The sequence below is a fragment of the Acinetobacter sp. C26M genome (genome assembly GCF_023702675.1).
In the GTDB taxonomy this organism is placed as follows: domain Bacteria; phylum Pseudomonadota; class Gammaproteobacteria; order Pseudomonadales; family Moraxellaceae; genus Acinetobacter.
Map to the genome: position 1 here is coordinate 57,672 of NZ_CP098478.1, position 230,686 is coordinate 288,357.

Here is a 230,686-nt window from a genome sequence, read left to right on the forward strand (position 1 = left end):
ATCGAGAACATTTGGATCAGCTAAGACCTAAACTGATGCAGCAAGTTGAACAGTATCGGGCTTATATTCTTGACGTGTTTCAGGGGGTTCCGATTGGATTAAGCCAGTCACAAGGTGGCTATGCTTTATGGATGCAACTGCCAAATAGTATTACGGGTTTGGAATTGTATTATTTGGCACAAGCTAAAGGGATCAATATCGTACCAGGGGAAGTCTTCGGTGAAGACCGCCGTTATCAGCACTTTTTGCGTTTAAATGCAGGTCATGCTTTAACAGCAGAAATCCGCCAAGCGATTCAACAGTTGGCGGATTGGGTACGACAGAGTATGAATTAGTCGAAGTCTGCTTTCAGTACGATGCGATAACGCGCTTGACCTGAATGCAGTCGTTCAATCGCCTCATTTAGTTGCGACATTGGAAATAACTCAACCTGTGGTGCGATATTTTTGCGTGCAGCAAATTGTAAAAGTTGGCGTAGTGCTAACGGTGAGCCCGTTGGTGATGAAGTGACAGATTTGGCACCCCCCATGATTGCACCGACAGAAACAGGGATTGGTTCTAAAGTCACACCTAGGAAATGTAGGCTACCTTTTGGCGCCAACGTATTTAAATAGGCTTGCCAGTTCAGGGTGACATTGACCGTACTGAGTAATAAATCAAACTTGCCACGTTGTGCTTTGATGGCTTGGGCATCACGGCTATTGACCACATGATCGGCACCCATGGCTTTGAGTTCTTCAGTTTTATCTGGGTTAGAGCTGAAAGCCGTAATTTCACAACCCCATGCTTTGAGTAACTTAATCGCGATATGACCTAAACCACCAATACCAATCACACCAACATGATGTGTGGCTTGGATTTTGTGTTTTAGTAAGGGATCAAATACCGTGATACCACCACACAGTAGTGGGCCAGCACTTTCAGGGTCTAAATCGTCCGGAAGGGGAATGACCCATTGCCAACCTGCACGGACTTTATCGGCAAAACCGCCTGCATGGCCAATGATGGTTGCTGTTTTATCACCCGTACATAGGACCTGATTACCGCCAATACAAGGATCACAGGCCTGACAGGTTTCAGCAGTCCAGCCAATGCCAACACGTTGACCGACGCGTAGTCCTTTGGCTTCTGATCCCAGTGCAATGATAGTACCAATGATTTCATGTCCTGCAACCGCAGGGTAAACCGATGATTGCCACTCGTTATTAATCACAGATAGATCGGAGTGGCACAGACCGCAATATTCAACTTTGACTTCAACTTGATGGGCTTGTAATTCTCCCGCATCAAATTGGTACGGCACCACTCGCTCACCCGCTTGCATTGCAGCATAAGCACGAATTTGATTATTGCTCATTGGAACTCCCATTCAAGGAAAATCGATGATGATTGGTTATTTAAATTGGCAATGATTTTCGTGGTCATTGACCATACCCACTGCTTGCATAAAAGCGTAGCAGGTGGTTGGCCCCACAAATTTAAAGCCACGTTTTTTTAAGGTTTTGGATAGTTTTTGGCTAAGTTCAGTTTGTGCAGGTGCTTCGCGGTAATTCGCCACATCATTATTTTCGGTTTGATGATCGACAAAACTCCATAACCAAGTGGGAACATCTTCGACTTCATCCTTAAGCTTGAGCCAAGCAATGGCATTGTCACGGATGGCTTTGAGCTTACCGATATGACGAATTAAACCTGCATCACTGAGTTTGAGTTCGAGTTGATCATCGGTGAGTGCTGCGACGTCTGTAATGGCATGTTGAAAGAAATGTGAGCGGTAGTGCTCACGTTTTTTCAGTACCGTGATCCAAGAAAGTCCTGCTTGCTGTCCTTCTAGACAGAGCATTTCAAACAGGTGAGTTTCATCATGTTGAGGCTTGCCCCATTCCTGATCATGGTAGGCAATATAGAGGGGATCATCGGAGCACCAGCCACAGCGTTGAGTTGACATATTTGATGCTCCTTGTTGTTATTTGAACAGTATAGTTTAAAGTTGGAATGCCACCCATTCGTTTGGGCGAGTATCCCAATAATACAGTTCTGCGCTATTTAAATCAGTAAACTTAAGCCAAAAGTCTTTACCTGATTTATCGGCAAAGCCTGTACTAATCAACAAAGCATCTTCGGTAATTTCCATGATCCAACCTTGATAGCTGGTACCACCCATGACGATTTTCTGCTGATTTCCAGATTCTGCAAATTCAACCAGACGTTCAATCAATGCTTCTGACATTGTAGATTCCTAACGTAAATATGGGTATGGATTAACTGCACCACGCCCTTTGCCATTTAAATAAATTCCGTAGTGTAAATGCGGAGCGGTATAACGAGCATTGCCAGTATTTCCCACATAACCGATCAGATCACCCTTACGCACATAGTCGCCAACATTGAGGCCGCGTTTATGACCATCCAGATGCGCATAATAGTGCCAAGAGCCTGATGGTCCAATAATCCAGATCACCTTTCCGCCTAAATTATTATTACGTAAATCAGCAACTAAGCCTTCGGTCGCACTATACACCTTCGTACCACGCTCTGCCATGATGTCGATGCCTTCATGGCTACGACCTTGACTACGTGCCGCCCCCCAAGTATCGCGTAATTCGTTTCGACTGACACCTTTAACAGGGACTGGCAGGCGACTGTCTAAGCGCATCATTTTAAGTTTATTGACCTGAGCATTGGGCAAGGGCGATGGTTTTTTTGGGGCAGTTGTACACGCTGAAAGTAGAACCATCAACACGCCAACAACGGTATAGGAAATCGAATGACGCACATAAACTCCTTGCGTTTGATCTACAGCATTTTAGGCGTTAAGCCTTTTGTTTGGCTGTAATCAGTTTTTTCATGGCTGTTGGAATGCCTTTGGCAATCGCATTTTCTGGACTTAGCCATATGCCATTTAATTCGATACTCAACTGTTCTTTTTGATCGTGTTCCACGTGGAACAGTTTTTCATGCAGTAACCAAGTGAAGTGAGTAAAGCTATGGCTAATCTGCAATGATGATACTTGAGCTTGTAGTTTGAAGTGTTGCTCAATCTGTTGTAATTCGGTTGCTTGTTCAATGATTGGAAGACAATATAATCCACCCCAGAGGCCATGTGCTTCACGTTGTTGCCACAGCCATTCATCTCCAGATTGGATCAGTAATACATTGGCTGTTTTGACTGGAACGGGTTTCTTGGCTTTTTTGAAAGGAAGTTCCTGTTCCATACCTTGTTGATAGGCTTGGCAATGCTGCTGCATTGGGCAATATAAGCACAGCGGTTTTTTCGGGGTACAAACGGTTGCCCCTAAATCCATGATCGCTTGGGTATAATCATGATTGCGCTCTTTTGGGCAGAGATTTTCCGCAATTTGCCAGAGTGCTCGTTCATGTTGTGGCTTGGATAGATCATCTTCGATGGCGAGGAAACGTGCCAGTACACGTTTTACGTTACCATCCATAATCACGCCATACTGACGTAAGCCAAGTGACATGAGCGCACCAGCAGTGGAGCGGCCAATGCCTGGCAGCTCAATCCATTGTTCTAGTGTTTCTGGAAATTTCCCTTGCTGACTGACAATGCCTGCCGCTTTATGCAGATTACGTGCGCGAGCATAGTAGCCGAGACCTGCCCAATAAGGTGCGACATCATCCCAACTGGCTCTTCCTAGGGTTTCTACAGTCGGGAACCGTTCAATAAAACGGTCGAAATATTGCAGTACAGTTTTGACTTGCGTCTGTTGCAACATGATTTCTGAGACCCAAACTTTGTAGGGATCATCAGCCACTTGCCATGGTAGATCGTGACGACCGTGTTGGTCGAACCATGTAAGTAGTGCATCAGAAAATGAGAAATCAGACATGAATCAGAACAGTAAAAAGCAGAGGCGTAGTATAGCGGAAATAGGTTTTTTAGGCGTTAAAATTCTATTGGAACATAAACGAGGCGTAAGTCGTCAAAGACATAGTTTGAAATTTGATGAGAACTTGGCAAGACTCCGTTAAGTTTGCACTATCCTTTTTGAAATTTTATATATTTACGTGCAGGCGATGCCTTACTTTTGATGGGGCAAAAGTAACAAAACCCCTTTATTCGGCTGACGCCACATCCTGAGCAATTTCAAAACAACTCTTTGCACGCAGCGCAAGGCAGCTAAACAGGCGACATCCATGTCACCTTTGCTCCAGTAAACGCTTACGAGCGTCTAAATTTTGGATTTGCCCCAGTATGTGTGATCAAGAACTTAATGGATTTAATTATTTGATTTAGAGGTTAGCTTGGATGTTCTTTGATAACCTTTCAAATCACTTTAAATGTTTATCTAACAGCTCATACATCGCTTCAAGACTTTGACGTTCTGCTTCAGCGTTATAGCCTAAGTCAACATTGTTGGCCTTAGCACGCTCATCCGCAAGCGGGTTACTAAAACCATGCTTGGCATCTTCAAAAATAATTACATCGTGATCAACGGCTGCATCGTGCATTTCCTGACGGAAGCTTGCCACATTATCCAATGTCACCATGCTATCGAGTTCACCATGCAGGACTAGAATCTCGGCCTTAACTTTGCCTTTCTCAGCAGGGGCTTTCGGACTTAATATCGCATGGAAAGTCGCAACGGCTTTGATATCTGCACCTGAACGCGCCAAATCTAGCACCACTTTACCGCCATAACAGAAACCAACCGCTGCCAATTTGTCGGCATTCACTTCTGCTTGAGCCGCTAAAGCATTTAAGCCTGCTTGAGCACGGTCAACAATGGTATCAGCATGCTCAAAAGTTTGATTCATCCATTCAGAGGCTTGTGGCACATTGGTTGTAACTTTCTTATCACCATACATATCAATTGCTAAAGCGGCAAAACCATGTTCTGCAAGCTCACGTGCACGCTGTTCTGTGTATGCATTGCGGCCCCACCATTCAGGTGCAACGATCACACCTGCAACAGGCATATCAATTGCAGGCGCTGCAAAATAACCAATCAAACGTTGACCATCTGGCGCGGTATATTCGATTTCACGAGTATTGATAGGCAAACTCATTCTATAATCCTGATCTGTATTTTTAAATTGCATTGATTAAAGCATAAAAAGCAAAATGAGTGACATTACAAAAATAGAAATGCAGTTGTACAAATATGCTAGAAATAAAAAAGAAGAATACGAGGACTCTTCTTTTTTATGTTTGTATACTGTTAATAATGAACTAGACTTTGCCTCTAGATAAGAAACCAACGATCGCCAAAATCGCGGCAACAACAAGTAAAATCACAGCAAAGTCTTTAGATAGACCTGCAACACCGCCAAAACCTAATAAACTGGCGATTAATGCAATCACTGCAAAAATAATTGCCCAACGGAACATATCAAGTTCTCCTATTTTTTCATTATTTTTTCACTATAACGCGGGTTTTTTGCTCGCAATGTGGTGTTTATGTGGTTTAAATGTTTAATACTTAAAGAAGTGTTAAATGAATAAAAAGAGATTAGACCAAGTCACACACGGATGAATGCTATAATACAAAGCTCCTTTGAAATTGAAACAATTGGTATGTCCGTCGAACTGCGCCCCAACTTTTGGAAACACTATCCGCTTGATCAGCTCAGCAATGCGGAGTGGGAGGCATTGTGTGATGGTTGTGGTTTATGTTGCTTGGTTAAACTAGAAGACGAAGAAACCGCAGAGGTCGCTTACACCAAAGTGTCATGTAAATTACTTGATTGTAAAACCGCGCGTTGTTCCGATTATCCTAACCGTCAGCAGCAAGTGCCTGATTGTATCCAGCTTACTCCTGAGCGGCTCAGCACGATTTCTTGGTTGCCACCGAGCTGTGCCTACCGTCGTTTAAGTGAAGGTAAAAATTTACCGTCGTGGCATTACCTTAATACGGGTTCACGCCAAAGTGTGATTAAAGCGAAAAAATCAGCGGCGGGGCGTTGTATTTCAGAAAGCGATATCGATGAAGAACAAATTGAAGATTATATTGTTCGCTGGATACGTTAACAGTTGTCTAGCGAATCAATAAGCTATGCTGATCATAAAAACAACATTTTTGCAGTATTGTTATTGACGATGTTCCCTAAGCTGAAGAATAAAAGAGGGAGATAAGCCATGCATAAACTGTTGATGACACCTTTGCTCTACAGTGGCATTTTATTTTTGGCCGCTTGCGGTACCAACGAAAGTAACTCTAAAACACCAGAACAGAATACAGCACAGCAGGCTTCAAGCCAGCGCATTGCACAAAAGTATCGGATTGAGAGCGTCGCTGAATTTGATGAGCCATGGGCGATTGTCAGTTTGCCTGATCAGCGCCTACTGATTACAGAAAGAAAAGGGCAATTAAAACTCTTTGATCCTCAAACCAAGAGCAGTATCAATGTCGCTGGCGTTCCAACCGTCAGTTATGGTGGGCAAGGTGGTTTAGGTGATGTCATTTTGCATCCTGATTTTCAGCAGAATCATGAACTATATTTGAGCTATGCCAGTAAAGGTCAAGGTGGCTATGGTGCAGAGATTGCACATGCAAAACTGGATTTATCCGATTCTATGCAACCCAAGCTCATAGATTTAAAAACCATCTGGCGGCAAGTGCCAAAAGTGTCAGGGCAAGGTCATTATGGTCATCGCATGCAGTTTGGTCCCGATGGCAAACTTTGGGTCAGCTCGGGTGAACGCCAAAAGTTTGAACCAGCTCAGGATTTAAACAGTAATCTCGGTAAAATTCTGCGTTTAAATGCAGATGGAACTGCTGCGGAAGGCAATCCGTTTTATCAGCAAGGTGGTGTAACTGCGGAGATTTGGTCATTGGGTCATCGTAATCCACTGGGAATGGCCTTCGATCAGCAAGGGCAACTATGGGTGGTTGAAATGGGTCCTAAAGGCGGTGATGAATTAAACCGGATTGTGAAAGGGGAAAACTATGGCTATCCAACGGTTTCGAATGGCGACCATTATTCAGGTTTGCCTATTCCAGACCATCATACCCGTCCAGAATTTAAAGCCCCTGAAATCGATTGGACCCCTGTGATTTCACCTTCTAGCTTGATTATTTATTCAGGTCAGCAGTTTCCTTTGTGGCAACACAAAGCGTTGATTGGTGGTTTATCTTCTGAAGCCATTGTGGTGGTAGATTTAGCTGCTAAGCCTGTCCAAGAAGTTCAACGACTTGAGATGAAACAACGCATTCGTGGCCTACATCAAGCCCAAGATGGTTCAATCTGGGTGATCGAAGATGGATCACGTGCCAAACTACTTAAACTTCATGCCAATTAAATTTTAACTTCAAGTGAATACACAATGAATCAGCCGAACTACTTTTCTATGACTTTAAAAAAACTATTTTTACTTACAGGACTGTTGTCCTGTAGCTCGGTTCTTTGGGCTGGGACTTTGACTGAGCAACAAGTTCAAACGATTGTAGACCAGCAGTTTAAGCCTTTATTAGCACAATATAAGATTCCAGGTATGGCCGTTGCTGTGACCCTGAATGGTAAACATTATTTTGTGAATTATGGGCTTGCCTCTAAGCAAAACCAACAAGCGGTAAGTAACAGTACTTTATTTGAACTTGGTTCGGTCAGTAAGACCTTTAATGCGACATTAGCGGCTTATGCACAGGCACAAGGACAGCTGTCTTTGTCGGATCATCCTGCCAAATATTTCCCTGAACTTAAGAATACTATGGTCAATCGTGCCACCTTATTGAATCTCGGAACTTATACTGCAGGTGGTTTTCCGCTGCAATTCCCTGATGACGTGGTGCAGCAACAAGATATGCTGAAATATTTTCAGACTTGGCAAGCAAAGACCAAAGTTGGCGCTGCGCGTCAATATTCCAACCCGAGTATTGGTTTGATGGGCTATGTCACAGCCTTGGCCATGAAAAAGCCGTATAGCGAACTGATTGAAAAAACGCTGCTGCCGCAATTAGGAATGACACAAAGTTTTATTCGAGTCCCTGAGCAGCACATGTCGCAATATGCATGGGGGTACAAAGCCGATCAAGCCATACGTGTTTCGCCAGGTATGTTTGATGCAGAAGCTTATGGTCTGAAAAGTAGTAGTGCGGATATGCTGAAATTCCTCGATGCGCAAATTCATCCTCAGCAGTTCAAACAACCACTTCGCCAAGCGATTGAAAATACCCATGTGGGCTATTTTAAAGTGGGTGCAATGACCCAAGGTTTGGGCTGGGAACAGTATGCCTATCCAGTAGCACTTGAAACACTTTTACAGGGGAACTCGAGCAAAATGGCGTTAGAAAGTCATACCGTTACACCAATCAAGCAGCCAAAACTTGCCTCAGCAGCGACTTATTTTAATAAAACAGGCTCAAGTAATGGTTTTGGTGCTTATGCCGCTTTTATCCCACAACAAAAAATTGGAATTGTCATGTTAGCCAATACCAATTTTCCCAATGAAGAACGGATCAAAGCCAGTTATCGCGTGATGCAACAGTTGGTTCAGAACAACAACGCGCAATAGAATGTCGCGTGAGTGTAGATTCAAATTGTAGATTTGAGTCAGACACAATAGACTAGGGTAAAAGATCATAAAGCCAGTGATGATGTCAGATACGCATATTCCTTTACCTGAACGTTTACGTCCTCGTGACTTGTCCGAAATTATTGGACAAGATCATTTGCTGGGTGAAAATGCCCCTTTACGTCAGATGATTGATCAAGGGCACCTGCCTTCGATTATCTTCTGGGGGCCACCAGGGGTCGGGAAAACCACGATTGCATTGTTATTGGCTCAAGCCGTGGATCGTCCTTTTATTAGCCTATCTGCACTCAATACAGGTGTGAAAGAGCTTCGTGAGGTGATTGCCGAAAGTGGTGACTTGTTGACCCCTGTGGTGTTTATTGACGAGATTCATCGCTTCAATAAATCGCAGCAAGATGCCTTACTCAATGCGGTCGAGAAAGGCAAAATTACCTTGATTGGGGCAACTACAGAGAATCCTTCTTTTGAAGTGAATAGTGCCTTACTGTCTCGCTGTCAGGTTTATACCCTGAACAATCTGAGTGCTGAAGCAATTCAAACCCTGTTGAATAAAGCGATTCAAACGGATAAGTTTTTAAAAGAACGTTTTATCCAGATTGAAGAATATGATGCGCTGATTCAGTTTGCGGCAGGTGATGCACGTAAGGCGCTTAATCTGATTGATTTGATTGCCAGTACCTTTGAGCCTGATATTGAGAATCTCGTAACCAATGCCATCGTCGTTAAAGTCGCGCAGCAAAATATTGCGCGTTACGACAAATCAGGTGAGCAGCATTATGATCTGGTTTCGGCATTTATCAAATCGATTCGCGGTAGTGATCCAGATGCGACGTTGTACTGGATGGCACGCATGCTAAAAGGTGGCGAAGATCCAGTCTTTATTGCACGTCGTATGCTGATTGCTGCATCGGAAGATATCGGCAATTCCAATCCAAATGCCTTGTTGCTGGCGGGAGAGTGTTTCCGTTCAGTCCAAGCGGTGGGGATGCCTGAAGCGCGTATTATCCTAGGGCAATGTGCCGTGTATCTGGCCACTAGCCCGAAAAGTAATAGCACCTATCTTGCGATTAACAAAGCCTTAGAGCTGGCAGAAAAAACTGCAAACCTGCCTGTGCCTTTGCACTTACGCAATGCACCAACCAAGTTGATGAAGCAGCAAGGTTATGGGGTGGATTATCTGTATCCGCACAACTATCCTGAACACTTCGTATTACAGGACTATTTGCCTCCAGAATTACGCGGTACCAAACTGTACGAACGAGCCTTAAATAAACGTGAGGTCGAAGGCGAACGTTTGCAGCAACGCCGTTGGCAACAGGAACAACAGCAGCAGTAATCAAAGCTCGGTGAATTCACCGATCATTTTAAAACTGTCCAAAGCAAAATTCCGAATCGCATCGATAAATTCTGCTTTGACCTTAATATTCTATTTGTATAAAAATGAACGCAAAAAAAGCAACATTGATTGGATTGGTCGCGATCTTGCTTTGGAGTTTGATCGTTGCCTTGATTAAGGATGTCAGTAGTCATTTTGGCGCAGTGGGTGGTGCAGCGCTAATTTATACACTGGCCTCCATTTTCCTGCTGTTCTCGGTCGGCTGGACCAGCCTCAAAAGTTTTCCCAAAACCTATTTGATCTGGGGCAGTATTCTATTTGTTGCCTATGAAATTTGTTTATCGCTTTCGATTGGTTATAGCAGTAATAATCGACAGGCGATTGAGGTGGGGATGGTCAATTATTTATGGCCAACCTTTACCATGGTGGCTGCCATTATTTTTAATCAGCAAAAAGCCAATTTTCTGATTATTCCTGGCTTTATCATTTCAATATTGGGGATCTGTTGGGTACTCGGTGGCGAGCAGGGCTTAGATTTGGCAGGGATGTTACAAAACATTCAGCACAATCCATTCAGTTATGGGCTTGCCTTTATTGGAACATTACTGTGGGCTGCCTACTGTACGCTCACAGCAAGAATTGCGCAGGGCAGCAATGGCATCACCCTATTTTTTATTCTCGTCTCGGCGGTGCTTTGGATTAAATATGCATTGATGGGGGGCGGCACATTTGATTTTGATTGGTCTTCTTCAATTTCATTGTTTTTTGCGGCAGCAGCGATGGGCTTTGGTTATGCCGCTTGGAATGTTGGGATTTTGCATGGCAATGTAACGCTATTGGCAGGTGCATCCTATTTTATTCCAGTTTTATCCGCCTTTTTTTCGGCAATTCTACTCAGTACGCCATTAGGCCTTTCTTTCTGGTATGGTGCATTTATGGTGTGTTTGGGTTCAATTCTATGTTGGGTAGCAACACAGAAAAAACGCTAAAATATTCTCTGGTTTAGCTTGGTGTTGCTGCTGCGCTGAACAGTCACTGTATTTTTGTAAGCGACCTCTAGACACTACAGATAAAAGGTCGCATCATCCCGCTTATCAAGGATGATCAAGCTCCACCATGACCACAAACAAAATTAATGCTGCGGAAAGTATCCGAGGCTTGGCATGTCTCGCTGTTGTGTTGTCACATTTATCACTGACCTTTTTTCCACAACTGCATAATTTTGATGTAAGTGCTGTACCACAATATAATTTTTTTGCGCAGTTACATCACTCGCCGTTGGCCTTCTTTTATTCAGGTACAGGCGCGGTTTTTGTGTTCTTTGTTTTAAGTGGTTTTGTACTGACATTATCCAGTTTTAAAAAGCACAATACCGCAATACAATTGAAAAATTCCTTGATCAAACGTTACCCACGTTTGGCAATTCCAGCCTTCGTCTCTTGTATCATCGCTTATCTGGTGTGTTTTGTGCCTGTCGATGTGTCGCATGTTTCCGAATGGGGAGCAGCACTTGCCAACCCACATCCGCAACTGGGTACGGCCTTATATGAAGGCAGTATTGGTGCATTTTTATTTGGTGATTCCAGCTATAACTGGGTGCTGTGGACCATGCAAATTGAGTTGCTTGGGTCACTGGTGATTTATCTGGCCTGTTATTTCTATGGCAAGTTGCCAATTCTATGTGGTCTATTTCTCATCATTAGCATTTTGACCGCGTATATGATCTCGCAAACCGTGTTGCTGGGTCTTCTCAGTTTCGTTTTGGGGATGGGACTGTTTCTCTATGCTGCAGAACTGAGTACAGCAGTTTCAGTACTGCTATTTTTGTTGGGATTGTATTTTTGTGGCGCACACAACAGCAGCAACAGTTATCAGTTTTTTACTCAATTTTGGGGTGAGCAGAGCTATGACTATCTCAACTTTATCGGTGGCTTTTGCATTGTTTATGCAGTACTCAAAGGTAAGTGGTTAGCACAGTTTTTTGATCGGACTGTTTTGGTGTTTTTAGGCAAAATCTCATTTTCAATTTATTTAATTCATCTTGCTGTAGTTTACGCTTTGGGGATTCCATTATTTAATCTATTGCATGTGCAGTGGGGTTTTTCCTATTTAAATGCAGGATTATTGGCGAGCTTATTGAGTGTGTTATTGAGCATTGTGTTGGCACAACCTTATAGCCATTATGTCGATGATCTTGCGATTAAAGTCTCCAATAAGCTAGCAAAAATGTTTTAAACCTTGTGCTATGTCGTGTGCATAGCCTATGTAGAGCTGTTCGGAACTTGACCAAACATTACAAAAATAATCAGTGAATGCTTTCTATTACAAACAGAATCCGCTTTAATCAAAAAAGACATAATAAAAATATGGGTTTTAATTAATGAACCGTACTTATCTCAAACACTGCGTTTTATTCACGTCTATTTCACTGGCTGTTGCGGGCTGTGCAACGACGGCAGTACCTGTCACTGCAACAGAACAACTGTTTTATGGTGGCCCGATTCTGACGATGTCAGGTAATAGTCCTGAATATGCTGAAGCCCTGTTGGTAAAGGATGGAAAAATTGTTTTTGTGGGCTCAAAGCAGCAGGCTGAACGCTTGGCGGATAAAAAAGTTCAATCGATTGATCTAAAAAATAAAACCTTATTGCCAAGTTTTATTGATGCGCATAGTCATGTGAATATGGTTGGTTTCCATCAAATGGTCGCCAATCTCTACCCCATGCCTGATGGTCAGGTCTCAGATATCAATTCTTTGGTGAATGTGCTGAATAGTTGGAAAGCCCAAAATCCATCCGTGATTAAAACCATGGGCGGCTGGATTTTGGGTAATGGCTATGATGATGCACAACTGAATGAGCAGCGTCATCCTACGGCAACCGATCTCGATCGGGTGTCTCAAGAGCAACCTGTAATGATCTTGCATCAATCTGGGCATTTAGCATCCGTCAATCATAAAGCACTTGAATTATTGAAGATCAATCAAAACACTCCGAATCCAGCAGGGGGTGTGATTCGCCGTGAAGCCAACTCAAATGTCCCAAATGGCGTGTTAGAAGAGTCCGCTTTATTTACCGCAATTGGCTCAATTTTTAAAGACGTGCCGCCTGCGGTAATGTTCCAGATCGCAGAAAAAGGGATTGATGTCTATGTAAAAAATGGTTTTACCACGGTACAAGAAGGGCGGGCTGATCAGGGGACTACTGAAATGTGGCATGTCTTAGCTAAGCAGAATCGACTGCCAATTGATGTGGTTTCTTATCCCGATATCACCACCAGCCAAGACTATATGCTCAAGCAAGGCAGTCAGCGACAGTATGATCATCATTTTCGTATTGGTGGAGTGAAAATCAGTTTAGATGGTTCGCCTCAAGGTAAAACCGCTTGGCTGACACAACCCTATTTGGTACCACCTGAAGGTAAAGATAAGACTTATAAGGGCTATCCTGCCATAAGTAATGATCAGCAGGTCAAGGACTATATCAATTTAGCCTTTAAGCAAGGGTGGCAAGTACTGGCGCATGCCAATGGCGATGCTGCGATTGATCAATTTATTGAGGTAGTGAAGGATGCTACAGCAAAACAAGGACTAGCAGATCGTCGTAGCGTATTGATCCATTCGCAAACCATTCGTGATGATCAACTGGATCAGCTCAAAGCCTTAGATATTATTCCATCTTTCTTTTCACTACATACCTTTTACTGGGGCGATTGGCATCGCCAGCAAACCTTAGGCGAAACTCGCGCTGCACATATTTCGCCAACCGCAACCGCTTTAAAAAAGCATCTGATCTTTACCGAGCATCATGATGCACCTGTGGTACCACCGAGCAGTATGATGATGCTGGATGCGACCGTGAACCGAGTGACGCGGAGCAATTATGTGTTGGGTGCTGATGAGCGCATTAGCCCTTATCTGGCATTAAAGTCGATGACAGATTGGGCCGCGTATCAGTACTTTGAGGATCAGACCAAGGGTACTTTAAGCCAAGGTAAATTAGCTGACTTGGTCATTCTGAATCAGAACCCGTTGACTGTACCCAGTCGTGAGATTAAAAACATTAAGGTATTGGCCACTTATAAAGAAGGCAAACTTATTTATCAGAACGTGCAGAATTAAACTGAAAACCGAGCCATCTGGCTCGGTTTTTGACTATTACCAACGATAATTGATCTTGCCGTAATAGAACGCGCCATTAAAGCCAAAAGGCGAGAACTGGCTATAAGGCAAGCTACCGCCTGTGGATTGGTTGATGTCATAAACATCTTTATCAGGATAAACATCGGTAATATTGTCACCGCCAATGGTAAAGTTCCAGTTTTGATATTGGTAAGAAAGTGCTAAATCGAGTAACCATTTGGCTGAGAATTTTTGGTCTTTGGCTTCGCCTGAATTACTAAAGGTTTTAAAGCTACCATAACGTGTGACATTGGTATTCACAGTGAAGTTTCCAAGCTTATAGTCATTGGCTAAACTGAACTTATGCTCAGGCGTACTGCCAGCCAATAAACCGTATTGCTCTCGACGATCAAGACGCGTGAGGTTAATGCCCAGAGCATCTAAGATGGCAGGATTACCATCCACGTGGGTCACTTTATTTTTATTGTAGTTGTAGGCCAATGATGTATTGAGTTCGCCATAAGGCAATGCAGTCCATTTATAGGTTGCAACTAAGTCAACACCACGCGTGCGGGTATCGCTGGCATTGTTGAAATAACGAATCGTGTTGAAGTTGGTGTCGGTGATCCCTTTTGAATTCAGGTATTGGCGGACGGTCGCACTGCTGGCATTGATATTGGAGGACAGACTAATTCGATTATCAATGTCGATTTGATAAGCATCCAAAGTCACATACAGTTGATCAGTTGGGGTAAGCACTAAACCTACACTATAGTTCTTGGATTTCTCTGGTTTGAGTTGTTCTGCACCAAGTAGTTGAGCAACGTATGACGTGGTGGGGAAGGTTCCTGCTTCAGCAAATTGACCATTGACCAGTTGTGAGGAGGTTTGCGCAAAATATTGTTGAGCAAGACTTGGCGCCCGGAAACCGGTAGATGCACTTCCACGTATCGCAACAGCTGGATGAATCGCATAGCGCAAAGATAATGATGCATTATCGGTATGTCCAAAATCATTATAATATTCGTGGCGATATGCTGTAGATGCAGATAATTTTTCAGTCAAACTGGCTTCTAGATCCAAATAAGCTGCATAACTGTCGCGTGACCATTCACCTGCATCGGCAGAGCGAAAGCCTGCTAAACCAGAAGAGCCACTTTTATAATAGGAGGCTGGATCACCCGCTTGGATTTGATATTTCTGATTTAAATATTGCGTACCAAAGGCAACATTCAGCGGGCTTGCAAGGGCTGCAAGATTAAACTCTCGAGAAAGATCAAAATTCACCACTGTTTGTGCATTTTTCAGCGTACCATTCTGAAAGCCGAAAGGTGTGGTGGCTGTATCTTTATAGAGATCAACATTAATGGTCTTGGTATCGACATCATAACGATTTAAACCATAATTCACCGAGGCATCATAATGCCAGTCTGACCAATCACCTTTGATCCCTGCAACTGCGCCAAAATCATCGAGTTGGCCCTGAATGATGGGTAGATAACCATTTGGAAAAAGAGCAGGAATATTATTGGAGGCATTGTTTAAACGATAGAATCCAGCAGTTTCTGCATTACGATGGCTATAGGTCGCAAAAGAATATAGCTCTGCATGATCACTGAGGTCATAACCTAAATTCAAGGCTGCTTTTACCTCATCGGAATCTGGATCCCCAAAACGGAAAGTGCGCTGTCCATAGGTGCTTGATTTTGGATCACGCAGGTCAGCACCTGCACGGTTGGTGGCTTGGCTATCCTGCCATTCCCCTGAAAAAATCGCATAACCATAATTATTCAGTTTAGTTCCACCAGAAACAAAGGATTGTTTTTGTTCACCATCTCCTTTGTTATAAATCCCGTATTTAATCCCAGCTTCACCATGCGTCGGGTTGGATTTCAAAATAATATTAATCACGCCTGCAATCGCATCGGAACCATAGCGGGCCGATGCACCTTCACGGAGTACTTCGACACGGCTAATCGCTGAGATCGGAATCGCATTCAAATCGGTTGGGGCAGAGCCACGACCAATGGTTCCGCCAAGGTTAATAAAGGCACCTGTGTGGCGACGCTTACCATTAACCAAAACCAGTACTTGATCAGGTGCAAGTCCTTTCAGTTGAGCAGGTCGAACCAGTTCAGTTCCATCCACCACGGTTGGACGTGGAAAATTAATTGAAGGAATAATTCGAGATAGTGCAGTCCCGAGTTCATTAGAGCCGGTGCGCTCAGTCAGTTCTTTGGCACTAATCACATCAATCGGCTGTAAGGACTCTGTTTGTGAGCGATTGTTGGCACGGGTTCCTGTGACCACAATGGTCGCGAGTGTTTTGACTTGTTCGGGTTCTATTGGATTGTTCTCAGCCGCATGAACATTGCTATATAGGGCAAGCAGAATCAGACTACTACTTAGACTTAAAGGAAAAGTCTTTAAAATGGGAGCATTCATTTTGATCTTCTAACTCAAGTTTTGTAAACATTTGTGAACATGGTAGGAGGATCAAAATACTTTCAAAAACAATATAAAAACATAAGGTTAGAAAAAAATTCGCAAAGCTGATTTTATGAATTTTAAGTTTATGATTTATATGATATTGATATTTAAAATGAAGTCGATTATTTTTGAATAGACAATAAAAAACCAGCCTGAATAGACTGGTTTTTTATTTAGAAGTAACAGCTTAGCTAGGCTTAGATATCATCTAAGTTAATACCTAAACGAGAAGCAACTTCTTCATAAGCTTCAACCACACCACCTAAACCTTGGCGGAAACGGTCTTTATCTAATTTTTTCTTGGTATCTTTATCCCATAAACGGCAACCGTCTGGAGAGAACTCATCACCCAAAACGATACGGTCATGGAACACACCGAATTCAAGTTTGAAATCAACCAGAATCATATTACCTGCGTCGAATAATGCTTTAAGCACATCATTTACTTGGTAAGTGAGTTCTTTCATTTTTTCAAGTTGTTCCGCAGTTGCCCAACCTAAAGCAATCGCTTGAGATTCGTTCACCATTGGATCGCCAAGCGCATCATCTTTGAAGAACAATTCAAATGTTGGCGGAGTTAATTCCTTACCTTCTTCAACACCTAAACGACGGCAAAGAGAACCAGCGGCATAGTTACGAATCACACATTCAACTGGAATCATCTGAAGTTTTTTAACCAGCACTTCAGTTGGAGAAAGCAATTTTTCAAAATGCGTTTCAATACCTGCAGCAGCTAATTTGTCCATGATGAAGGCGTTAAAACGGTTGTTGACCTTGCCCTTACGGTCCAATTGCTCAATTTTTTCACCGTTGAATGCCGAGGCATCATCACGGAATACTAAGATCAGGTGATCAGCATTGTCTGTCTCATATACAGATTTAGCTTTACCAGTATAGAGCAAGGTTTGTTTTAACATGGGGGAACCTTTTGAAAAAAATGCCTAGTAAACGACTAGGCTGGCCAATTTTGGTAAATCTGAGCTAACACTTCAGTTGCAACCGCTGGGTCTGCAAAAGTGGTGTCAAGTTTGAAGAGGGCAATGGTGTTATTTGAGCCAACAGCAGTAAGCTTCAATAGGTAGTTCTGATCACCAACCTTAATAGTCGCTTCATAGCCATGATCTGCTTGAGAAATGACTTTGTAGTTGAGGCTGTTGACGGTCGCAAAAGTATATTGCCATGCAGTTGCTGTTGGGCCTTCCACTTTCAGTAATGGGTTTTTATTCCCATCCATCACCAATTGTGGACGACCTAAAGTCGTTGCTGCCGCTTCAGTGGTATTGCTTGCAGTTTTCATTGACTCTGGACGAGGCAATGCATAACGGTTGCCAGTTGCGTTCTCAAATGTTGGCGCATGTTGAATCGCAAGTGGATCAACCGTTGGGGCTGGATACAATGGCGTGAATGGTCTTACCGTTGCATTCTCAGGGAATTTGAGTGGTTCAAGCGCTTGCGCTTTTTTATAATCTAAAGAATGATTATTGAGGGCAAAACGACCACAACCAGCCAAACTTAAAGCTGAAATGACAAGGACAACACCAAGACGTAATTGCATCATAAATTGCTCGTATTAAATAATGCCCGCAGTTTTGAGATCTGTGCGGAGCGGTTCACGATATTGTTCTGCGAGAGCGGTTAAAGGCAGGCGTAGACCTGTACTAATATATCCCATCTCATGCAACGCCCATTTCACAGGAATTGGGTTTGATTCGCAAAACAAAATATTGTGTAGATTTGCAATTTGTTGATTCAAACTTTGTGCTTTTGCTTTATCACCTGCCAAGGCAGCTTCACAAACTTCGCTCATTTGTTTTGGTGCAACGTTGGCAGTAACTGAGATATTGCCTTTGGCACCCAATAAAATCAGTTCCCAAGCAGTTTCGTCATCGCCTGAGTAAACTGCGATTTTACCATTTAGACCTTCGATGAGGGCTTGACCACGTGGTACATCGCCTGTTGCATCTTTAATCCCAACAATGTTTTTAACATCAGCTAAACGAATCACGGTTTCATTTTGCATGTCAACACCAGTACGACCTGGAACATTATAAAGAATTTGTGGAATATCAACTGCTTCAGCAATTGCTTTATAGTGTTGATATAAGCCTTCTTGTGTTGGTTTATTATAATATGGCGTAACGAGCAATGCTGCATCAGCACCGAGTTGTTTGGCTGCTTTGGTTAGTTCAATTGCTTCGTGAGTTGAGTTTGCACCTGTACCCGCGATAATTGGAATGCGTTTATTGGCTACACGAATCACTTCTTTGATGACTTGTGTGTGTTCTTCCATACTTAATGTAGAGGCTTCGCCCGTTGTGCCAACAGCAACAATACTATGTGTACCTTGTTGGATGTGCCACTCAACGAGCTTCTCAAGACTCTTCCAATCTACGCGACCATCTTCAAACATAGGGGTGACGAGTGCGACAATTGAGCCTTGAATATTCTGTGCTAGCTGAGTCATTTTAAAAAACTATCCTATTTTCCCATCCGAGATTGAATTAGTTGAAACGAAATATTGGATGGTTGCAGTATTTTGATTCGTCGTTCAATAATGAATTCGATTGAATGACAATTATGCAAATTATGACTGATCAGCGGCATAAGAACAATATGCTTTAGTCAAACAGCCGAAAACTTTCATTCATCTTTAACTTGAATAATTTTCATCTTATGAAAAGTTTGTGCCTGTTTGGCTAGTCAGAAACAATGAGGCAGCGTATTGTACAAGGAGCAATCTAGGTTGAATAATGAGATGCAAAGCGATTCAAAACATAGCGCATTAATTGTTGTTGATGTGCAAAATGGATTTACACCGGGTGGAAACTTGGCAGTCACTGACGCTGATCAAATTATCCCAGTGATTAATCAACTAGCGCGTCAGTTTGAAACCGTCGTGCTGACCCAAGACTGGCATCCCGATCAGCATATTTCTTTTGCTGATAATCACGAAAATCAAGTTCCATTTGAAACCATTGAGTTGCCATATGGAACCCAAGTGTTATGGCCAAGACATTGTGTACAAGGCACACACGATGCTGAATTCCACCCCGATCTTGATATTCCAACCGCGCAACTGATTATCCGCAAAGGCTTTCACGTCAATATTGATAGTTATTCAGCCTTTATGGAAGCAGATCGTAAAACACCGACAGGTCTAAAGGGCTATTTAACAGAACACCAAATTGATACGGTCTATATTGTGGGGATTGCCACCGATTTTTGTGTGGCGTGGACGGCACTGGATGCTGCACAGATGGGTTTTAAAACCTATGTGATTGAAGATGCCTGTAAAGCGATTGATTTAAATGGTTCATTACAAAGCGCATGGCATAACATGTTAGAACAAGGCGTTCAACGCATTCAGGCTGCTGCAATTTTGGTATAGGCTTGTGACGATTGATCCAAAGGCGTTAAACTTCTAAAACTGATGAATCAGCATCAGTTAAAACATGACTTAAGGCAGAATTGAGCGTTTTATGACAGTCGAGCTTGATGATTTTGATCAGAAAATTATCCATCATTTACAAATGAATGGACGGTTGGCCAATCAGGAACTTGCTGAATTGGTGGGTTTGTCGACCTCGCAATGTTCTCGTCGTCGTGTTCAGCTTGAACAGAAGAAAATTATTACCGGGTATTATGCTCAAATTGCGTTGAGTGCAGATCCGGCACCGATCATGGGTATTATTGAAGTGAAATTGCAAAACTATAGTGATGCAACCCATGATCGTTTTGTTGAGTTTCTGCTACATGAGCCTGCCGTGAAAGATATTCATAAATTAACAGGTAGTTATGACTTTGCACTTAAAGTAGCGGTTAAAAATTTAGATGAGATGGTTAAACTCATCGGGATTTTGTCTTCTAAGAATTTTGGCGTCAGTAATCTCAATACCTCAATTGTGCTAGAAAAACTAAAAGAAAACGGGATTGCGATTAAGTAAAAGGGATCTCGTTGTCATTTCATTTAATGCAAAATAAAAAAGCAGGCTTATTGAAAGATATAGACTATTCGAAATGAAGTATTTTGAATATAAATTGCATTTATGGCGAAAATATAAGAATAAATTGCGAAATTTAAATAAAAATGATCAAATATGCCATGTCTTTCTTTGAAAGATCTCTCTCCCTTTAGCTGTTCTCCTATTGAGTTGTACCGTTATGAATACCGAGCAAAATGTATCTCTGGTAAGTCCAGTCATGCCTGTGATTGAACAGCACTCTAAAATTGAAGATGCGTTGGCGATGTTGATCGGAACATTCATTCTTTCTTTTGCTATGACTTTACTACAGCAAGCAGGAATTATGACAGGTGGGACGGCAGGTCTATCTTTGTTAATTCATTACATTACTGACCTGAAGTTTGGTGTCTTATTTTTCTTAATTAATATCCCATTCTATTATTTTGCCTACAAAAAGATGGGCATCGCACTGGTGGTGAAAACCTTTATTGCTGTTGCATTACTGGCTGGATTTACTGAAATTATTCCACAATTTTTCCATCTTTCTGATGTCAATCCGATTTACGCCACGATTTTTGCCAATGTATTGATGGGTGTAAGTTTTTTGATTCTATTTAGACATCGTTCGAGCTTAGGTGGGATCAATTTATTGGCTTTGTATTTACAGGAACGTTTTAAAATCCCGGCTGGAAAAGTGCAAATGGGTATTGATGTGGTGATTTTATTAACGTCGTTGTTGTTTGTGGACTGGAAACTGATTTTGGTCTCAATTTTCGGCGTGATTATTTTGAATTCAATCATTTTGTTGAATCATAAAACCACACGTTATGTGGCTTAAACTTAAAATTTTTATTCTCATTAACTAAAAAATATAAAGAAAACTCGAGGGAGGGCGAACCCTCCTTCGAGCTAAGAATTATTCTACTGTCACACTCTTCGCAAGGTTACGTGGTTGATCGACATCTGTACCACGTAACACTGCGACGTGGTAAGACAAGAGTTGTACAGGTACGCTGTAAACAATTGGTGCTAACCATTCATTTACTGCTGGAATATGTACAACATGTTGGCGATCTTTACCATGGATACCACTGTTTTCATCTGCGAATACAAATAACTCACCGCCACGGGCTTGTACTTCTTCCATATTCGATTTGAGTTTATCCAGCATTTCATCATGTGGTGCTAAGATGACGACAGGCATTTCATTGTCAACTAATGCCAATGGCCCGTGCTTTAATTCACCTGCGGCATAACCTTCGGCATGAATATATGAAATTTCTTTCAGTTTCAATGCGCCTTCTAGCGCGATCGGGAAATGTGTACCACGACCTAAGAATAAGCAGTGATTTTTCTCAACAAACAATGCCGATAAACGCAGGATTTCAGTATTGCCTTGTAAAGTATCTAAAATAACTTTAGGGCAATGCCATAAGGCTTCCGTGATCTCAGCAAATTGAGCAGCAGACAAACGCTGTTTGACTTGACCAATTTTTAAGATCAATAGCATCAATGCCGCAAGTTGCGTGGTAAATGCTTTGGTCGAAGCAACACCGATTTCAGGGCCTGCCAATGTCAGTAAATGGTGATCTGTTTCGCGTACCATAGATGAGGTCGCAACGTTACAAATCGTCATGGTGCTGATGTCAATATTGTTGGCTTTGGCACGTTTTTGTGTTTCACGTAACGCTGCTAGTGTATCTGCAGTTTCACCTGATTGTGAAATACAGACATATAGGGTATTTGCTACGATTACTGGATTGCGATAGCGGAATTCACTTGCAATCTCAACTTGGCAAGGTACACCAATCAGTTGTTCAAACCAGTATTTGGCAATCATGCCTGCATGGTAACTGGTACCACAAGCAATGATCTGAATTTGCTGGATTTTGGCAAAATCAGCATTGGCATGGCTGAGGAAATCTTCACGTAAGTTATTGCCATTGAGCGCTTGAGAAATGGTTTGCTGAATTGCTTCAGGTTGCTCATAAATCTCTTTCAGCATGAAGTGCTTGTATTCACCTTTAGATGCATTGCTTACCGTTGCATCTAACTCTTTCATTGGACGTTCTACAAGCTCACCATTTGCAAAAACTTCAATGCTGGTACGGGTTAAGCGAGCGATATCGCCTTCTTCTAAATAGACGAAGCGGTTGGTAACTGGTAATAAAGCCAATTGGTCAGAACTGATAAAGTTCTCGCCTATACCTACACCAATGACCAGCGGTGAACCTTCACGAACTGTGATGAGTTCATCAGGATGTGCAGTGTGTACAATGCCTAGTGCATAAGCACCTTTCAGTCGAGGAGTTATTTTTTGTACTGCTTCCAGCAAGCTATCTGTCTGTTTTAATGCATCGTTAACGAGATGTGCAACAACTTCGGTATCGGTTTGTGAGGTAAACACATAGCCAAGCGCTTGTAATTCATCTTTAAGCTCTTGGTAATTTTCAATGATGCCGTTATGAACCACAGCAACATTACCCGAAACGTGCGGATGCGCATTATTTTCAGTTGGTTTGCCATGTGTTGCCCAACGTGTGTGTGCAATACCCACATTTCCTGTTAAATGCTGTTCTGATACGGCTTCAGCCAAGTTGGCAACTTTACCAACACGACGTTCACGTAAGATTTTTTGATTATTGAGTAATGCTAAACCAGCAGAGTCATAACCGCGATATTCAAGACGTTTAAGTCCTTCAATTAAAATATCAGTTACACAACGTTCAGCAACGCCACCAACAATACCACACATAATTTTATCCTCTTATTTTTTCAACTTTTGGGGACGTTGATAATTTGCTTTCTCAAACTGTTTTGCGCGTTCGACAGCTAAACTATGCTCAGCCACATCTCGGGTGAGGGTTGATCCTGCACCAGTTGTTGCGCCTTGACCAATTCTGATTGGTGCAACCAATGAGTTATTGGTACCAATGAATACATTGTCTTCAATGACAGTGCGGTGTTTGTTTGCACCATCGTAATTACAAGTAATCGTTCCTGCACCGATATTACAGCTTGCACCAATATCTGCATCACCTAAGTAGGTGAAATGATTGGCTTTGGAGCCTAGTCCGATATTTGAGTTTTTCACTTCAACGAAGTTGCCGATATGTACGTCATTAGCAAGATTGGCGCCTGGACGTAAACGTGCGAAAGGCCCAATTTGGGTATTTTCACCAACGATGGCATTTTCAAAAATGCTATAGGCTTGAACTTTTGTACCAGCAGCAATACGGGTATTTTTCAGAATACAGCCTGCACCGAGTTGTACATTATCACCCAGTTCACAGTCACCTTCGATGATGACGTTGGCATCAATTTGTACGTCTTGTCCACATTTTAAACTGCCACGTAAATCAAAACGATTTGGGTCAATAAGGTGAACACCTTGTAGCATCAATTCTTTGGCTTGCTGCTGTTGGAACTGACGCTCCAACGTAGCAAGTTGTAAGCGGTTATTCACACCTTCAACCTCGAACGCAAGCTCTGGTTCAACTGAGGCAACTTCTAAGCCATCTGCGATTGCCATCGCGACAATATCGGTGAGGTAATATTCACCTTGCGCATTTTCATTGGAAAGTTGAGGCAACCATTCGTGAAGTTTTGCATTGTTTACACAATAAATGCCTGTATTAAATTCTTTAATTTGGCGTTGTTCTTCGTTGGCATCTTTATGTTCAACAATGGCCTGGATTTTGCCATCTTGACGAACAATACGACCATAACCTGTTGCATCATCTACAGTGAGCGTCACTAAGCCAATGCCTGTTTGCGTTGATGCATCCAATAATTTTTGTAGCGTATCTGCCTGAATACAGGGTACATCGCCTGATAGAATCAGTGAAACACCTTCTTGAGGTAGAACAGGCAAAGTCATTTGCACGGCATGACCTGTTCCGAGTTGTTCTGCTTGTTCAACCCATTCGATTTGTTCAGCAGCAAAGTTTTGTTTAACCAGTTCACCGCCATGCCCATAAATGGTAATAATATTTTGGGCATGGAGTTTTTTTGCCGTTTGAATCACATGTCCAAGCAGTGGACGACCTGCAAGTGGTTGTAATACTTTTGGTAGTTGTGAACGCATTCGCGTTCCTTTCCCTGCTGCAAGAATAATAACAGTTGTTGACATAACTAACTCTAATTCAATGGCTTAAGTCAAAATATAAAATGAAGAATAAAAATACAGAGTGCTGCCCAAATTCCGGCAATAATGTCATCCAGCATAATTCCAAAGCCGCCAGACACTTTTTGGTCGGCCCAACTAATTGGAAAAGGTTTCCAGACATCAAATATACGGAATAATACGAATCCAACAATGACCCATAGCCAATTCATTTGCTGTAAATACAGCAAAGGTAAAAGGGTGATCGATTGACCTGCGAACTCATCCCAAACAATACGCCCATCATCATGAACATTGATGACTTTTGCGGTATGCCCACAGATATAAATGCCAATTAAGGACATCAATATGATCGCAATGAGACTTGCTGGCAAACCCAGATATAACCACAGTGGTACAAATAACAATGCAAAGGCAGAACCAAAAGTTCCAGGCGCTTTAGGTGCTAAACCAGAGCCAAAACCGACTCCGCAGAATACGATGAAGCGGTCAAACCAAGTCATTTGGTTAAAGTGAATGGGAGGCTTATGCAAAGTGTTGGTATCCATGAACATGTAATGGGTGTGCTTGACCCATATACTCAAATAACAATCCAGTTTGTTGGGTAATTTCACCGATTATTGTAAGCGGAACATCTAATTGTTGTCGCGACAGTTTTTTGAAGTTTTGCGGTGATATTGTAAAGCATAATTCGTAATCATCACCGCCTGCAAGTGCATAATGACAAGCTTGTTGCAATTCAAGTTGTTTGAGTGATAGATCTAGCGGAAGCTGCTCAAGCTGTAATTTTGCACCGACATTGGATGCTTTTAAAATATGACCTAAGTCTTGAGCCAATCCATCTGAGATATCAATCATACTTGATGCCAACCCTTTGAGCTGCTGACCCAAATGACAACGTGGGGTTGGATAATCTAAGCGTTGTTGTAGTGCGTGTCCGAGATGCTGTAATCCAAACGCAGCATCGCCAATTTGCCCACTGACACAAATATAGTCGCCGATTTGAGCGCCTGCGCGAGTAATGGCCTGACCATGTTCAATCCAACCTAAGGCGGTCACACTAATCGTGAGTTGAGCACTTTGGGTGGTATCACCGCCAATCAGGCTGACACCAAACTGATCGCAGCAATCGAACAAGCCCTGACTAAAGCCAGCCAGCCAGTCATGATCAACAGTCGGGAGACTAAGTGCGAGTAAAATACTATGGGGTTTTGCTCCCATTGCCGCCAAGTCTGATAAATTGACAGCGACACTTTTCCAGCCGATGGCGTGAGCAGCAGTATCTAAGGGGAAATGACGACCAGCAACCAGTGTATCTGCACAGATCACCAGTTGTTGTGAAGGAGGGGGGGTAACGATGGCTGAGTCATCCCCGATACCTAAACTGACATCAGATTTTGATGCACGTTTAAAGTAACGTTCAATAATGGAAAACTCAGCCATACAACATCAAGCCTATTATTTTGCTTGTTGTTTTTCAGCTTCACGAAGCTTTGATGAAAGACGGTCTAATACACCATTGATATATTTATGACTATCTGCACCACCAAAGTGTTTAGCTAGCTCAATTGCTTCATCAAGTACAACACGGTATGGAACTTCGAGATGATCTCGTAATTCATAAGCACCAAGTCGTAGAGTAGCAAGCTCGACACCATCCAATGCACTTAACTCACGGTCAAGTACAGGAATGAGCAACTCATCTAAAGCTTCATGTTGAGCAATCACTTGAGTGAGTAATTCATGGTAATAGTTAAGGTCAACTTTATGCATGGCATTTTCTACACGCGTGCGTGCTTCAATTTCATGTACTGGGTTCTGACTCATTTGCCATTCATAAATCCCTTGTACAGCAAAACGACGTGCTTTGCGTTTCGCTGCATAAGCGGCCTGAAGTGTTTGCGACATGCTTTAAATTGCCTTTAATAAGTTAACCATTTCGATTGCAGTCAATGCAGCTTCGCTACCTTTATTTCCTGCTTTCGTACCAGAACGTTCGATTGCTTGTTCAATGCTGTCTGTAGTCAATACACCATTGATTACTGGCATTGTGCTTTCAAGAGCAACCACGCCTAAGCCTTTTGCACATTCACCTGCAACAAAGTCAAAGTGAGGTGTGCTGCCACGAATCACTGCACCTAATGCAATGATGGCATCAAATTTATTTGAAGCTGCTAATTTTTTCGCAACAATCGGCAGTTCCCATGCACCTGGTGCATGAATAACGGTAATCGCTTCTTCTGCAACGCCATGACGTTTTAGAGTGTCGATTGCGCCTTCAAGTAAATGTTCAACAACGAAGCTGTTGAAACGACCGACTAAGATCGCATAACGACCTTCGCTTGCGAGATGTAATAAACCTTCAATTCGGCGAATTGCCATAGCAACCTCGATTATTTTGCTGTGATTTGATCGGCAGTGATGTATTCCACTACCTCTAAATTAAAACCGGATAAAGCATTGAAACGAAGTGGAGAACTCAACAACTTCATTTTCTCAACGCCTAAATCACGTAAAATCTGTGCACCGACACCAATGGTTTGGTATTGATGAGACAATGCAGCATTGGATTTGAGTGGTTTTGGCTGGTTTAAGTTGTTCAGTGCAGGACCAAGGTCTTCTAGATGATCCTGACCAATCCACACCAATACACCACGATCACTTGCAGCAATGGTTTTCATTGCGAGATCTAAATTCCAGGCAGATGAACCATCAGCTTTATGTAATTTTAATAAGTCACGAATCGGGCTGAAGCCATGTACACGGACAGTGGTCACGCCTTGTTTCGGATCACCTTTGACTAAGGCAACGTGAATATCTGGGTTGCCGATTTCACGGTACTTATATAGTTCAAATGCACCGTATTCGGTTTCAATGCTTTCTTGAGACAAACGTTCAACGGTTTGTTCATTGGTCATGCGGTAATGAATGAGATCTGCAATGGTTCCGATTTTTAAACCGTGTTTTTCTGCAAATACTTCTAAATCAGGACGACGCGCCATTGTACCGTCATCATTGATAATTTCACAAATCACTGAGGCAGGTTCTAAACCAGCTAAACGGGTGAGGTCACAGCCTGCTTCGGTATGACCAGCACGATGTAGCACACCACCTGGCTGCGCCATTAATGGAAAGATATGACCTGGTTGAACGATATCGCTCGGTTTTGCGTGTGCTGCCACCGCAGTACGAATAGTGTGCGCACGTTCAGCTGCAGAAATACCTGTACTGATGCCTTCTGCTGCTTCGATTGAAAGCGTGAAGTTGGTTGCATGTTGCGCACCGTTTTGATCAACCATTAACGGGAGGTTGAGTTGTTTACAACGATCACGACTGAGTGTTAAGCAAACCAAACCACGTGCATGGGTAATCATGAAGTTAATATCTTCAGGGCGAACATGCGTTGCGGCGATGACTAAGTCACCTTCATTTTCACGATCTTCATCATCCATAAGGATGACCATTTTGCCTGCACGAATATCTGCGACAAGTTCTTCAATACGACTCAGCGGCATTCGCTTTCACCTTTGATGCTGCCTTTTTAGGCACTAGTATTCGATAAATCTGGCATAGTTTACCGCATTTTAAAAAATTTCGCCTGTGCTTCTTTACCAATAAAAAGTCAGACTAAACAAATTATCTGGCAACACTTTATCCTGCCCAAATTTGCCACTTTACAAGACGGTGTGATGCGATTGTAAGGTTTATATGTATGGGCTAAACAAAAAAACACAAGGCTTTGTATGAGACAAAGCCTTGTGTTTGCGATGACTTATTTACCGTAAGTGGAGGGTAACTTATTCAAGCTCTGTCGAGGTCTTGACTTTTTTACCCATTAAAATTTCGGTACGCAGCGTTTGAGCAAGTGTTGCACACTCTTCATTCATACCATTAATCATAAAGGCATGGCGTGTCATGATATTGCTTGGATTTGGCATTGCCACCAATTCATAGTTGTTTTGAATCGTTTTGAGCTGTTCGTGATTTAAATGCAAAGCCGCTTCTTTAGCGTGTAAATGTTGTGCCAAACGTTTCGCAGCTTCAAGCGCATCTAACTGCATGGCATCAACAGCACTTGCAACCGCACCGCGTGTTTGTAGTGCAAAACGTTTATCTTCACGGTAACGCTTGTAAAGCACGTCTGCCAATAATTGGAAAACAGCCCCAACCATCATCAAACATTCAAGTGCATGGGGTTGTTCTGAGCTGGTTGCTAAAGTTGCACCATCGGCATTAAATTCTTGCGCGACGCGAATCTGTGAAGCATCGATTTGATAATGTTTAGCACAGAGATCAATACTTTTATCCAAAAATAATTGGCATAGTTTGAAATACGGAACGGAAACAGACTGATTGACACTGCTCAGTAATTGTTTCGGATCATAAAATTGGATGTTCAGAGCTAAAGCTTGATCATTGATTTGGGATGATTCAACTAGGTTCTTTTCAACACGTGGCTTATCTTGTGTTTTTGCTTGTTGCTGTGCTTGAGCAACCAAAGTCACGGTATTTTGTTTTTCCAAAGCCAATGCTTGGGTTAAACGCTGAATCTCATGCTTGAGATGATTTTCTTGATTGATGCGTGCCAAGTATTCGCTACGGGTTGGACGCGCAATAGCACGATAAGCCAACCAAATTAACCCATGAATAAATAAAGAAACTAAAATAGCCAACCATTGAGTTCGCAAAATCTCACCGATACTCGGTTGGATTAAGGTAATTTCAACGGTACCGACTTTCTTTTCATTTTGTAATGCATCACGAACAAATACTTCGCCTTGGCGGGTTTTAGCCATACCACTGGTTGCAAGCACTTGTTTATTGGCATCTAAAATTCGAATGGATGCAACACTTGGATTGGTTGCATAACGATTCGCAACCAATGCCAGTGAAACTGTATTAGCAGGTTCTAACTCTGAAAGACTATCTGCCACTAACTGACTGGTCATCAGCTGTCCTTGGCTGGCGCGATTTTCATTGAGTTGATGTGTCGTTGCAATCACCAATAAAAAGGTATGCAATGCAAAACTTACGATCAGTAGGCTAGCAAATAGCCCTTGGCGAGGCGCATTCAAGTTAAACTTCCAAGGCAAATAGATTCATGGGTTATGTTATGATTCTTACAATAGTTGTCGCTCAACCACGAGTCAATTCATGCGAGAAATCATTCTTATATCCTTTCTAGGACCAGATCAACCGAATCAGTTTACTCGATTAATGCAGGTACTATCCGTACATTCTTTGCAAATACTCGATGTCGGTCAGGCAGTTATCCATAATCAACTGACCCTTGGGATCGTTGTTGCATCGGATAATGAGACTGCAACGGCATTAGCAATGAAAGAGATTCTGATTTTAGCACATGATATTGGCTTAACTGTGCGATTTAAACCAATCTCCAACGCAGAATATGATCAATGGGTGAGTGAAGGTGGCCGAACACGTTATATCGTCACTGCGCTTGCACCTGAACTCACCGCTGCACATTTGCAAGCGGTCACAAAAATTGTGTCGAGTCAGGGCTTTAACATTGAAACGATCACCCGTTTATCTGGCCGTTTAGAACTTGGGACAGAAAGTCATTTTCCACGTCGTGCTTGTGTCCAGTTTGGTCTCAGTGGGCAGATGTTGGATGCACAGGCCATGCGCGCTGCATGTTTAAGTTTATCTGGTGAGTTAAATATTGATGTTGCGGTACAAGAAGATAATGCTTATCGCCGTAATCGTCGTTTAGTTTGCTTTGATATGGACTCTACCCTGATTGAACAAGAAGTCATTGATGAACTGGCATTAGAAGCAGGCGTTGGCGCTCAAGTTGCTGAAATTACTGAGCGTGCCATGTTGGGTGAACTTGATTTTCAACAAAGTTTTCGTGCCCGAGTTGCTTTATTAAAAGGTTTGGATGCTTCAGTATTACCGAAAATTGCGGAACGTTTGACTGTGACCGAAGGAGCAGAGCGTTTGATCTCTACCTTGAAAGCCTTAGGTTATAAGACGGCAATTTTATCAGGTGGTTTCCAGTACTTTGCTGAGTACTTACAAGCAAAACTTGGGATTGATGAAGTACATGCCAATATTCTTGATGTAGAAGATGGTTTTGTGACAGGCGAAGTCAAAGGCGCAATTGTGGATGGTGCCCGTAAAGCTGAACTGTTACGTCAATTGGCGGAAAAAATGGGAATTTCGCTAGAGCAAGCAATGGCAGTGGGGGATGGTGCCAATGATTTGCCGATGCTTTCAATCGCTGGTTTAGGTGTTGCATTCCGTGCAAAACCTTTAGTTCGTCAAAATGCCAATCAGGCCATATCGAGTGTTGGTTTGGATGGTGTATTGTACTTGTTGGGTATGCATGATAAAGATTTAAATCGAGCTTAACCTCCCCAATAATATGCTTCAAAATAAGGCCGCTATCTCAGCGGCCTTATGCATTTTTAGTGCGTCACTTATTCGTCATAATTATGTCTAAATGTATAGAAAAACAACGATAAAAAAATTCCGAAAAAAGTTTTTTTGCAGCCAAAAACACACATAGTTTTTTGTAATGACACGCGGCAATTGATGCTATATGGAGATTCAGGACTTTTCTCTGTTTTAAAAATGTAATGACAAAAGCATATTGCGACAGCTTGTGTCGTAAGGTTAATTTCAGGCTCTTTTTTTCTAAAAAAAACGCTCCATAATGCATAAAGACGTTAATGCAACACGAAGTACTGTTAGAGATTACAGAACAATATAGAGGTCTGAACACACTACAGACCACCCTTTTAAAGACGGAGGTTTCTATGGAAGCAGCGAATTTCACCATGTTGGTTGGATTTGGCTTAATCGCTGTCGCAGTTATTGCTGTTTTCTTTTCTCCTTATCGTCGTTGGTTAGGTTTTATGTTGGCGGGTATGCTGTGCTGGGGACTGTTAGAAGTGGTACGCTTTGGTGCGCAAACCATATTCGAGATGTCCGTCGCCTATAGTTATTTGACCGCGTTGAGCCTTGCGATGATAACGGTTACATTTATTCTTTTACGTGAAGACAAACAAGCACAAAAACAGTTGGCTAATCGTCAGTATATTGAACATACCCCTGTGTATAAGGACGACCAGCAGCAATGTTCTAGCAGATAAATGATAATAATTTTAACAACATCAAAGGCATGCTCAGCATGCCTTTTTTGCACTAATTTTTTGCAACAAAGCTTTTACAGACAGCTCTACAACTGTGCTAGGATACGGTTGTCTTAATTTTCATCATAATACTGTAGGCATAATTGTCATGAAGCTTTCTTCTTTACCTGTGGTTAAGTTACCTATCGTTGATGTAAGCACTGATCCACTGGATTTATTAGTGGCAGGTTTGGCGTTACGTATGAAGCAATTGGCACGTACGAGCCCAAAGTTTATTGAATTGGTACATGACCGTGAATTTCGTATTCAGATTGGTACAGATTTAGGTTTGGCGCGTCAGATTCTTGTGAATCATGGCAAGATTGATACGGTTGCAGGTAGCCCAGAAAAAGCAGATTTTATTTTACAATTTGCATCGAGTGAGCAAGGTGTAAAAACGTTGCTAAAAGGCGACCCAACAGCATTCATGACAGGTATGCAAGATGGCAGCATCAAAATGGAAGGTGACTTCAGTCTATTGGTTTGGTTTAACCAAGCAGCTAAATTGATTCCACCAAAAGTACCAAAACCTGTAAAAGAAAAAATCCGTCAAGCACGTGCCTTTATTAAAGAAAAAACTGGCAAATAAGCTGATATAAAAAACTCCCCAATTGGGGAGTTTTTTATTGCCTAGCATTATTCAATTTCTAAATTGAAGGTGACGGGCCCATCATTGATTAAATGAACTTTCATATCTGCTGCAAAAATACCTGTTTGCACATGCTCGAATTGTTGTTGTGCATATTCAACCAATTGCTCATACAGGACTTTGGCTTCTGCAGGCGGCATGGCTGGTCCAAAGTCAGGACGTAAGCCTTTTTGGGTTTGTGCCATCAAGGTAAATTGTGAAACCAATAGAATTCCACCATTAGCTTGGCTGACATTCCAGCCCATTTTGCCTTGCTCATCATCAAAAATACGATACTTCAAAATCTTATCAATCAGGTTTTTGCCTTTTTCTAAAGTGTCTGCTTTGCCTAGACCTAAAAATACCAATAAGCCGTGTTGAATTTCGCCAGTGGTTTGCCCTTCAACCACAACTTTGGCTTCGAGGACACGTTGAATTAATGCGCGCATAAAAATGAAGATCGGTATTGAATCAGCGCAACAGTCTAACAGATTTGGTTGTTCTACACCGACCCCAGCAAGATGCTTGGCTGGTCTCAATCTTATTTTTCGATTTATTTTATTAAAATTATCTTTTTTATCTATTGTTGAAATCTTTGTATAGTCCCAGTGCAGGAAAGGTATTTTGATTTTGGATTTAATAGCATGTTTAAGCGAACTTTTTTATTTACAATTATTGCAGCAACGCTCGGCACCGCGTATGCAGCACCTTTAACAAAAGACAACGGTGCACCTGTAGGTGACAATCAAAATTCTATGACAGCAGGCGCGAATGGCGCAACGCTACTCCAAGATGTACAGCTGATTCAAAAATTACAACGTTTTGGCCGTGAACGTATTCCTGAGCGTGTAGTACATGCACGTGGTACAGGTGTATACGGTGATTTCGTCGCAACAAAAGATTTGTCTGATTTAACTGTCGCGTCCATGTTTAAAGCAGGTACTACAACCCCTGTTTTTGTTCGCTTTTCAACGGTGATTCATCCTAAAGGTTCTCCAGAAACCGCACGTGATCCACATGGTTTCGCAGTGAAATTCTATACCCAACAAGGTAACTGGGATTTGGTCGGCAATAACCTACCTGTGTTCTTTATTCGTGATGCAATCAAGTTTCCAGATTTTGTTCATGCGATGAAGCCTGATCCAGTGACTAATGTCCAAGATCCGAACCGTATTTTTGATTTCTTAAAAAGCCAGCCTTGGTCAATCAATATGTTGACCTATGTCTATTCCAATTTAGGTACACCAGAAAGCTACCGCACGCTAGATGGTTTTGGCGTGCATGCCTTTAAACTCTATAACGACAAAGGCGAATATAAGTACGTTAAGTTCAACTGGCGTTCTAAACAAGGTGTGAAAGGGCTGAATCTGGATCAGGTGCGTGAAGTTCAAGGTCGTGACTGGAATCATTTGACCAATGATATGTACAAAAATGTCTATGCTGGAAACTATCCAAAATGGGATTTGTATATTCAGGTGCTTGATCCAAAAGATTTGGGCAAATTTGATTTCAATCCATTAGATGCAACCAAAATCTGGCCAAATGATCTGGTCCCTGAAGTGAAAGTAGGGACGTTGACGCTGAATCGTATGCCGAAAAACTTCTTCCAGGAGACAGAACAATCGGCATTTGCTCCAGGTAACTTAATTCCTGGGATTGAGCCATCGGAAGACCGTTTACTGCAAGGACGTATCTTCTCTTATTCGGATACACAGTTATACCGTTTAGGTGCGAACCATCAGCAGATTCCAGTGAATCGTCCTCGGGTTACGGTGAATAACAACAACCAAGAAGGTTTTATGAACATGGGGCAGACTGAATCCCATGTGAATTATGAGCCAAGTACGGTTGAGCCTAAACCATCTACTGAGATTGCCAGAGCTGTACAAACGCCTTTGCAAGGTACGGTATTGCAGCAGGCAATTCAGAAACAGCAGCCCTTTAAACAAGCGGGTGAGTTATACCGTAGTTATTCAGTCGTTGAAAAAAATGACTTGATTCGTAACCTTGCTGCGGATTTAGGTGCAGTAAAAGATATCGAAACCAAGACCATTATGCTGTCTTACTTCTACAAGGCCGATGCCGATTATGGAGCGCGTCTTGCCAAAGCGCTAAATGTAAATCTAAAAAATGTACAGACCAAAGCGTCGCAGCTAAAAGACGAATAAACGTTTTCAAGATGTGGTAACAGGTGCCTGAATGTTACCCCCAGAAAGTCCTGTAACCTCAATAGCCTTTCCTGCACCTAGGGCGAGTGTTACAGGCATTCCTTTTTAGACTATTAATTGGGTGTGAATAATGGTTCATTTTCGGTCTTTATGATTTGCGATCAGCTTAGTTTGTGGCAGTTTCTCGATTTCTGGCTATGTAGGCACGCCATCTGTCACAGTCAAAGGATCAGAGGAAGTGGTTGAGCTATTTTTCTCTGCAGCCAAAGTCGGCAATATCGAGGTCTTGCAAGAGTTTTTAAAGCATGGTTTCCCAGTTGATATTCAAGATCATTCTGGTTATAGCGCATTGATGATGGCGAGTTATTATGGACAGAAAGATGCAGTAAAAACATTGTTGCAATACAATGCTAATCGTTGCCTACGAGACAAACGTGGACATACGGCTTTAATGGGGGCGATTGTCAAAGCTGAATGGAGCATTGCCAAACAATTGCGTCAGGTCGATTGTGATGCGAATGCAGAGAAAACAGGACAGCTCACTGCTGAACAATTCGCGATTCAATTTGGACAACAGCAACGTTTAAAGCAGATTCAACCTTCAGTATCGAACTAAGTTTGCTTTTCGCTTTAAATATTTGAATTTAAAAATACTTTGTTGGGTATGGTTTTTGAAAAAATATCCATCGTCGTAGACAGTCTCATTTTCGGATAAAAGTATGCTTTAATGCTTGAAATAGAATAGATCCTAAGTCAGTCATGTCTACACCAATTATTCAATCTTTACTGGATACCGACTTATATAAATTCACCATGTTACAGGTGGTGTTACATCAGTTTCCGCAAACACATAGTGTTTATTTATTTCGTTGCCGCAATTTAGAAGATACGGTTTATCCCCTAGTTGATATTTTGGATGATTTGAATCAGCAGCTAGATCTACTCTGTGAACTGCGTTTTGCAGAAGATGAATTGCAATATCTGCGTTCATTGCGTTTTATTAAAAGTGATTTTGTTGATTATCTCGAATTATTCCAACTGAAACGTCGCTTTATTCAAGCCAGTATTGATGATACGGGGCGTTTAGATATTCGTATTGAAGGCCCTATGGTTCAGGCGATGATGTTTGAGATTTTTGTCTTGGCCATCGTAAATGAACTGTATTTCCGACGTATTCGGAGTGATGACGTGCTGGCGGAAGGTGAACGACGCTTACAACAGAAATTGCTGCAATTACAGCACTATGCCCAAGAACAACAAGATAAAGAACCACCATTTTTAGTGTCTGATTTTGGTACGCGTCGTCGTTATAGTTTTGAATGGCAAAAACATGTGGTGCAAGCTTTTCAGACCGCAGCACCCAAAGTATTCCGAGGCACCAGCAATGTACTGTTGGCAAAGCAATTGGGGATTAGCCCGATTGGTACCATGGCGCATGAATTTTTACAGGCTTTTCAGGCACTTGATGTGCGGTTACGTAATTTTCAAAAAGCAGCTTTGGAAGCATGGGTACAAGAGTATCGTGGTGATCTAGGCATTGCCTTGACTGATGTGGTAGGAATGGATGCTTTCCTGCGTGACTTTGATTTGTATTTTGCCAAGTTGTTTGATGGTTTACGTCACGACAGTGGTGATCCGTATGAGTGGGGTGATAAGGCTTATGCGCATTATCGGAAACTCAAGATTGATACCAAAACCAAGATGCTAACCTTTAGCGATGGCCTGAATTTAGAGAAAGCATGGTTATTGCATCAGTATTTTAAAGACCGTTTCCAAGTAAGTTTTGGGATTGGCACCAATTTGACCAATGATATGGGGCAGAAACCATTGAATATTGTGTTGAAATTGGTGGAGTGTAATCGTCAGTCAGTAGCGAAGATTTCGGATAGCCCAGGTAAGACCATGACGGATAATGATACGTTCTTGGCGTATTTACGTCAGGTGTTTGAGATTGAAGAGAACGAAGTTAGCGTTTAAGCAAACAAGTTTAGAGGATGGTGATGGCGGTATCTTACTGGGCATTTTTTAAATATTAAGTTCAACCTTCGGTTCGACCTACTTTTCTTTCGGGAAAAGTAGGCAAAACCATTGTCATCCACAAAACCTGTTCATTTCCTTCTTCTATTTTATATTTCGCAGAAACAATACCTTGTAGATATTTCGCAGGTTGTGGATGACGTTTTCGAGTATCTAATTTCATGTGATAGCTTATATTAAATCTCAAAAGCATTATGGATATTCGTCAGACGGTATATCTACTTTTCTGCTAAATCAATGCAAAAAATCAGACAAAGATAAAAAGTCGGCTATGTTAATATCATCCCCAATGCGGATGATAAAACAGCATAACCATGACTGACGTAGATTTTAAACTGGGTTTACTGATTGAGCCTGAACAACTGGTGTCTTATTTGGGCAGCGAGTTGATTCGTATTGTCGATTTAAGCCGAGCTTCGGTGTATGAGCAACTGCATATTCCTCATGCCATACATTTACAACCTAAATACTTGGTTGCACAACAAGAACAGGCCAACGGGGTGTTGCCAGATTTAGCAGGCTTACAAGCCTTAATCGAAAAATTAAATATTTCACCTCAGCATCATGTCGTAGTCTATGACGATGAAGGTGGGGCTTGGGCAGGGCGTTTGATCTGGAATTTACATTGCCTTGGTTTTAACCGTACCAGTTTGATTAATGGTGGTATTCATGGCTGGTTGGGAGCTGGTTTGCCGACTACTGCTGAAGTCGATCCCGTAAAATCCGTTGCTGATCTGTTTCAGATCGATTTAGACACGGTACAGCAGCATCGAATCGAATATCACGAATTGTTACAACAGGTTGAACAAGATAATATTCAGCTCTGGGATTGCCGTACCAACGAGGAATATACAGGCTTACGCCTCGCTGCGCGACGCGGTGGTCACATCCCAAATGCACTGCATTTTGAATGGAGTACTGCCCTAAACCGTGAAAATCATCTAAAATTACACCCGCTTGAACGCACACAACAACGTTTAGAACAATTAGGCTTTAATTTACAACAACCTGTGGTGGTGTACTGTCAGTCTCATCACCGTTCTGGCTTGGCGTATATTTTGGCAAGATTGCTCAACTGGCAAGTTAGGGCCTACGATGGTGCGTGGAGTGAATGGGGCAATCGCCTCGATAGTCCTATTATTTCAGGGGAGTCACCATCTTGAGTTTTGCAGCAGATTTAAAAAAACAATTATTTATCAAAGCACAGAATCTGGTGCCGCAACATCAACTCAGCCGTGTTGTGGGTAAGGTAGCCGCAAGTGAAAATCTTTTGGTAAAAACTGCTGTTATTCAAGCGTTCAAAGCAAAATACGGAATTGATATGAGCATTGCTGAACAAAGCAATGCGCAACAGTATAAATCTTTCAATGAATTTTTTACCCGTGCGTTAAAAGATGGTGTCCGTGGTATCGATGAGCAAGCGGATAGTATTGTTTGTCCAGCGGATGGTGCGATTTCGCAACTGGGTAAAATCGAAGCAGGTGATATTTTCCAAGCCAAAGGTCAAAGTTTTTCAGTTGAGAAATTAATTGGCGATCCGCAATTGGCTAAACCTTTCCAAGATGGTCAATTTGCAACCGTTTATTTATCACCGAAAGATTATCATCGCGTCCATATGCCTTTGGCGGGGACATTAACCGAAACCTTATATATTCCGGGTGAGTTGTTCTCAGTCAATCAAACCACGGCTGAAAACGTACCGGGCTTGTTTGCACGTAATGAGCGTATGGTGTGCTTATTTGATACCGAGCTGGGGCGTATGGCGGTGGTTTTGGTTGGTGCCATGATTGTGGCTGGTATTGAAACGGTTGCAACGGGCAAAGTAAAACCTTCTGGCAAAGTTGAATTGCAGCATCACCAAATGCAATTGGATAAAGGTGCAGAGTTAGGTCGTTTCTACCTAGGCTCAACTGCTGTGGTTTTATTTGAAAAAGATAAAATGGTCTGGGAAGAGCAGTTTAAAGCCAATTCGACAGTGGTGATGGGTGAGCGCTTAGGTCATTCGGTTTAATTGATAAAATTATAAAAAACCCTTTAAATTTTAAAGGGTTTTTTATAATTTCGCATAAGCTGTATTATGTTAATTTTAGATTCTCTAATTATTTAACCTAGTTTACTCTTGCTGGGACTAGGCATCTCCAAACCATCTTTTAAATGTTTAATAAACTTATTGATACAAGGATAAGAAGAGGAGCCACACGCTTGTCTAAAGTTTTCCAGTAAAAAATGATTATCTTGTGTTGAAACTAAATACTTAAATTGTTCTGTTATCATCTGTTGATCACAAACATGATGAGACCATGCAGATAATACTGTTTCTAAGTTATTTAAATAACTAATTATTTCCCATCTTAGTAATCCTGAAAATTCCTGTTTTAGAGTAAAAAATTGCTGATTGTCTATTTCAATTCCTTCGTGTCCTTGTTTTTCAATATTTGGAAAAATCGTTAAAAAATTGTTTTTATACTTTATGTCAATATTCATGATAGCTTCTTGATTTAATAGCTGTTTGGATTGCTCAAACGTGAAATTTTCAACTAACTTTCTAGCAAGTGTTGAAGACCTCTCTAGTGTTTCATCCCAAAACATTAATAAATCTATAGCTTTCTCCTTCCTTGCTCTCTCATGTTCTTGTTTAAATACCTTTCTACTTAGACAAAACTGACAAATAATTATGCCTGAGAGAATTAGGTTCAAAATAACCACCACCACCATTACCCAATCTGTAACTTTTGGCTCTGCGATTTGTTGTAATGTCGAAATAAGTTGCTGAGAAATAGGAATATCTTTCATAATTAGAAGTACAGAAAAAATTAGTCATACTCTAAAAGAAAATAGTAAAAAATATAAGTATATTCAGCATTTATTAATTCAATTTCCACCTATTTAACATAATAGGCGTTATGCGAAACCGTACTTAAAAAGTTATTTTAAATCAATTTATTACAAATTTTACATAACCCCCAAAAACACCCAAAAGCCGACTTAGAAACAAGTCGGCTGCTTTTTAAGCAAATTTGTCACTTTTAGCCAATAAAATTGGTCAAAAAGCACTCAAAAATTCAAATTTTCCTGATTTCTTAAGGCTTCAATGACCTACTTTTATCCCCATTTCCTGCGGACAAATATCGGGATAATTTGAGGATATGTCCATGTACGTTCTGGCGTACAACAATTCAGGAAAATTGCCAATAGGCACATTTAGCTCAATTTCCTATTATGGATTCATCGAGAACAGGATGTTCCATATAACAACAATAAGATCAGCGACAGGACGCGAGGGATGACAGGAGTTGACCCTAGTACCAAATACGAAAAACCCCGACAGGATGTCGGGGGTTTTTTATTGTCATTCTCAAATATTAACCTTTAAACTGCATTTTTTGAGCTCCACTGCCACTAGCATAAGTCCAATTCAAACCAGTTCCAAATCCTGGTTTTCTAACTTTAGATCCCTCAGCAATCCGATCACTTATATAATCATCAATATTTGTTATTGTTACATCTACATACTCACGATCAATCACTTTAAATCGAATCAATAAGTCTGGATGTAAAATATTTCCTTCGCTTTTTTCAGCACTTAACGTAACACACCAACGAATAAACTGCTCTCTGTATGGTTCCAATAGTTCTGTTAAACGCTGCTTTTGAACATTAGTAAATAACTTAGCACTTTGATCATTTTGATGTTTACGCATTAATTCTTTCAACTCACCATCAGGAATACCAACACCGCGACATATTGTTTCCACATCATATTCTGCAATAGATACTTTAGGTTTACTTGAATGTTTAATATTCAATGGTACTAATCTTTTTGTGCCATCATATAAGTGAATAGTGATACAAGCATCTGTCTTTGGTAATCCACCAGCAATGGTTCGCCCCAGACTACTATCACTACTACTTACATCTGAAATATCTTCAAGATAAATATTTAAGGCTTCTAAAATCCTATTAACTATCGTAGATTCTTGAGGATATACAATAGGGTCACTATAGAAAATCATAGTTTTGAAATCACTAAAAATTTCTAATATGTATCGTTCATATAGTTTACCTAGCCTATCAGAAGTCCTTCCATGCTGTTCTAACGGTAGATTATCTATTCCAAATTCTTCATATAGTTCTGCTAGTAGTTCAGTTCTCATACTCTTACCTAAACCAATGTTTTATATAATTTTGATCTAGTTAAGATAATCATTAATTGACTTATATTGGCGCTGTACGGATAATATGAAAAAATATATCCATCGACCGTAATGAAACCTAAGACACTTAAAGCACTCCGTAACCGTTTACAAATGACACAAAAGCAAATGGCCGATTTGCTAAATGTTTGTTCCAAAACATGGCAAGCTTGGGAAAATGGTACTAATCCTATGCATATTGCTTTTGCTAAATTATTAGAACAAAAAGTGAAAAATGAATTATCTTTACCTAATGCTAAAACTACAGATAAGCTTCTAAAAAATAAGATAATCTTTTCTGAATACAATCAGACTCAAATTACAAAAAGTGCTGAAGATTTAGCAATTATTACGCACAGAGATGTATTTAAAGGTGTTCTTTCTGAAGGATTCACCTTCATTGACCTATTTGCTGGAATAGGTGGAATTCGACAATCATTTGAAAATCATGGAGGAAAATGTATCTTTTCCTCTGAAATTGATCCTTTTGCTAAATTTACCTACTACACAAACTTTGGTGAAGTTCCTTTTGGAGATATTACTAAAATTTCAGTGGATTCTATTCCTAAGCACGATATTTTATGTGCGGGATTCCCATGTCAACCTTTTAGTCATATCGGTAAAAGAGAGGGGTTTGAACATCCAACTCAAGGGACTATGTTTTATGAAATTGTGCGTATCATAAAAGATAAAAAAACACCTGTCCTTTTTCTAGAAAATGTTCCCGGACTAATTAATCATGATGATGGGAATACATTACAGATAATTATTGAAACCCTCCAAACTATGGGATACAAAGTACAACATACTGTTCTTGATGCAAGTCATTTTGGTGTTCCCCAAAAGCGTAAAAGATTTTATTTGGTAGCCTTCTTAGATCAAAAAATTCAATTTGAATTTCCTAAACCTCCAATGATTTCTAAAGATATTGGTGAGGTTTTGGAACAAGATATAACTGGATATAGTATTTCTGAGCATCTCCAAAAAACATACTTATTTAAAGTAGATGACGGAAGACCAACATTAGTTGATAAAAACTCAACTGGGGCCATAAAAACGCTAGTTTCGACTTACCATAAGATTCAGCGTTTAACGGGTACCTTTGTAAAAGATGGTGAAACAGGCATCAGACTATTAACTACAAATGAATGTAAAGCAATTATGGGTTTCCCTGAAAATTTTGTTATCCCTGTATCTAGAACCCAAATGTACCGCCAAATGGGAAATTCTGTTGTAGTTCCTGTTGTTACAAAAATTGCGGAACAAATCTCTTTAGCTTTAAAAAATGCCAAACAAAAATCACCGATAGAAAATTTTGAGTTAGAACTAAGTTAACAATAAAAGTCCCTAAATAAGGGGCTTATTTAACATACAATCTCTTATACGAACTCAAAAATGGAAGCTTATAGCTTCCATTTTTTGTCTATTAGACATTGAATCCTATGTGTTTTCCCGTTGGAAGCTCTACATCAATACGAAGTTTTCCGCCCATTGCTTCACATACTTTTTCATCGTTGAAATTTTCAGATCATTTCTACGATTTTCGATAAATTCCCTTAATGGTTTACCAATAGTCAAAACAATATTTATTCAAGTGCTACTAAGACAGATATTTATACTGTAAAAAACCTGATAAAAACTAAAAAGCCTATCTTAAAAATTGGCTTTATTTTTATTAGATTCTATCAATAAAGTTTTTTGCCTGAGTATTGCCTTGATCGGAAGACTTTTTTAACCACTCAAGAGCCTTATTATGATCTTTTGGTACACCTACACCATAATAATAAAGTATACCTAATCTATATTGTGCTATAGCATTGCCTTGCTCAGCCGACTTTCTATACCATGACCCAGCTTCTAAAAAGTTCTGAGCAACACCATCTCCCATAACGTACATCGAACCAACTTTCAATTGCACCTTAGCATCACCTTTCTGAGCTAAATCCAATGTTTCTTTAAAACTAGCAACATTTTCAGCAAAAGCCGTATTCAAAAACACACATGCAACACCCGCAAGCAACAATTTTTTTATCATTCTGAATCCTGAAAATTTAAATATAAAATAGCAAATTACATTGATAATAATTTTACTTAAAAATGACTGAATTGACAGATTTTAAAGATCATTTTTCATTTCAACTCCGCATAACGCCTATTATGTTAATTTTAGGAAATCTTAAACTTAGACTACAGCTAAAAGGATTAGATTCAGTTCAGAATCTTTCTTCTGACTAGGTCTTTATTTTCATTTGATAAACCTAAGTAGACTTTATAAATCAGATCAACTAAGTCCTTTTCTAAAATACCTTTATCATCTTCTTGCTTAAGAACATTGATCCTAAACAATGAGTTAAGACTTTTACTGTAATCCCAACAATAATCAGATAATTTTACTTTCAACTCTTCATAGCTCTCATCATTCTCATCTAAGGTCTGATACCAATTAGCTAGAACTATCTCAGTTTTTCTCCCATCCAAATAAGAGCGGTTTAATTCAGCATATTGCTTTGCATTCATATTCTGATAACCGATATATTTTGATGGAGCAAATAAATATTTATTTTCCACTTCATCCCAATACGCATACCAAGCTCTGTAATGAGAGATATTTTCTACTAGCAATGTAATTGATTTATCACAATCACCATCTACATAAAGATCCAACTCATGATTAAAATGTTTAATATTTTTAATTACTTCTTCGTTGTTAGTAACTAAACGTGGTTGCTCAGTCATGACTATATTCCCCTTGTTTGTTTAGTTCATTTAGTCCTTGAACTCATTGATTACAATTTAATATAGCACTAATGTTCTGTCAATTGTTTTTCATTCCTCACGTAACATAATGGGCGTTATGAGAAATCAAATTTAAAAATTTAATTTAAATCAAATGCTTAAATTGATTTAACACCCTAAAAAAACAACAAAAAGCCGACTTAGACACAAGTCGGCTTTTTTTGGAGCAGTTTTGATATGTTTTGCCAAGCTCTAACCTTACCTGTACGTTTTTGCTTACACCAATTCAGGGCAATGTCCCATTTTCAGTCAAGGCTGAATTGCCTAATATGAACTCATCAGGAACAGGAAGTTCCAAAACATAAAACAAGAATGATAAGTTTGTGCATCAGGATGTGAGATATGACAGGAGTTGTATCTAGTGAAAGGAATACGAAAAAGCCCGACAGGATGTCGGGCTTTTTTCATTTAAGCTGAAACTCAGTCAGTTGTTTCTCTCATCTATTTGGCACTGTAATAGGCATGAATCGATGCTGCACAACGTTCAACGATTAGATCTTCATCCTTTTTCCAGATGAGTTTCACTTCACTGAGGGTGTTCTCATCCTGAATCGGAATCAGTCTGACATTACTTGGTAAAATCACTTTAAACTCTTCGGGCACAATACACACGCCAAAACCATTGGCGACCAGTTCCAGTTGAGACCTTTTTCGTGAATAGATTCTGGTTCTTTTTGGACTAAAACCATTCACCAAACATAAATTGGCTGCCAAATAACTTAAGCCACCACGGGCTTTATGCGGTACAGAAACAAAATTTAATGGCTCCAATTCACGGATCGATATACTTTCTTTTTCACTTAATAATGGGTCTGCAATATGGGCAGCAACATATAAAGGGGCAGTGTATAAACTGATCGAATTGACATCATTTAAATTGTGATAAATCGGGGGGCGAATAAAACCCAGATCAATTGTCCCATTCAATAAATATTCGAGCTGTAATTCAGAGGATAGCGTATTCATTTCGATATCAATGTTATAGATATCACAGAGCTGCTCAAAGATTTCCAGCTTATTTTGATCCAACACAATACTACTGGAATGGGCAATTTTAATGATTCGACCTTCACCACGGCTGATGCTTTGGGCACTGACAATGGAACTTTTTAAATGATCGATATTGGTTTTTAGACTTTTATACAGGGCTTCCCCAGCAGGTGTGAGTCTAATTTTCTTTTCAGATCGATCAAAAATTTCAAAACCGATTTCTTCTTCTAAATTTTTAATTTGTCTGCTTAGGGCGGATTGAGCAATAAACAGCTTCTCCGAAGCGGCAATAAACCCCCCAGTTTCAACAATCGTGATTAGATAATTAAATTGTTTTAATGTCCACATATCTCAAAATTAGATCAGTGCTTGTTTTTTCTATATTAGATTAGATGAAAGAAATCTTATACCTTTTTTATAGATCCTTGATTCAGGTGGCTGAACATGACAATGAGAAATAAGATTTTGACCTTGATTGCTGCTGTCGTGATTTGTTTACTGGCGCAAAGCTACGATCACTATATGGGGGTGATGACAACAGAGCAGACTATTGATTTATTGGGAGATTGATAGATTCATCCTACTCAGTTTCATATGATTACTGACTTTTTAAGGGTGAGAAAGCTCAGCGATGTACGCTTTTTCTTACACCGATCAGCGGTAATATCCCATTTTCAGCCAAGGCTGAATTGCCTAATATGAACTCATCAGGAACAGGAAGTTCCAGAACATAAAACAAGAATGATAAGTTTGCGCATCAGGACGTGAGATATGACAGGAGTTGTATCTAGTGAAAGGAATACGAAAAAGCCCGACTTGGATGTCGGGCTTTTTTATTTAATATTGATTTGTTTTTCCCATAGCTCAATCAAGAGCTGCATGGATTTGCTCAGTGGTTTATAAGCTGGCCAAATCGCATGAATCGGCATATCCAGTCCATTGGTGGTATCCAGAAAGGCTAAGCGCACCAGACTGTGTTTGGCAAAATGTGTTTGCACTACAGAAAGGGGGAAATTACCCCAACCGAGTCCTTGTTCCACCATATCAATCGCCATGGATAAATTATCGCTGTACCAATATGAATCGGAGACCAATACCCGACTATCAGGTAATGGATAATGCTTGCTTGCAACAATAATCTGTCTGAGTTCAGATAACATAGTGAGTTCATTTTTATTATGCGCTTTGAGCTGTTGCGCATCTTTAGGTGAAACGGCAGCAACAAATTGTTCCATGCCCAGCAAGCGAAAGCGTTCATTATTATCGAGTTGTGATGAGCTATAGGCGATATAGAGATCGATCTCGTTCTGGTGTAGCCGTGTTTTGAGCTCTTGTTGTGGTGCGCTGACTATTTCAATATTTAACAATGGAAAACGTTGAATCAGTTGCTCAATACTTGCTAATAAAAATTTTTGATTCACATCTGCGGCAATGCCAATGCAGAGGCTGGTCTCCAATCCTGTTGAAAGCTCGGTTAGATGCAGGTCGAGTTGACGTAATTTGGTCACAATCAATCGGGCATGCGGTTCAATTGAAAGGGCGACTTCGGTAGGGGCGAGATGATTTTTGCTACGCTCAAACAGTTTTAAGTTTAGCTCTGCTTCAAGATTGGCAATCGCCATGCTGACTGCTGAAGGGACCCGATTTAAGGCGCGCGCTGCCGCAGAAAAATTACCTCGATCAATAATTTCAAGAATCAGTTCAAGCTGTTCACGACTGAGCTTCATAGTCATTCTCTTGTCAGTAAATCTGATGACGATTGACTTTTTTTATCAAATTTAAGGCGTAAAATCCACTCATTATTGATTTTAAGGTGTGGTCATGCAAGGAACCAAGAGAAGAGTCACTTACGTATTTTTCTATGAAGTTTTGAGCTTTTTTATCTGTGCGATGGTGTTGGCGGTGCTTTCAGGCACGACCATTAGCCATACAGGACCTTTGTCGATCTTGATTGCTGTGATCGCAGTGACGGTCAATTTCTTTTATAACTATGTATTTGAGATATGGGAAAAGAAACAGACATCAAAAAAACGTACAGTGCTCAGACGTGTTGTACATGCCATTGGCTTTCAAATTGTCTTGGTGATGATTTTGATTCCGTTAATTGCATGGTGGATGCAGATCAGTCTAGTTAAAGCTTTCTTACTCGATTTTAGTTTGATGGTACTGATTCCATGTTATACCTTTGTTTATAATTACTTTTTTGATCATATTTTTGGTTTACCCAGCCATTTGGTTGAGCCAGCAGCGTTGAGCGCAAAAACCAGCTCCTAATTGACCATTTTATCGTTAAATTCATAAAAAAGAGCGCATAAATTGCACTCTTTTTTATGTGAAAGATAAATTATTTCTGCGACTGAATTTAAATCATTAAAGTCGAATCCAAGTCATATTACGGAAACTGTTATTGCTTGGATTTTTCGCATTAATACTTAGCATTTTGCCAGTTTTGCTTAAACGAGCATTCAGGTTATATTTTTGACCATCATAGGGATTGAGCCAAACACCTTGTCCAAATTCCTCATTTTGATTCAACATCTTTAGACCTGTTAACACTTCCATACCGATAATCTGTTGGTTTTTTAAAGCGCCAGAACATGCTGTACATAAGGTTGGTGCCGATTCCTTGGCAGAAGGATACATTTTGACAATTACCGCACTGTATTGTTCGGTCGCAGAATGTCTGCGAATCACAATATCAGACAAGTAAGAGCCCGTACGCTCATCCACGACTTTCCAAGTGCCAATTAGAGGGTCTGTTGGTGCAGCTTGAATCACCAAAGGGGTGCTGAGTCCAAGTAATAGGACACAAGCGCGAAGAAAAGAAGTATTTAGCATGATAATGGCATCAAAAATATAAATAATGAAATGAAACAAAAGGTTATTATATTATTTTAGTGGAATGATCACAGCATATTTAAGGGAACTTGGCAGTTCCCTTTACGCCTAAATCATGCGGTATAAGCGTTCTTTCGGGAACACAGCGGTAAAGGTCGAGCCTTCATTTTCTTTGGATGTAATTTCTAAATGCGCACCGTGTTGCATTAACACGTGTTTCACAATTGCGAGTCCTAATCCTGTTCCACCTGTTTGACGGCTACGTGCGCTATCAACACGATAGAAACGTTCTGTTAAACGCGGTAAATGTTTTGGGTTAATCCCAATCCCATTATCCTGTACGGTAAAGTAAGCATGATCACCATCTTCATGCCAGCCAATGGTGATGATGCCGCCTGCAGGAGTGTATTTAATCGCATTGGTAATTAAATTGCTGAATGCACTGGCAATTTCGATATCAGAACCAATCAGGTCGCAATGACTATCAATATCCAGATTCAAGGTATGCCCATAATCGAGATTATAGGCACGAGCATCATCAAAGATTTGATTCATCAGATTTGCCATATCAATAATCTGATTTTTCGCGACTTTTTTATTATTTTCTAAATTAGATAACAGTAATAAATCATTAACTAAAGCATTCATACGCTTAGTTTGTGACTGCATTTGTGTGAAAGCGCGTTTCCAGCGTGGCGTAATATCATCTTGATCGATAAAGGTTTCGATATAACCACTGAGTACGGTAAGCGGTGTACGTAATTCATGTGAAATATTATCGACAAAGTCTTTACGCATTTGCTCAAGGTTATGTACTCGCGTGGTGTCATAAGCAACCAATAGACGGCTTTCGCCACCGAAGCGGGTCAGTTTGACTTGTACGTAACGTTCTTCATCCATCTGTGCTTGCAGACGGATACCATCAGGAGATTGCTCACTGTGGTTAAAATATTCAATAAAACTGGGTTGACGCAAAATGGACAATAAATTGCGACCACGATCCAAGGGACTAATCCCTAACAGTTTTTCAGCAGCAGGATTCCACCATTCGATTTGATGTTGATCATCAATTAAGACCACGGCTTCGGCCAATGCCACCAAAGAAGATTGCGCACGATCAATCAAACCCACCATTTCAGCTTGAACAATACGTTCTTGACGCTGCGCACGATAGACATTGAACAGTAATGCGCCCCAGATCCCGTTCAGATTTGGAGGGACGTCATAAGGGCGATTGGAAATCCATTCATTGACCAGATAAAGCGAGCGGAGCTGTAGCATGAAAAACAGCACAAAGGCGACAAAAATACAGCTCCAGAAGTATCCCACCCCGAATCCGACTAAGCTCGCAATCAATAAGAAAAAAAGTAACAGTCTTAAATCTTGTTTTGCAAAGGTCCATAAACTGCTGTAGCGAAAACGTTGGTGTTCACGTGCCAGTTCAGGGACGGGATAAGGTTCATACATAAAGGATTTTTAACCTACTGCTAAATCTGCTCGTGTCGAGAAGCGATAACCTGTGCCACGAACGGTTTGGACAAAACGGTCGACACCAAAAGGCTCTAACACTTTGCGTAAACGACGAATATGCACATCAATGGTACGGTCTTCGATATAGACATTACCACCCCAGACTTGATCTAGGAGTTGAGCACGCGTATAGGCACGCTCTGGGTGCGTCATAAAGAAGGCCAATAAACGATATTCGGTTGGACCCATCTCTAAAATACTGTTGCCAAAACTCACGCGCTGACTGACAGGATCAAGTAATAAGCCATTGGCATCAATCACTTTCTCACCGCTCAATGCATTGGCACGACGTAACACTGCTTTGATACGAGAGACCAGTTCACGGGTTGAAAATGGCTTGGTCATGTAATCATCTGCACCGGCATCCAGACCTTGAACTTTATGGTCTTCTTCGCCACGTGCAGTCAGCATGATCACAGGAATCTCTGCCAAGTTCTCATCACGTTTGAGGCGGCGGCATAAATCTACGCCACTTACACCACCTGGTAGCATCCAATCCAGCAAAATAAGCGCAGGACGCTGATCAACGATAATCTGATGCGCTTGTTTGGCATCCTCTGCTTGTAAACATTGGAAGCCTGCCATATCTAAAGAGGTATGGATCATTTCGCGGATCGGTAGCTCATCATCGACAATTAAAATATAGTCATCTTTCACAGCGCAATACCCTTAAAATCTGTAACGGTTTAACCGTTTTGTTGTTATGACAGGCTTATTACAAAGATTAATTATGACAATATCATTGCAAAAGAATTAATAAAGTCGAATTTAGCAATAAATTGTGACAAGCATGGGGCAGAGTCGTGACGGATTGATGACAATTTGCTTAGCAATAAAGCAAATAAATTCATTTGTTTAACTAAAGTGTAGTTTAACAGCTTTGTTTGTCACAAAACTGTAAAACGATTTTAATTTTTTTGCGAGGTTGTTTCGATAAAAGACAAAAAGACAGCACAGCAGGCTGACAAAACATCTTCCAACGGCTGTTTGAAGCCTTCTGAGACCCAGCGAATAATAATATGGGTGACATAACCATTTAAGCCCGTTGCCATGAGCGAAACTTCTTCAGCACTTTGTGGTGCATTTGGCATGGTGATCATCACAAATCCTTGAATAATACGATCGAACTGGGTCAAAGTCTCTTGAATGGTGGCTTGATTATGTAGATCTTGAACCAGCATTGCATCAATATAAATAATTCGTGCCATACGAGGATCATCTTTAATGGCATTCAGTAATGCAGAGAGGCCAGCGTTCACCATATTCTTCGGTTCTGGCGCAGCCATCAGAACAGCTTGGGTTAAACAGGTTTGCATTTTTTCAATCATTTTTAAGAACACGGTTTGAAACAGTTCTTCGCTTTTCTTAAAAGATTCATAAAAATAGCGTTCAGTCAGCTTGGCTTCATTACAGACATCTTTGACCGTGACCGAGAAAAAGCCTTGTGTGCCGTAGGTTGCAATACCTGCTTCAATTAATTTTTCACGACGTGCTTCTTTGCGCTCGGTTAAAGACAGACCTTTAAATTGTCGTTCTTTCGCTTCTGTATTTTTTTTCTTTCTTGTCGCTTGATCTTGAGTTGCCATTGAGAAAACCGTTCCCTAAAAAGTCTTTAAATCGTGTGTCTAATATTTGCATTTCAACTATGTTGTGCTGACTAGCATAACCAAATTTTGAAAATATGCCTTGTCTCTTTTAAACATCATCAGTCATGAAATGTAAATAGGCCTATTATGACATGTAGGATGTTGGTTGTTGCCATTTGTCTTAAAGCTAGAGTGTACTATATTGACAACACGTATTGTCAAAATTATATTGGTTACAGGTTAAACAGCACATGGTCTGAGCGAATATGTGCGTATCATTCGCAGTACAAAGGATAGGCAATGAAAAATTTTAAAAATAAAGTCGCAGCGATCACCGGTGCAGGTTCTGGGATTGGACAACAATTGGCAGTTTTATTGGCGAAACAAGGTTGCCATTTGTCATTGAGTGATATCAATGACAAAGGCCTGACGCAAACTGTTGAATTGGTGAAACAGTATCCTGTAACAGTGACCACCAAAGTACTTGATGTTTCAAACCGTGATGCGGTGAAACAGTGGGCGCAAGAGACTGTACAGGATCATGGCTCAGTCAATTTGATCTTCAATAACGCAGGTGTAGCACTTGGCTCGACAGTGGAAGGCGCAAGTTATGAAGATTTAGAATGGATCGTTGGGATTAATTTCTGGGGTGTGGTCTATGGCACCAAAGAATTCCTGCCATTCATCAAACAGACCAAAGATGGTCATATCATCAATATCTCCAGTATTTTTGGTTTAACCTCGCAACCAACCCAATCGGCATATAACGCAACCAAATTTGCGGTGCGTGGTTTCACTGAATCATTACGTCAGGAATTGGATATTGAGAAGGGCGGTGTCAGTTCACTTTGCGTACATCCGGGCGGGATTCGTACCAATATCGCCAAAGCAGCAAAAATGAATGACAGCTTGAAGAGCTTGGGTATGGACCCAAACAAATCAATCAAGCAATTTGACAAGTTCCTACGTACTCCACCAGAAGAAGCAGCTCGTCAGATTTTAAATGCAGTATTAAAAGATAAACGCCGTTTATTGATTGGTACGGATGCACGTATTGTGGATTCGTTCCAACGTTTATTCCCGACGGGTTATCAACGTATTGCAGCGCTTGCAACCAAGATGATGTAAGTTGTCAGTATGAAAAAAGCCATTCTCTGTGAATGGCTTTTTTATATCCGTCATAAGGTGGTTTTAGATCAGTACCTTAATCTTGGTCTTTTTCCAAAAGAATTGATAATAAAAGGCTTGGAATAGACATAGACAGACAAAGGACAGTGCATAGGCAATCCAAATGCCTGTTAAGCCCCACAATGAGCTAAACCAATACGCGCATGGCACTTCGATCAGAACAATTGTGAAGATATTGATGAGCATTGGGATATTAACTGCACCGCTGGCACGCATGATCGATGCAAAAATAGCACTGGCACCAAAGAACAGAATCGACCACAACACAATAAATAATAATTGTTGCCCCAGCTCAATTACACTGTGATCGGTAATAAACAGTGCCATCAGATATTTTGAGAACAAATAAGCCAAGGCAATCAAACTACCAGTAAATAAGAAATTCATGCCTAAAGCGGTACGGGTGACTTTGGCCAATAAATCAGGCTTACCTGCGCCAATCGCTTGTGCAGCAAAAATCGAAGCGGCAATCGAAATCGACAAGGCTGGAAATTGAATGTAGTTCAGTACCTGATTGACTGCACCGTAGGCAGCAGTGGCATGTGCACCATAATGGTTAATCAAGCCAATAATCACCAAACCAGCTAAGGAGGTGGTGACCATTTGAATCCCTGTTGGAATACCGAGCTTTAAAATTAATTTACTCAGCTCAGCATCATGGCGAATATGTTGCAGCAATAGACCATCAATTTTCAGTGGATGATTTTTATAGTTTAGATAAATTGCTAAGAAAATTAGTACAGCGGCATAACCGATAATGGTTGCAATTGCAGGGGCGACAATACCCAAAGCCGGAAAACCAAAATAACCTTTCAGTAAAACGGGGGTTACGCCCAAACCAATCAAGCTAGTGAGACTGAGTGCAATCAATGGCGTCACACTATCACCGACACCCCGCAAAATCGAGGTATAAATAATATAGACGAACAGTAAAGGGCTACCGACCAACATCCATTGCACATAAGGCAAGGACAGGTGCATCACTTTAGGGTCGGTACCCAGCAACTCCAAAATATGTTTGGCGAAGATCAGACCCAAGACCGCAATAATGCTGCCGCCGATCAAGGTCATAAAGACGGTTGAGCCAATCACGGAACGGACTTTTTCTAGATTCTGCGCACCCCATGCTTGCCCAATCAGTACCGTGGAGCCTGCGGAAATCCCAATCACAAAAGCCAGTAAAAAGAACAGGATGGGGAAGAATACCGATACAGCGGCAATTGCATTTACCCCCATCATTTGACCGACAAAGATGGTATTAATGGTTCCCGACAGGTTTTGTAAAATATTGGTGGCAATCAGCGGCACCAGAAACACAAAAAAGGTTTTCCAGAGATTCGGTTGCATGACCAAGGGTTGGCGTGGTGTCATTCAGTTTCCTTCACGCTTCATCCTGAAACGATTGTATTTTTTTCAACATAACACTATCAGTTGTGTTGAAGATGAGGGTTCAGTTTCTATTTGTTGATCAACATTGTACGAGGATTTCACCTGCGCGTTGTAGTGTTTGATCGCTTTTCGCGAAGCAGAAGCGGATTAAGCGTAATGATTCAGGTGCTTGCTGATAGAACACTGAAATTGGAATTGCCACAATTTTATGTTGCTCCGCAAGAAATTGGCACATCTCGATATCATTAAGATCAGGGCGAATATTGCTGTAATTCAGATTTTGGAAATAGGTGCCTTGAGATGGGATGAAGTCGAAACGTGAATTTTGAATTTGGGTGTTGAACAGATCACGTTTCGCCTGATAAAAACTTGGCAATTCTTGAATATGCTCAGGGTGTTGTTGCATATAGTTGGCAAGTGCAATCTGGCATGGAGTGGTGCCACAGAAATTGGCAAATTGATAGATCTGGCGGAACAGGTGCATGAGTTGTGGCGCAGCAACACAATAGCCGGTTTTCCAACCTGTGACATGGTAGCTTTTGCCGAAAGAACCAATCACGAAACTGCGTTCACGTAATTCTGGAAATTGCAGTGCGCTATGGTGTTTTTGCCCATCAAAAATCAGATGTTCATAGACTTCATCGGAGAGCACCACGATATTTTTATCTTGAATCAGCTCAATTAACTGTCGCCAATCCTGTTCTGACCAAATTGCACCTGTTGGATTGTGTGGGGTGTTGACAATAATCATGCGAGTATTGGCATTGATACTGTCTTTGACCTTTTGCCAATTCACCTGAAAGCTTGGAGCATCTAAATGGATATGCACTGATTTTCCACCTGCTAACTGAACCGCAGGGGCATAGCTGTCATAGCTTGGATCGAAAATAATCACTTCATCGCCAGCATGGATGCAGGCTTGAATTGCGCAGAAAATCGCAATGGTTGCACCAGGGGTAATGGTGATTTCAGTGACTGGATCGAGTTGCAATTGATCGCGTGCTAAGAATTGTATCGCCAGTTGTTGTCTTAATGCGAGTACGCCATCGCCAGCAGGATATTGGTTATAGCCTGAAAGTGTTGCTTGGCTTAGTGCTTCGAGCAGGGCTGGTGGCGCAGGAAAATCGGGGAAGCCTTGGGACAGGTTCAGGGCATTGAGGCGGTGTGCGAGTTCAGTCATGACACTAAAAATGGTAACGCCTTGGCTTGGGAGTTTTGACTGAAGTTGCAACATCGGATGTCCTTTTTAATATCTAATTTCTTTTTTACGATGACTCTGCACAGCCTCGTATGCTGTGAGAAATTATATGTAATTTGCATAGGCATGTTTTACTTTTCAAGGATGAAAAGTAACAAAAATCCTTTGTAGTGCTGACGGCTCATCCCTGAGGTCGCAGCACTACGGGCGGCATCCATGCCGCCGTCACGATAGCTAATCCCAACTTAAATTGAGCTAGAGGATTTTAGGATTTGATTTATTTACAAAACATTTTCAACAATGGCACGAATTACACCAAGTGCTAAACCAATAAACGCACCGACGATCACACCATTGACGCGGATCATATGCAAATCACCGCCAACTTCACTTTCGATTTTGGCAATCATTTCACGCGAATCCCATTCGTGGATACGCTCACTGATGTAACGAATGATTTTGTCGCTGTATTGCTCACTGAAATTGGTGGCCAAACCGACCATTTTTTCATTCAGCACCTGACGCACTTTTTCATTTTGAATCAGACTTTCACCGAGTTGTTGTATCGCAGCCTGTAAATTGGTGGCAATGCCTGAATCTTCCCGCATTAAATCGGTTTTAATCGCATCACATAAAATCGCTACAGCACCACTGATAAAGTTCAGTACTTGTGGGCTATCGAGCAAGGCATCTTTGCCACGATTTAAGCGTTGGCTGGCGTCACTGTCTGTTTCTGCCAATTCCAGCATCAAGTTATGCGTGGTGGCTTCAATATCCTGACGCCAAGGGTGGTCAGGATTAGCTAGCATCGATTCAACTTTTTCAATGAGTGAATCAATGGTGCGTTGCTGTACATCAATGCCGATCCAGCTTGCGCCTTTAGCCAGTTTCCAAACACCTAATTCTTGGAATAATTTACGTGATAAATCACGTGCTTCTTCAGGGTGGGACACCATCCATTCATGTGCCAGATCTAGTCCACGTTGTAATACATCCTGATGGAAATCATTTTCCAGTACCGCACGCAGCATTTCACTGGCCAGTTTGTTGACCTTGGTACTTCTGACCCATTGCACACTGTTATTTTGGACAAAGTGGGCAATCTGATCTTGGCTGACAAATTCAAAGATTCTCGGTACGGTGTGCTGAATCATTTGCACCACATGCTGATTGTTTTTAGGATTAGCCAACCACTGACCTACCGCCAAACTGATATCGGCATTTTGTAAGCTACGTTCCACAATTTGTGGCGATAAGAAATTTTCCTGTACAAAGCGTCCCATTGATTCGGCAATACGCGCTTTATTCCGTGGAATAATTTCAGTGTGATCACGCAACAGTTTGGGCAGCGGCATTCTGCCGAAAGGGTTGCGGAATAATACTGTGACCGCATACCAATCGGCTAAGCCACCGACCACGCCAGCTTCTGCACCGAGCATAAAAATATGGATAAGCCATTTATATTCAGGGAGAAAATGTGCCGCGACCATTAAAGCGACCCATGACACCACTGCAATAATCAGTGCCATGGTGGCGAAGTATTTACTTCGTTGTAAGCTTGGGACGTGGATTTCTTCGACTGAACTCATTGAGCCATCCTTTTAATTTACTTTTTGTTTTGAGGTGGTGCAGGTGGTTGCAACACGTCTCCTGTTGGACTCAGACCATATTTTGGACCTAAGGACTGTAAAATCAGTTGCGCATCAAAAGCATCAGGTGATTGCTGCTGAGTCTTAAAGCACTCGATAGTATACGATACTTGAATTGGATCAATATTGACCACTTGTGGGGTATCGTAGAATGGATCAGGCCAAAAGGCAGGATGACGACGATAATAACCATAAGGATAATAAGATGGTGTCGGATAAATTACAGCCTGACGAGGTGCTTTATGACGGGCATTACTTGGATCATCCACCACACTAAAATAACGGAACCCATTTTTGACCGTGGTTTGTGCTGCTTTAAGTAGAGTGATTTCCTCAGCCGTACCATAACTCAAATTGTTATCTGCTTGGAAACCAACGCGGTAAGTTTTGTTATTTAACGGATAAGCGGTGAACTGACCGAGTTGGTCAAAGGTTCTAGGTTTGGAGGGAACCGTTGCACATCCTGCAAATGTCAATGCGACAAGGAGCGGGGTGCATATTAATAAAGCTTTCATATGCCATTCCTGTGTACAGTGTCGAGGGAGATCGACTTAAAAACTACTGTTCGGTTGAGTTAAAAATTCCAGTTCTTCAGCGCTTGAGTTGCGGCCTAAAATGGCATTGCGATGTGGATAACGACCAAAACGATCAATGATCACTTTATGCTTTTTCTCAAAGTTTAAATTAATTTCATTGCCTAAACGTTGAAATAATTTTAGGGCAAATTCATGTATGAGTTTGGATTCACTATGCATAAACGGCATATATAAAAATGAACGCTGATCTGGGCTGAGTTGTGCATCCAGTTGTAAGCTAATCGCTTCTTGTGACAGGGTTAATGCCAAGCTGTCGTAAGCAAAGGCCTGTGCTTGATCTCGATATAAGTTTCGTGAGAACTGATCGAGGACAATAATTTCAGCCAAACGACCTTCAGGCGTTTGACGCCACGACCATAGTTCGGCTTGAGCAGCTTGCTGATGAATCTCTGCAAAGGACGCACGAATTTTTGCATCGAAATCATCACTTTTGGCAAACCAAAGTGAACGATGATCAGGGTCAAACCAAAAATTAAGAATGTCTTGCGCTTGCATGGGCGAGTATCCATTGGAAGATTTATTTTTCAATAAAATCACAATTTTTGCGTGTCTTATGTAACAAGATTGTGATAAAAATTGCCAAACTAAATCAGATGACTAGATTGTAATTGTCGTTATAATTGGCTGAGTCGAAGGGATTGGCATTTTTCATTATGTCTGTAGAGTCGACGACGTCGCTACCATGCATGTGGTCGACTGATCTTGAATAAGCGAGCATAGAATATGAATCAACCCAGCCTTACTTCCTCTGTGATACCAACTTGGGTAGATGCCTCGCTATTAAAGGGGATGTTACGTGGGATTGAGCGTGAAAGCCTACGCATGCAAAGCAATGGATTTTTATCACAACAAAATCACCCCATCGCTTTAGGTTCGGCACTCACACATCCGCATATCACCACTGATTATTCAGAAGCGTTGATGGAGTTTATTACCACGCCACAAAGTACCATTGCTGCAGCTTTAAACGAATTGAGTGACATTCATAGCGTGGTGCATCAGCAGCTAGAAGAAGGTGAAAAACTCTGGCCTTTGTCAATGCCATGCATGTTGGATGATAACGAAGAAAATATTAAGCTCGCACAATATGGCCGTTCTAATATTGGCCGCTTTAAAACCTTATACCGTCGTGGTTTAGGCGTGCGTTACGGACGCCGTATGCAAACCATTTCAGGGGTTCATTATAATTTATCTTTTCCAGAACAATTATTTGCTGTTTTGCAGCAGCATGAAAGCAATCCAGAATTAAAACAGCTCAGTCCGCAAGATTATCGTAGTCACCGTTATTTTGGCTTGATCCGTAATTTTATTCGTCTGATTCCTTTAGTGATGTATATGTTGGGCGCAAGTCCATCGGTGTGTCGTTGCTTCCTGACTGGTCGTCAGCATCACTTACAGCCTTTAGTGAAAGGCACACTCTATTTACCTGAAGCGACTGCATTACGGATGGGGCGTTTGGGCTATCAAAACTCAGCACAAAAAGAGCTCGGTATTCATTATAACGACCTGCATGATTATCTCGATGGCTTACAAAAAGCCGTGCATACCCCATATCCAGAATTTACCCAGCTCGGTTTAAATGATGAACAGGGCGAGCCAATTCAAATCAATGATCACGTATTACAGATTGAAAATGAATACTACAGTCTGGTGCGTCCTAAACAGGTGCCACAAGCGGGTGAAACACCTTCGCAAGCGTTAAAAAATCGTGGTGTCGGCTATGTCGAATTACGTGCAGTCGATGTGAATCCGTATAGCGCGATTGGGATTGATGAAATCTCAGCAGCCTTTCTCGAAAGTTTAGCCTTGTATTGTCTATTAAAAGATAGTCCAGATCTCTTTGCAGAAGAACAAGAGCAAATTGATCGTAACCAAACTGAAGTGGTGAATCGCGGTCGTGCGGCAGACGCTAAGATCGAAGAGGGCGGTCACTCCATTCCATTGAAAGACTGGGCACAAACTCATTTAAATGCGATTCAAGCCTGTGCCAATATACTAGATCAAATGGATGATACTCAGTTGTATCGAGATGCGATTCAGGTGATGCAACAACGCTTAGATCATGTTGAAAACACGCCTTCAGCCCATGTAATTGCAGATACTTTACAACATGGTGGCACATGGAATTTTGGTAGTGTCATGGCGCAGCAACATGTTGACCATTATGATCAACATCCACTCAGTGAAGAACGCAAACACTATTTTGAACAATTGGCGCAAACTTCGTTGCAAAAACAGGCGCAACTTGAACAAGATAACGACATGAGTTTTGAACAATATCTTGCACAATACCGTTAAAATTTTAGAGGACTTCCCATGCGATGGAATTACCGCTTAGTTAGTGCATTACTGGTACTGACCAGCATTATTGGTATCTCATTTGCGTTGTATTTAGAACATGTGCAAGGTTTGGATCCTTGTCCACTCTGTATTTTCCAACGCCTTGGCTTAATTGGAATGGGTTTAATCGCACTGGTAGCATTTATCCATAATCCAGTTTCAAATGGCTTCAAACGCTTTTATGCATTCTTGGCAACTTTATCAATTGGCTGGTCTGTTGGTGTTGCTGCACGCCATGTTTGGTTGCAGAGCTTACCACCTGATAAAGTGCCAAGCTGTGGACCTGGTTTAGATTATTTGGTTGATGCGTTACCGATGAAAACGGTACTGCAAGAAGTACTTTCGGGTTCAGGTGAGTGTGCCGCGGTCGATTGGACTTTTCTCGGACAGTCATTGCCAGTATGGTCTCTGGTTTATTTTAGTTTGATTTTATTAATTTGCTTATGGCAGTTATTTAGAAACTATCGCGTTACACAAAAATAAGCGGATCGTTGTTCTAAGTAATTTTAAACCCGAAATATGGATGCATGTTTCGGGTTTATTTTGTCACTTAGTCAAAAAAAGTGTAACTTTTTACTAAAAATGGTCGTTTTTTTGTAGACAGTCAGGTCTGTTTTTTATAAAGTTCAGCCGATTCCCCGTACGATCTGATTATAAAAAATGCTTTTTAATATATTTAATGTATTAGAAAAAATAGGGCTAAATGCACAGAAACGTGCCATCCACGTACAATTTTCTAATAATCTACTGAATAATCAAGTTTTTTTACAACGCATACAAGGCCAGCATCAACTCAATGTGGGTTTGGAAGCAGAGCTGATTTGTCTTTCGACCAATGCCCAGATTCCTCTCAAACAATTTATTGGGACTCAGGTTGCAGTTGATCAGGTCACTGATTCAGGGCAACTATTTCGCACCACGGGGATTGTGACCGAGGCCAGTTATGGACAGAGTGATGGTGCATTAACGCTGTATAAGCTGACTGTACACGATGCAACCCATTTATGGCATAAGCGCCGTAATAGCCGTGTTTTTATGAATAAAACGATTGTGGAAATCACCGAAGTTTTGTTCAAAGAATGGCAGCAAAGAAGTCCACTATTTGCGGCAAGTTTGAGTCTGGATCTGAATGGCTTAAGCCAGAATTATGATATACGCCCATTTGTAATGGGTCATAATGAATCCGACTATTCTTTTCTTACACGCCTATGGCGCAGTGAAGGCATAAACTGGCTGATTGATGAAGCTGAGCTTTTTGTGCCACATTCAAGTACACCTGCCAAAGCGCAGAAGCTGAGATTGATTGATGATAATAGTCAATATCAGGCTTTAGCTCGACGGAGTATTCGCTATCACCGCAGCAGTGCTACTGAATTCCAAGACAGCATGACCAGTTTCGTGGCGGTGCGTAGTTTGCAGCCGACTGCGGTGCATCTGCAACGTTGGCAGCCTGATGCCTTGGCACAAGAAGAAGGTGCAGGTTCAGTGGTCACTAGTCATAACCATTCGGAAAGTTTTGATTCTGCCAGTTTAAGCCTTGAGCAGGCATGGCATATCAGCCCAGCTTGGATGCAGGACTTAAAGGGTGAAGACCAAGCCACAGCTTCAGGCGGTAGTCAGTTAGAAAAACTGAATCAACAATTCAATGACATGTATGCCAGCCAAGCCAAATATTTTAAGGCTTATAGTACTGTGCGCGATAGCCAAGTTGGTTATTGGTTTAATCTCAGGGAACATCCTGAAATTGATCAGCATGCAGGGGCCGATCAGGAGTTCCTGATTATTGCCAAGAATTTCTATAATCAAAATAATTTACCGAAAGATTTACAGCAACAGGTCAGTCAACTGCTCAGCCAAAGCCGCTGGGATCAACGAGGCTATGACGACATCGAGCGCCAAGGCAATGAGCTGACCTTGATTCGCCGTCAGATCAAAATCACCCCTGAATATGATCCAGAATTGCATCGTCCGATCGCCTATCCGCAACGCGCCAAAGTAGTGGGGCCTGAAGGGGAAACCATCTATGTGGATGAGTGGGGACGGATTAAGGTACGTTTTCTGTTTACCCGTAGTGATGATCATGGACATGATGGCGGTGCGGGCAGCAATGACAATGACACCGACTCCGCATGGGTGGATGTCCTGACCCCTTGGGCGGGGGAAGGCTATGGAGCACGCTTCTTGCCGCGTATTGGTGAGGTGGTGGTCATCGACTTCTTTGATGGCAATATCGATCGTCCTTTTGTGACAGGGCGAATCCATGAAGCACAGCGTTCTCCGACCAAATTTGATGTCAAAGGGCAGCTTCCCGACACTAAAAAACTCAGCGGTATCCGCAGTCAGGAAGTGAATGGCAATGGTTTTAACCAGTTACGTTTTGATGATACGACAGGGCAAATTAGTACCCAGTTGCAAAGTAGTCATGCGGCAACACAGTTGAACTTAGGTAATTTGAGTCACCCTAAAGTACAGGAAACCAGTAACGGTCGTGGCGAGGGCTTTGAGCTCAGAACGGATGCTTGGGGCGCTGTACGGGCAGGTAAGGGTATGCTGATTAGTACCTATGCCCAAGAACAGGCCATTGCTGATCATCTGGAAGCTGCGCAAGCGCAATCTTTGCTGTCACAGGGCTATGACAGTATGAAAATGCTCAGTGAGGTGGCTGCGAAGCAACAGACTGATGCGCTAAATGTGATTAACCGTCTACCGAAGTTTATTCAATCATTGGAGCTTAAAACTACCGGTCAAGCACTGGATAGTACTTTAAATTTATTTAAAGAAGGGATGAGTAATGATCCGATCCATGCGCTGAAAGATTGTGGTGGTTTTATTGAGGATATCGGAGCGCTTGGTGGCGACGCCAAAGGTGCGGTAGAAGAGTTTAATGCATTCTTTAGTGATGCCAAAGATGCGGTTGAAAATCTAAAAGAGTTCATTGAAAACATAGAACAGCATGGCGCTGATATTGTCAAAGGCAAACTTGCCAGTATTAAAGATCGGATTCAGCAAAACCCGTTTGAAAGTATTAAAGAAGTCGGCAATGTTTTGGCCAATGTCGATATTAAAGATTTTGAGCTGATGAGTACTTGCGGCACCTTTAGTAAAGGCAGCAAGTTAGAAGTGACCCCGTCCAAAGCATTGAGTTCGTTACAGGGCTTTATGGAGGGCTATACCCAAGGTTTGGAAAGCAGTTCGAATGCCAAACAGCAAGAGCAAGGCAAGATTTTCAGACAGGCGTTGATGTTGTTGGCATCGCCGAATGGGATTGCATTAACCACGCCTGAAAATATTATCTTACAGGCCTCTCAGGATATTGCCGAGAGTGCCAGTGGCTCAATTAACTTGAGCGCACAGAAGAATATTATTGGGCATGCACAGGACAAGATCAGCTTGTTTGCTGCACAAAAGGGCTTTAGGGCTTATGCAGCGAAAGGGAAATTGGAGTTGCAGGCGCAGGATGATCTAATTGAAGTGATTGCTAGGAAGGTCATTAGATTAATTTCGACAGAGGAAAAAATTGAGCTTACGAGTGCGAAAGAAATTGATATTAAAGCTGGAGGTAGTCAACTAATTGTAAATGGAGGTGGAGTGTTTATAAAAACAGGTGGCAAGTTTGAGGTGAAGAGTGGGCAGCATATTTTTTTAAGTGGTGAAAATATTTCTATACCAAAATATGATTTACCTAAAATAGAAAAGAATAAATTTAGCTTGAGATTTGCCCCATTTGGTAATGATATGAACTTTGATCTAATGGGTTTTGTTAACCAACCTTATAAAATTATTAATAAAGAAAGTGGGGAAATACTTTCAAGTGGTGTGATCACTGAAACAAAATTACCACGAATTTTCAGTGATACTGAAGATGAGGTAGAGTTATCGATTGGTAAGGAGTTATGGAAAATTGATGTTCAAGAATTATCTCCTAGTGGCGAAAATGAATCAGGAAATGAAGTCGAAATTCCAGAAAATTTATATTGTGAGTTTGAAGATGAAAATATTGAGCATGATTTTCTTGATTCAGACCTAATAAATTCAATAATAAATAAATAGGAATATAATTATGCCGAAATTTATTAAAGCATCTCATGACAGACCAACATTGACTGTTCAATATCTTGCAGATGATGGGAAAATATTATTAAGAACAGGAGGGACAATTGCTTGGAGATTTAATAACCCTGGAAATATGAGACCAAAAGATAAAGGAATGTATCCAGGACAAATTGGTACTGGAAATACGAAAAGTGGAAACTTTGCTATTTTCGAAAGCTATGAAATAGGAAGGCGAGAAAAAAAGGCCTTACTCAGACGTAAATATAACAATTACTCATTAAAAGATGCCCTATATATTTATGCGCCACCTAATGAGAATGATACTGAAGCATATATTGCTTATTTAATAAAACATACAGGTTTTAATCGCTCAACTGTATTGTCATCGTTAGATGATAAAGGAATTGAGAAATTAATGGATGCTATGGAGCGTAAGGAAGGGTATTATAATACAAATACACAACCTCCGCGTTCTGATAAATGGATTAGTACTACAACTGTAAATGTTAATAATGGTTCTAATCCATTAGCTGATCAAAAAATTATAATTAATCATAATGATAAGAAAAAAGAGTATGTCACGAATAAAAATGGTAATTTGCCACCCATTCCTCATGTAAAACAAGGAGAGAAGATATCTTTTAGTACTATGGTGGATGGCTGTGAAACATTAATTGGAGAAGTGGTCACTTCTGTTGAGTCTCAAGTGGTTAGTTTAGTTAATAATGCAGCCCGTTTTACCAGTAAGTTAATGCCTCAGAACGGGTCTTTTAGTGGAAAAAAAGATGATATACCAAGAATTGACTATGTTGTTGTCAATGGGGATGTACTCTCAAAAATAGCAAAGCGCTTTCGAGTAACTGCTCAACAAATTCAACAGTGGAATAATATAAAAAATGCAAATGAAATTTATGCAGGTCAAATACTTTCGATAGGATATTTTGCAAAAAAAAATAATGAGCAACAAAAAGGTAAAAGTAGAAATAGTTCTACAAATATTTATAGAGTTAAATCTGGAGATACAATTTATAAAATTTGTAAATTAAAAGGTATCTCAATTGATAGTTTTATGAAAGCGAATCCGCAGATTAAAGAAAGAGATACGATTTTAGTTGGTCAAATAGTTACAATACCTTCTTCTGTTTCTAGTCCTCATACTAAACAAAAAAGTGAAACAAAAAAGCAAGAATCAAATGGAGTTGGGACAGCAGCCCTGACTTCAATAACTAAGGCTGTCTCTAGTTTAGGGAATAATATTCAAGAGGTTACAAGAACTAAATCAGGAACAGGTGAGGGATTAGCGATTTTACCTGTGAATAATCGAGAGGCGCCATGGATGCCAATTGTGATTCGGGAGCTAAAACAATGGTATGGCAAAAGAGAGGGTGTCATTACAAAACAAGATAACTACCATATGTTAACGGGTAGTAAAATCAATACCTTGGTTGGTTCAACTCAAGCATGGTGTGCATCATTTGCAAATTATTGCTTACAAGAAGCTAAATATGCAAAATCAGCTGAGCCAGCAAGCGCATTAAGCTTTCGTCGTGATACAAAAAATTTTGTTAAAATAACAAAGCCTATTTTTGGTGCATTGGCAACTATCCCCACATCCTCGGGAGCTAGTCCAGAAGCTAAATCAGGCTTTGGTCATGTTGGTTTTGTTTATTGTTTAGATAAGACCAGTGGTCGATTTCTTATAATAGGTGGGAATCAGGATGATCAAATCACAATTGCAAGTAAATCAATATCAGCTTATAGATTTTATATACCAAAAGCTTATCATGAGTTTTCGAAATCTCAAGTTCTGGAAAAGAAAATGTCGGTTGATGATTTATATGGAGCTTTAGGGCTAAAAACAGTTCGTACAAGCAATGCAACACGGTAGAATCAGGATATATTTATGAAATTTAGTACCATCTGTTTTTTTACTTCCCTATTTTTTTTAAGTGCTTGTTCACAATCAGAAACTCAAAATCAGCACTTAAATGAGAAAACTGAACAAAAACTTGAAACTCATGATCAAAGTACTGATTCGGTTATCTTGTACATGAAGAATGCAGAATCATCTGGTCAAGAAGCGACGACAAAAGAACAGGCAGAATTTTATCGAGTTTTATTAAAGAAGTTAGATGGGCAAAAAATTTTAGTTCAGGATTTCTATATTTCGGGTAAGAAACAAACGGATCCGTATATCTTAACAGATGGTAAATTGGATTATGTTTATAATGAACAAGCTGATACATCATATTATCCGAGAGAAGGCTCTAGAGTTGTATGGTATGAGTCTGGTAGTAAAGCAGCGGAGACAGAATATAATGATCATAAAGAAAATGGTCTATGGCGTGTTTGGTATGAAAATGGAAATTTAAAGGAAGAAACAAATTATAAAGCAGGTAAAATAAATGGTATTAGTAAAAATTGGAATGAAGATGGAAAATTAACAGGTGAGTGCAATTATAAAGATGGTCTAGAAGATGGTAGATGTTATGAAAAATATACAATGAACCCTCAAGTTTTTATCTATGATGGTACATATAAAAAGGGAATGAAAGTGGGTGAATGGAAAGAGTGGGATGAGGAAGGTAAATTAGTAAAAGTAGAGAACCATGATGATTAATCTAAAAGTAAATACTTTGTTTTTTGCTATAGTAGCGAACACCATATTTTTATCGCAAACATATGCGAGTGATAATTTTACAGTCTTGACAGGTCATATATTAAATAAAAAAAGTATAGATGAGCAAAATAAAGCACATCCGTATGATGTTATTTTGTTGCCAACTGCTAGAGATTTTTATTTAAAAGAAGAAGGTGAGGAGTATAAAAAAATAAAAGAAATTCAGTTGAACTATTTAGATGTGAAATATAAGGTTGAGTATAGTAAACCTGCAAAAATAACGTGTAAAGGTTTGTATTCAGCTGATTCTATGTTTCATTATACCAATTTAATTTGTGTGGTTGATAAGATAAGCTATATAAAATGAATTGTAAGTTTTAAATAATACCATTTATGTTTTGTTGAAAACTGATTGAATTTTAAGTCTTTATATTGTCAGTGAGAAGATTATTCTATTGATGATAAATATTATGAAATTAATTTTTCTTCAAAACATAATTTAATGAATGATATGGGGAGTTGTATCACTATTTTAATCCTGACTCAACTATTACCTATACTTTCCACTCTAAAAAGCTAGTTGAAATTTTAATTAAATATGAAAATAAAAGTGTGCATTCATCAAAGGGTGTTAGTAATGGAATGATTGTTGAAAATATAAATAATAATTTTATAGGAATACCCGTTATACACTCTGATAGTGAAGATAAGAGTGAACAAACAGACCTACTTATAGGGATCAGGTAACATATGATGCTAAGAAAGGACAGTATACGTATCTTGCAAATGTTAAAACTTATCAAGATGGAAAAATTTCCCCATTCAAGGTTGTTTTGAATAGTAGCTTAAAATGTATCTCTTCAACCTTAGGTTGTGAAACTACAGGTGTTTTAGCAGCTGAAAAAGATATTAAGTAATTCAATTTAGATTTTGGTTAGGTATTTTATTCTAAAGGGGTTTATTATGCATTCTTCTTGTAAAAAATATATATGTATCCTCGGTTTAGTCAGCCTCAGCATCATAACTGCTTCCTGTAGCACTGCCTCAGAAAAGAAAAATGAGATTTCTCATCAAAACCAAACACAAAAAGCTTCATCACATCCTGCAAAGTTAAAAAATGATGATGGTTTCCTGATCACTTCACTTCCTTATAACTCAAATGCACATCTGAATTGTATTTTATCTGCCCAAAGAATGAATTGTGGTTCAATTAACTTAATTGATAGTGTTGGCTTGATCAAAGTTTATAAATTTATTAACCCAAGCTATGGCGATTCGGTCGTTTTCCCAGAAACAAGAGCGGGTGTTTTATTGATCGCGTCCCCCTCAACAAGTGAATGGGAAACCCCAGAAATAAATCTGACAACGGTAAACCAGTTTGGCTTGGTTAAAAGCATTACCTTAGATGCATCTCAAAATATTGTCATTAATCAGAAGTATGAAGTTTTATATAAAGAAAATGGGAAAGATTTAAAACTGAAGTTAAATGAACAGGGTGACTTTGTTAAATAAAAATATGTATAGCTTATTTGAGCTTGTTGCAGCCTTTGACTAAAAAAAGCTCAGCTAGAACCTAACTGAGCTTTTATCTTTTAGGTCTCAACAATGCCTTCTAAATCATCAAAGGTATAGTTATGGGGTACATTGATCATATGGGTTTGTACACCGGCTTCAACCTTCTCTTTAGCATCTGGATATAACCAGCGGGTAATCTGCTCAGCCACACTGGAATGATACTGAATTTCAAAGTGGTTTAGCCCATAGAAAACCGCTTTATGGGTGTCAGGTAATTTCAGTTGGAAACGCGGGTTTGGATGTTCACCTAAAGCACTTTTCACACTGACCAGATAATCCCCAATCACAGACAGCGCTTTATTACGTAACTTCTCAAATTCTAAAGTCCCTGCAATCAAGAAGGTATTGATATGGGACGGTAGCGGTGCAGGTTTACGATTGTCGTCAGCAAAACCAATGCGGGCATCATTATGTTCCCAGTCATCATCACGGACACTGCCATAACGTAGATCGAGTATGCCGTTACTACGCACATTCACCAACTGACCAAGCAAGTTGATAAACGGGAATCCACCAAGTTTGTCCTGCAAGACGAAACCAAAGCGTTCAAGTACTGCACCATGATGTGGCGAACCGATACAAACCAGATTCTCGACCATATGCACCCATTGATACAGATTCTGTTTGCCATAAAACAGGGCACTACGCGAAACCAAGCCGCCCATACTGTGCCCGATCAGATCGATACTGGTGATGCGTGGATTACGCTGTACCAAATCCTCTAAGGTATTGGCAAAACTACGGCCATTGGCGGAAATTCGGCGTCCAGTGTTGTAATTCAAATACAACATGGTGTTGTTATCACGTTGCGCGAGCAAACGCTCACCAATCCCACCATAGCGATGATTCGACCAAGTCAAATGGTTCATACATAAACCATGGGCCAGAATCACCACACGGCCTGTTAGCTCGCCCTGCTGTAAAGAACCATAGTGATCATAAAGCACCATCGGCAAAGCCATTGGATTATGCTGCTTTAAAAAGAAATCACCAAAAATCCCATTCAACGCACCCACCAAAAAATGTAGAGTTGGGGTTAAGGGCTTGTCATGCAAGACTGGAAATTTTTCAATAATACGACGTAAATTGGGCGCCAGAAAATGACTACCATATTTTTGTAGGGCAACATAAGAAAACTGATAAAACTTTTGCAGTTGCGGGTGCTTTTGTAATTGTTTGGCTTTTTGTGCACTTAAACCGAGCGTTGTCCTTAATACCTCAGTTTGTACGACTTGGATCAGTTCATGTACACCACTGAGGCTAGTACTGACCAGCTGTGCCAAACCCTCCAAAACATCTGCCTGACTCGGGGGCGTACGATCCCACTTACAATAGGTTTCATGCAGAGGTGTTAAACTTGGCATATTGATTTCCCCATCCTTGATATATACCGAAGGTTTGAAGTGATTTTTCTGAATATTGTTTAGATAAACTACAACAAACGCTTACATCTTATGTCTTTCATACGTAATTTTTTTAGAATACTGATGAACGGAGTACAGTATCGTTTTTTGTGTCAGACAATATCCAGCTTAAATGTAATTTATATTGTTATTTGTTTAACTATTAATCAAAATAATGTGATTTATTTCACTTTATGTCAAGTCATTGCCTATTTTGGTGCGTATGCAAATTATCTATCTACATGGTTTTCGAAGCAGTCCGATGTCGATAAAAGGGCAGCAGTTGCAACAATATTGTGCACAGCATGATGCGATACAGGTGCATTTACCTGATTTAAACCAATCCCCAAATCAAGTGCTGCAACAACTCTCTCAGCTTATCGAAAATTTATCGCAGGATAAAGTAGTTTTGGTTGGCAGCAGCCTTGGTGGTTTTTATGCGACATATCTTGTCGCAAAATATGGCTGTGCTGCTGTATTGATTAATCCTGCTATGCGACCATGGCAATTATTCGAAGATTTATTTGGGATTGAACAAATCCCACTCAAAGTCACTGCATCATGGACACTTGATGCCGATCAACTGCAGCAATTACAATCGATTGCTGACACGCAGCTCGTTCATGCTGATAAAATTCTGGTGCTTTTGCAACAAGGCGACGAAGTTTTGGATTATCGTGAAGCTCAACGCTATTATAGTGCAGTTCATCCATCCTCATTGATTTTAACCGACGCAGATGGTAATCATGCAATGGATGATTTTGAAGAAAAATTACCTTTAGTTCTCGAATTTTTATCGGCAGCCATCCAATAAGGAAGTCAGACCAAGTGACACAATACACGGCACAATCCCTTGAAGTTCTTTCTGGTTTAGATCCAGTTCGTCGTCGACCGGGCATGTATACCGATACCTCACGTCCAAACCATTTGGCGCAAGAGGTGATTGATAATGCAGTCGATGAAGCACTTGCAGGTCATGCCAACCAGATTTGTGTCACAGTCTATGAAGATGGCTCATTGTCAGTTGAAGATAATGGCCGCGGAATGCCAGTCGATATTCACCCTGAATATGGACAAAGCGGTATCGAAATCATTTTGACCAAGCTGCATGCAGGCGGTAAATTCAGTACCGATAACTATCAGTTTTCTGGTGGTTTGCATGGCGTCGGAATTTCTGTTGTCAATGCCTTATCGACTCGTGTTGAAGTTGCTGTACAGCGTCAAGGCAATCTGTACCAAATGGCTTTTGAACAAGGTGAACCTGTTGCGCCTTTGTCAGTCTTAGAAGGTAAGGTTGCAAAGCGTGCGACAGGAACCACAGTACGTTTTTGGCCTGAAACTAAATATTTTGATAGCCCTAAATTTGCGCTTAAAGCACTGAAACATAATTTAAAAGCCAAAGCTGTTTTAGCTGCGGGCTTAAAGATTATTTATGACGATAAAATTAATAATGAAAAGATCGAGTGGCAGTTTGAAAATGGTCTAGTCGACTATTTGATGGATGAACTGCAAGATCGTGACATCTTGCCAGATCCTGCTTTTGTTAGCAGCGGCCAAGCAGACCGCGCAGCGTGTGAATTTGCGATTTGTTGGAATGTGGAAGGTGGCGAGCAGATTCAAGAAAGCTACGTCAACTTGATTCCGACTGCGCAAGGCGGAACTCATGTCAATGGTCTACGTTCAGGTGTGACCGAAGCCTTACGTGAATTCTGTGAATTACGTAATTTGTTGCCGCGTAATATGAAACTCTCTGCGGAAGATGTTTGGGATGGAGTGAACTTCATTTTATCGCTGAAATTCCAAGAGCCACAATTTTCTGGTCAAACCAAAGAGCGTTTATCCAGTCGTGAAGCATCAAATATTGTACTGAACATTGCCAAAGATGCGTTTGCCTTATGGCTGAATCAACATGCAGAGATTGCGACACAACTGGCTGAAATGGCGATCGCCAAAGCAGGACGTCGTTTAAAAGCAGCGAAAAAAGTTGAACGTAAGAAGATTGTTGCAGGTCCAGCACTGCCTGGAAAACTGGCAGACTGCGTCGGCTTAACCCGTGAAGACAGTGAGTTGTTTATTGTCGAAGGGGATTCTGCGGGCGGTAGTGCCAAACAGGCACGCGACAAGAATTTTCAAGCCATTATGCCGATTCGCGGAAAAATCCTGAATACTTGGGAAGTCTCATCGGATGAGGTTTTGGCTTCTCAAGAAGTACATGATATTGCCATCGCGATCGGGGTCGATCCGGGCAGTGATGATCTGTCTGAATTGCGTTATGGCAAGATCTGTATCCTTGCCGATGCGGACTCGGATGGTCTGCATATCGCAACCTTATTATGCGCTTTATTCGTAAAACATTTCCCGACCTTGGTTGAAGAAGGTCATCTGTTCGTCGCTATGCCACCGCTCTATCGTATTGATATTGGTAAAGAGGTGTACTATGCCTTGGATGATGATGAACTTGAAAGCATCCTGAAAAAAGTCAAAGGCAATAAGAATCCACAGATCACCCGATTTAAAGGTTTGGGCGAGATGAACGCCAGCCAATTACGTGAAACGACTATGGACCCGAATACGCGTCGTTTGGTGCAGTTGGATTTAGATGATGCACATTTAACCGCAGGTTTATTGGATAAATTACTTGCGAAAAAGCGTTCAGCCGACCGTAAGCACTGGTTAGAACAAAAGGGTAATTTAGCGGATATTACTGTTTAGGTTCTTTGTCTATTGTTAGATTAAAGCCAAGCATTCGCTTGGCTTTTTCTTTTGCTGAACTTTGAATGCCCAAGCTGAACAAGGTTGCATCATTTTAGGTCAGTAGGTGTTTTTTGTATGCAATGTTGTATACAAGATGAAAGAATTAAGACTTAGCTTTTATTTAAATTAAATAAAAACAATAACTTGATGTGTTGGCACAGAAATTGAATAACTCCACCCAGTAAAAATCACAATTATTGATGGGTGGAGAAACAAGATGCAAAACAAATTGATGTCGATGTCAGTGCTCATGGCAGCCATGATGGGGATCGGTCTAGTTGGCTGTTCAAAACCAGCAGAAAAAACAGAACAGACCAAAACAGAAGCCAAAACTGCACCCGCAGCGAGTGGCGATACGATTAAGGTGGGGATTCTACATTCGCTTTCAGGCACCATGGCGATTTCTGAAACTTCACTGAAAGACACCGCTTTGATGACCATTAATGAGATCAATGCCAATGGTGGGGTACTGGGTAAAAAATTAGAACCAGTGATTGTTGACCCTGCATCGGATTGGCCATTATTTGCAGAAAAAGCCCGTCAGTTGATTACCCAAGATAAGGTCGCAGTAATTTTTGGTTGCTGGACTTCGGTTTCACGTAAATCAGTGTTGCCTGTAGTGGAAGAGCTAAATGGTTTATTGTTCTATCCAGTGCAATATGAAGGTCAGGAACAATCTAAAAACATCTTCTATACCGGCGCTGCACCGAATCAACAAGCGATTCCTGCGGTTGAATACTTGATGGGGGATGAAGGCGGTAAAGCCGAACGCTTTGTGTTACTCGGCACAGATTATGTCTATCCACGCACCACCAATAAGATCTTACGTGCTTTCTTGAAGTCGAAAGGTGTCGCTGATGCCGACATCATGGAAGAGTACACACCATTTGGTCACAGCAATTATCAAACCATTGTTTCCAATATTAAGAAGTTCTCTGCGGGTAAAAAGGCTGCAGTGATCTCGACCATCAATGGTGACTCCAATGTGCCGTTCTATCGTGAACTGGGCAACCAAGGCATTAAAGCATCTGATATTCCCGTCATGGCTTTCTCGGTCGGTGAGGAAGAATTACGTGGTATCGATACCAAACCATTGGTAGGTCATTTAGCGGCATGGAACTATTTCATGTCAGTGAAAAATCCTAAAAACACAGAGTTTGTGAATAAATTCAAACAATATGCGGTGGAATACAAACTTCCAAATGCAGACAAAGTGGTGACCAACGATCCAATGGAAGCGACTTATGTGGGTATCAATATGTGGAAGCAAGCAGTTGAAAAAGCGGGTTCTACTGAGGTCGATAAAGTGCGTGATGCGATGGCAGGTCAGACCTTTGCTGCGCCATCAGGCTATACCTTAAAAATGGATGAAACTAATCACCATCTGCATAAACCGGTGATGATTGGACAAATCCGTGGTGACGGTCAATTCGATGTAGTTTATAAAACAGCACAAACGATCAAGGCAGAGCCTTGGAGTCCGTACATCCCTAAATAATTTTTTTCAAGCCTGTTGTCTCCGCAGCAGGCTTTTCTATTCTGATTTTTTTGATCTATTTAAAACCGTAAAATAAGGGGAGTTCTATGGCGAAACACTATGTTTTGGCAATGCTCTGTATCATGGCACAGATGATTTTTAGTCCAGCATGGGCAGAAGCCACATCCGCAACAACCGTGACGTCTACAGCTTCTCAAGATGCCATTCAGACCTTTGTGAAGTCAGATTTTGCGACACGTCGAGCTATGCTCAATCAATGGCCAGCCAGTATTGAACAACTGGATCAACTGGTGGCATATATTGATCAAAATGAGCTGTATACCGATAGCGCTGGCAATACTTATTTGCTGAAAAATGATGACAAACTGTTTAGTTATCCTGAACAGCAAGCCTTGGAACAATGGCCTGCGGATTTATCCCAAGTGACTTTGGTCAATACTTTACGCAAGGCTCTGAATTTTGGTCAAGCCAAAGCCAAACTCAATTCAACTGATGCATCGCAACGCTTAGCTGCGGTTGATATTTTAGAAAATAATTTGGCTGAACTTGATTTGGCGACGGTTAAACAACTTTATCTGAATGAAAAGAATGATCAGGTCAAAGCACGTTTAGCGCAGCTCAAAGCACGTTTGGATTTTAATAGTAGCGATGAGTTCACTAAACTTGAAGCAGTGAAAGTCTTGGCAGATTCAAATCGTCCTGACGTATTCGCCTTAATCAGCCAAACTTTAGAACAACCACAAACCAATCCTGCATTGAAAGCAGCTTTACTGGATGCACAAAATAAAATTAAAACCCGTCTGCAAATCAGTGAGTGGTCAGGGCATGTATTTTCAGGCTTAAGTACGGCCAGCATTTTGCTGCTCGCAGCGCTCGGCTTAGCGATTACTTATGGTCTGCTTGGAGTCATTAACATGGCACATGGTGAGCTCATCATGATTGGTGCCTATACCACCTATGTGATCCAGAGTTTTTTTAAAACCCATTTTGCTGGGCTAGTGGATTGGTATCTATTGGCTGCGATTCCTGCGGCATTTCTAGTGAGTGCCTTGATGGGTATGTTGATTGAACGCACCGTGATTCGCCCGCTGTATGGTCGTCAATTGGAGACTTTACTTGCGACTTTTGGGGTGAGCCTGATCCTGATGCAATTGGTGCGTATGGTGTTTGGTGCGCAAAATGTCGAAGTCTCCAATGTCAGCTGGTTGAGTGGTGGGATCGCAGTTACACCGAGCCTGATGTTGCCTTATAACCGAATTGCCATTATTGGCTTCACCATTGCTGTCCTATTGTTATTGGTATTCCTGCTCAATAAAACCCGCTTTGGTTTATTTGTGCGTGCAGTGACGCAAAACCGTCAAATGGCACGTGCAGTGGGCATCCGTTCTGCGCGAATTGACATGATGGCCTTTGGTCTAGGTTCAGGCTTGGCGGGTTTGGCTGGTTGTGCTTTGGCACAAGTGGGTAATGTCGGGCCTGATCTTGGTCAAAATTATATTATTGATGCCTTCCTTGTCGTCGTGGTTGGTGGTGTGGGTCAAGTGTGGGGTGCAGTGTTGGCAGCACTCGGATTGGGTATCAGTGGAACGGTGCTGGAAATTGGTTTAGGTGCGGTTCTGGCAAAAATTATTCTCTTGGTTCTTGTGATTTTGTTTATCCAAAAGCGTCCACAAGGTTTGTTCGCCATCAAAGGCCGTTTTGTGGAGTAAGCCAATGAAAATCACTTCTTTATTTGCTGATAAACCCTATAGCGCTGCGGCAATTGCAATCTGTTTTGCGGTGCTGTTATTACTCCCTTGGCTGCACCTATTGTCTCCTGACTCGGCATTTTATTTGTCGGCTTATTGGATCACCTTGATTGGCAAGATCATGTGTTTGGCCTTGGTGGCTTTGGCACTGGATTTGGTCTGGGGCTATGCAGGGATTTTGAGTCTAGGGCATGGTTTGTATTTTGCCTTGGGGGGTTATGCCTTTGGCATGTATCTCATGCGCCAATCGGCAGGTGATGGTCTGCCTGATTTTATGCGCTTCTTGAGCTGGACTGAGTTGCCATGGTATTGGGTCGGGACTGAGCATTTCGCTTGGGCATTGGCACTTGTTGTGCTTGTACCTGGTTTGATCGCGTTTATTTTTGGATTCTTTGCCTTTCGTTCCAAGATCAAAGGCGTGTATTTCTCGATCATTACTCAAGCCATGACCTTTGCTGCAGCGCTACTGTTCTTCCGTAATGAAACGGGCTTTGGCGGCAACAATGGTTTCACTGGCTTTAAAACTATTCTCGGCTTTGACATTACCTCTGCACCGATGCGAGCCACGTTGTGCTTTGTGACTGCATTGGTACTCATGCTGTGCTTCCTCGGCTTACGTCAATTGATGAACCGTCCTTATGGACGGGTTTTGGGCGCAATTCGAGACAGTGAAAATCGCTTGCAATATCTCGGCTATCGTACGCTTTGGTACAAGCTATCTGCATGGGTGCTGTCGGCTGTAATTGCAGGGATTGCAGGGGCACTGTATGTACCACAAGCAGGGATTATCAACCCAAGTGAAATGAATCCAGTTAACTCAATTGAAATGGCGGTCTGGGTGGCTGCGGGTGGACGTGGCACCTTGATTGGTCCAATTTTGGGTGCAGGCTTGATTAATGCAGTGAAGACCTATTTCACTGTTGCTGCACCAGAAGCATGGTTATTGATCTTAGGCGCGTTATTCATTGTTGTGACCTTATTCTTGCCTAAGGGTGTGATTGGCGTATTTGACCGTTTTAAAAAGGAGCGTGATTAAATGAGTGATGTATTAATAGACTCTGCTCAACATGGCGGTCAACTTGGCGAGGGCTATGGTCGTGCCAAGCCGCAAGGAGCTGATTTTAGTCACGGGATTGCCTTATATCTGGAAAAAGTCAGTGTCTGGTTTGACTCATTTCGGGCTTTGAATGATTTGTCGCTGTACATTGCCGAGGGTGAGTTACGCTGCATCATCGGGCCGAATGGGGCGGGTAAAACTACCCTGATGGATGTGATTACTGGCAAAACTCGCCCGACCACAGGCACCGCATTTTTTGGGCAAAACTATGATCTTGCCAAAATGAGCACCGAGCAAATTGCTGAAGCGGGGATTGGACGTAAATTCCAAAAACCAACAGTGTTTGAAAATTTTACCGTGATGGAAAATCTACTGCTGGCAGCACCACGAGATAAACGGGTGAAGAAAAGCTTATTTTCGCGTTTAGATCCAGAAGCGCAGTTGGCTTTGGATGAAAGCTTGGAACAAATCCGTTTAAAGGAATTTGTGCAAAAGCCAGCAGGTTTGCTGTCACATGGACAAAAGCAGTGGTTGGAAATTGGCATGCTCTTGATGCAACGACCTAAGTTGATTTTATTGGATGAGCCTGTTGCAGGTATGACCGATGCTGAAACAGAACGAACCGCTGAACTGTGTCTGGAACTGAAAAAAAATCACACCCTTGTGGTGGTCGAACATGACATGAGTTTTATTGACACCATTAGTGAAAAAGTCACGGTATTGGCGCAAGGGGCGATCTTGGCCGAAGGCACATTGGCAGAAGTTCAGGCCAATGAAGATGTGATTGAAAAGTATTTAGGACGTTAGGAGACGCGCATGTTAGAAGTGAAACAAATTAATCAGTTCTATGGTGGTAGTCATATTCTGCGTGACGTGTCTTTTAACGCGCCTGTCGGTGAGTGCAGTGTAGTACTGGGTCGTAATGGCGTGGGTAAAACCACTTTACTGAAATGCTTGATGGGGATTCTGCCGATTAAGTCAGGGCAAATCCTATTAGATGGCAAAGACATTGCCAAGATGTCCCCTGAGCAACGGGTGCGTGCTGGTTTGGCTTATGTGCCGCAAGGTCGCGATATCTTTTCAACTTTAACGGTAGAAGAAAATATTTTAATTGGAATGGCTAAATTTTCAGGTGCCAAGACCCGTAAGGTGCCAAGCCATTTATATGAAATTTTCCCTGTGCTAGACGAAATGAAACATCGCCGTGGCGGCGATTTATCTGGAGGTCAGCAACAGCAGCTTGCGATTGCTCGAGCGTTGGCTTCAGAACCAAGCGTATTAATTCTGGATGAACCAACCGAAGGGATTCAGCCCTCGATTATTAAAGATATTGGACGAGTGATTCGCAAGTTGGCTGATCAAGGTGAGATGGCGATTATTTTGGTCGAGCAGTTTTATGATTTTGCTGAAGAGTTGGCGGATGCGTATACCGTGATGGCGCGTGGGCAGGTGATTGCACAAGGGCGGGGGGAGGATATGCCTGAGAAGGGGATTCGGGAGTTGGTGGCGATATAGTATTTCTTGGCTAATTGTTGCTTTATCAGTGTTTTTAGTAATCTATCTTTATTATGTACCCTACTTTTGAAGGATCAAAAGTAGGCAAAAATCCTTTGTTCGACTAACGGTACGTCCTTGTGACCGTAGCCGAACATGGCGACATCCATGTCGCCTATCACGATAGTGAATGTTGGGAAAATGCAATTTAGAACATTAAATGGTTAGCACTAGATTTATTTGTCTTCAACCTTATAAAACGTTCCACCTGCATAGACATTGTGTCCAAAGCCACATGAGGACTCGCCATTGTGCTGTTCAACCTCAATTTTTTGTCCAAGATTTGCATCATTGGCAAATTGTAGTTTGATCTGACAGTCCTCATAGCGATAGCTGGTTTGTTTTGACTTGATTGGCATGCTGGTTTCAAACTGTCCCATATTGGGTCCATAGATCAAACCGCGTAGGCCAAAGTAATAGCCATCAAATGCAATCGCATATTTATTCTGCTTTTTACTGACCTTGATGTAATCCCATTGCCCAAAACCATTGGCGCGGACATAAGTCCCTTGTAGATCCGAAGATAGTTTTGGTTTAGGGAGCTGCTTTAAATTGTATTGACTGGTTTTTGAGTCTTTATCTCGAAGAAACCAGACTCTAGCCCATTGCGGCTTACCGAGTTTTGCATAACTTAACCCGACATTATTGTTAGCGATTTCGATGTCTCGGTCACTGACCTGAATGCCACTTTCATCTGTATTAAGCTGACAGAAATGTGCCCATGCGGCTTGATCTTCAAATTGTTTGGCAGCTTTGAGATATTGCTTTTGATCGTAAAACTTTTTACCTGCTTGTGCATATTGTTTTACTTTGGCACAGCCCTGTTGCAATTCTTGCTCAAAAGAAAATTCAGCAAAGCTGGTGCTTGAAACGATTGCGACGGAAATACACAGACCGAGTTGAGATGTTTTAATCATTTTGGCTATTTTTGAAATCAAGTATTGCTTTCATTCTAAGCCACAATTCAGTTGTAAGACAGTAGGGTAAAAGTGAGCTTTTTATTGAGATTCTGTGAGTTGCAGTTGCATCCAGACCAAATCCCGCCATGTCCCAAACTTTTGCCCCACTTGTGGCATATAGCCTGTTTGCACGAAGCCCAATTGTTCATGTAGCACAATCGAGCCTTTATTTTCACTATCAATCGCGGCAACCATGATGTGCATGTTTTGCTGTTTGGCAAGATGAATCAGTTGCTGCATCAGGGCTTTGCCTAGCCCTTGGCGAGCATAGCTTGGATCTACAAAAACAGAATGTTCAATGCTTTGGCGATAACCGCTGATGCTTCGAAATGCAGTGTAATAGGCATAACCTGCGACTTGATGGCTATTCAAGTCTTCAACCACGATCATGGGGAAGTGCTGTTGCTGCATGCCGTGAAAACGTTGCTGATAATCTGCTAAGGAAACCGTCTGATCATTCCAGTTGGCTGTGCCATTTAAAATCTCGTGATTATAGATTGCGAGGATGTGTTCTAGGTCTTCTGCTGTGGCAAAGCGAATGTGGAAATGTGTGGCTAAATTAGAAGGGGCAAGTGCAATATTTTCAGACATGGGCAAAGGTCATCGAATCAGACAAAACACAAGATAAGGCATTGGGAAAGCGGCAAATCGTTTCAGGTTTATATTCAGCGATACCAACAAAAACAGCAAGGAATTCCTTGCTGTTTTTTTCACATTCTAAAAGCTTAGAAGTGGTATTTGATCAAAGCACTGACGTTGTTTTCGTCACGGTTTTTTATACCAAATTTGTTATTCCAAACAGAATGCTCAACACCTAAATAGAGGCGAGTGTCTGGTGAAATGTGTTTACCTAAGTTCCACTTGTATTGTGTGGTCCAGTTCAATTCACTAGCGTGATCTTTTTCGCCTGTCGACCAGTCAAGGAAACCATCCACCAAGAAATCTTCGTTTGATACTTTAAATGGCAAAGCATAAGCAATGGTCATTTGATAGTCATCAGCTGTATTTTCATTGTTGGCGCGGTAGAAGTTCACATTCGCATATTGGAAATATGGAATCGCAAGATCGAAACCAACACCATATAAAAAGTTGTCAAAATTATTACCATTAGCGCTGTTACTTTCCCAAGTGGTTGAGATCAACACATCTTTAACTGGACCAAGCGCAAGTTTTTGACCTGAAATTTCACCTAAGCTTAAACGCGGAGAAAGTTCGAAATAAGTACTTTTATTGTCATCGCTGCCACGCATACGGTCCATAAAGAAGAATACATCGGCATATTTTACTTTTGCCGCATATTCAACCGTTACAGTTGTTTGCTTTTCATCAACAACTTCGTAGTTTTCACCATACAAACCGGTCAAGCTGAAATCTTGCCAAATCGGTTTCGCTTGAACGAAAGCTGCTGTAGATACCAATAAACATGTTGCTGCAAGTTGCTTCAATTGCATTTAAAAAATCTCCCCCCAAAAGGCGTGTAAAGGATACAAGGTATTAAGCAAAAATAAAGCCAAATTTGACCAAATGAACAAAAGAATTGTATATGCAGGGACGCGTACAAAAGACGCTACAGTTAGTCATCTTTTTGTTGAAGATTTCATCAAAATGTCAAAAATCAGCTTGCATATTTTGGAGGAAAGTCAGATATTGGAATCATAGAAGATCTTCTTACATACTGAAAAACAACAGATGCAAAGCGAGGAGACAACACGCATTTACACAATCAGAATATACAACTGCACTGAATGACTGCATGCTCAAAGTGTGCAAAGAAAAAAGTTTTGTAGCACCGTCTCACAGAAAAGAGAGGAAGATATTTATGAATATTGAAATCCGTACAGATAAAAACATTCAAGGTAGTGAACGCTTAAACAGTTATGTTCGTGCAGAACTTACACAAGAATTCCAACGTTATAGCGAGCGTATTACACATTTTTCGGTTCATATTAGTGATGAAAATGGGGACAAAACGGGCGATCATGACAAACGATGTATGATTGAAGCTCGCCCAGCAGGAATGAAACCTGTCGCAGTAACGCATAAAGCAGCAAATATTGATAACTCGATTCATGGTGCGATTGATAAATTGAAACGTAGTTTGGAGCATCTTTATGAGAAAAAAGAGCACCATCGTGGTGGTTTACCTGAATATGTCGATGTAGATGACGATGTAAAAGTGGATGATGAAGCATAGCCACAAACGTAAAGAAAAAGCCCAGTTATTGGGCTTTTTTTATGCCTGTATCAAATTTCTACATGATTTTTTAGATGGTTTTATAAAATCCTGTCAGGATATTCGGCATAATAGACGCATTAAAAAATATTGTGAGAACTGGTCATGTTAAATAAGCAGCAGCAGGCCTTGGTGCAAGCCATACAACAACTCGATTTGGACCAAGTGCAATCTTTACTTGCTGAAGGACTCGACCCGAATTTTATTGATCCTGAACAAGGGCCACCTGTGTCTATGATTTGCGATGGTTTGTTCGCATGGTGGGAACGAATTTGTGAAGCTTATGAAGCTGGTAAGCCTTTCACTGAAGAAGAAAAGCAACAACAGCTCAAAGTTTATTTAGATATTTTAGATGCATTGATCCAAGCCAAAGCAAATTTACATTTGTGGGATGCAGAAGAGTTCTATGGTCCGCTGTGGGATGCGGCGAGTTCTGCTTGCGTGCCTGTAGTGCAACGCTTACTGGATGAAAAAGTAGATCCAAATACCCGTGATGAAGAAGGTTTAACGGTTTTATCATCAATCAGCCAATTGTTCTTTGATTGCGAATTTGATGAAATTGATTGGTCGGAGTCATTACCAGAAGAGCGTGCAACACTGGAATTGCTACGTGAACATGGTGCAAAAATGTCAAAAGAGCTCAGCGCATAAGCCAAGCCATTAGAAATAGAATGAGGAATAGAATGAAAACATTGCAAACATTCAGCTTAATTGCTGCATCAATGATAACCACAAGTGCTTTCGCGGCTGATTTTTCCTTTGACCGCCCAGGTGCGGGTATGGGTACAGGGATCACTCCTGTTGGACGGTTGGCATGGGAGCAAAGTTTACCGAGCGTGAGCTATCAAGAAGGCAAGGTTGATGGTGTCAAAGACAAGACTTTAACGCTGAATGGTGACATGTTATTGCGTACTGGTTTGGCAGATGGCTTGGAACTGCAATTAGGTTGGCAAGGTCCAGTGTGGCAGCAATACAAACGTGCAGGCAGCAAAAAAGAGACCAATGGTCTGGGCGATGTCAGCATTGGTTTGAAAAAAGCCATTGATCTAAAAGATGACCGCTTATCAATGGCTTTGTTAGCAGAAGCCATTATTGCAACGGGTAATGATGAATTCACCAATCATGATGATATCTATAGCCTCACTTCAGCTGTTGCATATGAATTTAGCGATCTGATTGGTACATCGATCACCATGCGTTATGAAGCACAGAACAGTGACTGGGCTGTGACCGCAATTCCAACGATTGACTATAAAATTGCAGGTAAATTATCTGGTTATTCAGAATTCGTTTACCGTAAAGCCGAGAGCCAAGACTACGAATATGGTCTCGGTACAGGTCTGATTTATGCCTTGAATAATCGCACGCAATTAGATGCAAGCATTGGCGTTGATCTCAATGGCGATCAGAAAAGTTATAACGGTGGCTTCGGCGTATCGGTTTTATTCTAACAATAATGAATGCTCCTGATTTCTCTTAAATTCACTTCTACATAAGTGGGAGGGAGGTTCAGGAGAGTGATAGTGAGATAATCATGCAAATGTCTGTTCAGGCTGGGAAACCTTTCCCGCTGATGAGTTACTTTCTTGGGACTTTATTGTTGTTATGTGGGTCTTTGACTTACGCTCAAGAGAATTCATCCGCACCATTGCTTAGCCCCGAACAGGCTTTTGCATTTACGGTTGAGTCGACTACACAGAATCAAGCACGATTGCATTGGTCGATTCAGCCGAATTACTACTTATATCAACATAAGTTTGAAGTACAACAGGGTAATCAACCTGTTAGCTTGAGTTTGCCTAAAGCGGTCGAGCAGTACGATGAAAACTATGGTCACAGCCAAGTTTATTATCAACAAGCTGAATTTAGTATTCCCACCCAAGCTTCGCAGCATTATCGTGTCACTTGGCAGGGCTGTGCCAAAGACCGAATTTGTTATCCTCCACAAAATATTGAATTTCAGACCGATGCAGATGGCCTGGTCAGTGTTCAGAATGTCAGTGCAAATTCACAAAAAAGTTTTCTAGATGTGGCGCGCTCATCCAATGCCTTAAATACTCAAACGGTAACAAGTGATGAGGTACAAACTGAGCCTACAGCAAAAACTTCAAATTCAAATAATTCAGATGTGATGGCGCAAGACCAAAAATGGTCAAGTGCGCTAGAACAGCATTCATTGGCTTATAGCATCTTACTCTTCTTAGGTTTAGGGATTTTATTGGCGTTCACGCCGTGTTCCTTACCGATGTTACCCATTCTGACCTCATTGATTGTGCGTGATAATAAAGGCGTCAAGGCATGGTCGATTGCACTGACTTTTGTCGTGAGTATGGCTTTGGTCTATGCGGTGTTAGGTCTAATTGCTTCAGCGGCAGGACTGAATTTTCAACGCTGGTTACAACAGCCTGCCACCTTGATTGCATTTAGCTTATTGTTTGTCGTGTTTGCACTTAATCTATTTGGTTTATTTGAGTTAAAACTGCCACAGAATTGGGTCAATCGACTAGATCAGATGCAATCCAGTCAAAAAGGCGGCACTTTGGTCGGGGCTAGTGTCATGGGCATGATCTCTGCACTGTTGGTTGGACCATGCATGACCGCGCCTTTGGCTGGAGTATTGCTATTCATTTCGCAAACACAGAGTCAGTGGCAAGGTGCACTGCTGCTGTTTACACTCGGTTTTGGAATGGGCATTCCGTTGCTGTTGGCCAGCGTTTTGGGGGCAAAAGCCTTACCCAAAGCAGGCGACTGGATGAACCAAATCAAGGTGATCTTTGCCTTTTTAATGCTGGCATTGAGCATTTACTTTATCCGTCCTTTGCTGCCAGAGTTAGCGATTCAAATTCTCAGCCTGATTCTTGGTTTGGCCTTTATTATTTATGCAGCGTATCGCTTGTTTTGGCAGAAAAGTAAGCTGCAATGGCTCTATGCACTGTTACTGATTTTAGCGATTCCAGCATTGGCCTTTAATCAATATCAGCATTTTCAAAGTCTCAGTTCGGTTCAGGCAGATAAGCTGGCCGAATGGCATGTGGCAAAAACAGCAGATGAATTCCAACAAATCCTCGCCAATGCACCTAAAGACCACGGCATTGTGATTGATGTCTATGCGGATTGGTGTGTGGCTTGTCAGCCGATTGAGCATCGTATTTTAAAAGATGCAGAAGTGCAGCAGGCTTTATCGGGGTATTATTTAATTAAAATGGATTTAAGCCATTATGATGCGTCACACCAAGCATTGTTAGCACAGTGGGATATTTTAGGACCACCGACTTATTTATTCTTAGATCAGCAACAACAAGAAATTCGTTCGCTACGCTTAACAGGTGCTTTTCAAAAAGCTGAGCTATTACAACAACTCGCTTTATTTAAAGGGAAACAATAACAATGTATCAACTCTTTATCGGCAATAAAAATTACTCCACGTGGTCGATGCGTCCGTGGATTTTATTAAAACAAGCAGGTATTCCATTTCAGGAACATTGGATTCAGTTTGATAGCTTTGAGCCTGAAAGTGAATTTAAAAAAGAAATTTTAAAACTCAATCCAACGGGTAAAGTTCCCGCGCTTGTGAATGGTGATCTAGTGGTCTGGGATAGCTTAGCGATTTGTGAGTATATCGCTGAGCAGCATCCTGAACTTGATTTGTGGCCACAAGAGAAAACATTGCGTGCTAGAGCACGTTGTATTAGTGCAGAAATGCACAGCGGCTTTCAAAGCCTACGCAATCTATGCCCGATGAATGTGGAAGCGGATCTCACTCATATTGGCAAACAGCTCTGGGCAGAACATGCACAGCTACGTGCCGATGTTGCCCGAATTGATCAGATTTGGTCAGAACGTCCAAGCGAAGACAGTTTCTTATGTGGTGAGTTTAGTATTGCCGATGCATTCTATGCACCTGTGGTGATGCGTTTTGAATGTTTTAAGCTACCGCTATCAGCATCAGGCCAAGCCTATGCGCAAAAGATCTTGTCTTTGGCATCGGTACAGCAATGGATTACCGAAGCCAAACAAGAGCAGATGTTTGTACCTTTTGATGAGCCTTATCGTCAGCATCGTGAAGAGTTTTTGAGAGACTAATCAACCTTGCAATGAAGGTCTATTAGACCTTCATTCTCTTAGCCAGTTGCCAGATCAGTAAATATTTTAACTTGATTACGTCCTGCGGCTTTGACTGCATACAGGGCTTGATCGGCCTGACTGATGATCAGATGTGGTTCATCAGCACTGAGTGAACTGCTAATCCCAAAGCTGGCACTGACACTAAATTCCTGCTTATATTCTGTAATAAAGCGCAGTTGAGATACCGCATGACGACAGCGCTCAGCCACGTTCTGTGCTTGCATTGTCGGCGTATTGGGTAGTAATAAAATAAACTCCTCTCCACCAAAACGGCCAATGATGTCTTGGTCACGTAGATTACTTGCCAAGCATCGTGCGACTTGGATCAGCACTTGATCGCCCATACTATGTCCATATTGATCATTAATTGTTTTAAAATGGTCGAGATCGAGCAGAATAATGGAATAGAGTGGATGAGGGTGTTGATGCAACTTATTTAAATAACTACTGATACTACGTCGATTGAGTACATTGGTCAGTGGATCGAGGCGACTGAGAATCTGAATGGTCATTTCACGAGTTCGCCATTGTGTCAGTAAAATCTCAAATAAAAATAAACACGCCAATAAAATCGGTAATAAGAAGAACACCATACTGCCGACCCAGAATGGGTGCATCGGTACTTCATTTAAGCGCTGCATATTAAACAGTGGCGCATAAGTCAGCACCCCAATCATGCTCAGGTAGTTGCATAGTAGTAAGGCCAGTGTTGCTGGAATCAAAGCGCAATACACCATCCTGCGATCAAACAGTACTAAACCCACACCGACTACACTGACATAACCGACCATAGTGGCTGGGCTAAAACTGCCTGCTAAATAGCCTTTATGGCATAGCATGGCGGTAAAGATCTGCACACTGAGAATAGGTAAAATATTTTGTGCCCAAGCTTGATCCTTAAACACATGGCAAGGAATAATCAGCAGCAACATTACGGTCAGCGTAATCAGACTGGTGATTAAGTGTGAGCGTATAATTCCAAGATTGACCCATTCAGCATACTGTGGATGTATCAGGACAAAAATATCCCAACTGATCCAGAACAGGCTCATAAATGCTGCAAGTATCAGCAATAAAATACTTTTTTTAAGTATGGTCCAATTGACTACAATATGATGTTCCCAAGAAAGCTTAAAGCCCCATCTATTTGTGTCAGTTGACCGATTAAAACGAATCTTCACCATTGGCATGCATCCTTTTATGCAATGAGATTCCTAGCAACTGTAGATCTGTCGTCAAAATACCGAAGAACGATTATTAAAATAACAATAACATCTTTAGAATGAGAAAAAAGTCTAGCTCTGGGCTTTTTAATGCAAATCAGGACGGGAAAAATTCTTTGATAAATCAGCTCTTATCAGAATATCCAATCAATTTTATTTTATGATGACAAAAGGGAATTAAGAGTGACAATGGTCAGACATAGCTGACCATTTTTTACACGATTTTATTTTAATTAGTCACGATCGAGCGCATGTGCAAATTCTGCGATATCTGCCAAGGCTTGTTTTGCTTCGGGGAACCAAGCATTAAACATCTGGAAGTTATGCCACATGCCCGTGTATAGCTTGAACTGGACTTTGACATCAGCTTGTTCCGCTTTTTCTCTAAAGCGTTTCGAGTCATCCAGTAAAATTTCTTTCGAACCCACCTGCACCAAGGTGGGTGGTAGTCCCTTTAAATCATCAAACAATGGTGAAACACGTGGGTCATCTGCTTGGATATTATCGGTAAGATAATGATTGATACCTGCTTGTAGGGCTTCAATAGACAATAAAGCATCATGTTTTTGGTTAAAGCGTAGCGATTCACTGGTTAAAGTGAGGTCGAGATAAGGTGACATTAGAATTAAGCCACTTGGCATCAGTTCAGGTTGCTGTTTGAGACGTAAACATAGCGCCAAGGCAAGGTTGGCACCACAAGAATCACCTGAGATAATAATATCTTTGGGTTTAATCCCTTGTACTAATAGTGCTTGATAAACATCGAAAATTGCATCAATCGCTTCAGGGTACGGATTTTCAGGTGCAAGTGGATAATCGACATGAATCACTTGCATTTGGGTACGTGCGGCAATATCCGTCATTAAGGCACGATGGGTATTTAAGCTGCCTAGGAAAAATGCACCACCATGAATATGAAAAATGAGTTGTGTGGCAGCAGCTTGAGCCTTAATTTCTTCACCACGGACGCCAGCCAGACGTATTGGGCGAACTTGTACTGTTGAATCTTGTGGAAATAGACGACACAGTTGATCGAGCAAAGGACGTAATGCATTTGGAGCTAAGTTAAACTGACTTGGCGTTCGAATCGTCGCTTTAAGTAAGGATTCAGTAAAATAATATTTCCAAACAGTAGCAAATTTCATAATTTTTCCATATTGTTAGATCAGTATACCAATAAGAAAGTTCTTGAAAATAAGCTATGTCTAAGCACGACGATAAAATCTGAAAAAACTGTGCACTGTGACACTCTTACTCAGGTTATACCAAATAGTCATAATCAAGAATTGCAATATTGATTGAAGTTCTCAATACTTTCAGTTTGAAAGACCCCTTAAGGATATTACAAAAATGAAGAAAATTGCTTTAGCATTTGGATTGCTCGGTTTGACAACTTTTGCCAATGCAGCGGATGCGCTGAATGGCACTGTTTGGCAGACCATTGATGATGAAACAAAACAGCCAAAGGCGATCGTGAAGTTCACGGAGCAAAAGGATGGAACGTTAACCGCATCTATTCAAAAATATTTAGTGGCTGGCCAGGAAAATGCCTGTTCTAAATGTGAAGGAACTTACCATAACAAACCACTTAAAGGCGTGACCATTGTGAATGGCCTGAAAAATGTCGGTGGTGTGAATTACGATGGTGGTTCAATTATCGACCCTAAAAATGGTAAAACCTATAAATTGAAAGCTGAAATTATCGAAGGCGGTAAAAAGCTGAAATTACGTGGTTATATTGGTGTTGCTGCTTTAGGTCGTAACCAAACTTGGATTCGTACTAACTAAGCCAGATTTAAATAACAAAAACCGAGTCCTCAGACTCGGTTTTTTATTGCTGCTGATTTCTAGAATTTAAGCTGATAAATCTTGATAAGTAGCTTCATCAAAGCCGATCACAAAACCTTGAGTCGTTTGCAGTACAGGACGCTTAATCAGGCTTGGCTGCGCAATTAGGGCTTCAATCAGGTTCTGTTCATTGCTGATCGCATGTGCTTGCTCATCCGCGCTTAATTTGCGCCATGTGGTGCCTTTTTTATTCAGGACTTTGTCTGCACCAATCTCTTTTAACCAAATTGCTAAAGTATCTGCATCAATGCCTTGTTTTTTATAATCATGAAATTCGTAATTGATGCCCTTGGCTTGTAAGGCATCAAAGGCTTTTTTCATCGAATTACAATTTTTAATGCCGTAAATTTTAAACATACCGAAAACCATAAAAAGAATAAAAGATATGAGCCAAAGCCTAACGCAAAAGAAGGGTGGTGTACCAGTTGAAATTTTTTATTAAGTTGATCGGTAGAATATGTGAAGTAGCAATTAAATGGCGGAAATGATCATGCAATTTGAGCAAAAGGGCTAAAGACAAAGCTAATAAAGAAAATCTAAGATTTAGAAAAGAGAAAACCCGCATATAATCTTCCTGATTATGCGGGTCTCATTTCAACGTCCAATGTCTCATCCATGCAAATAAACTTAATCTAAGTTTATTTTATCTTCCTACGGCGTCCTATCCCTTTTTGGTCATCCTGACCGCTTCCCTGTGCCGTGAAGCTATAATGCCGATCTAGATGCGAAATAAAAATACACAAAAGCGACAAGTTATGTAAGCTAAAGAAGCGGGCAAAGTGAACAAGTGTTCACTTATTCGTGTATTTTATAGTCGATAATGACGGGTGCATGGTCACTAAACCATTGTTCTTTATAGACCCATGCATTTGTTGTACGTGCTTTCCAGTCTGGAGAGCATGAATGGTAGTCAATACGCCACCCAACATTTTTCGCACGCGCTTGACCGCGATTTGACCACCATGAATACAATTCTGCTTCAGGGCGAACTTCGCGGAAGGTATCCACATAACCTAACTCATCATACATATGATCGAGCCAAGCACGTTCATGTGGTAGTACACCAGAAGACTTCTGGTTACCTGACCAGTTTTTAATATCGATGCGTTTATGCACGATATTGTAATCCCCACAGACAATGATTGATTTATTTTCATCTCGCCACTGTTTTAGTATTTTGGCGTATTCTTGTAAAAACACGTCTTTGCGTGCTTGCGCTTCGTCACCGCTTGATCCTGATGGCAAGTATAACGAGGCAATATGAACAGTTTGTGACAAGCCTAGATCGAATTCAGCCGCGATAAAACGGCCTTGTGAATCAGCCAATTCAAAGCCTAAACCATCTTTTACCGAAACAAATGGCAGACGACTATAAATCGCCGTACCGGCATAGCCTGCACGTTCAGCAGGGAACAGGTGGGTATACCAGCCTTCAGGTTTAAATTTATCGGTCCATTGTTCATGGGTGATGCGGCTTTCCTGCATACACACCACATCTGCGCCCGACTGCTCTAGCCATTCGAGCAGGCCTTTGGTGACTGATGAACGCAAGCCATTTACGTTAATTGAAACGACTCGAAGAATTTTTACATCACTTGGATAGCTATCCTTTGGTATCATACGTCTGTTTAACCTCAATTGAAGAATTTGGAGCACTTTATATGACAACGCCTGTGTCATTTCATCCGCAAGCTTTTATCGAACTCGCATTATCACGTGGAGTGCTTAAATTTGGTGAGTTTACCTTAAAATCAGGCCGTGTCAGTCCTTATTTCTTTAACGCAGGCTTGTTAAACGATGGTGAAGCACTGTCTTTGTTAGCGCAAGGTTATGCCGACAAACTGGTTCAGTGCGATAATGTTGGTGTGATTTTTGGTCCAGCTTACAAAGGTATTCCTTTTGTAGCAGCAACAGCGGTGGCGTTGTCTCAAGTTCATGGTAAAAGTGTACCATGGGGCTTTAACCGTAAAGAAGCCAAAGATCACGGTGAAGGTGGCGTCTTGGTTGGAGCATCGGTTGCAGGGAAAAAAGTCTGGATCATTGATGATGTGATCACTGCGGGGACGGCAATCCGTGAAGTTGTGACCATCTTAAAAAATGCGGGTGCTGAAATTGCAGGTGTATTGGTTGCGTTAGACCGTCAAGAACGTGGTCAAGGTCAGCTTTCTGCGATTCAGGAAGTGCAAAAAGAATTAGAAATCCCTGTGCATGCATTGATTACCATGAAAGATCTGATGGATTATTTGGATGCGAAAGGTGAAAAAGATGCTTTAGCCAATATGCAGGCTTATCGAGAAAAATATGGCATCTAAGTTTTAGATGTAAAAGAAAAGGAAGCGAAGGCTTCCTTTTTTATTCCTTGGTTTTGAGCGGGAAAATACGATTACTTTATTTTGTTTAAAGAGACTGTATTTTGTAGTTGAGCATTATTTTCATGATGTTCAATCGCTAACTCTATTAAACGGGTAATGAGGTCAGAGTAATTTAACCCACTCGCTTCCCATAGTTTTGGAAACATACTTACATTAGTAAAACCCGGTAAAGTATTTATTTCATTAATAAAAACTTCCCCATTTTTTGTTAAAAAAACATCAACCCTTGCGAGTCCAGTGCATTCCAAAACTTCATAAGCTTTAATCGAGATCTCTCTAATTCTTTGGCTGATTTCATCAGATATATTTGCAGGTATCGTTACTGTTGCACCCTTATCATTAATATATTTAGTATCATAAGAATAGAAGCTCTCTTCGAGTTCAATTTCTCCACAAACACTTGCTAAAGGTTCACTGTTGCCGATAACGGCACATTCAATTTCTCTGCCATCAATCCCTTGTTCAATCAATATTTTATTGTCGTAAATGAAAGCTGTGTCTAAAGCTGTTTCAAATTCATCTTGAGTGGTGACTTTACTCACACCTACTGATGAACCCTGATTAGCGGGTTTAACGAATAATGGGCGGCCTAATTGTGAACTAGCAATTTCGAAGCTTATATCTTTTCTATTTTTCTTAGTGAGCTTTATGAACGGTGTAATATTTAAGCCAGCATCTCTTAATAATCTTTTTGTTATATCTTTATCCATACACATGGCAGAACTGAGTACTTGAGAACCAACAAATGGAAGGTTCACCATTCTTAACAATCCTTGCAATGAGCCATCTTCTCCAAGTGTTCCGTGAACGATCGGAAAGATCACATCCAATTGCGATAGCGTTTTGTTTTGAAACTCTATGATTTGTTTTTCATTTTTCCCTGGAATGAACGCAATATTTCGTCCTGATTGATGCAATGAAATGAGAGATGGATTGTCTGAATTTAATAAAAAATGAGTGCTTTCATTCAGATGCCATATTCCATTTTTATCTATACCGATTAATGTCACATCAAATTTTTCTCGATCTATCGCATCAACAATATTTCTTGCGGACTGAAGGGATACTTCATGCTCAGTAGATTTTCCTCCAAATATAATGCCAATATTTTTCTTCTGCATTCCTATATTTCCTTAAATGTTTACTAAATTTTCGACTAAAAAACTAAATCTTAATGTACCTCTGAATGATGTAACATCATGATTAATATTTGTGACACTTAGCTAAACTTATTTGAATGCCCAGGGCGAAGGAAAGTCACTACAGAATGATTGAAGACTATTAGTTACGATTTATTCTTTCCCCGTTTCCAGGTTAGCTAAAGTTCAATAATATTTTGATAAAGAATTAAAATATTTAGCTTGTTGTTGAGATTCAACTTAGCTTGGATATCAAAGATATTTTCATTTTATTCAAATTGATCGTAACCACAGTTAGAGAAAAGAAGAGTGAAAAACAAGATTGAGCAGGCAAATTCTGATTTGAAAATTATAAGAGGATCTTTTACATCCCAAAGTGAGCGCCAACTCATTTCTCAGTGGCTTGATGCTCGATTTTATCATTCTCTTGGGATCACCGTATTTCTTGATCGGACACAAGTGATTGATGCACAGTGGCAATTGTTAAGATTAAATGATTCAAATGAGGCAAAAGCCCTGTTGAGTATTGCTGTGGTCTTGGCTGGCCGCGCTTGCTTTTGGTTGCCAGAGGAGAGCTCCTCGGCTGGATTACTTTGTTCAGAGATGCTTAAACTTCAGCCCTGTCGTGTTGTTACCACCCCCTTTGGAAGGGATATCTTGCGCTCTATGATGGGACATTCAATGAGCTTATTGCGGGAGTATGATCAATGGGTCATGGTCTGTACACGTCTTTTCCCACAGGCGAGTGGTCGTTTAGCCATTACATCAGACATTCCTCGCCTTATTGAATATCAGCATCTATATAATCACGAACGCTCGGTTGATGAGATAGCTGATTGGGAGGTACTCATTCAGCAAGCTAAGATTGCTGTTCATGAAGTTGATGGTCAAATTGTCTCGATCGTTCGATTCGGGCTTGAAACTCATCGTCTGGTCAGTATAGGTGGAACTTACACTTTTCCTGCATACCGTCGGCAAGGTTATGCTGAGCGTGTATTAGGGTTTGCAGTCAATCTAATCGTTGAGAGGGGGCGTACTGCATACCTCGTTGTCGATACAGATAACATCCCTGCAATAGAACTCTATCGCCAAATGGGCTTTGAATGTGTTTGCTCATCTTATGTTGGCTATTTGGCATATTCATAAAGAACTAAACATTTTGATCCAACATTGCAGGCATCAAGATTTCTTTGACGCAGCTTGCCTTACTGGTTGAAATAATAAAATGGATCGCTTGAATCACATCAGCTAGAGGGATGAGCGAATACTTGGTTTGTTCTAAAACGTCTTGAGTCGGTTTATCAATCCCATATTCACTGGCCAGATAGCCCAAGTTCAGTACACTTACCCCAATCAAGTGTTCACGTAAGATTTCTCGTAGTGATTGCACAATGCCCCTTAGAGCAAATTTAGTTGCGGAGAAAACAAGCTCTTTGCCGTTATGATTATCAACACCCCAAGTGGAACCGATCAGAATGATTTTGGCATTATCGGAGAGTTTTAGATTTTCAATTAAAGATTGAATCGACAGGATACAGGTGCTGATATTGGTATTGATGATTTGGTTGATTTCAGCAGCAGAAACGTCTTCAAAATTATAGTTACCGCTAAATGCCTGTTGTTCCCAAATACCCACATTGTAAATCAGCACATCAATTCTTTGCTGTCCAATTACTGTTTTTACTTCGTTTACAGCCTGCTCTGGTTTGGAAAGATCAGCACAAATCCAGTTTACGTTGGGAGTTTTTTGTGGTGAGGTGCGAGATACACCATAGATGGTATCTGTTGGCCTTGGTACAGCTTGAACAATGGCTTTGCCTAGACCTTTACTGACGCCATATATGAGAAATGTTTTATTCAAGTTATTCATCTATCTACCTGTATCTTTTAGATCAAAAGGTAACTATAGAAGCTCAACTGCGCTTGAGGTCAAGAATTAAGTTAGCTATAAGGAAAAAGAAAAATATGTAAAAGTTTGCTTTTAGGTTTATCTAATTTATTATTGGAAATGATGATTAAAAAATAAACGCGACATAGGGAAATTGTCTAAAAGCCATTCCAGGACATTGAATTCTGGAACGGCTTACTATCAGACATTAAATCTCGAGTGTTACTCCAGCTTAAGTGCCCCCAATGAAATTTCTGCTGGTAAATTTCCTTTACTCTTTAGTTCATTCAATATTTTCAAAGCTTCCTTTTTATTTTTAACAAACCCATTGTTACCATGTAAATAATTAATAGCTAACATGAATTTAGCCAAGTCATTTTCATGGGAAGATGCCTGTATTAATAAATTATTCGCCTTCTTAATATTTTTTTCTATACAAATGCCATCTCTATACAAAAGAGATAAGTTATATAGGGCATGCTTATTTTGACCTTGGGCAGCCATTTTAAACATTTCTAATGCAGAGCAATAATTTATAGATGTATGTATTCCATAAAAATAGAAGAAGCCTAAAGTATTTTGGGCATCCGTACTTCCTTTTTTAGCCGCTTTAATATAGTCATTAATAACAGCATTATTCAACTTCGATTGTTTGATATTTTCTTGATTTAAAAAGTAAAGTTGTGTAATTGAATTAACATCATCAATACTCAATCTAATATTAGACAAAGGGATTGGATCATTTAATTTAATAAGTAAAGCTTGGTCCCATTTTTCTCTTTTTTCCCAAGGGAAATTTACTTCATAGAAGTTGATGAAGGTATTTCCAATTCCTAAAGGGCCAAGTAATAATGAAACAAATGCGTAAGAATATATCAGTTTTTTAAAACTCATGAAATTTGATGAAATTAAATTTCTGTCAATATTGTTCATTATTGCTAATGACATAAATATTATAGATAAGTTGAATAAAAATAGTGCAATCCATCTAATATAATCAAAAGCTATTAATGTTAGAACCAGAGGAGATGCTGAAAAAAATAAAATGAGAAGAAAGGTTTTTTTATCTGTACTTTTCTTAATAAACAAAAGAATAGGAGAGCAAAACAGAAATGTAAAAAATATTTTTAAATATGCTTTGGTTTCAAAGAAGGTTTGATAGTTTGTTACGAAATTTTCTTTTAAAGTCAGTAAAGATGTGCTGACAGCATAAGATTGAAAATGCTCGTAATACATAAAGGTTTTAATAATAGAGTTAACTTGAAAAGAAGACATCTTGCCATAGATAACGACTGCTACCAAGAGTAGAGTAGACTCTATCCCAATTAGGAAAATGTGACTTATTTTTCTATATTTTTGATAATATATAAATGCTAAAGTTGGAACGAAAAATATTAGCATTGCTTCATGCGTCAATGCCATTACTGGCAATGATAATAATATAAATGCCAGAACGATAGAGTTTCTGGCGTTTTTTAGTATGAGTAAAATAGAAGTTAGTAGTATAATTTGACCAACATGATCAAAACGAGATAATTCTCTTACCCATTGAGAGGCTAAAAAAGATAAACTAAAAATACATACTGAAAAAATTATAATATCTTTATTATCTAGTTTTAAATTTTTGAGGAAAATATATGTGATTCTAGCAAAAAGGTAAAATAATGAAATTAACAAAAGAATTGATACTAGACGAACATGTCTATAGTTTGGATCAATTCCTAGAATACTGAATATCTCGCCTGGTAGAGCTCTTCTTACAAAACCATAGTCATAGCTAAATACCCATTGTGAGTATAAATAGTCATGCAATCTTATTGTAAAGTCAAAAGAATATATATTGCTATGAATAAATATAATGACAATAAGGGTTAATAAAGAATATAAAATAAATTTAATATGTTCTTTATTACTTTTAATGAACATGTTCATAAATGTGCTACTAAAAATTAATTGTTAAATAACTATTAGTTAACTAATACGGGGTGAAAACTAGACTGGTAACTAAATTAACATTTATAAGCTATATAGCCCCGAGTTAATATTTGGTTTATAGCATGCTAGCTAAATATGCAACCAGACAACCGACCAGTACACCCGCTAAGATCTCAATCTTGGTATGTCCCATGCGTTCTCTTAATTGCTGGTACTCAGGCGTATTTTTAGCTAGTTGATTAATCGCTACAGCATGTTTACCTACAGCACGTCTTAAACTATTTGCATCTAATAGCACAATAAATGAGAGGGTAATCGCAACGCCAAAAGCAGGCGTATCAATCCCTTCCTTAAAGGCAATAAGTGCAGCCATACTGCTTACAATGGCACTATGATTACTTGGTAATCCACCATAGCCAATTAATCCAAAAGCCAATTTCTTGGCTTTAATTGAATTAATAAGAAACTTTAGACAGCCAGCAACTAACCAAGCTAAAAATGGAGTAATAAGGTAAATATAATACGTCACAAAACAATCCAAAATAAAATTAAGCTGGCAATAATGTCCAGATACAACATGAGACCCATAACACAACGGTTAATAATATTTGCCAGTCCTGAGCAATCACATCAGTTGGAGATTCCCCACCTTTTAATGTTTCAACAATAAACCAGTAACGGAATAAGCCGAACATAACAAATGGGATGGTGATAATCAGTTGTGGCTGTACTTCCATCGTATACAAGCTATAAAAAACAATGGCTGTAACAGCGGAAATTCCGGCAAAGCGGTCAATCAGGCTTACTGAATAGTGTTCAAGTACGCCACGTCCTTGAGAGCCACTTTGTATTAGTTCCTGACGACGTTTAATTGAAGCGAGATAGAGTGAAATGCTTAATGTTGTAATAAACATCCAATGAGAAACTGGCACTGCGAGAGCTACAGCGCCTGCATATACTCGTAATACAAAACCAAAGGCGACAATGAAAATTTCAATCACTGGTTCATGCTTTAGCTTAAAGGTATACGCCCAATTCAGCAGTAAATATACCACGATCACGTAGATTACCTTGGGTGCAACTAACCAAGCAAACCCTAAGGCAATATAAATCACCGTTAATAAAATAATTGCACTTTGGGGGCTCACTTGACCCGAAGCTAAAGGTCGTTTCAATGACTTTTCAGGATGTGCCCGATCTTTTTCTATATCTTTTAAGTCATTAACAATATAGACCGCTGAGGCAGCTAGGCAAAATAAAAATGCCGCAAATAATACGGAATAAATAGAGCCTAAATTTAGGAATTCGCCTGCGAAGATCAGAGGTGCGAAAACAAAGCTATTCTTAAGCCATTGCTTGGGTCTTATTAGTTTAATCAGTCCTGAGATTTCTGCTAGAAAAGACCGATTTTCTGCTATATCATACATTTTTTTTTCAGCGCTATTAAATATAAATGATGGACTCGATTAAGCTCGCGCTGCTTTATACAGCATTTGCTATGGTTGCTACGTTTTGCAATATTATAGCACAAGATATTTCCAGTTATATTTATGTTGGAAATTTTTATATTTTTATTTCAATTTTTGTTGGCACAGGTGTCGGTTTAATTGTTAAGTATATCTTAGATAAAAAGTATATTTTTAAATATAAAACACAGAATACCAAACATGATGGAAAGGTTTTTCTGCTGTATACCATTATGGGTATTTTTACTACGATTATTTTCTGGGGTTTTGAGTTTGGCTTTCATGCAGCCTTTGGAACCAAAGAGATGCGTTACGTGGGTGGAATAATCGGTCTAATGATTGGCTATATTTGCAAATATTATTTAGATAAACATTTCGTGTTTCGTAAAGTTGAGGCATAAATGAAAACAATACAGGCCTGGGGTAGGCTTTCTGACGCTGAACATCACGTTATTCCTTTAATAACACCTTCACAAGCATCCAAACAATTAAAAAATGGTACGTTTCCAGGTATCGCTCATGGTATGGGGCGTAGTTATGGTGATGTAGCATTAAACGGTAATGGTCTTTTATGGCTGACCACCGCCATGAATCATTTGATTTCTTTTGATTTAAATACTGGAATTTTGCACTGCGAAGCAGGTGCTACCTTACAAGATATTCACAGAACACTTATCCCACAAGGCTGGATGTTACCTGTAACCCCAGGCACGCAGATGATTACTGTTGGTGGGGCTATTGCAAATGATGTGCATGGCAAAAACCACCATGCTTTTGGCTCTTTTGGTGACCACCTTCTACAGATTAAGCTGATGCGGACTGATGGTGAAATTATTGAGTGTTCAAAGACTGAAAGGGCTGATTGGTTCTATGCAACTGTAGGTGGAATTGGCCTAACAGGTATAATTTTAGAAGCAAAAATACAATTACGTCCGGTTCAAAGTTCGTGGATTGATTCAGAAACTATTCCTTATCACAATCTAGATGAGTTTTTTGCACTATCTGATTCATCTGAGCCTGATTGGGAATATACGGTATCCTGGATTGACTGTATGAATGGTGCTAATGCTAAGGGACTTTTTTCACGGGGTAATCTCGCTGGTCAATCGGCTCAAGTAGAACCTAAAATAAAAGATAAAACATTTCCGATTACTCCGCCGATTTCATTGGTCAATAAACTCAGTTTACCTGTCTTTAATTTTGCCTACTTTCACGGGAACTCACTAAAAAGCCAAGCTCAAAAAGTACATTACGAGCCATTCTTTTATCCATTAGATGCCATGCATGAATGGAACAAAATGTATGGACCGAAAGGTTTTTATCAATATCAAAGTGTGGTGCCGAAAGAGATTGGCAAAGAAGTCACTCAAGACATGTTAAACACTATTAAAAAATCAGGTGAAGGCTCATTTTTAGCAGTATTAAAAACATTTGGCGATCGTGAGTCAGGTGGATTACTGAGTTTTCCAAAATCGGGTGTTACGTTGGCGTTGGATTTCCCAAATCGTGGTGGAAAAACGTTAAAACTGTTAAATGAGTTGGATCATATTGTGCAACAAGCACAAGGTCGTCTTTATTTAGCCAAAGATGCTCGTATGCCAAGATCACTATTTGAAGCGGGCTATCCACGCTTTACTGAATTTTTAAAATATCGGGACCCAGGCATCAGCTCGGAAATGTCTCGTCGTCTATTAGGGGGCTAAATGTCAAATCAACCAAAAATCTTAATTGTAGGTGGAACCTCAGCTATTGCTGAACACTGCGCTAGACTCTGGCTTAAGCAGCAGCCTTGTGAAGTTATTCTGTTAGGTCGAGATCAAGACAAATTACAGCGTGTTGCGAATGATCTTAAAGTCCGCACCCCGCAGGCCAATATCCAACTACAGACTGTTGATTTTTTAAATGCTGCGGCAATTCAAGATTGTATTGATACAATCAATCAACAGGGAAAAATTGATATTGCCCTGATTGCGCATGGCAATTTACCTGACCAAGATCAATGTCAAAATGATCTAGTTGAGTGTCAGCAGGCAATTGAAGTAAATGCGCTGTCACCTGTGTTATTTACTGAAGCTATTGCTAAACATATGATTGAACACAATCATGGAAAATTGGCAGTGATTGGTTCAGTAGCGGGTGACCGTGGTCGTAAATCGAATTATGTATACGGTGCATCAAAAGCGTTGCTTGATAAATATCTACAAGGATTACAACATCGCTTAGCGTTAACAGGTTCACAAGTCACAGCGACTTTAATCAAGCCTGGTCCGACAGCGACCCCTATGACGGCTGGAATGTCTGGTAAAGGCAAGCTTGCATCACCAGAACAAGTTGCGAATGATATTGTGCAAGGAATTGATAAAGGCAAATTAACCATTTACACACCAGGTAAATGGGCAATCATTATGATGATTATTCGAAATTTACCGTTCTTTTTATTTAAGAAAATGGATATATAAGTAATATTTATCAACCAAAAAGCCCAGTCGTATACTGGGCTTTTTGGTTGAAATTTACCTAAAATCTTTATAGGGCTTCAATTTTTTGCTGTCCAATTACATTTTTATATTGCTTATAGCCTACTTTGGTTTGGATGGATCAGCACAAATCTAGTTTAAGTTCTAAATTTGTTGTGGTTGGGTGCGAGATACCCCATAGATGGTATCTGTTGGCTTTATTTGATACAGATTGAACAAGGGTTTTCTCTAGACCTTTACTGGCGCCATATATGAGAAATGTTTTATTCAAGTTATTCATCTATAAATCCGTGTTCTTATATAAAATACAACTGTAAAAGCTCCAGTTGGCTTGAGGTCAAGAGTTATTGGAATATTAGGATGGTGCTATTGATAGTATGAGAAATTTGGTGGATTATCAGAAGGTAATTTGAAAAAGATATAATCAACTAGGTTCTTATGACTGAAGATGAATTATTAGAAAGAGCATTGAATTATAGTGCGACGATTCATCAGCCCCATGCGATAAAATCTTATCAGGCTGCGAAAAATATTTTTACTGTTTTGGGGGATAGCGCTATCTGGGCGCAAACTGATAAATTAATTTTTCAAAGTGAAATATATAATTTGCGCTCGTTTACTCAAGATAGCCATGATACAGAATTTTCATTACCTCGTATCCAAAGCATATTGAATAGAAGTATTTATCCTGTTGCGTATTCAGCGTTATTTCAATGGTATCGCAATTATGGATTTACAAATATTTTTGATCATTATATAAAATCAGCTGCTTCAAATAATGAATATTTATCTCATAATGTAACAATATTGTTATCTTTTAAGGCTTTGCTGCCTAAATTGAGTGCAAAACAGATATATCCTTTTTTAGATCGTTTTACAGAGTTTTTAACCTCCACTTTTGGTAATACAGGCAAACAATTCCTATCTGAATCCTTTGATCAAAATATAACTTTTCAAAGTTTACTTAACGAATGTATACATCAGCCTAGTTTCTTCGGACATAATTTAATTACGCTCACTTGGTTGATGCGGTGTGAAAATCAGATTCCATCTGAATTAATGCAAAAGTTTAAATTTAATCTACACATACAGGCTACTATACCATTAGAAGATCCAAAGGATGAATTGGATGCAGATATTTATAGCCAAAGCTTGGAGGGCGATACAACACAGTTTATGTTGACTTTAGATAATTTAATATTTGGGACCTGTAAAAATTTACATCAGGTGACACTGGCAGATGCTTTACTTTATTTACAGCAGCAATTTCCTATATACACCCCAAAGTTGAACCGTATTGCGGATTATCAAATAAGGTTATTAAAACGATCATATTGAGTATTTTCTTCCCCACACTTCTTACACTCCAACATCATCCCTAATTTTTCATTCCGCCCTTGTTTGGTTAACACCCAAGGGCGATTTTGCCACGGCGGATTATGACGCACATGTTGCTCATGACCACAGGCGAGATCGGCAACGTAATGTCCTTCCTCATCGAGATGAAAACCGACAATCGCTTGCTGCATTTAATTTTCCAGACTCTCGAGTTTAGATTGTTCCAAACCCTTTAAAAAACGATGACATAAGTTATGAATCGCCACGAGATCATTCGGGTCCATTCCCAGCGAACAGGCAAGCTTAAACGGAATCAGGGTAATTTCATCTTTTGCAGTCAGTGCTTTTTCTAGCAAGATTACTTTTTTCATCCGCTCATCTTCTTTGACTGCAACACGCTTTAAAAACTGCTTTTCTTCGAGTTTTTTAATAATCGGTGTCAGCGTTCCAGAATCAAAAAAAGTCTTTTGTCCAATCTCAGACAACATCACATTGTCCTGCTCATACAAAGCCAACAACACAATAAATTGCGGATAGGTCAGATCATATTCCTGCAGCAAAGGGCGATATTGGCGAATCATCGCATTGGTCGCGGAATACATGGCAAAACACACTTGGTTATCCAAAAATGAAACTTCAGCCATGATGGTTTTTCCTCGACGCAGTTGTTGAATATTCAGTATAAATTGGATTACTCAAAAAGTATATTGTGCATAATAAACTTGTGTGCAAGATAATTGTGTGCAATATTAAATAAAGAGCTGCATGATTCAGCAAACTATTTTGATTACATCCACCAATGGATATAAGAGAGAACACCTATGAGCAAGATTTATGATTTTCAGGCTGAACTGTTAGAAGGCGAACAAAAGAACCTCGCTGATTACCAAGGAAAAGTGTTATTGGTGGTGAATACTGCCAGTCAGTGTGGTCTAACACCACAATTTGAAGGTTTGGAAAAGTTATATCAGGACTATCAGCAGCAAGGGTTGGTGATTCTTGGTTTTCCATGCAATCAATTTGCCAACCAAGATCCATCGAGCAATGAAGAAATCGGCAGCTTCTGTCAGCGTAATTATGGCGTATCGTTCCCGATGTTTGCCAAGGTTGATGTAAATGGGCCAACCGCACATCCTTTATATCAATATCTCACTTCTGAAGCCAAAGGCCTGTTAGGCAGCAGCATTAAATGGAACTTCACTAAATTCCTGATCAATCAAAAAGGGGAAGTGGTCAAACGTTATGCTCCAATCACCAAACCTGAAAAAATTGCCAAAGATATTCAAAAGCTTTTGGGATAAATGGGTTGGAAAATGAGGAGGATGGAAGTGACTGGTCTGCCACGTATGCACTGGTGATTTCCTCATCCGAAACAAATTAAATCATAAAGCTGAATATTTTTAATATGTTGTAATTAATTGAACAAAATAGATTTTTTAATCTTTAAGATTTATACAACTTGTTTCACGATTGACCGCAAACTTCGTTATACTTTTTGCCAAGATTAAAAATACGAGCGTCAGATTATGCGTGTACTGGTAGTGATGGACCCGATTGAAACTGTGAATCTTAAAAAAGATTCAACCATGGCGATGTTATGGGCGGCCAGCCGTCGCGGACATGAATTGGGTTATGCATTACAACACGATTTATATATCGACCAAGGTAAAGCCTTTGGCCTGATCTCGCCACTGAAAGTATTTGAAGATTATAACCATTATTATGAGTTGGGCGAAAAACGCAAAGAATCGTTGGCGGATTACGATGTAATTTTGATGCGTAAAGACCCACCATTTGATATGAATTTTGTCTATACCACTTATATTTTGGAACAGGCCGAGCGTGAAGGGGCGTGGATTATCAATAAACCACAATCGCTACGTGACTGTAATGAAAAACTGTTCGCGACTCAATTCCCAGAGCTACAAGTGCCAACTTTGGTGACGTCACAACAAAGCTTGATCCGTGAATTTATCAAAGAACATGGTGATGTGATTGTAAAGCCATTAGATGGTATGGGTGGCATGGGTATTTTCCGTTTATATCAAGATGGCGTGAACATTGGTTCGACTTTGGAAATGCTCACGGAAATGGGTACGCGTCCAATCATGGCACAACGTTATATTCCTGAAATTGTGGAAGGTGACAAACGCATCTTGCTGGTTAATGGTGAACCGATTCCATATTGCTTAGCGCGTATTCCACAAAATGGTGAAGTACGTGGTAACTTGGCAGCAGGTGGTCTAGGTCAAGCCCGTCCACTGACTGAAAATGATAAATTGATTGCGGCAAAAGTGGGTCCATTCCTGCGTGAAAAAGGTCTGGTCTTTGTCGGTTTGGATGTGATTGGTAATTATGTGACCGAAATTAACGTCACCAGTCCAACCTGCATCCGTGAGATTGATGCGCAATTTGGTACCACGATTGCCGATGATCTTTTCAATGTTTTGGAAGCGGGTCGTAAAAACTAAGAAGTTTTATTTTTGACCGAATTGCCCGTTTGTATTGAATGAAAATTTGCATGCAAATGGGCTTTTGTATATGGGCAGAACCTTGTTTTTAACAAAGAATCGAAAAAAGCACAGCTTTCTGTTGTAAACAGGTGAAATTCGCTTTTCGTGAATGAAACTTTAGGATTAAAATAACGCTCGAAAACAATAGACGATAACCTTCTTTTTTGAGTTGAAGAATTAGACCGTGACCAATTCCCCGCAGAACAAACCCAAACATGTCATGATGATGGCCGCAGGTACTGGTGGGCATGTGTTTCCCGCGCTTGCTGTTGCCAAGCAGCTGCAACAGGAAGGCTGCCAAGTTTCTTGGTTAGCGACGCCTACGGGAATGGAAAATCGGTTATTGAAAGATCAAAATATCCCGATTTATCAAATTGATATTCAAGGTGTGCGTGGTAATGGTTTAGTCCGTAAACTCAGTGCACCGTTTAAAATTTTAAAAGCAACTTTAAGTGCAATGCGCTATATGAAACAGCTCAAGATTGATGCTGTAGCAGGTTTTGGCGGCTATGTTGCAGGCCCAGGTGGCTTGGCTGCACGTTTGCTGGGGATTCCTGTGTTGATTCATGAGCAAAATGCGATTGCAGGTTTTACCAACACTCAATTGGCACGTATTGCCAAGACCGTGTGTCAGGCTTTTCCAAATACATTTGCAAACAGTGATAAAGTCGTGACCACAGGTAATCCTGTGCGTGCAGAAATCACTGCGATTTTAAATCCGTCTTGGCGCTATCAAACTCGTGAACAGGAACATTTGCCAATCAGTCTTCTGATCGTCGGTGGTTCACTTGGTGCACAGGCATTGAATGAACGTTTGCCTGAAGCTTTGAAAAAGGTCACTGTGCCGTTGAAAGTGTTCCATCAGTGTGGTCAAAACAAGCAAGATGCCACGCGTGCGCTGTATCAAGGTGCACCTGCGAGTTTGGACATTCAAGTGGAACCCTTTATTCACGATATGGCAAAAGCCTACAGTGAAGCTGATTTGATTATTTGCCGCGCTGGCGCACTCACAGTAACCGAAGTGGCTACCGCAGGTTTGGCGGCGATTTTTGTGCCTTTACCGATTGCGGTGGATGATCACCAAACGGCAAATGCGAAATTCTTGGCCAATGCTGGCGCAGCCAAGATTTGCCAGCAAGCAGACATGACACCTGCTGTTTTAGATGAGTTATTAGCGACCTTATTAAATCGTCAGCTACTGTCTGAAATGGCTGTAAAAGCACGTCAACAAGCACAACCGAATGCAACTCAGCATGTGGTTGATCTGATTAAAAAATTGTAATTCGAGTTTATTTATGTCTCCTACAAATCCAAACCAAGCCAAAAAGCTGATTAAAGTGCCAGAAATGCGCCGTATTAAAAATATCCACTTTGTTGGTATTGGTGGTGCGGGGATGTGTGGTATTGCCGAAGTATTGAGTAACCAAGGTTATAAAATTTCAGGTTCAGACATTAAAGCGTCGAAAACCACGGCTCAACTCGAAGCGAATGGTATTAAAGTATTTATTGGCCATTCGGCTGACAATATTAAAAACGCCAATGTATTGGTGGTATCGACTGCAATTGATCCTGAAAACCCAGAAATTAAAGCAGCCATCGAACAACGTACGCCAATCGTGCGTCGTGCGGAAATGCTCGGTGAGTTGATGCGCTACCGTCATGGTATCGCGGTTGCGGGAACGCATGGTAAAACTACCACCACCAGTTTGTTGACCACCATGTTGGCAGAAGAAAATCTCGACCCGACCTATGTGATTGGTGGTTTGCTGAATAGCACTGGTGTGAATGCAGCATTGGGTGAAAGCCGTTTTATCGTGGCAGAAGCGGATGAATCTGATGCTTCTTTCTTATATTTACAGCCGATGGCTGCGATCGTGACTAATATCGATGCGGATCACATGGATACTTATGAAGGTAGCTTTGATAAGTTAAAAGATACTTTTATTCAGTTCTTACATAACTTGCCATTCTATGGTTTGGCTGTGGTCTGTGGCGATGACGCCAATATCCGTGAGATTCTGCCACGCGTCGGTCGTCCAGTGTTGACCTATGGTTTTGATGAAGATAATGACATCCGTGCGGTAGACGTAGTACAAGAAGGTATGCAGTCACATTTTACCGTATTGCGTAAAGATCGTGAGCCATTACGTGTCACCATCAATCAACCAGGTTTGCATAATGTCTTGAATGCACTTGCTGCGATTGGCGTGGCAACTGATGAAGGTGTTTCTGATGGTGCGATTTGCCGTGCTTTAGAAGGCTTTAGTGGTGTGGGTCGTCGTTTCCAAGTTCAAGGTGAGTACGAAGTTGGTGAAGGCTTGGTGAAATTGGTGGATGACTATGGTCACCATCCGAAAGAAGTTGAAGCCACCATTAAAGCGGCACGTGCCAGCCATCCAGACCGTCGTTTAGTGATGTTGTTCCAGCCGCACCGTTTTAGCCGTACCCGTGATTGTTTTGATGACTTTGTCGATGTGTTGTCGCAAGTAGATCAGTTGTTATTACTGGAAGTTTATCCAGCAGGTGAAAAGCCGATTGTAGGTGCTGATAGTCGTGCTTTAGCGCGTAGTATTCGCCTGCGTGGTGAGGTTGAACCGATTTTGGTTGATCCTGTGGACGGCAATTTACCGAACGTTTTACAAAAAGTGTTACAAGCAAATGACCTGTTATTAACACAAGGCGCGGGTAACGTTGGTGCAATTTCGGTAGAATTGGCTCAGCATCACTTGTATGCCAAATCCCCCTAACTCCCTTTGTTAAAGGGGGAACCCCTCCCTTTGAAAAGGGAGGTGGGGAGGGATTTAATAGAATATATGAAGTTTTTTAAGGATATAAACGTGTCAAATGCTGCAAAATTCGGCAAAGTTGCTGTGTTGTTTGGTGGGAAGTCGGCTGAACGTGCTGTGTCATTGGACAGCGGTCAGGCTGTTTTAGAGGCGTTATTGCGTTCGGGCGTACAGGCAGAAGCATTTGACCCACAAGATCGTAGTGTGACTGAACTGGTTGGCTATGATCGTGCTTTTATTGTATTACACGGTCGTGGCGGTGAAGACGGTCAGATCCAAGGTGTATTGGAGTGGTTAAATCTTCCTTATACCGGTACGGGTGTACAAGGTTCTGCAATTGGTATGGATAAAGTTAAAACCAAGCAAATTTGGCAGGGTAGTGATTTACCAACCGCACCTTACCGTATTATTAGCAAAGACACAGACCTTGACTCAGTGATTGCTGAATTGGGCTTGCCAGTGATTATCAAACCTGTGCATGAAGGCTCAAGTGTCGGCATGAGCAAGGTTGAAAAAGCAGAAGATTTTGCTGCAGCAATTGAAAAAGCCACTCAGCATGATGCGGTAGTAATGGCAGAAAAATGGATCACAGGTCGTGAATTCACGATTTCATTCTTAAATGGTCAACCGTTACCCGTGATTCGTTTGCAGCCACCAGCAGACGTTGCCTTCTATGACTATGAAGCAAAATATCAACGTAATGATGTGGAATATGGTATTCCTTGTGGTCTAAGTGAATCGGAAGAGAAAAGCTTGCAAGCACTGTGTTTACGCGCATTTCAGGCTGTGGGTGCAGAAGGCTGGGGTCGTATTGATGCGATGCAAGATGAGCAAGGGACTTTCTGGTTACTGGAAGTGAATACTGTTCCTGGAATGACTAGCCACTCTTTGGTGCCAAAAGCAGCACAAGCTGTTGGCTATAGTTTTGATCAGCTTTGTGTTGCTATTTTAGAGCAAACCTTAGCAAAGTCGGCTTAACGATCTATGGCTCAGCTTCCTGCCTCGATGCGCCGTAAAACGCGGCCAGCCATTAGCTCGATTCACGAGAAACCGCCTTCACCTAAGCAAAAAATGGTGAATGCGGGTGGTTGGGTCTTGCTGGTGATTGCGTTTGTTGTATTGGCCTTGGGTTTGTTTGGCTTATATAAAGTCATGACTGATGCTCGAGCGGCACAGTTGCAGGTGGTTGGGACCAATTCTGAGGTTGAAAATCAACAGTTAGTTCAATATCTTAGTCCGATGATTAAAGATAACTATTTCACTTCAGATTTAGAACAAATTCGAGATCAAGCATTAAAAGTATCATGGGTTGATCGTGTGGTGGTGTCACGAGCTTGGCCAAATGCAATTCGGGTGCGAGTAATGCCGCGTCATGCAATTGCACGTTGGGGAACAGGGCGTTTGCTTAGTGACAATGGCGATGTATTTAGTGAGGCAGTGCCAACAACACATCCAAACTTGCCGCTTTTACATGGGCCCGCCAGCCAATCCAAAATGATGATGCGTCGCTATAATGAAATTAATCAATTGTTTCATCCAGCGAATTTGAGATTAAAAGAATTGTATTTAACCGAGCGTATGACGTGGTTTATGCAGTTTGATTCGGGCTTACGGATTATTGTAGACCAAGATCAAACCATGAATAAGTTGCAACGCTTAAGCCATTTGGCACAAACGGATTTAAAACCTGTATGGTCAAAAATCACGGCAATTGATTTGCGTTATCGGAATGGCCTTGCTATTCAGTGGAAAAATGCAACTCCGCCAAAGATTGTCAACGGTCAGTTAGTTGTAACGATTGATGACACAAGCCTTGCAGGGGCAATTCAGGCAAAGCCATAATACGTGGCTTAAAATAAAGGGCAATCGTCCTAAACAACATTAAAGATATGGTATTGAAGTAATGAGTGAAGCTGTTCCCTCAGTTGTTGCGATTGATATTGGGACTCATAAAGTCTCAGTTTTGATTGGTAAGATCCATGCACCAGATAAGATCCAAGTCATTGGCATGGCAACTGCTCGCAACCGAGGTATGGTTAAAGGCAAGATTGTTAGCTTAGACAAGGTGATTGCGGCAATCAAGAATGCGGTATCCGAAGCTGAGGATATGGCTGAGTGTCGTATTCATAGTGCATGGGTGTCGATTCCAAGTACTGAATTACAAAGTTTTTATGCGTCAGGCCGTACTCCTGTTGCCAACCACGATCATATTATTACGACAAATGAAGTGGTGCGCGCGTTAGAGTTGGCCAAAGCCAGTCACGTATCGCCAGATTATTATCTTGCCAGTGCTGTGCCATTGGGCTTTGAGTTAGGTGATTCAGCGGAATGGGTACAAAACCCAGTCAATATGTCTGCACATAGTATGACGGGTCATTATCAGTTGATGATGATGCCAATCAGCACCATGCAAAACCTTGATCGTGCCATGAAAGGGGCGAATATCGGGGTGGAAAAAATGGTGGTGTCTTGTTTGGCAACCGCTGAAGCAAGTTTGCTAAAAGACGAAAAAGAATATGGTGTCTGCTTGGTTGATATTGGTGCAGGTATTACCAATATTGCTGTGTATCTCGATGGTCGTTTGGCTTTAGCGCGAACCCTGCCACGTGGTGGTGAGAATGTTACGCGTGATATTGCTGCTGTTTTACAGACCACCACGGAAGAAGCAGAACGCATCAAGATTTTACATGGCTGTGTTGACCTGAGTGTGGTGAAACCTGATCACATGATCCAAGTACAAGGCATTGATGGCACACAAACCATCAGTCGTATAGAGCTTGCAGAAATCATCATTGCGCGTTATGAAGAAATCTTCACATTAATTCGTGAAGAATTGGAGCATAGCGGTGCGATTCATGGTCTCTACCATGGCGTGGTACTCACAGGTGATTCTTGTCAAATTGAAGGTATGGTCAATTTGGCACGTCGTATGTTGGGTGTGTCTGCTCATTTGGGTAATCCGCCATTGCAAGTCTATGCGGATGATCAACATTTAGCTGCATTGCGTCGTTCAATGTATGCAACTGCATCTGGCTTATTGATGTTTAGTCAAAGTGATTTGCAAGATACGGTTGAAGAGCCAGAAGAAGCAAGTGATCGTAGTTTTGTAGATCGTGTTGCCAATGGTTGGAATGCATTAAATAGCAAATTAAAGGCCATCTTTTAAGTTGTAGTTATTTTTGGGAAAATTTGTTAGGAAGTTGTTCTAAATCAGCCACTGTACTTGACAAGCTAGCGATTATTGAACAGCATCCTACACATCAGTTGTTTAAAAATCAGGGCAGTAACGGGCTGAAGTAACTGCCATTAATATTAGGAAATCTAAAGGTCATGGCCTCATTTGAATTTATAGAAGATGAACTAGACAATGGCAACGGTCAAGCCCGTTTCACAGTATTTGGCGTTGGTGGTGGTGGCGGTAATGCTGTGCAGCACATGGCGCAATCTGATATCCAAGGTGTAAAGTTTGTTTGTGCAAATACAGATAAACAAGCATTGGATAGCATGAACGCCCCATTCAAAATTCAATTGGGTGAACAAAGTACACGTGGTTTAGGTGCAGGCGCGAATCCAGAAGTGGGTCAGATCGCAGCGGAAGAAAGCCGTGAAGTGATTCGTCAACATCTTGAAGGCACCGACATGGTGTTTGTCACTGCCGGTATGGGTGGTGGTACAGGTACTGGCGCTGCGCCAGTGGTTGCCGAAGTTGCCAAAGAGATGGGGATCTTGACTGTGGGTGTAGTGACTACACCATTCAACTTTGAAGGTCGTCGTCGTCAAAAGTCTGCTGAAAAGGGTATTGATGCCTTGGAAGCGCATGTTGATTCATTGATCATTATTCCAAACCAGCGCTTACTCAGCGTTTATGGCGATATCTCAATGAAAGATGCCTATAAAAAGGCAGATGATGTGTTGCTGAATGCAGTGCGCAGTATCTTTGATCTTGTGGTAAACCGTGGTCATATTAACCTTGACTTTGCTGACTTGAAAACAGCCATGAGTACACGTGGTTATGCCATGATGGGTGCTGGTTTAGGTCGTGGTGAAGATCGTGCTCGCCAAGCAGCAGAGCAGGCGATTCGTAGCCCATTGCTTGATAATGTAAATATTATCAACGCAAAAGGCGTATTGATTAACATCACGGGTGGTGATGACATTACCCTGCGTGAAACTGAAATCATTACTGATGTGGTTAACCAAATCGTTGACTTGGATGAAGGTGAAATCTTCTACGGTACGGTATTTGATCCAGATGCACGTGATGAATTACGTGTCACTGTTATTGCAACAGGTTTAACCCGTAATGCGAGTGAAGTTGATCAAAAGCGTCGTGCGGTGACTTCACATGCGCCAGTTTCTCAAACTGCGCAACAATCGGTTGACGAAGATGATGTTCCAGCGATCAGCAAACGTACAAATACGGATGCTCCAGTGGGTGCAACCGCAAGTTCTACGCCACGTTCATCGCCAATGAGCATTCAAGACTATCTGAAAAATCAACAGCGTAAATAATAAAATCATATATTTAGAGAAAGGGGGTAAGTAATTACCCCCTTTTTTATTTTTTTAAAATGGCAAAATATGCTAAGTTATATCGGTTTTTGCAAATGAAGTTGGTATGGCATGTTGAAACAACGTACTCTCAAACGTGTGGTGAAAGCGAGCGGTATTGGTCTGCACAGTGGTCAAAAGGTGCTGATTAATTTTGTTCCACATCATATTGATGGAGGTATTGTCTTTCGCCGTATCGACTTAAATCCCCCGATTGATCTTCCCGCTAATGCTTTATTGATTCAAGAAGCCTTTATGTGCTCGAATTTGGTTCGTGAAGATATCAAAGTTGGCACCATTGAGCATGTCATGAGTGCGATTGCAGGACTGGGGATTGATAATCTGATTGTTGAAGTCTCTGCATCCGAAGTTCCGATTATGGATGGTAGTGCAGGACCTTTTATCTATTTACTCATGCAAGGTGAATTGGCGGAGCAAGATGCGCCAAAGAAGTTCATTCGCATTTTAAAGCCTGTGGAGGCTTTAATCGACGACAAGAAAGCGATTTTTTCACCACATTCAGGCTTTCAGCTCAACTTTACCATCGATTTTGATCATCCTGCATTTGCGAAAGAATACCAATCAGCCACGATCGATTTTTCAACTGAAACTTTTGTTTATGAGGTCAGTGAGGCACGCACTTTCGGCTTTATGAAGGACTTAGATTACTTAAAAGCCAATAATTTGGCCTTAGGCGCAAGCTTGGAAAATGCCATAGGTGTGGATGATACAGGTGTAGTTAATGAGGAAGGTTTACGCTTTGCCGATGAGTTTGTGCGGCATAAAATTTTAGATGCTGTCGGTGATTTGTATTTACTAGGTCATCAAGTTATTGCCAAGTTTGATGGCTATAAATCAGGACATGCGTTAAATAATCAGCTATTACGCAATGTTCAAAATGATCCAAGCAGCTATGAAATTGTAACATTTAATAACGAGAGTGATTGTCCAATTCCTTATGTGAGTGTGACATAAGTCATTGTCTTTTATTGTCTATGTTATATTATAACAATTGAATCTGAGATTTTCATCACACAAAACTAGTGTGTATTCCAACACTTAATATATGAAGTTTACTTTTTATTGCTTGCCAAACGTAGCAAAGCTTGGCTAAGCTTAGGGTCGCTCACATATTCAGCGGCGCTGCGCAATTGCTCTTGGGTCTCTGATGTAAGTGCTTTTGTTGGGGGAGAGGGTTCACGAGAGGCAACTGTTTTGTTTCTTAAGCGAACTTGGATTTTTCGTAATTCCTTGAGTCCTTCGAGCTGAGCTAACTGCGCAACATAGTGGCTTTGTAAATAGCTGAGTTGACTAATCATTGCTTGATTTTCACCGGTTATGATCAAAACCCCATGTTGATAACAAACAACCTGCCATTGCTCTGGTTGGGGCAGTAAAGGTTGAATAATTTTCGTAAGTTGTTTCCATTGTGTGACTTGCGTCGTCAGAAACGTTAAGTTTCCAGTTTTTATGTGTTGTCCTTTCTGTTGGAAAACGTTGCTAGGGTCAGACATATAACTTCCTCGGAGGTAATGTGTCCATCTTAAGCGTTTGCTTCAGCTGTTATCAAGGAAGAGATGATAAAGGAACGTTTGAAGGACGGTTTCAAGAGGTTTTTTATGCATCATACGCGTCGTATTTTACTCGCATTTTCGTTGGCTGCTTCAGCTGCTTCGGTTGCTTTCGCAGATTATCAGAATATTGGTCAAGCTACAGGTGACGACCGCTTAGAGCAATTATCAAAAACCTTAGCTCAAGGTTCTTATACTCATTCTGCTGATATGGATCTGCCAGCTGTATCGAATGTATCCGTTAAATTACGTGAAAAAACCATTGAATTGAACAATGCAACGATCGAGAAGAAATATGGTCGTTCAGCGATTTCATCTCAAGACAACGCACCTTCATTCTCTGCAAATACAGGTTATTCTTGGTTGGTCAGCCATCCATTGCAAGAAGGGCGTGTCAGTTCTTCTTGGGGGAACCGTACCTTATTAGGTTCAACACGTCATCATTCTGGTGTTGATCTTGCTGCACCCTCTGGTACGCCAATCTATTCCACTGGCCCTGGTGTCGTGACCAAGTCAGGTTGGGGTACAGGCTATGGTCAGTATGTTGAAATTGATCATGGCAATGGTTATATCACTCGTTATGCACATGCATCACGTTTAATCGTGAATGCAGGTGATCGCGTGAGTGCTGGTGAGCATATTGCCAATGTTGGTTGTACGGGTCGTTGTACTGGACCACATTTACACTTTGAAGTTGTGAAAGATGGTCAACGGAAAAATCCATCAACTTATTTAGCAATGTTGCCTTAATGTAATTTGTTAACAGTTGTATATAAATATCTCAAAAAATCGCCTTTATTGGCGATTTTTTATGTTTTTTGTTTCATTTCGGTCAATGACTATTTTGTCAGAAAATAATAAGGCATTTTGCATTCATTTAGGGCAATACCTCTATCACCGCAAAACATGATAAAAATAGAGTTGACAAATAACTTAAGGGAAAAGGTGAATTGTATGGCGTTTTATGGCGACTCTGACGCGCAAGAAACCCAGGAATGGCAAGAAGCATTTGATTCAGTATTACAACATATGGGCACGGAGCGTGCTGCCTTCTTACTAGAAAAACTTTATCAACGGGCTATTGCAAAACATGTTCCAATCCAACGCCTAAATACGCCTTATCTCAATACCATTTCAGTTGAAGAACAACCAGCCATGCCTGGTGATCAGGATATGGAACGTCGTATCCGTGCTTTGATTCGCTGGAATGCATTGGCAATGGTGTTGCGTGCCAATAAAACGGGTGACGACCTCGGTGGTCACCTTGCAAGTTTTGCATCGTCTGCAACGCTTTATGATGTTGGTTTTAACCATTTCTTCCGCGCTGCTTCAGATAACTTTGGCGGTGACATGATCTATTATCAAGGTCACTGTGCACCTGGTATTTATGCGCGATCATTCCTTGAAGGTCGCTTAACTGAAGATCAATTGAATAATTTCCGCCGTGAAGTAGGTGGTAATGGTCTTCCAAGTTACCCACATCCGTATTTGATGCCGGATTATTGGCAGTTCCCGACCGTATCGATGGGTTTAGGCCCGATTATGTCGATTTACCAAGCACACATTCAAAAGTACTTGATGAATCGTGGCTTGATCAAAGAAGAAGATCGTAAAGTCTGGGCATATCTAGGCGATGGTGAGATGGATGAGCCTGAAAGTACGGGTGCAATCTCACTGGCTGGTCGTGAAAAATTAGATAACTTGGTTTGGGTAGTGAACTGTAACTTACAGCGTCTGGATGGCCCAGTACGTGGTAATGGTAAGATCATCCAAGAGCTTGAATCATTATTCCGTGGTGCCGGCTGGCGTGTGATTAAAGTGGTTTGGGGCCGTCATTGGGATCCACTACTTGCGCAAGATAGTTCAGGTGCTTTAAAAGCGGTCATGGAAGAAACAGTTGATGGTGAGTATCAGCGCTATCAAGTGAAAGGCGGTGCATATACCCGTGAGAAATTCTTTGGCAAGTACCCAGAAGCTGCGGAACTGGTAAAAGATTTAAGTGATGAAGACATTGATAATCTTAACCGTGGTGGTCATGACCCGTACAAAGTTTTTGCTGCCTATGCAGAAGCAATGAAAGCCAAAGGTCAACCAACTGTTATTCTTGCGAAAACGGTCAAAGGTTATGGTTTGTCTGAAGAAATTGAAGCGGTGAACAAAACTCACCAAATCAAAAAAATGCAGATCGACTCTTTGAAATATGTACGTGACCGTTTTAACCTGCCATTTACAGATGATAAGTTAGAAGAGCTTCCATTCTATCGCCCAAGTGAAAACTCTCCTGAAATGAAGTATATGAAGGCGCGTCGAGAGGCATTAGGTGGCTACCTACCTGCACGTCGTCGTGAGAGTGAAACTTTAGCGATTCCTGAATTATCAGTATTTGATGCTGTATTAAATGGTTCTGGTGGTAAAGAGCAATCGACCACGATGCTAATGGTGCGTTTAATTGCTGCTTTACTGAAAGAAAAAGCAATTAAAGATCGTGTAGTGCCAATCGTTCCAGACGAAGCACGTACTTTTGGTTTAGAAGGGATGTTCCGTCAGCTCGGTATTTATGCCGCTCACGGTCAAAAATATACCCCAGAAGACCAAGAGCAGTTAATGCATTACCGTGAAGCAAGTGACGGTCACATGCTACAAGAAGGTATTAACGAAGCGGGTGCGATGAGTGCATGGGCTGCGTTGGCAACCAGTTATTCAACCAATAACTTGCCGATGATTCCAATGTACATGTACTACTCAATGTTCGGTTTCCAACGTATTGGTGACATTGCATGGGCTGCTGGTGATGCACAGGCACAAGGTTTCTTGTTAGGTGCCACTGCGGGTCGTACTACATTGAACGGTGAAGGTTTACAGCACCAAGATGGTCATTCACATATCTTGGCGAACACGATTCCAAACTGCGTATCTTATGATCCATGTTTTGGTTATGAATTGGCGGTGATCGTACACGATGGTTTACAACGTATGTATGTGAACCAAGAGCGTGTGTTCTACTACTTAACTGTAATGAACGAAAACTACGAGCATCCTGCAATGCCAGAAGGCGCCGAGGAAGGCATTAAACGTGGTATGTACTTGTTCGAAAAAGATGAACAAGCAACGGTTCAATTATTGGGTTCAGGTGTAATCCTTCGTGAAGTGATTAAAGCTGCGAAAATCTTACGTGATGAATATCAAATCCGTTCAAACGTTTGGAGTGTAACAAGCTTCAATGAGTTGTCACGTGATGGTATGGCATGTGAAGAATACAACCGCTTACACCCCCTTACTGAAGAAGTGAAAGAATCTTGGGTATCTAAGCAGTTACGTGGTACAGAAGGTATCGTGGTTTCTGCTACAGACCATATGCGTGCGTATAGCGAACAAATCCGTGCATATCTTCCAGATGGTCGTCCATTTGTTGCATTAGGTACCGATGGTTACGGCCGTTCAGATACACGTGCGAACTTACGTAGTTTCTTTGGTGTTGATGCTGCACATATTGTTGTTGCTACTTTGAAAAAATTAGCGGACGAAGGTGAAGTAGATGCACGTTTAGTGAAAGATGCAATTTCTAACTTTGAGTTAGATACTGATCGTCCAGTGGCATGGGCGCCACAAGCGCATCCAGAAGTTCAGGCAGTTGCTGAATACCATGAAACGCAAACAGGTGAGGGGAAATAATCATGCAAATCCAAGCACCTGATATTGGCGTAGATAAAGCACTGGTTGCAGAAATCTTGGTCAAAGTGGGCGACCATGTTGCAGTTGATGATAGCCTTCTGGTTTTAGAATCAGATAAAGCAACGGTAGAAGTACCAAGCACTGCAGCAGGTATCGTGAAAAGTATTCTGGTTCAACAAGGCGATGAAGTGACTGAAGGCGTCGCATTGATTGAATTAGAGTCGGAGGCTGCTGCTGAAACACCTGCGAATGAAGCACCGAAAGCAGAAGCGCCAAAAGCAGAAGCAAAACCAGTGGAAGCTGAAACAAAAGCGCAACCTGCTGCTCCAGCAGCGACTGCAAGCCAGATTGTGGATGTAAAAGTTCCAGATATTGGTGTAGAAAAAGCCCTGGTTGCAGAAGTGTTGGTCAAAGTCGGTGATCAGATTGAACCTGAACAAAGTATTGTTGTGGTTGAATCGGACAAGGCGACGGTAGAAGTACCAAGCTCGGTTGCGGGGATTGTGGAAGCGATCCAGATCAAAGAAGGTGACAGTATTAAGGAAGGCGTGGTCTTGATTCAGGTCAAGACGACGAGTGCCGGCACGTCATCTGAACCGCAAGCAGCGCCAGTTCAAACAGAAGCGCCAGTGGCAACAACAGAAGCACCAACTACAACTCATACCTCAACAGGTAATGTTGAAATTGAAGTACCTGATCTGGGTGTAGAAAAAGCCTTGGTTTCAGAAATTCTGGTCAATGTTGGTGATCGTGTTGAAGCACAACAAAGCTTATGCGTGGTTGAGTCAGATAAGGCATCGGTTGAAGTGCCAAGCTCGGTAGCAGGCATTGTAAAAGCACTTCATGTGTCTTCGAATCAGGAAGTGCGTCAAGGCGTGGCTTTGGCAACGATTGAGGTCAGTGGTCAGGCCGCTGCACCAGCAGCAGCGCCAAAAGCACAAGTTCCTTCGGCACCAGTAGCAAACACAGCGCCAGAAAAACCACAAGCTCCTGCAACGACAGCAGCAACTGCGCCAGCGCAAGCTGAGAAGTTGACTAAACAGCAAGAAGCAGACAATGCCAAAGTCTACGCAGGTCCAGCCGTGCGTAAACTGGCACGTGAGTTAGGTGTGGTTCTTGGGCAGGTCAAAGCATCAGGCGAGCATGGTCGTGTGATGAAAGACGATGTGTTTGCCTATGTGAAAACACGTCTGACCGCACCACAACCCGCTGCTGCAACGCAAGCCACTCCAGTGGCTTCAGGCTTGCCGAAGTTGCCAGACTTTAGTGCATTTGGTGGCGGTGAAGTGAAAACAATGACGCGTTTACAGCAAGTGTCTGTGCCACAGCTGTCATTGAATAACTTTATTCCGCAAGTGACGCAGTTTGACTTGGCGGATATTACCGAGCTGGAAGCATGGCGTGGTGAACTGAAAGATGGCTTTAAAAAGCAAGGTCTTAGCCTGACGATCTTGGCATTCATTGCCAAAGCGGTTGCACACTTGCTCAAAGAAGAACCTTATTTTGCTGGACATTTGGCTGATGATCAGAAGTCAGTGTTGTTGCGTAACGAAATTCATATGGGTATTGCAGTTGCGACTCCAGATGGCTTAACCGTACCGGTATTGCGTAATCCTGACCAGAAGTCAATTAAGCAAATCGCGACAGAACTGGCTGAACTGAGCCAGAAAGCACGTGACCGCAAATTGTCACCGAAAGATTTACAAGGTGCTAACTTTACCATTACCAGCTTAGGCAGTATTGGTGGTACAGCGTTTACTCCATTGGTGAACTGGCCTCAAGTTGCGATTTTGGGTATTTCACCTGCAACCATGCAACCAGTATGGAATGGCAAAGATTTTGATCCACGTTTGATGTTGCCGTTGTCATTATCGTATGACCATCGTGTGATTAATGGTGCTGACGCCGCACGTTTTACCAATAAGCTGACCAAGCTGTTAAAAGATATTCGTAGCCTATTGCTCTAATTGCTTTTTGAGTTTAGAGAACCTCGCTTTGGCGGGGTTTTCTGTTTTTAGGCTGGAAAAAACATGGCTTTATTTATGCTATGTTGGACATAAAATAAATTCTCATTGTTTGAGGGAGCAGGGATGTTAGGGATCTATCGGGTAATGCTACCTTTATTACTCATTGTTTTTGTGGCGATGGGATTATGGGTTAGTTTTTTACATTTTCCATGGGAGTGGATGATGTATGTGGTAATGGGTTTTGAGGTCCTACTTGCGACGGTCGTCATGGCAATGGAATACCAAGCTCAAAACGTAGGTGGAGCAAGTGGTTGGGGCAGTTTGGGTTTTCTCGGTCTAAGTGTGTATTTTGCTGTTTTTCTCGGTTTATTACGTGTGCTCATTTGGAGTTACCAAAAATTTTGGCTTTAGAGATTTAAAACAATTTTATTGTTTGGTAGAATGAATTCACTTCATTGGGGAGTAGCCGCTATTTACGCAAAGTAAATAGGTGATGATCAACATAATTGCTCAACTGAGCATGGTCATCATAGCAAAGAACCAAGAACAGCTTTTTGGCTGTGCTTTTGTTGGCAAGACCTTTGATTTACCACTCTGCATCAATCTATTTGATTTTGGCTAGCAGGAGGGGTAGGTCATTGGTATATTTTGCTAGCCAGAGCATTCAACAATGTATGAATTCCTCATCTCGACGTCAATCGTTGCCCTTGCTGAAATGGGTGATAAAACACAATTGCTCGCACTCTTGCTCGCAGCACGTTTCCGTAAACCGATTCCGATTTTAATTGCCATTCTATTAGCCACCACCATCAATCATGGTATTTCTGCTGTCTTGGGACAATGGATTACCACCGTACTCAGTCCTGAGATTTTACTGTGGATTCTTGCCCTCGGTTTCATCGGGATGGCGATTTGGATGTTGATTCCAGATGAACTGGGTGATGAAACTGAAAATATCAATAAATGGCAGAAATTTGGGGTTTTCGGTGCCACCTTCATTCTATTTTTCTTGGCTGAAATTGGTGATAAAACCCAAATCGCGACAGTCGCTTTAGCCGCACGTTTTGACAGTGTTTTTTGGGTAATGATTGGAACCACATTCGGGATGATGATCGCGAATGCCCCTGCGGTGTTTATTGGCAATAAATTGGCGGATAAATTACCGATTTCCTTGATCCATAAAATCGGTGCCGCGATCTTCTTGATTGTAGGTGTTTCGAGCTTGGTGCAACACTATTTCTTCTAATCTAATCGAATGTTAAATCAGTACAGACCCATCCAAAAGTGATGGGTTTTTTCTTATAAATTATGATAAAAGTCCAATATCTGATTGAAACATGAGCTAAATCCCATTATTTTATTATGGAATTAAAATATTTCATATTTAAAGAATTTTTCTGGGGTGGTTATGAGTTTTGAGCGAACAACGTCGCAAATACTGTTTGATAATGGCACACATAAATGCATTAGTTTTACCAGTTTGGTTAAAGGGGAAGGTATTCAGGCCAATCAATTTTTAATTATTGATCATGATCGGGCGGCTGTTTTAGATCCGGGTGGCGACCTTACTTATGTGCCTTTAACCATGGAGCTTAATCGCTATACCAAACTGAAAAATTTGGATTATGTGATGGCTTCGCATCAAGACCCTGACATTATTACCTCAATGCCACGCTGGTTGGTCTATACCGATGCCAAAGTTGTGGCATCAAAACTATGGGCACGCTTTTTACCACATCTCAACTCAGCTTTTATGAGTGAGCGAATGAAGGGGAATTGGGAAGAGCGTTTGATCGAACTGTCAGATACAGGACAAATTATTCCTTTGGGTGAGTCCTCAATTGTTGCAGTGCCTGCACATTTCCTGCATTCCGTGGGTAACTTCCAGTTTTATGATCCGACAGCGAAAATTCTATTTTCAGGCGATATGGGTGCTTCAATCGTTGATGATGCGAGTCTACCGATTACGGATTTTGAAACGCATATCAAAAAGATGAAAGGCTTTCATCAACGCTATATGTGCTCCAATAAAGTAATTCGGTTGTGGGTCAATATGGTGCGTCAGATGGATATCGACATGATTGTGCCGCAACATGGCACCGCTTTTGTGGGTAAGGAGATGATCAATCAATTTTTGGATTGGATTGAGCAGCTAGAATGCGGTGTTGATTTGATGAATGAATATGTTTTTAGTTTGCCTACGGAAATGAGTTAAGTCATGGTAAGTGAAATGTAACGTTTTATGCGTGGTAGGGCAGCGACGTCGCTGTTCTATCTGTTAATTTGATATTTTATTTATATATTATTGAAATTTATATAAATAATTGATGCTTTCTTGAACTGAATTTTCAGGATTGAGAGCGAAAAGTTATGGTGTCGAAAATCACCAATAGGATCAATTAAAATTATTTTCATCATAGAAAATGAAATCACATTGAAATTTGTTTATAATAGCTCACGGAAATTACCAGTGAGATTGTTATGCTGACCATCGTTCAAGAAGCGCTAACCTTCGATGATGTCTTATTACTTCCTGCCTACTCAACTGTTCTCCCAAAAGATGTCTCCTTAAAGACACGTTTAACACGCGGAATTCAACTTAATATCCCTCTCGTTTCTGCTGCAATGGATACAGTGACTGAATCACGTATGGCAATTGCGATGGCGCAAAATGGCGGTATTGGTATTTTGCACAAAAACATGGATATTGCAGCGCAAGCCGCTGAAGTCCGCCGTGTGAAAAAATTTGAAGCAGGTATGGTGAAAGACCCAATCATCGTTAGCCCTGAAACGACAGTGCGTGAGCTGATTGCGATTACCCAAGCGAATAACATTAGTGGTGTGCCTGTTGTAAAAGATGGCAAAGTGGTGGGTATCGTCACAGGTCGTGATACACGCTTTGAAACCAATCTTGAACAGCCTGTAAGTAACATCATGACAGGTCAAGATCGTCTCGTGACTGTTCGTGAAGGCGAATCGAAAGAAAATATCCAAGCATTATTGCAAAAACACCGTATTGAAAAAGTATTGGTTGTTGGTGAGAACAATGAGCTTAAAGGCTTAATTACGGTCACTGACTTCCGTAAAGCTGAAAGCTATCCAAACAGTTGTAAAGATGATTTGGGTCGTTTACGTGTTGGTGCTGCGGTCGGTACAGGTGCAGAAACACCAAGCCGTGTCGAAGCCTTGGTTGATGCAGGCGTAGATGCGATTGTGGTGGATACAGCACATGGTCATTCTGCGGGTGTAATTGAACGTGTTCGTTGGGTAAAAGCCAACTACCCACAAGTTCAAGTGATTGGTGGAAATATTGCAACAGGTGATGCAGCCTTGGCATTGCTTGATGCTGGTGCTGATGCCGTAAAAGTAGGTATCGGTCCTGGTTCAATCTGTACCACACGTATCGTTGCTGGTATTGGTATGCCACAGATTTCTGCAATTGACAGTGTTGCAAATGCACTGAAAGATCAAATTCCTTTGATTGCGGATGGTGGTATTCGTTTCTCTGGTGATATGGCGAAAGCGATTGGTGCAGGTGCGAGCACGATTATGGTCGGTTCACTCCTCGCTGGAACAGAAGAAGCACCAGGTGAAGTTGAATTCTTCCAAGGCCGTTATTACAAAGCATACCGTGGCATGGGTTCATTAGGTGCAATGGCGGGCGTATCTGGTTCTGCTGACCGTTATTTCCAAGACGCTAAAGCAGGTGCTGAGAAGTTAGTGCCAGAAGGCATCGAAGGTCGAGTTCCATACAAAGGACCAATGGGTAACATCGTACATCAAATGATGGGTGGTTTGCGTTCATCGATGGGTTATACGGGTTCATCTGTTATTGAAGATCTTCGTCAAAATGCAAAATTTGTGAAGATTACGTCAGCAGGTATGTCTGAATCACATGTTCATGACGTTACGATTACCAAGGAAGCACCAAACTATCGAGTTGGTTGATTTTTGGTAATTTTGTTGACAGAAAAACCGTCAGTCCACTGACGGTTTTTTCGTTTTGGTGTAAAGTGAATAAGATGAAGAAAGATATGGTTCCACACCATATAAAAGATAAGAAAGTGAGTAAAAGATGAGTTATTTTGGTACTGATGGAATTCGCGGAAAATTTGGACAAATGCCTATTACCCCAGAGTTCGCATTAAAACTTGGCTTTGCTGCAGGGAAAGTATTAAAAAGAAATAGTCCTAAAAATAAACCGATTGTAGTGTTGGGGAAAGATACACGTTTGTCGGGTTATATTTTAGAAGCAGCATTGCAAGCAGGTTTGAATGCTGCGGGTGTTTATGTCCATTTATTGGGTCCACTCCCAACACCTGCAATTGCGCATTTAACTCGCGCACTACACGCACACGCTGGGATCGTGATTTCAGCATCACATAACCCTTATTTTGATAACGGTATTAAATTCTTCTCGAGTGAAGGCAAAAAACTTCCAGATGCATTACAAGACCAGATCAATCAGGAACTGGAAAAAGAGTTGCTGATTGATGACACCGCAAATCTAGGTAAGAGTGTGCGTGTTAAAGATGCCAATGGTCGTTATATCGAATTTTGTAAATCGACGTTCCCGTATCATTTTGACTTACGTAATTTAAAAATCGTAGTGGATTGTGCGAATGGTGCAGCCTATAGCGTAGGTCCATCGGTATTCCGTGAGCTTGGTGCTAAAGTCATCCCATTATTTAATGAGCCTGATGGTTTAAACATCAATGAGAACTGTGGTTCAACCCACCCAGAACAATTACAGAAGGCGGTGTTGGAACATCAAGCTGATGTGGGGATTGCCTTCGACGGTGATGCTGACCGTGTGGTGATGGTGGATAGAAATGGTCAATTGATTGATGGTGACCATATCTTGTATATCCTTGCAACTCAGGCAAAACATAAGCCAGAGGGCGTGGTGGGCACAGTCATGAGTAATATGGCACTTGAGTTGGCTTTACAAAAAGCTGAGGTTGGCTTTGTTCGTGCCAAAGTCGGTGACCGTTATGTATTACAAGCCCTAGAAGAAAAGAATTGGGTCACAGGTGGTGAGCCGTCAGGTCATATTCTGACTTTGGATAAGAGTACAACGGGTGATGCAATTATCGCAGCGTTACAAGTGCTTACGGTGATGGTTGAACAAGGCAAAGCCTTACATGAGTTGGTGGACGGCTTTGTATTATTTCCTCAAGTGTTGGTCAATGTTCGTCTACAACACATGATTGACCCTTATTCGATTCCTGCCTTGGTTGCAGAATTTGAAAAAGCGGAACAGCAACTGAAAGGCCGAGGTCGTTTATTGATTCGTAAATCAGGCACAGAACCTGTGATTCGTGTCATGGTGGAAGGTGATCAGCAGCAAGAAGTTGAGGCTTTGGCCAATCATTTGGCGGATGCAGTACGCGCTCAAGCCCAAGCTGCTTAAGGGGGGAGCCATCATGAGTGATGTGATTAAAGATCTCAGTGAGCTGCGTTTGAGCTATGAGCAGGGTGAATTACATGAAGCCCAAATCAGTGCTGAGCCGCATATACAGTTTCTGAATTGGTTTAATCATGCATTAGCTGCCAATTTACATGAACCCTATGCGATGTCATTAGCGACAGCAAATGCTCAAGGACGTCCGCACGTACGTACAGTGTTATTACGTGGTGCGACAGAAGCTGGCTATGATTTCTATACCAATTATGACAGCCAAAAAGGCTTGGACTTAGCAGAAAACCCTTATGCTGAGCTGCTGTTTTACTGGCCAAGTTTAGAGCGTCAGGTGCGTATTGGTGGTAAGGTCATCAAGATTTCTGAACAAGAATCGACAGATTACTACCATAAACGTCCGCGTGATAGTCAGATTGCTGCACATATCAGTACCCCGCAAAGTGGCGCCATAGAAAGCCGTGAGTTATTGCAACAACGCTTTCAAGCACTACAAAGCCAAGCTCGAGCAGAACTGGATAAGCCTGAATTTTGGGGCGGTTATCGCTTAGAAGCTGATTATTATGAGTTCTGGCAGGGGCGACCAAATCGCTTACATGACCGTTTAAGTTATGAAAAGCAAAATGGTCTTTGGACTATCCAACGTTTGATGCCATAAATGATCCAAATTCAAAAAAGACCATTGCTGACACGCCCTGAACAGTTTCAGGGCGTGCCTGCTTTTATTGCTGAAATTCTAGCAAGGCGTGGTGTACAGTCTGAACAAGAGCTGGAGTTAAAACTCAAGCACTTGCTATCTCCAGAACTTAAGGGATTGGAGCAGGCAGTTGCCTTGATTGATCAAGCAATTGATCAGCAAAAACAGATTGTGATTGTCGGTGATTATGATGCCGATGGTGCGACCAGTACCGCTTTAATGGTTCTTGTTCTGCAAGATATGGGAGCCAGAGTTGAATATCTGGTGCCTGATCGTTTTAAGTATGGTTATGGGCTTACTCCTGCTATTGCTGAATTGGCAAAACAAAGTTATCAGCCAGATCTTTTAATCACTGTGGATAATGGTATATCGAGCCATGCAGGTGTGGATACTGCCCAAGCTTTAGGTATGCAGGTGATCATTACCGATCATCATTTAACCACCAAGCCGACACCTAGTGCGGAGGCGGTAGTCAATCCGAATCAACTCGGCTGTGAGTTCTCAAGTAAAGCTTTGGCTGGGGTTGGGGTGGCTTTTTATGTATTGGCGAAATTGGCCAGTTCACGCAGCCAGCAAGGCAAAAGCAGCAGTAAAGTGACCCAGTATCTCGACTTGGTCGCATTGGGCACTTATGCCGATGTCGCCAGTTTGGATTATAACAACCGTATCTTGATTGATGCTGGATTAAAGCGGATTCAGCAACATCAATGTCGTGCGGGTATTTTAGCCTTGTTGGATATTGCAGGACGTGATGCAGCCAGTTTGCGTGCACAAGATTTAGGCTTTGTCGTTGGTCCTCGAATCAATGCGGCTGGTCGAATGGAAAGTATGCGGATCGGAATTGAGTGTTTACTCGCTGCCGATATGCAAACAGCCTATCCAATTGCACAGCAGTTGAATCAGCTAAATACCGAACGTCGTCAAGTTGAAACTGAAATGAAGCAGCAAGCGTTAAGTGCTTTGCAACATATTCAGCTTGAAAAAGAGCATTTACCTGCAGCGCTGGTGATGTTTGACGAACAATGGCATCAAGGTGTGATTGGTATTGTGGCTGGACGTTTAAAGGAGCAATTTCATCGTCCAAGTTTAGTTTTTGCTCCTGATGAAGATGGGATTCATATTAAAGGTTCAGCAAGGTCGATTGATGGAATTCATATCCGAGATACTATTGAGCAGGTTGCAGAGCAGTATCCACATTTGGTCAGTCATTTTGGTGGGCATGCCGCTGCAGCTGGTCTAACCCTGAAAAAAGAAAATTTTGATGCATTCAAAAGCGCTTTCACTCAAGCTATTGCCGAAATGGATGATGATTTATTCACAGCAACTTTATGGACTGATGGCGAGCTCAGCGATGCGGATTTACATTTAGGGACGCTGGATTGGATTGAGCAACTTGGGCCTTGGGGACAGAAGTTTCCACTGCCTCAATTTGAGGGACGATTCAAAGTGATCGATTATCGTTGGCTTAAAGAGCAACATCTAAAACTTAAATTGGCGGTCGGGTCACATTCCATAGATGCGATTGCATTTAATGCGATGGGCCGTTTTGAATTTAATCCAATGCTGGGTTATGTGGATTTAGTCTATACCTTGGAGCGGAATGTGTTTAATGGCAACACCAGTCTACAATTGCAAATCGCTTATTTAAAGCAATAAAAAATCCGCTCTGATGAGCGGATTTTTTTATCTCTGATAAGAGTTGATTAGAAACGAACAGTACCATTAAGGCCAAAAGCATCAGCACCATCTGTTTTGGTGTAACCTACACCTAAAGCAAACTGTGAGGTGAAGAATTTCTGAGCGTGGATATTGAATACACTATCTGAATCATCAGCAGTAGAGTCAGCGAATGAGATACCCACACTGAGGGTTGGGTCGAGATAAAGATCAGCGGCTAAACGATATGTTGTTTCGTCACCAATATAGCTGAGCGCTTCGAAATTGGTATAGTAGCCGCCAATTTGCGAAACATATTTCGCGCGTAAAGAAACGGCGGTATCGTCATTTTCGCCAGACACGATTGCAGCATTTGAAAGGTTATTGATAAAGCCGTACTGTGCAACCTGTATTGGATTTAAACTGTCCGATAAATCTGCCACGCCAACGGCCAGCAATAAGCCATTAACCGGGAGGAAACCTGCTTCTAGGCTATAGCCATCGCCATTTTCAGAATTAGAACCTAAACCATTAATTGTTGCTTTGACATTGGTACGATGTAAGGCACCAGAAAGATAGAATTGTGAGTTAGGGACGTAAAATTCACCTTGCAAACCTAGGATATTGAATTGTAAATCACCGAGATCTTCGTCATCTTCCAGTTTGCTATAGGCATAGCCGCCACCGATATTCGATGCTTTATCTAAGAAAGCGGCTTCTGCCAAAGGCGCATTACGGGTTTGGACTGGATTAAAATAATATTTACCCGTGATTACCGCACTATTGCCTTTCCCATCATCCATATTGATATGTTCATATGCGCCAGTGGTTTCAGTTTGATAAGCATGAGCATTGATAGTAAAACAAGCACTCATGAATGCAGCGATAAGACTTAATTTTTTCATTAGAATTTCCCCCGATTAAAAATAATACATATTTTGTTACATGGAGTAGTGTATTCAAAAATGGATAAGCGTCAATTCTTCATTCGGAATCACGCTAAAAAGATTAGTAGGGCGAGGTTGAGAATGATAAGAAAATGAGATGGGCAATAAAAAACGCCCTGAATGATTCAGGGCGTTTCCGATGTTACTTTCTGTTCAAGTCTTAGAAGCGGTATGCACCACGAAGACCGAATGAAGTGTAGTCATTATCTACATATGATTTGTCGTTACCGAAACCTACACGACCTTCTAAGCTCACTTGTTGATTGAAGAATTTCTTCGCAGAAATACCCCATTCGTTCGAGTTAATAATGGTGTTGTCATAATTAAGTTTTTGATAATCCACACCAACACTTAAAGTTTTGTCGATGAAGTAATCACCTTTTAACTTCACTTCTTTGTTGTCACCAAAAGCACTGTATGCTTCTAGGTTAACATCATTTTGGCCTAGTTTAGTTACGTACTTCGCACGAAGCGTTGGGCTAGTTTCACGGTCACCGTCCTTAACATCAACGGTTTTTGCACCCGCAGCAATTAATAAACCTGGTGCTGGTAAGTAACCAACTTCACCTGCGTAGTGATTAATTTTCACTTTGCTATCAAGATATTTTGAATTTGGTTTGATTTCTTCACGGCCAATATTTCCGCTTAAATAGAAATCGCTATTTGGAACAAAGTATTCAATACCTGCGCCATATTGGTTATTTTTAATCGCATCATCTTTTTCATGAGCGTACTGCGCACTTACATTGCTTGCACGGTCAAGGAAAGCTGCTTCAGCTAAAGGTGCATTACGTGTTTGTACTGGGTTAAAGTAATACTTACCATCTACACTAAAACGATCACTGTCACCAAAACGATCTTGGTCTTTATAGGTATAAGAACCACCTACCTCAGCTTGATAAGCATGAGCAGTTCCTGTTACTGCGATTGCAGATAAAAGTGCTGATGCAATTGCTAATTTTTTCATGGTTGTTTCCTCATTAAGATTTAAACCAAGTGTTAAACACTGATACATGTTTTGTTACAACTTGAGTCTAGAGCAATTTTTATTATCGTCAATCTTGATAAAGTAATCGAACGGTACGAATGTAATTGACTTGTAATTTTGACATTTTATCTATTTGATATTTATTGATAAAAAATCATTGTTTTGATTTATTAAAACTTAGGAGAGATTGTGTGTTTTAGTGCAATTGGTCTGATTTTTGCACAATAGGCTGATCAAAATCAGCACCATGAAATATTTCAAAGATAAAATAAATTTATTCATAAAACTAATTTTAATAAAGCAATGTATTGAAAATGACATGGCTGTGTCGACTAAAGCAGTTATGTTAAAATAGCGGATTAAGTGAAAAAATAGTGTGAGAACAGACGCGTGGAAATTAATCCGTATTTAATCCAATTGAAAGACTTATCTGATCGTAGCCAAACACTACGGGGGTATCTTTGACTACGATCTAAAAGCTGAGCGTTTAGAAGAAGTTTTAAGAGAATTAGAAGACCCTGCGATTTGGAATGATCAAAGCCGTGCTCAGGCCATCGCAAAAGAAAAGGGCAGTTTAGAAAATACATTAGGTGTATTTGATCGTCTTGCTGAACAGTTAGATGATGCAAAAGCCATGCTTGACCTTGCGGTTGAAGCGGATGATGAAAGTTTATTGTTGGATGTTCAAGCCGAATTAGACAGTGCTGAACAGGCCTTAGGCAATCTTGAATTCCGCCGTATGTTCAGTAATCCGATGGATCCAAATCCATGCTTCCTTGAAATTCAATCTGGTTCAGGCGGTACAGAAGCGCAAGACTGGGCTTCGATGTTATTGCGTATGTATCTACGTTGGATCGAACGTCATGGCTTTAAAGCTGAATTGATGGAAGTGTCAGATGGTGATGTCGCTGGAATTAAATCAGCAACCATCCGTGTGGATGGTGAATTTGCCTATGGTTGGTTACGTACCGAAAGTGGTGTACACCGTTTAGTACGTAAGTCTCCATTTGACAGTAATAACAACCGTCATACTTCATTCTCAGCCGTGTTTATCTCGCCTGAGATTGATGACAATATTGAGATTGATATCAATCCATCCGATGTCCGTACCGATACTTACCGTGCTTCGGGTGCGGGTGGTCAGCACATTAACAAAACCGATTCTGCAGTTCGTTTAACTCATGCACCGACAGGTATTGTGGTGGCGTGTCAGAACCAACGTTCACAGCATGCCAACCGTGACCATGCGTGGAAGCAATTACGTGCCAAACTTTATGAACTCGAAATGAGTAAACGTAATGAAGCAGCTCAAGCTTTAGAAGACTCGAAGTCAGATATCGGTTGGGGAAGTCAGATTCGCTCGTATGTACTAGACGATTCACGCATTAAAGACCTGCGTACTGGTGTGGAAAATTCCAATACCAAAGCAGTATTAGATGGTGACTTGGATAAGTTCATCGAAGCAAGTTTGAAACAAGGTTTATAAGTTTTAATCCAATTAAAACGGCAATCTCGTTCAGCATCTGCCAGTTAATCGAAAAAATAAGATATTAATATCGAAAAAAATGGATATTAATATTTAAAAAGTTCGATATACTGGGTTTAGGTGCTGAACAAAGCGTTGCTGCTTGAGAAACGTGGTGAGTCTATGGATATTGATGTTATAAGCAAAGCCTTAGCCAATCCATTACGTCGACAGATTTTGCAATGGCTAAAAAAGCCTGAGCAATTTCTACCCGTTGAGCAATGCGGTGGTAGTTTCGAACGTGGTGTATGTGCAGGGCACATCGAGCGTTTAGGAAAAGTTGCACAATCGACCATGTCGAATCATTTGTCTGTACTACAACAGGCAGGTTTGATTAAGGTTGAGAAATATGGACAGTGGTCTTATTTCACGCGCAATGAAGCTTTGATTCAGCAATATATCGAACATTTAAAACAAGCACTTTAAATCGAAGAAGTGTAAGTTGAGGCGATCATGGCTGAACTAAATTCTACTTTGCAAGTAGGTGATTTCACAATTAAAAACCGCTTGGTTTTAGCTCCTTTAACAAGAGCGCGTAGTGGTGCACAACGTATTCCAAACGATTTGATGGTGGAATATTACCAACAACGTGCCAATGCTGGTCTTATTATTACCGAAGCAACGGTGATTAGTCCAAAAGCAGCGGGATATGCCAATACGCCAGGTTTGTGGTCACAAGAACAAGCGCAGGCATGGCATAAAATTGTTGAAGCCGTACACGCACAAGGTTCAAAAATTGTGGTTCAGCTGTGGCATGTCGGTCGTATTTCACATCCAGACTTATTGGATGGTGATACGCCTGTGGCGCCAAGTGCCATTCAACCTGCGGGTGAAGTGAGCTTACTTCGTCCAAAGCGTCCTTTTGTGACACCACGTGCCTTATCGCATGAAGAAATTCAAGAAATCGTTGCGCAATATAAAAATGCAGCAGAACAGGCAAAAGCTGCTGGTTTTGATGGTGTGGAATTACACGCAGCCAATGGTTACCTGATTGATCAATTCCTGCAAAGTAGCACTAATCATCGCGATGATGAATACGGTGGTGCAATTGAAAACCGTGCGCGTTTATTACTACAAGTTGTAGATACCTTCATCGAAGTATGGGGCGCTGGTCGAGTGGGTGTACATCTTGCTCCACGCGGTGATTCGCATGATATGGGCGATGAAAATCCATTAGCAACTTTTGGTTATGTGGTTGAGCAATTAGATCAACGCAATATTGGTTTTATTTTCACGCGTGAATATGAAGCTGAGGATAGTGTATTACCAAAATTACGCCCGAAATTTAAAGGCGTGTGGATTGCCAATGAAGGTTTAACCGCGGATTCTGCGAAACGTATTTTGGCAACAGGCCAAGCGGATGCAGTCTCATTCGGTAAGCAATATATTGCGAATCCGGATTTATTTGAACGTTTGCAACATGATTTACCTTTAAATCCACTTCAACCACAAACCTTATATGGTGATGGTGCTGAAGGTTATACAGATTATCCTGCCTTTGAGCAGTTAGAAGCTTAATCTGTTTTAAAACTTAAAAAAATGACTCATGTGATTTACCAAAATTGCATGAGTTTTTGTTTTAAATTCCGCATAATGAGCAGGAATCACATTGCAAATTATGGTCTCGGATGGCGCAGAATACAGCAGCACAGCAAACACCGTTTTGGTATAACGTTCTATTGGCCTGTATCAAGCCATTGTACCGCTGGAAAATCAAACAACGGGCTGAAAGTGATGCGCTGTTTCAACAGGAGTGTATTGAGCGTTTTGGACCGTTCCAGTCACCTAAAAACTTGGGGACAATTTGGTTCCATGCAGTATCTGTCGGTGAAACCAACGCAGCTCAACCTTTAATAGAACATTATTTAAAATTAGGTCATCCTGTTTTAGTGACCAATACTACCAAGACGGGGCAAGCGCGTGCCAAATCACTGTTTTTAAAAACCCCTTATCTCGATTTATTTCAGGCGGTATATTTGCCTGTCGATCAAAAAGCATTATTAAAACAATTTTTTAATCTGTATCAACCCAAACTGTTGGCATTGGTTGAAACAGAGATCTGGCCAAATCTTATTGCTCAAGCACAACAGCAACAGATTCCCTGTATTTTATTGAATGCGCGTTTGTCAGAGAAATCAGCCAAAGGCTATGGTAAAGTTCGCCGTTTAACTCAACCCATGCTGCAACAACTCACTTGGCTATTGGCACAAGATGTGGCAACCCAGCAGCGTTATGTTGCTTTAGGTCTTGATCAAGCCAAAAGTCAGGTAGTCGGTAATATTAAATTTGATATTGCTGCACCAGAGCACTTTGTAGTGCAAGCACAGCAACTCAGACAAGCTTGGCACTTGGGGGATCGTCAGATCATCACTTTGGCCAGTACACATGCACCCGAAGAACAAAGTTTACTGAAACAATTGCAGCCGCATTTAAATTCAAATCCGAATTTACTCTGTATTGTGGTACCGCGTCATCCTGAACGTTTTGATGAAGTATACCAAGTCTGTCAAAGTTTAAATTTAAAAACCCAACGCCGTAGTCTGCAACAACCTATTCAAGCGGATACCCAAGTATTTCTTGCTGATAGTATGGGGGAAATGTGGTTATGGTACGCCTTGAGCCAAGCCTGTTTTGTTGGTGGGTCATTGAATGAGCCAGGTGGTGGGCATAATATTTTAGAGCCGATGGTCTTGAATGTGCCCACCGTCATTGGTCCACGTTATTTCAATTTTCAAACCATTGTAGATGAGTTTGTGGCTCAGCAAGGGATTCTGATCGGAGAGGATACAGCACAGGTGGGGCAGCAGTTATTAGCCTGCCTAGGGGATAATGCACAGACTCAGCAATTGGTTCAACAGGCTCAGCGGGTTCTGCAAGCAAATAAAGGCTCATTACAGCAGCATATTCAGTGTCTTGATCACTATTTACAGCAAACAGCATTGTCATGAATATTGTTTTACTTGAAACCGAACAGTGTAGTTCGGTGGATGCATGGCAGATTAGCCAGCCGAGACAATTACAGCATTTAGCTCAGCACTTACAGCTCAATGTTGGTGATACCTTAAAAGTTGGGATTCGTGCAGGTCAGCGATACTTAACTGAGGTGGTCGCTATCAGCGAAGAATGTATTACTGTTCGTCCCATGCAAACAGAAGTAGTTCCTGCAAAGCTTCCCGTACACCTGATTCTGGCATTGCCACGTCCTAAAGTATTGCGTCGTATCATCATGGATGCGGTGACCTTGGGTGTGGAGCGGATTAGCTTGATTCATAGTTATCGGGTCGATAAAAGCTATTGGCAAACCCCGTTTTTACAGCAACTCAATGATTATATAACTTTGGGTTTAGAACAGGCGGGCGATACCATAGCACCTGAAATCCAACTCTATAAACGTTTTAAACCTTTTGTTGAAGATGTTCTACCGACGTTAATCAGCGCAGAACAGCCTGCTTATGTGGCGCATCCTTATGCTGAGCAGCCAATGCCGTATGCAGTTCAACAGCCTTGTAGTGTGATTATTGGGCCAGAAGGAGGATTTATTCCTTATGAGATCGATCTACTCATAAAAAACGGCTGCCAAGCAATGAGCTTAGGCAACCGAATTTTGCGAACTGAAACAGCTGTATCGAATATTTTAGGGCGATTATTTGTCTAAAGCATCGCTCTGTTCAGATTGATCACCACGGTAGACTTTGACTTCCTGTACTGGGTAAGGAATTGAAATGCCTTTCTCATCAAAAGCAGTGACGACCAGTTCTTGAATCTCACTGATAGATGCTGAAGTGGTCGTTTCAGTGGTATTAACCCACCAGCGTACCGTTAAATTAATAGAGAAGTCTGCCAGTGCAGTGACATTAACCGAGAAGCCAGGTTGACTCAGCACATTCAAATTGCGATCCAGAATATCGAGAATAATCTTCTTGGCTTTTTGCATGTCATCTTCATAGCCAATTCCGACCACAAACTCGCAACGACGGCGTTGATAGGCATTATTAACCGTAACAGCACTGGTGTAGACCGTCGCATTGGGAATCACAATACGGCGGCCATCTGGTGAGCGTAAGAAGGTTGCTCGGATTTGAATATCTTCGACGTTTCCTTCTAAGCCATTGACGACAATATCATCACCGATACGGAAAGGTTCACTGATCAAAATCAGAATCCCTGACAGTAAGTTTTGAAAAATATCTTTGAAAGCAAAACCGATCGCAACGGAACCGATACCGAGCGCACCAATCAATTGACTTGGTGTGAAGCCCGGAATAGCGATCACCAGCGCGATCAAGAAGCCAAAGAAGATAATAAAGGTACTACCGACCCGATTGAGCACCAATACTAGGTTTTGGCGGGTATAGCTGCGATTTTCTAAAGTCTTACGAATAAAGAGTTTAAACAACTTAGTGAGTAACCAAAAGATAATGAATACCGTGATCGCGATACCAATATAGGGAATACGCTCCCAAAAGCTGTCCATGATTTTATCAATCGTGGTATAGGCATCGTGGTACTTTTCAGTATGGGCCAAAACCGTTTCAGTGGTCTTGGTGCTGGCTTGATGAATCAGCGCACCTGTATCTTTTGCCACTTCAGTCAATGTTGTTTGTTCATTTGCCACAGCAAGATCTCTATTTCGCAAAGGAAGGAATAAATAAGGGTAGCAATCATAATGAATTTATTGCCAACACGCATGCAAAATTCAGTTTTTGCTTCCCATGATGATCAAATCAATTCGCTGAATGCGGTCGATTAAAAATATTCGGTCGTATTTTGAATGATCTGAGTTGGTGCATCCCATACATCTGGGCTGGCAAAATAATATGCAAAAACAAAGACACCAAACATCATGAATAGACTAAACAGAATCATGATCCAAGCGAGTATTTTTTCCCATGTGCTGGATGGACGAACATCACCATAATCATTGCGATGCGGTGTTCCAGGTGCCAATAAGGCATATAAAGTAAATAAAAATTGCAGCACAGGAACCAAGAGCAGTAAACATAGCCAACCTGTTTTATTCAGGTCATGCAGGCGACGAATGAGAAATACGATTTGGAAATAAAATGCGACTAACCACAGTGCGATCAGAGCAAAGATGGTAATACCTGAAAATGTAGAAAAGAAAGTCTCATCGACATGACTGAGACTAAAAAGACCAGCGAAGGCAAAAATACCGAAAAAAGCAGCCATACATATGAAGCTGAGTAAACCATACCAAGCGATGTAGCTGAGGCGGTTGAAGCGACCAGTTGGGGAGAGCGGATAGTCATTGATTGGTTGTACTTGGGTCGTTATTACAGGGTCAAACATAGTGCATTCCTATTTCTTTGATTATTAAATCTTTTAAGCTTTTGGCAATGATCAAAATAATCACTTATTTTAAGAACAAAAAGCATAGACAAGCAGTTCAAATTTAAATTATTTTGAGTAAATTTTTGAAAATAAATTGATCGTAAAAGCGTCGGCTTTGCTATTTTAGCCTATAACTTAGTCAAGGTCGAAAGATTAAAAGCCCTGACATTTCTACGACCAAAGCCGCATTGTTTGCGCTTGTAAATGGTGTCAATACTGCAAGTGAGAACAAAACATACCCGTGTAATAGATGAGAACATCTAAGGTATGAGATAAAAAACCAAGGAAGTGAGCTATGAAAGAAATCTACCCAGTGCCTGATAAATTCAAAGAAACGGCAAGAATCTCTGAAGCAGACTATTTCAAACGTTACCAGCATTCGATTGAGCAACCAGAAGCATTTTGGGCAGAGGAAGCCAACAAGATTGAATGGATCAAACCATTTACACAGGTCAAAAATACCAGTTTTAATCAAGACAATTTCAAAATCGAATGGTTTGCCGATGGTGAGCTGAATGTCTCAGCCAATTGCTTAGATCGTCATCTTAAAGATAATCCATTAAAGCCTGCCATTATTTGGGAAGGTGACCACCCTTCGCGTCATAAAATCATCTCATTTTCTGAACTGCATGACGAAGTCTGTCGTTTTGCCAATGTGTTAAAGAAGCAAGGTATTGGCAAAGGCGATCGTGTCGTACTGTATATGCCTATGGTGCCTGAAGCAGCGATTGCCATGTTGGCCTGCGCACGTATTGGTGCAGTGCATTGTGTGGTGTTTGGTGGCTTCTCGCCAGACTCCTTGGCCAGTCGTATTGAAGACTGTCAAGCAAAGCTAGTGATTACTGCAGATGCTGGAATGCGCGGTGGAAAGTTATTGCCACTGAAAGAAAACGTCGATGCAGCTTTAGAAATTGATGGCACCGGTAGCGTTGAAAACGTCATCGTGGTGCATCGCACGGGTAATCCAATTCAGTTTAATGCACCACGCGATGTTTGGTATCACCTTGCCATCATGGAGGTAGACGAACACTGCCCACCAGAACCAATGAAAGCAGAAGACCCTTTATTCATTCTGTACACCTCGGGTTCAACAGGGAAACCGAAAGGTGTATTGCATACAACAGGCGGTTATCTGGTTTATGTCAACACCACTTTTAGAGAAGTCTTCGATCTACGTGAAGATGATGTGTATTGGTGTACCGCAGATGTCGGCTGGATTACAGGCCATAGTTATTTACTCTATGGTCCACTCAGTAATGCCACCACCACGGTGATGTTTGAGGGGATTCCACAATATCCAACATGGGCGCGTATTGGTCATGTGATTGATAAGCATAACGTCACCATTCTATATACGGCACCGACTGCGATTCGCGCCATGATGCGTGAAGGTGATGCCTATGTACGTGAAAGTAACCGCAGTAGCTTACGATTACTCGGTTCGGTGGGTGAGCCGATCAATCCAGAAGCGTGGAATTGGTATCATGAAGTGGTCGGTGAAGGCCGTTGTCCAATTGTCGATACATGGTGGCAAACAGAAACAGGTGGCATTTTAATTTCACCATTGCCGGGTGCAACTGCCTTAAAACCAGGGTCTGCGACACGTCCATTCTTTGGAGTTCAACCTGCACTGGTCGATGGAGAGGGCAATGAGCTAGAGGGAGCAACCGAAGGTAATCTGGTGATTAAGGATTCCTGGCCAGGTCAAATGCGAACCATTTGGGGTGATCCACAACGTTTTATCGAGGCTTATTTCTCGACCTTTAAAAACTACTATTTCACAGGTGATGGCGCACGTCGTGATGCGGATGGCTACTATTGGATCACGGGACGTGTCGATGATGTACTCAACGTATCGGGGCATCGCTTAGGTACGGCCGAGATTGAAAGCGCCTTAGTCTCGCATGTAGCAGTTGCAGAGGCTGCTGTGGTGGGTATGCCGCATGATATTAAAGGACAGGGGATTTGTACTTTTGTCACTTTACAAGCCGATGTGGCTGAATCTGAGGAGCTACGTAAAGAGCTGGTGAATTGGGTACGTAAAGTACTTGGTCCTGTGGCAACCCCAGATGCACTGCATTGGGCACCTGCTTTGCCCAAAACCCGTTCAGGTAAAATCATGCGCCGTATCTTGAGAAAGATTGCTGCCAATGAACTTGATACGCTTGGTGATACTTCAACACTGGCAGAACCCGCTGTAGTTGATCATTTGATTGCGACGGTTTATCCAAACCGATAAACCCGATGCAAATGTGAAAAGAGCGTTCAATTGAACGCTCTTTTTTATCAGCATTATTTAATGGTTTCCTAAAAAATCTGCAGTGTTTTGTACAGTGGCGAAGAAACCCAGTGCAGATAAGAACGCCGTTTGAACATCTGCTGCTTTGACGCTTTTACCTTCATGTTCGAGATCACGAGTTGCAGTGGCATCCGCGATCACGATGGATTGGTAGCCAAGCTCTTTGGCTGCACGTGTCCCTGAGTCAATACAGACATGGGTCATCATACCAGTGATCACTAACTGTTCAACTTGATGCTGTTCAAGGATGGCTTGAAGATTGGTTTCTAGAAAGCTATTGGGGAAATGCTTTTCGACAATCAATGATTGATCGGTGATTTTCAGTTGTGGGTGTAATTCAACACCGATGGTATTTTCCTGAAAAAAACTGGCTGAGGCAGGATTAATATGCTGAATATAAATAATCGGTAAATTATTTTGAATAAAATGAGCTTCTAATTGGTTGGTTTTCGCCAAAGCGAGGTCTGGATTGACCAATTCCATTTTGCCATTTTTAAAATAATCATTTTGCACATCAATAATCAGTAAGGCTTGTTTCATTGTTTTACGTCCAGCATTAAGATAAAACAAGAGTAGGGTGAAACTGAGAAATCGGCTATATTCAAATGAAAGCATTGTTGCTGGTTTTCTTTCGTAATGAAAAATGAATATTGAACTTGATCCCATCGACTTAAAAATTATTAAACTGCTGAAACAAGACTCACGTTTAAGCCATAAAGAAATTGGACAGCGAGTGCATCGTACTGGGCAGGCGGTTGGTGCTCGTATTGCACAGTTAATGGATGCAGGCATTATCAAAAATTACACCATCGCGATAAAATATGAACATAAACAATTCATCCAATTGTTTATGAATGATCAGCAAGCTTTTATTGAGGTTGAGCGTTTGGTCAAACAATATGAGCAAGTGGATGAGTGTTTTAAAATTCTCGGCAACGCCTGCTATATGATTGTTAGTCACTTTAATCCGCCACAATTAAATGAATTCATTGAGCAGCTGTCGCAGTGGTGCCGTTATTCGGTTGAAACTGTCATGCGAGAAATTGAGACCCGTTAAAATAAAAAAGCCCCAAGCCGAGCCTTGGGGAGTATTTGCCATTCCTTTTGTTTTTCTTCTTATTTAATGCTGAAAACTACGCTGATTTTGCTGCGAGAAGCTGCTCCTGTTGTTGTTCAAGTTGACGGACGAGGGGTAGAACTTTTTCTCCAAAATATTCAACTTCCTCAATAAAATGCAGAAAGCCTGAAAGCACCAGATCAACCCCCACATTTTTTAGGGCTACAATACGTTCCGCAATTTGCTGTGGTGTGCCAATCAGATTGGTTTTAAAGCCATCGTTATATTGCACCAAATCATCAAAGGTCGATTTTGCCCAGTTGCCTTCACGCTCAGGGGCTGCTGCACCTGCTTCACGAGTCGCATCACCGAAGGCATTCACTGCTTCGACGTTGGCTTGAGCAATGATTTCATTCAATACGGCTTTGGCTTCTTCCTCAGTATCACGTGCGATAATAAAAGCATTGACTCCAATCTTGACTTGTCGGTTGGCTAACTTTGCTTTGCTGCGGACATCATCGACCTGCTTTTTGATTTCTTCAACGCTATTGCCGTTAGTGAAATACCAGTCCGATACACGCGCGGCCATATCACGTGCTGCACGGGAACTGCCGCCTTGAAACACTTCAATATAAGGTTTTTGCAGTGGTTTAGGTTTTAGTGTGTAATTCTGGAATTGGTAATATTTCCCATCAAAACTGTAATTATCAGTCGTCCAGATACCTTTGAGGGTACGAATAAATTCTTCTGAGCGAACATAACGTTCATCATGCTCAGGCCAAGGTTCGCCAATCGCATCAAATTCACCACGGAACCAGCCGCTCACCACATTAATCGCAATACGCCCTTGGGTGAGGTAGTCAATGGTTGCTAGCTGTTTAGCCGCAAGTACAGGCTTCCAAGGGCCAGGTAGGATCGCTGCAATCACTTTAAGTTTTTCGGTCTTTGCCAATAAAGCATGGCTGAAACTCACTGATTCATGTTGGTTTTCTGCGCCATAGCCAGCGGTAAAACGGATTTGTGTGAGGGCATATTCAAAGCCGCTTCGTTCCGCTGCTTGTGCTAAGCGCACATTGTAGTCATAGCTCCAGTCAGTACGTTGTTCAATGTTGCTTACAACGAGACCGCCACTCACATTGGGAACCCAGTAGGCAAATTTAATTGCGGATGCTGTTGTTGTCATCGTTGTATCCTCCATAACAGATATGGTTTATGCGACGTGGGTTAAATTCTTGGTTGACTTCGGGTGCAAGCGAGATTCAGCTGCATCCAGATTCGGTACAGCCGCAGATGGTAAGACTTCTGCCTGTTCGATTTGTTTGTTGATGCCGAGATTCTGATTGGCTTGCTCAGTTTTAGTCTTGATGGCCGCTGCACGTTGGCCTTTGGCTGGTGCCCATTCTAAAATTGGTAAGGCGCGTGCCACAGCGAGGGTGACGCGATCAGACAATTGTTCGCTTTTAACCGTATATTCAGGGGTGAAATCACGATCAGTGGCATAGACCCCAATCGGTAATGTTTGTGCTTGGAAGAAACTGAATAAAGGGCGTAATTGATGTTCTAACACCAGTGCATGACGGTCACTGCCACCTGAAGCGGCAAGTAGGACCGGTACATCAACCAAAGCTGTTTGCTCAACAAAGTCGAAGAAATGCTTAAATAAACCTGTAAACGAAGCACGATAAACAGGGGTGCCCACAATCAATGCATCTGCGGCTTCAACTGCAGCCAAATCATCTTGTACGCGTTGAGGCAGTTGATTACGATAAATTGCACCACCCAATAAAGGTCCAATTTCGCTGAGTTTGACGAAATGTACTTTAATATTAATTGCTTCTGAAAGTTCATCCAGAATCGCCTGCACCAAACTTTCTGTTTTTGATGGGCTATTTAAACCACCAGATACTGCAACAATATTAAGGGGAGTTGAGAGGGTATTGTGATTGGACATAATAACGGCCTAAAAGATCATTTCGAATTGCTATTTATTTATCTACACCGCATGCCAAGCTGTAAAATAAGGAAATGCTGCAAGCTTATCTTTTTTAAAGATATGTCGATAAATCACAATAAATATCAAATTTTAGGTTGTTAATTTTCTGTTTCTATTCAATATTTTTTAATCTGTTTGATGCAAAGATGGTTTTAATCAAGTTATATCAATATTTGATTTATTTTGCGGGAAAAGGAAATAAATCATGTCTTGTGCTTGACCTAGCCTTGAATTGAAAATAGGCTTAAGCGGATTGAATTTAAATAAACATCGTACAGTGACGTACTTGCAGATAGCTTAAGCGCTTATGAATATTTTAATTGTAGACGACCATCCTTTATTTAGACATGCTTTGATTCAAGCGGTTCGTTATAGTTTGCCTCAGGCGCAGATCCAAGAGACTGCAGATGTAGATGAATTCTATGCACGTTTAGAGCATGGTGCAGAGCCTGATCTAGTCTTACTGGATTTAAATCTTCCTGGTGCATCGGGTTTCTCCGCCTTGGTGTATGTCCGTGCACAATATCCCGCGATCCCGATTATTGTGGTTTCGGCACATGAAGAAGTTTCGATTATTCAGCGTGCGATTGCGCATGGTGCAATGGGCTATATTCCGAAATCTTCCCATCCAAGTCATATTGGGGAAGCCATTAAGCATGTTTTAGAAGGTGAGATTTGGTTACCACCAAACTTACCCACCCATGCGGGCTTTGATCCTCGTGCGGCAGATGAAACTGCTTTAGCTGAACGCTTACAATCACTCACGCCACAGCAGTTCCGTGTATTGATGATGGTAGCGGAAGGTTTATTGAATAAACAAATTGCTTATGAACTAGAAGTCTCTGAGGCCACGATCAAAGCGCATGTCACGGCAATTTTCCGCAAGTTGGGCGTACAAAATCGTACCCAAGCGGTATTGGCAATTAGTGCTTTAAATATTGAAGATAAAAAGATGTAAGAGATTGAATGACAAATTCGATTTTTAATTTTATTGAAGATCAGAAAACAAAAAACCAGTTCATAGGAACTGGTTTTTTGTTATGAATGAGATGTTCTATGTAGAACCCAAATTCAATATTAGAAACGGAACTTCGCGTTTAAGCCGATAGTTTGCGTATCTAAGTCAGCATTAACTGCATTTGCGTTAACGTAGCTAGCACCTACAGCAACAGCTGGAGTGATGAAGTAATTTACGTTTGCGCCCCAAGCTGAATCAGGAGTGTTAGCATAGCTAGATTCAGCGTAAGAAGCACCAACGCTTAATTTTGGAGTTAAATAAAGGTCAGTTTTTAATTCGTAAGCAGTGTCATCACCGTAAACAAGACCAGCTTCGAAGCCTACAGCCATGTTTGTACCATCGATGTTACCTACGTATTTAGTACGTGCAGTTACTGCATCCTGATCTTCACCGATAGTTTTTGCTTCAACTACAGATTTTGCAATACCGCGTGCAAGAACACTGTTTGCATCTAAAGCAAATTGATCAGCAATGTTAGTATAACCAACAGCAACTAAGAAGTTAGGAGTAAGCATAGTACCGACTTCTAATGCGAAACGGTCACCGTTGTCTTTTTTGCCATCAGTTTTAGTTTGAGAATGGCTATAAGAAGCGCTTGTGTATACTGGTAGGTAAGGTGTTGGAAGGTAAGCTTCACCTTTAGCACCAATAGATTCATTCTTTTTAGTGATGGTTTCGTCACCACTTTCTTTAGCGAAGCTATAAGCAACAGATACATTAGATGCTTGGTTTAAGAATGCAGCTTCAGCTAAAGGACCTTTAGAAGAATCTACATTTTTAAAGTAGTAAGTACCTTGAGCAGCACCAGTAAAATCTTTGTCATTCTGTTTAGTATCTAAAAATTCAGATTGACCTTGAACTTCTACTTGGTATGCGTGAGCACCGGTCATGGCTAAAACTAAAGCAGTGGCTAAACCGAGTTTTTTCATAATGATTTCCAGCTTTAAAACAATAAAGAGTAAAGTTGGAGCCATTGTATTGTAACAAAGTATGAAGTCAATGTAATAAATTTGGGCTTCCGATAAACGAACAAATGCTGAACAGACTGTGTGTGAAAAGTGAGCGATTGGAAAAAATATTGTCAACCTTTTATAAAATATATATCTAACAAATAGATATGTTTATTTTTTAACGAGATAAGGGGGCTTGTAGCGATCACATCAATAAATATTTTAATTGGTTTGTTCGATCGTTTTGATCGTTTTTTTCGTTTATTGAGTTCTTATTTCTGTCATAAATCCGCGTTCAAAAGTGTGAGTTAAAATAATATTCCGTAATTTTTCTGCGATAGACTTTGCAAAATTATGATATTCATTCTCAGTTAATATAAACTAAAAATCATGTAAAAATTGCATCTTTAATGAGCAATTAGCAAAATCGATTGTAACGATAAACCCGATCTATTTAATCAACTTTACTTTTTGAGAGCTAATTCACATAATACAAAGCAAGGGATATCTAATTTGCATTTAAATATCTCATAACATTTTCTTTGACGTATTTTGATGTTTTTACATCACTGTTTTACTAGCTCGGCTTTCCCCAAGGTCGAGCTTTTTTTTATCTTTTTTCTCAGTTTTAGATCAAATAACACTACAGAAGACATGTAATAAAAGCCTTATAGTGGCTGTTTATTCTACTTTTCCACCTTTTATGCTCATGTCGAAAAAACTAAAAATGCTCACTTTATCTATTTCAATGATGCTGGGCTTACCCTTGATGGCTTGTCAGAATTTTAGTCAACAAAAGCAGCAAACCACGACACAAAAAAGTGAACAGCAGCAGATCGCGAGCCTATTCCAAAATGCTCAAACCAGTGGTGTTTTGGTGATATATGATGGAAAGAAAATTCAAAAATATGGCAATGATGTACATCGTGCAGATCAGCGCTATATCCCAGCTTCGACCTTTAAAATACTCAATGCATTAATTGGCATACAACATCATAAAACTATGCCAAATGAAGTCTTTAAATGGGATGGACAGAAACGCGCATTCAGTAGTTGGGAAAAAGACCTCACATTAGCTGAGGCGATGCAGGCATCGGCTGTACCTGTTTATCAAGAACTGGCACGACGTATTGGTCTCGAGCTGATGACTCGTGAAGTGAAGCGAGTGGGCTATGGTAATAAAAATATAGGAACTCAAGTCGATAACTTCTGGTTAGTAGGTCCACTAAAAATTACTCCTGTAGAAGAAGTACGCTTTGCCTATGCATTGGCAAAGCAAAAGCTACCATTTGATCAGTCAACTCAGCAACAAGTGAAAGACATGTTATTGGTGGATGAAGTTCATGGAACCAAGCTCTATGCTAAAAGTGGTTGGGGAATGGATGTTAGTCCGCAAGTGGGGTGGTGGACAGGTTGGGTTGAACAGCCGAATGGCAAGATCACCGCATTTTCACTGAATATGCAAATGAGCCAACCTCAACATGCCGATGCACGTAAAGCGATTGTGTATCAAGCTTTACAACAATTGGGAATACTAAGTTAATAACTGAGTATAAAAAAGGCCCAGCTTTAGGGAAAGCTGGGCTGAGAAAGGATGTTTAACTTGGGGGAGAAAACATCCTAGAGGGTTACTGGTTTAAATTCTGCAATCTGTCTATGCTTGAATTATGTTCTCTGGAGCGTAATTTGTGAAATTGATAATTTTTATTCTTAGGATAGGGTTATTCGATTAATAGCTAGATGGAATATTCAAAAAAAACTTTATCTGAAAAGTAGATGATATTGATTTTAATGGAAAAGGTATGTTTTAACGACTTCCTCATGCTAATTCATATTTTCATATGAATCATTAGCTCGACTTGTATCTATATCTGAGGAATCAGGATAATGAATGTCTCAGATGAATGTTTCTTAGTTTATTTATCAATGATGAGTCGAGATGATTAAACTAAATGATAAGGTTGAAAAATATAAAGAAAAATAAACTAACGAAGAGTGCTTAGCTTGTTAAAAATTATGAATCAAAACGTAGGGAATGAATCGAATTATATATGGAGGCAACCGATTTGAAAGATATTTGTTATTCATAAATCGTATAAGGATAATATTATTATGAATATTAGTTCTAAGGTGATTGAAACTAAATCTATTCAAAAAATATCTTAATTTCAGTTTTTTACAGGGGTTGTTGTTTTTTAAAAATCTATATTATTCAGTGTATTACATAGAAATATGAGTATTTTTAAATAAAAATCATTCTCGATAAATGTATTAAATGATGAATTCTCCGTCCCATAATGACAATAAAGATTAATGTAACCAAAAACTTAGTTAATGCATGGTCGTGCTATTTGGAATTCGGGTAAAATTAAGTTCTGTTTAAAAATCAATTGAGATCATTTTTGAAAAGTACAAGGTGCCTGAATGGAGCGTGAATTAAAAAGCTCGAAATTACGTTCTGAGCAGATTAGCCGTCGCCTCTTTTTCTGTATGATAGTCATTATCTTTTCGATTTTTTATCTCTCCATCCCTTTAATTATTAATAGTTATCAAGAATATATAAAATCAGAGCAAACACTTACTGAAATTACCTGTCTTCGTACATTAGTCAAAACAGCCAATAAAATCTCCAGAGAACGGGCACCTTCCAATAAAGTAATGTCGAGTCAACCAGATGTGTTATTGGAAAATCAAAAAGAATTATTCGAGTATCGAAAGATTGTTGATGCAGAAATTGATAACACCATTGAAGTTTTAAAACAAAACGGTTTTAGGCTGATTGCTTATGAATTGGAAACAGATTTAAAAGTTAAACTGGCTGCAGCACGGGCCATTGTTGATGCATATGCCAGCACACCACATGCTGAGCGAACGTCGAAGCAATATGATCATGCGATTTTATCAATGTTTAGTGTTTGGGATGAAAGCCGAGAGTTCTTAACTTGGTTATTGGTTCGTTCTAATAGTAAGAACAGCAAGATGTCGAACTACTTTACCTCGATTCTGGTGCTCACAGATATGCGTGATCAGGCGGGTAGAGTCGCATCTAATGTTATGGCACCTGTGACATTTGGTGAAAAAATATCAGATGAAAATCGGGCACGATCATTACAGACACAGCATCAAGCGATCTATCTTTGGGAGTTAATTGATACGATTCAACCTGAACAGTCGAAGACGCTCGAATATGTAGATTTATATCGTCGTGTTAAAACAGAATTTTTAGATAAAGGATTACCTATCATTGCGCGCCTATTAGATGAAAGTAAAAATAATAAAGCGTATTTCCTGTCTGGGACACAATTGACAGAACGAATGGTGGGGAAATTTACTCCAGTAATGGATTTGCAAAACTATATTCTGGATTACAGCATTCGGGTTGCAGTGAATGAAAATAAATTCGCAAAGCGACAGTTTATTTTTACTTTACTTATTTCCAGCCTATCTTTACTGATTGCAATTTTCACCATGATTTATGCCAAGCGTAAGGTGTTCAGTCCCCTGATTCATGCCCGAGATATGATTTTACGTTTATCGGGAACTTCGGATGAATTTCCTTCTGGTAAAAATAATAAAGAAGAGTTTATCTCGCTGTTTGAAGCAATTGATAAATTAAAGGGAATGTTAAAGCAGCGTGACACCATGGAGTTGCAACTCAAGCAGATTGCAAATTCTGATGCGTTAACAGGAGTAGCAAACCGTTTAGCTCTAGATGAATATGTTCAGGTTCTTGAGTCAAAGCCCGAGGGACTGGCTCAGACTTGTGTGATTGCGATTGATATTGATAATTTTAAGTTTGTAAATGATAAGTATGGACATATTGTCGGTGATCAGGTGATTACCATGATTGCTGATCAGCTTAAGAATAATGTTCGTGCATCTGATTTGATTGTGCGTTATGGCGGTGATGAGTTCTTGGTGGTGATTGAGAATATTCAGATGACCGCTGCAAAAGTGGTGGCTGAGAGTATTCGTTCGGCAATTTTAAAAGAAAAAATCGTTATTCCGAATGCCATTGAACCGATTCAGGTTTCAGTCAGCATTGGTGTTGCGATTGGGGCGAATAGCTGGTTAGAGTTGTTAGAAAAAGCGGATCAGTCATTGTTAAAAGCGAAGGTGAAAGGGAAGAATATTGTAGAGACTTAAAGCTTGTGCGGAAGGTGCGATGCTTATTTTTCTTCAGGTATCTTTGATCATTGAATCAAAAACAGGATTAAGTTTCTGTACTTAATCCTGCTAGAAAACTTTAATCTTTTATGCGGAGTATCATTTCAACAAAGGTTTTAAGAACTTCGCTGTATGTGAAATTTTAGATTTCACCACTTGCTCAGGTGTTCCTTCGGCAATGATTTGACCACCACCCGAACCACCTTCAGGACCTAGATCAATCACCCAATCGGCAGTCTTGATCACATCCAGATTATGCTCAATCACCACGATGGTATTACCCTTATTGCGTAGCTCGTACAAAATGTCGAGTAACTTGGCAATATCATGGAAATGCAGACCTGTAGTCGGTTCATCCAAGATATATAAGGTTCGACCTGTATCGCGTTTTGCCAACTCACGTGCCAGTTTTACTCGTTGCGCTTCACCACCTGAAAGGGTGGTTGCTGCTTGTCCTAAACGGATATAGCCAAGCCCGACTTGGGTCAAAGTATCTAAACGACGATGAATCACAGGAATAGCACTAAAGAACTCAGCGGCATCTTCAACCGTCATTTCCAATACATCAGAAATGTTTTTGCCTTTATAACCGACTTCTAAGGTTTCGCGGTTATAACGCTTGCCATGACAGGCATCGCATGGCACATACATATCAGGTAGGAAGTGCATCGCGACCTTGATCATGCCATCGCCTTCACAGGCTTCACAACGTCCACCTTTCACGTTAAACGAGAAACGGCCAGCACTATAACCACGCGCTTTGGCTTCAGGTGTTTGCGCAAACAATTCACGAATCGGTGTGAATAAACCTGTATAAGTTGCAGGGTTTGAACGTGGTGTACGGCCAATAGGACTTTGGTCAATATCAACCACTTTATCCAAATGCTGTAAGCCATCGATTGAATCAAACTTTTCCGCAGTCAGCGTGGTTGCACCATTTAGTTGAGTCGCAGCTAAAGGCAATAAGGTACGGTTAATCAGTGTTGATTTACCTGAACCTGAAACCCCTGTCACACAGGTCATAATGCCCAATGGAATAGTCAAATCCACATTCTGTAAGTTATGTCCGCTTGCACCAGACAATTTGATGACTTCATCTGGACGTGGCGATTGAGTACGCTGTTTCGGTACTTCAATCTTCAATTTACCTGACAGATATTGACCTGTGAGTGAGTCAGGATGATTGGCTAACTCATCATAAGTACCTTCAGCAATCACGGCACCGCCATGAATCCCAGCGCCTGGTCCGATATCAATAATATGGTCAGCAGCACGAATTGCATCTTCATCATGCTCAACTACCAGTACAGTATTGCCCAGATCACGTAAACGAATCAGGGTTTGCAATAGGCGATCATTATCACGTTGATGTAGACCGATTGATGGCTCATCCAGTACATACATCACGCCCATCAAGCCTGCACCGATTTGTGACGCCAGACGGATACGTTGTGCTTCACCCCCTGAAAGGGTTTCTGCGGAACGTGCCAAGCTGAGATAGTTCAGGCCAACGCTGACCAAGAAATGTAAACGTTCACGAATCTCTTTAAAGATTTTATCAGCGATTTCACCTTTAGCGCCTTCAAGATTCAGGTCTTGATAATAATTTTCCGCATCACCAATCGACATTTTAGTGATTTGGGCAATGGTCTTGTCTTTAACTCGCACATGACGAGAAATCTCATTCAGACGCGAACCACCACAAGCATCACAAGCTGCGTTAGACAGGTATTGGGCTAAATCATCACGTACATAATTGGATTCAGTCTCGCGGTAGCGACGTTCTAAATGCGGCAAAATCCCTTCAAAAGCTTGCACGCGGCTGTGTTTACGACCACGTTCATCAATATAACTCAGATCGATTTTCTCTTTGCCTGAGCCTTGTAAGAATTTTTTCTGGGTGTCTTTATCTAGTGTGTTCCACGGTTGATCGAGATCAATACTGAAATGATCAGCCACTTTTTGCAGCATGGTGTAGTAATACGGGCGCTGTCTGTCCCAACCACGAATTGCACCTTGGCTGATTGAAACTTCAGGATTTGGAATCAGTTTATCAGCACTGAAATGGCTGCGTGTCCCCAAGCCATCGCAGACAGGGCAGGCACCGAAGGGATTATTGAATGAGAATAGACGTGGTTCAAGTTCAGCTACGGCACGGTCACATTCAGGGCATGAGTGTTTTGCTGAAAAGACACGTTCAGGATGCTCACCGTTCATCCAAGATAATACTGCGATATCACCGCCTAAACGTAATGCGGTCTCAAATGATTCTGCGATACGGTTACCGAGATCGTCACGTACTTTAAAGCGATCGACCACCACTTCAATGGTGTGTTTTTTCTTTTTGTCCAGTTCAGGTGGGGTATCGATATCAATGATTTCACCATCGACACGGGCACGCACAAAACCTTGGCCTTGGAGTTGTTCAAACAACTGGGTGTATTCACCTTTACGCTCACGCACCACAGGTGCAAGCAACATCAGCGCTGTACCTTCTTCAAGCCCTTTTACCGCATCAACCATCTCTGAAATGGTTTGTGCCACCATCGGCAGATCATGTTCAGGGCAGTAAGGTGTACCCACGCGCGCGTAGAGCAAACGCAAATAGTCGTAAATTTCAGTAATGGTACCGACAGTTGAACGTGGGTTATGGCTGGTGGACTTTTGCTCAATTGCAATTGCAGGGGATAGACCTTCAATCGAATCGACTTCTGGTTTTTCCATTTGTGAAAGGAATTGACGTGCATAAGCCGAAAGCGATTCGACATAACGACGTTGACCTTCGGCATACAAGGTATCAAAAGCCAATGATGATTTACCTGAGCCAGAAAGTCCCGTAATCACCACAAACTTGTCACGTGGAATATCGAGTGACACATTTTTTAAATTATGGGTACGTGCGCCTCGAATACGGATATGACTTTGACTCATAAATACATCTCAATAAGCTGAATATGAAAACGTGTATATGATAGCGATTTAAAATCGTTCAAGTGGTATAAAAATAATTAAAACGACAAATTGTGACGGTTAATGAACTGGTTCACATTTATCTCACGCCAAGCGCCTAGTATTTTTAGCATTCAATGCCTCAGATTACCATGTAAAAATTGATCACTTATTAAAATACATAATTAACTAGACGACTGGTCTAATATTGATTTATAGTATGGCTATGAAACGATCAAATAAAAGTGAAGCCACTCGACAACATATTCTTGATACCAGCTTTGAGCTGGTATTGCGTAAAGGTTTTGTCGGTGTTGGCTTACAAGAGATTCTCAAGGCCTGTGATGTCCCGAAAGGGTCGTTCTACCATTATTTTGCTTCTAAAGAGGCATTTGGTTGTGCCTTACTGGAACAGTATATGGCGGATTATAAAATCCGTGTCGAGCAACTCTGGCAGCAGACTGAACAGAATGCTTATGCGCGGTTGATGGCGTTATGGCAGGCGTGGATCGATGATCCTGTTCATGGTAGCTGGGCCGAGAACTGTCTCATTGTGAAATTAGCAGCAGAGGTTTCAGATTTATCGGAAGACATGCGCCAAATTCTCAACCTTGGTGTGCATCGGTTGACACAACGCGTGTCTTTGTTATTGCAAGAAGGGCAACAACAAGGCTCGATTCCTGCCCATCTTGACCCATTAAAAACGGCCCAAGTGATGTATCAACTGTGGCTGGGTGCCGCCTTGATGACCAAACTGGCCCAAGACAAAGCACCGCTACATTTAGCTTTAGAAACCACTCAACAGCTGCTCCAACCGATTAAGGAATAAAACATGCAAAGTATTATCCATCACAGTTTTGGTGAACCCGTCGATGTGTTGCAGTTGGGTGAGATGCCGCAGCCTGAGCCGAAAGTAGGTGAAGTTCGTATCAAGATGATTATGTCTCCAATCCATAATCATGATGTTTGGACCGTACGTGGTAGCTATGGTTATAAGCCAAGCTTGCCTGCGATTGGTGGTAGCGAAGCGGTGGGTATTGTCGATGCAGTGGGTGAAGGGGTTGATGCAAGTAAATTAGGGCAGCGCGTTGCGGTCGCCGGGGTACATGGTAGTTGGGCAGAATACTTCATCGCGCCAGCAGCAAGTATCATTCCGTTAAATGATGCGATTGATGATCAGACAGCAGCACAACTAATTGGGATGCCGATCAGCGCTTTGATGTTACTCGATTTTGTAAATGTACAAGCTGGTCAATGGCTGATTCAAAATACGGCAAATGGCGCGGTAGGGAAAACGGTTGCCATGATTGCCCAAGCGCGTGGTCTACAAGTGATTAATTTGGTTCGGCGTAGTGATGCGATTGCGGAAATGCAGGCATTGGGGATTCAGCATGTGGTTGCGACAGATCAGCCAGACTGGAAACAACAGGTAAAAGCCATACATGCGGATCAGCCACTAATTGCTGGGGTGGATTCAATTGGCGGCAGTGCTAGCGGCGAAATGTTGAATCTACTCAGTGAAAATAGTCTATTGGTTTCGTTTGGTAGTATGACTGGTGAGACTATGCAGATCTCATCGGGGGATCTGATTTTTAAACAAGCCACGGTTAAAGGTTTCTGGGCCAGTGTGGTCAATAAGGAAATGCCAGTAGAGCGTAAAAAGGCTTTGTTTGTGGAATTACTAACACTTGCGACGCAGAAAAAACTGATTCTACCTGTTGAAGGGGTTTTTAGTTTCGATCAGATCGAAGCGGCTGCATTGAAAGCAACTCAAGGTGTACGTCAAGGTAAAGTATTGTTAACACCATCACTGTAAAATACTGGGTCAGTTTTGTGACTGATCCAATCAATTTCAAACACAATAAAAAGGAAAAATCGCATGTTGGGACAAGTACTGATCGGGTTAATTGCAGTATTGCATGTTTATATTTTGGTGCTGGAAATGTTTTTATGGGACAAACCCTATGGGTTAAAGGCCTTTGGCAATAGTCTGGAAAAAGCACAACTGACCAAAGTGTTGGCACAAAATCAGGGGCTGTATAATGGTTTTCTTGCCGCAGGCCTATTCTGGTCATTACTCGCACCTGCAACATATGCCATTGCGATTGCCAATTTCTTTTTGGGCTGTGTATTGATTGCAGGGATTTACGGTGGACTCACTGCGAGTAAAAAGATTATCTATATTCAGGCTGTACCTGCATTGATTGCTTTAATTGTGGTGAATGTTTTTTAAGCGAGCAATAAAAGTAGGCATTTAATCTGATTTATGCTTTAATGCGCTCAGTTTGAGATGAGCCTCATACAGTATATCGGACGATACGATATACGACTAAGCCCCTATATGGGGCTTTTTTATGTCTCAAGGAAAACCTACTGTGCTGCCTATATCTTGATAAAGAGCAAGACTGGGAATTATGGATAAAGGAGTGCCACAAGTTGCCATTTTTGGTCATCATGTGTGAATAAAATCAAAAAACATCTTCTGAAATTTAAAATAAATAGATTAAAATTAATAAGATAAAGAAAATGAGCAATAATAATGTTAAGAAAAATCGTGTTATTCGGATGTGGATTGTTTTTTTGTCTTGGGGTGGCAGCACAAGAGACAAAAATTCTTGGATTTGATCAGGTTTTTAATTTAAATCATGATGAGCTTTATGAAGTAGAGCTGCAAAAGCTAAATCCAAGCTCTCAATTGTGGACTGCTTTTTATTTAATTGGTGTTCCAAAATCTGCAGCAATGAATACAAAAGCTGATTTTGTGATCAGTGGTGAGGGTGTCATTAATAAAGATCATCCGGCGAATCCAACAGAAGTTGTCAGTTTAGTCGCCAATAATTTACCAGCACGGCAAAACTATTCTTTTAAAGAGTTTGATGATTTGGTTGAAGAAATCGAAGATCAAACGGGAAAGCAAGTACAAGACCCAGTATTGGGTGACGCGAGTAATGTCCGTGTTTATGGTCAAGTTATTGATTGGATTCCTGAATATAATTTACAAAAGCCCGCTAAAATTAGCTTTGGTATAGCAAACCCCCAAGATTTTGAAATCAAGGCCGCTTATTTGTTGATAGGGGAAGGGGAAAAAACACCACAAATAATAGCACTGAATATTCATCAAAAAATGGATGCTGAACAAGTGCAGAATTCTTTCCAAGATAAAAGTCGTAGTCATGAATTAAGTTTTGCCCGTTTCGAGGCTAAATTTCTTATTTTTTTAGTGATTATCGCGGCAACCATTTTTCTCAATTGGGGTAAATGGCGCAGGAATTAAATATTTCAATCAGTTTTATATGTGATGTAAAAGGAGGGCCTTCCCCTCCTTTTACAAGCGAGTGGATCAGGATTATTTAATCCAAACCTAACCATTGGCGTTGCTGATAAGCACTATCCCAGAATAACCATTCCAGTTTTGCGCCCATGGTATAAGCCGCATGCATTTTGGCTAAAGTATCTTCATCACAACGTGCAGCGACTTTATCAACCGTCGCAATCACGTTACGAACTGCGGTATTGAACTCTTCACCTGCATAGGTATCGATCCATGCTTGGTAAGGATTGTTGGCAACGGACTGACTGACGATATCTTTACCCACTTCGGCATAAATCCAGAAACATGGCAATAATGCTGCCAGAATGACAGGATAGCTTTCAGACCAAGCTGTGGCTGTCAGAAAAGAGGTGTAATGATGACAGGCAAGCGTGAGCGGTGTGCTTTCAAACTCAGTTTTGCTGATCTCAAATTCCTGCATAAAGTCACTGTGTAAACTGCGTTCCACAATAATGGCGATTTTAGCCGCCTCAGAAAATTGAATCACATCGTCAGCTTCATAAGCTTTTGCCGCAGCCACAGCAAGGGCGCGACCATAAGCCAATAAGTAATGTGCATCTTGAATCACATAATGACAAAAGGCTTCACGGTCTAATGAACCTGCTGCAAGTTCTTGATTAAACGGGAGTGCTAATATTTTTTGATATAAATTTTGATTACGTTGCCAAACATCTTGAGAAAACGTCATGGATTGAACCTATTAAAGCAAGCCGAAAAGAAATCTGTCAGCACTATAACAGAGTCTTACGGTGATAATTTTTTCTTCAAAATAAGTGCAACAATCTTTTGTCTATTTCAGCTAAAACTCGCCTACAATAGACGCATTTTATAACCCTACGATTTGAATAAAAGGTTGCTCATGAAGCATTTCCGTTTCTCAATATTTTTTACGGTAGTGTGCTTAGCACTATCTGCCTACTGGGGCTATACGCATGGTCCTGAAGCAGGCGTAGCAACCATGCTTAAAGCATTGACGATTACAGCAATTTTAGCAGTGATGGAAGTCTCTTTATCATTTGATAATGCGGTTGTAAATGCGTCGGTACTCCGTGGTTGGGATCATTTCTGGAAGATGATCTTCTTAACGGTTGGTATCTTAATTGCCGTATTTGGTATGCGTTTAATCTTCCCTGTTGTGATTGTCGCAGTAACTGCTGATATGGGCATGATTGAAGTGGCTAAATTGGCGCTGAATGATCCAAAAACCTATTCAGAGCGGTTAATGGCACATCATGCTGAAATTGCAGCATTTGGTGGTACCTTCTTATTATTGGTATTCCTGAACTTCTTCTTTGATGATGGTAAAGAAACCCATTGGTTTAAGTGGTTAGAAGCGAAACTGGCGCACTTGGCTAGCGTGCCTGCAATGTCGGTTTTCCTTGCATTAATTGCGATGATTATCATGGCTGCAAACGTGGAAGAATCGGCACGTTTGGCGGTGACCATGGCGGGTATCTGGGGCATCGTGGTGTATATCGGTGTACAAGTGCTGAGTCATTTATTGGGTGGTGAACCTGAGATTGATGAGAATGGCAATGCAGTGACTCATGACTCGAATGGTGCAGCTACAGGTGTGGTGAAAGCTGGTTTTGGTGGTTTCCTTTATCTTGAAGTACTTGATGCATCGTTCAGTTTTGACGGTGTGATTGGTGCCTTTGCAATTACCAGTGATGTGGTCATTATCATGCTAGGTTTGGCAATTGGTGCGATCTTCGTTCGTTCGATGACCATTTATTTGGTTGAGAAAGGCACTTTGGATGCCTATATCTTCTTGGAACATGGTGCGCATTATGCGATAGGTGCCTTAGCATTCATCATGATTGCCAGCGGTACTGGTTTACATGTACCTGAAATTGTGACGGGTCTGATCGGTGTGGCCTTTATTGTTTGGGCGGTGATTGCCTCGATCCAATATAGCAAGCGCGAACAACAAGCCTCTTAAGCTTGTTTTCAGCTTGGTCAGCTATTGTAAATAAAGGAGCGAACATCGCTCCTTTATTTTTTTCTCTGAAGAAAGATTGTGTTTTTCATAATCTACTTACAACCTTTGTAGGCGAATGGCTTATAATTCGCTGAGCCAGTTATAGTGTCTTATCAACAATGAATGCTTTAGAACGCCGTTCAACCTTTGCCTTAAGTAGCATTTTTGCCTTACGCATGTTGGGCTTGTTCATGATTATTCCTGTGTTTTCAGTCGCAGGGCAATCCTATCAATACGCCACGCCAGCCTTAATTGGTCTAGCGGTTGGGGTATATGGCTTAACCCAAGCAATTTTACAGATTCCATTTAGTTTATTGGCCGACCGGTTTAGTCGTAAGCCTTTGGTGGTTTTGGGTTTATTGTTATTTGCAATTGGCGGTGCAATCGCAGGTTTATCCGACACAATTTATGGCGTGATTATTGGTCGTGCGATTGCTGGTGCTGGTGCGGTTTCTGCGGTAGTAATGGCATTGCTGGCAGATGTCACGCGTGAAGAACAACGGACCAAAGCCATGGCCGTAATGGGCATGAGTATTGGCTTATCTTTTGTGGTGGCATTTAGTCTAGGGCCATGGCTCACCAGTTTAGTCGGCATTTCAGGCTTATTTTTTGTGACAACGATTATGGGCTTGGCTGCGATTGCAATGCTATTGCTTGTACCTAAAGTCACGCGACACCATCGAAATTATAAGCAAGGTTATTTGAATCAGCTCAAGCAAGTTATTCAAATGGGCGAGTTGAATCGTCTGCATGTCTCTGTCTTTGCACTGCATTTATTGCTCACTGCGATGTTCATTTATGTGCCTTCACAGCTGATCGAATATGCACAAATTCCTTTAGCAAAACATGGCTTAGTCTATTTGCCTTTGTTAGTTATTAGTCTGTTCTTTGCTTTTCCAAGCATTATCATCGCGGAAAAATATCGTAAAATGCGCGGTATTTTTCTCACTGCAATTGCAGGGATTATCAGTGGTTTATTGATCCTGATTTTTGGCTATGAATCGAAATATGTTTTATTGGCTGGATTAGGCTTGTTCTTTATTGCTTTTAACGTGATGGAAGCATTATTGCCATCTTGGTTATCAAAAGCAGCTCCGATTCAATCGAAAGCCACAGCAATGGGTGTCAATGCAAGTAGCCAGTTTTTGGGTGCCTTCTTTGGCGGAACCTTGGGCGGGCAGCTTTTGATGTTACAGAATACTGCGCTCGGGTGGAGTGTGCTGACGGGGATTGCTATAATATGGCTGCTGATTAGTTTTGGTCTGGCCCAGCCGAAATATTTATCTTCGATTGTGTTACCTTTACCTCAGGCGATACAAACAGATGAATGGACTTCAAAATTGTTGGCGATTCGTGGTATTGAAGAAGTCGTGGTGATGCCAGAACAGCAAGTTGCATATATTAAAGTCGATAAACAGAGCATTGATGATGCCGGGCGACAAGATTTAACGCACTTGATTGGCAAAGAGGTAGCCATTTAATCATAACTCTTATAAAGTAAAACGTAGAAATATATAGGATGAAGACAGCTAATGCGTGGTGTGAATAAAGTTATTTTAGTAGGTACTTTAGGTAAAGATCCGGAAACAAAAACTTTTCCAAATGGTGGATCATTGACTCAATTCTCGATTGCGACAAGTGAATCGTGGATGGACAAAAGTACAGGTGAACGTAAAGAGCAAACAGAATGGCACCGTATCGTGTTACATAACCGTTTAGGTGAGATTGCACAGCAATATCTGCGTAAAGGTTCAAAAGTGTATATCGAAGGTTCATTGCGTACCCGCCAATGGACAGACCAAAATGGTCAAGAGCGTTACAGCACGGAAATTCGTGGTGACCAAATGCAAATGCTCGATAGCCGTCAACAAGGCGAGCAGAGCGGTGGTGACTTTAATCAACCTCGTTTTAACAACAATAATAACCAAGGTGGCAGTTACCAAAATACCGGTTATAACAATAACAACAATCAAAGTGGTTATGGTCAAGGCGGTGGTTTTAATGGTGGCAACCAGCAAGGTAATTATGCAGGTAGTCCACAAGCAGGCAACGGTTTTAATACACCAAAAGCAGCGCCGCAACCTGCTGCTGCACCTGCTGACTTAGATGATGATTTACCGTTCTAGTACACCCTAGAGACATAGTTTGTTAAATTTATAAAATTAATTTTAATAAACAATATGTTATGAAAAAGTTTACAGCAATTATAAGTAATTCTGTAAACTTTTTTTCTGCTCAAATAAACATATTTGATACCTAGAGTGAATCACTTTACTCAATACGGCATTTTCTAAACTATGGTTACTGCATAAATATTATTTCAACTCTGCAGCGGAGTGGAAGTAGCTGCCTAGGGAGATGCGTGCCCCTGAAAAGAGGGATACGTTGATGGCTTTCAGAAATAGCTATAGAAATACACAGCATCGCACTATAGAGCTGCAATCACTCAACACATAGATGACGATTTGAACCATATAAGCGACAACAAAGCGAACTAGTACAATACAGCATCTGGCCAAAACAGAGCAGTTAAGATTGACAGACGCTGTACAGGCAGCTAACAGCCAAGCGGGAGAACAGGCCATAAAATGAATTGAGACAAGGGCATCCGCAGCCATTCAGGGTTTAGGAAGAATGAAATGAACACACTACTGCTATGCAATGGTGTCATCTACATGTTACGTTTGGGATTTTTTCTCCAAAAATAAGTTCTATCTGTCCATTTTCGAAATTAGAAATATAACTATTTTTAAGAACTATTTCATCAGAGGTTGGTAAACCTAAACAACTGGAATCTGCACCAATATTTTTATAGCTGTTGAAAATGATTCCCTTAACAAGATATGCACCTGTATTCTGGCCCCAAAAAATAGCTTTGTCAGGGCCAAAATATTGTACTCGACCACGTTTTGAGGTTGAGGCTAATTCTCTAGATGAAGGTGTGCCGAACATTCTATCTGCGCCTAAGGATAGCCATTTTTGACAGATAGCACCATATATATCGTATGTAGGACGACCATTTATAAAAAATTGATGGTTACACTCCCCAGGAGGAAATTGAAAAGCATTAGTTAACCATTGATAAGGTGTATTACCATGTTGAATGGATGGAACTGCTACAAAGCCTTCTGTATAGCCATTCCAAGTATTGAAGACAATCCCTTTGATTTTGTTGTTTCTTAATTGATTCATCCAATTACGCCAATTATCATATATGCCGTCATGATTATCTCCCCAATAAGCAGTTCCTTTTTCCTTCCAGACTATCCGACCATCAAAGCCATTAGAAATATCTAGAAAAATGGGTAATCCAGTTTTTGCCCAATCTGATATATATTTATTTTTCCAGTCAAAAATATTCTCTACAGCATATTTAGTGCGATTAGATGGCGAAGTTATTAATATATTGTTATTGATTGCTTCTTGATTTGGAGAGCTCCATTTTATGGATGGGCTTCCGTATACTTCGGAAATAAATCCTTGTATAGCAATGATGGATGAGGAGCCCTTTAAGTTGTTGCTATCATCTAAGTTTAAAGGATCAAGTGAAAATGGTTGATTGCCAATAGCATCTAAAGTAAAACCAACTTTAATTCCATGTTTGATATATATTTCTTCGGCCACTAGGTCAAAAGATTGGATGAATTTTTTACTATATTCTTTTCTGCTTAGGCCTTGGGTATTGTTTGAGGCTACGTGAAGAAGCTGTATTATATAACGTGAGTTTCCATCTTTATCATACAGTTTAAGCCACTTATTCATATCGGCTTCAAAAAAGTTTTTTAATATTCCGACATAATTTACTAATTTAGGAGCTATGAGGGTTGGGTTAGAGGCTGTTGGGTTAAAGTCTTGTGAAAATGACCATTGATTTGCTCTTTCTGCCAGCCATTTAGGGTCATATCCACTCTCTATTGCAGGCATCAATAGTAAAGGCTTACTTTTGGCTGCTTCTACTACATCCTTAAAGCTATCTTCCTTTACTTTCATAGGAGACCAATAGACCATTTTCCCCCAATAGCTTACGATGAGTGTGTTTGCATTCGTGGCAACAATTTGATCTAAGATCCAACTGCGGGTATTCGCATCACTATCCCAGAGTAAGTGCCTTTGGTCTAAAGGGTTTATAGTGTAGTATTTTAAATTGTCTTGCTTACCGTTACCAGGAAAGAAAAAGACGCCTTTAATCGGTTGGTTATTGAATGCAGTGGATGCGATTAATCCTCTTTTATCCGCTGCATATAAGTTTGAATATCCAGAACTTAAAATTATTAGAATAATAATTTGAAAGAACTTATTCCAAAGTTTACTAGTCATTTTTCACTCATAATATTGTGTACGGGGAAATATTGATTTTATCCCCGAGGTTGGCACACTTTGATTTAATAAATTCGACTAATTTGTAAATGATAAATATTTACTCTGTGTCAGTTTATCCTACCGTGCTTTATTATGTTCGTCTAGTCAGCTTTAATGTCTGTTTATCTGCTCTTTAGTGCTTATTATGATTAGGTGTAATCATATTAAGGAGTAATTTCTCCAATGATTTTTTATAATTATAATGTGCTCTGTTGCACAAATATTTAACCGCCCTAAGCAGCTCATTTCTTTGTGGTAAATGAATCCTTGTATTCTTCCAAGACTTCACATTCTTTCTCGGCGGAATGACAGCATTTGCATGGCCATCTGAGATCATCTATCGACAGTGTTTTGTATCATAAGCTCCATCCGTATAGACGAAATCAATTTCTTGATCTTTTGTCTTCTACAAATCGTCATGTAGTCTGGAGTAGTCCAATTCAAACTACATCGATTAATTAGACCTTGTACGAAGTCCGTGAGCATACGTAGAGACAAACAAAAGAGAGATTTGATCATTAAAAAGCGTTGAATAGCTGTATCAGAATAAATTTAGTTTTGTCCTTGTTTAGCTTTGGGTAGTGCATACCATTGAATAGCAGGATCAAGCCAAGTAGTGATGTTTCCTCGATCGATTAAGGTTCAATTATACAAAGGCCAATTACTTGGATTGATGGTGAAAAAACAGCAGAACTCAGTTTTATACTAAAAAGTGCACTATAAAGAATAGCCACTGTCAGTTTTTGCCAATTCTCGCAGGCCTTCCATCAGGGTTTCGATCAGCTTTTCCACCACCAAGCGTTGACCTTTACGCGAGGCATAGACCAACTGAACTGTACCCCGATTGGATTTCCATTCCGGCAGTATATGAATCAGTTTGCCTTTCTGAATATCAGCTTGAACGGTCAGATAAGGCAGATCCGCAATGCCCAAACCATCATTGACCGCATAATAGACCCCAGCCAAATCATTACTTTTCACTCGTGGCTGATAAGGTACATCGACGCTTTCATCACTATCAACGTGACATAAGTGCCAGTAGTACTGATGCTTTTGAATGCCCAAGGCCACACTCGGATAGTGCTGTAAGTCTGAGTAATGATTAATGCTTTTACCTTGCAGTAATTCGGGTGCAGCGACCAGACAATGCTCGGTTCGAATCACATCGCGGACGATTAAACTCGAATCCTGATTGGGTTCAAAACTGGTTCGGATCGCAATATCAATATCATCGTGAAGTACATCGACACGACGGCTGGTCAATTCTAAAGAAATTTCAACTTTGGGATAGGCTTTTAAAAACTGATTGAGTAATTTTCGAATCTGGAAATGCATCATCAAAGGTGGGCAACTGATTTTGACCGTACCTTGCGGTTCATTTTTTTGCTTGAGTAAAACATTCTCGGCACACTCAACTTGTGCAATCACTTTGCAGCATTCTTCATAAAATTCTTGGCCTAAATCCGTGACTTTAAAATGGCGGGTAGTGCGTTGAATCAGGCTGACATTAAATTTATGCTCAAGTTCAATGATACGACGGCTGAGCTTGGATTTGCTGATGTTCTCAGCTTCGCTGGCTGCGCTAAATCCGCCGTGTTTCACCACCAAATAGAAATAATGGAAGTCATCAAATGAGTTGATCAAGGCAAAGCGAATCCGATAAATACGACAAGATTAGAATAGCATTAACTAGGGGCCGTTGACATTTCACCTTACGAGCTATAGCTCTCATTGCGACAGAAAATGTCTCTGTCTTTGAGCTTCGCCTTGCGCTGCAATCAAAGCAGTGCTTTGCTCTTGCTCAGGGTTATAGCTAAAACTTCCCTAAACTGCGTTATGAAACTTGGTAAGGGGATGACCATTACCTGTATTTCATGCCTTGTTTATGTCGTTTTAGCTGATAACGCAAGACATGGCTGAAATGTCAACAGACCCTCTACTAATCTTGATATTACGGTTTATTTTTCTGAGGTATTGGTGGAATAACTGGTCATCAAGTTGCGATAATCAGGAATATGATTCGAGAATAAAGCGCCTAAGCCTTCGATGTCATTGCGCCAATCACGGTGCAGTTCGCAGACCATTCCAAACCATGTCATGAGTTGTGCGCCTGCTTGTGACATACGATCCCATGCTGCATCACGAGTTAAGGCGTTGAATGTTCCTGAAGCATCAGTAATGACGAATACATCAAAGTCTTCCGCCAATGCAGACAAGGCTGGGAATGCGACACAGACTTCCGTTACCACACCCGCAATAATCAGTTGTTTTTTACCAGTTGCTTTGACTGCTTTAACAAAGTCTTCATTGTCCCAAGCATTAATTTGACCTGGACGAGCGATATATGGCGCATCAGGGAATAGCGCTTTAAGTTCAGGGACCAGTGGACCATTTGGGCCATTTTCAAAGCTGGTGGTGAGAATTGTTGGTAAGTTGAAGTATTTTGCGGCATCAGCCAATGCCAAGACATTGTTTTTAAATTTATCTGGATCAATATCCCGAACCAATGAAAGTAGGCCCGCTTGGTGGTCGACCAAAAGTACGGCTGCGTTGTCTTTGTCTAGGCGAATATAGTCTTTAGCCATTGTTGTATCCTCATGTTTTTGTAAAAAGAACACGGAAAAGAAAGTGAATTTCCGTACTGCTTGAAATTATGCTAGTTAAATTTTTAAGTCAGATGAAGCGCAAAAAATGAGATAAACAATATCAAAAATGGGATGATTGATAAGGTTTAAGCGCTGATTCACTTTTTAATTTTAAATTGTCCTATTTGTAGAATAATGTGTTGCCAATCTGAGGCTATAAGCCCAGCTGCTCGAAGCGTAAAATAGAGACCAAGAACAGAACTTCTACGCTATAGGAGAAACCAAATGAAAAAAATTCTTGGTGTGTATCAAAACAAACACATGCACTGGGTGGGTGATGGTTTCCCAGTCTATAACTTGTTTTCTTACGACCGTTTAGGCCAAAGCCTCAGTCCATTCCTGTTATTGGACTATGCGGCACCGTATCGTTTTGATCCAACCACAGCGCAGCATGGCGTAGGTTCACATCCTCATCGTGGCTTTGAGACGGTCACCATTGCCTATAAAGGTGAAGTGACGCATAAAGACTCAAGTGGTGGTGGTGGAACGATTAAAGCAGGCGATGTGCAATGGATGACTGCAGGTGGTGGTATCTTGCATCAAGAGTTCCATTCTCCTGAATTTGCTCATCAAGGTGGTTTGTTTGAAATGGTGCAGTTGTGGGTCAATTTGCCAGCGCATTCCAAAATGACGCCAGCAAAATATCAAGCCATTGAAGCCGATCAAATTCAGCACATTAAATTGGATGATGCGGGTAGTGAGATGCGAGTGATTGCAGGTCAATACCAAGATACTGCTGGTGCTGCGACGACGTTTAGCCCAGTCAATGTCTGGGATGGTACGATTGTACAAGGTCAAGAACATACCTTTTATGCAACTGAAGGTCATACTGCATTATTGGTATTGCTTTCAGGACAGGTGATCTTAAATGAAAGCCAAAGCATAGAGGCACCGAGTTTGGTGGTGCTGAGCCGTGAAGAAATTGACTTTAGTATCAAGGCAGAACAAGACAGTAAATTCTTGATTTTGACTGGTCAGCCACTGAATGAACCGATTGAAGGTTATGGACCTTTTGTCATGAATAGCAAAGCAGAAATCGTTGAAGCAGTTCGTGATTTCAATAGTGGTAAATTTGGCTCGATGGAAGCTTAATTATAAATTAAATCAGTTGCTTATATAAGAAAGCCTATCACTCCGTTAGAGTGATAGGCTTTCGCTGTAAGGGTCCTCTATTGATTTTTTTAATATTATGTCACTTATAATTATTCAGCTTGTTATGTGACTTTGTTCTCGTTGTTGTTTAATAAACATACCACCGATTTTAGAGCTTGCAAAGCGTATAAGCTGCTGAAAATGAAAAAATATAGAATGTTCTGTATATTTTTGTGTCCTAAAATATAATAAGTTTAATTTTTTCATCATGTTAAGATGAAAATGCAATTTGTGATAAAATGTAACAAGAATCCAACAACGATATTACGACAAAAGTCTGGCAGAAGCCTTCAATCTGGTATTTTTTAATACCGTGTTTCGCTTAACTATCGGTCATAATCAAGAAAAATCATCAACTGATGGGACATAATTTTGGATATTGCAATTATTGGCAGTGGAATGGCAGGACTTGCCTCAGCCAGAATCCTACATGATGCAGGGCATAAGGTCACGATATTCGAAGCACTCGCAGGGCGAGGCATGGATAGTCATAGTATTGATTTTGATGGGGGCATTATTGATGCTCCGCTACGGGTAATGAATCCAAAGCTTTGGAAAAACACCCTAAGCTTGGCAAGTTACTTGGGCATAGAAACGTTCCCTGTCCGTACCTTTATGGCTTGCAGTTGGTTGTTCGAAGATAAGACTGATACATGGTTGACGACGTCACGCAGCCGAATCGGCAATTTCCCAATTATTAATAATCGCAAAGGGATTCAGCAATATGGTTGGCGCTTGGTCAAAGGCATGTTGCAGCTGAAAACAGCGGTGCATCAATTTTTTAAATCGGATAATCAAGACATCACCTTAGCTGAATTCATGAATCAATATCATATTGAGGAAGTGTTCTGGCATGGCACGGTGATGCCGGTGCTGTATACCATTTGTACTTGTCATCCTAAAACCATTGGGGAATGGCCAGCCAAACCTTTACTGGAATTTATTCGTCAGTTGACTGAGGGTGAAGCCTTATTGCGAATGAAAGGCGGAACACCTGCCTTGGTCAATCGTTTGATTGAAGGCATCGAAATTCATAGTGGTTCGCCTGTTCAAAAAGTTGAAGAACAGGGCGATAAGGTCTTGGTAGAAAATGCGCAAGGTGAGAGCCAGTTATTTGATCGTGTGGTGATTGCGACACCAACGCCAGTGATTGAAGATTTTCTCAAGCAACCACAATTTGCCGATGATATTGCCTTACTGAAAAAATTCCGCTTCGAACAGGGCGATTTGGTTATTCATACAGATCCAATTGTGATGCCGCAACGCCGTAAAGATTGGGCGGTGTTGAGCTATATGATGGATCGTAAATTTACCCGTCAGCAATTTACTGTGTGGATTAATGCAATTGAGCCAAGCTTAGTCGGTAAAAATGCCGTGTTCCAAACCTGGTGTCCTGTGATTGATATCGATCCGAAGAAAATCATTTCCAAGGTAAAACTCACCCGTGCAGTAGTCGATTCAGAAACGGTCGCCCTGAATAAACAAATTCAGCAACGTCATTTGGATTTAAATCGCAAAGTGTTTTATTGCGGTTCATGGTCGTGCGATGGTTTGCCAATCTTAGAATCGGCTGTGACCTCTGCGATGCATATTTCTGAAATCTTAGGTGCAGCCGTTCCATTTGTTGGATTAAAACCAAAAGTTAAAGTTGCGCCTGAACTCGGTTATTAAGCATGGCAACCTTCAAGCAAGCATTGATTGAAAAAGTCATTGGGCATAAATATGCGATTGATGCCAAACGACTCGGTGATGATGCATTGCTTGCTTGGAGTAATTTAGGTTTTTGGCGAGATCAACATGAAAATTATCCACAGGCCTGCCGAAGTCTAGCCGATCAAATTGCGCAATCGATTCAACTGAAATCCACAGATCGTGTTTTAGATCTAGGCTGTGGACAAGGTGCCAGTTTGTTGCACTGGACCCAGCATTATCACATTCAACAACTCAGTGCAGTTGAGTTACAGCCTGATTGTGTCAAACGAATTCAAACACAATTACCGCAGATTCAAATTCATTGTGGATCTTTTTTGAATTTAAAAGCACTGCAACTTTTGAATTCATTTGATGTGGTGCTGTGTATAGATGCGGCTTATCACAGTGATTTGAATTCATTTCTCAATTCAGCATCTTCAGTTTTGAATTCAAAAGGTCGGATCGCGTTTCACACCCTGATGTGGTCGGATAATTGGCAGCAGTGTTCTGCGCTACAACAACAAAAATATCGCTATCTGTTGAAAAGTGCCGATGTGAATTGGCAACAATTGATGGATCAGCAGCAGCTGGGGCAGACTTTAGCGCAGCATGGTTTTACTGATATTCAAATTCAGGATTTTTCCGAACCCGTATTGAATGGTTTTGCGGAATATATCGAAACACGGAAAATTGAAAAATCAGCATTTGATTTGGCTCAACTCAAAATAAACATGACTGCCAAGTTGTGCCGAAAACTCTACCATGATGGATTAGTACGTTATATTCAAATCAGTGCAGTAAAAAAGTGAGAACAAGATGCCAAATGAATATAAAGGTTCATGCCTGTGTGGGGCAGTGAGCTATCAGGCGGAGGTTGCGCCACGTTATCGTTTTAATTGTCATTGTCGTGATTGTCAGAAAGCTACAGGCAGTGCTTATGCACCGATTGCCTTCTTTCATCAATCAGAACTGAAAATTAATGGCGAATTAAAATATTTTGAGTCTTTGGGATTATCTGGCAAGCCGATCCGCCGTGCATTTTGCCCAAACTGTGGTTCACAAATGTTTGGCCTACCAGAACTCGTACCTGAGATGATTTCAATCCGTGCAGGAACATTGGATGATCCAAATTTGTATCAACCGCAAGCAGAATGTTTTGTGAGTCATGCCAATGAATGGGATTTATTAAATCCGAATATTTCGCATTTTGAGAAAATGATGGGGAAGAAACGAGAGTAAAGCGAGAAATGGTGCCGGCACACGGATTCGAACTGTGGACCTACTGATTACAAGTCAGTTGCTCTACCAACTGAGCTATGCCGGCAACGTGGCGAGAATTCTACAGAATCTGTTTAAAAAAACAAGCGAAAAAATGAGCAATCAGATAAATTTAATTCGTTTGTCGAATTTTCGCCGATTTCAGCTTAGCTATTGAGTGCATAGACAAAGGAATCAATCACTTCACCTGTGCTTAAATGCGCTTTAACAGGGACGCGTTGATAGCCTGCACCTTCGAATTCATCCAATGCTTGCCAGTGTTGTTCTAGATTGTCTGAAAAAAAGACAAAGCCAGAGACTTTATGCTCGCTTTGATCGAGCACAATACCTGGAAAGCCCAATTCAGCTCCCCAGCCTTGTTGTTTGAGTGTGCCAAATACATGTGCTTCTGCCCATGTACCACCAATATTTTCCATGATATGGGCATTAGGACGGTTTGGTCCTAGAGTCCCGTAAACAAATAAACTGAGCATAGTGAAAGCGAGGAAAGTAAAAGAAATAGAGTAGCAAAATTCTGATAAAAAGAGCATGTGTTTATAGATACGTTATCAAAGTTAGAATTAATTCTTCCTAAATTTTGAATATTAAATAAAAGATGATTTTTCTTTTCTGCTATAGATGTCGATAGTCGAATTTATACCAATCTTTATTTGCAATCAGAGACAATGCAGTAGGTTTGAATGTAGTTTTCCCAATCGGACTTTAGAAGATTCTTGAATTAATTCGAATTGATCTTTGGTTTAAATTTTAGAGAATTTTGCTTAAGCTAAAAATGATATAAACAAAAAAGCTTAAATCATCAGATTTAAGCTTTCTCATTTCATGCAATCACATGAATAAAAATTCTGGCGGTGAGAGAGGGATTCGAACCCTCGATACGCGCAAACGTATACACACTTTCCAGGCGTGCTCCTTCAGCCACTCGGACACCTCACCAAGGTGTGCGATAGTACCCAAAAAAATGCACGCTGCCAAGTTGTAGTCGAACAGATTTGCAGAAAAACTTTTTGGCTAGTGATAATATTGCGCCATATAACGTTCAACTTTGAAGACAACATCATATGCAAAGTACTGCAAAAAAAGCCGCATTGCCCGCGATGACGCTGGCAGCATTAGGGGTGGTATTTGGAGACATTGGAACCAGTCCACTCTATGCAATACGGCAATGCTTTGTCACAGGGCATGTTGATATCAGTGAAGGTTCTATTTTAGGTATTCTTTCGCTGATCTTCTGGTGTATGAACCTAACCATCAGTTTTAAGTACGTCTCAATGATCATGCGTGCGGACAACAATGGCGAAGGCGGGATCATGTCATTGCTCGCACTGAATCTGCGTTCCTCCGTTTTTAGCAATAAAAATAAAATCTTTTTGATCGCATTGGGCTTTATCGGGGCATCCCTGTTCTTTGGTGATGGGATCATTACCCCGGCAATTTCAGTACTGTCTGCGATTGAAGGTTTAAGTCTGGTGACGCCTGCTTTAGATCGTTGGCTGGTTCCGATTGCTTTAGGTATCCTCACTGCGCTGTTTATGGTGCAGCGGCATGGTACTGCCACTATGGGGAAATTCTTTGGCCCGATTACACTGTTATGGTTTGCATCTATTGGTCTGATTGGTCTCTGGAGCATTATCCAGACCCCGTATGTATTGATGATGGTCAATCCGTATTGGGCGTTCCATTTTGTTTTTGATCAACCGACAGTTGCCTTTATCACCATGGGTGCAGTGATTCTGACCATGACCGGTGGTGAGGCGTTGTATGCCGACATGGGGCATTTTGGACGCGTGCCAATTAAACTGGCGTGGTTCTTGGTGGTACTGCCTTGTTTGCTTTTAAACTATGCAGGGCAAGGGGCGCTGCTGTTACGTGATGCCAAAGCCATTGAAAACCCGTTCTATTTACTGGTTCCAGATTGGGCCTTATTCCCGATGATTGGCTTGGCGACAGCCGCAGCCGTGATTGCTTCCCAAGCGGTGATCACAGGCGTATTTTCAATGGCGAACCAAGCCATCCAATTACGCTATTTACCGCGCTTAACCGTGCACCATACTTCGGATGTAGAACAAGGTCAGATCTATCTGCCTTTCATTAACTGGGTGTTGTTTATCTCGGTGGTGATCCTGATTTTATTGTTTGAAAGCAGTGCAGAATTGGCGAGTGCTTATGGTGTAGCGGTAACCATGACCATGCTGTGCGGTACGATTTTGATCTCGACCTTAGCCTATGGCGTATGGCGTTGGCCGTTATGGAAAGTGGCGTTATTTGCGGTGCCATTCCTGATTATTGATTTAATTTTTGTTGGTTCAACTTCATTGAAAATCCTATCAGGTGGTTGGGTGCCGATCCTGATTGGTGTGGTGGTATATACCATTTTGATGACGTGGAAACGTGGTCGCGAAATTGTCTATAACCGTATGGAAACCAATGCTTTGCCAATTGAGTTATTTATCAAGAGTATTGGCATGAGTAAAGAAACCCATTTTGTACCAGGTGAAGCGATTTTCTTAACAGGTACACCAAACATTGTGCCGCATGCGATGTTACACAACATCAAGCACAATAAAGTGCTGCATGAACGTAATGTGATGGTCACGGTATATACCCAAGATATTCCGTATGTGGCTGAAGCAGATCGCTTAAAAGTTGAAAAACTGGATGAGCATTTTTATCGAATCTATATGTACTACGGATTTAAAGATCAGCCGAATGTACCGAATGCATTAGAGCAAGCTTATAAGGAACTTGGTTTTGAATTCGATATGATGCAAATGAGTTTCTTCATTTCACGTGATCGTATCGTGCATACCGTGGGGGATGGCATGTCACCGTGGCGTGAAAAGTTGTTCATCTCGATGCAGCGTAATACCAGCCCTGTCAGTGACTTCTATCAGATTCCAACCAACCGCGTGGTGGAGTTAGGCAGTCAGATCGAAATTTAAGAAAAACGTATAAAAAAGGCACCTGAGCGTGCCTTTTTTATTGTCTGTAGATCAAGTGTACAGATTTGCGACATAAAGTGTCGCTCTGGGCTGAAACTCAATATACACAGGGCTTTTGAGTTGTTAAGCTGCGCGTTCGTATTGATTTTGATGTAGTTATGGCAAAGAGACCAACTCGAAAGAGTAAAACACCATTTGCTTTTTTGAGCCAAAATATTGGAAAGATGGTGTTGGCTTTGGTCGCGACAGGAAGTTTTGCGATCGCATTTGGTAGTGAAAAAATTTCGAAGTTGATGCCATTTCAATCCAGTAATGCTGCTTGTCTAAAACAATTTTATCGTGATGTTCCACCGTTATTAAGCAAAGACAGTCTGAAAAAAGACAGCTATGCCTTGTGCTTTAATGATTTTAATGTGATGTATTCAGGTGTATCTAAGACCCCATTGTGGACGGCAGAACATCTGACACCAGAACGCTTAAGCGTCAAAATTAAACGGGAAGATAATTTCCACGAAGAAACACGGGTCAAACTTGCACATCGTGCGTTGTTATCTGACTATCGTGGCTCGGGCTATGACCGTGGGCATATGGCACCAAATGGCGATATGAATAATACTGCGGCACAGTATGACAGCTTTTCTTTAGCCAATATGGTTCCGCAAGCACCTAAAAATAATCAGGAAGTTTGGCGTAAGTTAGAAGAAGCGGTACGTTCAGTCGTGACCAAACAGCATAAAGATGCCTATGTACTGACAGGGCCAGTATTTGAAGGTAAACGCCTGAAAACTATTGGTAAGGGCGTGATTGTGCCGACTGCGGTATATAAAGCGGTGTATTTACCCAAGCAAGGGATTATTGGTGCTTACTATGCGCCAAATAATAATTCTCAGCAGGTCAAAGTGGTCAGTGTTTGCTATTTGGAAGAGAAACTTGGCATCAACTTGTTCCCTCAATTGACGGAACAACAGAAGCGTAATGTTTATCAATTGCCACTTTCTGCAGTACAAGTAAAGCCGAATAAAGACATCAGTTATTCGCATTGGGATGGACAGAGTCAGTGTGCAGAAGAAGTTAAAACCGATGCCATTCAAGTGCAGCAACGTGAATTTACTTCACAGCAAACCGAGGCCGCAGAAAGCAAATTCCCACAAATTGATGAAGAGACCAAACAAGCCTTGATCAATCAATTGGTAAATGCATTGCTGCAGTATTTCTTACAAATGTTGAGATAATGTAGAACATCTTGCAAAGTCATTCTGCATGGCTCATGTTGTGGAATAGACAACAACAATGAGAGGGAAACGATGTTTAAACCTTTTGAACAGGGTGATGAATCCTCAGCAATTTATGATCTGACCTTGGAAAATCAGGTCGATTGCGTGAGTTTATATGGCAATTTACAGATTACCAAAGATCAGGCAGGGCTGAAAACGGCAAAGGCATTGCAAAGCTTTATTAATGATGTGGTTGCCGCTTTGGAGAAAGAACAACTTCCTGAACAGATTGACAGAAAGCCTGAGCAGGACATAGAGAATCCATTCTTATAAATAAAAAACCAGCCTCTAACGGCTGGTTTTTTATGGGATGTATCGTGCTTAGTCTTTCTCGCTGCCCACGAATTTGTAGATCACTGCACCAATGATGGCACCGATGATTGGTGCAACCCAGAACAACCAAAGTTGGCTGATTGCTGCGGTCTCAGCAAATAACGCAACTGCAGTACTACGTGCAGGGTTAACAGATGTGTTGGTGACTGGAATACTGATCAAGTGGATCAAGGTTAAAGCTAAACCAATCGCGATTGGTGCAAAGCCCGCAGGCGCGCGACGATCCGTTGCTCCCATAATCACGATCAAGAAGAATGCAGTTAAAACAACCTCAATCAAGAATGCAGATGCGACAGAGAAATGGTTTGGAGAGAGTTCACCATAACCATTGGTTGCGAAACCGCCAGTACCTGCGAAACCTGCTTGACCTTGTACGATGATGTACAGCACGAATGCTGCAAGCGCACCACCAATCACTTGAGACACGATATAAGGGACTAAATCTTTAGAATCAAAACGTCCACCCACCCATAAACCAACACTGACAGCTGGGTTAAAGTGACCACCAGAAATATGACCGAAAGCGTAAGCACCTGTTAAAACAGTTAAACCAAATGCTAATGCAACACCTAAGAAACCAATGCCAAGTTCAGGGTACGCAGCTGCAAGAACAGCACTACCACAACCACCAAAAACAAGCCAAAAGGTCCCGAGAAATTCTGCTAAATATTTGTTCATTGTTATCACCACATCAGTTATAAAAAATAAAAAAAGCAAACATCCAAAATTTATTATGGATATGTTTAACCCTCGTGAAAAAATTGTGAACTAATTCACATAGGTATATAGGCTCTTATATAAAACGGGCGAAAAAATCGATCAGTTGCGAAACCGTTAGTTCGTCAGTATTTTTATTACGAATTGTAAGTTGTGTTGTTGTTTCGCCACTGTTGCGGGGTTTGCCCCGTCCAAATCTTAAAAGCTCGCTGAAAAGCACTTTGTTCAGAATAACAGAGCAGTAGCGCAATTTCTTGTAAACTCAGATGAGGATCTTTTAAATATTCGGTCGCCAACATAAAACGAACCTGCTGTACCCGCTCCTGAAAGGTGGTGTCTTGTTGTTGTAAATGGCGCTGTAATTGACGCACGGAAAGGCCAAGTTTTTCGGCGATAAAATCGATTTGATATTGGTTTTTTTGTAGGCCTGTCAAAATGGCATGTTGTAGCCGTTGATCCAGTTGAGTCGAATTAGGCAGTTTATCCAGCAAGGCTTGGGCTTGCTGTAACAACAGTTGTTGTAAGGTGTGATCACCTGTTTTGAGTGGCTTAAAAGCTTCGCTGACAGGCAATAATAATTGGGTTTTGGGTTGTTCAAAACGCACTTTACAATGGAAATATTGCTCATAAATGCTGATGTTTTTTGGTGCAGCATTGACGAAATGTACTTCATGTAGATGGATACTATCACCTGACATAAACAGTTTAAGGAATTGTACCATCAGGGCAATCGCGATTTCATCGGTCAGTTGGGTCGGATGTGGCTCAGGCGCTTCCCAACGAATTGACGCATAGGGAGGATTAAATTCAACCACCAAAGGACTGCCATCATAAATCAGCCGATGAAAATCATGATAGCGTGCCAAAGCTTCACCTAGGTTTTCACAGGATAAAGCCAAATAGGCAATGATACCTAAGTGTTTGGGTTGTACATAGGCTGCGATTTCCAAGCCTAGACCACTCTTCGGATGCAGTCGATTTAGATCTTCCAACAGATCACGCCAAATCACATAATCAAAACGCTCTAGGTTTTGAACCTGTTGTAATTGTTCAGGAATATGGATGTTCTCTGCTTCACAATATGCTTTTAATAAATGCCCCAAACCACCAAAAACAGAGCCTGTATAGTTCTTGAGTTGAGACATCCTGTCCACTCCTTATCTTGTCGTGTTTTGTCAATATAAATATATCGTATCGTCAATACTTCGCCTACAAAAATTTATATCTTTAATAAAAATAAGGAAACATTTGGAGAAAACCATGATTAAGGGTTTTATCGCAGGATTGGCTGTTGCAAATGCATTTGAATGGTTTGCACATAAATACATTTTGCATGGGGTACATCGTCCGGGACAGCCACGTTATAGCCCTGTACCGAAAAGTATGGAATCGCACTGGGCGCATCATCGTGAAGTACGTAAACAGCAGTTTTCTGATGATTGCTATGTTGAAGGGGTGGAGCATTGGCGTACCCGTAACGAAATTATGTCTTTGGCTGTGGTGGCAGGCGTTGCCAGTGTGGCGTTTTATCCAATCTCAAAAGGAATGTCTTTGGCAGCACTGTATAGTGCAGGCAACTATTATTATGTGCATCGTCGGGCACACTTAGAGCCTGACTGGGCAAAACAAACCATTCCTTGGCATTATGATCATCATATGAATTCAAACCAAGATGCTAACTGGTGCGTGACGCGTCCATGGTTTGATTATGTGATGGGTACCCGTGTGGTGTCTTCTGCGGATTTAAAAGAGGCCAATCCATTGGGTCTTCCTTTACCTGCAGCTTTATCTAAAGTTTTGACGCAAGCGATTGAGTCCGTTTTTCCTGCAAAATGGGTTGAACAAAAACCAAAATTGGTAACATCGCCTGCAAAGCAAACTGAGGCAGAACCAAAACAAGAATCAGTGGCTTAAACTGGATTGATCTTGAGGGGATCTTTGTTTTATTGACAAATCATGACGATAAAAATAGGGGTATGTCGTGAATTGTCAATAAAATTGGTTTTTAATGTCAATATCTTTACTCATTTTCTCGCTAATTTAGCTCAAGCATTTTAAATGCTCAGAATTTGTTCAAAATGATGATATTGTGTTTACCCTCTAGCGTTGTATAACGCAGTTTCCATACCTTGCTCAGCAAGGTATTTTTTTGTCTGTATGTAGCTTTATTTAAATAAAAAACCTCTCACTTGAGAGGTTTTTTTATGGCTCATCTAATTAAAGACGCATCTCAATGCCTTGTGCGGCAAGATATTGTTTTGCTTCTGGAATGGTGTGTTGACCAAAGTGGAAAATAGAAGCAGCCAGTACTGCATCTGCACCGCCTTTTAAGATGCCATCTGCTAAATGTTGTAAGTTTCCTACACCACCCGAAGCGATGGTTGGAATATTGACGCGATCATTGATTTGACGCATCAAAGCAATGTCATAACCTGCTTTGGTACCATCAGCATCCATACTGGTAATCAGCAGTTCGCCTGCGCCGAAGTCAGCCATTTTCACCGCCCATTCAATCGCATCGATGCCTGTTGGCTTACGACCGCCGTGGGTAAAAATTTCCCACTTGTTCTCGCCCGTTTTTTTGGCATCAATTGCGACCACGATGCATTGCGCACCAAAGCGTTGCGAGGCTTCTTGGACAAATTCAGGGGTAAATACCGCAGCAGAGTTGATACTGACTTTATCGGCACCTGCATTCAACAATAAACGGATATCTTCAACTTTACGGACACCACCGCCCACAGTTAAGGGTACAAAAACGCTTTCTGCCATGCGTTCTACGGTACGGTAAGTGGTGTCGCGTCCATGATGGGTAGCAGTAATATCTAAAAAGGTAATTTCATCGGCACCTTGTTCGTTATAACGACGGGCGACTTCAACAGGGTCACCTGCGTCACGAATATCAAGGAATTGAACGCCTTTGACGACTCGACCATTATCAACATCTAAGCAAGGGATAATACGTTTTGCGAGCATAAAATTTTCCAAAAAATCGCCAATAAAGAAAGGGGTGCTACACCTTCATGGAGGGAACAGGTATTCTATCAAACTTCACAGCTATTTTTTGCAGGTTTTCCATGTCGGTTTATACCCCGTTGAGTTTAGAAGAAGTTCAAGCCTTTGCTGAGCCTTATGGTTTAGCGGTGATTGACCTGATTCCAATCCAAGGCGGTATTCAAAACACCAATTATTTTTTGGTGGATCAATCAAAGAAACAATATGTTTTAACGGTTTTTGAAGAATTAGATGCTGAAGGGGCAGGTGAACTGGTGCCTGTACTGGATTGTTTGGGTGAGGCTGGTGTACCTGTGGCGGTGCCTTTAAAGCATAGTGGGCAGGCGATTCATAGTATTGCAGATAAACCTGCACAAATTGCCCCGCGCTTGATGGGTGAGCATCCTGAAGATACCAGCATTATCCAAATTCAGGCGATTGCACAAGCACAGGCAAAATTGCATTTGGCCTTACAAAGCTTTCCTTTAGAACGTGATTTTAATCGTAATCATCAATATTGGTCAGATGTTGCTGAGCAACTTAAGCCACAAATGAATGCGCAAGATCAGGTTTTATTGGCAGAAGTGTTCCAACAGTTTGCAGCAATCACCCAGCAGCATCCAGACCGCCCTACTGGCTTTATTCATTCAGATTTATTTAGAGATAACACGTTGTTTGAAGGCGATCAACTACAGGGTATTCTTGATTTTTATGAATTGAATCAAGATGAATGGTTATTTGATATTGCGATTAGTATCAATGACTTTTGTACCGCCTATCCACAAGCGCATTTAGATCAAGCTAAGGCCGATGCTTTTCTTGAAGCTTATCAAAGCATTCGTCAGCTGACCGTTGATGAGTTAGCTTGTTTAAATATCTTCTTGGCGATGGCGGCGTGCCGTTTCTGGAGCATGCGCTTACAAGTGGCGCAGAAAAATGCTGAGCAAGGGCGTACAGGCGATGATATTTTGCAAAAAGATCCGCTGGAAATGCGCATGATGTTACAAGACCGTTTACAACGAATCACAGCTTAGGAAACAGACATGCGAGATCAAGGTCGTTTAGTTGAGTGGTTTGACGATAAAGGCTATGGCTTTATCCAACCTAATGACACAGCAAAAGATCGTGTCTTTATCCATATCAAAGACTTTGCTCGCACAGGGCCTCGACCTTTGGTCGGTTGTGCCTTGGAATATGTAGTCATTTTGGATGAGCGCGGTCGTTATCGCGCTCAACAGGCGACGTATTTGAAAGCATCGCAGGTGATTGAACATCGTGCTCGTCCGAGTCAACCTCAACCGTCGAAACGCTGGTCTGCGATGCAGATTGGCATTGTGATTTATATTGTCTTTATGGTGGGCGCAAGCTTTAGTAAATTGTTACCACCGTATACCTTGTTATTTGTCAGCTTGATGAATGTGTTGAGTTATTGGCTCTATGCACAAGATAAAGAAGCGGCACAATTGGGTAATCGACGCATTCCAGAGCAGACCTTACATATCGTAGATTCTTTGGGTGGATGGTGCGCTGGTTGGCTTGCTCAGCAAAAACTGAGACATAAAACACAAAAACAACCGTTTCGTAAGATTTATTTCTGTACCATAGTCTTCCATATACTATTGATATGTTGGCTAATTTCTCCACTCAATGTGTTCTATTGATTGAGGGAGTTTGTTTCTGGAGATAAATAAAAATGAATTATTCCGTTGATCAAGATCCAAACCGTACTTTAACCTTGGTGCTGTATGTACTTTATATTATTGCAATTTTTACTGGTGGTTTGTTGGCAATCATTGCCTTGATCATTAACTATGTAAAACGCAGTGATGTACAAGGCTCAATTTTTGAAAGCCACTTTACTTGGCAAATTCGCACCTTCTGGTGGTATTTGGCTTGGAATATTATTGCCTTTATTCCGTTCTCATTCCTGTTCTTTACCGGTGACAACGGCACAGCATTTGCAGGCGTTGCGATTTCTGCAACCACTTTTGCCTTTGCGGTGATCTTTGGTGCATGGATCTGGATTGTCTATCGTGCTATTCGAGGTTTGATTGCCTTAAATGACAATAAGCCGATGTATCAAGGCTAAGGCCAGCCAGAACTCGCTGGGTGGTGTATCAACCTAAGCGAGTTCTCTATTGTTGTTGGTTTTCGCTGTTGCATGATAGCGATAGCTTGCCCCGCGGTGCTGTTCTGTCAGTAATGGACCTTGTCCAAACAGTTTCTCACGTAAAGTCCCTTCGGTATATTCAGTTGCATACACGCCACGTTGCTGTAGTTCTGGCACCAGATATTCCACCACATCCTCAAAAGTTTGATGCGCTAAAATATAGGCTAAGTTAAAGCCATCAATATCAGTTTCTTCCACCCATGTCTGTAGTTGATCGGCCACCGTTGCAGCAGAGCCTACCAGTATGGGGCCATTACCACCGATACTAATAAATTTCGCAATCTCTTCAATGGTCCAGATTCGATTCGGATCGGCTTTTACATAAGAGTCGAGCATTGATTGAATCGCATCAGTATGAATATATTCAACTTTGTCCTCTGCATGGAATTGTGAAAAATCGACACCTGACCAGCCTGATGCCAAGGTTAAGCCGCCATGATAGCTGGCGTAGCTTTGATATTCTTTGAATTTTGCTTGGGCTTTTGCATCGGTTTCATCCACCACAATCGACAGCATGGTGTAGATCAAAATCGAATGAGGATCTTTGCCTTGCTCAACTAGGTTGGAACGAATGCCTTGTACCAGTTTTTTCACGGCTGCTTTAGTTGGCGCAGAAATAAACACACATTCAGCATTTTGGCTGGCAAACAGTTGTCCACGACTTGATGCACCTGCTTGATAAAGTACAGGGGTGCGTTGTGGTGAAGGTTCGCAAATATGAATGCCGGGAACGCTAAAATATTGACCTTGATGATTGATGGGGTGGACTTTACGATAGTCGGCAAAGATGCCTTTTTCTTTATCACGCAGCACAGCATCTTGCTCCCAAGAACCTTCCCAAAGTTTATAGAGAACTTCTAAATATTCATCAGCGATGTCATAACGCTGATCATGACTGACTTGCGTTTTAAGACCTAAATTCTTTGAGCCACTTTCCAAGTATGAGGTGACGATGTTCCAGCCGATACGACCTTTGGTCAGGTGATCTAAAGTGCTCATGCGCCGTGCAAAGGGATAAGGATGTTCAAACGAAATTGAAGTTGTCAGACCGAAGCCTAAGTGTTTGGTGACTGCTGCCATAGCAGGTACGATTTGCAAGGGATCATTCACGGGAACTTGTACTGCACCTGTGAGCGCATGTTCTGCTGATTGATGATAAACATCATAAATGCCTAAAACATCGGCAATAAAAACCCCATCAAACTTACCACGCTCTAAAATCTTGGCCAAATCGGTCCAATATTCGAGTTCTTTATATTCAGTTGAGCGATCTAATGGATGACGCCACAATCCAGGCGATTGATGCGCAATACAGTTCATTTCAAAGGCATTAAATCTAATTTGCTTGCTCATTGGTCGTTACTAAATTAAAGATTTTTATTGATCTTAATTAAAAATGATTGAATTGATTAATCATAAAAAAATAAATGTTTATCATGAATCTATTTAACGTGATTTTGGGTTTTAGTTTTAATGGCTCTTTTTTATTAAATTCAAAATGTTATTTTATTTTTTACTTGAGCAAATGGTGTTGACGCGCTAGTTCGTCTTTTTGAGTTGTTTATTGTTGATTTTAATTTATTTTTTAAATCAATCAGTGGTGGTTTGAGTTTATTTTAAATAAAAAGATTAGGTTCTAAATTTAACTTATAAATATGCAATAAAAATAGTGCTAGTTTATTTTTATAACTGGAAAATGAGTATTTATAATGACCTCAAAAATAGAAATAAAACTGGAAGATGCACAGAGTATTCCTCAAGATTTTTACTTGAATAATGCGCCAGCACATGTGATTGCTTCAGATCAAGAAGCCATTGCTGTGGCGCATCGCGTAGCGGCTGCTTTTGCCAAAGATGCGGCAAAGCGTGACCATGAACGCAAGTTGCCACTACAGGAAATCCAGCAATATTCTACCTCTGGTCTGTGGGGGATTAATATTCCGAAACAGTTCGGTGGTGCTGGGGTGAGCTATAAAACTCTTGCTGAGGTGGTGACCATTATTTCCAGTGCAGATTCATCTTTAGGGCAGATTGCACAAAATCATTGGGCCTTTTTAGAACATATCCGTTTGGATGCGTCATTGGAACAGCAGCAGTTCTTCTTCGAACAAGTGCTGCAAGGCAAGCGTTTAGGCAATGCATTCTCTGAAAAAAACTCGAAAACCGTCGCGGATTTGACCACCAAAATTGAATTTAAAGAGGATTATGCGCTGATTAGTGGTCAGAAATTCTTTGCCACAGGTGCTTTATTGGCACATTGGATTCCGGTGGTTGCGGTCAGTGACGATGGCAAAGTATTTGCAGCACTGGTACCACAACATACTCCTGGTTTGACCATTGTGAATGACTGGAGCAGTTTTGGTCAGCGCACTACGGCTAGTGGTAGCGTGCAGCTGGATCATGTTCGAGTCGATTTAAAATATGTGGTGCCGATTCATCAGGCTTTTGAACGTCCAACAGCTGCAGGTGCAATTTCGCAAATTATTCAGTCTGCTGTCGATGCAGGAATTGCGCGTGGGGCCATTGAGGAAACCATTCGTTATGTCCGTGAGCATGCCCGCCCTTGGATTGATTCGGGTGTGGAACATGCCAGTGAAGATCCCTATACCATTAGTAATATTGGTGAGCTAAAAATTAAACTGCGTGCCGCAGAGGCGGTTTTAGCTTTGGCAGGCGAGGCGATTGATCGTGCTTTGGCCAATCCAACCGAAGACACCGTAACAGAAGCAACTTTACTCACGGCTGAATCGAAAGTGCTGACTACTGAAATCGCACTCTTGGCAGCCAATAAATTATTTGAGTTGTCTGGTACTCGTTCCACCTTATCCGAGTTGAATCTGGATCGGCACTGGCGCAATGCACGTACGCATACCCTGCATGATCCCGTACGTTGGAAATACAATCTGGTGGGTAATTATTATTTAAATGGTGTGGCACTGCCACGTCATGCGTGGAGCTAAGAGGGTAGTATTATGACCAGTCAAACGAATCAAAATCTCTCCTTGGGTGCACATTATGAGCAGGTGGCGGGCAAGTTCCGTCCGATCTTCAAACGAATCGCGGAAGGCGCTTTAGCACGGGAAAAAAACCGAACCTTGCCCTATGAACCGATTCAATGGCTAAAACAGGCTGGCTTTGGTGCGGTACGTGTGCCTGTGGCTTTTGGTGGTGAGGGGGTTTCGCAAAAGCAGCTATTTCAGCTATTAATTGAACTTGCTCAGGCAGATTCGAATGTGGTTCAGGCCTTACGCGGGCATTTTGCCTTTGTCGAAGACCGTTTAAATGCACAAAAAACGGAAGCGCAGACACGCTGGTTCGAACGCTTTGTCCGTGGTGAGATTGTGGGGAATGCATGGACAGAAATTGGTAAAGTTGAAATCGGAGATGTAGCGACTCGTGTCACAGCAGCACAGGATGGAAAACTCCGTATTAATGGTCAGAAGTATTATTCCACAGGCACGATTTTCGCAGATTGGATTGACCTATTCGCTTTGGATGAGACCACCAATCAGCATGTAATTGCTGCGGTATCCACGCAAGTTGAAGGGATTGATATTGTGGATGATTGGGATGGTTTTGGGCAAAAAACCACAGGTAGCGGGACCTTGACCTTAAATGATGTAGAGATTAGTCGAGATCATATTCTGGTGTTTGAAAACCGTTTTAAATATCAAACTGCATTTTATCAGGTGGTTCATCTCGCAACTTTGGCGGGTATTGCACACAGTGCGGTGGAGACCTTTAAGCAGGAAGTGCGTCAACGAACCCGGATTTATAGTCATGGCAATGCCAGTCTGGTGCGTGAAGATGCGCAAATCCTGCAAGTCATTGGCAAAGCCTCTGCACAGGCCTATGCGGCTCAAAGTATTGCACTAAGTACTGCGGAAGCTTTAGATGCTGCTTATTTGCAACATTTTCAAAATGATGAACAAGCTGAGTTGGTGGCTAATGAACGTGCTGAATTAGTATCGGCACAGGGGCAGGTGGTGATTGCGGAGTTGGTCTTGAATCTGAGCACCGAGTTGTTTAATGCCTTGGGTGCATCGGCCAGTAGCACCGACAAGCAGTTGGACCGTTTTTGGCGCAATGCCCGTGTGGTCGCCTCACACAACCCATTGGTGTATAAACAGAAAGTGATTGGCGATTGGGAAGTGAATCAAGCGCCTTTGCCGTACGTGTGGCAAATTGGCAATAGTCCTATCGCTGCGAATCAAAAACAAATTCCAGCTTAGTGATCTCAGCGCACAATAGATTTTATTGAACTAAAACTGTTGTGCGCTTTTATCTATTAATTTTCTGGTCGTCTTTTCTTCGCAAAGAACTTAAATTTTAATTCGCTGACCAAGACTCCAAGTACCACCAATACTCCTCCAAACAAGGCCAGTAATGGTAAACGTTCTCCGGCAATACGACCGATCACACCCGCCCAAACCGGTTCACCTGCATAAATAATCGCAGCACGCGTTGGGTCAACCATGCGTTGTGCCCAGTTCATCACAAATTGAATCAACGCACTGGCTAAGCCGAGCGCTACTGCAATAATCAGCAATCCCCATGAGAAGCTTGGGATACTGTGTTCACCCACCAAAGGCATACTGGCAAACGATAAGCATGAAGCGACAGCTAGTTGAATCACCGTAACCCGTCTTAGATTCACTTTCCCCGCAAAATAACCAATCAGGATAATTTCGAGTGCAATCACAAAGGCACAGATCAGGGTGAGTACTTGTCCATAACTAAAGTTAATACTCGAAAAGCCATTGCCTGTTAACAAGATTAAACCAGTAAAAGCCAGTGCAGTGCCGACCCAAGTCATCACTGAGGGCATCTTTTGGAAGATCACCCACATTAAAATGGGCACTAAGGGCACATACAGTGCGGTAAGAAAGGCGGATTCGCTACTAAGAATACTTTGTAGACCAATGGTTTGAGTGCCATAGCCAATTGCGATCACAATCCCGATGGCTGTACCTGCCAAGCCCTCTTTTAGGGTTAGGCCACGCATGGATTTGAGCGAGATTAAGAAGATTGCCAAAGCCGCGACTGCAAAACGGCAGCCAACAAAAAACATGGGGCTACTAAAATTCAGGGCATATTGCACCGCTAGAAAGGTACCACCCCAAATCATGGTAATAAAAATAAGCGCGAATTGTGCGGCTTTAGGAGATTGAGACAAAGCGGTCAACGCAGCCATCCTCATGAGTAAAGTGCAATATACTGCACATATTGCATTGCCTGTTAGCTTTGTGCAATATATTGCGCAGTTTTTTTATTTTTATTGTAGGAATGCATGAGTCATTCAGAGACGGTATTGCAATATGTGGGACAGAATATCCGTCTGTTTCGTACCGAACGTCAGCTCAGCCAGCAAGATTTGGCAGATCGAGCAGGCGTCAGCCGCCGTACCATTGCTGCTTTGGAAACAGGTCAAGTCAATATTAGTCTGGCCAAGCTTGATGCGATTGCAACTGCTTTAACTGTTGATTTTAAAAAGCTGGTCAGCCCATCTGAGCTGAGTGAATCTGCCATCGTCAATACCTTGGCTTGGCAGGGGCAGCAGACTGAAAGTCATGCCACGCTTCTGGCTGCTGTGCCAACCCAAACACAAGTCGAATTATGGACATGGTCTTTGGCTGTGGGTGAAGTCTATCAGGCGGAACCAGATCAAACAGGCTGGCAAGAGTTGATTTATGTGCTGGAGGGGATATTGACGATTTCGTTTGAACATGAAAATCGAGTGCTTCAGGCAGGAGAGTCGATTTTATTTGAGAGTTCTGTCAATTATCGTTATCTCAATCAAGGGGGTAGCACCGTTCGTTTTGTCCGAAACGTAATTTATTAATTTTAAAAAGGTGCTTAAGTTTGGTTGCTTAAGCACTTTTAGAGTTTGTGGCTATTTATGCAAACTTAGCTTGAGCTTTGATGAGTTCCATATTTATCAATCATGATCGAGCTGGCTTCATTCAAACCTCGCACAATAACGTGTACACCTTTGCGCTGGAATTTTTGCACCACACTGTCGATCATTGCCACGGAAGTGACATCCCAAATATGTGAATGGGTCAAATCAATAATGACTTCTCTTACATCCTCGTTGAAATCAAAACCTTGCATAAATTTTTCTGAAGAACTAAAGAAAATTTGACCTTTCAGATCATAAACACGCGCCTGATTTTCAAAATATCGCTCAACTCGAATATCTTGCTCTAATTTATTGGCAAGGAATAAAGCAGACAGTAACACACCTGTGAGCACGCCCAAGGCTAAATTATGGGTTGCAACCACCACAGCCACTGTTGCAAGCATCACGATATTGCTGCTGATTGGATTTTTGCTGAAACTGCGGATGGATTTCCACTCAAAAGTACTGATCGAGACCATGATCATCACGGCAACTAAAGCAGCCATCGGAATCACCTTTAACCAGTCGCTGATAAACACCACCAAGATGAGGAGGAAAATCCCTGCTGAGAAGGTCGATAATCGAGTTAATCCACCTGATTTTACATTAATCATCGATTGCCCAATCATGGCACAGCCTGCCATGCCGCCCATAAAACCAGAAGCAATATTGGCGATACCTTGACCTTTACATTCTTGAAATTTATCGCTTGGGGTATCGGTCATTTCATCAATAATCGTCGCCGTCATCATCGACTCAAGTAAACCGACTGCTGCTAAAGCAACTGCATAGGGAAAGATGATTTTTAAGGTTTCAAAGTTGAAGGGAATATCAGGAATCAAGAACACCGGAAGCGTATCAGGTAATGAACCCATGTCTCCCACTGTACGAATATCAATGCCGAAGTAGATTGCTAACAGCGTGATTGTGATAATACAAACCAAAGGAGAGGGCAATAATTTTCCAATCTTTGGAATCAGTGGAAATAGGTAGATAATGATCAGGCCCAATAACACCAAGGCATAGACCTGCCATGTAACATTGACCAGTTCAGGCAGCTGCGCCATAAAGATCAAAATCGCCAGTGCATTGACGAATCCAATCACCACAGATTTGGACACAAAACGCATGAGTTTCGCCAGTTTTAGGTAGCCCGCGATAATTTGTAATACCCCTGTGAGCAAGGTGGCAGCCAGTAGATATTGTAAGCCATACTCTTTGACCAAACTAGCCATGACCAAGGCCATTGCACCTGTTGCGGCTGAAATCATGGCAGGACGACCACCGACAAAAGCAATCACCACGGCAATACAGAACGAAGCGTATAAACCGACTTTGGGATCCACCCCTGCAATAATAGAGAAGGCGATGGCTTCTGGGATCAGTGCCAAACCAACAACCAGTCCAGCCAAAATATCCGCATGGATATTGGAGAACCATTGCGCTCGAATATTGGAAAACATAGAAATAGCCTATTTTTTAGGAATTTTTAAAGGCTAGTGATGTGATATACAGACACACAACTACACCACATCACTAGACAGTGATGAGTTAATACATAGGAAATGTAAAACTTAAGGTGGCGTAAGCATCATGTGAGTAGAGAAGGTCTTTATTTGAACTGGTGCAAGCATAGCATCCAAGGGGGTAAAGCTCTAGCTATTCTTGCAATAACTAGAGCCTGAAACGATTAGAGTGATTGTTGGTCTAACAATAACTGCGCTTCACGAAGACTTAACGTCCCTTCATAGATTGCCCGGCCTGTAATCGCACCTAAAATCCCTTTTTTGTCTTTTAGATTGCGTACATCATCTAGATTGGTCACACCACCAGAAGCAATCACAGGCAGACCTGAATAGTTAGCCAAGTTCACAGTTTGTTCAACGTTCACACCTTGCATCATGCCATCACGTGCAATATCGGTATATACGATGCTAGATACACCTGCATCGGCAAAACGTTTAGCAAGGTCAGTCGCTTTTACATCAGTCACATTGGCCCAACCATCGGTTGCCACCATGCCATTGATGGCATCAATACCGACAATAATATGACCCGCGAAGCGTTTACATGCTTCTTCAACAAACTCAGGCTCTTTCACGGCTTTGGTGCCAATAATTACGAAAGAAACGCCAGCTTCCAAATAGTGTTCGATAGTTTCAAGTGAACGGATACCACCACCAATCTGAATTGGAAGTTCAGGTTGTGCACGCGCAATCGCTTCAACCACTGGTTTATGAATTGGCGTACCTGCGAAAGCACCATTTAAATCGACTAAATGTAAACGACGTGCGCCTTCATCCACCCAATGTTGTGCAGTTGCCACAGGGTCTTCAGAGAAAACGGTATCGTCTTCCATACGTCCTTGTTTTAAACGGACACATTTACCATCTTTCAGGTCAATTGCTGGGATGATTAGCATGCTTTCGCTCCTTGCGTCATCATAGGGTTTAAATTGGCTACATATTAGCAAAATATTGATCAATCGCTAAGCCTTGACTGCTAAACCTGCCAGTATTCTTCTGATTTGTTGCAATAATTGTGTTGTGAGTAATTGTTGCTGATACAGTTGCTCAAAGCAGAGCAGTGCTGCATAGGCATCTGCCGCGGCATAATTGATTTGTTGCGGACTGAGATTTTTAACGGACCAGTTTGAGGTGCTGACTTTTTTACTTTTGGCAAAATAACGTTGGAATAGGAGAGCGATTGCCATTTGAGTACCAACTTGGCTGCGATAACCAAAACTTGCAAAACTCTTGGATAGGTCAATCATTGATGCAGGATGGATCTGTTTGCAACGGAAGATATGCGCATCATTCTTTAGTCCAAAACCGACTTTGAGTTGCTGTTCATTTTCAAGGATGGGACGAAGAAAATCCAAAATTTCAGGGCTGACTTGAAATAAATATGCCTTGTTTGGCGTTGCGAGCTGGATCAGGTGAGGCCCTGTCGATTTTTCTCCAACTTTGAAAGTTGGCTTGGATTCAGTATCAAAACCAAAGACCTGAATAGAAGCGAGTTCAGCTTGAATTGTCTTACATTGGTCAAGCGTTTGGATCACCAAGATTCGATCTGTGCTTAGATTCTGAAATGCAGGCAATGTGCGGATTTGTTCTTTGCTTAAAAGGGGAGTGTGTTGAGGCGTATCCATCTGCATTAAAGGCTCAAAGCGTTTGATTGAGCTTAAAGGGTTTTATTGAAATAAAAAAGCCAAGTCGGAACTTGGCTTAGTAAACATGACGTATTTACTCAGCGTAGGGATGCTGTTGCATTTGAATCTGCTGGCTTTTCTGGATGTAGTTTTGATAAGCAGGAATCGCTGTTGCAGCTAAAACTAAAATACTAATTGGGACGAGGATAATATAGATCCACCCTAAAACTTTTTCCCAGCCTTTTGTTATGCGAGGTGAGCCATAATTATTTGAGCTTTCATCCCCTTTTGCACAGCTTAAATAAATAAAAAACAAGAAATTAACCAGTGGTATAAGCATTAACAGTGATAGCCATCCAGTCTGATTTCGATCATGTAGACGACGGATAGAAAAAATAAAACTGTAATAGAGGACAGCGACATAAATAATGATAAAAAGGCCGCCTAAGAGATATACCAGAATATTTGCAGAGGAATTAGTGAAAGCTGGTATAAAGATCGCAGCAATAATACCGAGGATGAACATAGAAAGCCCGAGCAGCATATTCCATCCTAAATAAGAGAGTCTCCCAAAACGCCCATTTGCACTTAAACCTGAATCATTTGCTTGAAAATCAGATGTCATTTTATCTTCCTATATTGATTGAATTTTTTAAGGATAAATTGTTCGGTTTTTATTCAAAGTGTTTGCATAATAAGCAAAATAGCACTGAAAATAAATAGAAAAGAAAAATTAAAAAATGGGAGCACATTCTCTCAGGCTTATTTCTGTGGAGACATTGAGGGAAATAATCGATATAGGTTAAGGGAAAACTGTAAGGCTTTTCGTAAAAACGATAAATATTAAGACAGCGGTAATGAATATTAAGCCCAACCCGATGTAAGCCATTATTCTTTCCCAAGTTGCGGTAGGTTGCACAGGAGCATAGCGATTGGAGTTATGGTCACCTCTAGCAATCAGCAAATACACCAGTATCAAAATATTCAGATAAGGCATGCCCAACAGCAATACGAACCAACCTGAACGATTACAGTCGTGTAGTCGTCGAATAGAAAAAACAATGCTGCTATAGACAACAAAAAGTGCAAGGGTCACGAATAAAAATAATGCTAAAAGGTCTGGTTGTTTATAAGGCTCAGCTAGTCCAATTCCAAACATTTCATAACTTATATAAATGTTAAGTGGAATAGCAATCAGGAAAATGACGGTTTGCCAAGCCAGATAAGATAATCGGCCAAAACGCCCATACGGATTAAATGGATTTAATAAATCTTTAGAAATTGGCGGTAACATCATTATTCTTCGTTTGAATTATTTTCTTATTTGCAATAAAAATCGCCAAGTTACATGGCGATTTTTAAGGTCAGATTAGTTAAATCTTCCATTCCACAAAATTCTTTAACAGCTGTAGACCAGCGGTATGACTTTTTTCAGGATGGAATTGCGTTGCAAACAAATTGTCTTTATGAATCGCCGTGCAGAAATTCACGCCATAATCACAAGTAGCCGCAGTGACTGCTGAATCTTTTGGCTCTACATAATAGCTGTGCACAAAATAGAAACGCGCATCTTGCTCAATGTTATTCCACATTGGATGACTTGGATCAAGTTGATGCACTTGATTCCAACCCATATGCGGTACTTTTAAATTGGGTATTTCAGGAAAGTGTTTTACCACGCCATCGAAAATACCCAATGCAGCTACACCACCATTTTCTTCCGAACTTTGCAGTAGGGCTTGCATGCCGACACAAATCGCCAGCACAGGTTTGTTGAAAGCAGCTTGGCGCACCACTTCATCAATTCCTGCTTCATGCATGCCTTGCATACAGTCACGCATGGCACCGACACCAGGGAAGACGATTTTATCCGCTTTGGCAATCAGTTTTGGATCGTTGGTGACATCAACTGTTGCACCGACATGCTCTAAGGCTTTTGCCGCAGAGTGCAAATTTCCCATGCCATAATCAAGTAAAGCAATACGGGTCATTACAAACTACCTTTGGTCGAAGCGATGGTGTTTTCAGCACGTGGATCAACTTCACATGCCATACGCAATGCACGTGCTAAGGCTTTAAACACACTTTCGATTTGATGGTGGCTATTTTTGCCTTTCAGGTTATCAATATGCAATGTCATCAGTGCATGATTGACAAAACCTTGGAAAAATTCTGAAAATAAATCGACATCAAAGCTTCCAACTCGGGCACGTGTATATGGTATATCCATAAACAAGCCTGGACGACCAGATAGATCAACTACAACACGAGATAGTGCTTCATCCAATGGCGCATAAAAATGCCCATAACGACGTAAGCCCTTTTTATCGCCTAAAGCTTGCGCAAAGGCTTGCCCCAAGGTGATTCCACAGTCTTCGACGGTGTGATGGTCATCAATTTCTAGGTCGCCATCGCAATGAATGTCGATATCAAATAGACCATGACGCTTGATTTGATCAATCATATGGTCTAAAAATGGAACTCCAGTGTTGAGTGTGCCTTGACCAGTACCATCGAGATTGAGACGAACTCGAATTTTTGTTTCGTTGGTATTTCTTACCACTTCACTGATACGTTGCGTCATGGACACGTTCCTCAAAAAACGTCAAAAATGATTGAATTAAAAACCAATAGTTTCGCTGTGACGAAAAAGTGACAGCATCATAGTTTGCTCAGGAGGGTTAATCAATGCCTATTACCGTACATGCTTACAGTTCTCTGGATAATCTAGGAATTCGTACTCAGCTAGAGCGACTTTACGATACCAGCCCAGAGTTTGGCGATGGGCAAGATGCAATGGAACAACTTGAACAAAATCTCCAGCAATATACCACAGTTTACACTGCTGAATTTAACACCAAAATTATAGGTGCAATATGGGCGACAGGACAAGGTGAAAGCCGTGTTTTGGAATATATTGTGGTACATCCAGCCAATCGTGGGCGTGGGGTTGCAGAACGCTTGGTTGAAGAGGTGTGCCGTATGGAGGAAGAGCAAGGAGTTAAACAGTTTGAACCGGGTTGTGGGGCAATCCATCGCTGTTTATCACATATTGGCAAAATCTAAGCCTTAGTTTGCTACTTTGGAGCAAAATTAAGCGTTTAGGATAAAAATCCACAAATTTGCTTGACGGGCTTAGGCAAACATTGTTTAATACGCCCACTTTGGCGTGATAGCTCAGTAGGTAGAGCAACGGATTGAAAATCCGTGTGTCCCCAGTTCGATCCTGGGTCTCGCCACCATAAATTTGTATTTTCAATCCCTGATCCCATCAGGGATTTTTTTTGCCTCAAAAATGATTGCGTGAAAAATGTGCATTCAAATCAAAAGCTCATGATAATTATTGACTATTGGTCTGAGATACGGCTTAATACACCCCATTGGCGTGATAGCTCAGTAGGTAGAGCAACGGATTGAAAATCCGTGTGTCCCCAGTTCGATCCTGGGTCTCGCCACCATATTCAAAAAGCCTCAAACGAAAGTTTGGGGCTTTTTTTTATTGTTTGTTCAAATAATTTGATTCACCTCCGCACTTTAAGCTAAGATTTGTGCGTTTGCACTTAGATGTAAATCATTAAATATAAAGTCAAAAAATAAGACTTTTAAATATATTAAATTATTAATAGAACGATAAGGTTTTTACGATGTTAAATAACATAAAGTTAGGTTTTGCCTCATTATTTTGTATTTTACTTAGTGCTTGCGGAGGTGGAGGAGATGGGAATATCCGTACGGATTCCTCTTATTCTAAAACGATTATTAAAAATGGTGTGACCTATACCTGTAAATCAGAGTCAGCTGCAAATGCATGCGAAAATAATAATAACTGCTCTGCGTGTGAATCATCGAATACCCCAACAACTGTAATTACGGCTCAGTGCGCACTCGGTAGCAATAATGTTGTAAAAGTAACGGCAGATGGCTGTATTGCGAAGGTCGGTGTCAATATTTTTACCAATGTGTGTCAAGGAACAACAACACTGAGAATGCTAACAGGAACTGGTTTTACTCAACAAAAAGTGTTGAGTGAAGGTGGGGCATTTACAACCAAGAATGGTAGTTTAGAGATTAATGGGACTTTGCTCAGCTGTAATTAAATCCTTAAGCCTATGGGCTAGATAAGATTAAAGGTGGCTTTGTCACCTTTATTTTTTGGAAGAAGATATTGTGGAAAAGTGGCTTTATTTACTTTTTTTAATGCTTGGGTTTGGATTAGGGTATTTGACTGCTGATTATAAGCAGGCGGTGTCACCCTCTATTGCACCAGAAATAACAAAAACAGCAAAACCTGATGCAACCGCAATAAATCATCCACAAGATGTGGTGATTTTGACGTCGCAAGGACTTACTGCAAGAAATGAGCATTTAAATACTCTCTCTGAGCAGCAACATCAGCAGATTGCTAAAATCATTGAAATGGCATCCGAGCAACAGGTGGGTGATTATTTGAAAAAGGCTTTTCCTAGACAAGATTTTTCAATGATTCAGAATAAGAAAGTATTTGCTCAACGTGCTTTAGAGGAGTTGAGCTCAAAAAATGATGAGCAAGCATTATCTGGCAGACTAGTACTCGCCTTAACACCAGTAATGCCACAGCTTTCAGAAGATCTTCGTCAAGTACATCAGTTTCAAGAGGTCTTTGCTCATTTTGATACGATGGGGCAATCGCCTGCAGATGAGCAAATCTTTATTCGTTGGCTAAATCGAGATACAGGGGAAGTGTTGTTGTTTACACCGCGTCGAGTCACTCAAAATGTTACTCGAAACTGGGTCAGTACGACACCACCGAATGGATGGCAAGTGGGAACATATGATGTCAAAGTCTATCAGATGAGTGATCAGCTTAAACCGATTGCACAAGCCAGCTATCGCATCGTACAAGTTCTATAAGATCGAACTTTTACTGAACAATTTTCAATTGGAAATTTTGTTATGTTGAAGAGAGATCAAAATTTTAAGAATAGACGACGATGAAAGACTTATTTTCTGAGCAAAGTGAACTTTATCAACAGGCACGGCCAACTTATCCACAAACGTTAGTAAATTGCTTAATAAAGCAGCTCAATGGCTTTGAGCGTGCATGGGATTGTGGAGCAGGTTCAGGGCAGTTGACCCAGCTGATAGCTCCTTATTTTCGAACTGTAATTGCCACAGACCTCAGTCAAAATCAACTAGATCAGGCCCCAGCACTCCTTAATGTGCAGTATTTACAACAAGCCGCAGAGCAGACTTCATTTGCCGATCGGTCTTTTGATTTAATTACCGTTGCACAAGCGATCCACTGGTTTGATTTTGAAAAATTCTATGCAGAAGTTAAGCGAACCCTGAGAGTGGACGGTCTTTTTGCAGTGATTGGTTATGGTTTAATTCGGTTAGATGATACAGATTTAAATCAGCGAATCGATCAGCTCTATCATCATACTTTAAAGGGATTTTGGGATGTAGAGCGACGTTATATTGATGAGCAATATCAAACGATCCCATTTCCTTTTGAGGAGATCACCATGCCGCAGTTGCAGATCGTGTTACGCTGGACAGGGGCACAATTGTGGGATTATTTAAACACTTGGTCTGCAGTAAAGCATTATCAGAATCAGTTGCATGTCAGCCCTTTGGAGAGCTTACAAGATATTTTACAGATGCAGCAGCCGATTGGGATTAGCTTTCCAATTTTGCTGAGAGTCGGGCGCTTAGCTGCATCAAAGTAGGAAAATAAAAAAAGCATGTCGGAACATGCTTTTTTTATTGAGATGAGAGCTGAGCGTTAAGCAGACTTCGCCACAGCTACAGGCGCTAACATATGACCTGTTTCTTCAAAATTGGCATGCCAAGACAAGGCTTCACGAAGAATATGCGGGGTGTGGCCGCCACGTTCGCAAGCGCGATCAAAGTAATCATTGAGTGCGCCTTGATAAAGTGGATGCACGCAGTTGTCAATAATCACGCGTGCACGCTCACGTGGCGCTAAGCCACGAAGATCAGCTAAACCAACTTCTGTTACCAAGATATCAACGTCATGTTCATTGTGATCGACATGGCTGACCATTGGTACGATTGATGAGATATCACCACCTTTGGCAATCGATTTGGTCACGAAAATCGCAAGGTGTGCGTTACGGGCAAAGTCACCTGAACCACCGATACCATTCATCATTTTGGTGCCGCAAACGTGAGTTGAGTTCACGTTACCGTAAATATCAAACTCAAGTGCTGTATTAATACCGATAATCCCTAAACGACGTACGAGTTCAGGATGGTTTGAAATTTCTTGAGGGCGAAGTACTAATTTGTCTTTGTAGTGTTCAAGATTACCGAAAACGCGCTCGCCACATTGTGCTGATAGGGTGATTGAGCTACCAGAAGCAAACTTCATTTTGCCTGCATCAATCAGTTCAAACGTACAGTCTTGAAGAACTTCTGAATACATGACCAAGTCTTCGAAATTCGAATCTTTAAGTCCTGTTAAAACAGCATTGGCAATTGAACCAATACCTGCCTGTAATGGGCCTAAGTTTTTCGCTAAACGACCTTCTGCGACTTCGTTTTCAAAGAATTTAATCAGGTGGTTCGCAATGCCTTGAGTTTCAGCATCAGGTGGAGTCACAGTTGATGGTGAATCTGCTGTGTCATTGAATACGATACCCACGATTTTCGCTGGATCGATTGGAATCGCTGTTGAACCAATACGGTCATCCACTTGTGTTAAAGGCAATGGCGTACGGGTAGGGCGATAGGTCGGGATATAAATATCGTGTAGGCCTTCGAAATTTTCGCTGAGCGAAGTATTGATTTCGACAATTACTTTTTCTGCAAAAATAGCAAAGCTGGCTGAATTCCCGACAGAGGTAGTTGGAACGATATGACCATCTTCGGTAATGGCAACTGCTTCGATCACCGCAACATCAGGACGTTTCAGTTGCTGGTTACGCATCTGTTCAACGGTTTCAGACAAATGTTGATCGATGAACATCACTTCGCCGTTATTAATAGCACGACGTAAGGTGTTGTCGACTTGGAATGGCATGCGACGTGCAAGGACCCCTGCTTCCGTCAATTGTTTGTCTAAGTCATTGCCGAGACTCGCGCCTGTAATTAATGTGATTTTTAACGGATTTTTTTTGGCTTGTTCAACCAATGCTTGTGGTACTGCTTTCGCTTCACCAGCACGGGTAAAACCGCTCATACCAACCGTCATATCATTTTTAATAAACTGAGCTGCCTGCTCTGCACTCATCACTTTGTCATGCAGTGCTGCAAGACGAATACGACTTAAAGACATCATCCATTCTCAATATTGCTTTTCATTGGATAAGGATTCTATCGCTAAAACATGAAAAGTGGATTGAAATAAGGCTAAGGTCTAATACAGGTGAGTATGCTTTATTCACTTGCCATGCAATAGGCTATTTTCTGTGTGATATTTGCTTGAATTCGTGCAGAAAAACCAATTGAGTCCTGGATTGTTGTTCATGCTTGGAGGCTATTCAACCAATAAAAGTCTTCAATCTGATGGTATTTTGATTGAAGACTTTAGTCGAAGAAATAGGGAGTATTGGTTGCTTAAGCGCGGTTTTTAAAAATGCCCCGTTAAGGTTTGTTTAATTTTATCGATGGTATTATTTTGCGGCTCTTCGTCTGGTACTGAGTTAATCGGAAGAGAAATCACTACTTCCAGACCGCCTTGTTCACGATTACGAATGTTGATCTGTCCTTGATGAATATCGACAATACGTTTCACGATCGCTAAGCCCAAACCACTACCTTGAATTGTTCGTGCGGAATTACCGCGAACAAAAGGCTGCATTAATTCTTCCACTTGATCTGGTGGAATACCTTCACCATGATCGGCAACTGTAATTAAAATGTGATCATCAACATGGCTGGCAGAGAGTTCAATCGGCTCTGCACCATAACGTTTAGCATTATTCACCAAATTGGCAATCAGTCGCTTTAATGACAGGCTACGGGCAGGAATAATTGGTAGTTCCTGTGCCTGAAAACGAATATCCAGTGGTTTGAATTGCACCACCACTTCTTGCAATAAAGTATTGAGGTTGGTGTTTGTTAACTCTTCATCCGAGCCATCACGCATATAGGAAATGAATTGATTTAGAATCGCATCCATATCATCTACATCATAAATCAAGCCTTCACGGAAAAACTCGTCAGGCAGCATTTCTGCGGTGAGGCGAATACGTGTCAGTGGTGTACGTAAATCATGGGAAATACCCGCCAACATAATTTGGCGATCACGTTCCGTCTGCTCAAGGGTGTATACCATATGGTTAAAGGCTTGGTTCACCTGACGGATTTCGAGTGGACCATGATTGGTATCGAGATAGGGTGCTTTGCCTGTCTTACTATAATTATTGGCAGCATTTTGTAATCGACGTAGCGGTCGATTCATTTGTCGTACCAAAATCAAAATAATAATCGATGACAGGATTGGAACCCCAAACAACCACGTAGCAATCAGCTCGACACTGTAGTTGGTATAGGTTTTGAGTGGCTCTCTAACCCAGTTCCCGTTCATTTCTGGGGTTTGGATCCAGATGCGGGGGATCGGTTTAAATTTAAAATAAACTGTAACGTTTTCTACACCGAGCTCTTTCGCTAGTTTAGATTCGATTTGATTGGTAAACAGTTCTGCCAAGAATTTGTCTTCGACTTTGGGAAACTCTCTCGGATCAGTCACATACTCAATGCCAATACGGTTTTTTAGCCATGTATCGACATCTACTTCGATATCGCGATGTAGAATTCGAATATCTGGATTATTGACGAGCTCCAATTCAATCGCGAGATAACGGGCATGTTGTTGTAGTTCGGGAAGATAGAGTGTTCGCCAAAAGAACCACAAGGACATAAACAGGCTGAAAAAGACCATGAACAAAACCAAGATGGTGGTGCGCATGGCCGCGGAACGGGGTTTAATTTTATCTAAAAACCGTTCCCATTGGGTGCGTGGCCTTTCGGAATAAGCCGCGAACTCAGTAAATTCTTGTGGATCAATTGGTTCAAGTTTCAACGTTTTATTTCCTAAGCTTATTCAGCGCCATCTGGAACAAAAACGTAGCCTACACCCCATACAGTTTGGATATAACGTGCACGAGCAGGGTTATCTTCAATTAAACGACGTAGACGAGAGACTTGGACATCAATCGAACGCTCCATTGCACCCCATTCACGACCACGTGCCAAATTCATCAGCTTGTCACGAGTAAGTGGTTCACGTGGATGTTGAACCAATGCTTTTAGAACTGCAAACTCGCCCGTTGTGAGCGTTACGACTTGACCTTCACGAGTTAAGGTACGAGTCGATAGATCCAAAGACCATGGGCCAAAGCTGACCACTTCAACTTGTTGACTTGGTGCACCAGGAACTTCACGTACTTGACGACGTAATACTGCGCGGATACGTGCCAGTAATTCATTCGGGTTAAATGGTTTTGGTAAATAATCATCTGCGCCTGCCTCAAGACCCGCAATACGGTCAGAGTCACTACCACGTGCAGTCAGCATAATAATAGGGGTATCAATATTTGACTGGCGTAAGCGACGGCAAATACTCAAGCCATCTTCCACGGGAAGCATAAAATCAAGCACGATAAGAGAGAATAGTTCACGTTGTAGTAAACGATCCATTTGTGTTGCGTCATGAGCCGTTTTTACCACAAAACCTTTGTCTTCGAGGAAGCGTTGTAAAAGCGTACGCAAGCGCACATCGTCATCGACCACTAAAATGCGTTCGACCCGATCTGTCTCATGGTGTACAGTTTCCGTCGATTCAGCAGGTACAACTAAACTCATGATGTGCTCCTTTATCGTTTATTGTCATCGTCTTTATACAATGCAAAGAAGTATACGATTCATTGCACAGTTTTGGCTATGTTATAAAGCAACAAATATTGCCAATAAAATCAAGAGATAGATACCAAATATATACAGGCAAAATTATGACAATCAATCTATTTTTCAATATTTAGGCGAAAAAATCTTGGTATTTTATAAACATTCTATGATTTGCATAATCTACTGGCACAATATTCAAAAAAACAATGGTGGATTTTATAGCCATGGACTTTATAATCAGTGCTTTTAGACTTAACCCTTGTGGAATCAATCACGATGACTGACTTAGTTCAGCAGTTGGCAAATGAACTTGCCGTACGTCCAAACCAAGTAGAAGCTGCTATTCGTTTAATTGATGAAGGTGCTAGCGTTCCTTTTATTGCACGTTACCGTAAAGAAGTCACGCAAGGCTTAGACGATACGCAATTACGTCAACTCGATACACGTTTAACTTACTTACGTGATTTATTTGAGCGTCGTGAGAAGGTGATCCAATCTTTACAAGAACAAGATAAATTAAGCGATGATTTATTAGCGCGCGTCAATGCAGCAGAAACTAAGAATGCATTAGAAGAAATTTACGCACCGTATCGTCCAAAACGGACCAGTAAATCATTTAAAGCAAAAGAAGCAGGCCTTGGCGCTATTGCTGAAAAAATTATTGCAGAACAGGTTGATCCAACTGAAGCATTGGCTGGTTTTAGTCATGAAGACTACCCAGATGTAGAAAGCCAGCTTGATGCTATTCAGCACATCTTGATTGATGACTGGGCACAAAATATTGCATTAACCACTGAATTAAAACAAACTTTTGCTAAAACTGCAGTGTTAAAAAGTGCGGTTGCTTCTGAAGAGAAGAAAGAAGTTGGTAAAAAATTCCGTGATTATTTCGAGTTTTCTGAAAACTTTAATAAAGTTCCTTCACATCGTTTATTGGCGATGCTACGTGGTCGTCAAGAAAATGTATTGGGTTTGAAAGTTGATGGTGAAGATGATGCGCCATTGGCTCGTATTGAGACTGAATACAATCTTGAACAAGTTCAGCCGCAAACGCGTCAAGATTATTTAAAGCAAACGGCTAAACTGTTTTGGTTGGGCAAGATTCGTCCACAAATCGAACATTCATTATTAACCGATAAACGTTTGGCTGCTGAAGCTGAAGCAATGGATGTATTTGCTGAAAACCTGCGTCATTTATTACTTTCTGCACCTGCTGGTGGTCGTACGACTTTGGGTGTTGACCCTGGTATCCGTACAGGTGTGAAGCTTGCAGTGGTCAGTAATGCAGGTGATGTACTTGCGCATAGCACCATTTATCCATTTGCACCGAAAGAAGATAAAGAGGGTTCTATTACGGAACTTGCTCGTTTATGTCGAGAGTTCCACGTGGAACTTATTGCGATTGGTAATGGTACTGCAAGCCGTGAAACGGAAGCAGTTGTTGCGGAAATGATGGCTGCCAATACTGATCTGCAACTGACACGTATCACTGTAAGTGAAGCGGGCGCTTCTGTTTACTCTGCAAGTGAATTGGCTTCACAAGAGTTACCTGAGCTAGATGTTTCAATTCGTGGTGCGGTTTCAATTGCACGCCGTTTACAAGATCCGTTGGCTGAGTTGGTAAAAATTGACCCTAAATCGATTGGTGTAGGTCAATATCAACATGATGTGAATCAAACTGGTTTGGCAAAAACATTAGATGCCGTGGTTGAAGACTGTGTGAATGCTGTGGGTGTGGATGTGAATACCGCTTCTCCAGCGATTCTGGCTTATATTGCTGGTCTAAATAAAGCAATTGCACAACAAATCGTTGAATACCGTAAAGAAAATGGTCGTTTTGATAACCGTCAAGCTTTGAAAAAAGTGCCACGTTTGGGCGAACGTACCTTTGAACAATCTGCTGGTTTCTTACGTGTTCAAGATGGTTCAGAGCCATTGGATGCGTCGGCAGTTCACCCTGAAAGTTATGGGTTGGTGGAAAGAATTGTTGCTGCAAAAGCAACCACGGTAAAAGACATTATCGGCAATACCGAAATTATTCGCCAAGTCAAAGCGGATGAGTTTGTAGATGACAAATTTGGTCTACCAACCATTCAAGACGTTTTGGCGGAATTGGAAAAACCAGGTCGTGATCCACGTCCTGAGTTCCGTACTGCAAAATTCCGTGAAGATATTACTGAAGTTGCGCAATTGACTGAAGGTATGCAACTTGAAGGCGTTGTCACTAACGTAACCAATTTTGGTGCCTTCGTGGATGTTGGTGTACACCAAGATGGTTTAGTGCATATTTCTGAACTTGCCAATGAATTTGTTTCTGATCCACATAAAGTGGTGAAACCAGGTCAAATTGTGCAAGTACGTGTGATGCAAGTGGACGTGGAACGTAATCGCGTGAACTTGAGTATGCGCGCTGAAGGTTCTGCACCAGCGAAAGCCCCACGTCAGCAACGTCCACAACAAGATCGTACTGAACGTTCAGATCGTAAACCACAAGGCCAACGTCCACCGCGTAAAGAGGGCGACTTTAAGCGTCCGCAAAATAACAAGCCAAAAACTGAAAAACCACAAGAGCAAAAAATTGGTGGTTTAGGTGCTTTGTTATTGCAAGCTGGAATTAAAGGCTCTAAGTAATTGATCCAATAAATAAAAGCCTCTTCGGAGGCTTTTATTTTGAGCGTATTATTTTGTTATATAAAAAACGATCCTTTTTGATAGCTTTTTATTTGTTCTCTATTTCGTATTTTATGGACTGAAGTTGTTGTTCTCGTAATTCAAGTTGAATAACACGCTTTTCACTAGATGCTGTTTTTAATGTTTGAATATCGAGAAGAATTTCATCAAGTAGCTGTTGATAATGTTTCTGATCAAGTATTTGAGAGGCGAATAGAATCCCTTCGGTTTTGATTTGATAGTTTAGACTAATTTTTCTTAATAGATTTACCGCAAAAGGAGGGCATAACAGCACATCTAATAAAAGTTGGATCGTTTTGAGCCAAGACAACTGTAAGATTTTTCTTTTTATCATTACAAAAAAAATTGAAAATAGATTTAAGCCATAGATCATCATAAGCGTAATCGAAATTGCTAAATAACCTGCTTTATATATCAGTAAAAGTGGCAGAATTCCGAGAGTAAGTAAGAAAATTATAAGATTAATAATCTGTAGCGGTTTCAAGGTTAAACTAATTTTTCTGATATGTTCAATCTCGTTTTGATCAATTGCTGAATGAATATTTTTGAACCTCCATGCACATTTATAGAGAAGTTGGTGTGGCAAAAGCAAGTTCGGAATAACTAAATATTGACGAGAGAAATTGAATTTTCGTGAAATTAATTGAGATTTAAAAGAAGCATTTAAACCTTTTTGAATGTTGAACTCATTATAAAAATAGAGATGAGTCGAGTCATAAATATAGAACCCGACTATTCCTATTACAATCAGTATTTCTAAAGGCAAATGCATTTATGATTTGTTTTTATTAAATAGAGAGCGTAACCATCCAGCTACTGCAATTGCACCCACTGCAATAAATTTCCATGCAGCTGCAAAGAAGGCCACAATAGCAGCCCAAAAGCCTTTTTTTGTTGCTACAACTGCAGCACCACCTGCAATCAATGCGGCTAGACCGTATTCAGCGACTTTATCACCTTCACGATATTCTGCGTATTTTTCGCCAAAGTTGTAGTCAAAGCCCTTTAAACTAGTTTTAAAGGCATTAATGTTCTGAGTTAAATTTTCTTCATCAGAAACCAAGGTTGCACTTGTCACACCCGTGCGACCTAGGATACGAATGGTGTAATTAATCGCTTCGTTATTATCTTGATCACGAATTTTGAGTGCCCATTCTAAACGTTTGGTTTGATTGTCATAATGCGGTGGTACGGCCCAGCCAACGGTATACAGTTTGGGATAGCCTAAACGCGCGCGTTCTTCATTAGAAGGTTCATCAGACTCCTTGAGTTGTTTTAATAAGGCATCGGCATCGATTTTCTCATCATCCTTAACATAACCTGATGGATCAAAATCAAATGTGGCCCACCATGAATCATCAGGTGCAACTAAAATGTTTGTACTACCTGTGGTTAAATTACCCGTTAACTCAAGAAATTGATCTGCATTCTTTGGATCTAGAAAACCTTCATCTTTGAGTGTATTTAAAGTTGCAACATTGGCAACGTTTTCTTTTTTCGGTCCTAAGTGCCAATCTAATTTGGCCATTGGATTTTCTGCAGTATTTTGAGTTGTGGCGTTATTTACTGCAGTTTCTTCTGTAGATGCCGATGCGTGTACATAACTTGGAATTGTTGTTGTCCCTAATACTGAAAGACTCAAGGCGATGGCATAACTTAAAGGGATTAGTTTTTTAGGGTGTAGGGGATTTAACATATGCTTCTCTCAATTTTTTAGCTTTTGGTTTTATTACAATTTATTGCATAAATTATGTGCGGATTTTAAGATATTTTAAGTAAGAATTAAATCTATTTAATAGATTCTCTTTTTTAAGTTTTATTGAATTTGAATTATATAAAATAGATTTCTTTTTTAATTCATCGAATTGAATTAGAAAATAGAGATTTATCAATCAGTTTTGTTTCTCTACTTAGATCTATCTTTATTTTGAACAAACAGCAATTTTGTTCTATAAATCTATCTAAATCGCGTTAACCTGACACAATGCAAACAATTCAAAGGAGGTCTTGATGTCGCGAAGACCTCGTGAACAAGTCGATTACTTACATCTAGAAGAACTAGGTGGTCTGGAAATGCTGAAAGCAAGTTACTATCAGCAGGAATTCTCACGACATGTTCATGAAGGATTTTGTATTGGTGTAATTGAGGAAGGAGCACAGCGGTTCTATCGTACAGGTGGTAATCATGTTGCACCACAGGGCGATATTATTCTGGTCAATGCCGATGAAGTGCACACGGGTTCTTCGGCAGTAGAGACAGGATGGCGTTATCGAGCCATCTATCCAACGCCTGAAGTGTTTTATGAACTGACACGAGACCTCACAACCATACATGGCACAGCACCGTGGTTTAGAGAAGCGGTACTGCATGATGAAGGCCTAGCCCAACAATTTCGTCTCTTATTCGATTTATTAGAGCAGCCCAATAATACTTTACTGAAACAAACTCTATTTTTATCAACAATTGCTTGGCTCGTGTCCAAATACAGTCAAGTCAGGCCACAGGCAACGGATTTAAGCAGTGCCAAACAGCGAATCCTCAATATCAAAGATTTTATGGCAAGTATGCCCGAGCAAGAGTTTTCCTTAGCAGAACTTGCTGACATGGCCAATCTCAGCCAATGGCATTTCTTACGTCAATTTAAAAAGCATGTCGGTTTGTCACCACATGCTTGGTTGGTACAGGCTCGGTTGCAAAAATCACAAAAATTGTTAAGGCAAGGGCTAAATTTATCTGAGGTTTCACATCAGTGTGGTTTTTCGGATCAGAGTCATTTTAGTCGTCATTTTCGCCAAACTTTTGGGATTACGCCGGGCGGCTATATCGCCTATCTAAAATAAAAACAGCAATTTTATACAATTCTCTCTTATCAAATTTTGGCATAGTCATAAGGTCTTTTATGAGCAATTGTGATTTTGATGTTAAGTGACAGCATAACCGATGATAGGCCAATAACGATATCTCGGGCATTTCTAAATGGGGTGATTAAAATACTGCCGCTGTGTTTTGCAGTATTGCCTTGGGGGCTATTGGCAGGCTCTATGGCGATTCAGGCAGGGCTGAGTACTGGACAAGCAATCGGAATGTCGGCTTTGGTCTTTGCAGGTGCAGCGCAGTTGATGACCTTAGGTTTAGTAATGGCTGGAACGCCTGCATTTACCATCATCATTTCAGTATTTCTGATTACCACACAGCATTATCTATATGCACTGTATCTGCGTGAAGACATTTCTAAACAACCTTTAAAACATCGCTTGCTATTGGGCTTTTTGCTGACTGATGAATTATTTGCGGTGAGTATTAAAAAGCAACAACACTATATTTATTATTTATTGGGTGCAGGAAGCTGTTTTTATCTGTGCTGGGTCTTATTTAGTATTTGTGGGGTGCTGCTTGCTGCATCAGTGCCGAATCTTGATCAATATCACTTGGACTTTTCGATTGTTGCGACTTTTATCGCCATTGTGATTCCGTTTATTAAAAACATAAATACTTTGGTCGGGGTAATAGTGTCCGTATTGTTAACATTGGTTTTTCTGAGTCTAGGCATTAAAAGTGCAGCCATCTTGGCAGGTGTAATTGGCATGTTGACCGCGACTTGTTTACAGAATCTACGGGAGCGTGCCGCATGAGTTGGTTTCTTTTGGTCATTCTAGCTTTGGTGGTGTTTATGAATCGCTATATTTTGCTAGAACCCAATATTCCGTTGCGATTACCGAAATGGTTTCAACAATCTTTACAGTATTCCGCACCGTGTTTATTGACTGCGATCGCAACGCCGATTGTGTTTATGGATGAACATGGCGCATTTCGTTCGACTTTATTAAATCCGTATTTTTTGGCCACGATTTTAACCGTCATCATTGCGTATAAGGTGAAACATACCTTGTTGACCATTATCCTGAGTTTGACCTGTTTCTATGCCTTGGTGTTTTTCTTGCCTTAGCATGTTTGGGCATTGTGGTGTAATGCCCAAACCTTTGTCAGTATCCGACTTAACGGGTGGTATAACCACCATTGGCAAAAATAGTTTGTCCAGTAATCCACCAACCATCGGTAACCAAGAAGCGAACTAAAGGTTCAATATCTTCGATCTTGGTTAAGCCACCTAAAGCAGATGCTGATTTATGATAGGCCACGGCTTCGGGTGCTTCTTGACCATAGAAAAAGGGAGTATCCATTGGGCCTGGTGCGACCGCAGTAACTGAGATGCCACGTTCACCAAACTCTTTGGACGCTGCACGAGTATAATGCTCGACGGGTGCTTTTAAGCCTTCATAAGTTGAATAAAGTCCCGTATACGCTGCAAGTAAACTGGTTACGATGGTGCAGATTTTCCCATTGTCATTCAGATGACGACCTGCCGATTGAATAAAGAAATAGGCAATTTTATTGTTGATGTCATTCATGCCATCAAACTCTTGTTCGGTCGTATCTAAATACGGTTTCTTCAGCACACGACCTACCGTATTAATCGCAATATCCACGCCACCAAATGTTTCTTTGGCTGTGATAAACAGCTGTTCAATAGTTTGAATATCGGATAAATCAGCTTGTACCAAAACGGCTTTTGCACCGAGTGCCTGTACCTCTTTTAAGGTTTGTTCGGCATCGGCTTGAGTGGCAGCACTATTGTAATGAATCAATAAATTTGCGCCTTGTTCAGCGAACTTGCGTGAAATCAAACCGCCTAAGTTTTTTGCACCGCCTGTGATTAGTACGGTTTTTCCATTTAAATGATGCTGTGACATATGTTTGCCCTGATGTTGTTTTGCATAAAAAATATGCTAGTTGAATTTATTTGTTTGAAATAGTTGTTAGTATTGAACTGATTGTGCGAAAAAGTTGAACAATAAAAATGGATAAGATTGATCGTTTAAAAATCTTTTGCTTAGTGGCAGAAAAGCAGTCCTTTGCACAAGCCGCGCTGCAATTGGGACTACCACGTTCTAATGTCACTTATGCGATCCAAACGCTTGAAAAGGAATATGAGGTACTGTTGTTCTATCGCACCACACGTAAAGTGGCATTAACCCATGAGGGTGGTTTGTTTTACGATGAAGCCATGCGTTTGGTGGCACAGTTAAAAGAGCTGAATCGTTTTAAAACCCATGTGCGTAGTCAAGAAGGTAAGATCAGTATTGGTATGCCGAAACGCTTAGCCACACAAGTTCTGATTCCTCATTTATCTGCGTTTTATCAACGTTACCCAAAAGTAAAAGTGTTGGTGAATGGCAGTGATGATTTTTCTAATTTAATCGAGCAACAGCTGGATTGTGTGGTACGCGTCGGGCAGGTGAAGGATGAGTATTTACTGATCAGACCGATTACCCAAACCCAAATCTGGACTCTTGCATCCCCGCAATATTTGGCAGAGTTTGGTGAACCTCAACGCTTTGAGGAACTACAACAGCACTTCGCTGTGGATTACCATATCGCTAAACATTATCGAGAGTGGAGTGAGCTTTTATTCCAAGCACATCGGGTCAAAATGCCTTACCGCTTATTGGTTGAGAATACTGAAGCTTATATCCAAGCAGGTTTAGCAGGTATTGGGATTATTCAAATTCCTGAATTTGATGCAGCACCTTATGTAAAGCAAGGACAGTTACAGTGTTTATTTACTGATACTCCAAGCTTACAGTTACCCATCAGTCTGTTGCTAACCGACCGCCAATATCGTCCTAAATATTTTCAGGACTTTATTGACTGGTTAGATGAATTGTTAAAAGCCAAACTGTAATCCGAAAGCGAATGCTTGATTTAGGTGGGTAACGCATGCAGGTAATAAAAAAAGCATACCTGAGTATGCTTTTTTTATTTTGGCAAGGATTAATAAAGACCTAGTAAGAAGCCTGCGCCTAAGGTAAAGAAGCTGAATAACCAGATCCAACCAAATGAATAGCGCAAATGGCGTCCCATATCGGTGCCTGTCAGTCCGACTGCAAGCCAAGTTGCAGGTGAGAATGGACTCACAAATGTTCCAGCATTGTTACCAATCGCCATGGCGTACACGACCGAGTCAGCATTCACTCCAGCGGTAGCAGTAACTTCTTGCACAATCGGTAATAGCGCAAAATAATAGGCATCAGTACTGGTAAAGATGTCCATCGGTACACCTAAGATCCCGACTAGAATATGCAAACTACCAATCCATGTGCTTGGTAGAATTTTAATTAAATCCAAGGCAATCGATTGCAACATACCTGACTCGGACAAAATCCCGAGAAATGCACCTGCAGCAAAAATAATGGCAACCATGCTCAATGCTTGAGATGCATGGCGACCAATAACTTCAATCTGTGTTTTAGGCTGCGGGAAATTGACAATCAAGACCAATGCAAGGGCGATCATAAACACATAAGGCGCAGAGAATAGGCCAAAAGCTAAACAGATAATGGCAGCAACGATCAGACCGAGGTTAAACCACAGGTTTTTAGGTTGAGCATCTTCCTGAATATCTTCGGCAAGGTCTTTGGCCATGCAGTCTTGTTCAAATGGCGTGGTACCGAGAGCTTGGGCTGCGAGAATGCGTTTTTTCTCACGTAAGCCCATAAATACGGCAAATACCATCATCCCTGCAACACCCGCCACTTGAACGGGAATCAGGCTATGCCAGAGTGTGGCAGCATCTAAACCTGTCGCGGCTGAAGCACGTCCTAAAGGTCCGCCCCATGGCACCATATTCATCACCCCCATACTACCCGCCATCAGCAAGAGCATCAGATAGGGGCTCATGCCGAGTTTACGGTACAGGGGAAGTAAGGCAGGAATAATGATCAGGAAGGTTGCAGCACCAGAACCATCCAGATGCACAATTGCTGCAATCACAGTGGTCATCACGGCAACAATCACCACATTGCCACGCGTCATTTGCACCATACGTTTAATCATAGGGTCAAAGACATGTAATTCTTTTAATACACTGAAAAATAAAATAGCGAATAAAAACATCGTCGCTACTTTGGTCACTTTGGCTAGACCAGCTTCAAAGAAGCCAGAAATCTCGCTAATCGAAAAACCAGCAATGAGGGCGCCAATAAGAGGAACAATCGACATGGCTACAATAGGACTGGTTTTTCCAGACATCAATAGCACGACAATCGTCACAATAATTAGAATACCGATCAGCGTCAGCATTATTTACTCCCTTAAGTTGTAACCTCTTGTCATTGGAAAAGTGTTAAAAAATACACCAAAAATAGAAAATAAAGCGCTGTCCATTATGCATAAAAACTTAATTAATTATTAAAAATAAGAATAAAAACTACGCAAAAAGCGGATTAAACGAACAAAATGTTTAATTTTAGCCAATAATCTGATTTAAGTTGTTTTTAAAATTATGTGATAAGTGTGAGAAAAATGGTCGTTTGAATATAGATGCAGCGATGAGAAACCTGAAGACTGATCGCTATACTTTTGACTTTCGTAATTCTTTTGAGTAAAAATTAGAGTAATTACTCTAATTTTAAAAGAGAACAAAAATGCAAATTGGTCGACAAGCTTGGATGGCGCAAACCTCAGGTGATTTATCCTTAAAAGATCGTATGCTGCTGTTGAGGCATAGCCTTTTTCCTGTGTTAAAACAGAGTATAAAAATGTACAGTTTGGCGAATCTTACCAGACCAACCGTTCAGCATGAATTGCGTCTGGATGATCTTGTCTTGCCTGATAGCGTAGAAGTGCAACGAGCTTTAGAAGAGATGCAGTCCTGTAGCTCAGCGTCTCTGCAAAATCATTGTCTTCGTACATGGTGTTATGCCATTGCTTTTGCCAAGATGCAAAACCTGCAACGTGATGATGAATTATTAGCAGTTTCATGCTTATTGCATGATTTAGGTATGACCGAACAACATTATCAGCATCATCAACATTGTCGTTGTTTTGCTGGGCAGGGTGCTTATGCTGCAAGAGATTGGTCGCTTGAACAGGGGTGGCAGACTGCACGAGCCGATCAACTTTTTGATGTGATCAGTATGCATATGAATCCTTATGTTGGACTTGATGAGGGGGTAGAAGCGCATTTGCTGCAACAATCGGCCAGTTGTGATGTGATCGGCAGTCGTGGTTTTGAGTTTTCAAAGGAGTTTAGAAAGCAATTATTGCAAAAATACCCTCGTCTTGACTTCAATCAGATCATGATTAAATTTACTCAACAGGAAGCACAGCAACGACCTCGATCTCGTACTGCTATGCTGGTGCAGAGTGGGTTTAAGCAGCTTGTGAATTTAAATCCTTATTTGCAATAACACTCAAAATAAAAAACCACTTCTGCTTTTACAAAAGTGGTTTCGATTTAGAACACAATTTATTTAGTGGTCATGTTCAAGATATTCAGGCTTTTTCGGTAATGCCCAACTACACATGAAACAAATCAATAACATGATAATGACGTATACAAAGAAGGTATTTTCAATGCCAGCATCTTTAAATAATAACGCTACGGATGGCGCCGAACCGCCAAAGAGTGCATTACCCACCGCATAGGAGAAACCTACACCTAATGCACGGACATGCGGCGGGAACATTTCAGCTTTGACTAGACCACTGATTGAGGTATAGAAGCTCAGCAGCATCATCAAGAAAATCAGTAATAGGGTGATAATCACAGGGGAGTCAGCAAAGCTGCGCATACCTGTCACCATGACCGGATAAATAAAGATTGCGCTGAGTAAGCTGAATGCCAACATGGAAGCACGACGGCCAATGCGATCTGACAACATGCCGAACAACGGTTGTGCCAACATGAATACAAATAGCGCCGTGGTCATGATAAAGCCAACGGTTTTGCCATCCATACCAATATTGGTGAGGTAGGTTTTTGAATAAACCGTGACAACATAGAAGGTGAGTGAACCAGCTGATGTATAGCCGACAACCAATAGGAAAGTTTTCCAATGCTGTTTAAGCAGGGCAACTAAGCTACCTGATTCTTCACGGTCAGCATCTTCATGTGACAAGGTTTCCTCTAAACGACTACGCGCGAGTAAAGACAATAATGCCGCAATACCGCCGATGACGAAAGGAATACGCCAGCCACCATCATTCAATTGTTGTTCAGTCATAAAGCCCAGCAAGATTACCCCAAGTAAGCTGGCAAGTAACTGACCACCTGAAAGGGTGACGTACTGGAATGATGCAAAGAAGCCACGTTGCCCTTTTAAGCCGAGTTCACTCATATAGGTCGCAACAGCACCATACTCACCACCGACAGAGAGGCCTTGCAGTAATCGAACCATGAGCAGTAAAAAGGGTGCCCACATTCCGACTTGGTCATAAGTCGGTAAGGCAGCAAACAGAAATGAGCTGAGTGCCATTAAGCAGATTGAAATAACCATCGACTGCTTACGGCCCTGACGGTCAGCGATACGTCCGAATAGCCAACTCCCGATTGGGCGCATGAAAAAACTGGCACCAAACACCCCCCAAACATAAATGGCTTTGGTGGTTGGTTCCATATCTGGAGCGGTCAATGCATGGGTAAAATAGGCAGCAAAAACGGCATAAATATAGAAATCGAACCACTCAACTAAATTCCCTGATGCCGCACCGACGATACCTTTGATACGACTTCTTTTTTCTTCCTTGCTATATGTCTGACTCATATACGTTCCTTTTCAACCAAGCAAGATTCTGTAACTGAATCTTTACAGAATGTTATATACCGCTAAAAAAGCATGAAAATGACACTATTTTGTATGTTTTTTATGAATACATTTTTATATGGGGAGAATAAGTTGGTTTTTTGCTAACTCTTTGACAGATAAAGAATGTCAGAATGGTCAATATTGAGAATTTAATATTTTTAAAAGCAAATAATTGAGCTGTATCAAGGGACAATTTAGAAACATAAACAAGCTGATGTTGTGTAAGGGGATTGTAATCAGGGTATTTTTTCAGATTTCATTTTCTTATTTCAATTCAAGACATGGAATGCTTGTATTGAAAATGGAGTGTGGCAATAGCACTGAAAATAAATGATCCATAAAATATACCAGAAGAGAAATCAATAGACGATACTGATGATTAATGCAGCAAAACTGTGGATAAGTTTTAGTTTATACACACGAGCTTTTGTTGTGATTTCAGAAAGTTTTTTAAAGCAATTAATTGAGCTCTGGAATCGGGCAATCTTTTCTCAGTGGGCAAGCTTCACCCTGAGTAAATCGACTTAACATCGTTCTGATTTGATGAAGTTGTGCAATCTTTTCATCTATCAAATCTAACTTGTCTTGGAAAATGCTTTGTACTTGTGGGGCAGGGATTTCATCTTGGGCTGTCATCGCTAAAATCTGCTTAATTTCATTGAGCGAGAATCCAAGGTTTTTCGCGGTACGAATCAGTTGTAACTGTTGTAGCGTTTGTTCTGAATAATCTTTATAGCCATTATTACAGGTGATGGACTGGATCAACTGCATTTTTTCATAAAAGCGAATGGTGTCTCGACTTAAATCAGTCTGTTTTGCCAATTGTCCAATTAACATGGCGATTATCCTTATTATTCTTGAATATGTCTAAAAAATGACTTGACCATTGAGTGTACTCCATCCTTTAGCCTATGCCTACATTCAATCAAAAGAGCATATGAGATGGCGCATAACAACTTAAAAACTCAGCCAGAGCAACAAGTCGCTTTGGTCGCAGGTGCGACAGGATTTATTGGCCGCTATTTAATTTTAGAGTTATTAAAACAAGGACATTGGGTTTTTGCCTTAGTCCGGAATCAAGCGAAGCAACAACCCGTGCTCACAAATTGGCTCAGTCAAAAAGGTGTATCCTTGAATCAATTGAGTTTTATCCAAGGTGATGTAACACAGGCTAAGCTTGCCATCAGCGAGCAAGATTGGCAAAAATTAAGCGCAGTGGACACTTTATATAATAGTAGTGCGTTATTTGCGTGGAACCTGAGTATGCAACAAGCGCGGACCGTAAATGTAGAAGGTGCATTGAATTTATTGAATTGTGTTCAGCAATATTGTGTTTTGAAACGTGCAGTACATGTTTCGGGTTATATGTTGACGATCACGGGTCATTTACAGCAAGCAGGGATCTGCATTGAACAACCTGATCGTACCGAGTGGCAAGCTGTGTATCAGCATCTAGGGGCTTATGAAGCGTCTAAAATAGAAGCGCATTTTGCATGGATACAACAGGCACAACAGCTATCCGTAGATTGGACTATTATTCATCCTGCAACAGTTGTTGGTGATGATGTCTCTGGTGAAATTCCCACGAATCAGCCGATCGCGCAAATGATTGATGTGCTCAAACGGGGAAAAATGAGTGCCATCCCTGCAACGGCTCAGCATTATCTACCTTTAATCCGTGTCGATGACCTATGCCGGATAATGGTCAGTGCTTCTATGGATATGGCTTTGTCGAATCAAGCGATGTTGGCTGTCAGTGAAAATAATCTGGCTTTGCATCAACTCACTCAAATGATTGCAGATCGATTACAGGTGAGTGCACCAACCAGACATGTACCAGTTGGACTGCTGAAGCTTATTTTAAAATGGCAATGGTTGGCGAAAAAATTAGAAATGTCTGCGGAAATGCTAAATTTTCTAAGAACAGAGCAGTTGGAGCGAGAACGATTGACACAGTTTCAACAACGTTGGCAGATTTCGATGGGAAATTTAGAAGCAGCGATCCGTAAAACCACCGACTGGATTAATCAAACCAGTTAGAACTTATTTCTAATAAAAAAACAGCCAATCAAAAGATCGGCTGTTTTTGAATCTTTAAAATGGATTACCAATGTTCACCTGGGAACAAACGCGCATAAGCACGTTGAATTAAATTCAACTTCTCTTGCTCACCAACAGACGCGGTAGAACTTGGGAATAAGTTGAAACCAATCGACATTAAAATGTTGTTAATGTCTGGTGCAATTGCATAGGTAATCGATGCAAGTCGGCCTAAATTGGTTGCGATCTTTTTCGGACGCTTCACGATCGCATAAGCAATTAAATCGGCTGCTTCTTCAGGTGAAAGCGTTGGTACATATTTATAAATTTTGGTTGGTGCAATCATTGGTGTGCGGACCAAAGGCATATAAATAGAGGTAATCGCAATTTTGTGCGAGTGGACTTCCGCAGATAAACAGCGACTAAATGCATCCAATGCCGCTTTAGACGCAACGTAAGCAGAAAAGCGAGTTGCGTTGGCAAGAACACCAATCGAGCTGATGTTAATAATTTGACCGTCTTTACGCTGCATCATGTGCGGTAAAACATTCAAGACTAAACGTACTGCACCAAAGTAATTTAACTGCATGGTACGTTCGAAGTCATGGAAACGATCAACGGACTCATGTACCGCACGACGGATTGAACGTCCTGCGTTATTTACAAGAATATCAATGTGATCTACTGCTGCTAAGATTTCTTTTGAAACTGCATCAATAGATTCCATATCATTGAGATCACATGGAAATACGGTCGCTTTTCCACCTTCAGCCTCGATCTCAGCTTTGACCTCATCTAACTTCTCTTTGGTACGGGCGAGCAATAAGACATGTGCACCTGCTTGAGCAAGGTATTTTGAAACCGTTAAACCAATACCACTTGATGCTCCTGTGACAATGATTGTTTTACCGTCGACTTTTTGCTGAAAAAGTTTTTTGAGTTTTGCATTCATGTAAGTTACCTACATTAATCACGCTGTTGTTTGTAGTGCCTTCTTATTACGATTAAACACTACACTTTATTTTGGTCTAATATTAACCTATATTTTATGTTTGTCTAGTGTAAATGTTTGAAAAATAATAGCTTTTTTAGAGTAAAAGCTCTAAAATAAAGTATTGTAATAGTTGAAAAAGCAAGCATATTTTTTATATTTTGTACAAAAAAAGCCCCTTGGATGGGGCTGGCTGATTTTATTAAAATTAAACTTGAGCAAGGGCCTGTTCTAGGTCGGCAATCAGATCATCTACATGCTCAATCCCAATAGATAAGCGTACTAGGTCCTCACTGACACCTGCCGATTTGAGCTCTTCCGAATTGAGTTGGCGGTGGGTTGTCGTCGCTGGATGGCAAGCTAGACTTTTAGCATCCCCGATATTCACTAAACGAGTAAATAGCTGTAATGCATCAATAAAGCGAGTCCCACCAGCTAAGCCATCTTGAACACCAAAGGAAAGGATGGCAGAAGGTTTCCCTTTCACATACTTTTGCGCTAAATGGTGTTGCGGATGGTCTGTGAGACCAGCGTAATTGACCCATTTAACTTTGGGGTGTTGTTTTAAATATTCTGCAACTTTGATGGCATTTTCAGTATGGCGCTCCATGCGGAGATTTAAGGTTTCAAGTCCTTGTAAGATGAGAAACACACTGAGTGGACTAATCGCTGCGCCCGTATTGCGTAATGGAACCACTCGCGCACGTGCGATATAGGCAGCTTCGCCCAATACTTCCACATAGTTAACACCATGATAACTTGGATCAGGTGTATTCAACGCTTTAAAGCGTTCAGGAAATTTGCCCCACGGAAATTTACCGCTATCGACAATCACACCACCGATGCTATTGCCATGACCCCCGATATATTTGGTGAGGGAGTGAATCACAATATCTGCGCCAAATTCAAATGGTTTTAATAGGGCAGGTGTCGCTACGGTATTATCAACAATAACAGGGACGCCATACTCATGGGCAATCTTGGCAATCGCTTCAAGGTCGATAATATTGCCCAGCGGGTTACCAATAGATTCAACAAAGACCAATTTTGTTTTGTCATCAATAATCTGGCGTAATGCTTCTGGATTCTGATAATCAAAGAAACGGACTTCGATACCTTGCTTTGGCAGTGTGTGAGCAAACAGGTTATACGTCCCACCATATAAAGTAGACACTGACGCGATATTGTCACCTGCTTCGGCAATGGTTTGAATTGCGTAAGTGATCGCAGCCATACCTGATGCTAAAGCCAGTGCCCCAATCCCACCTTCCAATGCAGCAATACGCTGTTCAAGTACAGCAGTGGTCGGGTTCATAATGCGGGTATAGATATTGCCTTGAACTTTGAGGTCAAACAGATCTGCACCATGTTGCGTATTATCAAAGGCATAAGAGGTGGTTTGATAAATGGGTACAGCCACTGCTTTAGTCGTTGCCTCTGGTGAATATCCCGCATGAATGGCTAATGTTTCATCTTTATAGGTCATGATTACATCATCTACGTGAGTTAAATACTGACCGAGTCTAGCGCATATTTTACCCAAAATGGTGCATATTTTTTGCGCTGCATAGCGGTTTTGGTGATATAGCCCCTGCTTTCGTTCTGGTCGCGGTTTTAGGAAAAGTGAAATCATTCAAGCTTGTAATGTCTTGAAAAAGAAAATCCTTTGTTCGAGGCAAACAAATCCCAACTTAACTTCAAGTCAATCGGGTTTTCAGCGTATAATACGCCCGATTATTTTATTCGCTTATTTGCGATGTATTGGTTTTTCAATTGAGGAGTCCTGCGTGGCCCAATATATTTATACGATGAACCGAGTGTCTAAAATGGTTCCGCCTAAGCGCGAAATCTTAAAAGACATCTCTTTATCATTTTTCCCAGGCGCAAAAATTGGTGTGCTTGGTTTGAACGGTGCAGGTAAGTCAACCTTACTCCGTATTATGGCTGGCGTAGATAAAGATTTCTCAGGTGAAGCTCGTGCACAACCAGGAATCAAAATCGGCTATTTAGAACAAGAACCGCCACTTGATCCGACTAAAGACGTTCGTGGTAACGTTGAAGATGGCGTACGTGAAGCACTGGATGCTTTGGCGCGTCTCGATCAAGTTTTTGCTGAATATGCTGAACCAGATGCAGATTTTGATGCGCTTGCGAAAGAGCAAGAGAAATTAGAATCAATCATCCATGCATGGGATGCACACAACCTGAATAACCAGCTTGAAATTGCTGCTGATGCATTGAACCTCCCAGCGTGGGATGCAGATGTATCGCTACTTTCAGGTGGTGAGCGTCGTCGTGTTGCACTTTGCCGTTTATTGCTTTCTAAGCCAGACATGTTGCTTTTAGACGAACCGACGAACCATTTAGATGCTGAATCAGTGTCTTGGTTAGAGCGTTTCTTGAAAGATTTCCCAGGCACAATCGTTGCGATTACGCATGACCGTTATTTCTTGGATAACGTGGCTGAGTGGATTCTTGAGCTTGACCGCGGTATGGGTATTCCTTATCAAGGCAACTATTCTTCTTGGTTGGAACAAAAGAATGCGCGTCTAGAGCAAGAGAACAAGCAAGAAGAATCTTTTGCTAAAGCATTGAAAAAAGAACTTGAATGGGTTCGTTCAAATGCCAAAGGTCAGCAAAAGAAAAACAAAGCGCGTATGGAGCGTTTTGAAGAACTTAACTCACGTGAGTTCCAACAGCGTAACGAAACTTCTGAAATTTATATTCCACCTGGTCCGCGCCTAGGAAATAAAGTTGTAGAAGTTGAAGGGATCAGTAAATCATTCGATGGTCGCTTACTCTATGAAAACCTGACTTTCACTGTACCGCCTACAGCGATTGTGGGGATCGTGGGTCCAAACGGTGCGGGTAAAACTACGCTATTCCGTATGATGACTGGCGAACAGCAACCTGATACAGGTACTGTGACTTTAGGTGAGTCGGTTAAAGTGGCTTACGTTGGTCAGATTCGTGACACTTTGGATAACAATAAAACCGTTTGGGAAGAAGTTTCTGGTGGTTTAGATATCTTAAAAATTGGTGATTACGAAATCGCATCACGTGCCTATATCGGTCGCTTTAACTTTAAAGGCCAAGATCAGCAAAAACGTGTAGGTGAATTGTCTGGTGGTGAACGTAACCGTTTACAACTTGCCAAGATCTTGCAGATGGGTGCAAACGTAATCTTACTGGATGAACCATCAAACGACTTGGATATTGAAACTTTACGTGCACTTGAGGATGCAATTCTTGTATTCCCAGGTACAGTCATGGTGGTATCGCATGACCGTTGGTTCCTTGACCGTATTGCAACGCACATCTTGTCATTTGAGAATGAACAGCCTGAATTCTACACAGGTAACTATGCAGAATACGAAGCTTATCGCCAATCACGTCTAGGTGATGATGCGGCTCAAAAACGTACCAAGTACAAAAAAATTACAGGTTAAGCCCTGATAGAAAAAAACCAGCTTTCGAGCTGGTTTTTTTTGCTTATGAAAATGTGAGTTCATGAAGCGTGCGAGATGAATAGTCTGATGAGAAAGTAGAATTTATTTATTAAAATCACCCTTAAGATCAGAAATAATCAGCAATGGTGGAATAGTAATCACATCAAATGCCATTGCAAGTGGGTAAAGAACGGTGTGTGTTACCCGTTTAATTGGATGCTTGGTGGTGGTGGTGATTTGTTGTTGTATAGTGATGGGATAAGCTACAGGCAATCGCTGCTGGATTTTTTGAGTGTCTTGGCCCTGATAGAGCTGCCCTTTAAAAAACACATTGATATAGGGGTAAGTTGCCGTCTGCTGGTTCGCTGGCAAATCAAAATTTTCTCTAAAACCCAACGATTTTAATAAATCTTTTTGAGTTTGCTTTAGATCAACCATCGCTGTGTTATAGCGAATCTGCAACACACCACGAAAATGACTGGCGTCGTCCATAGTGAGTACGAGGGGCGTAGGGCTGGTTATACTACGTTGCTCAACTGGAATCGCCTTGAGTAACTTTAACAGTTCTGTACTGCCATCAGTCATTAAGTAGTTGAAGTCTTGACCAATAAACACCAAGCCTTGTTCTTTCTGATTTTGAACAGCCTGACCTAATGCAATAATCTGATCGCTTTGTAAGTTAATGGCTTGGGTATGTGTAGTTTCTTTAGGAAAGGTGCTGTCGAGTAGCGCAGTCGCACAACCACCGAGAACGAAACAGCTGGTGAAGAGTAAAAGGGATAAGGTTTTATACATGCTGAGGACCTAAACGTAATCAAGTGCTTTTTCTTTAGAATCAAAAAACGTTTTAAATCAGTGGGAAATTGACTGAAAATTGTTTTGTAATTTTATTACATTGGCATAGCCTGCTATAGTGCCTTTGTGCAATTTACTGTAAGGGTGTGCTGTTGCAACGCTCAACCGTTTTCGTGACCGTCTTGCTGAGTTTGTTCATGTTCCAAAGTTTCTGGAATGTGGCGGCAGCGTTTTGCGCGCATGAAACGGTCAGTCAATACAGTACATTGAGTCATTTGGGGCATCATGTCGCTGAAAAGACACACAGCTCTGAACAAGGCGCTGTTTTCGATAAAGTCGCAGCAGATTTACCGATGCCCTTAAGTTTGCAAGATCATCATGATCATTTACCATCTTGTTTTCATGTGGTGGTGACGGAAGTTCAGCAATATGTAAATGAACCAATGTTGCATAGCCAAGATATAGAACAAAAATATTACTGGTCTAACTCCTACCAGTCGCCACATCTCTCTGGATTAAATCCGCCCCCTGTATTGACCCCGCTATAGGTGGGGTAGCCGAAAAATAGCCCACCGCAATCTTATTACTTTGCGGGGCTTTATATGTCTTCTAGTTTAAATCAGCGTATCCATGCAGTTGAGCAGCGTACGCGAAAAAATCGTACTCACTTGTCATTGAAGTGGTCAGCCTTGGCACTTGCCTTGAGTGCTGCCATTTTGAGTCCATCTATTGCCGCAGAATCTTTACTGGATGCGAATCAGCAGCCTATAAGCAAAGCTGCACAACGCAATTTGAATTTTGAGCAAATCTTGCAGGATGTGAAACAATATCAGGCAGGCACAGGGGTGTGGCAAACACAGCAAGGGATCGCTGAGGCCAATGTGAAACAAGCTGGGTTATGGTCGAATCCAAGTTTTTCAATTCAGCAAACCGACTTTAGGTCAGGTAAAGACAAAGAGCTGGAGTTTGGTGTTTCACAAAAATTGGACATTTTCGGTCAACGTCGTGCTGCGGTGAAGCTTGCCGACGTACAAGCGTCTCAGGTCGGTCTCAATCAAGAACTCTATAACGCGCAACTTGAGTTGGCGGTGAAATATCTGTGGTCGCAAGTCGTGGTGCTAGAGTTAGAACATGATGTGGTTCAGGCGCAATTAAAAACCAGTCAAGCGACCTTAGATGCAACGCGCTTAAGACTCAAAGCTGGCAGTATTGCGCAGGTCGACTTAGACCGTACTTTGATGGCGCATATTGAAAACCAGCGTTTATTCCAGCAGACCGAGCTGGCTCTAGCCACTGCAAAGCGTCAATTGGCAAATCTGTGGGGCAGTACCGATAATCGCTTCTCTACCCAAGCGAGCAATGTCTGGCCACAACAAAAAGATTTGCAAGATTATTTGCAGAACAACTTATTTGAGCGTGCTATTCAACTCGATATCGTACGTCAAAAAGCCAATATCGATTATTTAAAAGTATCCAACCGACCAAATCCAACCGTCAATTTAGGTATGGTGCAAAGTAAAAGTGCAGAAACAAATTCGACGGATAACAAGTTCCGAGTGGGCATCGATATCCCTTTGAATATTTTTAATCGTCAGCAGTATTCATTGCGAATTGCCAATGCCAAACAAGATTTACTGGTCAAACAACAACAGTTTTATAAACAGCAAAACTTAAATGCCATTCAGACTTTAACTGCAGAGTTGGCAGGATTGAAACAACAATTCGATTTAGTCAATCAACGACAAATTCCATTGTCTGAAACGGTACAAGAGAAAATGCTGCTCGGTTTTAAAGTTGGTAAATATGCCATTACCGATGTCCAGCAAGCCACTATGCAATTGCAAGATCAACGTTTAAATAAAGTGCAGTTACTTAAGAGTGCATGGCAAAAGCAAATTGATGCAGAGAGTTTAGCACTGGGAATAGAGCCGAGTATGGTGAGTTCAAGTGACGCTTTAAATCAGATTAATCAAACCCTTTGGAAAGATACCAATAGCCTTCCCGCTGTAGTAGGAGCAGAGTAATGTCGACAAATAAATCTAAAAAGCAGTGGTTTTGGGTCATTCTGGTTGTTGCGGTTGGCTTAGTCCTCAGCGCGTTATTATTTTTCACTGGCAAGAATAAAGCCAGTGGTGATGCTGCTGCAGCGGATAGCCATGCTGAAGGTGAGGAAGGACATGCTGAAGGTGAAGCTGGGCATGCTGAGGAAAGTGAGGAAGGCAGTTTAAATCTAAGCCCAAAACAGATGACTGAATATGGGGTTAAACTGGCTCAGGTTGGGGTGGGCGAAGTCGGACAGCAATTTGCATATCCAGCCAAATTGGTCACCAATACCGACCAGCAAGCGCATGTTTCAGCAACGTTTGCTGGACGAGTGGAAAGCGTCAATGCAGTACTCGGTCAGCAAGTCAAGAAAGGGCAAGTCTTAGCCACCTTGTTTATCCCTGACTTGGTGGATCAGCAAGCTAATTTAAGTATTGCACAAGAAGCTTTAACGCTTGCACAGCAAGATTATCAACGTGAAAAACAACTTTGGGAACAAGGGGTTTCTGCGCGTCAGGATTATCAACGTGCTTATAACGCTTATCGTCAGGCACAGATTCAGGTACAGGCTGCACGTAGCCGGTTATCTGCCTTGGGCGCATCCAGTGGCAGTCAGGGTCGCTATGTCTTGACCGCACCTTTGAGCGGTGTAGTGAGTCTGAAAGATATTGTGGTGGGTGAGCAAATTACCGCCGATAAGCAATTATTTGTAATTGATCAGCTGGACCAACTCTGGATTGAGTTTATTTTACCAAGTGTGAATAACATCAATGTCCAACCAGATCAGCAGATCGAGTTTAAGTCGCTGCAAACCAATAATAGCTTTAAAGCACAAATTCAGACTTTGACTACTGCGGCAGATACCCAGACAGGTCGTTTGCAGGTGCGTGCCAAAGTGTTAACCCCAGCCAAAGAATTACGCCCTAATCTGATGGTTAACGTGTTGTTAGATGGCACGGACAAGAAGCCTGTACTTCGTGTTGCCAAAGCAGCGATTCAGCAGATTGAAGGCAAAGCCACGGTTTTTGTTGCTAAGCAAGAGAAAGACCAGATGCATTTCAGCCCAACCCCAGTACAACTGGGTAATTATTCAAGTGATGGACAGTGGGTGGAAATCCAATCGGGTCTGACCGAAAAGCAACAATATGTCAGTCAAGGCAGTTTCCTTTTGAAATCTGAGATCGAGAAGGGAGAGGCTGAGCATGGACACTAAAGATAAGTTGCAGCTTCCTCCTGCGGAAGGCTTGTTTGATCGGATTATTCAGTTTTCAATCCGCAATGCGATTTGGGTCATGCTGTTTGTGGTGGCGTGGATTGGGGTCGGCATTTACAGCTACCAAAAACTGTCGATTGATGCCGTGCCTGACATTACTAACGTACAGGTACAAATTAACAGCCAAGCAGGTGGATTCACTGCCCCTGAGGTTGAACAGCGAATTACTTATCCAATTGAAAATGCCATGTCGGGTATTCCTAATTTGGAACAAACCCGTTCGATCTCCCGTTACGGCTTATCCCAAGTCACGGTAATCTTTAAAGATGGTACTGATATCTATTGGGCACGTCAGCTGATTAACCAGCGCTTACAGGAAGCCAAAAGTGCTTTGCCTGATGATATTGATCCGCAGATGTCACCGATTTCAACGGGTCTAGGGGAGATCTATCAATGGGTGATCAAGGCTGAACCGAATGCCAAAAAGGCCGATGGTACACCTTATCAGGCCATGGACCTACGTGAAATTCAGGACTGGATTGTTCGTCCTCAATTACAACGTGTGCCAGGTGTTGCTGAAATCAATACCATTGGGGGATATAACAAGACCTATGTGGTTTCTCCTGATCTAAAACGTTTACAGCAACTGCAAATTCCTTTAACCGATTTACAAACCGTACTCACTGAAAATAATGAAAACCGTGGTGCTGGTTTTATTGAAGAAAATGGGCAGCAGCTTACGGTACGTATTCCAGGCATGTTGAAAACCGTACAGGACATCGAGAATGTTACGGTTAGTACCAAGAATGGTTTACCAATCCGTGTTGCCGATGTTGCAACGGTTTCGATTGGACATGATTTGAGAACCGGTGGTGCTACCTATAACGGTGAAGAAACCGTACTGGGTATCGCGATGATGATGATGGGTGAGAACAGTAAATCCATCGCTCAAGCGCTAGACAGCAAAATGCAGGAAATCAAACGTTCATTGCCTGAAGGAGTAGTGGTCGAAACGGTGTATAACCGTAGTAATTTGGTTGATAAAGCCATTAAAACGGTGGCGAAGAATCTGATTGAAGGCGCAATTCTGGTCATCGTGATTCTGTTTGTGTTCTTAGGAAACTTCCGTGCGGCATTGATTACCGCCTGTATTATTCCCTTATCTATGCTGTTTACCCTGACAGGGATGGCGGAGCAGAAAATCAGTGCCAACCTGATGAGTTTAGGCGCATTGGACTTCGGGATTATTGTCGATGGTGCAGTGGTGATTGTCGAAAACTGTATTCGACGGTTGGCAGAAGCACAGCACCATAAAGGTCGACTCCTGACCCGTTCAGAACGTTTTACTGAAGTCTTCTTGGCGGCAAAGCAGGCACGACGTCCGCTGATCTTTGGACAAATCATCATCATGGTGGTGTATTTACCGATTTTTGCACTGGCAGGTGTAGAAGCGAAAATGTTCCACCCAATGGCAATGACAGTAGTGTTGGCATTGATTGGTGCGATTATTTTATCCGTTACCTTTGTTCCTGCTGCCGTGGCTTTATTTGTTACCGGTGAAGTCAAAGAGAAAGAAAGTCGCTGGATGGCGGCATTAAAAAGTGGTTATGAAGGCTTGCTGGATAAAGCTTATGCATTTCGTTATGTTGTGGTCGCTGGTGCATTTACGATTCTAGTCTTAACTGCTGCGATTGGCTCGCGTGTCGGCAGTGAGTTTGCACCACAACTGAGTGAAGGTGACTTTGCTTTACAGTTGATGCGTGCACCAAGTACTGGAATTGAAGAGTCGCTGAAAATTCAGGAAAGTGTTGAGAAACAATTGTTAGCAGAGTTCCCTGAAATCAAAGCAATCTTTGCCCGTACAGGTACCGCAGAGGTGGCAACGGATGTGATGCCACCGAATATTTCAGATGCTGTGGTGTTATTAAAGCCACGCGATCAATGGCCAGATAAGTCGGAAACCATCGATGATCTTCGGACTCGAATGCTGGCCTATGTGGAGAAAATCCCAGGTAACAACAGTGAGTTTTCACAACCAATTGAACTACGTTTCAATGAGTTGATTTCAGGTGTACGTAGTGATATCGGAGTCAAGGTCTTTGGTGACGATATGCAGGTATTGAACCAAGAGGCTGAGAAAGTTGCCCAAACGCTGAGAACTATCACGGGCGCAAGCGAAGTCAAAGTTGAGCAGACCGATGGCTTACCTTTACTCAATGTCGATATCGATCATGCGTTGGCTGCACAATATGGCTTATCAGTGAAATCAATTCAGGACTTGGTCGCTGCCAGTATTGGTGGACAGAGTGTTGGACAGATTTTACAGGGCGACCGTCGTTTTGATTTTGTGGTGCGTTTGGATGATGTGATGCGGACACCTCAGCAATTGGCGATGTTACCGATTCAACTGCCGAATGGTGGTTTAATCAAATTGCAAGATGTAGCTAAAGTTGAAAACATCTTAGGTTTGGCACAGCTTAGTCGTGAGAACGGTAAGCGCCGTGTTGTGGTCACCACTAATGTACGAGACCGTGATTTAGGATCTTTCGTGGGTGAAATGCAACAGAAACTTGCACAGCAAAAATTACCAAGTGGTTATTGGCTCGGTTATGGCGGTCAGTTTGAAAATCTTGCCTCTGCAAAAGCCAGAATGCAAATTGTGGTGCCATTGGCATTACTGATGATTTTTATTCTGCTGATGGCAGTGTTCAATAACTTTAAAGAGAGTTTGCTCGTGTTTAGTGGCGTGCCGTTTGCCTTGTCAGGTGGTTTAGTTGCACTGTGGCTACGCGATATTCCATTGTCGATGTCGGCAGGTGTCGGTTTTATTGCGCTCTCTGGTGTCGCAGTGCTGAATGGTTTGGTGATGTTGAGCTTTATCAAAGAGCTGCGAGAGCAATATGATGTTCATTATGCCACATGGCATGGTGCGGTATTACGTTTACGTCCCGTGTTAATGACGGCTTTTGTTGCATCACTCGGCTTTATTCCAATGGCGATTGCCACAGGTACAGGTGCAGAAGTTCAGCGTCCACTGGCAACCGTGGTGATTGGTGGGATTATTTCATCCACCTTGCTGACTTTGTTGATCTTGCCTGTGGTGTACCGTTGGATGAATGAAGCCAAACAGAGCAAAGGTCAGGAAAGTGCAATTTAATCTGTTTATGCTATCTTCTTAATGAAACACTTTATGAAGAAGAATCTGAACCAGCCAAAGCAATTTTCGCTTTGGCTGACTTTAAGGCTGCAACAGGTCTTATTTAATTATGATAAGGAGTCCAACATGGGTGGACATCAAGGGCATGATCATAGTCATGCAGCGGTCACTGAAGGTAATATCAAAAAACTCACTATTGCGCTGATACTGACTTCAACCTTCTTAGTGGTTGAGGTGGTCGCGGGTTTAATCACCCAGAGTTTGGCATTATTGTCTGATGCAGCACATATGTTTACCGATGCTGCTGCATTGGCAATTGCTTTAGTGGCGATTAAAATTGCTAAACGTCCCGCAGATAATAAACGTACTTTTGGCTATCAGCGTTTTGAAATTCTGGCAGCCTTATTTAATGCCTCGATGCTGTTTTTTGTAGCAATGTACATTCTGTACGAAGCCTACCAACGTTTCACTCAGCCACCTGAAATTCAGAGTGTTGGCATGCTGATTGTGGCAACAATAGGTCTGATTATTAATTTAATTTCCATGAAATTGTTAATGTCCAGTGCAGCTGAAAGCCTGAATATGAAAGGCGCATATTTAGAAGTGTTAAGTGATGCACTCGGTTCGGTGGCAGTCATCGTGGGTGCAGTGGTGATCTATTTCACTAATTGGTATTGGGTCGATACCATTCTTGCAGTTGCGATTGGTTTCTGGGTATTGCCAAGAACATGGATTCTACTTAAGCAGAGTATCAATATCTTGTTGGAAGGCGTTCCAGAAGAGGTCGATATTGAAAAGCTGCGCAATGATCTACTGGCATTGGATGGTGTTGAGAGTATCCATCAATTAAAGGTTTGGGCGATTACCTCCAAGAATATTCATTTGACTGTGCATCTATTTGCACCAAGAGCTGATCGTAATCAATTACATCGTGCTGCGATTGAGATGTTATCGCATGAGCACGGGATTGCTGAGGTGACCTTGCAAATTGAAGATGATGAAGAAATGAATTGTCAGCATACCCATCAACATGATGAGAAAGCTGAACACGATCCTTCACATCAGCATTAAGCTGATGTGAATATCCATTTTAATTTTTGTATTAGTTCTGCCATTCATTGTTGCAGTCACGGCATTTCCAATGCTTTTGTGCTTGCATAAAGGCTTGCATTGAAATTTTAAAATCAGGTAGATCACGCCAGAATAAAACACCTGCAATCACACAGATCGCAAAAACGACGATGGTCGCAATTTGCAGACCTTGGCCAGCACCATTGCCAAAAATCCACATCGCAACGCTAATCAAAACCAAGATTAATAAAATAAAAATGGCAGGAACCAGCAACACTAAACTTTTTGGCACATTCGGACGAGGGCTATTGGCACCCTGACTGGCAGGCATAATTTTCACGCTTTGGCATTTAGGGCAGCGGTATTGCATAGAGGATTCCTATTCTGTTTTGCCCATTTTAGCGAAAATTATGAAAAAGCAAAAATCTTGAGCGATTCAAATACATAAATTTACTTATTTTTGTTCTTGCATTGGTGGCTGAAGCTAGTGCTTTTGTTGGAGCTAACCACTGCTATGCAGCTCGTCTAAAGCTATTCGTAAAAGCTGAAGCAGTCTGCTAATTTGCAAGATGAGCTGGCTCAGTAATGCGGAAGGAAACGCATGTTACCCACCAAGATTCTTAAATTGCGTTTATCACGTATTCAGAAAGGCAAAGAACACCTGTCAACGCAAGACAAGTTGATGCTGGTGACAATGCAAAGTCCTGATCTGAGTGCGAATTTCTTGCTGCGTTTATTTAAAATTTCTTTACCGAAGCAGTGGAAATTCAGGCATGAGAACGATGAAGATATTGTTTATTCAATACAGTTAATTCAGTTGATTGAAGAGGAGCTGCTTGGTGCTTATGAATTTCATGCGCGTAAATATGCTTGGTATGAACAATGCTTAATGTATCGCCTGAATTTCATTGAGACTCGGCCGAATCAGCAGCAAATCAATTGCTACCTACGTCAACTTGATCGCTGTCTAGATCAACAACCGAAAATTGATTTATTAAAGTATTTCCAACAGCATTATCCAACTGCTCAGCACGCCATTGCCTTAGCCAAAGCCTATGCTGGTGCTGCACAATATGACCAAGCAATTAAATACTATGAATGGGCGGCACAACAATCGCAGCAGCGTAATGAAACTGCCTTTTATGCTTATATCGATTGTCTATTGAGTCGCAATCAACCTGAATATCAGCCACAGTTGAGTGATATCGAATATGCTATTCATTTGTTGATACAGTATGAGAAGCCGATAGACCAGAAAAATTATAATAAAACATTGTTAGGTGCAGTCAGCTTGTTACTACCAGAGTCTATTCTGCAAACGCGAAGCATAGAGAGCAATATTCTGGCAGATGTGGGACGTGGCTTGAATTCACTGGGGAAATCTTTAAATGGAATTTTTGGTGGTAAAGAGTCACATATTCCTTTTAGTCAGGAAGTGATTGCAACAGCACCACAGCTTTTAACAGCGCAAAGAGTGATTACAAGCTTGGTTCAGCAGAACACAATGCAAGCTGCATGGCAGCGCCTTTTGGAGCAAGATCCGACCCGTACAGGGCAAGCCGACCTGACGCTTAGCTGTTTATGGCAAGCGATCCAACAGAATGCAGAAATTTTGTGCTTGTTACAGCAACCTGTTCAATATGAGGAATTGCTTACTCAACTGACTCAGATTGAATCGAAATCAGAGCGCGATTTTGATCAGGGTCATATTCAAATGATTTTAGAACAAGGACTGCTGGTGTATTTAGGTGATATCCGTTTGAATAAACAGCATCCTGAACGGAACGCACTTTATGCACAACGTGATGTGATTGTTCGAGACATGATTGCTTTTGCCATCTGGTTTAATCAGCAGGTTTTAGACCCTTATCTGCAGCAGCAAAGCCATCAGTTTGAGCAAGTGCAAAATGGATTACGATTATTGGATACATCAGCCTTAAACACTGGATTATTTGCTCTGCAGTTTGAAATGCAAAAACGAGTGCAGGATTTGTCTAAGTGGATGAAGCTAAAACTGGAAAAAGGCAATCAGTTTGATCAGGTACAAGCGGCTTGGGTTGCGTTACGTGAATTACCAAATTTTGATAATGGGCAGGAGAAAGTACAGCGACTTGAGTCTGCATTAGAGCAGTACAAAATGCTACGTTCGAGTCAGATTCACGTAGCAGCAACCGACAGTGAACACCAAGCAATACAAGCAGATGAGTGATAGATTTTTTTGCAAAAATGAGTTGAATTGTTGGAATAAATAATTTGAAGCTGTGCAACAAAAATACGCAAATTGCTGGACAGGGCGTGCTAATCTACAGAAAAACGTCTAATAAGTTCAGAAAGCAGATCGACGCTCATAACAAATGAGCCAGTAGCAAAGGGAAGAGGGAGAGCATCTTGAATCGACAAGATGATAAAAAGGCGATGTTCGATATTATGCCAGCAGATGTGTCTTCATCTGAGGATAAACCATCATTATCACGTCGACTGATCAATAAAACATTGCAACATGCACAAGATGCGGTTGAATTTGCCAGCGATACTTCTCGTAACATTGCAGGCGTGGCAGATGCGGCCCTAGACGCCTTAGATCATGTCACACATCAGACCAAACGTGGCGTTGAAGGGGTACGTAATACGGTACGCGATATGGTGTCAGAAACCAGTGAGGTCGCGCGTCAAGTTGCTTTGGCAATGGCAAGAACATCTTTGGGGAAAAGCAGTCTGACCTTGTATCTACCAGAGATGTTGCTGAATAATCAAATTCGCAAAAGAATGGATCGTAGCGAAATTGATGATATTAAAATTGAGTGTGGTAATGACCGCTTCCATATCGAATTGGATGGGCACTATCGTCGTTTTCTGTATCGACTTTCCCTCGAATTTAATGTCTTAGAGTGTCGTATTGGGCAAGAAAAGTATCTACGACTGCGTCAGGTCGATGAACATCTTGATCTACAAATCCGTCATGGCGGCACCTTAACCAATTGGGCAGCACGTCGCGTTGGAAATGTCAGTTTTGAATTAATTAATTCTTTACCGATCCCATTCCTGATCAATCATTTGATTCGTGATGTACCTGGAATTCAAAAAGAAGGGCATCGCTTGTGGTATATCGACCTTGAAGAAGCTGGTTTTATTGATTTCATTAATAACCGTTCGTGGATGGTAGATAAGCTCTTAAGTCTAACTGATTTTAGTATTTTACCAGGTTTGAATATCTTGCAGGAAAGTCGTGAATTGGTCCAACAGTTGGTTGATCAATTTGAGATTCGTGGTCTACGTGTGCAATCTGGACGTTTAGAAGTTCAGGTCGGTATTGGTAGCGAATAAGCAATAAAAAAGCCACTGTCAATGCAGTGGCTTTTTCAGAATTTGGCGTCCCTACGGGGATTCGAACCCCGGTTACCGCCGTGAAAGGGCGATGTCCTAGGCCTCTAGACGATAGGGACATATCTGAGGAAATTTACCTGAGCGTCGTATGTAAAACATATTGATCGCTAGGCCTAAATTCTCGGCAAAGATAATTATAACCTTTGCTTTTCCTCGAATTTAGTGGCGTCCCTACGGGGATTCGAACCCCGGTTACCGCCGTGAAAGGGCGATGTCCTAGGCCTCTAGACGATAGGGACGTTTCAGAGGTGGGCGTATATTAGGGCGAATTAGATAGGGTGTCAAACACTTTTCTGAAGAAAATCTAAAAAAAGTGGATAAGTGTCTAAAAATAAAACATGTTGTAGAATAAACAATCAAAAATAAGCAGTTAAGCTGAAAAAACTAAAACAAAACGATATTTTTATAGATATAAAAAATGCAGCTTAAGCTGCATTTTTTATGGGGTTTATTTATTTGCGATTACGGTAAAAAATGTAATGGCTCAAATAACATGCAGCAATAAACAGCAAACAACCGATAAAGCCTGCTTGCATCTCAGGATCTGCTGCCATACTTAACCCTGTAATAAAACAGAAGATAAAGCCTAAGATGGGCACGATAGGATAAAGCGGTGCAGCAAATTTTAAATCTTTTGCGGTATGACCAGCCTTGTACCATTGGCGTCTAAAGTTAAATTGACTCCAGCAAATACTCATCCACACGATGACCATGGTGAATGCTGCAACACCCAATAAATTCTTAAAAATCGTTTCAGGGGCAAAGTGTTCTGATAACAGACCCGGAATCGCACCAAACATGGTGACAACAAGCGCAATGATCGGCGTGCCACTTTTTGATAAGCGCGAGAATACACTTGGTAACTGACGCTGATCGGATAAAGACCACATCATACGTGATGCAGCATAGAGACCTGAGTTTGCAGCAGAAAGCAATGCTGTAATAATTACGAAACGGATAATGTCGTCGGCATAAGGAATACCAATGTAGTTAAATACCGTCACGAAAGGACTGCTACTCACCCCTTCACCACCTAAGCCCGCGACTTGGAATGGTAATAGCGCGCTGATCACAATGATCGTACCGACAAAGAAAATCAATAAACGCCAGATCGCGGCATTGATTGCCTTTGGAACATTCTCAGCAGGGTCTTTGGTTTCACCTGCCGCAACACCAATTAACTCTGTACCTGAAAAGGCAAAGTTTACAATCAACATGGTGGTAAAGATCGGAATAAGCCCTTGCGGGAACCAACCATGAGCAGTTAAGTTGTGGAATAACGGTGCCGATTCATAGCCATTGAATGAGATCAAACCAAAAATTGCCAACAAGCCTAAAATGATGAAGGCAATTACAGTCACAACTTTAACCAGTGCGAGCCAGAATTCTGATTCGGCAAACATTCGGGTTGAGGTGAGATTTAGACCCAAAATGGTGACAGCAAAGATGATGGTCCAAATCCACATGGAAATGTGTGGAAACCATTCCTGCATCAGCAAGGCGGCAGCGGTAAATTCTGTACCTAAAGTTGCGGTCCACGTCAGCCAGTAAACCCAAGAAATCATGTAACCTGTGCCTGGACCAATATATTTTTGAGCGTATGCACCAAAAGATCCAGCAACAGGCATGTGTACTGCAAGCTCACCTAAGCAGAGCATGACCATATAAGCAATTAAACCACCTAAAACATAGGCAATAATTGCACCCACAGGACCGGTTTGAGCGATAACTTCGCCAGAACCTAAAAACAAGCCAGTACCAATTGCGCCACCTAAAGAAAGCATGACTAAATGGCGAGTGCTCATGGCACGTTTTAGCGTTGTAGGTTCTGAGTTCGCATTTGAGTTGGAAGATTGCATACGACAATTTGTCCAAGCATAGAGAAGCGGCTATTTTATGGAAAATTCGAAAATGTGCAATCTGCTTGAGAAAGATTATTAGAAAAATATAATTATTATATTTGAGAATATGGCGTCCCTACGGGGATTCGAACCCCGGTTACCGCCGTGAAAGGGCGATGTCCTAGGCCTCTAGACGATAGGGACAGATGAGGCAACACATAAATGGGTTAAAGTCTAGCTGTCATCTCGGAAAAGCATTGCAATTTCGAGAATCTGGTGGAGCCAAGCAGGATCGAACTGCTGACCTCTACAATGCCATTGTAGCGCTCTACCAACTGAGCTATGACCCCAGAATGTGTGAGCGCAATATTAGGGGGAATGCGCTCACACGTCAATCATTAAACTGAATTAAGTCTCACTATTTGCATCATTTTTCGGCAATTTTAGTGATTCATTTAACTTTTCCCAAACTTTCAGCTCTTTCTTGCTTGGTCCACCAATAAGTTCTAGGGCGTGACGTAAACGTGCAAAAGTCAAATCTGGGCCGAGAGTAACCATCGATTGCATGACAGGCGTTGAACTGGTTGAACCTGCAATCGCAATAAAGAAAGCTGGCATGAAATCACGTAATTTGATTTCCATCTGATTCGCCAAGTCCATTAAGGTTTGGCTGACCGTGTCATTGTTCCACGTAAACTGGCTTTCTAAACGCCAAATGGCGAATTGTAAGCTCTGACGGACTTGCTCTTCGGTCAATTTTTTGCTTTCAAACTGCTCTTTGCTGATTTGTGGCATATGGTTGAAGTAAAAACCAGCCCAATTGACGGCTTCAGAGAGCAAATTGATACGTGGTTGAATCGCTGCTGCGATATCTTCCAGAGTTTGGCGGTCACTTTTCCAAGCCAATAAACGATCTAGAAGTTGTCCTGGCGTTAATCCTTTGATCCATTGACCATTAAGCCAGTTGAGTTTTTCAACGTCAAAGATTGGTCCACCCAGTGAAACACGCTGTACATCAAAGTTTTGAATCATGTCTTCTAAGGTGAAGACTTCACGTTCATCAGGCATTGACCACCCCATACGACCTAAGTAATTCAACAAGGCTTCTGGTAGTACACCGATGTCACGATAGTAGTTGATTGAGGTTGGGTTTTTACGTTTAGATAACTTTGATTTATCTGGGTTGCGTAACAATGGCATGTGGCATAGTGTTGGCATATCCCAGCCAAAATATTGATACAGCAATTGGTGTTTCGGTGCAGATGGTAACCATTCTTCCCCACGTAAGACATGGGTGATTTCCATTAGATGGTCATCGACCACATTGGCAAGATGATAGGTTGGTAAACCATCAGTTTTTAATAACACTTGCATGTCAACTTGCGCCCATGGAATCTCAACTTCACCACGAAGTAAGTCATTAATTTTACAAATACCTTCCTCTGGTACTTTCATACGAATCACATGGGGCTCACCCGCAGCAAGACGACGTTGTACTTCTTCTTGTGAGAGTTTTAAACCACGACCGTCGTATTTCGGTGTTTCACCACGTGCTTGCTGTTCAGCACGCATTTGATCAAGTTCTTCTGCGGTTGCGAAACAATAGAAAGCATGGCCTTTTTCAACCAGATCCAAGGCGTATTGCTTATAAATCCCCATACGCTCTGATTGGCGGTAAGGTGCATGTGGACCACCTACATCAGGACCTTCTGACCAGTTCAAACCTAACCAGCGTAAAGAATCTAAAATCATTTTTTCAGATTCAGGTGTTGAGCGAAGTTGATCCGTATCTTCAATACGTAAAATAAATTCACCGCCATGCTGTTTGGCAAAACATAGATTAAATAATGCAATATAAGCTGTGCCTACATGTGGAAAACCTGTAGGAGAAGGCGCAATACGGGTACGGACTTTCATAAATGATCGGAGTTTAAATTTAAATTGAAACTATTATAACGAAAAAGCCTAGTCACGGCATGACTAGGCTTCATTTAAACATGTGAAGGGGCACATATTTAAAGTTTAAGAAGTGTGTGGCTGGAATATGGTTTGAACGAAGCGTGAAAAACGTTCATGTTGGCTTGCGAAAAAGGTTTGCGTTGGTGTGGTACGAATCGTATTCAACATCTTTAACTCATCGTCAGACGATGGCAATAAACCTGTATTACGTTTTTGCTGATCAAGCGCTTTAACAATCAGGCTTGAAGAAGATTTATCAATCGTTTTTATGTTATTGCTTTCTTTGATTGCTGCCGCATGTCCCATTTGAACAGAAGCTGCTAAAAATAAGCTTAAGCCTAGGGCTTTTTTCAATTTTAATGCTCGCATTGCTCACATCCCCTTCATGATTTTGAGTCTACAAGACTAACCAAACAACTATAGTATTGCTTTAATAATACGATTTAAACATAAATCTTAATAAAAAAGCATAACTACGTCACACTTTTTACAAAAAATCTTAAAATTTGACACATATTGCCATGTATTTATAGCAAAGTGGCTACTTTATGTACAAGCTGAATTTAGCAAGCAAATGTGTAGAAAAAGTGGAGAATGATAATTTTTCTCATTTTGCCATAAAAATAATAGACTGAGTATTTTTTTAATACAAAAATGCGGGTCATCGCTATATCTTAAAAACAGAATAGTAATAAATTTATTGATATAACTATATGATTGTAAATTATTTTTAAAGAAATATAGTGGTGACAAATGGGGCGAAATGAGTAAACAATAAATGAAAACAGTTTTAGCAGCGGCATTGTTGGCTTTGGGCCTAAATGGTGTGGCGCAAGCAGCGACTACTTTTTTAAATGTGTCTTATGATCCAACACGTGAGTTTTATCAAGAATATAATCAGGCTTTTGGGCAATATTGGAAGAAAAGAACAGGACAAGATGTTGACTTCAAGCAGTCGCATGGTGGCTCGGGTAAACAGGCGCGCTCAGTCATCGATGGCTTGCAGGCAGACGTCGTAACGCTCGCATTGGCCAATGATATTGATGAAATTGCCAATGCAGGTTTAATCCGTAAGGACTGGCAAAAACAATTTAAAGACAATTCAGCACCGTACACTTCAACTGTGGTGTTCTTGGTGCGTAAAGGCAACCCAAAGAATATCCGTGACTGGAATGATTTGACCAAGTCCGGTGTGGAAATCATTACCCCGAATCCGAAGACAGGTGGTGCACCGCGCTGGATTTATTTGGCGGCTTGGGGTTATGCACTCAAACAACCTGGTGGTAACGATACTAAAGCACGTGAGTTGGTAAAAAAACTCTATCAAAATGTCAAAGTCTTGGATTCTGGTGCACGTGGATCACTCACCACTTTTGCTGAGCGCGGCATTGGTGATGTACTGTTGTCTTGGGAAAATGAGGCTTTATTGGCGACTCAAGGTTTGGGTAAAGATAAATTTGAAATTGTGTATCCATCGATTTCCATTTTGGCAGAGCCTTCGGTTGCCATCGTTGATAAAACTGTAGATAAAAATGGTAATCGTCAGTTGGCACGTGGTTACTTAAATTTCCTTTATTCACCTTTAGGACAAGATCTTGCTGCGAAATATTATTTCCGTCCGCGTAACCCGCAAGTGGCAGCAAAATATGCGCAGCAATTTCCAAAGATTAAACTTTTCAAAATTAATGACGTGTTTGGTGGTTGGGCAAAAGCACAAAAAACCCATTTTGTGAATGGTGCGATTTTTGATCAAATTTATGCGGAAAAACCATAAATTAGGTTCACATTTAGCATATACTCAAAGTTGGAAAAGCAAATGCCGTTGGTATTTGCTTTTTTATTGACTGAAAAATGTTAAGAAAACGGTTTTATCTATGAAAAGTTAAGAATTCTCTACAAAAAGTCGTTTGGTGCTAGCATAAAACAAGGTGATAATGTGCAGTTACATTTTTAGCTGTTGATTCATTTCTTATGTCGCATATTTCTGTCTTACTTCATGAAACCGTTGATGGCGTATTGGCAGGCCGCGATACTGGTATTTTTGTCGATGCGACCTTTGGTCGTGGTGGGCATACCAAGTTATTACTCTCAAAATTGGATGCCAATGCGCGCGTCTATGCCTTTGATAAAGATCCACAAGCCCTTGAGGTTGCAGCACAATTAGAACAAGAAGATCCGCGTTTTAAAATTATTCATGCCAGTTTTGCTGATATTCAAGAAGAACTCGCTAACATTGGCATTCATGAAGTTGATGGCATTATGGCTGATCTGGGGGTTTCATCACCACAGTTGGATCAGGCAGAGCGTGGTTTTAGTTTTATGCAAAATGGGCCACTCGATATGCGTATGGACAATTCACAAGGTCCAACGGCTGCGCAATGGCTGCTTGAAATAGAAGAAGAAAAACTCGCAAATATTATTTACCAATACGGCGAAGAACGTTATAGCCGTCGTATTGCCAAAGCGATTAAACTA

At 41.3% G+C, this 230,686-nt stretch carries 214 protein-coding genes, 8 tRNA genes, 4 pseudogenes and 1 riboswitch (2 of these 227 only partly in view); of the genes and pseudogenes, 123 read left to right on the forward strand and 103 right to left on the reverse strand.

From position 1 onward, the window contains the following. A protein-coding gene (locus NDN11_RS00250; RefSeq protein ID WP_167248427.1) for an aminotransferase-like domain-containing protein crosses the window boundary here: on the forward strand, window positions 1-335 show its 3' end. It extends 1,081 nt beyond the left edge of the window; the window shows 335 of its 1,416 coding nt (coding positions 1,082-1,416); its start codon lies off the left edge, out of view; its stop codon occupies window positions 333-335. On the opposite strand, the gene ahr is transcribed toward NDN11_RS00250, so the two are convergent. From ahr to NDN11_RS00285, 7 genes are all read right to left on the reverse strand, one after another. After that, entirely contained in the window at window positions 332-1,357 is a 1,026-nt protein-coding gene (gene ahr / locus NDN11_RS00255) for an NADPH-dependent aldehyde reductase Ahr (protein ID WP_167248428.1), read from the reverse strand. The two genes, NDN11_RS00250 and ahr, sit on opposite strands and share 4 nt — an antisense overlap. A gap of 36 nt (window positions 1,358-1,393) precedes the next feature. Next, entirely contained in the window at window positions 1,394-1,948 is a 555-nt protein-coding gene (locus NDN11_RS00260) for a DNA-3-methyladenine glycosylase I (protein ID WP_251110440.1), read from the reverse strand. A gap of 36 nt (window positions 1,949-1,984) precedes the next feature. Next, on the reverse strand, window positions 1,985-2,230 hold the full coding sequence (locus NDN11_RS00265) for a hypothetical protein (RefSeq protein ID WP_016162502.1): 246 nt from the start codon (window positions 2,228-2,230) through the stop codon (window positions 1,985-1,987). 9 nt (window positions 2,231-2,239) lie between these two features. Next, window positions 2,240-2,737: a M23 family metallopeptidase gene (locus NDN11_RS00270; RefSeq protein ID WP_502801361.1), complete on the reverse strand. Its 498-nt coding sequence runs from the start codon at window positions 2,735-2,737 to the stop codon at window positions 2,240-2,242. 76 nt (window positions 2,738-2,813) lie between these two features. Further along, complete coding sequence (mutY, locus tag NDN11_RS00275) at window positions 2,814-3,851, reverse strand: A/G-specific adenine glycosylase (RefSeq protein WP_251110442.1); 1,038 nt, start codon at window positions 3,849-3,851, stop codon at window positions 2,814-2,816. 442 nt (window positions 3,852-4,293) lie between these two features. Next, window positions 4,294-5,031, reverse strand: a complete 738-nt coding sequence (locus NDN11_RS00280) for a dienelactone hydrolase family protein (RefSeq protein WP_167248432.1) — start codon at window positions 5,029-5,031, stop codon at window positions 4,294-4,296. 163 nt (window positions 5,032-5,194) lie between these two features. Beyond that, the gene (locus tag NDN11_RS00285; RefSeq protein WP_016162498.1) at window positions 5,195-5,353 is read right to left on the reverse strand and encodes a DUF1328 domain-containing protein; all 159 of its coding nucleotides are present in this window, start codon (window positions 5,351-5,353) and stop codon (window positions 5,195-5,197) included. A 186-nt stretch (window positions 5,354-5,539) separates the two neighbouring features. Between NDN11_RS00285 and NDN11_RS00290 the strand changes: the two genes are divergently transcribed. From NDN11_RS00290 to NDN11_RS00320, 7 genes are all read left to right on the forward strand, one after another. Beyond that, entirely contained in the window at window positions 5,540-5,992 is a 453-nt protein-coding gene (locus tag NDN11_RS00290) for a YcgN family cysteine cluster protein (protein WP_251110443.1), read from the forward strand. A gap of 108 nt (window positions 5,993-6,100) precedes the next feature. Further along, window positions 6,101-7,264, forward strand: a complete 1,164-nt coding sequence (locus NDN11_RS00295) for a PQQ-dependent sugar dehydrogenase (RefSeq protein WP_251110444.1) — start codon at window positions 6,101-6,103, stop codon at window positions 7,262-7,264. A gap of 24 nt (window positions 7,265-7,288) precedes the next feature. Then, window positions 7,289-8,476 (forward strand): class C beta-lactamase, encoded by a 1,188-nt coding sequence (gene ampC, locus NDN11_RS00300; protein WP_251110445.1) that lies wholly within the window; start codon window positions 7,289-7,291, stop codon window positions 8,474-8,476. A gap of 82 nt (window positions 8,477-8,558) precedes the next feature. Then, window positions 8,559-9,833, forward strand: a complete 1,275-nt coding sequence (locus NDN11_RS00305) for a replication-associated recombination protein A (protein ID WP_017402174.1) — start codon at window positions 8,559-8,561, stop codon at window positions 9,831-9,833. A 104-nt stretch (window positions 9,834-9,937) separates the two neighbouring features. Continuing rightward, entirely contained in the window at window positions 9,938-10,822 is an 885-nt protein-coding gene (yddG, locus tag NDN11_RS00310; RefSeq protein WP_251110446.1) for an aromatic amino acid DMT transporter YddG, read from the forward strand. A 127-nt stretch (window positions 10,823-10,949) separates the two neighbouring features. Beyond that, window positions 10,950-12,068 carry an acyltransferase family protein gene (locus tag NDN11_RS00315; protein WP_251110447.1) on the forward strand — a complete coding sequence of 373 codons (1,119 nt, stop codon included), beginning with the start codon at window positions 10,950-10,952 and terminating at the stop codon, window positions 12,066-12,068. A gap of 145 nt (window positions 12,069-12,213) precedes the next feature. Further along, window positions 12,214-13,953 carry an amidohydrolase gene (locus tag NDN11_RS00320; RefSeq protein WP_251110448.1) on the forward strand — a complete coding sequence of 580 codons (1,740 nt, stop codon included), beginning with the start codon at window positions 12,214-12,216 and terminating at the stop codon, window positions 13,951-13,953. Window positions 13,954-13,989: 36 nt separating this feature from the next. Here NDN11_RS00320 and NDN11_RS00325 read toward each other — a convergent pair whose 3' ends face one another. From NDN11_RS00325 to dapA, 4 genes are all read right to left on the reverse strand, one after another. Further along, a complete protein-coding gene (locus tag NDN11_RS00325) occupies window positions 13,990-16,398 on the reverse strand; it encodes a TonB-dependent receptor plug domain-containing protein (RefSeq protein WP_251110449.1) in 2,409 nt (802 codons plus the stop codon). A 242-nt stretch (window positions 16,399-16,640) separates the two neighbouring features. After that, the gene (gene purC / locus NDN11_RS00330; RefSeq protein WP_005201682.1) at window positions 16,641-17,360 is read right to left on the reverse strand and encodes a phosphoribosylaminoimidazolesuccinocarboxamide synthase; all 720 of its coding nucleotides are present in this window, start codon (window positions 17,358-17,360) and stop codon (window positions 16,641-16,643) included. Between the two features lie 35 nt (window positions 17,361-17,395). Next, the gene (locus NDN11_RS00335) at window positions 17,396-17,998 is read right to left on the reverse strand and encodes a lipoprotein-34 precursor (NlpB) (RefSeq protein WP_167248783.1); all 603 of its coding nucleotides are present in this window, start codon (window positions 17,996-17,998) and stop codon (window positions 17,396-17,398) included. A 15-nt stretch (window positions 17,999-18,013) separates the two neighbouring features. Continuing rightward, window positions 18,014-18,907: a 4-hydroxy-tetrahydrodipicolinate synthase gene (gene dapA / locus NDN11_RS00340; RefSeq protein ID WP_167248440.1), complete on the reverse strand. Its 894-nt coding sequence runs from the start codon at window positions 18,905-18,907 to the stop codon at window positions 18,014-18,016. Between the two features lie 291 nt (window positions 18,908-19,198). Here dapA and pncA point away from each other — a divergent pair, with 291 nt between their 5' ends. The 3 genes from pncA to NDN11_RS00355 all read left to right on the forward strand — a co-directional run bounded on the left by pncA (window position 19,199) and on the right by NDN11_RS00355 (window position 21,243). After that, on the forward strand, window positions 19,199-19,831 hold the full coding sequence (gene pncA, locus NDN11_RS00345) for a bifunctional nicotinamidase/pyrazinamidase (RefSeq protein ID WP_251110450.1): 633 nt from the start codon (window positions 19,199-19,201) through the stop codon (window positions 19,829-19,831). Window positions 19,832-19,922: 91 nt separating this feature from the next. After that, entirely contained in the window at window positions 19,923-20,387 is a 465-nt protein-coding gene (locus tag NDN11_RS00350) for an Lrp/AsnC family transcriptional regulator (RefSeq protein ID WP_167248442.1), read from the forward strand. A 217-nt stretch (window positions 20,388-20,604) separates the two neighbouring features. Then, window positions 20,605-21,243, forward strand: coding sequence for a YitT family protein (locus tag NDN11_RS00355; protein ID WP_167248443.1), 639 nt, complete (start codon window positions 20,605-20,607; stop codon window positions 21,241-21,243). Window positions 21,244-21,321: 78 nt separating this feature from the next. Here NDN11_RS00355 and glmS read toward each other — a convergent pair whose 3' ends face one another. The 8 genes from glmS to NDN11_RS00395 all read right to left on the reverse strand — a co-directional run bounded on the left by glmS (window position 21,322) and on the right by NDN11_RS00395 (window position 29,624). Then, entirely contained in the window at window positions 21,322-23,160 is a 1,839-nt protein-coding gene (gene glmS, locus NDN11_RS00360) for a glutamine--fructose-6-phosphate transaminase (isomerizing) (RefSeq protein WP_167248444.1), read from the reverse strand. Window positions 23,161-23,172: 12 nt separating this feature from the next. Further along, entirely contained in the window at window positions 23,173-24,537 is a 1,365-nt protein-coding gene (glmU, locus tag NDN11_RS00365; protein ID WP_251110451.1) for a bifunctional UDP-N-acetylglucosamine diphosphorylase/glucosamine-1-phosphate N-acetyltransferase GlmU, read from the reverse strand. Window positions 24,538-24,563: 26 nt separating this feature from the next. Next, complete coding sequence (locus tag NDN11_RS00370) at window positions 24,564-25,079, reverse strand: phosphatidylglycerophosphatase A family protein (RefSeq protein WP_167248446.1); 516 nt, start codon at window positions 25,077-25,079, stop codon at window positions 24,564-24,566. Continuing rightward, window positions 25,057-25,974 (reverse strand): thiamine-phosphate kinase, encoded by a 918-nt coding sequence (thiL, locus tag NDN11_RS00375; RefSeq protein ID WP_251110452.1) that lies wholly within the window; start codon window positions 25,972-25,974, stop codon window positions 25,057-25,059. The genes NDN11_RS00370 and thiL overlap by 23 nt, the downstream gene beginning before the upstream one ends. A 15-nt stretch (window positions 25,975-25,989) precedes the next feature. After that, window positions 25,990-26,439: a transcription antitermination factor NusB gene (gene nusB, locus NDN11_RS00380; protein ID WP_004803459.1), complete on the reverse strand. Its 450-nt coding sequence runs from the start codon at window positions 26,437-26,439 to the stop codon at window positions 25,990-25,992. 3 nt (window positions 26,440-26,442) lie between these two features. Continuing rightward, entirely contained in the window at window positions 26,443-26,913 is a 471-nt protein-coding gene (gene ribH / locus NDN11_RS00385) for a 6,7-dimethyl-8-ribityllumazine synthase (RefSeq protein WP_004803462.1), read from the reverse strand. A gap of 11 nt (window positions 26,914-26,924) precedes the next feature. Continuing rightward, window positions 26,925-28,046, reverse strand: coding sequence for a bifunctional 3,4-dihydroxy-2-butanone-4-phosphate synthase/GTP cyclohydrolase II (ribBA, locus tag NDN11_RS00390; protein ID WP_167248448.1), 1,122 nt, complete (start codon window positions 28,044-28,046; stop codon window positions 26,925-26,927). Between the two features lie 282 nt (window positions 28,047-28,328). Next, a complete protein-coding gene (locus NDN11_RS00395; protein WP_251110453.1) occupies window positions 28,329-29,624 on the reverse strand; it encodes a hypothetical protein in 1,296 nt (431 codons plus the stop codon). Between the two features lie 61 nt (window positions 29,625-29,685). On the opposite strand from NDN11_RS00395, the gene serB reads away from it, so the two are divergent. The 3 genes from serB to NDN11_RS00410 all read left to right on the forward strand — a co-directional run bounded on the left by serB (window position 29,686) and on the right by NDN11_RS00410 (window position 32,277). Then, on the forward strand, window positions 29,686-30,906 hold the full coding sequence (gene serB / locus NDN11_RS00400; protein WP_251110454.1) for a phosphoserine phosphatase SerB: 1,221 nt from the start codon (window positions 29,686-29,688) through the stop codon (window positions 30,904-30,906). A 407-nt stretch (window positions 30,907-31,313) separates the two neighbouring features. Then, window positions 31,314-31,649, forward strand: a complete 336-nt coding sequence (aciT, locus tag NDN11_RS00405; protein ID WP_167248451.1) for a ciprofloxacin tolerance protein AciT — start codon at window positions 31,314-31,316, stop codon at window positions 31,647-31,649. Between the two features lie 148 nt (window positions 31,650-31,797). Continuing rightward, complete coding sequence (locus NDN11_RS00410) at window positions 31,798-32,277, forward strand: SCP-2 sterol transfer family protein (RefSeq protein ID WP_167248452.1); 480 nt, start codon at window positions 31,798-31,800, stop codon at window positions 32,275-32,277. Window positions 32,278-32,324: 47 nt separating this feature from the next. Here the strand turns inward: NDN11_RS00410 and dtd are convergent, their stop codons facing one another. Beyond that, window positions 32,325-32,765 carry a D-aminoacyl-tRNA deacylase gene (dtd, locus tag NDN11_RS00415; RefSeq protein WP_251110455.1) on the reverse strand — a complete coding sequence of 147 codons (441 nt, stop codon included), beginning with the start codon at window positions 32,763-32,765 and terminating at the stop codon, window positions 32,325-32,327. A gap of 195 nt (window positions 32,766-32,960) precedes the next feature. Here dtd and NDN11_RS00420 point away from each other — a divergent pair, with 195 nt between their 5' ends. The 3 genes from NDN11_RS00420 (at window position 32,961) to pncB (ending at window position 36,461) form a co-directional block, all read left to right on the forward strand. Next, window positions 32,961-34,484, forward strand: coding sequence for a catalase (locus tag NDN11_RS00420; protein ID WP_251110456.1), 1,524 nt, complete (start codon window positions 32,961-32,963; stop codon window positions 34,482-34,484). A 160-nt stretch (window positions 34,485-34,644) separates the two neighbouring features. Next, complete coding sequence (locus tag NDN11_RS00425) at window positions 34,645-35,100, forward strand: ankyrin repeat domain-containing protein (protein WP_502801362.1); 456 nt, start codon at window positions 34,645-34,647, stop codon at window positions 35,098-35,100. A 143-nt stretch (window positions 35,101-35,243) separates the two neighbouring features. After that, window positions 35,244-36,461, forward strand: coding sequence for a nicotinate phosphoribosyltransferase (pncB, locus tag NDN11_RS00430; RefSeq protein WP_251110457.1), 1,218 nt, complete (start codon window positions 35,244-35,246; stop codon window positions 36,459-36,461). Between the two features lie 61 nt (window positions 36,462-36,522). Here pncB and NDN11_RS00435 read toward each other — a convergent pair whose 3' ends face one another. After that, window positions 36,523-36,684 carry a hypothetical protein gene (locus NDN11_RS00435; RefSeq protein WP_167248457.1) on the reverse strand — a complete coding sequence of 54 codons (162 nt, stop codon included), beginning with the start codon at window positions 36,682-36,684 and terminating at the stop codon, window positions 36,523-36,525. A 151-nt stretch (window positions 36,685-36,835) separates the two neighbouring features. Here NDN11_RS00435 and NDN11_RS00440 point away from each other — a divergent pair, with 151 nt between their 5' ends. Further along, a complete protein-coding gene (locus tag NDN11_RS00440) occupies window positions 36,836-37,684 on the forward strand; it encodes a sulfurtransferase (protein ID WP_251110458.1) in 849 nt (282 codons plus the stop codon). Then, window positions 37,681-38,532, forward strand: coding sequence for an archaetidylserine decarboxylase (gene asd / locus NDN11_RS00445; RefSeq protein WP_251110459.1), 852 nt, complete (start codon window positions 37,681-37,683; stop codon window positions 38,530-38,532). The genes NDN11_RS00440 and asd overlap by 4 nt, the downstream gene beginning before the upstream one ends. Window positions 38,533-38,624: 92 nt before the next feature. Here asd and NDN11_RS00450 read toward each other — a convergent pair whose 3' ends face one another. Together NDN11_RS00450 and NDN11_RS00455 are read right to left on the reverse strand one after the other, a co-directional pair. Beyond that, complete coding sequence (locus tag NDN11_RS00450) at window positions 38,625-39,314, reverse strand: hypothetical protein (protein WP_251110460.1); 690 nt, start codon at window positions 39,312-39,314, stop codon at window positions 38,625-38,627. A gap of 569 nt (window positions 39,315-39,883) precedes the next feature. Continuing rightward, window positions 39,884-40,675 (reverse strand): MspI family type II restriction endonuclease, encoded by a 792-nt coding sequence (locus tag NDN11_RS00455; RefSeq protein ID WP_251110461.1) that lies wholly within the window; start codon window positions 40,673-40,675, stop codon window positions 39,884-39,886. 111 nt (window positions 40,676-40,786) lie between these two features. Here NDN11_RS00455 and NDN11_RS00460 point away from each other — a divergent pair, with 111 nt between their 5' ends. Continuing rightward, window positions 40,787-42,049 (forward strand): DNA cytosine methyltransferase, encoded by a 1,263-nt coding sequence (locus tag NDN11_RS00460; protein ID WP_251110462.1) that lies wholly within the window; start codon window positions 40,787-40,789, stop codon window positions 42,047-42,049. Window positions 42,050-42,140: 91 nt separating this feature from the next. Here NDN11_RS00460 and NDN11_RS00465 read toward each other — a convergent pair. The 4 genes and pseudogenes from NDN11_RS00465 to NDN11_RS00480 all read right to left on the reverse strand — a co-directional run. Continuing rightward, window positions 42,141-42,268: pseudogene (locus NDN11_RS00465) on the reverse strand (transcriptional regulator); the annotation flags it as partial. A 121-nt stretch (window positions 42,269-42,389) separates the two neighbouring features. After that, window positions 42,390-42,749: a tetratricopeptide repeat protein gene (locus tag NDN11_RS00470; RefSeq protein ID WP_251110463.1), complete on the reverse strand. Its 360-nt coding sequence runs from the start codon at window positions 42,747-42,749 to the stop codon at window positions 42,390-42,392. 173 nt (window positions 42,750-42,922) lie between these two features. Then, window positions 42,923-43,450, reverse strand: coding sequence for a hypothetical protein (locus NDN11_RS00475; RefSeq protein ID WP_251110464.1), 528 nt, complete (start codon window positions 43,448-43,450; stop codon window positions 42,923-42,925). A 501-nt stretch (window positions 43,451-43,951) separates the two neighbouring features. Further along, window positions 43,952-44,848, reverse strand: a complete 897-nt coding sequence (locus NDN11_RS00480; RefSeq protein WP_251110465.1) for a LysR family transcriptional regulator — start codon at window positions 44,846-44,848, stop codon at window positions 43,952-43,954. A gap of 96 nt (window positions 44,849-44,944) precedes the next feature. Here NDN11_RS00480 and NDN11_RS18180 point away from each other — a divergent pair, with 96 nt between their 5' ends. After that, window positions 44,945-45,070 (forward strand): hypothetical protein, encoded by a 126-nt coding sequence (locus NDN11_RS18180; RefSeq protein ID WP_266095275.1) that lies wholly within the window; start codon window positions 44,945-44,947, stop codon window positions 45,068-45,070. 263 nt (window positions 45,071-45,333) lie between these two features. Here the strand turns inward: NDN11_RS18180 and NDN11_RS00485 are convergent, their stop codons facing one another. Next, window positions 45,334-46,227 carry a LysR family transcriptional regulator gene (locus tag NDN11_RS00485; RefSeq protein ID WP_167248463.1) on the reverse strand — a complete coding sequence of 298 codons (894 nt, stop codon included), beginning with the start codon at window positions 46,225-46,227 and terminating at the stop codon, window positions 45,334-45,336. Between the two features lie 94 nt (window positions 46,228-46,321). Between NDN11_RS00485 and NDN11_RS00490 the strand changes: the two genes are divergently transcribed. After that, a complete protein-coding gene (locus tag NDN11_RS00490; RefSeq protein ID WP_167248464.1) occupies window positions 46,322-46,774 on the forward strand; it encodes a PACE efflux transporter in 453 nt (150 codons plus the stop codon). 96 nt (window positions 46,775-46,870) lie between these two features. Here the strand turns inward: NDN11_RS00490 and NDN11_RS00495 are convergent, their stop codons facing one another. The 4 genes from NDN11_RS00495 to NDN11_RS00510 form a co-directional block, all read right to left on the reverse strand. Then, window positions 46,871-47,338, reverse strand: coding sequence for a DUF2147 domain-containing protein (locus tag NDN11_RS00495; RefSeq protein ID WP_251110466.1), 468 nt, complete (start codon window positions 47,336-47,338; stop codon window positions 46,871-46,873). A 108-nt stretch (window positions 47,339-47,446) separates the two neighbouring features. Next, window positions 47,447-48,805 (reverse strand): phosphate regulon sensor histidine kinase PhoR, encoded by a 1,359-nt coding sequence (gene phoR, locus NDN11_RS00500; RefSeq protein ID WP_167248466.1) that lies wholly within the window; start codon window positions 48,803-48,805, stop codon window positions 47,447-47,449. Between the two features lie 9 nt (window positions 48,806-48,814). Beyond that, window positions 48,815-49,525, reverse strand: a complete 711-nt coding sequence (phoB, locus tag NDN11_RS00505; RefSeq protein ID WP_004803505.1) for a phosphate regulon transcriptional regulator PhoB — start codon at window positions 49,523-49,525, stop codon at window positions 48,815-48,817. Window positions 49,526-49,776: 251 nt separating this feature from the next. Continuing rightward, window positions 49,777-50,454, reverse strand: a complete 678-nt coding sequence (locus NDN11_RS00510; protein WP_167248467.1) for a TetR/AcrR family transcriptional regulator — start codon at window positions 50,452-50,454, stop codon at window positions 49,777-49,779. 300 nt (window positions 50,455-50,754) lie between these two features. On the opposite strand from NDN11_RS00510, the gene NDN11_RS00515 reads away from it, so the two are divergent. Continuing rightward, entirely contained in the window at window positions 50,755-51,582 is an 828-nt protein-coding gene (locus NDN11_RS00515) for an SDR family NAD(P)-dependent oxidoreductase (protein WP_159723867.1), read from the forward strand. Window positions 51,583-51,645: 63 nt separating this feature from the next. Here the strand turns inward: NDN11_RS00515 and NDN11_RS00520 are convergent, their stop codons facing one another. The 5 genes from NDN11_RS00520 to NDN11_RS00540 form a co-directional block, all read right to left on the reverse strand. Next, window positions 51,646-53,013: an MATE family efflux transporter gene (locus NDN11_RS00520; protein WP_004803509.1), complete on the reverse strand. Its 1,368-nt coding sequence runs from the start codon at window positions 53,011-53,013 to the stop codon at window positions 51,646-51,648. A 97-nt stretch (window positions 53,014-53,110) separates the two neighbouring features. After that, window positions 53,111-54,265 (reverse strand): methionine aminotransferase, encoded by a 1,155-nt coding sequence (locus NDN11_RS00525; protein WP_251110467.1) that lies wholly within the window; start codon window positions 54,263-54,265, stop codon window positions 53,111-53,113. A gap of 245 nt (window positions 54,266-54,510) precedes the next feature. After that, window positions 54,511-55,818, reverse strand: a complete 1,308-nt coding sequence (locus NDN11_RS00530; protein WP_251110468.1) for a DUF445 domain-containing protein — start codon at window positions 55,816-55,818, stop codon at window positions 54,511-54,513. Between the two features lie 17 nt (window positions 55,819-55,835). Next, a complete protein-coding gene (locus NDN11_RS00535; RefSeq protein WP_070074569.1) occupies window positions 55,836-56,393 on the reverse strand; it encodes a CC0125/CC1285 family lipoprotein in 558 nt (185 codons plus the stop codon). Between the two features lie 36 nt (window positions 56,394-56,429). Then, the gene (locus NDN11_RS00540; protein ID WP_167248471.1) at window positions 56,430-56,969 is read right to left on the reverse strand and encodes a DUF924 family protein; all 540 of its coding nucleotides are present in this window, start codon (window positions 56,967-56,969) and stop codon (window positions 56,430-56,432) included. Between the two features lie 228 nt (window positions 56,970-57,197). Between NDN11_RS00540 and gshA the strand changes: the two genes are divergently transcribed. The 8 genes and pseudogenes from gshA (at window position 57,198) to NDN11_RS00580 (ending at window position 66,999) form a co-directional block, all read left to right on the forward strand. After that, window positions 57,198-58,772 (forward strand): glutamate--cysteine ligase, encoded by a 1,575-nt coding sequence (gene gshA / locus NDN11_RS00545; RefSeq protein ID WP_251110469.1) that lies wholly within the window; start codon window positions 57,198-57,200, stop codon window positions 58,770-58,772. An 18-nt stretch (window positions 58,773-58,790) separates the two neighbouring features. Continuing rightward, a complete protein-coding gene (locus NDN11_RS00550) occupies window positions 58,791-59,297 on the forward strand; it encodes a disulfide bond formation protein B (RefSeq protein WP_167248473.1) in 507 nt (168 codons plus the stop codon). A gap of 177 nt (window positions 59,298-59,474) precedes the next feature. Beyond that, window positions 59,475-62,864: a type VI secretion system Vgr family protein gene (locus NDN11_RS00555; RefSeq protein ID WP_251110470.1), complete on the forward strand. Its 3,390-nt coding sequence runs from the start codon at window positions 59,475-59,477 to the stop codon at window positions 62,862-62,864. Between the two features lie 10 nt (window positions 62,865-62,874). Then, window positions 62,875-64,755, forward strand: coding sequence for a LysM peptidoglycan-binding domain-containing protein (locus NDN11_RS00560; protein WP_167248475.1), 1,881 nt, complete (start codon window positions 62,875-62,877; stop codon window positions 64,753-64,755). Window positions 64,756-64,770: 15 nt separating this feature from the next. Beyond that, on the forward strand, window positions 64,771-65,487 hold the full coding sequence (locus NDN11_RS00565; protein ID WP_167248476.1) for a toxin-antitoxin system YwqK family antitoxin: 717 nt from the start codon (window positions 64,771-64,773) through the stop codon (window positions 65,485-65,487). After that, entirely contained in the window at window positions 65,477-65,854 is a 378-nt protein-coding gene (locus NDN11_RS00570; RefSeq protein WP_251110471.1) for a hypothetical protein, read from the forward strand. Before NDN11_RS00565 ends, NDN11_RS00570 begins: the two co-directional genes overlap by 11 nt. 293 nt (window positions 65,855-66,147) lie before the next feature. Beyond that, window positions 66,148-66,404 (forward strand): annotated as a pseudogene (locus tag NDN11_RS00575) (hypothetical protein); the annotation flags it as partial. A gap of 46 nt (window positions 66,405-66,450) precedes the next feature. Further along, the gene (locus tag NDN11_RS00580) at window positions 66,451-66,999 is read left to right on the forward strand and encodes a hypothetical protein (protein WP_251110472.1); all 549 of its coding nucleotides are present in this window, start codon (window positions 66,451-66,453) and stop codon (window positions 66,997-66,999) included. An 80-nt stretch (window positions 67,000-67,079) separates the two neighbouring features. Here the strand turns inward: NDN11_RS00580 and NDN11_RS00585 are convergent, their stop codons facing one another. Further along, the gene (locus tag NDN11_RS00585) at window positions 67,080-68,426 is read right to left on the reverse strand and encodes a PGAP1-like alpha/beta domain-containing protein (RefSeq protein ID WP_251110473.1); all 1,347 of its coding nucleotides are present in this window, start codon (window positions 68,424-68,426) and stop codon (window positions 67,080-67,082) included. A 262-nt stretch (window positions 68,427-68,688) separates the two neighbouring features. Between NDN11_RS00585 and NDN11_RS00590 the strand changes: the two genes are divergently transcribed. The 7 genes from NDN11_RS00590 to urtE all read left to right on the forward strand — a co-directional run bounded on the left by NDN11_RS00590 (window position 68,689) and on the right by urtE (window position 77,037). Then, window positions 68,689-69,279: a YqiA/YcfP family alpha/beta fold hydrolase gene (locus NDN11_RS00590; RefSeq protein WP_251110474.1), complete on the forward strand. Its 591-nt coding sequence runs from the start codon at window positions 68,689-68,691 to the stop codon at window positions 69,277-69,279. A gap of 14 nt (window positions 69,280-69,293) precedes the next feature. After that, the gene (parE, locus tag NDN11_RS00595; RefSeq protein ID WP_004803540.1) at window positions 69,294-71,177 is read left to right on the forward strand and encodes a DNA topoisomerase IV subunit B; all 1,884 of its coding nucleotides are present in this window, start codon (window positions 69,294-69,296) and stop codon (window positions 71,175-71,177) included. Between the two features lie 259 nt (window positions 71,178-71,436). Continuing rightward, on the forward strand, window positions 71,437-72,717 hold the full coding sequence (gene urtA / locus NDN11_RS00600; RefSeq protein WP_251110475.1) for an urea ABC transporter substrate-binding protein: 1,281 nt from the start codon (window positions 71,437-71,439) through the stop codon (window positions 72,715-72,717). 86 nt (window positions 72,718-72,803) lie between these two features. Next, entirely contained in the window at window positions 72,804-74,426 is a 1,623-nt protein-coding gene (gene urtB / locus NDN11_RS00605) for an urea ABC transporter permease subunit UrtB (RefSeq protein ID WP_251110476.1), read from the forward strand. 4 nt (window positions 74,427-74,430) lie between these two features. Next, window positions 74,431-75,501, forward strand: a complete 1,071-nt coding sequence (gene urtC, locus NDN11_RS00610; RefSeq protein WP_167248483.1) for an urea ABC transporter permease subunit UrtC — start codon at window positions 74,431-74,433, stop codon at window positions 75,499-75,501. Beyond that, window positions 75,502-76,329 carry an urea ABC transporter ATP-binding protein UrtD gene (urtD, locus tag NDN11_RS00615; protein WP_251110477.1) on the forward strand — a complete coding sequence of 276 codons (828 nt, stop codon included), beginning with the start codon at window positions 75,502-75,504 and terminating at the stop codon, window positions 76,327-76,329. Between the two features lie 9 nt (window positions 76,330-76,338). Then, complete coding sequence (gene urtE, locus NDN11_RS00620) at window positions 76,339-77,037, forward strand: urea ABC transporter ATP-binding subunit UrtE (RefSeq protein WP_004657106.1); 699 nt, start codon at window positions 76,339-76,341, stop codon at window positions 77,035-77,037. Between the two features lie 215 nt (window positions 77,038-77,252). Here the strand turns inward: urtE and NDN11_RS00625 are convergent, their stop codons facing one another. The 3 genes from NDN11_RS00625 to NDN11_RS00635 all read right to left on the reverse strand — a co-directional run bounded on the left by NDN11_RS00625 (window position 77,253) and on the right by NDN11_RS00635 (window position 79,486). Next, on the reverse strand, window positions 77,253-77,993 hold the full coding sequence (locus NDN11_RS00625) for a hypothetical protein (protein ID WP_251110478.1): 741 nt from the start codon (window positions 77,991-77,993) through the stop codon (window positions 77,253-77,255). A gap of 81 nt (window positions 77,994-78,074) precedes the next feature. Then, a complete protein-coding gene (locus NDN11_RS00630; protein WP_251110479.1) occupies window positions 78,075-78,626 on the reverse strand; it encodes a GNAT family N-acetyltransferase in 552 nt (183 codons plus the stop codon). Between the two features lie 134 nt (window positions 78,627-78,760). Continuing rightward, window positions 78,761-79,486 (reverse strand): outer membrane protein OmpK, encoded by a 726-nt coding sequence (locus NDN11_RS00635; RefSeq protein ID WP_251110480.1) that lies wholly within the window; start codon window positions 79,484-79,486, stop codon window positions 78,761-78,763. Window positions 79,487-79,854: 368 nt separating this feature from the next. On the opposite strand from NDN11_RS00635, the gene NDN11_RS00640 reads away from it, so the two are divergent. The 5 genes from NDN11_RS00640 (at window position 79,855) to NDN11_RS00660 (ending at window position 84,351) form a co-directional block, all read left to right on the forward strand. Continuing rightward, window positions 79,855-80,229, forward strand: a complete 375-nt coding sequence (locus NDN11_RS00640; protein ID WP_004803557.1) for an HPF/RaiA family ribosome-associated protein — start codon at window positions 79,855-79,857, stop codon at window positions 80,227-80,229. A 144-nt stretch (window positions 80,230-80,373) separates the two neighbouring features. Next, complete coding sequence (locus tag NDN11_RS00645; RefSeq protein ID WP_251110481.1) at window positions 80,374-80,919, forward strand: ankyrin repeat domain-containing protein; 546 nt, start codon at window positions 80,374-80,376, stop codon at window positions 80,917-80,919. Window positions 80,920-80,951: 32 nt separating this feature from the next. Further along, on the forward strand, window positions 80,952-81,719 hold the full coding sequence (locus tag NDN11_RS00650; protein ID WP_167248489.1) for a transporter: 768 nt from the start codon (window positions 80,952-80,954) through the stop codon (window positions 81,717-81,719). Between the two features lie 83 nt (window positions 81,720-81,802). Continuing rightward, a complete protein-coding gene (gene dsbD, locus NDN11_RS00655; RefSeq protein WP_251110482.1) occupies window positions 81,803-83,653 on the forward strand; it encodes a protein-disulfide reductase DsbD in 1,851 nt (616 codons plus the stop codon). Window positions 83,654-83,655: 2 nt separating this feature from the next. Next, window positions 83,656-84,351 carry a glutathione S-transferase family protein gene (locus NDN11_RS00660; RefSeq protein ID WP_251110483.1) on the forward strand — a complete coding sequence of 232 codons (696 nt, stop codon included), beginning with the start codon at window positions 83,656-83,658 and terminating at the stop codon, window positions 84,349-84,351. A gap of 38 nt (window positions 84,352-84,389) precedes the next feature. On the opposite strand, the gene NDN11_RS00665 is transcribed toward NDN11_RS00660, so the two are convergent. After that, the gene (locus NDN11_RS00665) at window positions 84,390-85,577 is read right to left on the reverse strand and encodes a GGDEF domain-containing protein (protein WP_167248492.1); all 1,188 of its coding nucleotides are present in this window, start codon (window positions 85,575-85,577) and stop codon (window positions 84,390-84,392) included. A gap of 272 nt (window positions 85,578-85,849) precedes the next feature. Then, complete coding sequence (locus tag NDN11_RS00670; protein ID WP_251110484.1) at window positions 85,850-86,761, reverse strand: alpha/beta hydrolase; 912 nt, start codon at window positions 86,759-86,761, stop codon at window positions 85,850-85,852. Window positions 86,762-86,966: 205 nt separating this feature from the next. Between NDN11_RS00670 and NDN11_RS00675 the strand changes: the two genes are divergently transcribed. Continuing rightward, the gene (locus NDN11_RS00675; RefSeq protein ID WP_004803572.1) at window positions 86,967-87,404 is read left to right on the forward strand and encodes a DUF2147 domain-containing protein; all 438 of its coding nucleotides are present in this window, start codon (window positions 86,967-86,969) and stop codon (window positions 87,402-87,404) included. A gap of 66 nt (window positions 87,405-87,470) precedes the next feature. On the opposite strand, the gene NDN11_RS00680 is transcribed toward NDN11_RS00675, so the two are convergent. Together NDN11_RS00680 and NDN11_RS00685 are read right to left on the reverse strand one after the other, a co-directional pair. After that, window positions 87,471-87,821, reverse strand: coding sequence for an arsenate reductase (locus tag NDN11_RS00680; RefSeq protein ID WP_251110485.1), 351 nt, complete (start codon window positions 87,819-87,821; stop codon window positions 87,471-87,473). 438 nt (window positions 87,822-88,259) lie between these two features. Further along, a complete protein-coding gene (locus tag NDN11_RS00685) occupies window positions 88,260-89,084 on the reverse strand; it encodes an exodeoxyribonuclease III (protein ID WP_004803576.1) in 825 nt (274 codons plus the stop codon). Between the two features lie 41 nt (window positions 89,085-89,125). On the opposite strand from NDN11_RS00685, the gene pyrE reads away from it, so the two are divergent. Then, on the forward strand, window positions 89,126-89,776 hold the full coding sequence (gene pyrE, locus NDN11_RS00690; protein ID WP_251110486.1) for an orotate phosphoribosyltransferase: 651 nt from the start codon (window positions 89,126-89,128) through the stop codon (window positions 89,774-89,776). Between the two features lie 71 nt (window positions 89,777-89,847). On the opposite strand, the gene ddlA is transcribed toward pyrE, so the two are convergent. After that, the gene (gene ddlA / locus NDN11_RS00695) at window positions 89,848-90,957 is read right to left on the reverse strand and encodes a D-alanine--D-alanine ligase (protein WP_251110487.1); all 1,110 of its coding nucleotides are present in this window, start codon (window positions 90,955-90,957) and stop codon (window positions 89,848-89,850) included. 327 nt (window positions 90,958-91,284) lie between these two features. Here ddlA and NDN11_RS00700 point away from each other — a divergent pair, with 327 nt between their 5' ends. Further along, the gene (locus tag NDN11_RS00700; RefSeq protein WP_251110488.1) at window positions 91,285-92,121 is read left to right on the forward strand and encodes a GNAT family N-acetyltransferase; all 837 of its coding nucleotides are present in this window, start codon (window positions 91,285-91,287) and stop codon (window positions 92,119-92,121) included. A 4-nt stretch (window positions 92,122-92,125) separates the two neighbouring features. On the opposite strand, the gene NDN11_RS00705 is transcribed toward NDN11_RS00700, so the two are convergent. The 4 genes from NDN11_RS00705 to NDN11_RS00720 all read right to left on the reverse strand — a co-directional run bounded on the left by NDN11_RS00705 (window position 92,126) and on the right by NDN11_RS00720 (window position 96,225). Further along, complete coding sequence (locus tag NDN11_RS00705; protein WP_251110489.1) at window positions 92,126-92,845, reverse strand: SDR family NAD(P)-dependent oxidoreductase; 720 nt, start codon at window positions 92,843-92,845, stop codon at window positions 92,126-92,128. 240 nt (window positions 92,846-93,085) lie between these two features. Beyond that, a complete protein-coding gene (locus tag NDN11_RS00710) occupies window positions 93,086-94,795 on the reverse strand; it encodes a tetratricopeptide repeat protein (protein ID WP_251110490.1) in 1,710 nt (569 codons plus the stop codon). A 118-nt stretch (window positions 94,796-94,913) separates the two neighbouring features. Next, window positions 94,914-95,327, reverse strand: coding sequence for a divergent PAP2 family protein (locus tag NDN11_RS00715; protein ID WP_167248499.1), 414 nt, complete (start codon window positions 95,325-95,327; stop codon window positions 94,914-94,916). 19 nt (window positions 95,328-95,346) lie between these two features. Beyond that, window positions 95,347-96,225, reverse strand: coding sequence for a decaprenyl-phosphate phosphoribosyltransferase (locus tag NDN11_RS00720; protein ID WP_251110491.1), 879 nt, complete (start codon window positions 96,223-96,225; stop codon window positions 95,347-95,349). Window positions 96,226-96,251: 26 nt separating this feature from the next. Between NDN11_RS00720 and NDN11_RS00725 the strand changes: the two genes are divergently transcribed. The 3 genes from NDN11_RS00725 to NDN11_RS00735 are packed head-to-tail and all read left to right on the forward strand — an operon-like array spanning window position 96,252 to window position 98,723. After that, window positions 96,252-96,665 (forward strand): GtrA family protein, encoded by a 414-nt coding sequence (locus NDN11_RS00725; RefSeq protein ID WP_167248501.1) that lies wholly within the window; start codon window positions 96,252-96,254, stop codon window positions 96,663-96,665. Beyond that, window positions 96,666-97,967 carry an FAD-binding oxidoreductase gene (locus NDN11_RS00730; protein WP_251110492.1) on the forward strand — a complete coding sequence of 434 codons (1,302 nt, stop codon included), beginning with the start codon at window positions 96,666-96,668 and terminating at the stop codon, window positions 97,965-97,967. It abuts the gene before it with no gap. Then, on the forward strand, window positions 97,968-98,723 hold the full coding sequence (locus tag NDN11_RS00735; protein WP_251110493.1) for an SDR family NAD(P)-dependent oxidoreductase: 756 nt from the start codon (window positions 97,968-97,970) through the stop codon (window positions 98,721-98,723). A gap of 70 nt (window positions 98,724-98,793) precedes the next feature. On the opposite strand, the pseudogene NDN11_RS00740 reads toward NDN11_RS00735, so the two are convergent. Further along, a pseudogene (locus tag NDN11_RS00740) lies at window positions 98,794-99,021 on the reverse strand (short-chain dehydrogenase); the annotation flags it as partial. 158 nt (window positions 99,022-99,179) lie between these two features. Between NDN11_RS00740 and NDN11_RS00745 the strand changes: the two are divergent. Beyond that, window positions 99,180-100,079 (forward strand): hypothetical protein, encoded by a 900-nt coding sequence (locus tag NDN11_RS00745; RefSeq protein ID WP_251110494.1) that lies wholly within the window; start codon window positions 99,180-99,182, stop codon window positions 100,077-100,079. On the opposite strand, the gene NDN11_RS00750 is transcribed toward NDN11_RS00745, so the two are convergent. After that, window positions 100,049-100,270, reverse strand: coding sequence for a DUF3565 domain-containing protein (locus tag NDN11_RS00750; protein WP_251110495.1), 222 nt, complete (start codon window positions 100,268-100,270; stop codon window positions 100,049-100,051). The two genes, NDN11_RS00745 and NDN11_RS00750, sit on opposite strands and share 31 nt — an antisense overlap. Beyond that, window positions 100,271-100,723, reverse strand: coding sequence for a MarR family winged helix-turn-helix transcriptional regulator (locus NDN11_RS00755; RefSeq protein ID WP_251110496.1), 453 nt, complete (start codon window positions 100,721-100,723; stop codon window positions 100,271-100,273). A gap of 177 nt (window positions 100,724-100,900) precedes the next feature. Here NDN11_RS00755 and NDN11_RS00760 point away from each other — a divergent pair, with 177 nt between their 5' ends. From NDN11_RS00760 to lpxC, 9 genes are all read left to right on the forward strand, one after another. Then, on the forward strand, window positions 100,901-101,380 hold the full coding sequence (locus tag NDN11_RS00760) for a glutathione peroxidase (protein ID WP_251110497.1): 480 nt from the start codon (window positions 100,901-100,903) through the stop codon (window positions 101,378-101,380). Between the two features lie 225 nt (window positions 101,381-101,605). Next, window positions 101,606-102,550 carry a glutathione synthase gene (gene gshB, locus NDN11_RS00765; RefSeq protein ID WP_251110498.1) on the forward strand — a complete coding sequence of 315 codons (945 nt, stop codon included), beginning with the start codon at window positions 101,606-101,608 and terminating at the stop codon, window positions 102,548-102,550. A gap of 226 nt (window positions 102,551-102,776) precedes the next feature. Continuing rightward, window positions 102,777-103,874 (forward strand): undecaprenyldiphospho-muramoylpentapeptide beta-N-acetylglucosaminyltransferase, encoded by a 1,098-nt coding sequence (gene murG, locus NDN11_RS00770; protein ID WP_251110499.1) that lies wholly within the window; start codon window positions 102,777-102,779, stop codon window positions 103,872-103,874. Between the two features lie 13 nt (window positions 103,875-103,887). Further along, window positions 103,888-105,339, forward strand: a complete 1,452-nt coding sequence (gene murC / locus NDN11_RS00775) for a UDP-N-acetylmuramate--L-alanine ligase (RefSeq protein ID WP_251110500.1) — start codon at window positions 103,888-103,890, stop codon at window positions 105,337-105,339. A 90-nt stretch (window positions 105,340-105,429) separates the two neighbouring features. Then, window positions 105,430-106,356 (forward strand): D-alanine--D-alanine ligase, encoded by a 927-nt coding sequence (locus tag NDN11_RS00780; RefSeq protein ID WP_167248511.1) that lies wholly within the window; start codon window positions 105,430-105,432, stop codon window positions 106,354-106,356. A gap of 6 nt (window positions 106,357-106,362) precedes the next feature. After that, window positions 106,363-107,220, forward strand: a complete 858-nt coding sequence (locus NDN11_RS00785; RefSeq protein WP_251110501.1) for a cell division protein FtsQ/DivIB — start codon at window positions 106,363-106,365, stop codon at window positions 107,218-107,220. A 61-nt stretch (window positions 107,221-107,281) separates the two neighbouring features. Continuing rightward, a complete protein-coding gene (ftsA, locus tag NDN11_RS00790; RefSeq protein ID WP_167248513.1) occupies window positions 107,282-108,544 on the forward strand; it encodes a cell division protein FtsA in 1,263 nt (420 codons plus the stop codon). 164 nt (window positions 108,545-108,708) lie between these two features. Further along, complete coding sequence (gene ftsZ, locus NDN11_RS00795; protein ID WP_251110502.1) at window positions 108,709-109,890, forward strand: cell division protein FtsZ; 1,182 nt, start codon at window positions 108,709-108,711, stop codon at window positions 109,888-109,890. A 111-nt stretch (window positions 109,891-110,001) separates the two neighbouring features. Further along, on the forward strand, window positions 110,002-110,904 hold the full coding sequence (lpxC, locus tag NDN11_RS00800; protein WP_167248515.1) for a UDP-3-O-acyl-N-acetylglucosamine deacetylase: 903 nt from the start codon (window positions 110,002-110,004) through the stop codon (window positions 110,902-110,904). A 98-nt stretch (window positions 110,905-111,002) separates the two neighbouring features. Here the strand turns inward: lpxC and NDN11_RS00805 are convergent, their stop codons facing one another. Further along, window positions 111,003-111,443 (reverse strand): DUF721 domain-containing protein, encoded by a 441-nt coding sequence (locus NDN11_RS00805; protein ID WP_167248516.1) that lies wholly within the window; start codon window positions 111,441-111,443, stop codon window positions 111,003-111,005. A gap of 105 nt (window positions 111,444-111,548) precedes the next feature. Here NDN11_RS00805 and NDN11_RS00810 point away from each other — a divergent pair, with 105 nt between their 5' ends. From NDN11_RS00810 to recJ, 10 genes are all read left to right on the forward strand, one after another. Then, window positions 111,549-112,250 carry a M23 family metallopeptidase gene (locus tag NDN11_RS00810; protein ID WP_005201593.1) on the forward strand — a complete coding sequence of 234 codons (702 nt, stop codon included), beginning with the start codon at window positions 111,549-111,551 and terminating at the stop codon, window positions 112,248-112,250. A 204-nt stretch (window positions 112,251-112,454) separates the two neighbouring features. Continuing rightward, window positions 112,455-115,172, forward strand: coding sequence for a pyruvate dehydrogenase (acetyl-transferring), homodimeric type (gene aceE / locus NDN11_RS00815; protein WP_251110503.1), 2,718 nt, complete (start codon window positions 112,455-112,457; stop codon window positions 115,170-115,172). Window positions 115,173-115,174: 2 nt separating this feature from the next. Beyond that, window positions 115,175-117,139: a 2-oxo acid dehydrogenase subunit E2 gene (locus NDN11_RS00820; protein ID WP_251110504.1), complete on the forward strand. Its 1,965-nt coding sequence runs from the start codon at window positions 115,175-115,177 to the stop codon at window positions 117,137-117,139. 123 nt (window positions 117,140-117,262) lie between these two features. Next, window positions 117,263-117,550, forward strand: coding sequence for a hypothetical protein (locus tag NDN11_RS00825; RefSeq protein WP_251110505.1), 288 nt, complete (start codon window positions 117,263-117,265; stop codon window positions 117,548-117,550). A gap of 34 nt (window positions 117,551-117,584) precedes the next feature. Further along, window positions 117,585-117,726: riboswitch (yybP-ykoY riboswitch) on the forward strand. Window positions 117,727-117,809: 83 nt separating this feature from the next. Further along, window positions 117,810-118,385, forward strand: a complete 576-nt coding sequence (locus tag NDN11_RS00830) for a TMEM165/GDT1 family protein (protein ID WP_167248520.1) — start codon at window positions 117,810-117,812, stop codon at window positions 118,383-118,385. A 162-nt stretch (window positions 118,386-118,547) separates the two neighbouring features. Further along, entirely contained in the window at window positions 118,548-119,354 is an 807-nt protein-coding gene (locus NDN11_RS00835) for an oxygen-binding di-iron domain-containing protein (protein ID WP_167248521.1), read from the forward strand. Between the two features lie 266 nt (window positions 119,355-119,620). Next, a complete protein-coding gene (guaB, locus tag NDN11_RS00840) occupies window positions 119,621-121,087 on the forward strand; it encodes an IMP dehydrogenase (RefSeq protein WP_167248522.1) in 1,467 nt (488 codons plus the stop codon). 127 nt (window positions 121,088-121,214) lie between these two features. After that, a complete protein-coding gene (gene glmM, locus NDN11_RS00845; protein WP_251110506.1) occupies window positions 121,215-122,552 on the forward strand; it encodes a phosphoglucosamine mutase in 1,338 nt (445 codons plus the stop codon). 13 nt (window positions 122,553-122,565) lie between these two features. Next, a complete protein-coding gene (pdxH, locus tag NDN11_RS00850) occupies window positions 122,566-123,216 on the forward strand; it encodes a pyridoxamine 5'-phosphate oxidase (protein WP_251110507.1) in 651 nt (216 codons plus the stop codon). After that, window positions 123,217-124,911: a single-stranded-DNA-specific exonuclease RecJ gene (gene recJ, locus NDN11_RS00855; RefSeq protein ID WP_251110508.1), complete on the forward strand. Its 1,695-nt coding sequence runs from the start codon at window positions 123,217-123,219 to the stop codon at window positions 124,909-124,911. 47 nt (window positions 124,912-124,958) lie between these two features. Here recJ and NDN11_RS00860 read toward each other — a convergent pair whose 3' ends face one another. Together NDN11_RS00860 and NDN11_RS00865 are read right to left on the reverse strand one after the other, a co-directional pair. Continuing rightward, the gene (locus NDN11_RS00860) at window positions 124,959-125,816 is read right to left on the reverse strand and encodes a putative porin (protein WP_251110509.1); all 858 of its coding nucleotides are present in this window, start codon (window positions 125,814-125,816) and stop codon (window positions 124,959-124,961) included. A 202-nt stretch (window positions 125,817-126,018) separates the two neighbouring features. Further along, on the reverse strand, window positions 126,019-126,825 hold the full coding sequence (locus NDN11_RS00865; RefSeq protein WP_251110510.1) for a putative porin: 807 nt from the start codon (window positions 126,823-126,825) through the stop codon (window positions 126,019-126,021). Between the two features lie 411 nt (window positions 126,826-127,236). Between NDN11_RS00865 and prfB the strand changes: the two genes are divergently transcribed. From prfB to NDN11_RS00890, 5 genes are all read left to right on the forward strand, one after another. Further along, window positions 127,237-128,332, forward strand: a protein-coding gene (gene prfB, locus NDN11_RS00870; protein WP_096089470.1) for a peptide chain release factor 2 whose coding sequence is annotated in 2 segments (ribosomal slippage) — window positions 127,237-127,308 and window positions 127,310-128,332 — 1,095 coding nt in all. Because the reading frame shifts where the segments join, the coding sequence is not laid out codon by codon here. Window positions 128,333-128,494: 162 nt separating this feature from the next. Continuing rightward, window positions 128,495-128,797, forward strand: a complete 303-nt coding sequence (locus NDN11_RS00875) for an ArsR/SmtB family transcription factor (protein ID WP_251110511.1) — start codon at window positions 128,495-128,497, stop codon at window positions 128,795-128,797. A gap of 27 nt (window positions 128,798-128,824) precedes the next feature. Further along, window positions 128,825-129,889, forward strand: coding sequence for an alkene reductase (locus NDN11_RS00880; protein ID WP_004803643.1), 1,065 nt, complete (start codon window positions 128,825-128,827; stop codon window positions 129,887-129,889). A 110-nt stretch (window positions 129,890-129,999) separates the two neighbouring features. After that, window positions 130,000-131,319 (forward strand): 3-deoxy-D-manno-octulosonic acid transferase, encoded by a 1,320-nt coding sequence (locus NDN11_RS00885; protein WP_251110512.1) that lies wholly within the window; start codon window positions 130,000-130,002, stop codon window positions 131,317-131,319. Continuing rightward, window positions 131,316-132,026, forward strand: coding sequence for a 16S rRNA (uracil(1498)-N(3))-methyltransferase (locus NDN11_RS00890; protein WP_251110513.1), 711 nt, complete (start codon window positions 131,316-131,318; stop codon window positions 132,024-132,026). Before NDN11_RS00885 ends, NDN11_RS00890 begins: the two co-directional genes overlap by 4 nt. Here NDN11_RS00890 and NDN11_RS00895 read toward each other — a convergent pair. Beyond that, window positions 132,015-132,986, reverse strand: a complete 972-nt coding sequence (locus NDN11_RS00895) for a mechanosensitive ion channel family protein (RefSeq protein WP_241338295.1) — start codon at window positions 132,984-132,986, stop codon at window positions 132,015-132,017. The two genes, NDN11_RS00890 and NDN11_RS00895, sit on opposite strands and share 12 nt — an antisense overlap. A gap of 131 nt (window positions 132,987-133,117) precedes the next feature. Then, complete coding sequence (locus NDN11_RS00900; protein ID WP_251110514.1) at window positions 133,118-133,681, reverse strand: DUF805 domain-containing protein; 564 nt, start codon at window positions 133,679-133,681, stop codon at window positions 133,118-133,120. 337 nt (window positions 133,682-134,018) lie between these two features. Between NDN11_RS00900 and acs the strand changes: the two genes are divergently transcribed. Then, complete coding sequence (gene acs / locus NDN11_RS00905; RefSeq protein WP_251110515.1) at window positions 134,019-135,962, forward strand: acetate--CoA ligase; 1,944 nt, start codon at window positions 134,019-134,021, stop codon at window positions 135,960-135,962. A 57-nt stretch (window positions 135,963-136,019) separates the two neighbouring features. On the opposite strand, the gene NDN11_RS00910 is transcribed toward acs, so the two are convergent. Continuing rightward, window positions 136,020-136,562: a cysteine hydrolase family protein gene (locus tag NDN11_RS00910; protein WP_251110516.1), complete on the reverse strand. Its 543-nt coding sequence runs from the start codon at window positions 136,560-136,562 to the stop codon at window positions 136,020-136,022. A gap of 103 nt (window positions 136,563-136,665) precedes the next feature. On the opposite strand from NDN11_RS00910, the gene NDN11_RS00915 reads away from it, so the two are divergent. Further along, window positions 136,666-137,079: an Lrp/AsnC family transcriptional regulator gene (locus tag NDN11_RS00915; RefSeq protein ID WP_251110517.1), complete on the forward strand. Its 414-nt coding sequence runs from the start codon at window positions 136,666-136,668 to the stop codon at window positions 137,077-137,079. Between the two features lie 76 nt (window positions 137,080-137,155). On the opposite strand, the gene sfnG is transcribed toward NDN11_RS00915, so the two are convergent. Both sfnG and msuE read right to left on the reverse strand, forming a co-directional pair. After that, a complete protein-coding gene (sfnG, locus tag NDN11_RS00920; protein WP_167248534.1) occupies window positions 137,156-138,262 on the reverse strand; it encodes a dimethylsulfone monooxygenase SfnG in 1,107 nt (368 codons plus the stop codon). 27 nt (window positions 138,263-138,289) lie between these two features. Further along, on the reverse strand, window positions 138,290-139,030 hold the full coding sequence (msuE, locus tag NDN11_RS00925) for an FMN reductase (RefSeq protein WP_167248535.1): 741 nt from the start codon (window positions 139,028-139,030) through the stop codon (window positions 138,290-138,292). Window positions 139,031-139,379: 349 nt separating this feature from the next. Between msuE and NDN11_RS00930 the strand changes: the two genes are divergently transcribed. Beyond that, window positions 139,380-140,030 (forward strand): response regulator, encoded by a 651-nt coding sequence (locus NDN11_RS00930; protein ID WP_004657203.1) that lies wholly within the window; start codon window positions 139,380-139,382, stop codon window positions 140,028-140,030. Window positions 140,031-140,149: 119 nt separating this feature from the next. Here NDN11_RS00930 and omp33-36 read toward each other — a convergent pair whose 3' ends face one another. Next, window positions 140,150-141,019: a porin Omp33-36 gene (omp33-36, locus tag NDN11_RS00935; protein ID WP_251111460.1), complete on the reverse strand. Its 870-nt coding sequence runs from the start codon at window positions 141,017-141,019 to the stop codon at window positions 140,150-140,152. 730 nt (window positions 141,020-141,749) lie between these two features. Here omp33-36 and blaOXA point away from each other — a divergent pair. Beyond that, on the forward strand, window positions 141,750-142,583 hold the full coding sequence (gene blaOXA / locus NDN11_RS00940; RefSeq protein WP_251110518.1) for an OXA-286 family carbapenem-hydrolyzing class D beta-lactamase: 834 nt from the start codon (window positions 141,750-141,752) through the stop codon (window positions 142,581-142,583). Between the two features lie 881 nt (window positions 142,584-143,464). Further along, window positions 143,465-145,186: a GGDEF domain-containing protein gene (locus NDN11_RS00945; RefSeq protein ID WP_167248536.1), complete on the forward strand. Its 1,722-nt coding sequence runs from the start codon at window positions 143,465-143,467 to the stop codon at window positions 145,184-145,186. 120 nt (window positions 145,187-145,306) lie between these two features. On the opposite strand, the gene uvrA is transcribed toward NDN11_RS00945, so the two are convergent. Beyond that, window positions 145,307-148,138: an excinuclease ABC subunit UvrA gene (gene uvrA, locus NDN11_RS00950; RefSeq protein WP_167248537.1), complete on the reverse strand. Its 2,832-nt coding sequence runs from the start codon at window positions 148,136-148,138 to the stop codon at window positions 145,307-145,309. A 244-nt stretch (window positions 148,139-148,382) separates the two neighbouring features. On the opposite strand from uvrA, the gene NDN11_RS00955 reads away from it, so the two are divergent. The 4 genes from NDN11_RS00955 to NDN11_RS00970 all read left to right on the forward strand — a co-directional run bounded on the left by NDN11_RS00955 (window position 148,383) and on the right by NDN11_RS00970 (window position 151,430). Continuing rightward, the gene (locus NDN11_RS00955) at window positions 148,383-148,985 is read left to right on the forward strand and encodes a TetR/AcrR family transcriptional regulator (RefSeq protein WP_167248802.1); all 603 of its coding nucleotides are present in this window, start codon (window positions 148,383-148,385) and stop codon (window positions 148,983-148,985) included. Window positions 148,986-148,988: 3 nt separating this feature from the next. After that, a complete protein-coding gene (locus tag NDN11_RS00960; protein WP_251110519.1) occupies window positions 148,989-149,972 on the forward strand; it encodes a zinc-binding dehydrogenase in 984 nt (327 codons plus the stop codon). 63 nt (window positions 149,973-150,035) lie between these two features. Further along, window positions 150,036-150,389: a DUF1304 domain-containing protein gene (locus NDN11_RS00965; RefSeq protein WP_004803688.1), complete on the forward strand. Its 354-nt coding sequence runs from the start codon at window positions 150,036-150,038 to the stop codon at window positions 150,387-150,389. A 306-nt stretch (window positions 150,390-150,695) separates the two neighbouring features. Beyond that, a complete protein-coding gene (locus NDN11_RS00970) occupies window positions 150,696-151,430 on the forward strand; it encodes a hypothetical protein (protein WP_251110520.1) in 735 nt (244 codons plus the stop codon). Window positions 151,431-151,506: 76 nt separating this feature from the next. Here NDN11_RS00970 and tenA read toward each other — a convergent pair whose 3' ends face one another. Continuing rightward, the gene (gene tenA / locus NDN11_RS00975; RefSeq protein WP_251110521.1) at window positions 151,507-152,175 is read right to left on the reverse strand and encodes a thiaminase II; all 669 of its coding nucleotides are present in this window, start codon (window positions 152,173-152,175) and stop codon (window positions 151,507-151,509) included. Window positions 152,176-152,346: 171 nt separating this feature from the next. Between tenA and NDN11_RS00980 the strand changes: the two genes are divergently transcribed. The 3 genes from NDN11_RS00980 (at window position 152,347) to ssb (ending at window position 155,594) form a co-directional block, all read left to right on the forward strand. Then, window positions 152,347-153,429 (forward strand): DUF475 domain-containing protein, encoded by a 1,083-nt coding sequence (locus tag NDN11_RS00980; protein ID WP_005209435.1) that lies wholly within the window; start codon window positions 152,347-152,349, stop codon window positions 153,427-153,429. A gap of 158 nt (window positions 153,430-153,587) precedes the next feature. Further along, window positions 153,588-154,949, forward strand: coding sequence for an MFS transporter (locus NDN11_RS00985; protein ID WP_167248542.1), 1,362 nt, complete (start codon window positions 153,588-153,590; stop codon window positions 154,947-154,949). A gap of 51 nt (window positions 154,950-155,000) precedes the next feature. Continuing rightward, window positions 155,001-155,594 carry a single-stranded DNA-binding protein gene (gene ssb / locus NDN11_RS00990; RefSeq protein WP_251110522.1) on the forward strand — a complete coding sequence of 198 codons (594 nt, stop codon included), beginning with the start codon at window positions 155,001-155,003 and terminating at the stop codon, window positions 155,592-155,594. Window positions 155,595-156,135: 541 nt separating this feature from the next. Here the strand turns inward: ssb and NDN11_RS00995 are convergent. The 4 genes and pseudogenes from NDN11_RS00995 to ycaC all read right to left on the reverse strand — a co-directional run bounded on the left by NDN11_RS00995 (window position 156,136) and on the right by ycaC (window position 160,412). Continuing rightward, the gene (locus tag NDN11_RS00995) at window positions 156,136-157,785 is read right to left on the reverse strand and encodes an LGFP repeat-containing protein (RefSeq protein WP_251110523.1); all 1,650 of its coding nucleotides are present in this window, start codon (window positions 157,783-157,785) and stop codon (window positions 156,136-156,138) included. Window positions 157,786-158,044: 259 nt separating this feature from the next. Next, a pseudogene (locus tag NDN11_RS01000) lies at window positions 158,045-158,502 on the reverse strand (transposase); the annotation flags it as partial. A gap of 42 nt (window positions 158,503-158,544) precedes the next feature. Further along, complete coding sequence (locus NDN11_RS01005) at window positions 158,545-159,471, reverse strand: LysR substrate-binding domain-containing protein (protein WP_251110524.1); 927 nt, start codon at window positions 159,469-159,471, stop codon at window positions 158,545-158,547. 314 nt (window positions 159,472-159,785) lie between these two features. After that, complete coding sequence (gene ycaC / locus NDN11_RS01010; RefSeq protein ID WP_251110525.1) at window positions 159,786-160,412, reverse strand: isochorismate family cysteine hydrolase YcaC; 627 nt, start codon at window positions 160,410-160,412, stop codon at window positions 159,786-159,788. A 285-nt stretch (window positions 160,413-160,697) separates the two neighbouring features. On the opposite strand from ycaC, the gene NDN11_RS01015 reads away from it, so the two are divergent. From NDN11_RS01015 to NDN11_RS01030, 4 genes are all read left to right on the forward strand, one after another. Further along, the gene (locus NDN11_RS01015; RefSeq protein WP_251110526.1) at window positions 160,698-161,564 is read left to right on the forward strand and encodes a pirin family protein; all 867 of its coding nucleotides are present in this window, start codon (window positions 160,698-160,700) and stop codon (window positions 161,562-161,564) included. A 432-nt stretch (window positions 161,565-161,996) separates the two neighbouring features. Then, the gene (locus tag NDN11_RS01020) at window positions 161,997-163,295 is read left to right on the forward strand and encodes an FAD-dependent oxidoreductase (RefSeq protein WP_251110527.1); all 1,299 of its coding nucleotides are present in this window, start codon (window positions 161,997-161,999) and stop codon (window positions 163,293-163,295) included. 2 nt (window positions 163,296-163,297) lie between these two features. Further along, window positions 163,298-164,125 carry an SAM-dependent methyltransferase gene (locus tag NDN11_RS01025; protein ID WP_251110528.1) on the forward strand — a complete coding sequence of 276 codons (828 nt, stop codon included), beginning with the start codon at window positions 163,298-163,300 and terminating at the stop codon, window positions 164,123-164,125. A gap of 7 nt (window positions 164,126-164,132) precedes the next feature. Beyond that, window positions 164,133-164,555 carry a GFA family protein gene (locus NDN11_RS01030; protein WP_005201535.1) on the forward strand — a complete coding sequence of 141 codons (423 nt, stop codon included), beginning with the start codon at window positions 164,133-164,135 and terminating at the stop codon, window positions 164,553-164,555. A 9-nt stretch (window positions 164,556-164,564) separates the two neighbouring features. Here NDN11_RS01030 and NDN11_RS01035 read toward each other — a convergent pair. The 3 genes from NDN11_RS01035 to NDN11_RS01045 all read right to left on the reverse strand — a co-directional run bounded on the left by NDN11_RS01035 (window position 164,565) and on the right by NDN11_RS01045 (window position 165,530). Further along, window positions 164,565-164,640, reverse strand: a tRNA-Thr gene (locus tag NDN11_RS01035). Between the two features lie 100 nt (window positions 164,641-164,740). Next, a complete protein-coding gene (locus NDN11_RS01040; RefSeq protein ID WP_167248551.1) occupies window positions 164,741-165,067 on the reverse strand; it encodes a gamma-glutamylcyclotransferase family protein in 327 nt (108 codons plus the stop codon). Between the two features lie 373 nt (window positions 165,068-165,440). After that, window positions 165,441-165,530: transfer RNA gene (locus NDN11_RS01045), tRNA-Ser, on the reverse strand. Window positions 165,531-165,655: 125 nt separating this feature from the next. Here NDN11_RS01045 and NDN11_RS01050 point away from each other — a divergent pair. The 3 genes from NDN11_RS01050 to NDN11_RS01060 all read left to right on the forward strand — a co-directional run bounded on the left by NDN11_RS01050 (window position 165,656) and on the right by NDN11_RS01060 (window position 169,083). Beyond that, complete coding sequence (locus tag NDN11_RS01050) at window positions 165,656-167,536, forward strand: potassium transporter Kup (protein ID WP_004657295.1); 1,881 nt, start codon at window positions 165,656-165,658, stop codon at window positions 167,534-167,536. 158 nt (window positions 167,537-167,694) lie between these two features. Then, on the forward strand, window positions 167,695-168,768 hold the full coding sequence (locus NDN11_RS01055) for a DNA/RNA non-specific endonuclease (protein ID WP_251110529.1): 1,074 nt from the start codon (window positions 167,695-167,697) through the stop codon (window positions 168,766-168,768). Window positions 168,769-168,840: 72 nt separating this feature from the next. After that, entirely contained in the window at window positions 168,841-169,083 is a 243-nt protein-coding gene (locus NDN11_RS01060; RefSeq protein ID WP_005185690.1) for a hypothetical protein, read from the forward strand. A gap of 48 nt (window positions 169,084-169,131) precedes the next feature. Here the strand turns inward: NDN11_RS01060 and aqpZ are convergent, their stop codons facing one another. After that, a complete protein-coding gene (gene aqpZ / locus NDN11_RS01065) occupies window positions 169,132-169,821 on the reverse strand; it encodes an aquaporin Z (RefSeq protein ID WP_016162355.1) in 690 nt (229 codons plus the stop codon). A 176-nt stretch (window positions 169,822-169,997) separates the two neighbouring features. Further along, a complete protein-coding gene (locus tag NDN11_RS01070; RefSeq protein ID WP_167248553.1) occupies window positions 169,998-171,005 on the reverse strand; it encodes an AraC family transcriptional regulator in 1,008 nt (335 codons plus the stop codon). A gap of 115 nt (window positions 171,006-171,120) precedes the next feature. Between NDN11_RS01070 and NDN11_RS01075 the strand changes: the two genes are divergently transcribed. Continuing rightward, a complete protein-coding gene (locus NDN11_RS01075) occupies window positions 171,121-171,774 on the forward strand; it encodes a sterol desaturase family protein (RefSeq protein ID WP_251110530.1) in 654 nt (217 codons plus the stop codon). A 303-nt stretch (window positions 171,775-172,077) separates the two neighbouring features. Here the strand turns inward: NDN11_RS01075 and hisF are convergent, their stop codons facing one another. Continuing rightward, a complete protein-coding gene (gene hisF, locus NDN11_RS01080) occupies window positions 172,078-172,836 on the reverse strand; it encodes an imidazole glycerol phosphate synthase subunit HisF (RefSeq protein ID WP_004657307.1) in 759 nt (252 codons plus the stop codon). Window positions 172,837-172,937: 101 nt separating this feature from the next. Between hisF and NDN11_RS01085 the strand changes: the two genes are divergently transcribed. Genes NDN11_RS01085 through NDN11_RS01095 form a run of 3 tightly spaced genes read left to right on the forward strand, consistent with a single transcriptional unit; the run spans window position 172,938 to window position 174,943 of the window. Next, window positions 172,938-173,888, forward strand: coding sequence for a homoserine kinase (locus NDN11_RS01085; RefSeq protein ID WP_251110531.1), 951 nt, complete (start codon window positions 172,938-172,940; stop codon window positions 173,886-173,888). Between the two features lie 9 nt (window positions 173,889-173,897). Continuing rightward, a complete protein-coding gene (locus NDN11_RS01090; protein ID WP_251110532.1) occupies window positions 173,898-174,515 on the forward strand; it encodes a DUF1294 domain-containing protein in 618 nt (205 codons plus the stop codon). A 32-nt stretch (window positions 174,516-174,547) separates the two neighbouring features. Then, window positions 174,548-174,943 carry a DUF4870 family protein gene (locus tag NDN11_RS01095; protein WP_251110533.1) on the forward strand — a complete coding sequence of 132 codons (396 nt, stop codon included), beginning with the start codon at window positions 174,548-174,550 and terminating at the stop codon, window positions 174,941-174,943. Between the two features lie 33 nt (window positions 174,944-174,976). Here the strand turns inward: NDN11_RS01095 and NDN11_RS01100 are convergent, their stop codons facing one another. After that, window positions 174,977-176,377, reverse strand: a complete 1,401-nt coding sequence (locus tag NDN11_RS01100; protein ID WP_251110534.1) for an LLM class flavin-dependent oxidoreductase — start codon at window positions 176,375-176,377, stop codon at window positions 174,977-174,979. A gap of 356 nt (window positions 176,378-176,733) precedes the next feature. On the opposite strand from NDN11_RS01100, the gene NDN11_RS01105 reads away from it, so the two are divergent. Then, a complete protein-coding gene (locus tag NDN11_RS01105; protein WP_251110535.1) occupies window positions 176,734-177,984 on the forward strand; it encodes an SfnB family sulfur acquisition oxidoreductase in 1,251 nt (416 codons plus the stop codon). 12 nt (window positions 177,985-177,996) lie between these two features. Next, entirely contained in the window at window positions 177,997-179,256 is a 1,260-nt protein-coding gene (locus tag NDN11_RS01110) for an acyl-CoA dehydrogenase family protein (RefSeq protein ID WP_251110536.1), read from the forward strand. Between the two features lie 56 nt (window positions 179,257-179,312). Here NDN11_RS01110 and NDN11_RS01115 read toward each other — a convergent pair whose 3' ends face one another. Then, complete coding sequence (locus NDN11_RS01115; RefSeq protein ID WP_502801325.1) at window positions 179,313-180,218, reverse strand: DMT family transporter; 906 nt, start codon at window positions 180,216-180,218, stop codon at window positions 179,313-179,315. Window positions 180,219-180,314: 96 nt separating this feature from the next. On the opposite strand from NDN11_RS01115, the gene NDN11_RS01120 reads away from it, so the two are divergent. Further along, the gene (locus NDN11_RS01120) at window positions 180,315-180,866 is read left to right on the forward strand and encodes a helix-turn-helix domain-containing protein (RefSeq protein ID WP_251110538.1); all 552 of its coding nucleotides are present in this window, start codon (window positions 180,315-180,317) and stop codon (window positions 180,864-180,866) included. A gap of 65 nt (window positions 180,867-180,931) precedes the next feature. On the opposite strand, the gene NDN11_RS01125 is transcribed toward NDN11_RS01120, so the two are convergent. The 7 genes from NDN11_RS01125 to hisB form a co-directional block, all read right to left on the reverse strand. Then, the gene (locus NDN11_RS01125; RefSeq protein ID WP_251110539.1) at window positions 180,932-182,389 is read right to left on the reverse strand and encodes a SulP family inorganic anion transporter; all 1,458 of its coding nucleotides are present in this window, start codon (window positions 182,387-182,389) and stop codon (window positions 180,932-180,934) included. 227 nt (window positions 182,390-182,616) lie between these two features. Next, complete coding sequence (hisA, locus tag NDN11_RS01130; protein WP_004803807.1) at window positions 182,617-183,348, reverse strand: 1-(5-phosphoribosyl)-5-[(5-phosphoribosylamino)methylideneamino]imidazole-4-carboxamide isomerase; 732 nt, start codon at window positions 183,346-183,348, stop codon at window positions 182,617-182,619. A gap of 66 nt (window positions 183,349-183,414) precedes the next feature. Next, window positions 183,415-184,083 carry a 3'-5' exonuclease gene (locus NDN11_RS01135; RefSeq protein WP_167248564.1) on the reverse strand — a complete coding sequence of 223 codons (669 nt, stop codon included), beginning with the start codon at window positions 184,081-184,083 and terminating at the stop codon, window positions 183,415-183,417. A gap of 88 nt (window positions 184,084-184,171) precedes the next feature. After that, window positions 184,172-184,702 carry a DUF805 domain-containing protein gene (locus tag NDN11_RS01140; protein WP_251110540.1) on the reverse strand — a complete coding sequence of 177 codons (531 nt, stop codon included), beginning with the start codon at window positions 184,700-184,702 and terminating at the stop codon, window positions 184,172-184,174. 177 nt (window positions 184,703-184,879) lie between these two features. Then, window positions 184,880-185,374: a DUF805 domain-containing protein gene (locus NDN11_RS01145; RefSeq protein WP_251110541.1), complete on the reverse strand. Its 495-nt coding sequence runs from the start codon at window positions 185,372-185,374 to the stop codon at window positions 184,880-184,882. A gap of 76 nt (window positions 185,375-185,450) precedes the next feature. After that, on the reverse strand, window positions 185,451-186,068 hold the full coding sequence (gene hisH / locus NDN11_RS01150) for an imidazole glycerol phosphate synthase subunit HisH (RefSeq protein WP_167248567.1): 618 nt from the start codon (window positions 186,066-186,068) through the stop codon (window positions 185,451-185,453). Continuing rightward, window positions 186,068-186,661 (reverse strand): imidazoleglycerol-phosphate dehydratase HisB, encoded by a 594-nt coding sequence (gene hisB / locus NDN11_RS01155; RefSeq protein ID WP_005297432.1) that lies wholly within the window; start codon window positions 186,659-186,661, stop codon window positions 186,068-186,070. Before hisB ends, hisH begins: the two co-directional genes overlap by 1 nt. 104 nt (window positions 186,662-186,765) lie before the next feature. Between hisB and NDN11_RS01160 the strand changes: the two genes are divergently transcribed. The 6 genes from NDN11_RS01160 to NDN11_RS01185 all read left to right on the forward strand — a co-directional run bounded on the left by NDN11_RS01160 (window position 186,766) and on the right by NDN11_RS01185 (window position 189,785). Then, window positions 186,766-187,143 carry a GNAT family N-acetyltransferase gene (locus NDN11_RS01160; protein ID WP_005147436.1) on the forward strand — a complete coding sequence of 126 codons (378 nt, stop codon included), beginning with the start codon at window positions 186,766-186,768 and terminating at the stop codon, window positions 187,141-187,143. Window positions 187,144-187,243: 100 nt separating this feature from the next. Further along, window positions 187,244-187,319: transfer RNA gene (locus tag NDN11_RS01165), tRNA-Phe, on the forward strand. Window positions 187,320-187,459: 140 nt separating this feature from the next. Beyond that, window positions 187,460-187,535: transfer RNA gene (locus NDN11_RS01170), tRNA-Phe, on the forward strand. A 186-nt stretch (window positions 187,536-187,721) separates the two neighbouring features. After that, a complete protein-coding gene (locus NDN11_RS01175; RefSeq protein ID WP_167248569.1) occupies window positions 187,722-188,174 on the forward strand; it encodes a hypothetical protein in 453 nt (150 codons plus the stop codon). Between the two features lie 124 nt (window positions 188,175-188,298). Beyond that, window positions 188,299-188,967: a hypothetical protein gene (locus NDN11_RS01180; RefSeq protein ID WP_251110542.1), complete on the forward strand. Its 669-nt coding sequence runs from the start codon at window positions 188,299-188,301 to the stop codon at window positions 188,965-188,967. Window positions 188,968-189,047: 80 nt separating this feature from the next. Next, window positions 189,048-189,785 (forward strand): class I SAM-dependent methyltransferase, encoded by a 738-nt coding sequence (locus tag NDN11_RS01185; protein ID WP_251110543.1) that lies wholly within the window; start codon window positions 189,048-189,050, stop codon window positions 189,783-189,785. 56 nt (window positions 189,786-189,841) lie between these two features. Here NDN11_RS01185 and scpC read toward each other — a convergent pair whose 3' ends face one another. The 3 genes from scpC to ompR form a co-directional block, all read right to left on the reverse strand. After that, window positions 189,842-191,356, reverse strand: a complete 1,515-nt coding sequence (gene scpC, locus NDN11_RS01190) for a succinyl-CoA:acetate CoA-transferase ScpC (RefSeq protein ID WP_251110544.1) — start codon at window positions 191,354-191,356, stop codon at window positions 189,842-189,844. Between the two features lie 294 nt (window positions 191,357-191,650). Further along, window positions 191,651-193,105: an ATP-binding protein gene (locus NDN11_RS01195; protein ID WP_251110545.1), complete on the reverse strand. Its 1,455-nt coding sequence runs from the start codon at window positions 193,103-193,105 to the stop codon at window positions 191,651-191,653. A 17-nt stretch (window positions 193,106-193,122) separates the two neighbouring features. Continuing rightward, a complete protein-coding gene (gene ompR / locus NDN11_RS01200) occupies window positions 193,123-193,887 on the reverse strand; it encodes an osmolarity response regulator transcription factor OmpR (protein WP_004657337.1) in 765 nt (254 codons plus the stop codon). Between the two features lie 318 nt (window positions 193,888-194,205). Between ompR and NDN11_RS01205 the strand changes: the two genes are divergently transcribed. Beyond that, window positions 194,206-196,560, forward strand: a complete 2,355-nt coding sequence (locus tag NDN11_RS01205; RefSeq protein WP_251110546.1) for a Tex family protein — start codon at window positions 194,206-194,208, stop codon at window positions 196,558-196,560. Window positions 196,561-196,648: 88 nt separating this feature from the next. On the opposite strand, the gene NDN11_RS01210 is transcribed toward NDN11_RS01205, so the two are convergent. Next, complete coding sequence (locus tag NDN11_RS01210; protein ID WP_251110547.1) at window positions 196,649-197,392, reverse strand: hypothetical protein; 744 nt, start codon at window positions 197,390-197,392, stop codon at window positions 196,649-196,651. Beyond that, window positions 197,393-198,316: a DUF2167 domain-containing protein gene (locus NDN11_RS01215; protein ID WP_251110548.1), complete on the reverse strand. Its 924-nt coding sequence runs from the start codon at window positions 198,314-198,316 to the stop codon at window positions 197,393-197,395. Window positions 198,317-198,630: 314 nt separating this feature from the next. Here NDN11_RS01215 and NDN11_RS01220 point away from each other — a divergent pair, with 314 nt between their 5' ends. The 3 genes from NDN11_RS01220 to NDN11_RS01230 all read left to right on the forward strand — a co-directional run bounded on the left by NDN11_RS01220 (window position 198,631) and on the right by NDN11_RS01230 (window position 200,567). Further along, on the forward strand, window positions 198,631-199,461 hold the full coding sequence (locus NDN11_RS01220; protein WP_251110549.1) for an AraC family transcriptional regulator: 831 nt from the start codon (window positions 198,631-198,633) through the stop codon (window positions 199,459-199,461). A gap of 78 nt (window positions 199,462-199,539) precedes the next feature. Beyond that, entirely contained in the window at window positions 199,540-200,253 is a 714-nt protein-coding gene (locus tag NDN11_RS01225; RefSeq protein WP_167248806.1) for an AzlC family ABC transporter permease, read from the forward strand. After that, complete coding sequence (locus NDN11_RS01230) at window positions 200,250-200,567, forward strand: AzlD domain-containing protein (RefSeq protein ID WP_167248578.1); 318 nt, start codon at window positions 200,250-200,252, stop codon at window positions 200,565-200,567. Before NDN11_RS01225 ends, NDN11_RS01230 begins: the two co-directional genes overlap by 4 nt. A 49-nt stretch (window positions 200,568-200,616) precedes the next feature. Here the strand turns inward: NDN11_RS01230 and NDN11_RS01235 are convergent, their stop codons facing one another. Then, the gene (locus tag NDN11_RS01235) at window positions 200,617-201,372 is read right to left on the reverse strand and encodes an SDR family oxidoreductase (RefSeq protein ID WP_167248579.1); all 756 of its coding nucleotides are present in this window, start codon (window positions 201,370-201,372) and stop codon (window positions 200,617-200,619) included. 107 nt (window positions 201,373-201,479) lie between these two features. Between NDN11_RS01235 and NDN11_RS01240 the strand changes: the two genes are divergently transcribed. Continuing rightward, window positions 201,480-202,364: a LysR family transcriptional regulator gene (locus NDN11_RS01240; protein ID WP_251110550.1), complete on the forward strand. Its 885-nt coding sequence runs from the start codon at window positions 201,480-201,482 to the stop codon at window positions 202,362-202,364. 89 nt (window positions 202,365-202,453) lie between these two features. Here the strand turns inward: NDN11_RS01240 and NDN11_RS01245 are convergent, their stop codons facing one another. Continuing rightward, window positions 202,454-203,761, reverse strand: coding sequence for a CitMHS family transporter (locus NDN11_RS01245; RefSeq protein ID WP_251110551.1), 1,308 nt, complete (start codon window positions 203,759-203,761; stop codon window positions 202,454-202,456). A 344-nt stretch (window positions 203,762-204,105) separates the two neighbouring features. Between NDN11_RS01245 and NDN11_RS01250 the strand changes: the two genes are divergently transcribed. Then, on the forward strand, window positions 204,106-204,870 hold the full coding sequence (locus tag NDN11_RS01250; protein ID WP_251110552.1) for an HD domain-containing protein: 765 nt from the start codon (window positions 204,106-204,108) through the stop codon (window positions 204,868-204,870). A 63-nt stretch (window positions 204,871-204,933) separates the two neighbouring features. Here the strand turns inward: NDN11_RS01250 and NDN11_RS01255 are convergent, their stop codons facing one another. Together NDN11_RS01255 and NDN11_RS01260 are read right to left on the reverse strand one after the other, a co-directional pair. Then, window positions 204,934-206,226, reverse strand: coding sequence for an MFS transporter (locus NDN11_RS01255; RefSeq protein WP_005185604.1), 1,293 nt, complete (start codon window positions 206,224-206,226; stop codon window positions 204,934-204,936). A gap of 501 nt (window positions 206,227-206,727) precedes the next feature. Further along, a complete protein-coding gene (locus NDN11_RS01260) occupies window positions 206,728-207,105 on the reverse strand; it encodes a MerR family DNA-binding protein (RefSeq protein ID WP_167248583.1) in 378 nt (125 codons plus the stop codon). A 105-nt stretch (window positions 207,106-207,210) separates the two neighbouring features. Here NDN11_RS01260 and NDN11_RS01265 point away from each other — a divergent pair, with 105 nt between their 5' ends. Continuing rightward, a complete protein-coding gene (locus tag NDN11_RS01265; RefSeq protein WP_251110553.1) occupies window positions 207,211-208,308 on the forward strand; it encodes an SDR family NAD(P)-dependent oxidoreductase in 1,098 nt (365 codons plus the stop codon). A 64-nt stretch (window positions 208,309-208,372) separates the two neighbouring features. On the opposite strand, the gene NDN11_RS01270 is transcribed toward NDN11_RS01265, so the two are convergent. After that, entirely contained in the window at window positions 208,373-209,260 is an 888-nt protein-coding gene (locus NDN11_RS01270; RefSeq protein ID WP_004803857.1) for an SDR family NAD(P)-dependent oxidoreductase, read from the reverse strand. A gap of 247 nt (window positions 209,261-209,507) precedes the next feature. Next, complete coding sequence (locus NDN11_RS01275) at window positions 209,508-210,785, reverse strand: O-acetylhomoserine aminocarboxypropyltransferase/cysteine synthase family protein (RefSeq protein WP_251110554.1); 1,278 nt, start codon at window positions 210,783-210,785, stop codon at window positions 209,508-209,510. A gap of 301 nt (window positions 210,786-211,086) precedes the next feature. Between NDN11_RS01275 and ettA the strand changes: the two genes are divergently transcribed. Further along, the gene (gene ettA, locus NDN11_RS01280) at window positions 211,087-212,748 is read left to right on the forward strand and encodes an energy-dependent translational throttle protein EttA (RefSeq protein ID WP_251110555.1); all 1,662 of its coding nucleotides are present in this window, start codon (window positions 211,087-211,089) and stop codon (window positions 212,746-212,748) included. Window positions 212,749-212,850: 102 nt separating this feature from the next. On the opposite strand, the gene NDN11_RS01285 is transcribed toward ettA, so the two are convergent. Beyond that, the gene (locus tag NDN11_RS01285) at window positions 212,851-213,543 is read right to left on the reverse strand and encodes a YidX family protein (protein ID WP_167248587.1); all 693 of its coding nucleotides are present in this window, start codon (window positions 213,541-213,543) and stop codon (window positions 212,851-212,853) included. Window positions 213,544-213,695: 152 nt separating this feature from the next. On the opposite strand from NDN11_RS01285, the gene NDN11_RS01290 reads away from it, so the two are divergent. The 5 genes from NDN11_RS01290 (at window position 213,696) to NDN11_RS01310 (ending at window position 221,027) form a co-directional block, all read left to right on the forward strand. Next, window positions 213,696-214,091: a cation efflux protein, CzcI-like gene (locus tag NDN11_RS01290; RefSeq protein ID WP_216076271.1), complete on the forward strand. Its 396-nt coding sequence runs from the start codon at window positions 213,696-213,698 to the stop codon at window positions 214,089-214,091. 54 nt (window positions 214,092-214,145) lie between these two features. Beyond that, window positions 214,146-215,567, forward strand: a complete 1,422-nt coding sequence (locus NDN11_RS01295; RefSeq protein WP_251110556.1) for a TolC family protein — start codon at window positions 214,146-214,148, stop codon at window positions 215,565-215,567. Further along, the gene (locus NDN11_RS01300; RefSeq protein ID WP_251110557.1) at window positions 215,567-216,799 is read left to right on the forward strand and encodes an efflux RND transporter periplasmic adaptor subunit; all 1,233 of its coding nucleotides are present in this window, start codon (window positions 215,567-215,569) and stop codon (window positions 216,797-216,799) included. The genes NDN11_RS01295 and NDN11_RS01300 overlap by 1 nt, the downstream gene beginning before the upstream one ends. Next, a complete protein-coding gene (locus NDN11_RS01305) occupies window positions 216,789-219,956 on the forward strand; it encodes an efflux RND transporter permease subunit (protein ID WP_251110558.1) in 3,168 nt (1,055 codons plus the stop codon). Before NDN11_RS01300 ends, NDN11_RS01305 begins: the two co-directional genes overlap by 11 nt. Before the next feature lie 126 nt (window positions 219,957-220,082). Next, the gene (locus tag NDN11_RS01310) at window positions 220,083-221,027 is read left to right on the forward strand and encodes a cation diffusion facilitator family transporter (RefSeq protein ID WP_251111461.1); all 945 of its coding nucleotides are present in this window, start codon (window positions 220,083-220,085) and stop codon (window positions 221,025-221,027) included. A gap of 31 nt (window positions 221,028-221,058) precedes the next feature. On the opposite strand, the gene NDN11_RS01315 is transcribed toward NDN11_RS01310, so the two are convergent. Beyond that, entirely contained in the window at window positions 221,059-221,397 is a 339-nt protein-coding gene (locus NDN11_RS01315; RefSeq protein WP_251110559.1) for a hypothetical protein, read from the reverse strand. A 231-nt stretch (window positions 221,398-221,628) separates the two neighbouring features. On the opposite strand from NDN11_RS01315, the gene NDN11_RS01320 reads away from it, so the two are divergent. Then, on the forward strand, window positions 221,629-223,236 hold the full coding sequence (locus NDN11_RS01320; protein ID WP_251110560.1) for a hypothetical protein: 1,608 nt from the start codon (window positions 221,629-221,631) through the stop codon (window positions 223,234-223,236). A 179-nt stretch (window positions 223,237-223,415) separates the two neighbouring features. Continuing rightward, entirely contained in the window at window positions 223,416-224,351 is a 936-nt protein-coding gene (locus NDN11_RS01325; protein WP_502801326.1) for a hypothetical protein, read from the forward strand. A gap of 43 nt (window positions 224,352-224,394) precedes the next feature. On the opposite strand, the gene NDN11_RS01330 is transcribed toward NDN11_RS01325, so the two are convergent. The 7 genes from NDN11_RS01330 to NDN11_RS01360 all read right to left on the reverse strand — a co-directional run bounded on the left by NDN11_RS01330 (window position 224,395) and on the right by NDN11_RS01360 (window position 228,517). Beyond that, a tRNA-Glu gene (locus tag NDN11_RS01330) sits at window positions 224,395-224,470 on the reverse strand. Window positions 224,471-224,574: 104 nt separating this feature from the next. Further along, a tRNA-Glu gene (locus NDN11_RS01335) sits at window positions 224,575-224,650 on the reverse strand. A 213-nt stretch (window positions 224,651-224,863) separates the two neighbouring features. After that, the gene (locus tag NDN11_RS01340) at window positions 224,864-226,270 is read right to left on the reverse strand and encodes an amino acid permease (protein ID WP_167248594.1); all 1,407 of its coding nucleotides are present in this window, start codon (window positions 226,268-226,270) and stop codon (window positions 224,864-224,866) included. Between the two features lie 110 nt (window positions 226,271-226,380). Then, window positions 226,381-226,456 (reverse strand) — tRNA-Glu (locus tag NDN11_RS01345). Window positions 226,457-226,526: 70 nt separating this feature from the next. Next, a tRNA-Ala gene (locus NDN11_RS01350) sits at window positions 226,527-226,602 on the reverse strand. 58 nt (window positions 226,603-226,660) lie between these two features. Next, on the reverse strand, window positions 226,661-228,169 hold the full coding sequence (gene gltX / locus NDN11_RS01355) for a glutamate--tRNA ligase (protein ID WP_167248595.1): 1,509 nt from the start codon (window positions 228,167-228,169) through the stop codon (window positions 226,661-226,663). A gap of 105 nt (window positions 228,170-228,274) precedes the next feature. Further along, the gene (locus NDN11_RS01360) at window positions 228,275-228,517 is read right to left on the reverse strand and encodes a DUF4179 domain-containing protein (RefSeq protein ID WP_374755504.1); all 243 of its coding nucleotides are present in this window, start codon (window positions 228,515-228,517) and stop codon (window positions 228,275-228,277) included. A 472-nt stretch (window positions 228,518-228,989) separates the two neighbouring features. On the opposite strand from NDN11_RS01360, the gene NDN11_RS01365 reads away from it, so the two are divergent. Together NDN11_RS01365 and rsmH are read left to right on the forward strand one after the other, a co-directional pair. Next, entirely contained in the window at window positions 228,990-229,985 is a 996-nt protein-coding gene (locus NDN11_RS01365) for a sulfate ABC transporter substrate-binding protein (protein ID WP_251110561.1), read from the forward strand. A gap of 197 nt (window positions 229,986-230,182) precedes the next feature. After that, on the forward strand, window positions 230,183-230,686 hold the 5' portion of the coding sequence (gene rsmH, locus NDN11_RS01370; protein ID WP_167248598.1) for a 16S rRNA (cytosine(1402)-N(4))-methyltransferase RsmH. The gene runs 417 nt beyond the window's last position; the window shows 504 of its 921 coding nt (coding positions 1-504); it begins with the start codon at window positions 230,183-230,185; the stop codon falls past the right edge of the window.

Bases quoted from the DNA above. Each gene is read 5' to 3' on its own strand.
- NDN11_RS01295 (WP_251110556.1), top strand. From the start codon at position 214,146: ATGTCTTCTAGTTTAAATCAGCGTATCCATGCAGTTGAGCAGCGTACG.
- NDN11_RS00560 (WP_167248475.1), top strand. From the start codon at position 62,875: ATGCCGAAATTTATTAAAGCATCTCATGACAGACCAACATTGACTGTT.
- NDN11_RS00735 (WP_251110493.1), top strand. From the start codon at position 97,968: ATGTCAAATCAACCAAAAATCTTAATTGTAGGTGGAACCTCAGCTATT.
- aceE (WP_251110503.1), top strand. From the start codon at position 112,455: ATGGCGTTTTATGGCGACTCTGACGCGCAAGAAACCCAGGAATGGCAA.
- NDN11_RS01145 (WP_251110541.1), bottom strand. From the start codon at position 185,374: ATGATGTTACCGCCAATTTCTAAAGATTTATTAAATCCATTTAATCCG.
- scpC (WP_251110544.1), bottom strand. From the start codon at position 191,356: ATGTCTTTAAGTCGTATTCGTCTTGCAGCACTGCATGACAAAGTGATG.
- NDN11_RS01105 (WP_251110535.1), top strand. From the start codon at position 176,734: ATGACCTCAAAAATAGAAATAAAACTGGAAGATGCACAGAGTATTCCT.
- NDN11_RS01115 (WP_502801325.1), bottom strand. From the start codon at position 180,218: ATGGCTGCGTTGACCGCTTTGTCTCAATCTCCTAAAGCCGCACAATTC.
- NDN11_RS00980 (WP_005209435.1), top strand. From the start codon at position 152,347: ATGAAGCATTTCCGTTTCTCAATATTTTTTACGGTAGTGTGCTTAGCA.
- NDN11_RS18180 (WP_266095275.1), top strand. From the start codon at position 44,945: ATGACAATGAGAAATAAGATTTTGACCTTGATTGCTGCTGTCGTGATT.
- hisH (WP_167248567.1), bottom strand. From the start codon at position 186,068: ATGACCCGTATTGCTTTACTTGATTATGGCATGGGAAATTTGCACTCT.
- NDN11_RS01240 (WP_251110550.1), top strand. From the start codon at position 201,480: ATGGATAAGATTGATCGTTTAAAAATCTTTTGCTTAGTGGCAGAAAAG.
- ribH (WP_004803462.1), bottom strand. From the start codon at position 26,913: ATGGCAATTCGCCGAATTGAAGGTTTATTACATCTCGCAAGCGAAGGT.
- NDN11_RS00805 (WP_167248516.1), bottom strand. From the start codon at position 111,443: ATGTCTGACCCTAGCAACGTTTTCCAACAGAAAGGACAACACATAAAA.
- glmU (WP_251110451.1), bottom strand. From the start codon at position 24,537: ATGTCAACAACTGTTATTATTCTTGCAGCAGGGAAAGGAACGCGAATG.
- NDN11_RS00835 (WP_167248521.1), top strand. From the start codon at position 118,548: ATGAGTTTTGAGCGAACAACGTCGCAAATACTGTTTGATAATGGCACA.
- NDN11_RS01340 (WP_167248594.1), bottom strand. From the start codon at position 226,270: ATGCAATCTTCCAACTCAAATGCGAACTCAGAACCTACAACGCTAAAA.
- NDN11_RS01360 (WP_374755504.1), bottom strand. From the start codon at position 228,517: ATGGGACATGCGGCAGCAATCAAAGAAAGCAATAACATAAAAACGATT.
- acs (WP_251110515.1), top strand. From the start codon at position 134,019: ATGAAAGAAATCTACCCAGTGCCTGATAAATTCAAAGAAACGGCAAGA.
- gltX (WP_167248595.1), bottom strand. From the start codon at position 228,169: ATGAAAGTCCGTACCCGTATTGCGCCTTCTCCTACAGGTTTTCCACAT.
- NDN11_RS01050 (WP_004657295.1), top strand. From the start codon at position 165,656: ATGCAAAGTACTGCAAAAAAAGCCGCATTGCCCGCGATGACGCTGGCA.
- thiL (WP_251110452.1), bottom strand. From the start codon at position 25,974: ATGGCTGAGTTTTCCATTATTGAACGTTACTTTAAACGTGCATCAAAA.
- NDN11_RS01260 (WP_167248583.1), bottom strand. From the start codon at position 207,105: ATGTTAATTGGACAATTGGCAAAACAGACTGATTTAAGTCGAGACACC.
- aciT (WP_167248451.1), top strand. From the start codon at position 31,314: ATGGAAGCAGCGAATTTCACCATGTTGGTTGGATTTGGCTTAATCGCT.
- NDN11_RS01185 (WP_251110543.1), top strand. From the start codon at position 189,048: ATGAAAGACTTATTTTCTGAGCAAAGTGAACTTTATCAACAGGCACGG.
- NDN11_RS00490 (WP_167248464.1), top strand. From the start codon at position 46,322: ATGCAAGGAACCAAGAGAAGAGTCACTTACGTATTTTTCTATGAAGTT.
- NDN11_RS00480 (WP_251110465.1), bottom strand. From the start codon at position 44,848: ATGTGGACATTAAAACAATTTAATTATCTAATCACGATTGTTGAAACT.
- NDN11_RS00785 (WP_251110501.1), top strand. From the start codon at position 106,363: ATGGCTCAGCTTCCTGCCTCGATGCGCCGTAAAACGCGGCCAGCCATT.
- NDN11_RS00550 (WP_167248473.1), top strand. From the start codon at position 58,791: ATGCGATGGAATTACCGCTTAGTTAGTGCATTACTGGTACTGACCAGC.
- NDN11_RS00565 (WP_167248476.1), top strand. From the start codon at position 64,771: ATGAAATTTAGTACCATCTGTTTTTTTACTTCCCTATTTTTTTTAAGT.
- pyrE (WP_251110486.1), top strand. From the start codon at position 89,126: ATGACAACGCCTGTGTCATTTCATCCGCAAGCTTTTATCGAACTCGCA.
- NDN11_RS01075 (WP_251110530.1), top strand. From the start codon at position 171,121: ATGATTAAGGGTTTTATCGCAGGATTGGCTGTTGCAAATGCATTTGAA.
- NDN11_RS01285 (WP_167248587.1), bottom strand. From the start codon at position 213,543: ATGTATAAAACCTTATCCCTTTTACTCTTCACCAGCTGTTTCGTTCTC.
- NDN11_RS00750 (WP_251110495.1), bottom strand. From the start codon at position 100,270: ATGCAGCAAGCGATTGTCGGTTTTCATCTCGATGAGGAAGGACATTAC.
- NDN11_RS01120 (WP_251110538.1), top strand. From the start codon at position 180,315: ATGAGTCATTCAGAGACGGTATTGCAATATGTGGGACAGAATATCCGT.
- NDN11_RS00825 (WP_251110505.1), top strand. From the start codon at position 117,263: ATGTTAGGGATCTATCGGGTAATGCTACCTTTATTACTCATTGTTTTT.
- NDN11_RS00315 (WP_251110447.1), top strand. From the start codon at position 10,950: ATGACCACAAACAAAATTAATGCTGCGGAAAGTATCCGAGGCTTGGCA.
- NDN11_RS00280 (WP_167248432.1), bottom strand. From the start codon at position 5,031: ATGAGTTTGCCTATCAATACTCGTGAAATCGAATATACCGCGCCAGAT.
- NDN11_RS00355 (WP_167248443.1), top strand. From the start codon at position 20,605: ATGAATACCGAGCAAAATGTATCTCTGGTAAGTCCAGTCATGCCTGTG.
- NDN11_RS00525 (WP_251110467.1), bottom strand. From the start codon at position 54,265: ATGTTGCAACTTCAGTCAAAACTCCCAAGCCAAGGCGTTACCATTTTT.
- NDN11_RS00510 (WP_167248467.1), bottom strand. From the start codon at position 50,454: ATGGCAACTCAAGATCAAGCGACAAGAAAGAAAAAAAATACAGAAGCG.
- hisB (WP_005297432.1), bottom strand. From the start codon at position 186,661: ATGACGCAACGTATCAGTGAAGTGGTAAGAAATACCAACGAAACAAAA.
- NDN11_RS00955 (WP_167248802.1), top strand. From the start codon at position 148,383: ATGAAACGATCAAATAAAAGTGAAGCCACTCGACAACATATTCTTGAT.
- NDN11_RS00290 (WP_251110443.1), top strand. From the start codon at position 5,540: ATGTCCGTCGAACTGCGCCCCAACTTTTGGAAACACTATCCGCTTGAT.
- dapA (WP_167248440.1), bottom strand. From the start codon at position 18,907: ATGACTCAGCTAGCACAGAATATTCAAGGCTCAATTGTCGCACTCGTC.
- NDN11_RS00760 (WP_251110497.1), top strand. From the start codon at position 100,901: ATGAGCAAGATTTATGATTTTCAGGCTGAACTGTTAGAAGGCGAACAA.
- dsbD (WP_251110482.1), top strand. From the start codon at position 81,803: ATGCAAATGTCTGTTCAGGCTGGGAAACCTTTCCCGCTGATGAGTTAC.
- NDN11_RS01030 (WP_005201535.1), top strand. From the start codon at position 164,133: ATGCCAAATGAATATAAAGGTTCATGCCTGTGTGGGGCAGTGAGCTAT.
- NDN11_RS01315 (WP_251110559.1), bottom strand. From the start codon at position 221,397: ATGCAATACCGCTGCCCTAAATGCCAAAGCGTGAAAATTATGCCTGCC.
- NDN11_RS00880 (WP_004803643.1), top strand. From the start codon at position 128,825: ATGGCTGAACTAAATTCTACTTTGCAAGTAGGTGATTTCACAATTAAA.
- NDN11_RS01250 (WP_251110552.1), top strand. From the start codon at position 204,106: ATGCAAATTGGTCGACAAGCTTGGATGGCGCAAACCTCAGGTGATTTA.
- NDN11_RS01310 (WP_251111461.1), top strand. From the start codon at position 220,083: ATGGGTGGACATCAAGGGCATGATCATAGTCATGCAGCGGTCACTGAA.
- NDN11_RS01055 (WP_251110529.1), top strand. From the start codon at position 167,695: ATGGCAAAGAGACCAACTCGAAAGAGTAAAACACCATTTGCTTTTTTG.
- glmM (WP_251110506.1), top strand. From the start codon at position 121,215: ATGAGTTATTTTGGTACTGATGGAATTCGCGGAAAATTTGGACAAATG.
- NDN11_RS00725 (WP_167248501.1), top strand. From the start codon at position 96,252: ATGATGGACTCGATTAAGCTCGCGCTGCTTTATACAGCATTTGCTATG.
- ampC (WP_251110445.1), top strand. From the start codon at position 7,289: ATGAATCAGCCGAACTACTTTTCTATGACTTTAAAAAAACTATTTTTA.
- NDN11_RS00530 (WP_251110468.1), bottom strand. From the start codon at position 55,818: ATGAGTTCAGTCGAAGAAATCCACGTCCCAAGCTTACAACGAAGTAAA.
- nusB (WP_004803459.1), bottom strand. From the start codon at position 26,439: ATGTCGCAAACACTTCAGGCCGCTTATGCAGCGAAACGCAAAGCACGT.
- NDN11_RS00640 (WP_004803557.1), top strand. From the start codon at position 79,855: ATGAATATTGAAATCCGTACAGATAAAAACATTCAAGGTAGTGAACGC.
- NDN11_RS01160 (WP_005147436.1), top strand. From the start codon at position 186,766: ATGCCTATTACCGTACATGCTTACAGTTCTCTGGATAATCTAGGAATT.
- recJ (WP_251110508.1), top strand. From the start codon at position 123,217: ATGATCCAAATTCAAAAAAGACCATTGCTGACACGCCCTGAACAGTTT.
- NDN11_RS00985 (WP_167248542.1), top strand. From the start codon at position 153,588: ATGAATGCTTTAGAACGCCGTTCAACCTTTGCCTTAAGTAGCATTTTT.
- NDN11_RS01040 (WP_167248551.1), bottom strand. From the start codon at position 165,067: ATGCTCAGTTTATTTGTTTACGGGACTCTAGGACCAAACCGTCCTAAT.
- urtD (WP_251110477.1), top strand. From the start codon at position 75,502: ATGAGTGATGTATTAATAGACTCTGCTCAACATGGCGGTCAACTTGGC.
- glmS (WP_167248444.1), bottom strand. From the start codon at position 23,160: ATGTGTGGTATTGTTGGTGGCGTTGCTGAACGTTGTGTAACTGATATT.
- NDN11_RS01245 (WP_251110551.1), bottom strand. From the start codon at position 203,761: ATGCTGACGCTGATCGGTATTCTAATTATTGTGACGATTGTCGTGCTA.
- NDN11_RS00515 (WP_159723867.1), top strand. From the start codon at position 50,755: ATGAAAAATTTTAAAAATAAAGTCGCAGCGATCACCGGTGCAGGTTCT.
- NDN11_RS00810 (WP_005201593.1), top strand. From the start codon at position 111,549: ATGCATCATACGCGTCGTATTTTACTCGCATTTTCGTTGGCTGCTTCA.
- NDN11_RS01255 (WP_005185604.1), bottom strand. From the start codon at position 206,226: ATGAGTCAGACATATAGCAAGGAAGAAAAAAGAAGTCGTATCAAAGGT.
- NDN11_RS00555 (WP_251110470.1), top strand. From the start codon at position 59,475: ATGCTTTTTAATATATTTAATGTATTAGAAAAAATAGGGCTAAATGCA.
- NDN11_RS01070 (WP_167248553.1), bottom strand. From the start codon at position 171,005: ATGTCTCAACTCAAGAACTATACAGGCTCTGTTTTTGGTGGTTTGGGG.
- NDN11_RS00625 (WP_251110478.1), bottom strand. From the start codon at position 77,993: ATGATTAAAACATCTCAACTCGGTCTGTGTATTTCCGTCGCAATCGTT.
- NDN11_RS00900 (WP_251110514.1), bottom strand. From the start codon at position 133,681: ATGTTTGACCCTGTAATAACGACCCAAGTACAACCAATCAATGACTAT.
- ssb (WP_251110522.1), top strand. From the start codon at position 155,001: ATGCGTGGTGTGAATAAAGTTATTTTAGTAGGTACTTTAGGTAAAGAT.
- tenA (WP_251110521.1), bottom strand. From the start codon at position 152,175: ATGACGTTTTCTCAAGATGTTTGGCAACGTAATCAAAATTTATATCAA.
- NDN11_RS01140 (WP_251110540.1), bottom strand. From the start codon at position 184,702: ATGACATCTGATTTTCAAGCAAATGATTCAGGTTTAAGTGCAAATGGG.
- pdxH (WP_251110507.1), top strand. From the start codon at position 122,566: ATGAGTGATGTGATTAAAGATCTCAGTGAGCTGCGTTTGAGCTATGAG.
- pncA (WP_251110450.1), top strand. From the start codon at position 19,199: ATGCAAAGCGATTCAAAACATAGCGCATTAATTGTTGTTGATGTGCAA.
- NDN11_RS00890 (WP_251110513.1), top strand. From the start codon at position 131,316: ATGAATATTGTTTTACTTGAAACCGAACAGTGTAGTTCGGTGGATGCA.
- NDN11_RS00665 (WP_167248492.1), bottom strand. From the start codon at position 85,577: ATGGTGAAGATTCGTTTTAATCGGTCAACTGACACAAATAGATGGGGC.
- NDN11_RS00285 (WP_016162498.1), bottom strand. From the start codon at position 5,353: ATGTTCCGTTGGGCAATTATTTTTGCAGTGATTGCATTAATCGCCAGT.
- NDN11_RS00645 (WP_251110481.1), top strand. From the start codon at position 80,374: ATGTTAAATAAGCAGCAGCAGGCCTTGGTGCAAGCCATACAACAACTC.
- NDN11_RS01265 (WP_251110553.1), top strand. From the start codon at position 207,211: ATGGCGCATAACAACTTAAAAACTCAGCCAGAGCAACAAGTCGCTTTG.
- NDN11_RS01215 (WP_251110548.1), bottom strand. From the start codon at position 198,316: ATGTTAAATCCCCTACACCCTAAAAAACTAATCCCTTTAAGTTATGCC.
- NDN11_RS00970 (WP_251110520.1), top strand. From the start codon at position 150,696: ATGTTAAGAAAAATCGTGTTATTCGGATGTGGATTGTTTTTTTGTCTT.
- sfnG (WP_167248534.1), bottom strand. From the start codon at position 138,262: ATGACAACAACAGCATCCGCAATTAAATTTGCCTACTGGGTTCCCAAT.
- NDN11_RS00475 (WP_251110464.1), bottom strand. From the start codon at position 43,450: ATGACTGAGCAACCACGTTTAGTTACTAACAACGAAGAAGTAATTAAA.
- NDN11_RS01235 (WP_167248579.1), bottom strand. From the start codon at position 201,372: ATGTCACAGCATCATTTAAATGGAAAAACCGTACTAATCACAGGCGGT.
- gshB (WP_251110498.1), top strand. From the start codon at position 101,606: ATGCGTGTACTGGTAGTGATGGACCCGATTGAAACTGTGAATCTTAAA.
- NDN11_RS01205 (WP_251110546.1), top strand. From the start codon at position 194,206: ATGACTGACTTAGTTCAGCAGTTGGCAAATGAACTTGCCGTACGTCCA.
- ftsZ (WP_251110502.1), top strand. From the start codon at position 108,709: ATGGCCTCATTTGAATTTATAGAAGATGAACTAGACAATGGCAACGGT.
- ddlA (WP_251110487.1), bottom strand. From the start codon at position 90,957: ATGCAGAAGAAAAATATTGGCATTATATTTGGAGGAAAATCTACTGAG.
- NDN11_RS00335 (WP_167248783.1), bottom strand. From the start codon at position 17,998: ATGCAATTACGTCTTGGTGTTGTCCTTGTCATTTCAGCTTTAAGTTTG.
- NDN11_RS00440 (WP_251110458.1), top strand. From the start codon at position 36,836: ATGACTGACGTAGATTTTAAACTGGGTTTACTGATTGAGCCTGAACAA.
- NDN11_RS01300 (WP_251110557.1), top strand. From the start codon at position 215,567: ATGTCGACAAATAAATCTAAAAAGCAGTGGTTTTGGGTCATTCTGGTT.
- NDN11_RS00995 (WP_251110523.1), bottom strand. From the start codon at position 157,785: ATGACTAGTAAACTTTGGAATAAGTTCTTTCAAATTATTATTCTAATA.
- NDN11_RS00320 (WP_251110448.1), top strand. From the start codon at position 12,214: ATGAACCGTACTTATCTCAAACACTGCGTTTTATTCACGTCTATTTCA.
- NDN11_RS01015 (WP_251110526.1), top strand. From the start codon at position 160,698: ATGAAAAAAATTCTTGGTGTGTATCAAAACAAACACATGCACTGGGTG.
- ycaC (WP_251110525.1), bottom strand. From the start codon at position 160,412: ATGGCTAAAGACTATATTCGCCTAGACAAAGACAACGCAGCCGTACTT.
- NDN11_RS00755 (WP_251110496.1), bottom strand. From the start codon at position 100,723: ATGGCTGAAGTTTCATTTTTGGATAACCAAGTGTGTTTTGCCATGTAT.
- NDN11_RS00680 (WP_251110485.1), bottom strand. From the start codon at position 87,821: ATGTTTAAAATTTACGGCATTAAAAATTGTAATTCGATGAAAAAAGCC.
- lpxC (WP_167248515.1), top strand. From the start codon at position 110,002: ATGTTGAAACAACGTACTCTCAAACGTGTGGTGAAAGCGAGCGGTATT.
- urtA (WP_251110475.1), top strand. From the start codon at position 71,437: ATGCAAAACAAATTGATGTCGATGTCAGTGCTCATGGCAGCCATGATG.
- NDN11_RS01125 (WP_251110539.1), bottom strand. From the start codon at position 182,389: ATGTTTTCCAATATTCGAGCGCAATGGTTCTCCAATATCCATGCGGAT.
- NDN11_RS00630 (WP_251110479.1), bottom strand. From the start codon at position 78,626: ATGTCTGAAAATATTGCACTTGCCCCTTCTAATTTAGCCACACATTTC.
- NDN11_RS00930 (WP_004657203.1), top strand. From the start codon at position 139,380: ATGAATATTTTAATTGTAGACGACCATCCTTTATTTAGACATGCTTTG.
- NDN11_RS00820 (WP_251110504.1), top strand. From the start codon at position 115,175: ATGCAAATCCAAGCACCTGATATTGGCGTAGATAAAGCACTGGTTGCA.
- NDN11_RS00670 (WP_251110484.1), bottom strand. From the start codon at position 86,761: ATGAAATTTGCTACTGTTTGGAAATATTATTTTACTGAATCCTTACTT.
- NDN11_RS00305 (WP_017402174.1), top strand. From the start codon at position 8,559: ATGTCAGATACGCATATTCCTTTACCTGAACGTTTACGTCCTCGTGAC.
- urtE (WP_004657106.1), top strand. From the start codon at position 76,339: ATGTTAGAAGTGAAACAAATTAATCAGTTCTATGGTGGTAGTCATATT.
- NDN11_RS01095 (WP_251110533.1), top strand. From the start codon at position 174,548: ATGAATTATTCCGTTGATCAAGATCCAAACCGTACTTTAACCTTGGTG.
- NDN11_RS00720 (WP_251110491.1), bottom strand. From the start codon at position 96,225: ATGTATGATATAGCAGAAAATCGGTCTTTTCTAGCAGAAATCTCAGGA.
- NDN11_RS01220 (WP_251110549.1), top strand. From the start codon at position 198,631: ATGTCGCGAAGACCTCGTGAACAAGTCGATTACTTACATCTAGAAGAA.
- NDN11_RS00520 (WP_004803509.1), bottom strand. From the start codon at position 53,013: ATGACACCACGCCAACCCTTGGTCATGCAACCGAATCTCTGGAAAACC.
- hisA (WP_004803807.1), bottom strand. From the start codon at position 183,348: ATGCTAATCATCCCAGCAATTGACCTGAAAGATGGTAAATGTGTCCGT.
- phoR (WP_167248466.1), bottom strand. From the start codon at position 48,805: ATGTATGAACCTTATCCCGTCCCTGAACTGGCACGTGAACACCAACGT.
- murC (WP_251110500.1), top strand. From the start codon at position 103,888: ATGTCTCCTACAAATCCAAACCAAGCCAAAAAGCTGATTAAAGTGCCA.
- NDN11_RS00420 (WP_251110456.1), top strand. From the start codon at position 32,961: ATGTTTAAGCGAACTTTTTTATTTACAATTATTGCAGCAACGCTCGGC.
- ribBA (WP_167248448.1), bottom strand. From the start codon at position 28,046: ATGCCGCTGAGTCGTATTGAAGAACTTGTCGCAGATATTCGTGCAGGC.
- urtC (WP_167248483.1), top strand. From the start codon at position 74,431: ATGAAAATCACTTCTTTATTTGCTGATAAACCCTATAGCGCTGCGGCA.
- NDN11_RS00570 (WP_251110471.1), top strand. From the start codon at position 65,477: ATGATGATTAATCTAAAAGTAAATACTTTGTTTTTTGCTATAGTAGCG.
- NDN11_RS00965 (WP_004803688.1), top strand. From the start codon at position 150,036: ATGTTGGGACAAGTACTGATCGGGTTAATTGCAGTATTGCATGTTTAT.
- NDN11_RS01225 (WP_167248806.1), top strand. From the start codon at position 199,540: ATGTTAAGTGACAGCATAACCGATGATAGGCCAATAACGATATCTCGG.
- NDN11_RS00945 (WP_167248536.1), top strand. From the start codon at position 143,465: ATGGAGCGTGAATTAAAAAGCTCGAAATTACGTTCTGAGCAGATTAGC.
- ftsA (WP_167248513.1), top strand. From the start codon at position 107,282: ATGAGTGAAGCTGTTCCCTCAGTTGTTGCGATTGATATTGGGACTCAT.
- guaB (WP_167248522.1), top strand. From the start codon at position 119,621: ATGCTGACCATCGTTCAAGAAGCGCTAACCTTCGATGATGTCTTATTA.
- NDN11_RS01135 (WP_167248564.1), bottom strand. From the start codon at position 184,083: ATGCAGATGGATACGCCTCAACACACTCCCCTTTTAAGCAAAGAACAA.
- NDN11_RS00470 (WP_251110463.1), bottom strand. From the start codon at position 42,749: ATGATAAAAAAATTGTTGCTTGCGGGTGTTGCATGTGTGTTTTTGAAT.
- NDN11_RS01025 (WP_251110528.1), top strand. From the start codon at position 163,298: ATGGCAACCTTCAAGCAAGCATTGATTGAAAAAGTCATTGGGCATAAA.
- aqpZ (WP_016162355.1), bottom strand. From the start codon at position 169,821: ATGAACAAATATTTAGCAGAATTTCTCGGGACCTTTTGGCTTGTTTTT.
- NDN11_RS00860 (WP_251110509.1), bottom strand. From the start codon at position 125,816: ATGAAAAAATTAAGTCTTATCGCTGCATTCATGAGTGCTTGTTTTACT.
- NDN11_RS00590 (WP_251110474.1), top strand. From the start codon at position 68,689: ATGCAAATTATCTATCTACATGGTTTTCGAAGCAGTCCGATGTCGATA.
- NDN11_RS00705 (WP_251110489.1), bottom strand. From the start codon at position 92,845: ATGAATAACTTGAATAAAACATTTCTCATATATGGCGTCAGTAAAGGT.
- NDN11_RS00915 (WP_251110517.1), top strand. From the start codon at position 136,666: ATGAATATTGAACTTGATCCCATCGACTTAAAAATTATTAAACTGCTG.
- NDN11_RS00885 (WP_251110512.1), top strand. From the start codon at position 130,000: ATGGCGCAGAATACAGCAGCACAGCAAACACCGTTTTGGTATAACGTT.
- NDN11_RS00485 (WP_167248463.1), bottom strand. From the start codon at position 46,227: ATGAAGCTCAGTCGTGAACAGCTTGAACTGATTCTTGAAATTATTGAT.
- NDN11_RS00325 (WP_251110449.1), bottom strand. From the start codon at position 16,398: ATGAATGCTCCCATTTTAAAGACTTTTCCTTTAAGTCTAAGTAGTAGT.
- NDN11_RS00710 (WP_251110490.1), bottom strand. From the start codon at position 94,795: ATGAACATGTTCATTAAAAGTAATAAAGAACATATTAAATTTATTTTA.
- yddG (WP_251110446.1), top strand. From the start codon at position 9,938: ATGAACGCAAAAAAAGCAACATTGATTGGATTGGTCGCGATCTTGCTT.
- NDN11_RS00910 (WP_251110516.1), bottom strand. From the start codon at position 136,562: ATGAAACAAGCCTTACTGATTATTGATGTGCAAAATGATTATTTTAAA.
- msuE (WP_167248535.1), bottom strand. From the start codon at position 139,030: ATGTCCAATCACAATACCCTCTCAACTCCCCTTAATATTGTTGCAGTA.
- NDN11_RS01090 (WP_251110532.1), top strand. From the start codon at position 173,898: ATGCGAGATCAAGGTCGTTTAGTTGAGTGGTTTGACGATAAAGGCTAT.
- mutY (WP_251110442.1), bottom strand. From the start codon at position 3,851: ATGTCTGATTTCTCATTTTCTGATGCACTACTTACATGGTTCGACCAA.
- NDN11_RS00540 (WP_167248471.1), bottom strand. From the start codon at position 56,969: ATGCAAGCGCAAGACATTCTTAATTTTTGGTTTGACCCTGATCATCGT.
- gshA (WP_251110469.1), top strand. From the start codon at position 57,198: ATGAATCAACCCAGCCTTACTTCCTCTGTGATACCAACTTGGGTAGAT.
- NDN11_RS00830 (WP_167248520.1), top strand. From the start codon at position 117,810: ATGTATGAATTCCTCATCTCGACGTCAATCGTTGCCCTTGCTGAAATG.
- serB (WP_251110454.1), top strand. From the start codon at position 29,686: ATGCGAGAAATCATTCTTATATCCTTTCTAGGACCAGATCAACCGAAT.
- NDN11_RS01100 (WP_251110534.1), bottom strand. From the start codon at position 176,377: ATGAGCAAGCAAATTAGATTTAATGCCTTTGAAATGAACTGTATTGCG.
- purC (WP_005201682.1), bottom strand. From the start codon at position 17,360: ATGTTAAAACAAACCTTGCTCTATACTGGTAAAGCTAAATCTGTATAT.
- NDN11_RS00745 (WP_251110494.1), top strand. From the start codon at position 99,180: ATGACTGAAGATGAATTATTAGAAAGAGCATTGAATTATAGTGCGACG.
- NDN11_RS00295 (WP_251110444.1), top strand. From the start codon at position 6,101: ATGCATAAACTGTTGATGACACCTTTGCTCTACAGTGGCATTTTATTT.
- urtB (WP_251110476.1), top strand. From the start codon at position 72,804: ATGGCGAAACACTATGTTTTGGCAATGCTCTGTATCATGGCACAGATG.
- NDN11_RS00270 (WP_502801361.1), bottom strand. From the start codon at position 2,737: ATGGTTCTACTTTCAGCGTGTACAACTGCCCCAAAAAAACCATCGCCC.
- NDN11_RS00260 (WP_251110440.1), bottom strand. From the start codon at position 1,948: ATGTCAACTCAACGCTGTGGCTGGTGCTCCGATGATCCCCTCTATATT.
- NDN11_RS00585 (WP_251110473.1), bottom strand. From the start codon at position 68,426: ATGCCAAGTTTAACACCTCTGCATGAAACCTATTGTAAGTGGGATCGT.
- NDN11_RS01060 (WP_005185690.1), top strand. From the start codon at position 168,841: ATGTTTAAACCTTTTGAACAGGGTGATGAATCCTCAGCAATTTATGAT.
- ompR (WP_004657337.1), bottom strand. From the start codon at position 193,887: ATGAGTTTAGTTGTACCTGCTGAATCGACGGAAACTGTACACCATGAG.
- NDN11_RS01175 (WP_167248569.1), top strand. From the start codon at position 187,722: ATGTTAAATAACATAAAGTTAGGTTTTGCCTCATTATTTTGTATTTTA.
- hisF (WP_004657307.1), bottom strand. From the start codon at position 172,836: ATGCTCGCAAAACGTATTATCCCTTGCTTAGATGTTGATAATGGTCGA.
- NDN11_RS01270 (WP_004803857.1), bottom strand. From the start codon at position 209,260: ATGAATGCAAAACTCAAAAAACTTTTTCAGCAAAAAGTCGACGGTAAA.
- uvrA (WP_167248537.1), bottom strand. From the start codon at position 148,138: ATGAGTCAAAGTCATATCCGTATTCGAGGCGCACGTACCCATAATTTA.
- NDN11_RS00685 (WP_004803576.1), bottom strand. From the start codon at position 89,084: ATGATACCAAAGGATAGCTATCCAAGTGATGTAAAAATTCTTCGAGTC.
- NDN11_RS00370 (WP_167248446.1), bottom strand. From the start codon at position 25,079: ATGGATACCAACACTTTGCATAAGCCTCCCATTCACTTTAACCAAATG.
- NDN11_RS00460 (WP_251110462.1), top strand. From the start codon at position 40,787: ATGAAACCTAAGACACTTAAAGCACTCCGTAACCGTTTACAAATGACA.
- NDN11_RS00580 (WP_251110472.1), top strand. From the start codon at position 66,451: ATGCATTCTTCTTGTAAAAAATATATATGTATCCTCGGTTTAGTCAGC.
- omp33-36 (WP_251111460.1), bottom strand. From the start codon at position 141,019: ATGAAAAAACTCGGTTTAGCCACTGCTTTAGTTTTAGCCATGACCGGT.
- ahr (WP_167248428.1), bottom strand. From the start codon at position 1,357: ATGAGCAATAATCAAATTCGTGCTTATGCTGCAATGCAAGCGGGTGAG.
- blaOXA (WP_251110518.1), top strand. From the start codon at position 141,750: ATGTCGAAAAAACTAAAAATGCTCACTTTATCTATTTCAATGATGCTG.
- NDN11_RS01275 (WP_251110554.1), bottom strand. From the start codon at position 210,785: ATGACCTATAAAGATGAAACATTAGCCATTCATGCGGGATATTCACCA.
- NDN11_RS00265 (WP_016162502.1), bottom strand. From the start codon at position 2,230: ATGTCAGAAGCATTGATTGAACGTCTGGTTGAATTTGCAGAATCTGGA.
- pncB (WP_251110457.1), top strand. From the start codon at position 35,244: ATGTCTACACCAATTATTCAATCTTTACTGGATACCGACTTATATAAA.
- NDN11_RS01210 (WP_251110547.1), bottom strand. From the start codon at position 197,392: ATGCATTTGCCTTTAGAAATACTGATTGTAATAGGAATAGTCGGGTTC.
- NDN11_RS01365 (WP_251110561.1), top strand. From the start codon at position 228,990: ATGAAAACAGTTTTAGCAGCGGCATTGTTGGCTTTGGGCCTAAATGGT.
- NDN11_RS00455 (WP_251110461.1), bottom strand. From the start codon at position 40,675: ATGAGAACTGAACTACTAGCAGAACTATATGAAGAATTTGGAATAGAT.
- NDN11_RS00730 (WP_251110492.1), top strand. From the start codon at position 96,666: ATGAAAACAATACAGGCCTGGGGTAGGCTTTCTGACGCTGAACATCAC.
- NDN11_RS00350 (WP_167248442.1), top strand. From the start codon at position 19,923: ATGACAGTCGAGCTTGATGATTTTGATCAGAAAATTATCCATCATTTA.
- NDN11_RS00450 (WP_251110460.1), bottom strand. From the start codon at position 39,314: ATGAAAGATATTCCTATTTCTCAGCAACTTATTTCGACATTACAACAA.
- NDN11_RS01085 (WP_251110531.1), top strand. From the start codon at position 172,938: ATGTCGGTTTATACCCCGTTGAGTTTAGAAGAAGTTCAAGCCTTTGCT.
- NDN11_RS01230 (WP_167248578.1), top strand. From the start codon at position 200,250: ATGAGTTGGTTTCTTTTGGTCATTCTAGCTTTGGTGGTGTTTATGAAT.
- NDN11_RS00410 (WP_167248452.1), top strand. From the start codon at position 31,798: ATGAAGCTTTCTTCTTTACCTGTGGTTAAGTTACCTATCGTTGATGTA.
- dtd (WP_251110455.1), bottom strand. From the start codon at position 32,765: ATGCGCGCATTAATTCAACGTGTCCTCGAAGCCAAAGTTGTGGTTGAA.
- NDN11_RS00650 (WP_167248489.1), top strand. From the start codon at position 80,952: ATGAAAACATTGCAAACATTCAGCTTAATTGCTGCATCAATGATAACC.
- NDN11_RS01320 (WP_251110560.1), top strand. From the start codon at position 221,629: ATGTTACCCACCAAGATTCTTAAATTGCGTTTATCACGTATTCAGAAA.
- NDN11_RS00960 (WP_251110519.1), top strand. From the start codon at position 148,989: ATGCAAAGTATTATCCATCACAGTTTTGGTGAACCCGTCGATGTGTTG.
- NDN11_RS00435 (WP_167248457.1), bottom strand. From the start codon at position 36,684: ATGAAATTAGATACTCGAAAACGTCATCCACAACCTGCGAAATATCTA.
- NDN11_RS00865 (WP_251110510.1), bottom strand. From the start codon at position 126,825: ATGAAAAAATTAGCAATTGCATCAGCACTTTTATCTGCAATCGCAGTA.
- NDN11_RS00635 (WP_251110480.1), bottom strand. From the start codon at position 79,486: ATGCAATTGAAGCAACTTGCAGCAACATGTTTATTGGTATCTACAGCA.
- NDN11_RS00535 (WP_070074569.1), bottom strand. From the start codon at position 56,393: ATGAAAGCTTTATTAATATGCACCCCGCTCCTTGTCGCATTGACATTT.
- NDN11_RS01110 (WP_251110536.1), top strand. From the start codon at position 177,997: ATGACCAGTCAAACGAATCAAAATCTCTCCTTGGGTGCACATTATGAG.
- NDN11_RS01305 (WP_251110558.1), top strand. From the start codon at position 216,789: ATGGACACTAAAGATAAGTTGCAGCTTCCTCCTGCGGAAGGCTTGTTT.
- NDN11_RS00495 (WP_251110466.1), bottom strand. From the start codon at position 47,338: ATGCTAAATACTTCTTTTCTTCGCGCTTGTGTCCTATTACTTGGACTC.
- NDN11_RS00660 (WP_251110483.1), top strand. From the start codon at position 83,656: ATGTATCAACTCTTTATCGGCAATAAAAATTACTCCACGTGGTCGATG.
- NDN11_RS00675 (WP_004803572.1), top strand. From the start codon at position 86,967: ATGAAGAAAATTGCTTTAGCATTTGGATTGCTCGGTTTGACAACTTTT.
- NDN11_RS00875 (WP_251110511.1), top strand. From the start codon at position 128,495: ATGGATATTGATGTTATAAGCAAAGCCTTAGCCAATCCATTACGTCGA.